The sequence below is a fragment of the Noviherbaspirillum sp. UKPF54 genome (assembly GCF_007874125.1).
GTDB lineage: Bacteria > Pseudomonadota > Gammaproteobacteria > Burkholderiales > Burkholderiaceae_D > Noviherbaspirillum.
The window spans coordinates 2,447,639-2,678,324 of record NZ_CP040128.1 but is presented as its reverse complement, the minus strand read 5'-3'; the positions used below and the strand labels follow the sequence as shown (position 1 = coordinate 2,678,324).

The 230,686-nt window shown below is 62.5% G+C and carries 197 protein-coding genes, 3 tRNA genes and 1 other RNA gene (2 of these 201 cut by a window edge); 112 read left to right on the top strand and 89 right to left on the bottom strand.

Annotated elements, in window-relative coordinates; genetic code table 11:
- Window positions 1-1,147, top strand: partial view of an APC family permease gene (locus FAY22_RS12290; protein WP_146330473.1) — the 3' portion only. It extends 812 nt beyond the left edge of the window; the window shows 1,147 of its 1,959 coding nt (coding positions 813-1,959); its start codon lies beyond the left edge, outside the window; it ends in the stop codon at window positions 1,145-1,147.
- Between the two features lie 466 nt (window positions 1,148-1,613).
- Here the strand turns inward: FAY22_RS12290 and FAY22_RS21995 are convergent, their stop codons facing one another.
- A complete protein-coding gene (locus FAY22_RS21995) occupies window positions 1,614-1,766 on the bottom strand; it encodes a hypothetical protein (RefSeq protein WP_168204832.1) in 153 nt (50 codons plus the stop codon).
- A gap of 491 nt (window positions 1,767-2,257) precedes the next feature.
- Between FAY22_RS21995 and FAY22_RS12280 the strand changes: the two genes are divergently transcribed.
- The gene (locus FAY22_RS12280; RefSeq protein ID WP_146330471.1) at window positions 2,258-3,109 is read left to right on the top strand and encodes a hypothetical protein; all 852 of its coding nucleotides are present in this window, start codon (window positions 2,258-2,260) and stop codon (window positions 3,107-3,109) included.
- Between the two features lie 166 nt (window positions 3,110-3,275).
- Here the strand turns inward: FAY22_RS12280 and FAY22_RS12275 are convergent, their stop codons facing one another.
- From FAY22_RS12275 to trxA, 5 genes are all read right to left on the bottom strand, one after another.
- Window positions 3,276-4,649, bottom strand: coding sequence for an MATE family efflux transporter (locus FAY22_RS12275; protein WP_246860493.1), 1,374 nt, complete (start codon window positions 4,647-4,649; stop codon window positions 3,276-3,278).
- On the bottom strand, window positions 4,646-6,358 hold the full coding sequence (locus FAY22_RS12270) for a glycosyltransferase family 39 protein (RefSeq protein ID WP_146330469.1): 1,713 nt from the start codon (window positions 6,356-6,358) through the stop codon (window positions 4,646-4,648). Before FAY22_RS12270 ends, FAY22_RS12275 begins: the two co-directional genes overlap by 4 nt.
- A 137-nt stretch (window positions 6,359-6,495) precedes the next feature.
- A complete protein-coding gene (locus FAY22_RS12265; protein ID WP_146330468.1) occupies window positions 6,496-6,762 on the bottom strand; it encodes a type B 50S ribosomal protein L31 in 267 nt (88 codons plus the stop codon).
- 228 nt (window positions 6,763-6,990) lie between these two features.
- Window positions 6,991-8,256 carry a transcription termination factor Rho gene (gene rho / locus FAY22_RS12260; protein WP_040039313.1) on the bottom strand — a complete coding sequence of 422 codons (1,266 nt, stop codon included), beginning with the start codon at window positions 8,254-8,256 and terminating at the stop codon, window positions 6,991-6,993.
- Between the two features lie 100 nt (window positions 8,257-8,356).
- A complete protein-coding gene (gene trxA / locus FAY22_RS12255) occupies window positions 8,357-8,683 on the bottom strand; it encodes a thioredoxin TrxA (protein WP_040039314.1) in 327 nt (108 codons plus the stop codon).
- Between the two features lie 322 nt (window positions 8,684-9,005).
- Here trxA and FAY22_RS12250 point away from each other — a divergent pair, with 322 nt between their 5' ends.
- Together FAY22_RS12250 and FAY22_RS12245 are read left to right on the top strand one after the other, a co-directional pair.
- Window positions 9,006-11,699 (top strand): PD-(D/E)XK nuclease family protein, encoded by a 2,694-nt coding sequence (locus tag FAY22_RS12250; protein WP_146330467.1) that lies wholly within the window; start codon window positions 9,006-9,008, stop codon window positions 11,697-11,699.
- A gap of 8 nt (window positions 11,700-11,707) precedes the next feature.
- Window positions 11,708-15,001, top strand: coding sequence for an exodeoxyribonuclease V subunit beta (locus FAY22_RS12245; protein WP_210411817.1), 3,294 nt, complete (start codon window positions 11,708-11,710; stop codon window positions 14,999-15,001).
- Here FAY22_RS12245 and FAY22_RS12240 read toward each other — a convergent pair.
- The 3 genes from FAY22_RS12240 to FAY22_RS12230 form a co-directional block, all read right to left on the bottom strand.
- A complete protein-coding gene (locus FAY22_RS12240; RefSeq protein WP_168204831.1) occupies window positions 14,967-17,687 on the bottom strand; it encodes a bifunctional diguanylate cyclase/phosphodiesterase in 2,721 nt (906 codons plus the stop codon). The two genes, FAY22_RS12245 and FAY22_RS12240, sit on opposite strands and share 35 nt — an antisense overlap.
- Before the next feature lie 140 nt (window positions 17,688-17,827).
- The gene (locus FAY22_RS12235; RefSeq protein ID WP_146330464.1) at window positions 17,828-19,645 is read right to left on the bottom strand and encodes a bifunctional diguanylate cyclase/phosphodiesterase; all 1,818 of its coding nucleotides are present in this window, start codon (window positions 19,643-19,645) and stop codon (window positions 17,828-17,830) included.
- A gap of 269 nt (window positions 19,646-19,914) precedes the next feature.
- Window positions 19,915-20,988 (bottom strand): type I glyceraldehyde-3-phosphate dehydrogenase, encoded by a 1,074-nt coding sequence (locus tag FAY22_RS12230; RefSeq protein WP_146330463.1) that lies wholly within the window; start codon window positions 20,986-20,988, stop codon window positions 19,915-19,917.
- Between the two features lie 257 nt (window positions 20,989-21,245).
- Here FAY22_RS12230 and FAY22_RS12225 point away from each other — a divergent pair, with 257 nt between their 5' ends.
- Together FAY22_RS12225 and FAY22_RS12220 are read left to right on the top strand one after the other, a co-directional pair.
- The gene (locus FAY22_RS12225; protein WP_146330462.1) at window positions 21,246-22,700 is read left to right on the top strand and encodes a Ppx/GppA phosphatase family protein; all 1,455 of its coding nucleotides are present in this window, start codon (window positions 21,246-21,248) and stop codon (window positions 22,698-22,700) included.
- A 77-nt stretch (window positions 22,701-22,777) separates the two neighbouring features.
- The gene (locus FAY22_RS12220) at window positions 22,778-23,224 is read left to right on the top strand and encodes a hypothetical protein (RefSeq protein WP_146330461.1); all 447 of its coding nucleotides are present in this window, start codon (window positions 22,778-22,780) and stop codon (window positions 23,222-23,224) included.
- A 50-nt stretch (window positions 23,225-23,274) separates the two neighbouring features.
- On the opposite strand, the gene FAY22_RS12215 is transcribed toward FAY22_RS12220, so the two are convergent.
- From FAY22_RS12215 to FAY22_RS12205, 3 genes are all read right to left on the bottom strand, one after another.
- Window positions 23,275-23,727 carry a histidine phosphatase family protein gene (locus FAY22_RS12215; protein ID WP_146330460.1) on the bottom strand — a complete coding sequence of 151 codons (453 nt, stop codon included), beginning with the start codon at window positions 23,725-23,727 and terminating at the stop codon, window positions 23,275-23,277.
- Between the two features lie 24 nt (window positions 23,728-23,751).
- Window positions 23,752-25,860, bottom strand: a complete 2,109-nt coding sequence (ppk1, locus tag FAY22_RS12210; protein ID WP_146330459.1) for a polyphosphate kinase 1 — start codon at window positions 25,858-25,860, stop codon at window positions 23,752-23,754.
- 172 nt (window positions 25,861-26,032) lie between these two features.
- Entirely contained in the window at window positions 26,033-26,935 is a 903-nt protein-coding gene (locus tag FAY22_RS12205; protein WP_246860492.1) for a LysR family transcriptional regulator, read from the bottom strand.
- Window positions 26,936-26,963: 28 nt separating this feature from the next.
- Here FAY22_RS12205 and FAY22_RS12200 point away from each other — a divergent pair, with 28 nt between their 5' ends.
- Both FAY22_RS12200 and FAY22_RS12195 read left to right on the top strand, forming a co-directional pair.
- The gene (locus tag FAY22_RS12200) at window positions 26,964-28,160 is read left to right on the top strand and encodes a YbfB/YjiJ family MFS transporter (protein ID WP_146330458.1); all 1,197 of its coding nucleotides are present in this window, start codon (window positions 26,964-26,966) and stop codon (window positions 28,158-28,160) included.
- Between the two features lie 22 nt (window positions 28,161-28,182).
- The gene (locus FAY22_RS12195) at window positions 28,183-29,220 is read left to right on the top strand and encodes a nitronate monooxygenase family protein (protein WP_146330457.1); all 1,038 of its coding nucleotides are present in this window, start codon (window positions 28,183-28,185) and stop codon (window positions 29,218-29,220) included.
- A 302-nt stretch (window positions 29,221-29,522) separates the two neighbouring features.
- Here FAY22_RS12195 and FAY22_RS12190 read toward each other — a convergent pair whose 3' ends face one another.
- Window positions 29,523-29,855, bottom strand: a complete 333-nt coding sequence (locus FAY22_RS12190) for a hypothetical protein (RefSeq protein ID WP_146330456.1) — start codon at window positions 29,853-29,855, stop codon at window positions 29,523-29,525.
- A 281-nt stretch (window positions 29,856-30,136) separates the two neighbouring features.
- On the opposite strand from FAY22_RS12190, the gene FAY22_RS12185 reads away from it, so the two are divergent.
- The 10 genes from FAY22_RS12185 (at window position 30,137) to FAY22_RS12140 (ending at window position 43,516) form a co-directional block, all read left to right on the top strand.
- Window positions 30,137-31,282, top strand: coding sequence for a glycosyltransferase (locus tag FAY22_RS12185; RefSeq protein WP_168204830.1), 1,146 nt, complete (start codon window positions 30,137-30,139; stop codon window positions 31,280-31,282).
- Window positions 31,283-31,357: 75 nt separating this feature from the next.
- A complete protein-coding gene (locus FAY22_RS12180) occupies window positions 31,358-33,676 on the top strand; it encodes a GNVR domain-containing protein (RefSeq protein WP_168204829.1) in 2,319 nt (772 codons plus the stop codon).
- A gap of 152 nt (window positions 33,677-33,828) precedes the next feature.
- Entirely contained in the window at window positions 33,829-35,214 is a 1,386-nt protein-coding gene (locus tag FAY22_RS12175) for a glycosyltransferase (RefSeq protein WP_146330453.1), read from the top strand.
- Entirely contained in the window at window positions 35,138-36,517 is a 1,380-nt protein-coding gene (locus tag FAY22_RS12170) for a flippase (RefSeq protein ID WP_168204828.1), read from the top strand. The genes FAY22_RS12175 and FAY22_RS12170 overlap by 77 nt, the downstream gene beginning before the upstream one ends.
- A 53-nt stretch (window positions 36,518-36,570) precedes the next feature.
- Complete coding sequence (locus tag FAY22_RS12165) at window positions 36,571-37,815, top strand: hypothetical protein (protein WP_146330451.1); 1,245 nt, start codon at window positions 36,571-36,573, stop codon at window positions 37,813-37,815.
- A 2-nt stretch (window positions 37,816-37,817) separates the two neighbouring features.
- Window positions 37,818-38,654 carry a glycosyltransferase gene (locus tag FAY22_RS12160; RefSeq protein ID WP_146330450.1) on the top strand — a complete coding sequence of 279 codons (837 nt, stop codon included), beginning with the start codon at window positions 37,818-37,820 and terminating at the stop codon, window positions 38,652-38,654.
- 52 nt (window positions 38,655-38,706) lie between these two features.
- Window positions 38,707-40,779: an asparagine synthase (glutamine-hydrolyzing) gene (gene asnB, locus FAY22_RS12155; protein WP_146330449.1), complete on the top strand. Its 2,073-nt coding sequence runs from the start codon at window positions 38,707-38,709 to the stop codon at window positions 40,777-40,779.
- A 71-nt stretch (window positions 40,780-40,850) separates the two neighbouring features.
- Complete coding sequence (locus FAY22_RS12150; protein ID WP_168204827.1) at window positions 40,851-41,756, top strand: heparin lyase I family protein; 906 nt, start codon at window positions 40,851-40,853, stop codon at window positions 41,754-41,756.
- A gap of 56 nt (window positions 41,757-41,812) precedes the next feature.
- Window positions 41,813-42,691, top strand: coding sequence for a glycosyltransferase family A protein (locus FAY22_RS12145; RefSeq protein ID WP_146330447.1), 879 nt, complete (start codon window positions 41,813-41,815; stop codon window positions 42,689-42,691).
- An 84-nt stretch (window positions 42,692-42,775) separates the two neighbouring features.
- The gene (locus FAY22_RS12140; RefSeq protein ID WP_146330446.1) at window positions 42,776-43,516 is read left to right on the top strand and encodes a hypothetical protein; all 741 of its coding nucleotides are present in this window, start codon (window positions 42,776-42,778) and stop codon (window positions 43,514-43,516) included.
- 100 nt (window positions 43,517-43,616) lie between these two features.
- On the opposite strand, the gene FAY22_RS12135 is transcribed toward FAY22_RS12140, so the two are convergent.
- The gene (locus tag FAY22_RS12135; protein ID WP_168204826.1) at window positions 43,617-44,414 is read right to left on the bottom strand and encodes a heparin lyase I family protein; all 798 of its coding nucleotides are present in this window, start codon (window positions 44,412-44,414) and stop codon (window positions 43,617-43,619) included.
- Between FAY22_RS12135 and FAY22_RS22145 the strand changes: the two genes are divergently transcribed.
- The 7 genes from FAY22_RS22145 to FAY22_RS12105 all read left to right on the top strand — a co-directional run bounded on the left by FAY22_RS22145 (window position 44,413) and on the right by FAY22_RS12105 (window position 50,851).
- On the top strand, window positions 44,413-44,664 hold the full coding sequence (locus FAY22_RS22145; RefSeq protein ID WP_210411816.1) for a hypothetical protein: 252 nt from the start codon (window positions 44,413-44,415) through the stop codon (window positions 44,662-44,664). The two genes, FAY22_RS12135 and FAY22_RS22145, sit on opposite strands and share 2 nt — an antisense overlap.
- 432 nt (window positions 44,665-45,096) lie before the next feature.
- Window positions 45,097-45,729, top strand: coding sequence for a PIG-L deacetylase family protein (locus FAY22_RS12130; RefSeq protein WP_146330444.1), 633 nt, complete (start codon window positions 45,097-45,099; stop codon window positions 45,727-45,729).
- A complete protein-coding gene (locus FAY22_RS12125) occupies window positions 45,717-46,421 on the top strand; it encodes a WbqC family protein (RefSeq protein ID WP_146330443.1) in 705 nt (234 codons plus the stop codon). Before FAY22_RS12130 ends, FAY22_RS12125 begins: the two co-directional genes overlap by 13 nt.
- A gap of 250 nt (window positions 46,422-46,671) precedes the next feature.
- Window positions 46,672-48,060 carry a nucleotide sugar dehydrogenase gene (locus FAY22_RS12120; RefSeq protein ID WP_371417396.1) on the top strand — a complete coding sequence of 463 codons (1,389 nt, stop codon included), beginning with the start codon at window positions 46,672-46,674 and terminating at the stop codon, window positions 48,058-48,060.
- A 17-nt stretch (window positions 48,061-48,077) separates the two neighbouring features.
- Window positions 48,078-49,151, top strand: a complete 1,074-nt coding sequence (locus tag FAY22_RS12115; RefSeq protein ID WP_146330442.1) for a Gfo/Idh/MocA family protein — start codon at window positions 48,078-48,080, stop codon at window positions 49,149-49,151.
- Between the two features lies 1 nt (window position 49,152).
- Window positions 49,153-49,743, top strand: coding sequence for an acyltransferase (locus FAY22_RS12110; RefSeq protein ID WP_210411815.1), 591 nt, complete (start codon window positions 49,153-49,155; stop codon window positions 49,741-49,743).
- Between the two features lie 16 nt (window positions 49,744-49,759).
- Window positions 49,760-50,851: a DegT/DnrJ/EryC1/StrS aminotransferase family protein gene (locus tag FAY22_RS12105; protein ID WP_146330441.1), complete on the top strand. Its 1,092-nt coding sequence runs from the start codon at window positions 49,760-49,762 to the stop codon at window positions 50,849-50,851.
- A 392-nt stretch (window positions 50,852-51,243) separates the two neighbouring features.
- Here FAY22_RS12105 and FAY22_RS12100 read toward each other — a convergent pair.
- A tRNA-Ala gene (locus FAY22_RS12100) sits at window positions 51,244-51,319 on the bottom strand.
- A 61-nt stretch (window positions 51,320-51,380) separates the two neighbouring features.
- Between FAY22_RS12100 and FAY22_RS12095 the strand changes: the two genes are divergently transcribed.
- From FAY22_RS12095 to FAY22_RS12075, 5 genes are all read left to right on the top strand, one after another.
- The gene (locus tag FAY22_RS12095; RefSeq protein WP_371417283.1) at window positions 51,381-51,668 is read left to right on the top strand and encodes a DUF904 domain-containing protein; all 288 of its coding nucleotides are present in this window, start codon (window positions 51,381-51,383) and stop codon (window positions 51,666-51,668) included.
- A complete protein-coding gene (locus FAY22_RS12090) occupies window positions 51,665-51,976 on the top strand; it encodes a cell division protein ZapA (RefSeq protein WP_146330440.1) in 312 nt (103 codons plus the stop codon). The genes FAY22_RS12095 and FAY22_RS12090 overlap by 4 nt, the downstream gene beginning before the upstream one ends.
- 65 nt (window positions 51,977-52,041) lie before the next feature.
- A non-coding RNA gene (gene ssrS / locus FAY22_RS12085) (6S RNA) lies at window positions 52,042-52,224 on the top strand.
- A 78-nt stretch (window positions 52,225-52,302) separates the two neighbouring features.
- On the top strand, window positions 52,303-52,761 hold the full coding sequence (locus FAY22_RS12080) for an EVE domain-containing protein (RefSeq protein WP_146330439.1): 459 nt from the start codon (window positions 52,303-52,305) through the stop codon (window positions 52,759-52,761).
- Window positions 52,762-52,778: 17 nt separating this feature from the next.
- Complete coding sequence (locus FAY22_RS12075; RefSeq protein WP_146330438.1) at window positions 52,779-53,582, top strand: sulfite exporter TauE/SafE family protein; 804 nt, start codon at window positions 52,779-52,781, stop codon at window positions 53,580-53,582.
- A gap of 6 nt (window positions 53,583-53,588) precedes the next feature.
- Here FAY22_RS12075 and FAY22_RS12070 read toward each other — a convergent pair whose 3' ends face one another.
- From FAY22_RS12070 to FAY22_RS12055, 4 genes are read right to left on the bottom strand one after another with little or no spacing between them, the layout of a single operon-like run.
- Window positions 53,589-55,097, bottom strand: coding sequence for a malonyl-CoA synthase (locus FAY22_RS12070; RefSeq protein ID WP_146330437.1), 1,509 nt, complete (start codon window positions 55,095-55,097; stop codon window positions 53,589-53,591).
- Complete coding sequence (locus tag FAY22_RS12065; protein WP_146330436.1) at window positions 55,094-55,867, bottom strand: enoyl-CoA hydratase/isomerase family protein; 774 nt, start codon at window positions 55,865-55,867, stop codon at window positions 55,094-55,096. Before FAY22_RS12065 ends, FAY22_RS12070 begins: the two co-directional genes overlap by 4 nt.
- Before the next feature lie 6 nt (window positions 55,868-55,873).
- Window positions 55,874-56,686, bottom strand: a complete 813-nt coding sequence (gene lgt / locus FAY22_RS12060) for a prolipoprotein diacylglyceryl transferase (protein ID WP_146330435.1) — start codon at window positions 56,684-56,686, stop codon at window positions 55,874-55,876.
- Window positions 56,680-57,582 (bottom strand): LysR substrate-binding domain-containing protein, encoded by a 903-nt coding sequence (locus FAY22_RS12055; RefSeq protein ID WP_146330434.1) that lies wholly within the window; start codon window positions 57,580-57,582, stop codon window positions 56,680-56,682. Before FAY22_RS12055 ends, lgt begins: the two co-directional genes overlap by 7 nt.
- A 141-nt stretch (window positions 57,583-57,723) precedes the next feature.
- Here FAY22_RS12055 and ilvD point away from each other — a divergent pair, with 141 nt between their 5' ends.
- Window positions 57,724-59,598 carry a dihydroxy-acid dehydratase gene (gene ilvD / locus FAY22_RS12050; RefSeq protein WP_146330433.1) on the top strand — a complete coding sequence of 625 codons (1,875 nt, stop codon included), beginning with the start codon at window positions 57,724-57,726 and terminating at the stop codon, window positions 59,596-59,598.
- Between the two features lie 44 nt (window positions 59,599-59,642).
- Here the strand turns inward: ilvD and FAY22_RS12045 are convergent, their stop codons facing one another.
- Entirely contained in the window at window positions 59,643-59,861 is a 219-nt protein-coding gene (locus FAY22_RS12045) for a TIGR04438 family Trp-rich protein (RefSeq protein ID WP_146330432.1), read from the bottom strand.
- Between the two features lie 133 nt (window positions 59,862-59,994).
- Between FAY22_RS12045 and FAY22_RS12040 the strand changes: the two genes are divergently transcribed.
- Both FAY22_RS12040 and FAY22_RS22585 read left to right on the top strand, forming a co-directional pair.
- A complete protein-coding gene (locus FAY22_RS12040) occupies window positions 59,995-60,303 on the top strand; it encodes a c-type cytochrome (RefSeq protein WP_146330431.1) in 309 nt (102 codons plus the stop codon).
- Window positions 60,304-60,810: 507 nt separating this feature from the next.
- On the top strand, window positions 60,811-62,520 hold the full coding sequence (locus tag FAY22_RS22585) for a methyl-accepting chemotaxis protein (protein ID WP_305778368.1): 1,710 nt from the start codon (window positions 60,811-60,813) through the stop codon (window positions 62,518-62,520).
- Window positions 62,521-62,803: 283 nt separating this feature from the next.
- On the opposite strand, the gene FAY22_RS12030 is transcribed toward FAY22_RS22585, so the two are convergent.
- On the bottom strand, window positions 62,804-63,952 hold the full coding sequence (locus tag FAY22_RS12030) for a branched-chain amino acid ABC transporter substrate-binding protein (protein WP_146330430.1): 1,149 nt from the start codon (window positions 63,950-63,952) through the stop codon (window positions 62,804-62,806).
- A 190-nt stretch (window positions 63,953-64,142) separates the two neighbouring features.
- Here FAY22_RS12030 and FAY22_RS12025 point away from each other — a divergent pair, with 190 nt between their 5' ends.
- Window positions 64,143-64,652 (top strand): Lrp/AsnC family transcriptional regulator, encoded by a 510-nt coding sequence (locus FAY22_RS12025; protein ID WP_146330429.1) that lies wholly within the window; start codon window positions 64,143-64,145, stop codon window positions 64,650-64,652.
- A gap of 28 nt (window positions 64,653-64,680) precedes the next feature.
- On the opposite strand, the gene FAY22_RS12020 is transcribed toward FAY22_RS12025, so the two are convergent.
- From FAY22_RS12020 to folD, 6 genes are read right to left on the bottom strand one after another with little or no spacing between them, the layout of a single operon-like run.
- Entirely contained in the window at window positions 64,681-65,997 is a 1,317-nt protein-coding gene (locus tag FAY22_RS12020) for a D-amino acid dehydrogenase (protein ID WP_146330428.1), read from the bottom strand.
- Between the two features lie 3 nt (window positions 65,998-66,000).
- On the bottom strand, window positions 66,001-66,390 hold the full coding sequence (locus FAY22_RS12015; protein WP_146330427.1) for a hypothetical protein: 390 nt from the start codon (window positions 66,388-66,390) through the stop codon (window positions 66,001-66,003).
- Window positions 66,387-66,812 carry a DNA polymerase III subunit chi gene (locus FAY22_RS12010; RefSeq protein WP_146330426.1) on the bottom strand — a complete coding sequence of 142 codons (426 nt, stop codon included), beginning with the start codon at window positions 66,810-66,812 and terminating at the stop codon, window positions 66,387-66,389. Before FAY22_RS12010 ends, FAY22_RS12015 begins: the two co-directional genes overlap by 4 nt.
- Window positions 66,813-66,822: 10 nt before the next feature.
- Window positions 66,823-67,455, bottom strand: coding sequence for a glutaredoxin family protein (locus FAY22_RS12005; RefSeq protein ID WP_146330425.1), 633 nt, complete (start codon window positions 67,453-67,455; stop codon window positions 66,823-66,825).
- 20 nt (window positions 67,456-67,475) lie between these two features.
- A complete protein-coding gene (locus tag FAY22_RS12000; protein WP_146330424.1) occupies window positions 67,476-69,533 on the bottom strand; it encodes a M3 family metallopeptidase in 2,058 nt (685 codons plus the stop codon).
- Window positions 69,534-69,537: 4 nt separating this feature from the next.
- Window positions 69,538-70,383: a bifunctional methylenetetrahydrofolate dehydrogenase/methenyltetrahydrofolate cyclohydrolase FolD gene (gene folD / locus FAY22_RS11995; RefSeq protein ID WP_146330423.1), complete on the bottom strand. Its 846-nt coding sequence runs from the start codon at window positions 70,381-70,383 to the stop codon at window positions 69,538-69,540.
- Between the two features lie 267 nt (window positions 70,384-70,650).
- On the opposite strand from folD, the gene aceE reads away from it, so the two are divergent.
- From aceE to lpdA, 4 genes are all read left to right on the top strand, one after another.
- The gene (aceE, locus tag FAY22_RS11990) at window positions 70,651-73,347 is read left to right on the top strand and encodes a pyruvate dehydrogenase (acetyl-transferring), homodimeric type (RefSeq protein ID WP_146330422.1); all 2,697 of its coding nucleotides are present in this window, start codon (window positions 70,651-70,653) and stop codon (window positions 73,345-73,347) included.
- A 140-nt stretch (window positions 73,348-73,487) separates the two neighbouring features.
- Window positions 73,488-74,822, top strand: coding sequence for a dihydrolipoyllysine-residue acetyltransferase (gene aceF / locus FAY22_RS11985; RefSeq protein WP_146330421.1), 1,335 nt, complete (start codon window positions 73,488-73,490; stop codon window positions 74,820-74,822).
- A 93-nt stretch (window positions 74,823-74,915) separates the two neighbouring features.
- Window positions 74,916-75,488: an MFS transporter gene (locus FAY22_RS11980; protein ID WP_146330420.1), complete on the top strand. Its 573-nt coding sequence runs from the start codon at window positions 74,916-74,918 to the stop codon at window positions 75,486-75,488.
- A gap of 51 nt (window positions 75,489-75,539) precedes the next feature.
- A complete protein-coding gene (gene lpdA, locus FAY22_RS11975) occupies window positions 75,540-77,321 on the top strand; it encodes a dihydrolipoyl dehydrogenase (protein ID WP_146330419.1) in 1,782 nt (593 codons plus the stop codon).
- A 73-nt stretch (window positions 77,322-77,394) separates the two neighbouring features.
- Here the strand turns inward: lpdA and FAY22_RS11970 are convergent, their stop codons facing one another.
- Together FAY22_RS11970 and FAY22_RS11965 are read right to left on the bottom strand one after the other, a co-directional pair.
- The gene (locus tag FAY22_RS11970; RefSeq protein WP_146330418.1) at window positions 77,395-78,597 is read right to left on the bottom strand and encodes an acetylornithine transaminase; all 1,203 of its coding nucleotides are present in this window, start codon (window positions 78,595-78,597) and stop codon (window positions 77,395-77,397) included.
- 195 nt (window positions 78,598-78,792) lie between these two features.
- A complete protein-coding gene (locus FAY22_RS11965; protein WP_146330417.1) occupies window positions 78,793-79,821 on the bottom strand; it encodes a CDP-6-deoxy-delta-3,4-glucoseen reductase in 1,029 nt (342 codons plus the stop codon).
- A gap of 18 nt (window positions 79,822-79,839) precedes the next feature.
- Here FAY22_RS11965 and FAY22_RS11960 point away from each other — a divergent pair, with 18 nt between their 5' ends.
- From FAY22_RS11960 to cueR, 3 genes are all read left to right on the top strand, one after another.
- Window positions 79,840-80,754: an SDR family oxidoreductase gene (locus tag FAY22_RS11960; RefSeq protein ID WP_146330416.1), complete on the top strand. Its 915-nt coding sequence runs from the start codon at window positions 79,840-79,842 to the stop codon at window positions 80,752-80,754.
- Window positions 80,755-80,856: 102 nt separating this feature from the next.
- On the top strand, window positions 80,857-83,295 hold the full coding sequence (locus FAY22_RS11955; protein WP_146330415.1) for a heavy metal translocating P-type ATPase: 2,439 nt from the start codon (window positions 80,857-80,859) through the stop codon (window positions 83,293-83,295).
- Window positions 83,296-83,308: 13 nt separating this feature from the next.
- Window positions 83,309-83,779, top strand: coding sequence for a Cu(I)-responsive transcriptional regulator (gene cueR / locus FAY22_RS11950; protein WP_146330414.1), 471 nt, complete (start codon window positions 83,309-83,311; stop codon window positions 83,777-83,779).
- Here cueR and FAY22_RS11945 read toward each other — a convergent pair.
- Window positions 83,749-83,955, bottom strand: a complete 207-nt coding sequence (locus FAY22_RS11945) for a heavy-metal-associated domain-containing protein (protein ID WP_146330413.1) — start codon at window positions 83,953-83,955, stop codon at window positions 83,749-83,751. The genes cueR and FAY22_RS11945 overlap by 31 nt on opposite strands.
- 90 nt (window positions 83,956-84,045) lie before the next feature.
- Entirely contained in the window at window positions 84,046-85,104 is a 1,059-nt protein-coding gene (locus FAY22_RS11940) for a hypothetical protein (RefSeq protein ID WP_146330412.1), read from the bottom strand.
- 747 nt (window positions 85,105-85,851) lie between these two features.
- Between FAY22_RS11940 and FAY22_RS11935 the strand changes: the two genes are divergently transcribed.
- Window positions 85,852-88,350 (top strand): SBBP repeat-containing protein, encoded by a 2,499-nt coding sequence (locus FAY22_RS11935; RefSeq protein ID WP_168204825.1) that lies wholly within the window; start codon window positions 85,852-85,854, stop codon window positions 88,348-88,350.
- Window positions 88,351-88,448: 98 nt separating this feature from the next.
- Here the strand turns inward: FAY22_RS11935 and FAY22_RS11930 are convergent, their stop codons facing one another.
- The gene (locus FAY22_RS11930; RefSeq protein ID WP_146330410.1) at window positions 88,449-89,525 is read right to left on the bottom strand and encodes a porin; all 1,077 of its coding nucleotides are present in this window, start codon (window positions 89,523-89,525) and stop codon (window positions 88,449-88,451) included.
- A 625-nt stretch (window positions 89,526-90,150) separates the two neighbouring features.
- Here FAY22_RS11930 and uraH (FAY22_RS11925) point away from each other — a divergent pair.
- From uraH (FAY22_RS11925) to arfB, 5 genes are all read left to right on the top strand, one after another.
- Entirely contained in the window at window positions 90,151-90,633 is a 483-nt protein-coding gene (gene uraH, locus FAY22_RS11925; RefSeq protein ID WP_146330409.1) for a hydroxyisourate hydrolase, read from the top strand.
- Window positions 90,634-90,677: 44 nt separating this feature from the next.
- A complete protein-coding gene (gene uraH, locus FAY22_RS11920; protein ID WP_146330408.1) occupies window positions 90,678-91,031 on the top strand; it encodes a hydroxyisourate hydrolase in 354 nt (117 codons plus the stop codon).
- A 74-nt stretch (window positions 91,032-91,105) separates the two neighbouring features.
- A complete protein-coding gene (locus FAY22_RS11915) occupies window positions 91,106-92,968 on the top strand; it encodes a methyl-accepting chemotaxis protein (protein WP_146330407.1) in 1,863 nt (620 codons plus the stop codon).
- Between the two features lie 89 nt (window positions 92,969-93,057).
- Window positions 93,058-93,285 carry a hypothetical protein gene (locus tag FAY22_RS11910; RefSeq protein ID WP_146330406.1) on the top strand — a complete coding sequence of 76 codons (228 nt, stop codon included), beginning with the start codon at window positions 93,058-93,060 and terminating at the stop codon, window positions 93,283-93,285.
- 45 nt (window positions 93,286-93,330) lie between these two features.
- On the top strand, window positions 93,331-93,732 hold the full coding sequence (gene arfB, locus FAY22_RS11905; RefSeq protein WP_146330405.1) for an alternative ribosome rescue aminoacyl-tRNA hydrolase ArfB: 402 nt from the start codon (window positions 93,331-93,333) through the stop codon (window positions 93,730-93,732).
- Between the two features lie 147 nt (window positions 93,733-93,879).
- Here the strand turns inward: arfB and FAY22_RS11900 are convergent.
- The 11 genes from FAY22_RS11900 to FAY22_RS11850 all read right to left on the bottom strand — a co-directional run bounded on the left by FAY22_RS11900 (window position 93,880) and on the right by FAY22_RS11850 (window position 107,371).
- A tRNA-Thr gene (locus tag FAY22_RS11900) sits at window positions 93,880-93,954 on the bottom strand.
- Window positions 93,955-94,093: 139 nt separating this feature from the next.
- On the bottom strand, window positions 94,094-97,000 hold the full coding sequence (locus tag FAY22_RS11895) for an EAL domain-containing protein (protein ID WP_146330404.1): 2,907 nt from the start codon (window positions 96,998-97,000) through the stop codon (window positions 94,094-94,096).
- Window positions 97,001-97,052: 52 nt separating this feature from the next.
- Complete coding sequence (locus FAY22_RS11890) at window positions 97,053-97,487, bottom strand: response regulator (RefSeq protein WP_146330403.1); 435 nt, start codon at window positions 97,485-97,487, stop codon at window positions 97,053-97,055.
- Window positions 97,484-100,579 carry a PAS domain S-box protein gene (locus FAY22_RS11885; protein WP_146330402.1) on the bottom strand — a complete coding sequence of 1,032 codons (3,096 nt, stop codon included), beginning with the start codon at window positions 100,577-100,579 and terminating at the stop codon, window positions 97,484-97,486. The genes FAY22_RS11890 and FAY22_RS11885 overlap by 4 nt, the downstream gene beginning before the upstream one ends.
- A 233-nt stretch (window positions 100,580-100,812) precedes the next feature.
- A tRNA-Lys gene (locus tag FAY22_RS11880) sits at window positions 100,813-100,888 on the bottom strand.
- Window positions 100,889-100,983: 95 nt separating this feature from the next.
- Window positions 100,984-102,765 (bottom strand): GspE/PulE family protein, encoded by a 1,782-nt coding sequence (locus FAY22_RS11875; RefSeq protein WP_146330401.1) that lies wholly within the window; start codon window positions 102,763-102,765, stop codon window positions 100,984-100,986.
- Complete coding sequence (locus tag FAY22_RS11870) at window positions 102,762-103,595, bottom strand: spermidine synthase (protein ID WP_146330400.1); 834 nt, start codon at window positions 103,593-103,595, stop codon at window positions 102,762-102,764. The genes FAY22_RS11875 and FAY22_RS11870 overlap by 4 nt, the downstream gene beginning before the upstream one ends.
- Window positions 103,596-103,630: 35 nt before the next feature.
- The gene (locus FAY22_RS11865) at window positions 103,631-105,571 is read right to left on the bottom strand and encodes an ATP-binding protein (protein ID WP_146330399.1); all 1,941 of its coding nucleotides are present in this window, start codon (window positions 105,569-105,571) and stop codon (window positions 103,631-103,633) included.
- Window positions 105,537-106,220, bottom strand: coding sequence for a response regulator transcription factor (locus tag FAY22_RS11860; protein WP_146330398.1), 684 nt, complete (start codon window positions 106,218-106,220; stop codon window positions 105,537-105,539). The genes FAY22_RS11865 and FAY22_RS11860 overlap by 35 nt, the downstream gene beginning before the upstream one ends.
- A gap of 54 nt (window positions 106,221-106,274) precedes the next feature.
- Window positions 106,275-106,790 (bottom strand): DNA-deoxyinosine glycosylase, encoded by a 516-nt coding sequence (locus FAY22_RS11855; protein WP_146333422.1) that lies wholly within the window; start codon window positions 106,788-106,790, stop codon window positions 106,275-106,277.
- A complete protein-coding gene (locus tag FAY22_RS11850; protein ID WP_146330397.1) occupies window positions 106,787-107,371 on the bottom strand; it encodes a TetR/AcrR family transcriptional regulator in 585 nt (194 codons plus the stop codon). Before FAY22_RS11850 ends, FAY22_RS11855 begins: the two co-directional genes overlap by 4 nt.
- A 145-nt stretch (window positions 107,372-107,516) precedes the next feature.
- Between FAY22_RS11850 and FAY22_RS11845 the strand changes: the two genes are divergently transcribed.
- From FAY22_RS11845 to FAY22_RS11835, 3 genes are read left to right on the top strand one after another with little or no spacing between them, the layout of a single operon-like run.
- A complete protein-coding gene (locus FAY22_RS11845) occupies window positions 107,517-107,951 on the top strand; it encodes a hotdog fold domain-containing protein (protein ID WP_146330396.1) in 435 nt (144 codons plus the stop codon).
- Between the two features lie 32 nt (window positions 107,952-107,983).
- Window positions 107,984-108,301: a DUF1330 domain-containing protein gene (locus FAY22_RS11840; protein WP_146330395.1), complete on the top strand. Its 318-nt coding sequence runs from the start codon at window positions 107,984-107,986 to the stop codon at window positions 108,299-108,301.
- A 39-nt stretch (window positions 108,302-108,340) separates the two neighbouring features.
- Window positions 108,341-109,249, top strand: coding sequence for an alpha/beta fold hydrolase (locus FAY22_RS11835; RefSeq protein WP_146330394.1), 909 nt, complete (start codon window positions 108,341-108,343; stop codon window positions 109,247-109,249).
- Between the two features lie 57 nt (window positions 109,250-109,306).
- Here the strand turns inward: FAY22_RS11835 and htpG are convergent, their stop codons facing one another.
- Window positions 109,307-111,220: a molecular chaperone HtpG gene (htpG, locus tag FAY22_RS11830; RefSeq protein ID WP_146330393.1), complete on the bottom strand. Its 1,914-nt coding sequence runs from the start codon at window positions 111,218-111,220 to the stop codon at window positions 109,307-109,309.
- 296 nt (window positions 111,221-111,516) lie between these two features.
- On the opposite strand from htpG, the gene FAY22_RS11825 reads away from it, so the two are divergent.
- Genes FAY22_RS11825 through FAY22_RS11810 form a run of 4 tightly spaced genes read left to right on the top strand, consistent with a single transcriptional unit; the run spans window position 111,517 to window position 120,751 of the window.
- Window positions 111,517-112,866 carry an MdtA/MuxA family multidrug efflux RND transporter periplasmic adaptor subunit gene (locus FAY22_RS11825; protein WP_146330392.1) on the top strand — a complete coding sequence of 450 codons (1,350 nt, stop codon included), beginning with the start codon at window positions 111,517-111,519 and terminating at the stop codon, window positions 112,864-112,866.
- A gap of 43 nt (window positions 112,867-112,909) precedes the next feature.
- Window positions 112,910-115,999, top strand: coding sequence for an efflux RND transporter permease subunit (locus tag FAY22_RS11820; RefSeq protein ID WP_146330391.1), 3,090 nt, complete (start codon window positions 112,910-112,912; stop codon window positions 115,997-115,999).
- On the top strand, window positions 115,996-119,304 hold the full coding sequence (locus FAY22_RS11815; protein ID WP_146330390.1) for an efflux RND transporter permease subunit: 3,309 nt from the start codon (window positions 115,996-115,998) through the stop codon (window positions 119,302-119,304). The genes FAY22_RS11820 and FAY22_RS11815 overlap by 4 nt, the downstream gene beginning before the upstream one ends.
- A 1-nt stretch (window position 119,305) precedes the next feature.
- Window positions 119,306-120,751, top strand: coding sequence for an efflux transporter outer membrane subunit (locus FAY22_RS11810; RefSeq protein ID WP_146330389.1), 1,446 nt, complete (start codon window positions 119,306-119,308; stop codon window positions 120,749-120,751).
- A gap of 9 nt (window positions 120,752-120,760) precedes the next feature.
- Here the strand turns inward: FAY22_RS11810 and FAY22_RS11805 are convergent, their stop codons facing one another.
- Window positions 120,761-122,227, bottom strand: coding sequence for a PLP-dependent aminotransferase family protein (locus FAY22_RS11805; protein WP_146330388.1), 1,467 nt, complete (start codon window positions 122,225-122,227; stop codon window positions 120,761-120,763).
- A 124-nt stretch (window positions 122,228-122,351) separates the two neighbouring features.
- Here FAY22_RS11805 and FAY22_RS11800 point away from each other — a divergent pair, with 124 nt between their 5' ends.
- The 5 genes from FAY22_RS11800 (at window position 122,352) to FAY22_RS11780 (ending at window position 126,712) form a co-directional block, all read left to right on the top strand.
- A complete protein-coding gene (locus FAY22_RS11800; RefSeq protein ID WP_146330387.1) occupies window positions 122,352-123,326 on the top strand; it encodes a threonine dehydratase in 975 nt (324 codons plus the stop codon).
- On the top strand, window positions 123,314-123,904 hold the full coding sequence (locus FAY22_RS11795) for a LysE family translocator (RefSeq protein ID WP_146330386.1): 591 nt from the start codon (window positions 123,314-123,316) through the stop codon (window positions 123,902-123,904). Before FAY22_RS11800 ends, FAY22_RS11795 begins: the two co-directional genes overlap by 13 nt.
- Window positions 123,905-123,988: 84 nt before the next feature.
- Window positions 123,989-124,873 (top strand): DMT family transporter, encoded by an 885-nt coding sequence (locus FAY22_RS11790; protein WP_146330385.1) that lies wholly within the window; start codon window positions 123,989-123,991, stop codon window positions 124,871-124,873.
- A gap of 68 nt (window positions 124,874-124,941) precedes the next feature.
- Window positions 124,942-125,400 carry a RidA family protein gene (locus tag FAY22_RS11785; RefSeq protein ID WP_146330384.1) on the top strand — a complete coding sequence of 153 codons (459 nt, stop codon included), beginning with the start codon at window positions 124,942-124,944 and terminating at the stop codon, window positions 125,398-125,400.
- A gap of 118 nt (window positions 125,401-125,518) precedes the next feature.
- Window positions 125,519-126,712 (top strand): PLP-dependent aminotransferase family protein, encoded by a 1,194-nt coding sequence (locus FAY22_RS11780; RefSeq protein ID WP_146330383.1) that lies wholly within the window; start codon window positions 125,519-125,521, stop codon window positions 126,710-126,712.
- A 186-nt stretch (window positions 126,713-126,898) separates the two neighbouring features.
- Here FAY22_RS11780 and parC read toward each other — a convergent pair whose 3' ends face one another.
- The 3 genes from parC to FAY22_RS11765 are packed head-to-tail and all read right to left on the bottom strand — an operon-like array spanning window position 126,899 to window position 131,972.
- Window positions 126,899-129,208 (bottom strand): DNA topoisomerase IV subunit A, encoded by a 2,310-nt coding sequence (gene parC / locus FAY22_RS11775; RefSeq protein WP_146330382.1) that lies wholly within the window; start codon window positions 129,206-129,208, stop codon window positions 126,899-126,901.
- Window positions 129,209-129,221: 13 nt separating this feature from the next.
- Window positions 129,222-129,986: a lytic transglycosylase domain-containing protein gene (locus FAY22_RS11770; RefSeq protein WP_146330381.1), complete on the bottom strand. Its 765-nt coding sequence runs from the start codon at window positions 129,984-129,986 to the stop codon at window positions 129,222-129,224.
- A 3-nt stretch (window positions 129,987-129,989) separates the two neighbouring features.
- On the bottom strand, window positions 129,990-131,972 hold the full coding sequence (locus FAY22_RS11765) for a DNA topoisomerase IV subunit B (protein ID WP_146330380.1): 1,983 nt from the start codon (window positions 131,970-131,972) through the stop codon (window positions 129,990-129,992).
- Between the two features lie 313 nt (window positions 131,973-132,285).
- Between FAY22_RS11765 and FAY22_RS11760 the strand changes: the two genes are divergently transcribed.
- A complete protein-coding gene (locus FAY22_RS11760; RefSeq protein ID WP_146330379.1) occupies window positions 132,286-133,116 on the top strand; it encodes a PleD family two-component system response regulator in 831 nt (276 codons plus the stop codon).
- Between the two features lie 21 nt (window positions 133,117-133,137).
- Here the strand turns inward: FAY22_RS11760 and FAY22_RS11755 are convergent, their stop codons facing one another.
- Window positions 133,138-134,307, bottom strand: coding sequence for a VWA domain-containing protein (locus FAY22_RS11755; RefSeq protein ID WP_146330378.1), 1,170 nt, complete (start codon window positions 134,305-134,307; stop codon window positions 133,138-133,140).
- Between the two features lie 43 nt (window positions 134,308-134,350).
- Window positions 134,351-135,205 (bottom strand): MoxR family ATPase, encoded by an 855-nt coding sequence (locus FAY22_RS11750; protein ID WP_146330377.1) that lies wholly within the window; start codon window positions 135,203-135,205, stop codon window positions 134,351-134,353.
- Between the two features lie 106 nt (window positions 135,206-135,311).
- Between FAY22_RS11750 and FAY22_RS11745 the strand changes: the two genes are divergently transcribed.
- The 3 genes from FAY22_RS11745 to FAY22_RS11735 all read left to right on the top strand — a co-directional run bounded on the left by FAY22_RS11745 (window position 135,312) and on the right by FAY22_RS11735 (window position 138,312).
- Window positions 135,312-137,465: a preprotein translocase subunit TatB gene (locus FAY22_RS11745; RefSeq protein ID WP_146330376.1), complete on the top strand. Its 2,154-nt coding sequence runs from the start codon at window positions 135,312-135,314 to the stop codon at window positions 137,463-137,465.
- Between the two features lie 174 nt (window positions 137,466-137,639).
- Complete coding sequence (locus tag FAY22_RS11740) at window positions 137,640-137,960, top strand: cytochrome c (RefSeq protein ID WP_146330375.1); 321 nt, start codon at window positions 137,640-137,642, stop codon at window positions 137,958-137,960.
- A gap of 10 nt (window positions 137,961-137,970) precedes the next feature.
- Window positions 137,971-138,312, top strand: a complete 342-nt coding sequence (locus FAY22_RS11735) for a cytochrome c (RefSeq protein WP_146330374.1) — start codon at window positions 137,971-137,973, stop codon at window positions 138,310-138,312.
- Window positions 138,313-138,378: 66 nt separating this feature from the next.
- On the opposite strand, the gene FAY22_RS11730 is transcribed toward FAY22_RS11735, so the two are convergent.
- Entirely contained in the window at window positions 138,379-138,801 is a 423-nt protein-coding gene (locus FAY22_RS11730) for a DUF1841 family protein (protein WP_146330373.1), read from the bottom strand.
- 150 nt (window positions 138,802-138,951) lie between these two features.
- Between FAY22_RS11730 and FAY22_RS11725 the strand changes: the two genes are divergently transcribed.
- Complete coding sequence (locus FAY22_RS11725; protein ID WP_246860490.1) at window positions 138,952-139,536, top strand: malonic semialdehyde reductase; 585 nt, start codon at window positions 138,952-138,954, stop codon at window positions 139,534-139,536.
- Here the strand turns inward: FAY22_RS11725 and nth are convergent.
- The 3 genes from nth to FAY22_RS11710 all read right to left on the bottom strand — a co-directional run bounded on the left by nth (window position 139,533) and on the right by FAY22_RS11710 (window position 142,243).
- Window positions 139,533-140,183 carry an endonuclease III gene (gene nth, locus FAY22_RS11720; RefSeq protein ID WP_146330371.1) on the bottom strand — a complete coding sequence of 217 codons (651 nt, stop codon included), beginning with the start codon at window positions 140,181-140,183 and terminating at the stop codon, window positions 139,533-139,535. The two genes, FAY22_RS11725 and nth, sit on opposite strands and share 4 nt — an antisense overlap.
- Entirely contained in the window at window positions 140,180-140,881 is a 702-nt protein-coding gene (gene rsxB / locus FAY22_RS11715) for an electron transport complex subunit RsxB (RefSeq protein WP_146330370.1), read from the bottom strand. Before rsxB ends, nth begins: the two co-directional genes overlap by 4 nt.
- Window positions 140,882-141,007: 126 nt before the next feature.
- The gene (locus tag FAY22_RS11710) at window positions 141,008-142,243 is read right to left on the bottom strand and encodes a polyhydroxyalkanoate depolymerase (RefSeq protein ID WP_146330369.1); all 1,236 of its coding nucleotides are present in this window, start codon (window positions 142,241-142,243) and stop codon (window positions 141,008-141,010) included.
- 670 nt (window positions 142,244-142,913) lie between these two features.
- On the opposite strand from FAY22_RS11710, the gene FAY22_RS11705 reads away from it, so the two are divergent.
- The 4 genes from FAY22_RS11705 (at window position 142,914) to FAY22_RS11690 (ending at window position 147,389) form a co-directional block, all read left to right on the top strand.
- On the top strand, window positions 142,914-143,306 hold the full coding sequence (locus tag FAY22_RS11705; protein WP_146330368.1) for a DUF2946 domain-containing protein: 393 nt from the start codon (window positions 142,914-142,916) through the stop codon (window positions 143,304-143,306).
- A 152-nt stretch (window positions 143,307-143,458) separates the two neighbouring features.
- A complete protein-coding gene (locus FAY22_RS11700; protein ID WP_168204823.1) occupies window positions 143,459-145,678 on the top strand; it encodes a TonB-dependent receptor in 2,220 nt (739 codons plus the stop codon).
- A 5-nt stretch (window positions 145,679-145,683) separates the two neighbouring features.
- A complete protein-coding gene (locus tag FAY22_RS11695) occupies window positions 145,684-146,904 on the top strand; it encodes a sialidase family protein (RefSeq protein ID WP_146330366.1) in 1,221 nt (406 codons plus the stop codon).
- Window positions 146,905-146,906: 2 nt separating this feature from the next.
- Window positions 146,907-147,389: a redoxin domain-containing protein gene (locus FAY22_RS11690; RefSeq protein WP_146330365.1), complete on the top strand. Its 483-nt coding sequence runs from the start codon at window positions 146,907-146,909 to the stop codon at window positions 147,387-147,389.
- 67 nt (window positions 147,390-147,456) lie between these two features.
- On the opposite strand, the gene FAY22_RS11685 is transcribed toward FAY22_RS11690, so the two are convergent.
- Window positions 147,457-148,536 (bottom strand): NAD(P)/FAD-dependent oxidoreductase, encoded by a 1,080-nt coding sequence (locus tag FAY22_RS11685; RefSeq protein WP_146330364.1) that lies wholly within the window; start codon window positions 148,534-148,536, stop codon window positions 147,457-147,459.
- Between the two features lie 157 nt (window positions 148,537-148,693).
- On the bottom strand, window positions 148,694-149,017 hold the full coding sequence (fdxA, locus tag FAY22_RS11680; protein ID WP_146330363.1) for a ferredoxin FdxA: 324 nt from the start codon (window positions 149,015-149,017) through the stop codon (window positions 148,694-148,696).
- A gap of 359 nt (window positions 149,018-149,376) precedes the next feature.
- Here fdxA and FAY22_RS11675 point away from each other — a divergent pair, with 359 nt between their 5' ends.
- From FAY22_RS11675 to FAY22_RS11660, 4 genes are all read left to right on the top strand, one after another.
- Entirely contained in the window at window positions 149,377-150,039 is a 663-nt protein-coding gene (locus FAY22_RS11675; RefSeq protein WP_146330362.1) for a lactate utilization protein C, read from the top strand.
- A 96-nt stretch (window positions 150,040-150,135) separates the two neighbouring features.
- On the top strand, window positions 150,136-151,542 hold the full coding sequence (locus tag FAY22_RS11670) for a sodium:proton antiporter (RefSeq protein WP_146330361.1): 1,407 nt from the start codon (window positions 150,136-150,138) through the stop codon (window positions 151,540-151,542).
- A 6-nt stretch (window positions 151,543-151,548) separates the two neighbouring features.
- Complete coding sequence (locus FAY22_RS11665; RefSeq protein ID WP_146330360.1) at window positions 151,549-152,535, top strand: D-glycerate dehydrogenase; 987 nt, start codon at window positions 151,549-151,551, stop codon at window positions 152,533-152,535.
- A gap of 3 nt (window positions 152,536-152,538) precedes the next feature.
- Window positions 152,539-152,823, top strand: coding sequence for a polyhydroxyalkanoic acid system family protein (locus FAY22_RS11660; RefSeq protein WP_146330359.1), 285 nt, complete (start codon window positions 152,539-152,541; stop codon window positions 152,821-152,823).
- Window positions 152,824-152,887: 64 nt separating this feature from the next.
- On the opposite strand, the gene FAY22_RS11655 is transcribed toward FAY22_RS11660, so the two are convergent.
- The gene (locus FAY22_RS11655) at window positions 152,888-153,142 is read right to left on the bottom strand and encodes an acyl-CoA-binding protein (RefSeq protein WP_146330358.1); all 255 of its coding nucleotides are present in this window, start codon (window positions 153,140-153,142) and stop codon (window positions 152,888-152,890) included.
- Window positions 153,143-153,268: 126 nt separating this feature from the next.
- Here FAY22_RS11655 and FAY22_RS11650 point away from each other — a divergent pair, with 126 nt between their 5' ends.
- A complete protein-coding gene (locus FAY22_RS11650; RefSeq protein WP_246860489.1) occupies window positions 153,269-154,726 on the top strand; it encodes a wax ester/triacylglycerol synthase family O-acyltransferase in 1,458 nt (485 codons plus the stop codon).
- A 27-nt stretch (window positions 154,727-154,753) separates the two neighbouring features.
- Here the strand turns inward: FAY22_RS11650 and FAY22_RS11645 are convergent, their stop codons facing one another.
- Together FAY22_RS11645 and FAY22_RS11640 are read right to left on the bottom strand one after the other, a co-directional pair.
- Complete coding sequence (locus FAY22_RS11645; protein ID WP_146330357.1) at window positions 154,754-154,975, bottom strand: hypothetical protein; 222 nt, start codon at window positions 154,973-154,975, stop codon at window positions 154,754-154,756.
- Window positions 154,976-155,136: 161 nt separating this feature from the next.
- Entirely contained in the window at window positions 155,137-155,493 is a 357-nt protein-coding gene (locus tag FAY22_RS11640) for an FKBP-type peptidyl-prolyl cis-trans isomerase (protein ID WP_146330356.1), read from the bottom strand.
- Between FAY22_RS11640 and FAY22_RS11635 the strand changes: the two genes are divergently transcribed.
- The 6 genes from FAY22_RS11635 (at window position 155,480) to FAY22_RS11610 (ending at window position 160,360) form a co-directional block, all read left to right on the top strand.
- A complete protein-coding gene (locus FAY22_RS11635) occupies window positions 155,480-155,716 on the top strand; it encodes a hypothetical protein (protein WP_146330355.1) in 237 nt (78 codons plus the stop codon). The two genes, FAY22_RS11640 and FAY22_RS11635, sit on opposite strands and share 14 nt — an antisense overlap.
- Before the next feature lie 190 nt (window positions 155,717-155,906).
- A complete protein-coding gene (locus FAY22_RS11630) occupies window positions 155,907-156,875 on the top strand; it encodes a cytochrome D1 domain-containing protein (protein ID WP_146330354.1) in 969 nt (322 codons plus the stop codon).
- On the top strand, window positions 156,872-157,648 hold the full coding sequence (locus FAY22_RS11625) for a polysaccharide deacetylase family protein (RefSeq protein ID WP_146330353.1): 777 nt from the start codon (window positions 156,872-156,874) through the stop codon (window positions 157,646-157,648). The genes FAY22_RS11630 and FAY22_RS11625 overlap by 4 nt, the downstream gene beginning before the upstream one ends.
- Window positions 157,649-157,677: 29 nt before the next feature.
- Window positions 157,678-158,664 carry a sterol desaturase family protein gene (locus tag FAY22_RS11620; RefSeq protein ID WP_146333420.1) on the top strand — a complete coding sequence of 329 codons (987 nt, stop codon included), beginning with the start codon at window positions 157,678-157,680 and terminating at the stop codon, window positions 158,662-158,664.
- Window positions 158,664-159,485 carry an EI24 domain-containing protein gene (locus tag FAY22_RS11615; RefSeq protein ID WP_146330352.1) on the top strand — a complete coding sequence of 274 codons (822 nt, stop codon included), beginning with the start codon at window positions 158,664-158,666 and terminating at the stop codon, window positions 159,483-159,485. The genes FAY22_RS11620 and FAY22_RS11615 overlap by 1 nt, the downstream gene beginning before the upstream one ends.
- 62 nt (window positions 159,486-159,547) lie before the next feature.
- Window positions 159,548-160,360 carry a molybdopterin-binding protein gene (locus FAY22_RS11610; RefSeq protein ID WP_146330351.1) on the top strand — a complete coding sequence of 271 codons (813 nt, stop codon included), beginning with the start codon at window positions 159,548-159,550 and terminating at the stop codon, window positions 160,358-160,360.
- Window positions 160,361-160,408: 48 nt separating this feature from the next.
- Here FAY22_RS11610 and phaP read toward each other — a convergent pair whose 3' ends face one another.
- On the bottom strand, window positions 160,409-160,969 hold the full coding sequence (gene phaP / locus FAY22_RS11605) for a TIGR01841 family phasin (RefSeq protein ID WP_146330350.1): 561 nt from the start codon (window positions 160,967-160,969) through the stop codon (window positions 160,409-160,411).
- A gap of 227 nt (window positions 160,970-161,196) precedes the next feature.
- Here phaP and FAY22_RS11600 point away from each other — a divergent pair, with 227 nt between their 5' ends.
- The 8 genes from FAY22_RS11600 (at window position 161,197) to FAY22_RS11565 (ending at window position 173,816) form a co-directional block, all read left to right on the top strand.
- Complete coding sequence (locus FAY22_RS11600; RefSeq protein WP_146330349.1) at window positions 161,197-162,114, top strand: histone deacetylase; 918 nt, start codon at window positions 161,197-161,199, stop codon at window positions 162,112-162,114.
- 65 nt (window positions 162,115-162,179) lie between these two features.
- On the top strand, window positions 162,180-163,025 hold the full coding sequence (locus FAY22_RS11595; protein WP_246860753.1) for a DMT family transporter: 846 nt from the start codon (window positions 162,180-162,182) through the stop codon (window positions 163,023-163,025).
- 3 nt (window positions 163,026-163,028) lie between these two features.
- On the top strand, window positions 163,029-163,463 hold the full coding sequence (locus FAY22_RS11590; protein ID WP_146330347.1) for a thioesterase family protein: 435 nt from the start codon (window positions 163,029-163,031) through the stop codon (window positions 163,461-163,463).
- 2 nt (window positions 163,464-163,465) lie between these two features.
- A complete protein-coding gene (locus FAY22_RS11585; protein WP_146330346.1) occupies window positions 163,466-164,161 on the top strand; it encodes a nitroreductase in 696 nt (231 codons plus the stop codon).
- A 98-nt stretch (window positions 164,162-164,259) separates the two neighbouring features.
- Window positions 164,260-165,333 carry a tartrate dehydrogenase gene (locus FAY22_RS11580; RefSeq protein WP_146330345.1) on the top strand — a complete coding sequence of 358 codons (1,074 nt, stop codon included), beginning with the start codon at window positions 164,260-164,262 and terminating at the stop codon, window positions 165,331-165,333.
- Between the two features lie 195 nt (window positions 165,334-165,528).
- Window positions 165,529-166,638, top strand: coding sequence for a D-alanyl-D-alanine endopeptidase (pbpG, locus tag FAY22_RS11575; RefSeq protein WP_146333419.1), 1,110 nt, complete (start codon window positions 165,529-165,531; stop codon window positions 166,636-166,638).
- Between the two features lie 189 nt (window positions 166,639-166,827).
- On the top strand, window positions 166,828-168,288 hold the full coding sequence (locus FAY22_RS11570; protein WP_210411814.1) for a response regulator: 1,461 nt from the start codon (window positions 166,828-166,830) through the stop codon (window positions 168,286-168,288).
- Between the two features lie 266 nt (window positions 168,289-168,554).
- Window positions 168,555-173,816, top strand: coding sequence for a HAMP domain-containing protein (locus tag FAY22_RS11565; protein ID WP_146330344.1), 5,262 nt, complete (start codon window positions 168,555-168,557; stop codon window positions 173,814-173,816).
- 66 nt (window positions 173,817-173,882) lie between these two features.
- On the opposite strand, the gene FAY22_RS11560 is transcribed toward FAY22_RS11565, so the two are convergent.
- Window positions 173,883-174,674 (bottom strand): IclR family transcriptional regulator, encoded by a 792-nt coding sequence (locus tag FAY22_RS11560; protein ID WP_146330343.1) that lies wholly within the window; start codon window positions 174,672-174,674, stop codon window positions 173,883-173,885.
- Window positions 174,675-174,841: 167 nt separating this feature from the next.
- Here FAY22_RS11560 and FAY22_RS11555 point away from each other — a divergent pair, with 167 nt between their 5' ends.
- From FAY22_RS11555 to FAY22_RS11545, 3 genes are read left to right on the top strand one after another with little or no spacing between them, the layout of a single operon-like run.
- Entirely contained in the window at window positions 174,842-175,570 is a 729-nt protein-coding gene (locus FAY22_RS11555) for a (Fe-S)-binding protein (RefSeq protein WP_146330342.1), read from the top strand.
- Complete coding sequence (locus tag FAY22_RS11550; protein ID WP_146330341.1) at window positions 175,570-176,976, top strand: LutB/LldF family L-lactate oxidation iron-sulfur protein; 1,407 nt, start codon at window positions 175,570-175,572, stop codon at window positions 176,974-176,976. The genes FAY22_RS11555 and FAY22_RS11550 overlap by 1 nt, the downstream gene beginning before the upstream one ends.
- The gene (locus FAY22_RS11545) at window positions 176,973-177,368 is read left to right on the top strand and encodes a diacylglycerol kinase (protein WP_146330340.1); all 396 of its coding nucleotides are present in this window, start codon (window positions 176,973-176,975) and stop codon (window positions 177,366-177,368) included. The genes FAY22_RS11550 and FAY22_RS11545 overlap by 4 nt, the downstream gene beginning before the upstream one ends.
- Window position 177,369: 1 nt before the next feature.
- Here FAY22_RS11545 and FAY22_RS11540 read toward each other — a convergent pair whose 3' ends face one another.
- Together FAY22_RS11540 and FAY22_RS11535 are read right to left on the bottom strand one after the other, a co-directional pair.
- The gene (locus FAY22_RS11540; protein WP_246860488.1) at window positions 177,370-177,816 is read right to left on the bottom strand and encodes a CBS domain-containing protein; all 447 of its coding nucleotides are present in this window, start codon (window positions 177,814-177,816) and stop codon (window positions 177,370-177,372) included.
- Between the two features lie 127 nt (window positions 177,817-177,943).
- On the bottom strand, window positions 177,944-178,504 hold the full coding sequence (locus FAY22_RS11535) for an NADPH-dependent FMN reductase (protein ID WP_146330339.1): 561 nt from the start codon (window positions 178,502-178,504) through the stop codon (window positions 177,944-177,946).
- Between the two features lie 195 nt (window positions 178,505-178,699).
- On the opposite strand from FAY22_RS11535, the gene FAY22_RS11530 reads away from it, so the two are divergent.
- Both FAY22_RS11530 and FAY22_RS11525 read left to right on the top strand, forming a co-directional pair.
- Entirely contained in the window at window positions 178,700-179,122 is a 423-nt protein-coding gene (locus tag FAY22_RS11530; protein WP_146330338.1) for a DoxX family protein, read from the top strand.
- Between the two features lie 103 nt (window positions 179,123-179,225).
- A complete protein-coding gene (locus FAY22_RS11525) occupies window positions 179,226-179,645 on the top strand; it encodes a hypothetical protein (RefSeq protein ID WP_146330337.1) in 420 nt (139 codons plus the stop codon).
- 4 nt (window positions 179,646-179,649) lie between these two features.
- Here the strand turns inward: FAY22_RS11525 and FAY22_RS11520 are convergent, their stop codons facing one another.
- From FAY22_RS11520 to FAY22_RS11500, 5 genes are read right to left on the bottom strand one after another with little or no spacing between them, the layout of a single operon-like run.
- The gene (locus FAY22_RS11520) at window positions 179,650-180,231 is read right to left on the bottom strand and encodes a NapC/NirT family cytochrome c (RefSeq protein WP_146330336.1); all 582 of its coding nucleotides are present in this window, start codon (window positions 180,229-180,231) and stop codon (window positions 179,650-179,652) included.
- Between the two features lie 10 nt (window positions 180,232-180,241).
- A complete protein-coding gene (locus FAY22_RS11515; RefSeq protein WP_146330335.1) occupies window positions 180,242-180,730 on the bottom strand; it encodes a nitrate reductase cytochrome c-type subunit in 489 nt (162 codons plus the stop codon).
- A 10-nt stretch (window positions 180,731-180,740) separates the two neighbouring features.
- Window positions 180,741-183,236 (bottom strand): nitrate reductase catalytic subunit NapA, encoded by a 2,496-nt coding sequence (gene napA, locus FAY22_RS11510; protein WP_146330334.1) that lies wholly within the window; start codon window positions 183,234-183,236, stop codon window positions 180,741-180,743.
- Entirely contained in the window at window positions 183,233-183,505 is a 273-nt protein-coding gene (locus FAY22_RS11505) for a chaperone NapD (protein WP_146330333.1), read from the bottom strand. Before FAY22_RS11505 ends, napA begins: the two co-directional genes overlap by 4 nt.
- Before the next feature lie 46 nt (window positions 183,506-183,551).
- Window positions 183,552-183,716 (bottom strand): periplasmic nitrate reductase, NapE protein, encoded by a 165-nt coding sequence (locus FAY22_RS11500; RefSeq protein ID WP_146330332.1) that lies wholly within the window; start codon window positions 183,714-183,716, stop codon window positions 183,552-183,554.
- A 314-nt stretch (window positions 183,717-184,030) separates the two neighbouring features.
- Here FAY22_RS11500 and FAY22_RS11495 point away from each other — a divergent pair, with 314 nt between their 5' ends.
- Genes FAY22_RS11495 through FAY22_RS11485 form a run of 3 tightly spaced genes read left to right on the top strand, consistent with a single transcriptional unit; the run spans window position 184,031 to window position 186,562 of the window.
- On the top strand, window positions 184,031-185,047 hold the full coding sequence (locus tag FAY22_RS11495) for a sulfate ABC transporter substrate-binding protein (RefSeq protein ID WP_146330331.1): 1,017 nt from the start codon (window positions 184,031-184,033) through the stop codon (window positions 185,045-185,047).
- Between the two features lie 38 nt (window positions 185,048-185,085).
- On the top strand, window positions 185,086-185,955 hold the full coding sequence (locus tag FAY22_RS11490; protein ID WP_246860487.1) for an EAL domain-containing protein: 870 nt from the start codon (window positions 185,086-185,088) through the stop codon (window positions 185,953-185,955).
- Window position 185,956: 1 nt separating this feature from the next.
- Window positions 185,957-186,562 (top strand): alpha/beta hydrolase, encoded by a 606-nt coding sequence (locus FAY22_RS11485; protein ID WP_146330330.1) that lies wholly within the window; start codon window positions 185,957-185,959, stop codon window positions 186,560-186,562.
- 11 nt (window positions 186,563-186,573) lie between these two features.
- On the opposite strand, the gene FAY22_RS11480 is transcribed toward FAY22_RS11485, so the two are convergent.
- A complete protein-coding gene (locus tag FAY22_RS11480; protein ID WP_146330329.1) occupies window positions 186,574-187,347 on the bottom strand; it encodes a sulfite exporter TauE/SafE family protein in 774 nt (257 codons plus the stop codon).
- 103 nt (window positions 187,348-187,450) lie between these two features.
- Between FAY22_RS11480 and FAY22_RS11475 the strand changes: the two genes are divergently transcribed.
- The 6 genes from FAY22_RS11475 (at window position 187,451) to mctP (ending at window position 192,516) form a co-directional block, all read left to right on the top strand.
- Complete coding sequence (locus FAY22_RS11475) at window positions 187,451-188,341, top strand: LysR substrate-binding domain-containing protein (protein WP_146330328.1); 891 nt, start codon at window positions 187,451-187,453, stop codon at window positions 188,339-188,341.
- A 240-nt stretch (window positions 188,342-188,581) separates the two neighbouring features.
- A complete protein-coding gene (locus FAY22_RS11470) occupies window positions 188,582-188,878 on the top strand; it encodes a hypothetical protein (protein ID WP_146330327.1) in 297 nt (98 codons plus the stop codon).
- A gap of 480 nt (window positions 188,879-189,358) precedes the next feature.
- Complete coding sequence (locus FAY22_RS11465; protein ID WP_146330326.1) at window positions 189,359-189,928, top strand: YdeI family protein; 570 nt, start codon at window positions 189,359-189,361, stop codon at window positions 189,926-189,928.
- A gap of 89 nt (window positions 189,929-190,017) precedes the next feature.
- Entirely contained in the window at window positions 190,018-190,626 is a 609-nt protein-coding gene (locus FAY22_RS11460; RefSeq protein ID WP_146330325.1) for an alpha/beta fold hydrolase, read from the top strand.
- A gap of 199 nt (window positions 190,627-190,825) precedes the next feature.
- Window positions 190,826-191,005: a DUF3311 domain-containing protein gene (locus FAY22_RS11455; protein ID WP_146330324.1), complete on the top strand. Its 180-nt coding sequence runs from the start codon at window positions 190,826-190,828 to the stop codon at window positions 191,003-191,005.
- Complete coding sequence (mctP, locus tag FAY22_RS11450; protein WP_146330323.1) at window positions 191,005-192,516, top strand: monocarboxylate uptake permease MctP; 1,512 nt, start codon at window positions 191,005-191,007, stop codon at window positions 192,514-192,516. Before FAY22_RS11455 ends, mctP begins: the two co-directional genes overlap by 1 nt.
- 169 nt (window positions 192,517-192,685) lie before the next feature.
- Here the strand turns inward: mctP and FAY22_RS11445 are convergent, their stop codons facing one another.
- The 3 genes from FAY22_RS11445 to FAY22_RS11435 are packed head-to-tail and all read right to left on the bottom strand — an operon-like array spanning window position 192,686 to window position 195,174.
- A complete protein-coding gene (locus FAY22_RS11445) occupies window positions 192,686-193,474 on the bottom strand; it encodes a MetQ/NlpA family ABC transporter substrate-binding protein (protein ID WP_146330322.1) in 789 nt (262 codons plus the stop codon).
- Between the two features lie 27 nt (window positions 193,475-193,501).
- Window positions 193,502-194,161 (bottom strand): methionine ABC transporter permease, encoded by a 660-nt coding sequence (locus FAY22_RS11440; protein ID WP_146330321.1) that lies wholly within the window; start codon window positions 194,159-194,161, stop codon window positions 193,502-193,504.
- Window positions 194,161-195,174, bottom strand: coding sequence for a methionine ABC transporter ATP-binding protein (locus FAY22_RS11435; RefSeq protein WP_146333415.1), 1,014 nt, complete (start codon window positions 195,172-195,174; stop codon window positions 194,161-194,163). Before FAY22_RS11435 ends, FAY22_RS11440 begins: the two co-directional genes overlap by 1 nt.
- A gap of 434 nt (window positions 195,175-195,608) precedes the next feature.
- On the opposite strand from FAY22_RS11435, the gene FAY22_RS11430 reads away from it, so the two are divergent.
- The 5 genes from FAY22_RS11430 (at window position 195,609) to FAY22_RS11410 (ending at window position 200,124) form a co-directional block, all read left to right on the top strand.
- On the top strand, window positions 195,609-196,112 hold the full coding sequence (locus tag FAY22_RS11430; protein ID WP_168204822.1) for a bacteriohemerythrin: 504 nt from the start codon (window positions 195,609-195,611) through the stop codon (window positions 196,110-196,112).
- 216 nt (window positions 196,113-196,328) lie between these two features.
- Entirely contained in the window at window positions 196,329-197,204 is an 876-nt protein-coding gene (gene cysT, locus FAY22_RS11425; protein ID WP_246860486.1) for a sulfate ABC transporter permease subunit CysT, read from the top strand.
- A 1-nt stretch (window position 197,205) separates the two neighbouring features.
- Complete coding sequence (gene cysW / locus FAY22_RS11420) at window positions 197,206-198,108, top strand: sulfate ABC transporter permease subunit CysW (protein WP_146330319.1); 903 nt, start codon at window positions 197,206-197,208, stop codon at window positions 198,106-198,108.
- Between the two features lies 1 nt (window position 198,109).
- Complete coding sequence (locus FAY22_RS11415) at window positions 198,110-199,201, top strand: sulfate/molybdate ABC transporter ATP-binding protein (protein ID WP_146330318.1); 1,092 nt, start codon at window positions 198,110-198,112, stop codon at window positions 199,199-199,201.
- Window positions 199,198-200,124, top strand: a complete 927-nt coding sequence (locus FAY22_RS11410; RefSeq protein ID WP_146330317.1) for a CysB family HTH-type transcriptional regulator — start codon at window positions 199,198-199,200, stop codon at window positions 200,122-200,124. The genes FAY22_RS11415 and FAY22_RS11410 overlap by 4 nt, the downstream gene beginning before the upstream one ends.
- 79 nt (window positions 200,125-200,203) lie before the next feature.
- Here the strand turns inward: FAY22_RS11410 and FAY22_RS11405 are convergent, their stop codons facing one another.
- From FAY22_RS11405 to FAY22_RS11340, 14 genes are all read right to left on the bottom strand, one after another.
- Window positions 200,204-201,604, bottom strand: coding sequence for a 4Fe-4S binding protein (locus FAY22_RS11405; RefSeq protein WP_146330316.1), 1,401 nt, complete (start codon window positions 201,602-201,604; stop codon window positions 200,204-200,206).
- The gene (locus FAY22_RS11400) at window positions 201,597-202,406 is read right to left on the bottom strand and encodes an FTR1 family protein (RefSeq protein ID WP_146330315.1); all 810 of its coding nucleotides are present in this window, start codon (window positions 202,404-202,406) and stop codon (window positions 201,597-201,599) included. The genes FAY22_RS11405 and FAY22_RS11400 overlap by 8 nt, the downstream gene beginning before the upstream one ends.
- 85 nt (window positions 202,407-202,491) lie before the next feature.
- A complete protein-coding gene (locus tag FAY22_RS11395; RefSeq protein ID WP_146330314.1) occupies window positions 202,492-202,821 on the bottom strand; it encodes a cupredoxin domain-containing protein in 330 nt (109 codons plus the stop codon).
- An 11-nt stretch (window positions 202,822-202,832) separates the two neighbouring features.
- Window positions 202,833-204,329 carry a carbohydrate porin gene (locus FAY22_RS11390; RefSeq protein ID WP_146330313.1) on the bottom strand — a complete coding sequence of 499 codons (1,497 nt, stop codon included), beginning with the start codon at window positions 204,327-204,329 and terminating at the stop codon, window positions 202,833-202,835.
- A gap of 2 nt (window positions 204,330-204,331) precedes the next feature.
- Complete coding sequence (locus FAY22_RS11385; protein ID WP_146330312.1) at window positions 204,332-204,892, bottom strand: iron transporter; 561 nt, start codon at window positions 204,890-204,892, stop codon at window positions 204,332-204,334.
- A 358-nt stretch (window positions 204,893-205,250) separates the two neighbouring features.
- Window positions 205,251-206,381 (bottom strand): M48 family metallopeptidase, encoded by a 1,131-nt coding sequence (locus FAY22_RS11380; RefSeq protein WP_146330311.1) that lies wholly within the window; start codon window positions 206,379-206,381, stop codon window positions 205,251-205,253.
- A gap of 16 nt (window positions 206,382-206,397) precedes the next feature.
- Window positions 206,398-206,847 (bottom strand): dUTP diphosphatase, encoded by a 450-nt coding sequence (dut, locus tag FAY22_RS11375; RefSeq protein ID WP_146330310.1) that lies wholly within the window; start codon window positions 206,845-206,847, stop codon window positions 206,398-206,400.
- Window positions 206,848-206,923: 76 nt separating this feature from the next.
- A complete protein-coding gene (gene coaBC, locus FAY22_RS11370) occupies window positions 206,924-208,114 on the bottom strand; it encodes a bifunctional phosphopantothenoylcysteine decarboxylase/phosphopantothenate--cysteine ligase CoaBC (RefSeq protein WP_146330309.1) in 1,191 nt (396 codons plus the stop codon).
- An 11-nt stretch (window positions 208,115-208,125) separates the two neighbouring features.
- Window positions 208,126-208,635, bottom strand: a complete 510-nt coding sequence (lspA, locus tag FAY22_RS11365; protein ID WP_146330308.1) for a signal peptidase II — start codon at window positions 208,633-208,635, stop codon at window positions 208,126-208,128.
- Window positions 208,636-208,687: 52 nt separating this feature from the next.
- Window positions 208,688-211,537 carry an isoleucine--tRNA ligase gene (ileS, locus tag FAY22_RS11360; protein WP_146330307.1) on the bottom strand — a complete coding sequence of 950 codons (2,850 nt, stop codon included), beginning with the start codon at window positions 211,535-211,537 and terminating at the stop codon, window positions 208,688-208,690.
- 54 nt (window positions 211,538-211,591) lie between these two features.
- A complete protein-coding gene (locus tag FAY22_RS11355) occupies window positions 211,592-212,569 on the bottom strand; it encodes a bifunctional riboflavin kinase/FAD synthetase (protein WP_146330306.1) in 978 nt (325 codons plus the stop codon).
- Between the two features lie 35 nt (window positions 212,570-212,604).
- Window positions 212,605-213,477 (bottom strand): zinc-dependent peptidase, encoded by an 873-nt coding sequence (locus FAY22_RS11350; RefSeq protein WP_146330305.1) that lies wholly within the window; start codon window positions 213,475-213,477, stop codon window positions 212,605-212,607.
- Between the two features lie 40 nt (window positions 213,478-213,517).
- Window positions 213,518-213,943: a YidB family protein gene (locus tag FAY22_RS11345; protein WP_146330304.1), complete on the bottom strand. Its 426-nt coding sequence runs from the start codon at window positions 213,941-213,943 to the stop codon at window positions 213,518-213,520.
- A 98-nt stretch (window positions 213,944-214,041) separates the two neighbouring features.
- Window positions 214,042-214,767 (bottom strand): 16S rRNA (uracil(1498)-N(3))-methyltransferase, encoded by a 726-nt coding sequence (locus tag FAY22_RS11340; protein ID WP_146333413.1) that lies wholly within the window; start codon window positions 214,765-214,767, stop codon window positions 214,042-214,044.
- Between the two features lie 223 nt (window positions 214,768-214,990).
- Between FAY22_RS11340 and tkt the strand changes: the two genes are divergently transcribed.
- The 3 genes from tkt (at window position 214,991) to lepB (ending at window position 218,798) form a co-directional block, all read left to right on the top strand.
- Window positions 214,991-216,985 carry a transketolase gene (tkt, locus tag FAY22_RS11335; RefSeq protein WP_146330303.1) on the top strand — a complete coding sequence of 665 codons (1,995 nt, stop codon included), beginning with the start codon at window positions 214,991-214,993 and terminating at the stop codon, window positions 216,983-216,985.
- A 31-nt stretch (window positions 216,986-217,016) separates the two neighbouring features.
- Window positions 217,017-218,027, top strand: a complete 1,011-nt coding sequence (gene gap, locus FAY22_RS11330; protein WP_146330302.1) for a type I glyceraldehyde-3-phosphate dehydrogenase — start codon at window positions 217,017-217,019, stop codon at window positions 218,025-218,027.
- Window positions 218,028-218,117: 90 nt separating this feature from the next.
- Window positions 218,118-218,798 carry a signal peptidase I gene (lepB, locus tag FAY22_RS11325; protein WP_146330301.1) on the top strand — a complete coding sequence of 227 codons (681 nt, stop codon included), beginning with the start codon at window positions 218,118-218,120 and terminating at the stop codon, window positions 218,796-218,798.
- Window positions 218,799-218,801: 3 nt separating this feature from the next.
- Here the strand turns inward: lepB and FAY22_RS11320 are convergent, their stop codons facing one another.
- Genes FAY22_RS11320 through glnE form a run of 3 tightly spaced genes read right to left on the bottom strand, consistent with a single transcriptional unit; the run spans window position 218,802 to window position 225,019 of the window.
- On the bottom strand, window positions 218,802-222,008 hold the full coding sequence (locus FAY22_RS11320) for an EAL domain-containing protein (protein ID WP_146330300.1): 3,207 nt from the start codon (window positions 222,006-222,008) through the stop codon (window positions 218,802-218,804).
- Window positions 222,009-222,048: 40 nt separating this feature from the next.
- The gene (locus FAY22_RS11315; RefSeq protein ID WP_146330299.1) at window positions 222,049-222,243 is read right to left on the bottom strand and encodes a hypothetical protein; all 195 of its coding nucleotides are present in this window, start codon (window positions 222,241-222,243) and stop codon (window positions 222,049-222,051) included.
- A gap of 55 nt (window positions 222,244-222,298) precedes the next feature.
- The gene (gene glnE / locus FAY22_RS11310) at window positions 222,299-225,019 is read right to left on the bottom strand and encodes a bifunctional [glutamate--ammonia ligase]-adenylyl-L-tyrosine phosphorylase/[glutamate--ammonia-ligase] adenylyltransferase (RefSeq protein WP_146330298.1); all 2,721 of its coding nucleotides are present in this window, start codon (window positions 225,017-225,019) and stop codon (window positions 222,299-222,301) included.
- A gap of 162 nt (window positions 225,020-225,181) precedes the next feature.
- Here glnE and FAY22_RS11305 point away from each other — a divergent pair, with 162 nt between their 5' ends.
- From FAY22_RS11305 to tldD, 3 genes are all read left to right on the top strand, one after another.
- Window positions 225,182-229,354 (top strand): YhdP family protein, encoded by a 4,173-nt coding sequence (locus FAY22_RS11305; protein WP_146330297.1) that lies wholly within the window; start codon window positions 225,182-225,184, stop codon window positions 229,352-229,354.
- Window position 229,355: 1 nt separating this feature from the next.
- Window positions 229,356-230,165, top strand: a complete 810-nt coding sequence (locus tag FAY22_RS11300; RefSeq protein ID WP_146333412.1) for a carbon-nitrogen hydrolase family protein — start codon at window positions 229,356-229,358, stop codon at window positions 230,163-230,165.
- A gap of 125 nt (window positions 230,166-230,290) precedes the next feature.
- Window positions 230,291-230,686 carry the beginning of a metalloprotease TldD gene (gene tldD / locus FAY22_RS11295; RefSeq protein ID WP_146330296.1) on the top strand. The gene runs 1,065 nt beyond the window's last position, so only the first 396 of its 1,461 coding nucleotides appear in the window; it begins with the start codon at window positions 230,291-230,293; its stop codon lies beyond the right edge, outside the window.

The window sequence follows — 230,686 nt, the reverse complement described above, 5'->3', positions numbered from 1 at the left end:
AGCCGGCATCATCCTTCTTTACCTGTTGTGGAATGCGGTGCCGGTCGAAGGCCGCACGCTCAATGCGGTGGTGTTCAACTCGATCCTGGAGAACATGGGATTTTCCGGCACCAGCCTCGGTTTTGCATTGACTGCCGTGCTGACCTTTGAGGCGGGGCTGTTGCTGGTGGCCGCCAATGCCGGTTTTCTGGGCGGCCCGGCGGTGCTGTCGAACATGGCCGCCGATTCCTGGGTGCCGCATAAATTCCGCTACCTGTCGACCCGCCTCGTGACGCAAAACGGCATCCTGGTGATGGGCGTGGCTGCGCTCGCCGTGCTCTTCTGGACCGACGGCAAGGTCGACCTGCTGGTCGTTCTGTACAGTATCAACGTCTTCCTGACGTTCAGCCTGTCTCTTGCCGGCCTGTGCCTGTACTGGATCAAGCACCGCAACGACGGCCTGCCGTGGCGCCGCCGCCTGCTGCTGTCGGCGCTTGGCCTGGTGGTCACCTGCAGCATCCTGGTCGTCACCGTCATCGAGAAATTCTTCGAAGGCGGCTGGATGACGGTGCTGATCACTACCATCGTCATCGGCCTTTGCCTGTATATCCGCGCGCATTACCGCGAAACGAAGGAAAAGATCGGCGCGGTCGACCAGGTTTTCGCCAACCAGCCGTTCGGCTCGCACGTCGGCCCGGTTGATCCCAATCCGGAAAACCAGACCGCCGTATTCATCGTTGGCTCCTCGCGCGGCGGCGGCCTGCACGCCCTGCTGTGGGTGCAGCGCATGTTCCCGGGGCACTTCAAGAATTTCATTTTCGTCAATGCACGCACGGTCGATTCGCACGCTTACGGCGGCGAGGGAGCGGTCGAGCAAATGCGCGCCGAGGCCAACGCCACCCTCAAGTTCTTCGTAGATTTCTGCCACAGCCATGGCATGGCGTCAGCGGCGTATCTCGGCTTCGGCACCGACGTCGTCGTCGAGGTGACCAAGCTGTGCGAAAAGATCAGCGAGGAATACCCGAATTCGATTTTCTTCACCAGTAAGCTGATTTTCGAGCACGACAACTGGTTTACGCGCATGCTGCACAACCAGGCCGCGCTCGCCATCCAGCGCCGGCTGCATTTCGAGAGCTTGCAGATGGTGATCCTGCCGATGAAGGTTTGAGGAAGTTTCGGCTAATTTTTTCTAATCCTGCTTATGCAATAAAATGGCTAAAAAACAAGGGGTTAGGGCCCGTCCTAACTTTGAGTAATCCATTCCAATCTATCTTATTTGGGGCCATAACCAGGGCCGTGGATAACTAGTGCTGTGCGAGATGGCCCCAAATAACCGGCCCCAGCCGGTTTTTTACGCCTTCACTCTGCCGCAAGATTAGGGTCAAAACCCTACACCAAATCCTACTCCTCCCACTGTGCGGCCGCCCGACCGACCTACTCCAACGCCGACACCCGCACTAGGCGCCGGATAAGCAGTGCCCTGATCGGCAACGGGTTGCTTAGCAGCGTCTGGAGCATAAGGTTGAGTGATTGCACATCCAGAAACCAAAATACCTAGATTTATTGAAGCAACAAGGCGTGACATAGAACCTCCGGCAAATATACTCATCGCCCTCCGCTACTATCAGTATGTTTCAGCCACGCCAGACAACCAGCACCGAGCAGGCTTTTTCATTACCGATGGTGGTGAAATCCACCCCGCCCGTGCCCACCGCCGAACCGATTCCCGCCTCCCCAATGGTGGCCGCTACCCCAAGGGCGCCCACCGTTCCAATGATGGCCGCCATGCCCGCCTCGGCCGCTCCAATATCCGAAATTGAATCGGAATCTGACCGGAGGCCCGGTGTACACGGGAGGCGGCTGAACATATACGGGAGCTGGTGGGTCGTAATACCCGTAGCCCTGCTCAACATACACTACGGTTGGCTGGGAGTAAGGATAGTCGCTGTAAGCTGGCTCATACACAGCGCAGCCCTCAAGCAACATTGATATGGCAAGCGGTGCAACTGCTGCCTTGAATGCGAAATTCATGAAACAACGGCCTTTCCTTACCAGTATAGGAAAGGAATTGGAAGCCGCAGGACCACTTTACTGCATCAGCGCCGCCCACCCAGTGAAAGCTGAGCGGGCTTTTTCGCCTACCCCCATAGATATGGCATAGATATATTGTGGGAAATGCGATGTAATCGCACCGGCAGGAATCTTACTGTTTGGAAAAGATTAACCATTTTCTTCTCACTTAAATTTTTAGAAATATATGCGCCGTAGTTCCCTCTACATGGCAGTCATCGCCGCAACCATTTCAGTTGCGGCACAAGCTGATGACATTATTTCCAGATTCACTATCCGTGATGCTGGGCAATTCGCCGTTGATACCGCCATGGGTGGCACGGTAGCCAGAAATTCAGTAATTAGTACATCCACTCCGGGGGGGATTGGAGAGGAGCGTGACCATCTGACCTCAGTGGCAGTCGGCGGCAATATTGGACTTGGGAGCGGATTTGAGGCGCGTCTGTCTGTCCCCTATCTGCGAAATCGATACGACGTCGACGTAAACACTCCTGTCCCCGGCAACTTCTCTAATAAGATAGAGCAATGGGGAGATGCATTAGTTAGCTTGAAATACCGCGTCTTCCGGAGTGGTAATGGTTCTGATGAGATGCTGATCAACGGCTCAGTGTTGCATCACAGTGGTACATCTGGCTTCATAGCAATCGAGCTCGACTACCTACATTCCTTTAACGACGATCTAAGCTTTGCCGTCGCCCCGCGCTACACAAAACGGCAAGGCCTTGCCCCGAATGAGGTTGGGCTGGGCGCATATATGATGTCCAAATTGACGCCCCAAATTCGCGTCGTGCCGTTTTTATATTTGACCAGAATTAGATCGTATGGATTTGCGTTCGCTGACGTACCAAACATCGGCGACATTTCTAACGTAAATTTTTCTCCGTCTTCCGTACTGGAGATTGGCTTGGAAATGAGGTATTCGCCAGTGAATAGCTGGAACCTTACTCCTCGCTTAGTTGCGTTCCACCAAACCCCGATTGATTCTTCGTCTTCAAATGTTAGTGGTTGGGGCACCAAGAACGGGTTATCGGCCTCGCTCACACTCCAAAAGGAGTTTTAACGCTTGTGTGTAGAGTGATTTAATAAGGGGCCCAACCAAGGTTTACTTTCTGAAATAGGGCCGTGATTGGGGGCATATTTAATGGTGGAAATGCCGCGGCATTTGTTTAATAAGCCTTTGCGGCTTATTTGAATATTCTGCCGATGAAGGTCTAGCCGGCACTGCTTTATTGTTCGCGTTCGGCATTGCGCTGGACCACGCGCAGGTACCACAGCAGGCCTGTGGCGACCAGCGCCAGGCTGGTGCTGTTGCCCATCCAGAATCCCGCCGCGCCGTGGAAGAGCGACGGGCTGATGCCGAACGGATCGAGCCCGAGCACATATCCTCCGCCTAATCCGACGCCCCACAGCGCAACCGCATACATCAGCGTCGGCACCACCGCCACCTTGTATGCGCGCAGCACGAACGCGGCGGCGACCTGCACCGAATCGAACAGCTGGTAGAACGCGATGAACATGAACAGCGGCAGCGCCGTCGCGGCGACGGACGCATCCGGCGTGTAGGCGCGAACGATTGCTTCGCGCGCGAGCCAGACGACGACGCCGATGCTCACCGACAGGATGGCTGCCAGCCGGATGCCGGCGAAACCGATGCGGCGCGCCGTCTCGAGTTGCTGTGCGCCGATGGCTTGCGCAACCAGCGTGCCGGTCGCATTGGCGATCGCCAGCGGCAGCATGTACAGGACAGTGCCGAAGTTGGCGGTGATCTGGTGCCCGGCCACGACGGTTGCGCCCAGGCGCGCGATGAACAGCGCCATGAAGGTGAAGGCGGTGACTTCGATCAGATAGGACAGGCCCATCGGGATGCCGAGCTTGAGCAGTTCGCGTTGCGCCGCCCACTTCGGTGCCGCGAAGCCTGTGCCGAAAATGCCGTACGCACGATAGCTGGAGTGAGTGCGCAGGATCAGGGCGCTGATCAGGAACAGGGTCCACGCGATGACCGCCGTGGCGACTGCGCAGCCGGGGCCGCCCAGGGCCGGCACGCCAAAGCCGCCGAAGATGAACAGGCCGTTGAGCGGTATTTTGAGCGCGAGCGCGCCGATCTGCAGCGCCATCACCATTTTCGGCTGGCCGATGGCGGTATTGAGCGACGCGTAAATGCGGAACCCTAGGGTGGCCGGCAGTGCCAGCGCCAGGATGCGCAAGTACAGCGTCGATTTTTCGTTCAGGTCCGACGAGGCATGCGCCAGGGCCAGCAGCGGCTGAGGAAATGCCAGCGCAATGCAGCCGGCGAGCGCCAGGAACAGGGCCAGCCAGGCTCCTTGCTTGATCTCGGCGCCGATATCCTGGAAGCGTTGCGCGCCGAACAGCTGGCCGATCACCGGCGACATGGCGGCCAGCACGCCGTTCAGGCCGACGAAGATGCTGATGTAGATCGACGCGCCCAGCGCCAGTGCCGCCAGGTCGGTGGCAGAGAAGCGCGATGTCATCGCAGTATCGATCACGCCGTTGGCGATCACCGCCAGCTGACCGATCAGGATCGGCCAGGCCAGGCCCGCGATACGGATGGTGAAGGATTGCGAGGGTTGAGACGGGGTCAATTGACGCGTTGGTAAAGGCGGAAGCGCTCGTCGCGGTCGGAAGGGCGGCGGCCTTCCCATCGCAGGGTCCATTGGAGACCGGAGCGCCTTATCAGCGTTGTGTTTTCATGGCCACGGTTGCGGTCCTGCAGCAGCAGGAAGTCGCAGTGCGCATCGTCGAAGCGGGCAAACGGGACATGGCCGAAATACGCGAACGAGGCGCGCTGTGCGGCGCCGACATCGGAGTCGACGCAGCTGTTCGGCGGCAGTTTGCTTGCGATTTCCCGCGCCACGCCCGCATAGCTCTTGCCGTAGTTAATCCAGGGCAGCCACAGCGTCATCAGCAGCGACCAGCACAGGATCACGCCGCCGGACGACAGCACGACGGCGCGCCACAGCACCGACGGATGGCGCGAAATGCGCCAGTGCACCAGCACAAACCAGCCGATCGTCGCACCGGCCGCGATCAGGAATGCGATCAGGTTGAATTCCGGCTTGAAGCCCGGCGCAAGCTTGAAAGCGTTCTTCGCGATCTGGGCCGGCCAGCCGGTTTGCTTGGCGATCCAGCCGATCCAGATGAATGCGGCGGATGCGGTCAGCGTCATCACGGAGAACCAGTCGACAGCGTTGATCGCGCCGCGCTTCATGGTGGGCAACCCGAACGCAGCGAGAATCGCCAGCGGCGGCAGCAGGGGCAGCAGCACGCCTTCCTCGGAATGCGGATTGATCATCGCCAGCACCGCGACCGCAACGAAAAACGCGAGCGGAATCGTGACGTGCGGCGCGGAGGACTGCCTGCGCCACGCATACACCGCCCAGCCGGCGAAAGGCCAGGCCGGCCACGCAAACACGATGCCGTTCTTGAGCAGGAATTTCAGCGAGTCCCAGGACGGCATGCCGATCTGGCTCAGGTTCCAGATCATCCAGGAGTCATAGGGCGAGCTGTCGAACGGCCGAACGATACTGCTGGCTACAAGCCACGTGCTTGCAACGGCTGCCGCTACCGGCATGGTCACGAGTGCCAGGCGCGCCATCAGAACCCGTTCTCGGATCGCCGCCAGCATTAGCAGCGCCACCCATATGGCCAGCGGCACGGCCCAGCCCCGGGAGAGAACCAGCAGGCCGAGCGCGGCGCCCAGCACGGCCGCCGCGCGGATTGAATGTGATTCGAGCAGGCGCGCCGCCGCATACATGCTGGAGGCTACCAGCGACACCTGCAGGGCTTCCGCGCTGGTGCTGTGGCTCGGCATCAGCAGGCCGAGGCAGCCGAGATAGATCAGCAGCGCGCCGTCGGCCAGCATGCGGCCGTAGTCCCTGGCCTCGGGCTGGCCGCCGAACGCCAGCTTCAGCGGCTGCGCTTCCGGGCGGCGCCCGAGCAGGTAGGTGGTGTACCAGACCGAAAAGCAGCCGACCAGGAAGAAGGCGATGGTGGCGATGCGGGCCGCCAAGGCGTCGTCCAGAACTGCGCCGAACAACTTGATGCACAGGGCGCCGATCCAGAATGCGAGCGGCCCCTTGTCGGCCATCGGCAAGCCGACGATGTGCGGCCACAGCCAGTCGTCGAGCCCGCCATGCGCCATGGTCCACATGATGCCGAAACCGGCCGCGTCGTCGCTTTTCCACGGATCGCGCCGCAGCAGGCCGGGCAGGATGTACAGCATGCACAGCGAGATCAGGACCCAGCGGGGAAGCGCATTCGTGGCGGAAGCGGGGAGGCGGACGGGCTTCATGTCGGGGAAAGGACGGCTTTGTTTTTATTGGCGTGGGCGATATTGTGCCGCAAATGCATCGTCACGGCTGTATCAGACTGTATGCATAAAATAAAAAAGGCAGCCGGGGCTGCCTTCTTTCGCGCGAAGCAACGGGATCAGCCCGCAGCTTGCGTCTTGGAACCGCGATTGCCGAACTTCTGGCGGAATTTTTCCACGCGGCCGGCGGTGTCGACGATCTTGTGCTTGCCGGTGTAGAACGGGTGGGATTCCGCAGTCACTTCCAGCTTCACCAGCGGGTAATCCTTGCCTTCGAAATTGATGGTTTCGCGGGTCTGGATCGTGGAGCGGGTGATGAATTTGAAGTCGTTGGACATGTCTTGGAACACGACTTCGCGATATTCCGGGTGAATGCCTTCTTTCATGATTTTCCTCTCGATAGTTTGGTAGCCAATCGGCACTTCGTCGGTCCTGCTGCTTCTTGACCCGATTGCCGGTCACTTGCCTGGGGGTGAAAACGGGGGATTATACAATGGAATCAGGGGTTTGCGCGAGGTGCATGTGCTTTGTGCAAGAAGCCGTGTTTCTTGTTTTGCAGGAAATAAAAAAGGCGCATGCATCGCATGCGCCTTTTGCGACCTTGGAGCTATTTATCAGGCTCCGCCACGCCGCATCATTTCAAAGAATTCAGCATTGTTTTTGGTCGATTTCATCTTGTCGAGGATAAATTCCATCGCCTCGATTTCATCCATGCCGTACAACAGCTTGCGCAGAATCCAGATCTTCTGCAGCTGATCCGGCTTGATCAGCAATTCCTCGCGGCGGGTGCCGGATTTGTTCAGGTTGATCGACGGGTAGACGCGCTTTTCGGCCAGGCGGCGTTCCAGGTGCACTTCCATGTTGCCGGTACCCTTGAATTCTTCGTAGATCACGTCGTCCATGCGGCTGCCGGTTTCGATCAGGGCGGTGGCGATGATCGTCAGCGAGCCGCCTTCCTCGACGTTACGGGCGGCGCCGAAGAAGCGCTTCGGGCGCTGCAGCGCGTTGGCGTCGACACCGCCGGTCAGCACCTTGCCGGAGGCCGGGATCACGGTGTTGTAGGCGCGCGCCAGGCGGGTGATCGAGTCGAGCAGGATCACCACGTCGCGCTTCATCTCAACCAGGCGCTTGGCTTTTTCCAGCACCATTTCGGCCACCTGAACGTGGCGCGTGGCCGGTTCGTCGAAGGTGGAGGCGACCACTTCGCCGCGCACCGAGCGCTGCATTTCGGTCACTTCTTCCGGGCGTTCGTCGATCAGCAGCACGATCAGCGTGGTGTCCGGATGGTTTGTGGTGATCGCATGCGCGATGTGCTGCAGCATGACCGATTTGCCGGACTTCGGCGATGCCACCAGCAGACCACGCTGGCCGCGGCCGATCGGGGCGATCATGTCGATGATGCGGCCGGTGATGTTTTCCTCGCCGCGCATCTCGCGCTCGAGGTGCAGCAGCTTGTTCGGATGCAGCGGCGTGAGGTTTTCGAACAGGATGCGGTGCTTGGAGGCTTCCGGCGGTTCGCCGTTGACCTTGTCCACCTTCACTAATGCAAAGTAGCGTTCGCCGTCTTTCGGGGTGCGGACTTCGCCTTCGATCGAATCGCCGGTATGCAGGTTGAAGCGGCGGATTTGCGAGGGCGAGATGTAGATGTCGTCGGTCGATGCCATGTAGCTCGCGTCGGGCGAGCGCAGGAAGCCGAAGCCGTCGGGCAGGACTTCGAGGACGCCGTCGCCGAAGATCTGTTCGCCGGCCTTGGCGCGTTTCTTCAGGATCGCGAACATCAGTTCCTGCTTGCGCAGGCGTGCGGCATTGTCGATTTCAAGTCCGATGGCCATTTCGAGCAGGGCCGAGACGTGAAGCGCCTTGAGTTCAGATAAATGCATAGTGAGTGTCCCGGGATGGGAATAGCAAGGTGGGGGAGGGAACTGCGCGGGTGGTCAATTTAACAGCGGCGGTACGAATGTACCGCCGCGCTGGTCACAATCAGATATTGCTGTCGATGAATGACGTGAGCTGGCCTTTGGCCATGGCGCCGACTTTCTGCGCCGCCGGCACGCCGTTCTTGAACAGGATCAGTGTCGGAATGCCGCGGATGCCGAACTTGGCCGGAACGGCCTGGTTGGCATCGACGTCCATCTTCGCGATCTGCAGCTTGCCGTCGTATTCCTTGGCGACTTCTTCCAGGATCGGGGCGATCATCTTGCAGGGGCCGCACCATTCAGCCCAGAAATCGACCAGGACCGGCTTGTCGGACTTCAGGACGTCCGAATCGAAAGAGGCATCAGTGATGTATTTAATGTTTTCGCTCATGATTTCCTCGAGTAGAGGGTAAAAGGGGTCAAGTCAACGCCAACAGACTTACTGACCTTGCTCAATCCCAGCCAACCAACGTGTCCGGGATGCAATACGCAAGTGGAGACGTTGATTGCGAATTCAAGCCTGCTGGAGGGTACTGCAAGAGGTAGTGCGGCGGGATATTGGTCAAATCATAACCGATTTTCATAAAAAGTGTAGTGTGGCCCCCATTTTTTTGCCCTAACTCACATAAAATTGCTGGCGCGGCCATCGGGCCGGGCGTCACGCGGCGCGCCAATCATCCACTCTGCCGCAACTCTCGTCCTGGCCAATCCACATGTTGCATGATCCGCTGCTGATTCCTCCCTCTGCCGACTTCTGGCCGCTGGCCGCGCGAGCGATTCTTGGTAGTGGTCTGTTGCCGCCGCATGCGCATGGCCAGGCCTGCGATTTTTCATCGGTGCGGGTGCTGGTGCCGGGCTTCGTCCATGCGCAACAATTGAAGTCGGCGCTGTCCGCCGAGCTGCGCCGCCCCTTCATCGCGCCGCGTATTACCACGCTGGCCGCCTGGATCGACATGCTGCCGCCGGATCTGGCCACGCTGCCGGTTGCGCCCGCGAGCGAGCGCATGATGTCGCTCTATGCCGAGCTGCGCCAGCACGGATGGCTTAAGAAATTGTTCACTGCGCGCCGCAACACGGACTTGTTGCCGCTGGCGCAAACCCTGTTGACCCTGTTTGATGAATTAACCCGCGCATTGGTTCCATCGCTGCAGCTATGCCCTAGTGCGCCCGAAGAACGATGGCAGGCGGCGCTCGAGCAGCTTCCGCCGCTGGTGCGCGACACGTTGTCCGACGAAGCGCAACTGGTGTGGACGCTGTGGAAAAGCCAGCTCGACGGCAACGATCCGGTCGCCTCCTGTTATGCGCAAATGATGCGCCTGGCCGCGCACGCCGCCGAGCCGCTGGTCTGGATGAGCCCGGTGGCGCCAGATGCCTACCACCAGGCATTCCTGAATGCCTACGCCGAGCGCCAGCCGGTGCTGCCGATAACGCTGGACTGGCGGGCGGCGGCGGTCGCGCCGGTGTACGCGGCCGCCTGGAGCGAGATGCTGGACGGCGAGGCACCGGAGCAGCCGCTGCCGTTGTCCGGGGCGCCGGCCGGATTGTCGCTGTGCGCCGCCGGCAGCCTGGAGGAGGAGGCGCAGCGCGGCGCCCAGACCGTACTCGACTGGCTACGGTCCGGCAAGAGCCGCATCGCGATCATCGCCCAGGACCGTGTCGTGGCGCGACGCATCCGCGCATTGCTGGAGCGGGCGCAGGTGTTCGTTTCCGACGAAACCGGCTGGAAGCTGTCGACCACGCGCGCCGCCGCCGCCGTCGCCACGCTGCTCGACGTGGTGACCACGCGCGCGGAAACCGTCGTATTGCTGGATTTGCTGAAGTCGCCTTTCCTGTTCGCGCACTTGCCCGACAAGGGCGAGCGCGTGATGGCGATCGAGCATGCGCTGCGCCGCTTCAATGTGCTGGGAGGCTGGGAGGCGGCGGATGCGGTGCTGCGCGACGCCCAGGCGGCGCGGGAAATGCTGCGCGAAGTGGCGCGGCAGGCGGCACTGTTTGCCGGGCGCAAGACGCTGGGAGAGTGGGCGGTGCTCACCAGCGCCGTCATGAACGAACTGGGCATGCGCGAGGCGCTGCAGCAGGATGCCGCCGGCGCACAGGTGGCGGCCTTGCTCGATACCCTGATCCAGGACGCGCAGACCATGCATCAGCCGTTCTCGTTTGCCGAGTGGCGTGCCTTCCTCGGCCTGCAGATGGAGCTGACGCCGTTCGTGCCTTCCGACTTCGACCGGCGCGTGGCAATGCTGCAATTGAACGGCGCGCAGCTGCGCTGCTTCGACGCGGTATTGATGGTCGGCGCGGATACCGATCACTTGCCGTCCCGGCTCGATGAAATGCTGTTTTTCGCCAATGCCGTGCGGCGCGAACTCGGGCTGCCGACCAGGGAAATGCGCCAGCGCCAGCAACTGCGCGATTTCGCCGAACTGCTGAGCGCGAACCCGGAAGTTACGCTGTCCTGGCAGTCGTACAAGAACGGCGAGCCCAATTTGGCCAGCAGCTGGGTCGAACGCCTGCAATTGGCGCTGGAACGCGCGGGCCAATCCAAGGTGCCGCTGCGCGAAATCCGGCTCGAACCGCACGCGCTGCGCTGTGCGCCGCCATCCATGCCGGCGCCGGCCGCGCCGCAGCTCGTGCCGCGCCGGTTGTCGGCCAGCGGCTATAACAGCCTGGTGGCGTGCCCGTATCAATTCTTCGCCACGCGCATGCTGGGCCTGGACGGACTGGGCGAGCTGTCGGATATGCCCGAAAAGCGCGACTACGGCGACTGGCTGCATGAAATCCTCAGGCGATACCACGAGGCCGTGCGCGACCGGCGAATACCGCGCGACGGACGCGAATCCCTGCTGCGCGACATCTCGGAGCAGGTGTTTAGCCAGGCGCTCGATCGCAGCGCGGCAGCGCTCGGCTATTACGCGCGCTGGCAAAAGGTGATTCCGGCTTACCTGGCGTGGGCCGGCGAACGCGAAAGCCAGGGCTGGCAGTTCGTGGTCGGCGAGCAGCGGTTCCAGAAGACGCTGTCCTGGGAAGGCGGCCAGGTCACCCTGCACGGCTGCGTCGACCGCATCGACGAGAACGCGGACGGCGAGCGCGCTGTCCTCGACTACAAGACCAGGAACATGCAGTCCCTGCGCGACAAGGCCAGGGAGAGCGACGACCACCAGCTGGCGTTCTACGGCCTGCTGTCGGATGTGCCGGTGGCCGGCGCGCATTACGTCGCGCTGGAGGCGTCGAAGGACAGGACCGGCGACGCCGCCGCGCCGAATTACGGCCAGTGGCAGGCCCTGCTGGAGGCGCAGATCGTGTCCAACATCCGCGCCATCGGGCAGGGCGCGCCGTTGCCGGCCGCCGGCATCGAGCGCATCTGCGTGTTTTGCGAAGTGCGCGGCCTGTGCCGCAAGGGAGCATGGTGATGCGGGAGATGACGCCACGCGCATACGAAGCCAATGGGCAGGCGGTCGACGCCGCGCAGTTCACGCGCATCGCATGCGATCCGCGCCATTCGGTGGCGGTGGAAGCATGCGCCGGCAGCGGCAAGACCTGGCTTTTGGTGGCGCGCATGCTGCGCCTGCTGCTGGCGGGGACCGAGCCTTCCGAGCTGCTGGCGATTACATTCACCCGCAAGGCGGCGCAGGAAATGCGCGAGCGCCTGCTGCACCTGCTGCACGAACTGGCGCTGCGGCCCGAAGCCGAGGTGCGCGCGCTGCTGGCGGAGCGCGGCATCGACGAGCGCGAGCTGCCGGGCGTGCTGCCGCTGGCGCGCAGCCTGTACGACCGCGTGCTGGCCAGCCCGCAAAGCCTGTCGATCGACACCTTCCACAGCTGGTTCGCGCGGCTGGTGCAGATCGCCCCGCTGTCGTCGGGCGTGCCGCACGGGTACTCCCTGGCGGAAGTGACCGGCGAGCTGATGCTGGATGCGTACAGCCGCTTCATGCAGTCGCTCGGCGACGAGGACAACGGCCAGGTGCGGCAGGCGCTGCTTGCGCTGTACGACATGGTCGGCGACTGGAATGCGCGCCGGCTGCTCGACGCCTTCGTCGACAAGCGCGCCGAATGGTGGGCATCGCTGCAGTCCGGAGAGGACGCGCCGCTTGCCTGGCTGCGGGAGCTGTGCGGTGAGGATGGTCAATGCGATGCGCGGCTGACGCTGTGGCAGGACGGGCGGCTGACGGAGCGTATCCAGGGCGTCGCGCGGCTGCTGGGGCAGGGAACGGCGGTCAACCAGAAACGTGCGACTGCCATCGAGAAGGCCCTGAGCGCGGGCGCCGGCATCGACAGCTTCGATGCGCTGTGCAACGAGTTTTTCGGCAGCGACGGAGAGTCGCGCAAGAATACCAAGACCAAGGACCTGCAAAAGGCGCTGGAAAAGCATTTTGGCAGCGATGCAGCAGCCGCCTTCGACGAGGAATTCGAGGCGCTCGGCAAGGAGCTGAAACTGCTGAGAAAGCGCAGCAGCGAACGTACCGTTCTGGCGCTCAACGAAGCGCTGTTTACCGCGGGCGCAGCCTTCCTCGAGCAGTACCAGGCGGTGAAGGCCGAGCAGCGCGTGTTCGATTTTGGCGACCTGGAGTGGCACGCCTACCGCCTGCTGACCGACGAAGAGCACGCGGCCTACCTGCAGAGCCGCCTCGACGCGCGCTACAAACACATCCTGCTCGACGAATTCCAGGACACCAACCCGCTGCAATGGAGCATCGTGCGCGCCTGGCTGAACGCCTACGGCGACGATGCGCAAAAGCCGAGCGTATTCGTGGTGGGCGACCCGAAGCAGTCGATCTACCGCTTCCGCCGCGCCGAACCGCGCGTGTTCGCCGCCGCGCGCGAGCTGTTGCAGGCGCAGGGAGCGGCGGTGCTGCGCACCAACCAGACCCGGCGCAACGCCTCTGCGATCGTGGACCTGCTCAACGCCAGCTTCGCCGGCAACCCGATTTTTGCGGCACAGACCACGCTCGGATCGCAGGGAGGATCGGTGTGGCGGCTGCCGCTGGTGCGTTCCGCCGGCGGGGAGCCTGAACTGGAAAGCGGCTTCGCGCTGCGCGACCCGCTGACCACGCCGCGCGCCGAGGAGGAGGACGCGCGCCGCCTCGACGAGGGACGCGCGGTGGCGCGCGCGATCCTGGCGGCGAGAAGGGAGCTGGCGGCGCGCACGGGCACGCCGGGCGCCTGGTCCGACGTCATGCTGCTGGTGAAAAAGCGCACCTATCTGAGCGCCTACGAAAGCGCGCTGCGCGAGGCCGGCATTCCGTTCGTGTCGGACAAGCGCGGCGGCCTCTTGGAGTCGCTCGAAGTCGCCGACCTGATCGCGCTGCTGACCTTCCTGATCACGCCGGGAGACGACAGGGCGCTGGCGCATGTGCTGAAGTCGCCCATCATCGGCGCGTCCGACGACGACCTGATCGCGCTCGCGCAAGCGGCGGAGGGGCCGTGGTGGTCGCGCCTGCTGGCGGCGGCATCGGACGGCGCATCGCCTGTCGTCAAGCGGGCTGCCGTGCTGCTGCGGCACTGGCTGCATGCGGCGCCGCGCCTGCCGGTGCACGATCTGATCGACCTGATCCTGCACCAGGGCGAGCTGGTGGTGCGCTATGCGCAGACCGCGCAGCCGTCGGTGCGCCAGCAGGTGCTGGGCAATATCGAGGCTTTCACCGAGCTTGCGCTCAACCTCGATGCCGGCCGTTACCCGAGCCTGCCGAAATTCATCGATGCGCTCGAACTGCTCAGAAAGAGCGCCGCCGGCGACGCGCCGGACGAAGCGGCCGTCGATGCCGCGGCCGATGCGGTGCGCATCCTGACGATCCATAGCGCGAAGGGGCTTGAGGCGCCGATCGTGGTGCTGGTCGACGCCAATCACAGCGAGGCGGCGCGCGACGATTGCGGCATCCTGTGCGACTGGCCGCAGGACGCGGATGCGCCGACGCACTTCTCCTGCTTCGCGAAAAAGGATGAGCGGGGCGCCGCGCGCGATGAATTGTTCGCGGCCGAAGATCGCTTCCGGCAGCAGGAAGACTGGAACCTGCTCTACGTGGCGATCACGCGCGCCAAGGAAATGCTGATCGTCAGCGGCGTGGCCGGCACGCGCGGCGCACTGGCCGACGGCGCCGTCGACGGCAGCTGGTACCAGCGCTTGCAGGGCGCGCCGGAGCTGACCCCGGAGCTGCAGCCGGATGAGGCGGACAACGCGCTGGCCGCCGCGCGCAGTCAGGAATTCAGCCTGCCGATCTTCAGCCCGGGAGCGCTGCCGCCGGCAAGCGTCTCGCCGCCGGCCCGCAACGACGCCATCGACGAAGGCATCGCGCTGCATGCCCTGCTGGAGCGCCTCACGCTGGCGACGAACTGGCCGCCGCAGGTGCCGGACGCCGAGCGCTTGACGCGCTGGCTGTGCTGCCCGCAGCCGATGGCGGCGAGCGTGCGGGACAAGGCGTTGCGAATATTCGCCGAGCCGCTGCTGGAGCGCTTCTTCAATCCGGCCCGCTTCCGGTTCGCATGCAACGAAATGGAAGTCATGAACGGCAGCGAGCTGGTGCGTTTCGACCGCGCCGTCGTGTTCGACGACGAAGTCTGGATCCTGGACTACAAGCGCGACCTGCTCGACAGCGAGCGCGCGGCATATGCTGGGCAGCTGGCGCGCTACCGGTCGGCGGCGCGCGCCGTCTTTCCCGGCAAGCCGATCAGGACGGCATTGATTACAGCGGACGGACGGTTGTGGGAGCTGGAGTGAGGGGCGTGGCGACGGCTTCGCGCTGCAGCACCTTGCGCTCGAAATCGTGCGCCGCCAGCGGCTCGCTGAAGTAGTAGCCCTGGATTTCGTCGCAGCCCTGGCGGCGCAGAAATTCGAACTGCTCCGGCGTTTCCACGCCTTCGGCGATCACCTTCTGCTTCAGGCTTTTCGCCATGCTGATGATGGCGCAGGTGATCGCGGCGTCGTCCGGATCGGTGGCGATGTCCTGCACGAAGGAGCGGTCGATCTTCAGGGTGTCGATCGGGAAGCGCTTCAGGTAGGACAGGCTGGAGTAGCCGGTGCCGAAGTCGTCGATCGACAGGCCGACCCCCATTTTTTTCAGCGCTTCGAGCAGCGACACGGTCAGCTCCAGGTCCTGCATCGTGACGCTTTCCGTCAGTTCAAGCTCAAGGTAGCGTGGCTCCAGCCCTGTCTCGTGCAGCGCGCGCGCGACCATCTCGAGAAAATTCTTATCCCGGAACTGCACCGCCGATACGTTGACGGCGATCGGAATCGGCGCATAGCCTGCATCCTGCCATGTCCGGTTCTGGGCGCAGGCATGGCGCAACACCCATTCGCCGATCGGAATGATGAGGCCGGTTTCTTCTGCAATCGGGATGAACTGGGCCGGCGGTACCGGGCCGCTGCCGAGGTTGTTCCAGCGGATCAGTGCCTCGGCGCCGATCACGCGTCCGCTCGCAATGCACAGCTTGGGCTGGTAGTGTAGCGCCGACTCCTCGCGCGCGACGGCCCGCCGCAGGCTGCTTTCCAGCGCAAAGCGCCGCAGCGCGCGCTCGTTGATATGGCGGGTGAAGAACTGGTAGTTGTTCCGGCCTTGCGCCTTGGCCTGGTACATCGCGGCTTCCGCGTGCTTGATGACGGTCGTGCCGTCCGCGCCGTCGTCCGGGCAGATGCTGATGCCGATGCTGGCGCTGACGTGGATGTCGTGTTCGTCGATGAAGTAGGGCTCGGTGATCGATTTCAACACCTGCGTCGCTGCGCGCGCGGCGTCGATGCTGTCACTGACCTGTTGCAGCAGGATCACGAATTCATCGCCGCTATGGCGCGAGATGGTGTCGGTGTCGCGCGTGCCGGCCCTGAGACGTCGGGCGATTTCCTGCAACAGGCGGTCGCCCGTCGCGTGCCCCAGCGTGTCGTTGACGTGCTTGAAGCGGTCGAGGTCGACGAACAACAGCGCGGCGCGCGTGCCGTGACGCTGCGCGAGGCCGATGGCCTGCGCCAGGCGATCGTTCAGCAGGAAGCGGTTGGGCAGGTCGGTCAGCGCGTCATGCTGCGCGATGTAAGCCATCCTCAGGGACATTTCGCGCATGGCGCTCACATCGCGGAACACCAGCACCGCGCCGACGACCCGGCCGTCGCGGTCGTGCATCGGCGCGCAGGAATCGTCGACGGCCGCCTCGGTGCCGTCATGCCTGATCAGGATCGAACTCGACGGCCGGCGCATGACCTTGTTGCCCAACAGCGTCGCTTCCAGCGTGGAGGCGGCGGCGTGCCGCGATACCGGATCGACGATCCTAGCCACGGCGTCCAGCGATTGCCCGACCGCGTCGGCATTGGTCCAGCGGCACATCTGCTCGGCGGCGGGATTGAGGTAGACGACCTTGCCGTCGATGTCTGTCGTGATCACGCCGTCGCCGATGGAGTTCAGGGTCACCTGCATGCGCTGGTGCTCGTGGAACAGGTTTTCCTCGACGGCATGGCGCATGCTGATTTCGGCCTGCAGCCGCGCATTGGTGTTGGACAGCATGTCCAGGTTGCGCTCGAGCGCGCCGAGCGTCTCGTGCAGGGCGTCTTCGGCTTCCGAGCGCTTGTTGTCCAGACGCAGCAGCAGCCGCGCGTTCCAGCCGATCAAAAGCGTAAAGATCGCGATGCTCGACAGCGTCACCGCGATCATGCCGAATGTTGCGTCGTACAACCCGGCGTCGCGCCCCCAGTATTCCAGTCGGTTGACGGCCAGCGGCAGCAGGATGGCCGCTGGCAACAGGCGGCGGGCGGTGATGCCGCCGGCGCTGTCGTTGGAGACCAGTGCCATCAATCCGCAGTCTGGTCGCAATGCCAGGAGGCCGGCGCACAGCAGCAGGAAGGCCAGCGTGACTGGCAGGGAAATCGTGCCGAAATATGGGATTTGGTAAAGCGCGGTTTTTCCGTACAGGTAACCGATTGCGGGAATCAGGGCATTGAAGATGGTCAGGAAGGTCAGGCCCTCCGTCCAGCGCGCGGCCGCATTCCTGGTAAGCAGGAGCAAGACGCAGCCACACAGCATGAAGTTGATCGCCGATACAAACGACATGCGGCCCGGGTAATGGCCATCCGGCACGTTGCGGTCGACGGCGAAGAGTTGATCAATGCCGAAGTCTACCTCGGCGGCATATTCGAGCGCGGTCAGCAGGCCCAGCAGCAAGGCGGCCGCTGCGGCGACGCGGCCGCAGTTCAGCGTCATGCGCCGGGACGAACCTGTGGCCTGCACATGCAGCGAAATCCCCAGCAACAGCAGGCCGACGGCGGAATTGAACTTGGTCGCGGAAAAATCCGGCAGCAGCGCAGGCAGGGACGGAGTGGCGCCGAGCCAGCCGAGGATGGCGATCGTTCCCGTCAGGGCGACTATCGCGCTCGCGGCCTTGGCAAAGAGGCGATATCGCTCGCGGTGGCTGGTAACTTGATGCATGAAGTCAGTGTGCAGCGCATGCCGCATTACGGCCCATCAGCCGGTGCATGCGCTGGCGCAGGGGACCGGTATATAACCTGGGTTTTTTCCAATAAGACGAACGCGACTTGCAGAAAGTTCAACAGGGATACATTTTGCATTTATGACGGCATGGCGGAGGCGAAGGGGCGGCGGATTCCATAGCCGCGCAGCAGCTGCGCGCACTCGTCCGCGTCGACCGGCTGGCTGAAGTAGAAGCCTTGTGCCTGGTCGCAACCGCAGGCTGCGAGCATGGCTACCTGGCGTTCGGTCTCCGCCATTTCGCCAATGACTTTCATGCCGAACCGGTGTGCGACGGACACTACCGCGTCGGCGATGGCCAGGCGTCCCGTATCGTTCTCGATGTCGCGGATGAACGAGCCGTCGAGCTTGAGCTTCTCGACCGGGAAGCGCTGCAGGTACAGCATGTTCGAATAGCCGGTGCCGAAGTGGTCGAGCGACAGGCCGACGCCCAGTTCCCTGAGCTTTTGCATCAGCTGCAGCGTCTTGTCGGGCATGTGCATGGAAGCGCTTTCAGTCAGTTCCAGTTCGAGATACTCCGGGGCGAGCCCGGAACTGCGCAGGCTTTGTCCGATGCGCGCTGCCAGCCCGGGCCGCGCCAGCTCTCGCGGCGAGAGATTGACCGCGATGCGCACCGGCGGCAGGCCGGCGTCCTGCCACTGACGGTTCTGCAGGCAGGCATGATGTACCACCCAGTCGCCGATCGGCTCGATCAGGCCGGTTTCCTCGGCAATCGGCAGGAAGCGGTGCGGCTCGACTTCTCCCAGATCCGGGTGATGCCAGCGCAGCAGCGCTTCCATGCCGGCGACGGCGCCGCTTTTCAGATCCAGCTGCAGCTGGTAGCGCAGCGAGAACTGGCCGCGCTCGAGGGCGTGGCGCAATTCGTTGGCCAGCGTGCCGCGCTGGCTGAAGCGATGGCGCAGCTCCTCGTTGTAGTGCTGCACGCTGTTGCGACCGTTTTCCTTGGCGCGATACATCGCCACGTCGGAAAAGCGCAGCAGCGCTTCCGGCTCCTCGCCGTCGTCCGGGTAGGTGCAGCAGCCCATGCTGCAGGTGACGCGGATTTCCTGGCCGCCGGCCATGATCGGCATCGACACGCAATCGACCACGCGGTTGAGCACCTGGGCAGGCTCGCCGCCGTTGGTGCTGTCGCGCAGCACCAGCACGAATTCGTCGCCGCCGAGGCGGGCGATGGTGTCGGACTCGCGCAGGCAGGCGGACATGCGCTCGGACACGGTTTTCAGCAGGGCGTCGCCGGTCTCGTGGCCGTAGTTGTCGTTGATCCACTTGAACCGGTCGAGGTCGATGAAGGCGACGACAAAGCGTTCCTGGTATCGTTTTGCTTCGGCGATGGCGAGCTGCAGGCGGTCCACCAGCAGGTTGCGGTTGGGCAGGCCGGTCAGCGCGTCATGGGTTGCTTCGTGGAGCAGCTGCGTTTCCCTCCGCTTGCGCTCGGAGATGTCGCGCACCACCATGTAGAGCGCCGGCTTGTCGAGATAGTTGATCCATTGCCGGGTGACGGCGACGTCGATCAGCTCGCCATCCGCGCAGAGCGCCTGCTCTTCCGTCGCGCGCAGCGTGGCGCCAGGCGCGGACGTCCCCGGCGTAACGGCGCGGTAGGCCGGCGCGACCAGGCTATGCACGCTGCGACCCAGCAGGTCGGCCGCGCTGGCGGCACGATACAGGCGCACGGCGGCCGGATTGGCGAACACGATGCGGCCTTCGCATTCGAGCAGGATCGCGTCGGGCGACTGCTGCACCAGGAGCCGGTCGCGTTCCTCCGCCGCGCGCGTCTCCGGTTCCCGCTCCCCGGCCTGAAAAGGAAGTTCCGTGCTCTTTTGCCGCAGATTCGCCTCGGCTTGCAGGCGCGCGCTGATTTCCTGGGCAAGACGACGCTTGTATAGTTCGATATCTTCCATTATCGGCTGGTTCTTCTTATTGACGGCAGGCGGCTGCGCGATGGTCCGGAGCGGCGGGAGCTCCTCATTGTCAGCGTGGATGCCGTGTTGATGAATCGGCGATTGCAGTGAGTTGCACGTGCGATACTCACTTTAATGGAGGTGTCTTGCTACACAATGAGCGTGCGCAATAGTCAGGTCGGGATCGGACTAGTTTGCAATATTTTCTCTGTGGAACTAAAACACGCCGCGATCCGGCGTGGCGGCGCGGGGAGCTGTCAGGCCGGCATTTACCGGCCGTCGCGGGAAAAACGGTCGCGCCAGTAGCCGGCCACGTCCAGCAGGCGGTTGGCGTATCCCCATTCGTTGTCGAACCAGACAAACAGGTTCGCCAGGCGGGGGCCGATGGTGCGCGTCTGGCTGCCGTCAATGGTCGCCGAATGCGGATTGTGGTTGAAATCGACCGACGCGTGCGGGTCGTTCGAATAGGCAAGCAGCCCGGCGGGCGCCGAGCGCGCCGCCGCGCAAAACAGCGCGTTGAGGTCGGCGGCAGCGACGTCGTGCCGGAGGCTGACCACGAGGTCGATGGCCGACACGTTCAGGATCGGCACGCGCACCGACTTGGCCTGCGTGCGTCCTTTCAGCCGGGGAAGCAGACGTTCGACCCCCTTCGACAGGCCGGTGGCGACCGGGATGATCGACTGCATGGCCGAGCGCGTCAGGCGCAGGTCCGCATGGTGGTAGCCGTCGATGAGCGGCTGGTCATTCATGACGGAGTGCAGGGTGGTCATGAGCGCATGTTCGACGCCGTACTCGCGATCGAGCAGGTCGAGCACCGGGACGATGGCGTTGGTGGTGCACGACGCGTTCGAAACGATGCGCTCGCCGCCGGTGATGGCGTCATGGTTGATGCCGTAGACGACCGTCAGGTCGACGTCCTGCGCGCTTTGCCCGGGATGGGACAGCAGCACGCGGCGGCAGCCCGCGTCGAGAAAGCGGGCCAGTTCGTCGCGCCCGGTATAGCGGCCCGAGCACTCGATCAGCAGATCGATGTCGTGCCTTTTCCAGTCCACGTCTTCCGGCGTCGTCGCATGCGTGACATGGATCGGCTGCCCGTCGATGTGCAGGTATTCTCCTTCTGCCTCGACCTTGCCGTGAAATACGCCGTGGGTGGAATCGAAGCGGGTGAGGTAGGCAATCGTGGCCAGGTCGGCGGGCTCGTTGATCGCAACGATCCGGAACTTCTCGCGGTACGGCGATGCGTGCAGCGCGCGCAGAAAGCAGCGGCCGATACGGCCGTAGCCATTGATGGCGATTCTGGCCGGAGGTTGTGACGGGATATCGTTGATGCGGGCAGGTTGCATGAATTCGGACCGGGAAGGTTGTCCTGCCGGCGCGGGCGATCGCGGCGCATCCGCGCCAGCCTGCGCTGGCCCGGAAAAGGCCGTCGGCAGGCTTGTCATTGTATCCCATCAAGCGGGCGCGTCTGGCCGGGCGGCGGGCAAGAGCGTGTCATATCATTGAAAAAATACAATGGCATGATGGCGGGCTTGATCATTTCATCGAACCCCGGGCATGCGGCTTGCGCTTTGGCCCAGGGACATTTAACAAGGACAGGAAAATGTTTGCGGCGGTCGATCTTGGTTCGAACAGTTTTCGTCTTCATATTGGCCAGGATTGCGGCAACGCGATGCGGATCGTGAAAACCGCGCGCGAGCCGATCCGCCTCGCGGCCGGCCTCGACGGCCAGGGAAACCTGACGGCGGAAGCGATGGATGCCGCGCTGGAATGCCTGCGGCGTTTTCGCGCGCTGCTCGACGCCTACCGGCTCGACGCCATACGGGTGGTGGCCACCAATACATTGCGCGTGGCGCGCAATGCCCGGTCTTTTCTGCCGCGCGCCGAGGAGGCGATCGGCCATCCCATCGAAATCATCTCGGGCGAGGAGGAGGGGCGGCTGATCTACATGGGCGTGGCGAGCTTTCTCGATCGCCCAGACGAGCGCCGGCTCGTCATCGATATCGGCGGCGGTTCGACGGAAATCATTCTCGGGCGCGGCGAGGAAATCCGGCACGTGGAATCGTTCAGCATCGGGACGCACCGGCAAAGCGCTTCCTTCTTTCCCCAGGGACGAATCGATGCCGCCTCGTTCGACGCCGCCATTCTTTCCGCGCGCTCGTACTTCGAGGATGCGGCGGCGTTTTACGACCCGCGGCATTGGGACCTGGCATATGGCTCTTCGGGGACGATCAGGGCGATCGCGAGCGTGATCGCCAAGAACGCGATCGGCGACGGAACGCTGTCGTGCAAGAGCCTTGCTGAACTGAAGCGGCGCCTGGTGGCAGTGGGCCATGTCGATGCGTTCGATCTGCCCGGCGTCAAGGAGGAGCGCGTGATCGTGATGGTGGGCGGGCTCGCCATCCTGCTCGGCCTCATGCAGGCGATGGGCATCGACACGGTCGAGGCGGTCGATGCCGGCCTGCGGCTGGGCGTACTGCACGACCTGCGGCTGCGGGCGATGAAACACGACCGGCGCGACGCATCCGTCACCGAATTCATGCAGCGCTTCCATTGCGACGAGAAGCGGGCCTGCCAGGTGGCCGAGACCGCGAGCCAGCTTTTCCGGCAACTCAAGCCGGCGAGCGACGAATACGGCAAATACCTGTACTGGAGCGGCCTGGTGCATGAGGCCGGCCTCGCGATTTCCCATACCGGCGCGCACAAGCACGGCGCCTACATGATCGAAAACGCGGATCTTCCCGGCTTTACCGCGCGCGAACAGCGCCTGATGGGCAGCCTCATTCTCGGCCAGAAGGGGAATCTGCGCAAAATCAGCCAGTCCCTGGCCGACCCCGACCTGGCAAAGGCGGTGCTGTCGTTGCGCCTGGCCGCCATCTTCATGCACGCGAAACTCGAAGGTGGTTGCGACGGGGTGCAGGTCAAGATGAAAGGGCGTATCGACCTCCAGATCAGCCGCGACTGGCTCGGCGTGCACGAGACCGTCCCCTGCGGCTTGCAGAAGGAACGCGAGGCATGGGAGGAAGTCGGGGTGGCAATGCTGGTCAGGATTTCCTGAGCCGGTCGCGCGGCGGTTTCGTAAATATGGTATAAATCATTTATATTATTTATGCGCAACCGAACAGGGAGGAATCGATGACAAAATCAGCAGATGCCGCAAGCACCGCCGACCAGCCGGCGGCCAAGGAAAAACCGGCGGCAAATCGCGTGAAGAAAAGCGCCGCGACAACGCCGAAAAAGCAGGCCGCCACGACAAAGGCGGCCGTTGCGAAGAAAGCCAAGGCCGCGTCGAAGGCTAAGCCGCCGGCCAAGGAACCGGCTGCGGCCAGGGAAAAGCCGGCCGAGAAGGAAAAGCAGCGCAAGCCCAAGCTGGTGCGCGACAGCTTCACGATGCCGGAAGACGAGTACGCGGTGCTGGGCGAGGTAAAGAAGGCGTGCCTGAAAGCCGGTATCGAAGTCAAGAAAAGCGAGCTGCTGCGCGTGGGTGTGGCGCTGATTCGTCAACTTGATTCCGCCAGGCTCAAGGCGGCGCTCGATGCGTTGCCGCCGCTTAAGGCTGGACGCCCAAAGAAACAGAAATAGGGTCACGCCCGAGGCACCGGGCAAGGGCCGCCTGTGCCGCGCGTGCGGCGTCAGCGCAGCAAGTCGGCGCCGAGCACCGCGCGGATATAGATTTGCGCCGCCGGTCCCGGCTTTTGCGCGAGCCAGATGAATCCGGCCTTGCGCACCCGCCAATCCTGTTTTTGGCCTGTCATCAGGAGTGCCGCCGCTTGCCCGAGCAGCGGCTGATGCCCGACCAGCAGGACCGGTCCGCGGCCGCCGGGCCAGCCGGAAGCGGCGATCATCGTTTCCAGTTCCGAATCGATCCCCAGAGCGGGCTCGATGATGAATTCGCGTCCCAGCGCGTGCGCGGTCTGGATGCAGCGCACGGCCGGGCTCGACAGGATGCGGCAGGTGCCGGGAAGATGGCGGTCAAGCCATTCCCCCATCTTGCGCGCCTGTCTTTTCCCCTTGGCGGTCAAGGCGCGGGCGGCATCCGGTTCGCCCGGTTCGGCGTCCGCATGTCGCCACAGGATCAGTTCCATCGCCCGCCGTCCCGCAACGTCCGCCTACCGGCCGTCGGAAGGCGTGCCGAGCAGCCTTGCAAGGTGCGCTTGCGCGCAAAACGGCGCCTGTTTTGCGCGCGGTTTTCGCTTGTGGTAGGTTCCATCGCTATTCAGTTCCCAGGCGTTGACGTTGTCCTTGAGATAGGGGAACAGTCCTTCGTTGATTACCCGTTTCTTGAGTGCGCCGTCCAGCACCGGGAAGGCCACCTCGACGCGCCGGAACAGGTTCCGGTTCATCCAATCCGCGCTGGCGAGGTAGACGTCATGCGCGAGATCGTTGCGGAAATAGTAGATCCGGCTATGTTCGAGGAAGCGCCCGACGACCGAGCGTACGCGGATGTTTTCCGACAGGCCCGGCACGCCCGGCCGCAGGGCGCAGGCGCCGCGCACGATCAGCTGTATCTCGACGCCGTCGGCGGAAGCCGCATACAACGCGCGGATGACCGATTCATCCGTGAGCGAATTCATTTTCGCGATGATCTTGGCGGCGCGTCCCTGGCGGGCGATTGCCGCCTCGCGCCGGATCGCCTTGACGAGTTCTTTTTGCAAGGCGAAGGGGGCCAGCCACAGGTGGTTCAGCGTTTTCGGCTTGGTCAGGCTCGTCAGGTGGATGAACACTTCGTTGATTTCGACGGCCAGCGCATGGTTCGCCGTCAGGAGCCCGAAATCGGTGTAATGCTTGGTCGTGGTCGGATGATAATTTCCCGTCCCGAGGTGGGCGTAATAACGCAGTTCCGATCCCTCGCGCCGCAGCACGAGCGCAATCTTGGCGTGCGTTTTCAAGCCGACGACGCCGTAGACAACCTGCGCGCCGACGCGTTCCAGGCGCTCGGCCCAGTTGATATTGGCTTCCTCGTCAAAACGCGCCATCAGTTCGACGATCACCGTCACTTCCTTTCCCCGAAGCGCCGCGGTGATGAGCGCTTCCATCAGGTCAGAATTCATGCCCGTGCGGTAGATCGTCTGCTTGATCGCAACGACATGCGGGTCTAGCGCGGCGGTGCGGATGAAATCGATCACCGGCTCGAACGACTGGAAGGGATGGTGCAGCAGGACGTCCTGCTTGCGCAGCAGCTCGAAGAGATCCGGGTTGGCCAGCTTCGCCGGCAGGCCCGGCGAAAACGGCGCAAAGCGCAGGTCCGGCTGGGCGACGTTGTTGACCAGTTCCAGCAGGCGGACCATGTTGACCGGGCCGTCGACCGCGTACATCCGGCTGCGGTCGAGCGAAAACTGGTTCAGCAGGAAGTCCGCGAGGTGGTCCGGGCAGTTGCGCGCGACTTCGAGCCGCACCGCGAAACCGAACTGCCGGCTATGCAATTCGCTCTGCAATGCCTGGCGCAGGTTCTTCACCTCTTCTTCGTCCACCCACAGGTCGCTGTTGCGCGTGACGCGGAACTGCGAATAGGCGACCACGTCGCGGCCCGTGAACAAATCAGCGATATGCGCGTGGATGACCGAGGACAGCAAGCAGAATGCGATGCCATTGCTGGACAGGTGGTCCGGCAGCCGGATGACGCGCGGCAAGACGCGCGGCGCCTTGAGGATTGCAATGCCGGTGCCGCGCCCGAAGGCATCCTTGCCCGAAAGCTCAACGATGAAATTCAGGCTCTTGTTGACGACCTGCGGGAACGGATGCGACGGATCGAGGCCGATAGGCGTCAGCAATGGGCGGACGGTCGTGTTGAAATATTCCTTCACCCAGGCGCGCTGCTGTTCGTTGCGGTCTTGATGGCGCAGCAGGTGAATTCCCTGCGCGGAGAGCCGCGGCAGGATGACGTCGTTCAGGAGCGAATACTGGCGCTCGATGATCCGGCGGCACTCGTCGCCGGTTTGCGCCAGGGTCGCCGCCAGTTGGGCGGGCAAGGCGCTCTCCGCGCCGCCCATCCTGCTTTGCGCAAGCAGGCTGGCAATCCGCACCTCGAAGAATTCATCGAGATTGCTGCTGACGATGCACAGGTAGCGCAGCCGCTCCAGCAGCGGAACGGAAGGGTCTTCGGCCAGGGCGAGCACCCGGGTGTTGAAGTTAAGCTGGGAAATTTCCCTGTTTAGATATATTGCCCCATGCCGATCGAGACCGGATGCCGCGCTTCGATAAGCTGCAGTCTTGTTCATGCCAGCGCGTGTTCAGTTTGATAACAGCGGGCAAGTTTATTGGTGAAATGTGACGGGTTTATGACAGGTGATGACGGCATTGCCGCCTGCGAGGCGCTCTTCCATGACGCCTTGGCCTCGGCCGCCGCCGCATTGGAGACCCTTCCCGCCGTTCGCAACGCATCTGAACGGCTTAAGCGCTGCTGGCAAGTAGTTTTAGCAATTCTTTTAGTTGGCCACTGGCGTCGCCATACCATACCAGGTGCGTCCGGTTTTCCCGGACTGTCCTGGGGAGTTTGTGGCGCTGAACCAGGCTTCCCATCACGGCGTTGTCCAGTACGCTGGCCGGCACCACGGCGACACCTGTTCCGGCAGCCACGCAAGCAACGATAGCGTGATAGGAACCAAGGTCGAGGAATCGATTTGGGGTTACACCTGCTTCGGAAAACCAATCCGTCAGCAGGCGACGGTATGAACATCCATGTGGAAAGGCCACCACGGACTGGCTGGTCAGGTCCAGCGCACTTCGAATGCGTGGACTGCCTTGCGCGGTAATTAAGACCAGCTCTTCTTCAAAGGCCACCACGGAGGAGAGCTTTCCTTTCTCGAACGGTTCGGAAACGAAAGCGGCCTCGATCTGGTGATTCTCTAGCTGGCGAAGCAATGCCCCGGTGGTTCCGGTTTGGAGCTCGACATGCGTTTCAGGATGGGCAGCGTGATATTGCGAAAGAATGAGGGGGAGCCGCACGCTGGCCGCACTCTCAAGCGAGCCCAGGCGCAAGGTACCACGGATAACCCCATGACAGAGTTCCTGCTCGGCTTCGTCAGCCAGTCTCAACAAACGCTCTGCATGACCAAGCAATGTCCGGCCGGCATCGGTCAGCACCACATTCCGTCCTTGACGTCGAAACAGCCGTGTACCCAGGCGGGTCTCGAACTGCTTGATGCGGGTCGTCACGTTGGAAGGCACGCGGTTGAGTAACGCTGCTGCGCGCAGAACGCCGCCCTCCAGGGCCACACAGCGGAAGATATGCAGGTCGTCGAGATTGATTATTCTCATATAGTGAATATTTGTATCTAATAATTCACTTTTCAATTCTATCCTATCGGGGTCTAATCGCGCCATGGATACACGTTTCTCACCGTCGCCGCAGTCGATTGTCTTCGTCGGCCTTGTCGCCCTGGCCATAGCCATGGGCATCGGCCGGTTCGCGTTTACGCCATTGCTGCCGCTGATGCTGCGAGATGGCAGCCTGGACGCCGCTACCGGAACGGAATGGGCCGCGGCCAACTACCTCGGGTATCTTCTTGGTGCGCTGACCGCTTCATGGTTTGGGCGCGAGCCTCGGCTGGGTTTGCGGATCGGGTTGATTGGCGTCGTCCTGACGACCTTGGGCATGGTCTGGAGTAACGGTGCATCATCATGGGCAGGCGCGGCGCTGCGCGGCAGCGCCGGCGTTTTTAGCGCGTGGGTGTTGGTGTGCGCCAGCAGCTGGTGCTTGCTTGAGCTGGTCCGTAGAGGTTCAACGTCATTGGGCGGCTGGATCTACACCGGCGTCGGCCTCGGCATCGCCGTGACAGGCATCATGACGTGGCTGGGCGGCGGGCAATCTGCACTGACGCTTTGGGTGGAGCTCGGTGTGCTGGCCATGGCCGGCGCTGCCTATGTCCTGCTGAGCCTCCCGGCTCAATCCGCCGCTGTGGCGCCGCACGCCGCAGCAACCAGCGCGCAACGGGCGGCGGTGTCGCCTGCCCGGAATAAGAACCTCGGCTTGGTTCTCTGCTACAGCGCTTTTGGTTTTGGCTACATTGTTCCCGCCACCTTCCTGCCCACCATGGCGCGGCAACTGGTAGCCGACCCGCTCGTCTTCGGGCTGACCTGGCCCATTTTCGGTACGGCAGCCGCGCTATCGGTGGCCGTCGTGTCGCAATGGCTATCTGGCTGGCCGCGCAGAAAAGTGTGGGCAATTGCCCAGGGCCTCATGGCCGTGGGCACCTTGCTTCCTCTTCTCCGGCATGGCTTGTGGGTGCTGGCCGCTTCAGCGGTCCTGGTTGGCGGAACCTTCATGGTCGCGACCATGGCAGGTCTGCAACTGGCACGCGAGCGCATGCCGTCGAATCCGACGCCCCTGTTGGCGAGAATGACCGCCGGCTTCGCGGCCGGCCAAATTGCCGGCCCGCTCCTGGTGCGATTCATCGGTAACACCCGGCTTGCGGGATGGGACGCATTGAGTTGGGCTAACGCGGTGGCCACCTTGCTCCTGGCGGCCACTTCAGTCTGGCTTTGGCTGGGTGACAGCGCTTCCGGGTCAAAGCAGTAATCCTTGTATAAAGGTTGGAACCATGTCGATACAAGAACTCTTTGGCATTGAACTCCCTATCATCCAGGCGCCAATGGCGGGCGTACAAAACAGCGCATTGACGATTGCGGTTTCCAATGCCGGCGGGCTGGGCTCCCTGCCTTGCGCGATGTTCAGCGCGGAAGCCTTGCGAAAAGAGCTCGACACCATCCGCGCGCAGACGGTTCGGCCCTTCAATCTCAACTTTTTCAGCCACCGGGCGCCCGTGCTTGATGAGGCCAAGATGAGAGCGTGGCAAGCCTTGTTTTCCGACTACTACGCCGAGTTCGGGATTAACCCCGCCCGTGCCCCTGCCGGACCGGCGCGGATGCCGTTCAATCGCGAGATGGCCGATTTGGTCTGCGAGTATCGGCCGGCCGTGGTGAGTTTTCATTTTGGATTGCCCGCACTGGAACTCGTGACCCTGGTTCGTAGCTCCGGGGCCAAGATAATTTCCTCTGCAACCACTGTTGAAGAAGCGCTGTGGCTGGAGGCGCACGGTGTGGATGCGATTGTTGCGCAAGGTTTCGAGGCAGGTGGGCACCGCGGGATGTTCCTCACCGACGACATCAGTACCCAGGTGGGCAGCTTCGCGCTGCTGCCGCAGATTGTCCGCGCCGTACGGGTTCCTGTCATCGCCACGGGAGGCATCGCTGACGCACAAGGCGTCAGGGCGGCACTGGATCTGGGTGCTGCCGGAGTACAGGTGGGCACGGCTTACATGCTTTGCCCGGAAGCGACCACCAGCGCTGTCCATCGGGCGGCGCTGAGGAGCGAAGGAGCCCGGATAACCGCGCTAACGAATCTCTTCTCCGGCAGACCGGCACGTGGCATCGTGAATCGCTTGATGCGAGAATGCGGCCCAATGAATCCAATGGCTCCGCAATTCCCGCTTGCCGCACCGGCGTCGGCCCCTTTACGGTCCAAAGCGGAAAGCATGGGCAGTGGAGATTTTTCGCCGCTGTGGGCCGGTCAAAATGTCTCGGGTTGCAAAGAAATACCGGCAGCGGTACTGACCCGGGAACTCGCACGCTTGATATAAGCAGAGCGCTTGCCGGTTTGCCGCAAGAGAGTCATTCAGACTGCCTGTTGGCTGCATTGATTACTGCTGCGATGAATGAGCTGATAAGCCTTGATTTGGACGCGCACAAGAATGTCGCCGTCCGCCTGTCCGATGCATGGCCCCACGTGGAACTTCCTGAAACTTCTTGCATGTATCTCGGAACTTCCAGAGGGAGCGTCCCTAAAGCGGCCGTATCGTAATAGATCGAAATGCCCACTCCAGTTGCGGCGCGCCGCGGTCGATGCAGAAGCTATGCACTGACCAGTGCCGACAATTCCCGCCTATTTCTTTCCCCACCACTCGCCGATCAGAACGGAGAGGTACGCCAGAAATCCTGCGGCAATGATGAAATCCCCCGCCGTTGTTTTTTCCCATGCCAGAGAGGCAATGCCACCGCAAGCGACCAGAAGCACGCCGACAGTCTTGAGAATTGCGTTGACATTCATGGCTGGATGAGATGTGTGGTTATCGAGCGAAAGTCGAGGTGTCTTGTTAACGAATATCGCAAGATCATCGGCAGTCGACAAACTGTTCGTCGATACGGTTAGCCCTTTATGCGGCACCTGGGAACGATATTGAAAAAATCCCCATATTCCACAGAAGAAAAACGACATTAATCCAAAATTAAAATTGCTTCGACATTTTGAAGGCCATATGTATCGAAAAACGATACTTAATTTCCCCCATCTGCATCGCTAAACTCCATTCATTGTAATGCGGGCCCGCTTTCCGAGGGAATACTTTTGTGCTGCGGAACGGGACGACGAGGCGTGGAGTTGCTGCATTCGCTGCGGCTGCATCCAACGAGTGATTCCTCGCTTGATGGTAACGGCCTTTCTACCTCTTTGTGTTCATCAAGAATCGAGAGTGGGGCCTCATGCAAGGGAAATGCAGGATGATGATCAACCCTATTCTTGTCGCCGCTCTGGTTGTAGCAGGCAGCGCAAGCTTTTTATCGAGCCTGATGATCGTAGCCACCGAACGCTGGCATGGCTTCCATTCCTTGGATCATGACATGAGTGCGGCTCAGAAATTTCATACTCGGCCAGTACCGAGAGTAGGAGGGATTTCGTTTTTCATCGGAATGCTGGCAGCCAGTGTGTATTTTTTTCTGCGTGAAGAGATCGACATCGCCCTCGTCAATGTGAAGCTCTTGTTGGCGGTGCTGCCTGCCTTCCTGATTGGATTTATTGAGGATGTGACGAAAAAGGTATCGATCGCTACCCGCCTGCTGGCCACTTTCGCCAGTCCGTTGATCGCCAGTTGGCTCCTCGGCGCCATTCTCCCTCGCATGGATGTGTGGATCATTGATGTGCTTTTGAAGGTGGCGCCTATCGCTCTGGTGATAACGGCGTTTGCGAGCGCAGGCATTGCCAATTCAATCAATATCATCGACGGATTTAACGGTCTTGCCGGATTTACCGCCATCATGATTCTCGGCAGTATGGGAGCGCTGGCATGGCGGCTTGACGACGTGTTCATGATGCAGCTTGCTATGACAAGTGTCGGCATAGCGCTGGGCTTTCTGGTGTTTAACTTCCCCACGGGGCGCATCTTCATGGGCGACAGCGGTGCGTACTTCCTGGGTTTCTGGATCGCCGAGATCGCGGTGTTGCTTATCGTGCGCCATCCATCGTTGACCGCCTGGCAGTTGCTGGCCATTTGCGCCTATCCGGTCATCGAAGTTATCTACAGTATCTATCGAAAGAAATTTATCAGAAAGATGAGTCCCGGTTTGCCCGACCGGCTGCATTTCCACATGCTGGTATATCGACGGTTTGTATCGCGCATCGTCCCTTCCAGCGAGATGCGTCCCTGGCTTCGCAACGCCATGACAACGGCCACGCTGATGGCAGTGAATGCGCCGTTTGCCTTTCTCGCGCTGTATTACGGGGACACGAAGCGTGCCGCCATTGCCTGCATCGTCGCGCAAGCGTTTCTGTACATGGCGATTTATGCGCGGCTGGTACGCGGACATTGGTGCCTCAACCCAATCATCGGGCTTGGCCTTCTCCCTGAAAACAAAACCAAGTCGATATAAGCGAGCACATATGGAGTGTGCTCCACCTTGTCTAGCCGCATGGCTGCAACCAATGCAGAACATAGGGAATACGCGATGGTCAATGACGACGTAACACAGGTTTCTATTCCTCAGCATTACACTCGCACTGACGCGCGCGATGACATACGTGCCCAATCTGCCGCATCCTCTTCCAAAACGGACCCGAGCCTCTACATTGATCTGATCCTGGCAAACATCTGGCTTGTTGCCGGAATAGCAGCCATCGTGACCGCTGCCGGCCTGGCATACGCTTTCCTTTCTATGCCGATATACAAGGCAACGGTTCTTTTTCAGGTCGAAGACATCGATGCGCTGCCGAAAGCCGTTTCCCCTATCGATTCCCTGAAATCCTTCGATATCAGGACGGCCGGTGCTCCGGAGCTGGAGGTATTGAAGTCCCGGATGGTGCTTTCCGCCGCGGTGGACAAGGCGCATTTGTACATCGAGGTGAAGCCGCACTATTTTCCCGTGCTGGGCAGCCTGGCGGCGCGGCATAACCTGGGGAACATCCTGCCTTCTTGGTTGCTGACTTCGCGGCATGTATGGAGCAACGCAAGATTCGACGTGGCGCGCTTCGACGTGCCGGCGGCATATGAGCGCGCAGGTTTTGTGCTGACCATCTTGCCGGGGCAACGGTATTCCGTGACGCTCAAGGACACAGGCGTGGCCTTTACCGGATATGCCGGGCAGCTGCTGCGCGCGAACACGCCGAAGGGGCCGCTGGATATCCAGGTCGACCATATGGCCGGGCGGCCCGGCGAGCAATTCACGCTCGTCCGGCATCCCAGGCTTGAGGCTGTCGAAAAGCTGCAGCGCGAGATCGAGGTCAGCGAAAAAGGGAGGCAATCCGGCGTGATTGCCGTGGCGCTGGAAGACACCGATGCACAACGGGCCGCGTCGGTTCTGAACGAAGTCGCGCGCCAATACTTGATGCAGAACGAGCATCGCATCTCGGCAGGCGCGGAAAAACAGCTGGCGTTTTTGGAGAAACAGCTGCCCGAGCTGAAAAAAGCCTTGGAAGAATCCGAGTTCAAATATAACGAAGCGCGAAACAGATGGGGAATGGTCGATTTGGGCGAAGAGGCCAGGGGCCTGCTGCAGGTATCGGTGCTCGGTCAGACAAAACTGCTTGAACTCAACCAAAAAAAGGCGGAGCTGATGGCCCGCTTCGAAGCAGGGCACCCCGCAATGCAGGCCATCACCAACCAGATCGCGGCGCTCAATCGCGAAGCGGACCTGGTGAATGGAAAGATCAAGCGATTGCCTCAAATCGAACAGGAAATCCTGCAGCTGCGCCGCGATGTGAGCGTCAACACGGATGTCTATACCAATGTCATGAACGCTTCCCAGCAATTGCGGCTGGCTTCGGCAAGCAAGGTGGGCAACGTCCGCCTGCTCGATTTGCCGGAGACGCCGGTTACGCCGGTCAAGCCCAAGCGCGCGCTGGCGATCCTGTCGTCAGCCGTCCTGGGCTTGCTTCTGGGACTGCTGGCGGTACTGGCCAAAAAGATGCTGGGCGGGCGTGTCTACAACCCGATGGAAATCGAGCGCAGTCTGCAGGTGCCGGTCACCGGCGTTGTCTTGCACAGCAAGAGCCGCCGGAATAAGGACAATGACAGGCGCAAGCCATGGCTTGCATGGAAGCGAAAGAACGACTCGGTCGTCGTTCTTCCTCGCGATATGCCGGAGGATGCCGCTGTCGAAGGATTGCGTCGCCTGCAATGCTTGCTGGACGACTCGCGCGCACGGGAAGAACGACGAATGATGCGTCTGACTTACACTCCAAACGCTGAAGAGCGTCATCGCCGTGCACGTGTCGTCGTCATCGTTGGCCCCACTCCTGGCGTAGGAAAGTCTTTTATCTCCAGTAATTTTGCGGCGGTGCTTACTTCCTCTCGGCGGCGCGTCTTGCTCATCGACGCAGACCTGCGCACCGGCGCGCTGCATCGGCGCTTCGGGCTGGAGCGGGGATTCGGTCTGTGCGAGGCAGTCGGCAACCAGGTGAAGCTGGAACAGGCAGTGCACCGGGAGGTCATGCCCGGACTTGATTTCCTTTCTACTGGCGGTCTGCCCCGGACGCCCGTCGATGTACTGTCCGATTCAGGATTTGGCGCCATGCTGCAGCATGCCGCCGGCACATATGACTTCGTCATCATCGACACCGCCCCATTACTCACAGTCGCCGACACGCTGATGATCGTTCCGCATGCCGACCTTATTCTCAACATTGTGCGGGCGGGAAAGACGAGCCTCGGCGAAATTGAAGAAGTGGAAAAGCAGCTTGAGCGCATGGGTGCCGGGCGCAGTGAAGTGGTCTACAACGACATGCGATCGCGTCAGACGCGCTACGGCTACGGCGCGGCCTATGGTTGATGGTTGACGGAGGATGTCCGCATGCCTGCGCCATGTCAGGCCATGTCCTGCATTCGCCGCCGCGTTGAGCGAGCAACCGCTTGAATAGCGTGGCAGCCCGCATGCGCCGCAAAACCAAGCATTGGTCTAAAAATCACTTTTACAACCATTAAATGATCACTGTCGCCATTCTCACGCAATCTTATCCCTACCCAGCGGGAGAGCAGTTTCTCGAGGAAGAAATACGGCATTGGGCGCGCACGCCCGGAGTGCAGGTGACCTTGTTGCCGCTGGCCGCCAACGGAAAGCCTCGTATTCTTCCTGCGAATATTCATGTCGACACATCGATAGCTGATGCTGCGACAAGACTGTCGCGCGCCATGAACCTGCTGAGCGCCATCGTGTCGCCCGTGTTCTGGAAGGAGGCTTTGCAGCTCCGGAAAACCGGCAAGCTTTCCGGGTATAGCATAGCCAAGGCGTTGTATAGCGTAATGTGGGTATTGACGATTCGCCATGGCCTCAAGCGATGCCTGCGCCGGAGCGGCGGCTTCGACCTGGTGTACTGCTATTGGAATGACACGCAAGCCTACGCGGCTGCTCTGCTCAAACGCGAAGGGGCGGTTCCGCGCCTGATATCGCGACTGCATGGTTTCGATCTGTATGTCGAACAGCGACCGCATGGCTACATGCCGTTGAAGTGGCAATTCCTCGCCGACTTTGACCAGCTTTACCCTATATCCAGCCAGGGCCGTCGTTATTTGCGCCAAACGTATCGCGCTTCCTTGTCGACGATGCATGTGGCACGCCTTGGCGTGGCATTGCCGCCCGCGTGCGCAATGCAGACGGACGACGGAAGCTTGCATATCGTTTCCGTTGCCTTCTGCCTGCCGTACAAGCGCATCGATCGCCTCGTTGACGCGCTGTGCGTTGTGTCGCAGAAGAGGCCGGATCTGCGCATTTCGTGGACGCACATCGGCGACGGTCCTCTGTTCGAAGAGCTGCAGGCGTATGCCCGGTCCCGGCTGACTGCCGGCAGCGTGGCATGGCAATTCCTGGGGCTGCTTTCCAACGAAGCAGTGCGGCATTACTTTGCTACGCATGCGGTTGACCTGTTCATCAATTCCAGCGAAGTGGAGGGGGTGCCGGTCTCGATCATGGAAGCGATGAGCTTCGGCGTGCCGGTGATTGCTCCGGATATCGGCGCGGTCCGCGAAATCGTATCGGGCGAATGCGGTGTGCTCATGAATAACAATCCAGGGCCAGCCGATATTGCCGGCGCCATTCTGGCCATATACCCGAAACTGAAGCATGCCGAGCACAAGCGTGCCGCGCGCCGCGCCATCGAACAACATTACGATGCGCGGCGAAACTATGAAGGATTTATCGGGCAGTTGTTGCGTGACAGCGGCAATTTCGCTGCAGCCATGCAGCCCCTAACCGCCGTCGATGTGCGCCGGAGCGAACAGTGCAGCATCCACGCTGTTGAACACCGCGGACAGCCGTCATCTTGTTCTTGCGAGATTCCCATCCATGCATTCCGTTACAGCATTTCGTCTTGACCTACGTGCGCTGTTCCGGAACTTCGCGCGCATGCTTGGCGTGCAGCTTCTGACAGCCGCGATCCAGCTGGCGATCGTCGCGCTTATCGCCAAGGAATATGGCCCGCGCGGCAGCGGCGTATATGTCGTGTCGCTGCTGTTGCCGACGCTGCTAGCGACGTTTCTCAACCTGGGGGCGAATTCTTCCAACGTGTATTACCTGGGAGCCGGCAGGTTCCCGGTTCAGACGATCTGGAAAACCAGCTGGACGCTGATTCGTGTGCTGGGCTTGGCCGGCTTGCTCCTTGGAGCGGGAGTAATCCTGTTCAAGGCCGAAGATTATTTTCCCGGGATTGGCCGGCCAGTACTGTGGGTCGCGTTGCTTGCTTTTCCATTCAGCCTGGCGCAAGGATTTCTTAACAGCCTGTTTCAGGGGCTGCAGGATTTCCGGCGCCTCAATCTGTGCATGCTGGCCCAGCCGGCGCTAACGCTCGGCGGCATTGCGGTATTGGTCGCGGCAGGACAGACTGAAGTGCTGGCCCCCGTGTGTGCCAACCTGGCCGGAGCTGCCGGCGGCGTGGCATTTTCCTGGCTGCTGTTGCGAAAGCACTTGCGTTCGGAGGAACCAGATTCGCACAGCGGCTACATGGACAAGGCACTGCGCTACGGATTCAAGGCTTACTTGAGTAATCTGCTCACCTTCCTGCAAAGCCGTGCCGACACTTTTTTGATCAACATGCTGATCAATCCGGCTGCGGCGGGGATTTACTCCATTGCCTTTCAAATCGGCGAAAAGTTATGGATGTTGTCCCAGGCAGTCAGCGTCGTGCTTTTGCCTAAGCTATCCGCCATGTCGAAAGAGGAGGAGCGGCGAATTCAGATCACGACAGCAATTTCGCGCATGGTGTTTGCCGTTTCGGCTGCCGGTGCAGTCCTGCTTGGGATTCTTGCATACCCGCTCATTCTCGTACTCTTCGGTGCGACGTATCGCCCGAGCTACGTTCCTTTCATTCTTCTGCTCCCAGGAATGATTGCGCTGGCGCCGGCACGCGTCATCGCCAACGATATCGCCGCGCGCGGCAAGCCGGAACTGAACCTGTACATGGCGCTGGCCGGCGTCGTGTTGACCATTACAGGCAATCTCATCGTCTTGCCGCATCTTGGTATTCATGGTGCTGCCATCGTCACTTCAGCAGCCTACATCCTCGATCTCTTGATGAAAATTCTTACCTATCGGGCTATTACGAAAGCACCTTTCTTCAGCCTGGTGCTGATGCGCAGGAATGACGTGCGCGATGTCGTTGGCGCATTCAAGCCTTCTTGAGTAACGATTTGCCGGCAGCAGTATTTACACAAATGAGTTGCCTAGGAGCGGTTATGGCCTTGGGAAAGTGGGAGCAGCGATCACATGGCAGCGGCGCTCATTACTGCGCTGCGCTTGCCTTCGCATTCCTGCTGCATTACCTGCTCACGCCAGCCGAAGTCGCCCGCGGGCAAGGATCGATGCCAGCAGATCAGATACGCGCTGTTGCAGGTGGACTATGCGCATTCGTCGCCGGCTTGAGCGCGGTGCGCGAAACCGGCTTCTACCGCCTGGTGCCGCCGTTGCTGTTCCTAAGCGCATGGGTTTTGGTGCTGAACTGGCCACCGGCGTCCTGGTATGTCCTGGCGTCCCTGGCCTTCATCTGGTTCGGCGCCGTGATAGCGGCTGGATTGGTCCATGGCGGTCTGCGGCCGGTCTTGCTGCGGTCGCTCGACTTCCTGCTGGCGGCCTGGCTTATTTCATTTGCCGTGCAGTTCGCTCTCTATATCGGCGGGGGCATCATCGTCGATGTCCATCAGATCTTCCACCCGTACAGCGAGGCCCGCATTTCCTCCGGCTGGGACGACGGCCTGTTGCGAATGACGGGTGTCCATATCGAGCCCGGAACCTATTCGAACTGGGTGTATGGACTCGTGTTCTTGCGTGGCGTAGCGAGAAGGAAATTTTTCGACTTCTTCAGCGTGGTGGCGATCGCCTCCACGCTGCTGACCTTCTCCTTCTGGGGGATCCTGTCCGCATCGATTTATCTCTTCGCGGCCTGCATGTCCTCGCTCTCGGTCGTGCGCTCAAGTACCTTGTTCAAGCTGCTTGGCATCGCCGTTGTCGTTGTAGGGGCGTATGCCTTCGTGGCAGACCTTGGGATGGACGAAGTCACGGAATATCTCTATCAGCGCTCGACCATGGGAGACAGTTCCGGAGACTCGAAGCTACGCGCCTACGGCGGCTTTTTGCACGAATTCGACGAAATCCTCGTGCTCGGCAAGCCTCTTGACCATGATTTTTGCGACGGATGCGAATCGCCCCAGGATGCCGGTGTGCTGCTCAACGCCATCATCCTGCTCGGCCTGCCGGTCAGTCTTGCCGTGTTTGGAATCGCAGGTTACACCGCGTATGCAATAGGGCGGCTGTCCGGCCTGCTGGCTTATCTCCCTCTGCTCTTTGGAAAGTTCTATGTCTATGAGCCGATCCTCTGGCTGATCTTCTGCACATGCATTCTGACCGTCTGCGTGCTTAGGGAAAGTTCACGTGGGCTGGGAAGACACCTGCCTTCATTTTCCTCCATCCTTCCAGGAAGATAAAAATGTCTATCTCGTCGCCTTCGCACCAGATTCGTGAATTTTCTGTCCTGTTGCCCGTGTATGCGGGAGAAACCTCCGGGAACCTTGAGAAATGCATGAACAGCATCGCAGCGTCGACCTGCTTGCCCCGACAGGTGGTCGTGGTGGAAGATGGGCCTCTTCCTGCCGAGCTGCACAGGGCAATCGATGCCTATCATGACATTCTGCCGCTCGACCACGTCCGCCTGCGTCAGAATGTCGGCCTCGCAGAGGCGTTGAATGCAGGGCTGCAGGAGTGCGAATGCGACAACGTGGCACGCTGCGATGCCGACGACGTCAATCGGGCTGATCGCTTCCAGCGGCAAATCGATGTGCTGGGCAAGCATGCGGAAATCGGAATCGTCGGCAGTGATACCACCGAGTTTGATGCGGAGGACGGAACCTGGCGTGCGGGAAGGCGACTGCCCGCGTCTCCCGACGCTTTGGAGAGATTTGCCCGCATGCGCAATCCGCTTAACCATCCCACGATCATGTACCGGCGCAGCGTGATTCTGTCCGTCGGCGGTTATCCGAATTTCCACGGCCTTGAAGATTACGCATTGTGGGTAAGGTGCCTGCTGCGTGGAGTCAAGATCATGAATATCCCGGAGCCGCTTGTGCATATGCGCGTCGGTTCTTCCCAGTTCGGCCGGCGGCGCGGCGTTCGTTACGCGAGGGCGGAACTGGCGCTGGCCAGATCGTTTTATGAAAGCGGCTTTCTTGATCTGCGCGGATACCTGTGGTTCCTGGCGAGCAGGATCCCTGTGCGCATGCTCCCGACACCGCTCGTGGCCCTGGTGTATCGCAGCATGCTGCGCTAGGCCGGCAACCGGCATTTATGCGATTGATCCAGGCAACCCGAAAGGAATCGATATGTGCGGCATCGTAGGATTTTTCTCGGAAAAGCCCGTTGTGGCCAGCCCGATTGTGCAGATGAATCGCCTGCTTCGTCATCGCGGACCGGACGACGAAGGTTATCTGCTGCGTACTGCCGCTGGCGGCAGGCTGCTGCCGTGCCGGGGCATTGACACGCCGCGCGGGGAGGCCGCTTTCGCATTCAGTCCCGAGAGTGATGTCGCGGCACACGGAAATGAGTCGGTCCGCATGGCATTCGGCCACCGGCGCCTGGCCATCGTCGATTTGACCGAGGCAGGGCACCAGCCGATGTGCACGCCAGACCGGCGCTTGTGGATCGTCTACAACGGCGAAATCTACAACCATGTGGAGTTGCGACAGCGGCTCACCGCATGCGGCCATCGCTTTCTTGGCGAATGCGATACGGAAGTTATCCTCGCAGCGTATCAACAGTGGGGCAGCGAGTGCCTGCATCAGCTGAAGGGAATGTTTGCGTTCGCGATCTACGACGCGCATGCCGATGCGCTGTTCCTCGCGCGTGACCGTTTTGGAATCAAGCCGCTATATTATTGGGCTGCGCCTAACGGCGTCCTTTGTTTTGCATCGGAAATCAAGGCGCTGACCGCCTTTCCAGGCTGGCATGCTCGCCTCAACGCGCAGCGCGCTTATGATTTCCTGGTCTGGAGCGTCAGCGATCATACGGATGAAACCCTGTTTGCAGGCGTTTATCAACTGCGCCCGGGCCACTGTGCAATGGTGACCGGCAAGGACGTGCGGACGGATGCAGAGGGACGAATAAGAACCCTGCAATGGTATGACTTGCAGCCGCAGGATTTTACCGGCGACTTTGCCGATGCCTCGGCACAATTTCGCGAGCGCTTCTGCGAAGCAGTTCAACAGCACCTGCGCGCTGACGTTGCGGTCGGCTCCTGCCTCTCCGGCGGTCTCGATTCCTCTTCCATTGTTTGCGCCGCACATCGCTTGCTGGCAAGCCAGGGAAGCCGTCACTTGCAGGTCAGCTATTCGGCATGTGCGAGGGACGAAGCCATCGATGAACGCAAGTGGGTCGAGCAGGTGGTCGCGTCCATCGGTATTGATGCGCACTATGTCTATCCGGACGTCACACAGTTGCTTGACGAGCTGGAGCGCATTACCTGGCACCAGGACGAACCGTTCGGCTCGACCAGCATCTTTGCCCAATGGTGCGTGTTCCGGCAAGCGTCCGGCGACGGCGTCAAGGTCATGCTCGACGGCCAGGGCGCCGACGAGCTGCTGGCCGGATATCACGCATTTTTCGGCCCACGGCTCGCCGGCATGTTCCTTGACGGCAGTTGGGCGTCCCTGTTGCAGGAGATGCGCGGCATGCGCCGCATGCATGGTTATTCGACATTCCAGCTGCTGATGCGCGCCGCCGATGCGATGCTGCCCGAGCGCCTGCGGCAGCCATTGCGTGCCTATGCCGGAAAATCCTTTGCCAATCCTTCCTGGCTCGACCTGGGCGCACTCGGCACCCGACAGGAAGACCCGTTTGCCCGGCGCCGCTCGATGCATCGGCCTGGCGTGATGGCGACTTCGCTGATGCAGCTGACGTCGTCCAATCTGCAAATGCTGCTGCATTTTGAAGACCGCGACTCCATGGCGCATTCCATCGAATCGCGCGTTCCCTTTCTCGACCATGAGCTGGTCGAGTTTTCGCTTGGGCTGCCTGACGAGTACAAGCTGTCCAGGGGAGTCACGAAGCGCGTGCAGCGCGCCGCCATGGATGGCATTCTTCCCGCCCCCGTTCGAGACCGCGTCGACAAGATCGCCTTCCAGATGCCGGAAGAGACCTGGATGCGGCATCATGGCGCGCCGGCTTTCCGGGACCGGCTGGCGCAGGCAGCGGAAGCTAGCCAGGGAATCCTCACCGATCATGCACTGGCGGCGTTCCAGGATATGGAAAGCGGAAAGTCCAGATACAGCTCAATGATCTGGCGCATGGTCAGTTTCGGCGAATGGATCAGGACGTTCTCGGTCGACGTCCGGCCTGTACGGGAAAGCGCGGGGGCGTGTGCCGCCTCCGACAGGCTGCCCGCAGCGCGTGTCGCATGACCCGCGGTCGCGCAGCCATGTGCCGAGCACATCTTGCACAAGGCTTACGCAGCGGTGCGCCCCGATCATGGATGGCCTTGCTGGCCAAGATCGTCATCGTCGCGGCAGGGCCGGGGCAACTCGCGCATGCCGCTGTTCCCGTGCCGGACCGTCCTTGCGAACTTGTGACGTACCAGCGGCAGATGCAGGGGGAGGTCCGCACCTATGCGTTCGACGGTTCACGCCCGTTTATCAATCCCGGCACCGGCAAACCCGACGTGGCGTACCTGGACTTCGACGGCAGGGGGCTGAGCGACGACCAGATTACCAACGGTGGTTCGAATACGGCGCATATCAGCAAGGTGTTCGACCCCGTGGGAGGCCAACCTGTCACCCGCGTGCAGGTTTTTCCGGAAGACCGGCAGCGCTTTGGCTACCGCACCCAGCTCAATGCCTATGCCATCGAGCCTTACCGGCACTATGTATATGAACTGGAATTCAAACTCGATCCGCAATGGAACTTCGAGATGCCGGAAGGCGCGGGAGTGCTATGGCAGGTGAAGGGGCATGCCAAACCCTATCAGACCGGTCATGCGGTCATGTCGCTCGGCGTCGTCGGCCATGAATTGCGCTTCACGGTGCTGTATCCCGCCGCCGCAAGACGGGCGCGACAATGGCCGTCGCCGGTCGCCTGGGGCAGGGACGACTATGCAAGGGTAGCGTTCCCCGTGCGTCCTATCGACGCCGGGCGCTATCACCGGGTACGTATTGCGTTCTATCCCGATGACCGGCCGCGCCGTTTTGGCGGCAAGGGTTATGCGCGTTTGTGGCTGGATGGCCGGCCATGGATACGCTACGCGGGGCCGACCTTGCATCCGGACCAGCTGGGGCCGCATCGCGTCGACTTCGGATGGTACCAGTGGGCAGGCAGGCCGCAATCCGTGCGCACGGTCTACTTCCGCACTGCGCACCTTTATGAACGGCGCCGCTGTATGTGAATGCAATTCACGCGGCATCACAACGGTTACACGTCAAAACAACAAGGAGTTGTGCGATGGAAGATATGCTCGTTTCGGTACTGATGGCGGTAAAGAACGAAGCGGAATACATCAGGGAAGCAATAGAAAGCGTACAGCGGCAAAGCCACCCCTCTGTGGAAATCATCGTTGTCGATGACCATTCGGATGACGCCACCTGCGCCATCGTGGAGACGATCGCAGCGTCCGACAGCCGCATCGTCCTGGGACGATCGCGCGGTCACGGCAAGGTCAGCGCATTCAATCTGGCATGGGAAATGTCGCGCGGCGACGTTGTCGTGCTGTTTGCCGGAGATGACGTGATGCCGGAAGACTCGATTGCGAATCGTGTGCACCTGCTGCATGAGCGCAAACTGCCGGTATCCACCGGAAAGGTCAAATCATTCAGCACCGATGCCAAGTATGACGGCCTGATCCTGCCCCGCAACGGCCCTTCGCTGGGAGGCGGAGCGACGGCGTTTTCCCGTAAGTTCAGCAATCTGGTGTTCCCCATTCCCGAAGTGCTTCCCAACGAGGATTCGTGGACAAAGCTGCACATCGAGGCGTTTGCTGAGGGCGTCGCATGGAACGACAAGATCGTGTCTTACTATCGCATCCACGAGGGCAACTCCATGGCCTTCGGCGCGCCGTTCCAGACCAAGCGCTCGGTGCTCGACCGGCGGGGCATGGTGTACGACCTCTTCCTCGAAAAATACAAGGACAGGCTGTCCGAAACGTTCCGCGCGCAGGTCGAGTCGCTCGCCCGGCTCAACCGCTTGCGGTCCGAGGGAAATGTGCTGGGCATCGCCCTCTTGCCACGCGTGCCGCTGAAGCAAAAGTCTGCGGCCATTTCGTATGCCAAACCGCTGCTGTATTCATTACGGGTTGCCCTCGAGCGGCATTTGCTCGGCAGGTAAGCGCAAGGACGTTTCCATCCCATGAGAGAAAAACATAAAGTCTTCGTCCGGCTGGCAGGCGGACTGGGGAACCAGATTTTCCAGATGGCGTTTGCCGTGCACCTGGCAAGCCGCGCCAACGCGCATCTCGTCTATTCGACTGCCGGCCTTGGCACATATGAATCCGTGCACGATTATGTGCTCGATGGCGTGCTGGACATGTCGTCCTATGTCACGTCCGCCTGGTACAGCAAATACATCGTGCCGTTGCGGATGCCACGGCTTCTGCCGCTATGCAGCCCGTACCTGACGCTGGCGTCGGACAGGAACATGGTATCGGTCATGAAACGGCGCCCGAGCCGTGTTCAGGTACTGGACGGATATTTTCAAGAGGTGCCTCTCGAATTGCTCAGGGCCTTGCCGCTGCTGCCGGCATTTCGTGCGCTCGAACCGGAAATGGCGGACACCGATCTGGTGATCCATGTGCGTGGCGGAGATTTCGTACGGCTGGGGTATACCGACAATCGCATCGACAAGTTCTATGCGGCTGCTCTGGCGCGGATAGGCAAGCACGGCGGGATTCAGAAGCCCGTCATCGTCACGGACGATGCGGAGTTTGTGGCAGGATTGCCATCCCTGCGCGGCATCGATATCCGATCGGAAGGGACAATACGGGACTTCGCCAGAATTTGCTTCGCGCAGAACCGGATATTCGGATCGTCCACGTTTGCGCTCAGCGCCGCCGCCATCGGTCAAACGCGAGGCATCAATGTCAGTACGGGCACGTGGCTCAAGGGTGAACCGCGCGCCATCTTTTTGGAGAACGAGTCAGCCATTCGACTTTGACTGCGCCAAACGAAAGCAGGATTCCGGCCTCCGTTTGGCGCATTGCAGTGCCCCGCTACATGCCGTTCGCCTATGCAGGCGGGCATGGCGAGCATCCAACTTACTTCACGTAGGCGTGTGCCGTCTTGAAGTAAATGGAACGTGTCGATGTAGGCTGTCCGCCCCAGTTGTACCAGCCGAAGTCCCAACGGTGGGGGCCGTTCTGGTCAGGATGCAGGTTGGGGCCCTTGTACTGGATCCAGAGCGCGCCGTCGAGATACACGTTGACATACCCCTGGCCGCCGAACTGCGGCGGACGGTCGTCGGCGAAGAATTCGATGCTCACCTTGTAGTAGCGCCCGGCCACAATCGGCTTGGTCGGGAAGTTGGTGGCGGCGTAGTCGTTGCTCGGCCATGTGAGGCTGGTGGGCCAGGTCGTCGCATTCAGCGCGCTATTGGGATACAGCACGGAGAAGTACAGATTGCTCCCGGTGACGCCCATGCTCATCACGGCGTGGCCATATTGGCCGGTCTTGGGCATGCCCTTCGTCTGCCACAGCAGTCCGTCGCCGGTCGCCATGTTGAACTGCCAGCTCGGATCCAGCTTGAACTCCAGATCATAGCGGTAGGTCTTGTAGGGCTCGAACGGGAAGTTGCTGTTTTGCGTGCGCCAGTTGTAGATCTGGGCATCGGACGGGAACACCTGGAAGCGTGTTGCCTGGGTGCCGTCGGCTTCCGTGACCTTCGAAATCCACGGCGAAATGCCGGCATTGGTGATCTCGTAATACTGCAGATATTGTGCGTTGTACAGCCAGTCGTGCATGTCGGATTGGCCGGTCGCCGGATCGACGAAGGGCGTGCTGCCGTCAAAATCGAATTTGCGCACGGCGCCGTCTGCGACGACGCTGTAGGTCGTCATGGCAGAAGCCGTCGGCGACGTCGTGGTAGTGGAATCGGTTGGCGCTGTTGTCGTGGTCGTAGTGGACGACGCCGGGTCCGTGGTTGTAGTGGTGGGTGTGGTAGTCGTCGTCGTCGACGTAGTACCACGCTTGCGCCACGACTTGGACGCGAGAGTAGAGTCTTGCGCGCTGTTGTCGCTCGTCGTGCTGCCGTCACCACCGCCGCCGCATGCGGAGAGCGTGAGAGCCAGGAGAACGGGAGCAAGGTAGGGTGCTGCTCGTTTTGTCTTTGAAATATTAGTCATGTGAAAACAGAGAAATCGCCTGAGCGGAACCCTCGTGAGTCGAAGGAGTTTTTATGTGGTGAAAAACTGCGAGCGTGTGCAACACGACGCGATGCTCTTCCATGCGGTGGAATTACCCTACAGACTTAATTCCTACAGGAAAGTTCCGAGTGGAAATATGAATTACGGCCGGTCGATTGCGGCCGTCATCATCAGCGGGTGGAAATTGAAGTGCCGCGCCAGGCGCGCGGGGGGGTGATTCGACGGCAGCAGCTACGCCGGACGTTGAAAAGGGATTGAAAATGGATTGAAAAAACAGATGCCAGGAGCGGAATGCAGCGGCTATTCATTGAAATTTTGTACTTATTTCAGCAGCGGATTGTTGCTACGCTAAGAAAATATAAATCGGAGGCATTTCTTGCGTCTCAGCTTTAAAAACGTCCTGGTCCTTGCGCCACATACGGACGATGGTGAACTCGGTGCGGGTGCCACCATCGCGCTGCTGATTGAACGCGGCGCGAATGTCAGTTACGCGGCGTTTTCGACGGCAGAGGATTCATTGGATCCGGAATTCCCCCCCGGTACGCTCGAACAGGAAGTGAAAATGGCGACTTCCAGGCTGAACATCAAGCCGGAAAATCTGCACATTTACCGCAATAAGGTCAGAGAGCTCGAATATAGGCGCCAGGAGATCTTGGATGAGATGATCCGTCTGCGGAAAAACAACTATGACCTGGTCCTGATGCCCAGCGTGCACGATATCCACCAGGACCACGAGGTGATTGCCAGAGAGGGATTACGCGCATTCAAGCAAACCACGATTCTTGGGTATGAACTGATATGGAATAACTTGAGCTTCAATACCTCGTGCTTTGTGCGGCTAGGCAAGCAGCACGTTGAAATGAAATGCGAGGCTTTGACCGCTTATAGGTCGCAGGCAGGCAGGCCATATATGACCAGGGATTTCATTATGTCCTTGGCCAAGGCACGAGGCGTGCAGATTGGTGCGGAATACGCGGAAAGTTTCGAGGTGGTGCGATGGGTGTTGTGACTGTCGCTGTCCATCAACCCAACTATCTTCCGTGGCTAGGATACTTCTACAAGATATCCAAAGCTGACGTGTTCGTTTTTCTCGACAACGTTCAATTCGAGCGAAGGGGATATTGCAGCCGTACGCGCATTATCGGGACGAATGGCGAAGAACTCTGGCTGACCCAGAATGTACAAAAGAGCCCCCGCGACAGCCTGATTCAGGACACAGTGTTTTCCGATCGGTTCTGGATCAAAAAACACCTGCGAACATTACAAGTCGCCTACCGCAAGGCACCGCATTTCGAGGTGGTTTTCCGCCGTATCGAAAGCTTGTTGCAGCCGGACATCGCGCATCTGCCGACATTTAACGGCTTGCTGATTCAGGAAATATGCCGATCGCTTGGCATCGGAACGCGCCTCCTGCATGCATCCCGGCTCGAGCTGGATACGGTCGCCACGCCCAGCGAACGCATCGCGCGCATCGTCCGTCTTCTGCGAGGCACTGTCTATCTTTCCGGTAGCGGCGCGAGGGCCTATAACGATACGGCGACATTTGCCAACAACGACATCGAGCTGACTTACAGCGACTTTGCAGTGTTCCCATATCCGCAACGCACGCAGGAATTCAAGGCGGGGTTATCGATCATCGATGCGCTCTTCCATCTCGGGTTCGAGGGAGTCGCTTCCTTTCTGCGGTCTTCCCATCAGTAGAGATTGAGCCCGATCAGTGGCTATGGCTGGCATGGCTATTCATCGAAATTTCATACTTATTTTTCGGAGGTCAGGTGTTTATAGTGTGCCGAGGGAAGATCTGCAGCAGATAGCGGCGTTGGAATCTGTACGGCATGTCATCGACTCGGAACATGCCAATCATGGCTCGTCCGGCATGTACTGAAGTGCGCGTCGTAAGGAGAGCGCCATCGCAGGTCGACGCAGAGCCACCGAAAATGAAAGGTTGCGCATGCAATATTCTGAAACTCCTGTTGCAGAAAAAAATGCCAGTAATACCGATAACGACCCGATGCAACCGGGTCACGAAGCGGCCATCCTGAAAAGACTGATTTCCTCCTTTGAAAACCGCAGGGCGACCATCGGCATAGTCGGCCTCGGCTACGTCGGCTTGCCACTGATGTTGACCTATGCCGGGACAGGATTCAAGGTGATCGGTTTCGATATCGATGCGGAAAAGGTCGAAAAGTTGAACCAAGGGCAGAGCTACATCGAGCACATCCGTTCGAAATCGATTCAGCAGGCGCGCAGTGCCGGATTTGAAGCGACCACTGATTTTTCGCGCGCGTCCGAACCGGATGCGCTGATCATCTGCGTTCCGACTCCGCTTAACGCTTATCGCGAACCTGACCTGAGTTTCATACTGAACACGGCCGATGCGCTGGTGCCGTATATGCGGCCGGGGCAAATCATGTCGCTGGAAAGCACGACCTATCCGGGGACGACAGAAGAAGAGCTGCTGCCGCGGATCGAAGCGCAGGGCTTGAAGATAGGCGAAGAGGTTTTTCTGGTGTACTCGCCCGAGCGCGAAGACCCGGGAAATTCCGAGTTCAACACGCGCGCCATCCCCAAGATATGCGGCGGCGTCACTCCAGCCTGCCAGCAGGCCGGCATCGCGTTATACGGCGCGGCGGTGGAAAGAGTGGTCCCGGTCCGTTCCACCCGCACCGCGGAGCTGACCAAGCTGCTGGAAAACATCCATCGTGCCGTCAATATTGGTCTTGTCAATGAGATGAAAATCATCGCGGACAAGATGGATATCGATATTTATGAAGTCATTCATGCCGCAGCGACCAAGCCATTCGGTTTTACGCCTTATTTCCCGGGGCCGGGCCTGGGCGGGCATTGCATCCCGATCGACCCTTTTTACCTGACATGGAAGGCCCGCCAATATGGTGTGCATACGCGTTTTATCGAGTTGGCCGGGGAAATCAACAACGACATGCCGCAATGGGTTGCCAACAAGGTTGCCGATGCCTTGAATTCCTGCGGCAAGTCCATCAACGGCAGCAGGATATTGGTGCTCGGTATCGCGTACAAGAAAGACGTGGACGACATGCGCGAATCCCCATCAATAAAACTGATGGAGCTCCTGCAAAAAAAAGGGGCGGAAGTCGCCTATTCCGATCCCCACGTGCCGATTTTTCCCAAGATGCGCGCGCACCATTTCATGCTCAATAGCGTTGAACTGACGCGTGAATCCATCGCCTCCTATGACTTGCTTCTTCTGGCGACCAATCACAGTGCGTTTGACTACGATCTGATCCAGAAACACGCGAAGCTGATTGTCGATACTCGGGGCGTTTACCTGGACAAACTGGCCAACGTGGTCAAGTCGTGACAGAGAGGGAGGCACACATGATATCGTCTGCGTTTGGCAAACGGATTACCGATCGTGAAATCCGCTTCGCGCTGGTTGGTTGCGGCAGGATCGCAAGAAATCATTTCAGCGCGATCAAGCATCACGGCGACTCTTGCAGACTGGTCGGCATCTGCGATATCGAATCGGAGGCGCTGGAACGGGCTGCCGAACTGACCGGCGCCACCCCTTACCGTAGTCTCGACACGATGCTTGCGGATTGCAAGGCAGACGCCGTTATCCTGACCACTCCGTCAGGTCTGCATCCGTGCCAGGCAATCAAGGTTGCACAGTCGGGAAGGCATGTGATTACCGAAAAGCCGATGGCGACCCGATGGGATGACGGAAAGCGCATGGTTACTGCATGCGATGATGCGCACGTACGTTTGTTCGTGGTGAAACAGAACCGCCGCAACGCTACCCTTCGATACCTGAAACAGGCAATCGAGAAGAAGCGCTTTGGTCGGATACACATGGTTAACCTGAATGTGTTCTGGACACGCCCGCAGGAGTATTACGATAGCGCCGTGTGGCGCGGCACATGGGAATACGATGGCGGTGCATTCATGAATCAGGCAAGCCATTATGTAGACCTGCTGAACTGGCTCATTGGCCCGGTCGAAAGCCTGCAAGCGTATACCGCGACGCTGGAACGGGATATCGAGGTCGAAGATACCGGGGTGATGAGCCTGCGATGGCGTAACGGCGCGCTGGGATCCGTCAACGTGACCATGCTGGCTTACCAGAAAAATTTCGAGGGAAGCATCACTGTTCTGGGTGAACGAGGAACGGTTCGCATAGGAGGGGTGGCGCTTAACCAGATAGACCACTGGGAATTCGCCGATGCGTCTGAGGCTGAAGAAAATGAAAGAGTCAAGGAGTCCAGCTACGCAACCGATTCTGTCTATGGTTTCGGGCACATTCAATACTATGAAAACGTCATCAGGGTGCTGCGCGGCGAGGTCGAGCCGGAAACGGACGGGCGGGAGGGCCTGAAAACTCTTGAGATCCTGATTGCGACCTATCTGTCTGCCAGAGACGGAAAACGTGTTGCATTGCCACTGGAATACTGAGATGGACATCGAGATTCATCCAACGGCAATTGTCGACAAAGGCGCGGAGATAGGGAGGGGCACACGCGTCTGGCACTTTTCCCATGTATGCGCGGGCGCGCGCATAGGCGACAACTGTTCGTTGGGGCAGAACGTCTACGTGGGCAATGACGTCGAGATCGGCAATAACGTCAAGATACAGAATAACGTCTCCGTCTACGATGCCGTCACGATAGAGAGTGATGTCTTTTGCGGACCAAGCATGGTCTTTACCAACGTGTATAACCCGCGTTCCGAAGTGGCGCGCAAGGACCAATACCGAAAGACGCTGATCAGGCGAGGCGCAACGCTGTGCGCCAATGCGACGATCATTTGCGGTGTCACCGTGGGTAAATATGCCTTTGTCGCCGCCGGTGCGGTGGTCAACCGCGATGTGCCCGATTTTGCGCTGATGGCAGGCGTTCCTGCGCGGAAAATCGGATGGATGAGTCGCTATGGCGAACGGCTAGAGCTCCCGGTCGCCGGCAATGGCGAAGCGATATGCCCGCACACGGGCGAACAATATGTCCTGCGGGATGGCGTTTGCACACTCGTCGGAACATCGGATCAATAACGACATTCTCCGAAAAATGGAATTCATCGATCTCAAGACGCAATATCAAGAACTGAAAAAAAGCATCGACGAACGCATTCAGACCGTTCTGGATCATGGGCAGTACATCATGGGCCCGGAGGTACATGAACTGGAAAGCCGCTTGGCCGAGTACACCGGTGCTAGCCATTGCATTACCGTTGCATCCGGAACCGAGGCCCTGCTGATTTCGCTCATGGCGGTCGGCGTCGGAGAGGGCGACGAAGTCATCACTACCGCTTTTTCTTTCATCGCAGCGGCTGAAGTGATTGCACTGCTTGGCGCAAAGCCGGTTTTTGTCGATATCGAGCCTGAGTCCTGCAATATCGACGTCGACCTGATCGAGACGAAGATCACGTCCAAGACCCGGGCAATCATGCCGGTCTCGCTCTACGGGAAACCGGCCGACATGGACCGGGTCAATGACATTGCGAACAAGCATGGCCTGGTCGTCATTGAAGATGCGGCTCAGAGTCTAGGCGCTACTTACAAGGGGAGAAAGAGCGCTAATCTTTCCACGATCGGCTGTACCAGTTTCTTCCCCAGCAAACCGCTCGGCTGTTACGGCGATGGCGGCGCGATCTTCACCAGCGACGGCGAACTCGCCCAGGTCATGCGCGAGATTCGCGTTCATGGGCAATCGCGCCGTTATGTCCATTCCCGTATCGGAGTCGGCGGCCGCATGGATACGCTCCAATGCGCTGTCGTTCTGGCCAAACTGGAACGCTTTGACTGGGAGCTGGAGCAGCGGCGGAAGATCGGCGCACTGTACGACGAATTGTTCGGAAACCGGGTTTGGAGGAATCGTCGGGATTCCGGCTACGAGAGCGCATTTGCGCAGTACACCATTGGGGTGGAAAACCGTGAAGCGGTGCAGGCAGCCCTGAGAGAGAGGGAAATCCCGACGGCTGTGCATTATCCGATACCGATCCCCTTGCAACCTGCGTATGCGCAGTTCGGCGATGAGGACCAATTTCCAGTAGCAGTGGATATGGCAAGAAGAGTGATCAGCCTGCCGATGGGCCCGTACATGCAACCCAATGTGGTGCGCTATATCGCGGAGTCCGTGTTGAGCCAGATCCGTTGTTAGTGCTGCTTCAACTTGACGACTGCTATGGTGGCAAAGCAAGTTCTTGACAGCCCGCGGGTTCAGGGCGGGCTTGCTGAGATTCTCTTGCAACTGGTGTATGCGAGCGCAAGAAGAGGGCGCAGCGAGGAGCGGCAAGAGAGTAAATATTACCGAGAGCCGCCTTCTCTTATGCTAATAAAATGAGCCCCAGAACATATCTCAAGGGTAACAAAACACGTCCGTCGAGACCTGTAAACGCGGGGCTGTGCATGGTAGTGTGATTTAGGCACTCGTAAGGAGACTGCTTGTGCGTAGTTACACTCTAATCACACGAAAATGTAATCAATCAAGGGAAAAGAAGCGCGAGGAACTAAAAGGGGATGTCGTAAATCCTTGAATTTATTAGGATTACTTGGTGGAGCGGAGGAGGATCGAACTCCCGACCTTCGCATTGCGAACGCGACGCTCTCCCAGCTGAGCTACCGCCCCATAACGAAGGATTTTATTGGCTAGCGCGTTCCGATGCAAGTGGTTAAGAACAATGTAATACTTGTCTTCAAAAAGCCGCTTTAACCCGTTGAATCTGTTGACGCAAATTCAGTTGCCCCACTATAGTTGCGGGATGCTTTCCGAATTTCATCAACTCTCCGAAAAAGTCGACCAGCTGGCTGAGCTGGCGCAGTCCTTGCGCCGTGAAAATGCCGATCTGCGCTTGACGTTGGCTTCGCTTACCTCCGAGAACGCGGATCTGTCGCGGCGCATTCACGAGGCGTATCAACGCGTCGCCTTACTGCTGGAAAAAATCCCGGCATCGCATGAAAGCGAGGAGGCGGTATGATCCAGCTCGACGTGTCGATCATGGGACAGGCCTACAAGCTCGCGTGCAGGGAAGGCGAGGAGTCGGCATTGCGCGAAGCCGTCGCTTATCTCGACGAGAAAATGTGCGCGATCCGCGACGCCGGAAAGATCAAGGGCAACGACCGCATCGCGGTGATGGCGGCGCTGGGCATCGCGGCCGAACTGCTGGCGACAAAGTCCGCGGAAGGGCCGTTCGCCGACATGACGCTGGCCGAAATCAATCAAAAAATTGCGGCAATGCATGCCGTGATTGACGTTGCGCTGGCACCGCAGGAAAACCTTTTTTGAACAGAAAAGTTTTGTCGAAAAGCGCTCAAAGCCTTTGACATACAGCCTGATTCAGGTACACTAAAAACCTCCTGCCGTGTTCGCGATTGCCATATATTCCTTGAACCAATATGTGAGCATAGGTCGCGGAATTTTGTTTGATGGGCGCGCTTCGTCGCTAGTCCGATGAACCCGAAATTGAACTAACTGTGACCACCTTGAACCGCTAGGTTCGGGATGCCGGCAAAGACGGCACAGGCGGGACTAATTCACAAGCGGCTGCATTCGTGCAGCCGCTTTTTTATGCGCGCCGTTTGCCGCGATCGACTCACGCGATCTTCCCGACTATGCAGTACTGGCTGATGAAATCCGAACCGGATGAAGCAAGCATCGACGATGTGCTCGCCGCGCCCGGCCAGACAGTGGCTTGGGTTGGCGTGCGCAACTATCAGGCGCGTAATTTCATGTGCGATGCGATGCATGTCGGCGACGGTGTGCTGTTCTATCACTCCAGCTGCGCCGAGCCCGGCATAGCAGGGCTGGCTGAGGTGGCCAGCACGCCTTATCCGGACGGCACGCAGTTCGATCCGAAGAGCAAATATTTCGACCCTAAGGCTTCGCGCGAGAATCCGCGCTGGATGCTGGTCGATGTGCGCGCCACTAGGAAAACAAGGTTGTTGACGCTGGCCGAATTGCGAGCGCATCCCGAGTTGGCGGACATGCAAGTCCTTCGGCGCGGCAACCGCCTTTCCATCACGGCGGTCACGCCCGAGGAATGGCGGTGTATCATCCGGCAACTTAGTTGAACTGAGAAAAATTTCACATGGATATCTCGCTCGTGGCCGCGCTGCTCGCGCTGGGCGCCGCGGTCGGATTTGCCGCCGGCTTGCTCGGCGTCGGCGGCGGCATGCTGCTGGTGCCGTTCATGACGATGCTCTTCGCGGCGAAGGGGTTCCCGCAGGAGCATATCGTCCACATGGCGATCGCCACGTCGCTGGCGACCATCATGTTCACCTCGATCTCTTCCGTGCGCGCGCATCATGCGCGCCGCGCGGTGTTGTGGCCGGTGGTGAAGCTGCTGGCGCCAGGCATCCTGATCGGTTCATGGATCGGGCCGTGGATCGGCGCACACTTGAATTCGTCGACGCTGGCTCTGGCATTCGCGGTATTCGTGGCATTTTCCGGCACCCAGATGCTGCTCGATAAAAAGCCTGCGGCTGCGCGCCAGTTGCCTCAGGCGCCGGGCATGTTCGCCGCAGGCGGCGCCATCGGCGTGCTGGCGGGCCTGGTGGGCGCCGGCGGCGGCTTCGTGTCGGTGCCGTTCATGACCTGGTGTAACGTCAAGATTCACAATGCGGTGGCCACCAGCGCCGCGCTCGGCTTTCCGATCGCGCTGGCCGGCACGCTGTCGAACGTCTACTTCGGCATGAAGGTGGCGGATTTGCCGGCCTCGTCGCTCGGCTTCATTTACCTGCCGGCGCTGCTGGTGATTTCGCTGGCCAGCGTCAGCACCGCGTCGCTGGGTGCGAAGACCGCGCACAGCCTGCCGGTCAAAACCCTGAAAAAGGTGTTCGCGCTCCTGCTGTATTCGCTGGCCTCGTACATGCTGTACAAGGCCTTCGGGTAAGCCGCTTCAGCTGCCGGCGAACCGTTCGCGCAGCACGTTCTTTTGCACCTTGCCCATCGCGTTGCGCGGCAGGTCGGGCACGAAGTGCACGCGCTTGGGAACCTTGAAGTTGGCGAGACGTTCCTTCAGGTAGGCCAGCACGTCGACCTCGGAAACGGTCGAATCGGGCTTCACGACCACCACCGCAGTGACCGCCTCGCCGAAGTCCTGGTGCGGCACGCCGATCACGGCCGACTCGACCACGCTGTCGATGTCGTCGATGACCGCTTCGACCTCCTTCGGATAGACGTTGTAGCCGCCGGTGATGATCAGATCCTTGCTGCGCCCGACGATGGACAGGTAGCCGCGGGCGTCGAACTTGCCCACGTCGCCGGTCTGGAAATAGCCGTCCTGCGTGAATTCCTCGGCAGTCTTTTCCGGCATGCGCCAGTACCCCTTGAACACGTTCGGCCCCTTGACCTGGATGTCGCCGATTTCCTCCGGCGCGCACGGCGTGCCGCCGCTTTTCACCACGCGCACCGAGACGCCCGGCAGAGGCAGGCCCACCGTGCCGCCGGTGCGCTCGCCGTCGTATGGGTTGGAGGTCAGCATCGTGGTTTCGCTCATGCCGTAGCGCTCGAGGATCGTGTGCCCGGTGCGCTGTGCGAATTCGGTGAAAGTGTCGGCCAGCAGCGGAGCCGAGCCCGAGACGAACAGCCGCATGTTGCTGCATACGTCGCGCCCGAATGCGGGATCGGCCAGCAGCCGCACGTAATAGGTCGGCACGCCCATGAACACGGTGGCACGCGGCAGATGCCGGATCACTTCGGCGCTGTCGAACTTCGGCAGGAAGATCATCTTGCTGCCGCTTAGCAGGGCGCCATGCGACGCGACGAACAAACCATGCACATGGAACAGCGGCAGCGCATGCAGCAGCACGTCGCCCGCTTGCCAGCGCCAGTAGTCGTGCAGGACTTCGGCGTTCGACGCGAGGTTGCGATGCGTGAGCATTGCGCCCTTGCTGCGGCCGGTGGTGCCGGAAGTGTAGAGGATGGCGGCGAGCTCGTCCGGGTCCTTGTCTACGGTGTCGAAGCTGTTGGACTGGTGCGTAGCGCGCACCAGCAGCGAGCCGCTGCGGTCGTCGCCGAGTGTAAACACATGCTTCGTGCCGCCCGCGAACGCGATTTGCGATACCCAGCCGAAATTTTGCGGAGAACACACGACGACCGAAGGCGCCGCGTCATCGATGAAATAGGATATTTCCGCGGCACGGTACGCCGTATTCAGCGGCAAGTAGACGAAGCCGGCGCGTATGGTCGCCAGATAGAGCATCAGCGCTTCCGGCGACTTGTCGACCTGCGCCGCGATGCGTGCGCCTGCCGGCAGGTTCAGTCCGGCCAGCAGGTTGGCCAGCTTCGCGGTCGCGCGGTCGAGGTCGTTCCATGAATAGTAAAGGCCGTCGTGCGTCTCGATGCAGCACGCGGTCCGATCCTGCGGAAAATGCGCTTCGAACAGGGAGTACAGGTTCATTGTCATTTACCCGAGAAAACCGGCTTGCGTTTGCTGAGGAAAGTCTGCACGCCCTCGCGGTAATCCTGCGACGCGAGGAAGGCGAATGCTTCGTGCAGTTCCTGTTCGGTCAACGGCTGCGGTATCGGCGCCAGGCGCCGCACCAGTTGCTTGTTCATGCGCGCTGCCAGCGGCGCGCCCTGCGCGATGCGCTGCGCGCTCCTGCGCGCCTCCGCCGGGACATCGTCCGCCACGCGGTTCACCAAGCCCTTGTCTTTCGCTTCGGCGGCGCCGAACACCCGGCCTTCGAGCAGGATTTCCAGTACCACCGCCTTGCCGGCCAGCTGCAGCAGGTATTGCAGTTCGCCCGGCGCCAGCGGGAACCCCAGGCGGTTGATCGGGATGCCGAAGCGTGCGGTGGGCGCGGCAATGCGTATGTCGCACGCACAGGCGATTTCGAGGCCGCCGCCGACGCACACGCCCTCGATGGCGGCGATGGTCGGATGTCGGCACTGCGAAATCGCCGCCAGCGCCTGCGCGATGGTCTCGGTGTGATAGCGCATGCCTTGCGTCATCGTGTTGCGCACGGTCGAGAATTCCTCGACGTCGGCGCCGGCCGCGAAGTTGTGGCCGTCGCCGCGCACGATCACGCAGCGCAGCGAGTCATCCTCCGACAGCGCGGCAAAGGTCTGCGCCAGCGCATTCCACATCGCCACGTTGATCGCGTTGAGCTTGCGCGGGTTGGACAGCGTGACGGTGGCGACGACGTCCTTCTTTTCGAGTCGGATTTCTGCCATGGGAGCCTATGCGCACGGGAGGGAGTTGCGATGCATCCGGTAGGTGACAAGCAGCGTGATAGCGCCGAATGCGATCATCGGCAGCGACAGCATCTGGCCTGCCGAGATCGTGATCCCGGCGAATGCGACTTCATAATCCGGCGTGCGGAAATACTCGGTGAAGAAACGCGCCATCCCGTACAGCATGACGAACATCCCGCCCACGGCGAGCGGCGGGCGCGGCTTGCGTGCATAGATCCACAGGATGATGAACAGCAGGACGCCGTCGACCAGCGCCTGGTAGATCGGCGAAGGATGGCGCGGCAAGTTGTCGACGTTGGGCCAGATCATCGCCCACGGCAGCGACGGATCGGCCACGCGACCAGGCAGCTCGGCATTGATGAAGTTGCCGATGCGCCCCGCCGCATACCCGAGCGGCACCATCGGTGCGATGAAATCGTAGACATCGACTAGGCGCCGCCCCGCCTTGCGCGCCCACAGCCACATCGCCAGCAGCACGCCGAGGAATCCGCCATGGAAAGACATGCCGCCTTTCCAGACCGCGAAGATTTCCAGCGGATTGGAAAAATAATAGGCAGGGTTGTAGAACAGGACTTCGCCCAGGCGCCCGCCGATGACCACGCCCAGCACGCCATAGAACAGCATGTCGTCGAGGTGCTCGGCCTTCCAGCCGGCGGCGGCCATGTGCGGCTGGCGTGCGCGCACGCGGCCGAGCACGAGGAACTGGATGAAGGCGACAAGGTACATCAGGCCGTACCAGTGAACCTTGATTGGGCCGAGGGTGATCGCGATCGGGTTGGGAAGAGGGTGAACTAACATCTGCTTTTCTTTCGTAACAGTTCAAGAAAGCTGCGCAATACCGGTGATGCGTTGTCGCGGCGCCAGGCCAGGCCGGTGTCGACTTGCAGCGTTTTGTCCGCGAGCGGCTTGTATTCGACGCCGGGGCGTTTCAAATTCGACACCGATTGTGGCACAAGTGCGATCCCCATACCGGCCGAAACCAGACCGACGATAGTTTGCATCTGGATCGCTTCCTGGCCGATGCGGGGTGTCAAGCCGGCTTCGCGAAAGCAGCCGAGGATCGCGTCGTGGAAGGCGGGGGCGATACGGCGCGGAAAAATGATCAGCGGCATATCGGCGACCGCATCCAGCGTCACGCCGCTTTTGCCGCGCAAGGCCTTTGTGCCTTGCGGCGCGACCAGCACCAGCGGTTCCGACAGCACCGTCATGTAATCCATTTCGGCGCGCGCCTTGTCGTGCAGCGGCGGGATCAGCAAGCCGGCATCGATCCTGCCTTGCAGCAGGTCGTCGATTTGCACATCGGTCGTTGCTTCGCGCAGCTCGATCTGGACTTTCGGATAATGCTCGCGGAATTCGCGCAGCAGCGGCGGCAGCACGCTGTAATCGGCGGTCGACACGAACGACAGCGATAGCAGGCCCGATTCGCCGGATGCCGCGCGCCGCGCCAGGTCGGGCAGGGCGCCGGCCTGCTGCAGGATGCGGCGCGCTTCCGGCAGCAGCGCCGTGCCGGCCGGCGTGAGCGCTACGCTGCGCTTGGTGCGCACGAACAATGGCGTGCCCAGCGTGGCTTCCAGCGCCTGTATCGTCTGCGACAGCGGCGGCTGGGTCATGTGCAGGCGCGCGGCGGCGCGGCCGAAATGGCTTTCCTCGGCCACAGCCACGAAATAACGCAATTGCCGCAGTTCAATACTCATATGAAAATCGACTTAATGGGGAATGAATCATATATTTGACACACGGCTAGGTGCAAGGCACTCTAGACGTTTTCGCTTCGTCGGGGTGCGCGTTTTCCCTGTTCGCACCGCGCTTTGATCAACAATCCGGAGACTGACTTCATGCCGCAATACCGTTCCTATACCACCACCCATGGCCGCAACATGGCCGGCGCGCGCGCTCTCTGGCGCGCCACCGGCATGAAAGACGGCGACTTCAACAAGCCGATCATCGCGGTGGTCAATTCCTTCACCCAGTTCGTGCCGGGCCACGTGCACCTGAAGGACCTGGGCCAGCTGGTGGCGCGCGAGATCGAGGCGGCCGGCGGCGTGGCCAAGGAATTCAACACCATCGCGGTCGATGACGGCATTGCGATGGGCCACGGCGGCATGCTGTATTCGCTGCCGTCGCGCGAGCTGATCGCCGACTCGGTCGAATACATGGTCAACGCGCACTGCGCCGACGCGATGGTGTGCATCTCCAACTGCGACAAGATCACCCCCGGCATGCTGATGGCCGCGATGCGCCTGAATATCCCGGCCGTGTTTGTGTCCGGCGGCCCGATGGAAGCGGGCAAGGTGATCGAGGCGCTGCACGGCAAGCAGGAAGGCTCGCAAAAGATCATCAAGGTCGATCTGATCGACGCCATGATCCAGGCCGGCGACCCCTCGGTCTCCGACGAACAGGTGGCCAACATCGAACGTTCGGCCTGCCCTACCTGCGGTTCCTGTTCCGGCATGTTTACCGCCAACTCGATGAACTGCCTGACCGAAGCGCTCGGTCTGTCCCTGCCTGGCAACGGCACCATCGTCGCCACCCACGCCGACCGCAAGGCCTTGTTCCTGCGCGCCGGGCGCCTGGTGGTGGACATCGCCAAGCGCTATTACGAACAGGAGGACGCCTCGGTTCTGCCGCGCTCGATCGCGACCAAGGCCGCATTCGAGAATGCCATGGCGCTCGACGTGTCGATGGGCGGTTCGACCAACACCGTGCTGCACCTCTTGGCCGCGGCGCAGGAAGCCGGCGTGCAATTCACCATGGCCGACATCGACCGCATCTCGCGCAAGGTGCCGTGCCTGTGCAAGGTGGCGCCGGCGACCCAGGATTACCACATCGAAGACGTGCATCGCGCCGGCGGCATCGTCGGCATCCTGGGTGAGCTGGACCGCGCCGGCCTGCTCGACACCAGCGTGTCTACCGTGCACAGCAAGACGCTGGGCGAGGCGATTGCAGCCAACGACATCATGCGCACCGAGGACCCGGCGGTGCGCCAGCGCTTTCTGGCTGCGCCGGGCGGCGTGCCGACGCAAACTGCCTTCTCGCAGGACAAGCGCTTCGACAAGCTCGACAACGACCGCGCGCACGGCTGTATCCGCGACAAGGAGCATGCCTATTCCAAGGATGGCGGGTTGGCTGTCCTGTACGGCAATCTGGCGGAAAACGGCTGCATCGTGAAGACCGCCGGCGTCGATGAAAGCATTCTCAAGTTCACCGGCACCGCGCGCGTATTCGAGAGCCAGGACGATGCGGTGGATGCGATTCTGGGTGACGTGGTGAAAGAAGGCGACGTCATTATCATCCGCTACGAAGGTCCGAAGGGCGGCCCGGGCATGCAAGAGATGCTGTACCCGACCTCGTACATCAAGTCCAAGGGCCTGGGCAAGAGCTGCGCACTGTTTACGGACGGCCGTTTCTCGGGCGGTTCGTCCGGCCTCGTGATCGGCCACGCCTCGCCGGAAGCGGCGGAAGGCGGCGCCATCGGCCTGGTGGAAGACGGCGACACGATCGAGATCGACATTCCAGAGCGCCGCATGCACCTGAAGGTCAGCGATGACGAACTGGCGCGGCGCCGCGCGGCGATGGAAGCCAAGGGCGACCGCGCATGGAAGCCGGCCAACCGGCAGCGCGTGGTGTCGCAGGCGCTGCAGGCTTATGCGGCGCTGGCGACGTCCGCCGATCGCGGCGCGGTGCGCGATCTATCGCAGCTGAAGCGATAAGCGGCGGTGCCAAAAAGAAAGGGCGGTGAATTCACCGCCCTTTTTTATTTCTTGAAAGTCTTCTTTACCCGTTCCTGCCGCGCTTTTTCCAACTGCTCGTGCGCCTTGCGCTTATCCAGGCCGAACGCGCGCTCGACAAATTCGAACCAGACGAAGGCAACGCCGAACAGGCCGACGATCCACCACCACGACAAGTCGGCGAATGGCCCGATCTCGAAATAGCGCAGTGCGGATAATGCAACAATGATAATGATGATGGGCATGTCGGCGTTGTTTTGTAGGGGTTTTCAAAAAAGATTGTACCCTCCAATCGACACCGTCAACCAGTCGTGCTAGCGTAGCGTTTCTACAAAATAATATGTATCGTGGCGTGAGCCATTATTTATGGAGAAAGTAATGAAACGTTCTTTGTTGGTAGTCCTGGCTGCTGGTGCTCTCCTGTCCAACGCTGCAATGGCGAACGCCGATCTGGCGAAAGCTAAGAACTGCCTGGCTTGCCACGCAGTTGCAAACAAGGTGGTTGGCCCCGCATTCAAGGATGTTGCCGCTAAATACGCCGGCCAAAAGGATGCGGAAGACAAGCTGACCCAGAAAGTGCTCAAGGGCGGCAGCGGCGTCTGGGGCCCGGTCCCGATGCCTGCCAATACCCAAGTCAACGAGGCTGAAGCACGCACTCTCGTGAAGTGGGTACTGAGCCAGAAGTAATCGAGGGCCGCAGGCAAAACGAAACGCGCCCGATGGGCGAGCCTCTCTGAATCTGTGTAGATTTTTGAGGGGGCATTTCGGAAAGCCGCACCATATAGCTCTCGAAGGGAAAAACCCTAGAAACAACTTTGTTTCTAGGGTTTTTTACATTTAAGGCTTACCCCTCAATTCCTTGCGCGGCTCGGGATGTGAAAATCAATACTCGTTCGGGGGTCCATGTTCCATAAGGTGATTTTTTGCCTGCTTTCTGGCGTGGTGGACGGTGTTTTGCCTATAAAATGCCGGCAACGTTAGGACGTAACATCATTTTTTCGCTAAGTGGACTGTTCCGGCAGATATCACTTATCTGATTCAGCCCCCTCAATACACACTTGCTTTTAATTAACATTCGGTTGCGCCAAGCAGTGCGTGATATGGATGCGAAAAGCGCGTGGCGAGCCCGGCCTGGAAATGCGAAAGAGGATCATGCGCGATAGGGAGTTGTAGTTTTTTATTGATGGAGGGTGCATGAGCATCTCAAATATGAAGGTCGGAACGCGCCTTGCGCTGGGTTTCGGGAGCGTTTGCTTTCTCTTGCTGGCAACGGTCATCATCGGCATTACCAAGCTTGCCGCACTGGACGCAGGTACAAACCTGATTATCAAGGACAGATGGCCGAAGATCGCGGCATCCACCGAGATCATGGCGCAGACTGACCGCATTTCGATCGCGCTGCGCGACATGATGCTGGCTGAAAGCAAGGAAGCCCGGCAAAAGCAACTTGACGAGCTCGCCGACGCGCGGAAGGTCATCGAGCCCAATGTCGAAAAACTGGAAAAGATGATCGTGCTGCCGAAAGGCAAAGAGCTGATGCAGCAAATGTTTGCTGCACGCAGTCAGTACATCGCCAGCCAGAAGAAGCTCATTGCATTAATCAATGAAGAAAAAGCGGCGGAAGCACGGGCTCATTTGGAAAATGAGCTGCGGCCCTTGTTGAAGAATTATAAGGATGCGATGCGCAATCTCGTCGTGTTCCAGGAGGACTTGATCGACGCCGCTGGAAAGGCTTCCGACAACAACTTTACACAGGCCCGCACGCTGATGATTACGCTTGGCGTATTGGCATTGATGCTGGCTGCGTTCATCGGTTTTGTCATCACGCGCAGCCTGCTCAAGCAGCTGGGCGGTGAGCCCGAATATGCTTCCTCGATTGCCGGCCGCATCGCCGAAGGCGACCTGATGGTCGACGTCAACGTCAGCAGAAACGATCAATCCAGCCTGCTGCATGCCATGCGGGTCATGCGCGACAACCTCGCCAACATCGTGGCGCAGGTTCGCCAGGGTACCGAAACCATCGCCACTGCCTCCGGCCAGATTGCGGCCGGCAATCAGGACCTGTCATCGCGTACGGAAGAGCAGGCCGGTTCGCTGGAAGAGACGGCGTCCTCGATGGAGGAATTGACCTCCACCGTCAAGCAGAACGGCGACAACGCGCGTCAAGCCAACCAGCTGGCGACGACGGCATCGGAAGTCGCCAGCAAGGGCGGCGCGGTTGTGTCGCAGGTGGTCGAGACGATGGGCGCGATCAACGAATCGTCGAAGAAGATTGTCGACATCATCGGCGTCATCGACGGCATCGCCTTCCAGACCAACATCCTGGCACTGAATGCGGCGGTGGAAGCCGCTCGTGCCGGCGAGCAGGGCCGCGGGTTTGCGGTGGTGGCGTCGGAAGTGCGCAGCCTGGCGCAGCGCTCGGCTAGCGCGGCCAAGGAAATCAAGGCGCTGATCGACGACTCGGTACAGAAGGTCGGCGTTGGCGCGGCGCTGGTCAATGAGGCGGGCGCGACGATGCAGGAGATTGTCGAGAGCATTCGACGGGTGACCGACATCATGGGCGAGATTACCTCGGCCAGCCAGGAGCAGGTCGCAGGCATCGAGCAGATCAGCATGGCGATCAGCCAGATGGATCAGATGACGCAGCAGAATGCAGCACAGGTAGAACAGACGGCAGCGGCGTCAAGCGCCATGCAGGACCAGGCCGGCAAGCTGGCGCAAATGGTTGGCGTGTTCCGGATCGGCAGCACACAGGCGGAGCCGGTGGCCCCCCGCCTGGCGCCGGCTCCTGCGCCGCGTCTGAGCACGAGGGTTGTGGCGAAGGCCGGTGGTGCCGTCACGGCACCCCAACCCAAACGCGCGGTGCCACGGACCAGTGACGCAAGCGAATGGGAAGAATTCTGATCGGGCTATGCTTTACGAAAGCCGCCTTCATGAGCAAGCCTCTCTGAATCCAAGTTGATTTCTGGGTGGCGCCATTTCGGAAAGCCGCACCAATACTTGCTCTCGAAGGAAAAAGCCCTGGAAACAAATTCGTTTCCAGGGCTTTTTTGCATTTAAGGCCAGCCCCTCAAAAATCAATATAGATTCAGAGAGGCTTGGCGCGGCGGGTACTTTTTTTGGTTTGCGCTGGACGAAAAAAAGCCCTGGTCGATGACCAGGGCTTTTTGCTTGCCGCTAGGGTGAATTACTTCACGACGGCGATCTGCTCGCGCTTGCCACCCTTGTAGGTGTACAGCGTCAGGGTGCCGTTCTTCATGTCGCCCTTCTTGTCGAAGGCGATGGTGCCGGTCACGCCCTTGTAGTTGGCCTTTGCCAGCTCCGGCAGGTACTTTGCCGGCTCGGCCGAATTGGCCTTTTTCATCGCTTCGACCATCACCATCACCGCGTCGTAGACGTACGGTGCGTAGAGCTGGACGTCGATGCCGAACTTCTTCTTGTACGCGGCGCGGAACTCGTCCATGCCCTTCTTCTGCGCCTCTTCCACGCCGCCGGCTTCGGCGCACACGATCTTGCCCGGTTCGCCGATGGCGTCGGTCGCCAGGTTGACCAGGTTTTCGGTGCAGATGCCGTCGCCGCCCATGAACTTGGCGTTCATGCCCAGCGCCTTCATCTGGCGCAGCATCGGGCCGGCCACGGCGTCCATGCCGCCGAAGAACACGACGTCCGGATTCTTGGCCTTGATCGAGGTGAGGATGGCGTTGAAGTCGGTCGCCTTGTCATTGGTGTACTGCTGCGCCACCACTTGCACGCCCTTGGCCTTGGCGCCCTTGATGAATTCCTCGGCCACGCCCTGGCCGTAGGCGGTGCGGTCGTCGATCACGGCCACCTTCTTGGCCTTCATCTGGTCAGCCGCATAGCGGCCCAGCGTGCCGCCCAGCTGGCCGTCGTTAGCCACCACGCGGAAGGTGGTGTTGAAGCCTTGCTGGGTGTATTTCGGGTTGGTCGCGGACGGGGAAATCTGCGGGATGCCGGCATCGTGGTAAATCTTGGAAGCCGGGATGGTGGTGCCGGAATTGAGGTGGCCGATGACGCCGTTGACATGGGCGTCGACCAGCTTTTGGGCGGCCGAGGTGGCTTGTTTCGGGTCTGCTCCGTCGTCCTCCGCCAGCAGTTCGAACTTGACCTTCTTGCCGCCGATGGTCACGCCCTTGGCGTTCAGTTCGTCAATCGCCATGCGCGCGCCGTTTTCATTATCCTTGCCCAGGTGGGCAATAGCACCCGAGATCGGGCCGACATGGCCGATCTTGACGACTTGCTCCTGTGCCGATGCAGCGCCCGCGAATGCAAAGGCGATAGCGCCAGCCAACGGAATCATTTTTGTCTTGAACTGCATAGAATAAGTTCTCCTGAGGATTGAAAAAATATAGGGTTACTGCAACACTCGTTGAGTGATTTACCTACTTATTTCCTACTTATTTCCTACTTATATTTATTCAGATGTCTGAATAGCCAGACGGTACAACAGAAAATTCCGTTCGGAAAGGTTTTTCTGTAATTTTTTTATAAAATTTTTCGCTTTTCATATGCCTAAATTCCATGCACTCGACAAGGTCGATCGCAAGCTGTTGAATCTGCTGCAGAGGGATAACCAGATGCCCACCCGGACCCTCGCGGAGAAGGTGCACATCTCGCAGCCGACCTGCCTGCGCCGGGTGCGCGAACTGCGCGAAGCCGGCATCATCAGCGCGGACGTGGCGCTGGTCGATCCGTTCGCGCTGGGCTACGGCATGCTGGCCTTCCTCGAGGTGTCGCTCAATAACCAGTCCGACGAGCACATGCAGGATTTCGAGGCGCGCATGGCGAAGGAGACCGAGGTGATGCAGTGCTACTTCGTGTCCGGCGAATACGATTACTTCCTGGTGGTGCACGTGATCGACATGGACGCCTACTACCAGTTTGTGCGGCGCGTCATCTCGGGGTCGGGCAACGTGCGCCACTTCCAGTCGCGCTTCCCTATGAAGCGCGCCAAGTTCGCCACGCGCGTCGCCTTCGACGAAAAGCTGCCCGAGGTGACGGTGCGCGTGCCGAAGTAGCGGCGCGTTCGGCCATTGCGGCCAAGTCTTATATGCGTGCCGGGTGCGATGCTGTGGGGGGAGCGCCGCGCGCGGGCGCCATGCCGGTGAACGCGAAATCGACGTCGGGCGTGCGGCCGGAAACGATGTCGGCGATGGCGCGGCCGGAGCCGCAGCCCATGGTCCAGCCGAGCGTGCCGTGGCCGGTGTTGAGGAACAGGTTGGCGTAGCGCGTCTTGCCGATGTAGGGCACGTTCGACGGCGTCAATGGCCGCAAGCCGGTCCAGTATGCCGGATTGTCGTAGTCGCAGGCGTCCGGAAACAGTTCGCGCACCCGGCGCGTGATCGCATCGCAGCGCACGCTGTTGAGGTCGCGTCCGTAGCCGTTCAGCTCGCAGGTGCCGGCTACCCGCAGGCGGTCGCCCAGGCGCGAGAACACCAGCTTGTGGCCGTCGTCGGTGAGCGACACGGTGGGCGCGGCGTCGGCCCGGGTGACGGCATAGGTGGCGGAGTAGCCCTTGCCCGGATAGATCAAGAGGTCGATGCCAAGCGGTTGCAGCAGTTGCACCGAAAAGCTGCCCAGCGCCACCACGAAGGCATCAGCCTGCAATACCTTATGGTGGCCTTGCGCATCGATGACTTCGACGCCGCTGATCGCGGCGGACGCTCCAGCGCCTGCGGTGAGCAGGCGGGTGACCGAGGTATTGAAACGGAACTGCACGCCGGCCTGCTGCGCCTTGTGCGCCAGGCCGGTGGTGAACTTGTAGATGTCGCCCGATTCGTCGGTCGCCGTGTAGTCGCCGCCGACGATCTTGTCGCGGATTCCCGCCAGCGCCGGCTCGACCCTCACCACGTCATCGGCGCTGATTGTCTGGCGCGCACAGCCGAGCTCGCGCATCAGTTTCGCCGCCGGTTGCGACGCTTCGAAATCCCTGGCATCGGTGTAGAAATGAAGGATGCCGCGCGTCAGGTGGTCGTACTGGATGCCGGTTTCGGCACGCACCGCCTGCAGGGTCTGGCGGCTGTATTCGGCGATAGCGATGATCTGGCGGATATTGTAGGCGGTGCGGCCGGGCGTGCAGTTACGCAGGAAACTCAACCCCCACTTCCACTGCAGCCATTCGGGGCGCAGGCGAAACAGCAGGGGGGCGTCTTCCTTGCCGAGCCACTTCAGGACCTTGAAGGGCGCGTGCGGGTTGGCCCATGGCTCGGCATGCGACACGGAGATCTGGCAACCGTTGGCGAAGCTGGTTTCCTGCGCCGGGCCGGGCTGGCGTTCCAGCACCGTGACTTCATGGCCATCCTTGGCGAGAAACCAGGCCGAGGCGGTGCCGATGATACCTGAGCCTAAGACGATGACTTTCATTTCTTATTTTTTTGTCGACTGCAGTTTCGAGATTTCCTGGGTCACGGCGCGGGTGACGACATCCTTCACGGTGTGATGCAGGCCGCTGTGGATTTCGGCGGCGAGGTTTTCGACCGCCAGTTGCAGCACGTCGGCCAAGCTGTCGCGCACCCGCTGTTCCAGCACGAAATCGATGCGCTCCAGCACCTGGTGCAGCACGCGTTCGCGCACGTCGCGCTCCAGGCGCGCCCAGCGTTCCTCGTCCCATTCGGCGGCGGCTTGCTGCTGCGGCTGCGCCTCCTCCTGCGCCAAGGGTGGCGGCGCAGGCTCGGCCGCGGAGGCAGGTGCGGCCTGGGACGGGACAATGACTTCAGTCAGGACGGGAATGCCTGATTCACGGGTAGGGTTGTTCATGCCGGGTCGGCGACGTGATGGGTTAATGGATAGCCGCGCTGCTGGTAAAAACGGTAGCGCTCGCGCCCGGCCAACCTGTCGTCGTCGTCAGACGAAATGATTTCGAACATGCGCTCGAAGCGGGCGAAATGCGCCGGCGTGCGCGCCGACAGATTGATCAGGACGTGATGGTGCGGCAGGTCGGCGTCGTCGCTGTCGGCCAGGATGACCGGCGTGCTGGCGGCCAGCGGATCGCCGGCAATCACATGCGGCAGGAAATCCAGCTCGGAAAAAGTCCATAGCTGCTGGTCCAGCGCCGCCAAGTCGGCACTGTCCCGCGTGAGTACCACGATGCGGCAGTTTGCGGCGCGCGCCTTGCGCACCAGGCGGCAGGCGTAGCCGAGCTTGTCCGGGACGTTGCTGTGAAAATCGATACGCGTCATTGATTACATCTTAAAAACGAAATCCGGGCGGCGCGTTGCCGATCGCCGGCGGCAGTTCCGTCGGGCGCGGCGGCTCGGCCGGTTTGGCGGCGCTTGCCGTGCTGGCTTTGGCGGCGGGCTGGGGCGCCGGCGCCGCAGCCTGGGCTTGCGGTGCACGGTAGCTCTTGGGCAGCATGTTCGTTTCGGGATAGCCTGCCGTGCTGAGCGCGCTGTTCCAGGCGCTGGCGGAGAATCCGCGCTCCCTGGATCTGCCCACTGTCAGGAACGGCAGTTCCTGGCCTTCGCCGCCCGCCTTGTGGAATTGGTCCAGGTCTGCGCCGGTGGTGACTGTTTTTTCCGCAAACGGGATCCCGCGTGCGCGCAGATGCGCGCGACCTTCGTCGCAGGGCGCGCAATTCTTTGTCGTATACAAGGTCACTGGACTGGCTTTGACCGCCTGCGCTAGCTCATATGGAAAGTTGGCCGTGTCGACGCCGCCGCCGGAAATATTTTTGGTTTCCACCTGTCTGGCGGATGTCGGTGGGGGCGTGTCGCTGTAGGTCACCTTGCCGTCCGGTCCGATCCATCTGTAAAGCTGCGCCTGCGCGCCGGCTGCGCAAAACACCAGCGTCGCGGCGGCCAATCTCACTTTCCGTGGTGTCATTATTGCCCCCCTTTGAAGATTTAAGGCGCCATGCCGCTGTGCCGCAACAGCGCATCGATCGTCGGCTCGCGTCCGCGGAAGGCCTTGAACGATTCCAGCGCCGGGCGTGCGCCGCCCATGCCCAGGATTTCGCGCTGGAACTTGCGCCCGGTTTCGACCGACAGGATATTGCCGCCGCTCGCGCCGACTTCCTCGAACGCGCCGTAGGCGTCGGCCGACAGGACTTCCGCCCACTTGTAGCTGTAGTAGCCGGCCGCGTAGCCGCCGGCGAAGATGTGGCCGAACGAATTCTGGAAGCGGTTGAACGGCGGCGGGACCATCACCGCCACACGGTGCCGCACATCGTTGAGCACATCCTGGGCGGTCTTGCCGCCGTACGGATCGAAGTCATAGTGCAGGTGCATGTCGAACAGCGCGAACTCGACCTGGCGCAGCGTCTGCAACCCGGACTGGAAATTCTTGGCGGAGGTCATCTTGTCGAACAGCTCGCGCGGCAGCGGCGCCCCGGTGTCGACATGCGCGGTCATGTGCTGCAGTACATCCCATTCCCAGCAAAAGTTTTCCATGAACTGCGATGGCAGTTCGACCGCGTCCCATTCCACGCCGGAAATGCCGGATACGCCCAGTTCCTCGACCTCGGTCAGCATGTGGTGCAGGCCGTGGCCGAACTCGTGGAACAGCGTTATCACCTCGTCATGCGTGAACAGCGCCGGCCTCGCCTTGCCGTCGACCGTCGACGGCTCGCTGAAATTGCAGGTCAGGTAGGCGACCGGGGTCTGCACGCCGTTCTTCGTCATGCGGCGGCCGCGCGCGTCGTCCATCCAGGCGCCGCCGCGCTTGCCGTTGCGCGCGTACAGGTCGAGATAGAACTGGCCGACCAGGCGGCCATCCTTTTCGATGCGGAAGAATTTCACGTCCTTGTGCCAGGTCGGCGCGGCATCGGGCTTGATGTCGACCGTGAACAGGGTCTGCACCACGCGGAACAGGCCCTCGACGACTTTCGGTTCGGGGAAGTACTGCTTCACTTCCTGTTCCGAAAACGCGTAGCGCTTTTCGCGCAGCTTTTCGGACGCGTAGGTGACGTCCCAGGCTTCCAGCTGGTCCAGGCCGAGCTCGTTCATGGCAAACGTGCGCAACTCGGCGAGGTCGTTTTCGGCGAACGGCCGTGCGCGCTTTGCCAGATCTTCGAGGAAGCCGATCACCTGCTGCGGCGATTCAGCCATCTTCGGCACCAGCGAAACTTCCGCATAGCTCTTGAAGCCGAGCAGCCTGGCTTCCTCGTCGCGCAGTTTCAGGATGTCCGCGATGTTTTGCGTATTGTCCCATTCGGGCTTGGCACCCAGCTCGGAAGCCTTGGTCACGTTGGCGCGGTAGATTGTTTCGCGCAGTTCGCGCTTGTCGGCATACTGCAGGATCGGGAAGTAGGACGGGAAGTGCAGCGTAAACTTGTAGCCGCTCTTGCCATCCTTTTCGGCCGCGGCACGCGCCACCTGCCTGATGTCGTCGGGCAGGCCGGCGAGGTCGGCTTCGTTGTCGACGTACAGCGCGTAATCGTTGGTCGCGTCCAGCACGTTTTCCGAGAACTTGGTCGACAGCGCGGCTTGCTGTTCCTGGATTTCGGCGAAGCGCGCTTTCTTGTCGTCCGGCAGTTCCGCGCCGCCGAGGCGGAAGTCGCGCAGCGCATTCTCGACGATTTTCTTGCGTGCCGCCGACAGTGCCATGTACTCGCCGCCGGCCTTGATCGCACGGTACTTGTCGAACAGGGCGAGATTCTGGCCCAGCTCGGTCCAGAATTCGGTGACCTTCGGCAGGTTCTCGTTGTAGGCCGCGCGCAGCTCCGGCGTGTCGACCACCGCATTCAGGTGGCCGACGATGCCCCAGGCGCGCCCGAGTTTTTCCGTCGCGTTGTCGAGCGGTTCGACAAAGTTATCCCAGTTAACGTTTTGCATGGGCGCTTCCAGCCGGGTAACCAGGGCGCGGTTTTCATCCAGCAGGGCGGAAATGGCCGGCGTGACATGCTCCGGGCGGATCGCGTCGAAACGCGGCAGGTCGGAAAAATCAAGCAGGGGATTGGTCATCGGATCAGCTTCTTTCTGCGGCCTCAATAGTATTAACGAGAAGCATGGTAATCGTCATCGGACCGACACCGCCCGGCACCGGGGTGATGTAGCCGGCGACTTCGCGGGCATTGGCGAAGTCGACGTCGCCGCAGAGCTTGCCGTTGTCGTCGCGGTTCATGCCGACGTCGATCACGACGGCGCCCGGCTTGATCATGTCAGCGGTGACGATATTGCGCTTGCCTGTCGCAACCACCAGGATGTCGGCTTGCCGCGTGTGATGGCCGAGGTCCCGGGTCTTCGAATTGCAGATGGTGACGGTCGCGCCCGCCTGCAAGAGCAGCATGGCCTGCGGCTTGCCGACGATGTTGGAAGCGCCGACCACGACCGCGTTGGCGCCGCGAATCGGGTAGTTAATCGATTCCAGCATCTTCATCACGCCGTATGGGGTGCAGGGGCGGAACAGCGGCTGGCCGGTCATCAACAGGCCGGCGTTGCTGATGTGGAAGCCGTCGACATCCTTTTCCGGCGCAATCGCTTCGATCACCTTATGAGCATTGATGTGGGCTGGCAAGGGAAGTTGCACCAGGATGCCGTTAATTTTCGGGTCCTTGTTCAGCGCGTCGATGCGCGCCAGCAGCGCTTCTTCCGCCATGTCCGCACCGTACTTCTCCATCACGGAATAAATGCCGCTGTCTTCGCAAGCCTTGACCTTGTTGCGCACGTAGACCTGCGACGCCGGATTGTCGCCGACCAGGATCACCGCCAGGCCGGGCTGCTTGCCTTTCGCCGTCAGGGCGGCGGCGCGTTGGGCGACTTCGGCGCGCAATTGTTGGGAGAGTTCGGTTCCGTTGATGAGTTGTGCAGACATGGTTGTTGTTGAGGTGGGTACGGTTTAAAACAAGATTATAAGTCGGCGCTTGCGTCATGCTGCAAAACGATGGCGCATGGAATGCAACAGGTACAAAAGGCATGGTGCGCTGCACTACGTATTTCCCGCAATATGAAACGCTATCCCGTAATTTGAAAAGTTGCAAGAGTGCTGTTAGAATCTTTTCACCGCGCACGATCCCGGAAAAATCTTGTCAAAACAGCCCGGTCTTCATCAAGTCCGGGGCCTTAACCAGGAGACACACCCATGTCCGCCCAGCTCGACCAAGTTCTGGCGCAAGCCGCCAATGATCCCGATGTAATGGAAACCCAGGAGTGGCTTGACGCGCTCGAAGCCGTGATTGAAACCGAAGGCCCGGAACGCGCCCATTACCTGATGGAGCGCATGGTCGACCTGGCGCGCCGCCGCGGCGCCCACATCCCGTTTTCCGCCAACACCGCCTACGTCAACACCATTCCCGCCCATCTCGGCGAGCATTGCCCGGGCAACCTGGAATACGAAGAGCGCCTGCGCTCCTGGATGCGCTGGAACGCGATGGCGATGGTGGTGAAAGCCAACCGCGCCGACGGCGATCTCGGCGGCCATATTTCCAGTTTTGCCTCGCTGGCCAACATGCTGGGCATCGGCTTCAACCATTTCTGGCACGCCCCGAGCGAAGACCACGGCGGCGACCTGCTCTACATCCAGGGCCATTCTGCGCCCGGCATCTACGCGCGCGCCTTCCTCGAAGGCCGCATTTCGGAAGAACAGCTGCTCAACTTCCGCCGCGAAGTGGACGGCAAGGGCTTGTCCTCCTATCCGCACCCGAAGCTGATGCCGGAATTCTGGCAGTTCCCGACCGTGTCGATGGGCCTGGGACCGCTCATGGCGATCTACCAGGCGCGCTTCCTGAAATACCTGCATGCGCGGCAGATCGCCGACACCGCCAACCGCAAGGTATGGGCCTTCTGCGGCGACGGCGAGATGGACGAACCGGAATCGATGGGCGCCATCGGCATGGCCGGCCGTGAAAATCTGGACAACCTGGTGTTCGTGGTGAACTGCAACCTGCAGCGACTGGACGGCCCGGTGCGCGGCAACGGCAAGATCATCCAGGAACTGGAAGCCGATTTCCGCGGCGCCGGCTGGAACGTCATCAAGGTCATCTGGGGCAGCTACTGGGATGAGCTCCTGGCGCGCGACAAGGAAGGCATCCTGCAGCGCGTGATGATGGAAACCGTCGACGGCGAATACCAGAACTACAAGGCCAAGGATGGCGCCTACGTGCGCAAGCACTTCTTCGGCAAGCACCCGAAGCTCTTGGAAATGGTGGCGAAGATGTCCGACGACGATATCTGGCGCCTGAACCGCGGCGGCCACGACCCGCACAAGATTTACGCCGCATTCAAGCAGGCGCAGGAGCACAAGGGCCAGCCGACCGTGCTGCTGGTGAAAACGATCAAGGGCTTCGGCATGGGCAAGTCGGGCGAGGCGCGCAATACCGCGCACCAGACCAAGAAGCTCGACGACGAGGCCGTGCGCGAGATGCGCGACCGCTTCGGCATCCCGGTGTCGGACGAGCAGCTGCCGGATATCCCGTTCTTCAAGCCGGCCGATGATTCGCCGGAAATCAAGTATCTGCACGAGCGCCGCAAGGCGCTGGGCGGCTACCTGCCGCAGCGCCGCATGAAGGCCGACGAAACGCTGCCGGTGCCGGCACTGTCCGCGTTCAAGGCGGTGCTCGACGCGACCGCCGAAGGCCGCGAAATCTCGACCACCCAGGCATTCGTGCGCATCATCACGACCCTGCTGCGCGACCCCAACCTCGGCAAGCGCGTGGTGCCGATCCTGGTCGATGAAACCCGTACCTTCGGCATGGAAGGCCTGTTCCGCCAGATCGGCATCTTCAACCAGCAAGGCCAGCTGTACGAGCCGGTCGACCGCGATCAGGTGATGTACTACCGCGAGGACAAGTCCGGCCAGATCCTGCAGGAAGGGATCAACGAGGCGGGCGGCATGAGTTCGTGGATCGCCGCGGCGACGTCGTACTCGTCCAGCAACCGCGTGATGATCCCGTTCTATATCTACTACTCGATGTTCGGCTTCCAGCGCTTTGGCGACCTGGCGTGGGCGGCGGGCGACATGCGCGCGCGCGGCTTCATCCTGGGCGGTACGGCGGGACGCACGACCCTGAACGGCGAGGGCCTGCAGCACGAGGACGGCCACAGCCACATCCTGGCCTCGACCATCCCGAACTGCCTGCCGTACGATCCGACCTTCGCGCATGAACTGGCGGTCATCATGCACGACGGCTTGACGCGCATGGTCGAAAAGCAGGAGGACGTGTTCTACTACATCACCGTGATGAACGAGAACTACAGCCATCCTGGCCTGAAGGAAGGCACCGAACAGGACATCCTGAAGGGCATGTATCTGCTGCAGGAGGGTGATAAATCCGCCAAGCAGCGTGTGCAGCTGATGGGCTCCGGCACCATCCTGCGCGAAGTGATCGAAGCCGCCGCGCTGTTGCAGAACGACTGGGGCATCGCCGCCGACATCTGGTCCGCGCCTTCGTTCACGCTGCTGGCGCGCGACGGCCAGGACGTGGAGCGCTGGAACCTGCTGCACCCGACCGAAACGCCGCGCGTCGCCCACGTGACGAAGCTGTTGCAGGGCACGACCGGCCCGGTCATCGCGTCGAGCGACTACATGCGCACTTTCGCCGAGCAGGTCCGCGGCTTCATGCCGAAGGGCCGCACCTACAAGGTGCTGGGCACCGACGGTTTCGGCCGCTCCGACACCCGCGCCAAGCTGCGCGAGTTCTTCGAGGTCGACCGGCATTATGTGACGGTCGCCGCGCTCAAGGCGCTGGCCGAAGACGGCACCATCAAGGCCGACGTCGTGGCGCAGGCGATTGCCAAGTACGGCATCAATCCGAACAAGCCGAATCCGGTAACGCTGTAACGCTGGAATAACACTAACAATTCGGGGGCGGGCGAGGGCGGAGCCGCGCGGCTGAAGGAATGACCACGCAGCCGGAACTTCTCCACCTCCATCCCCGGCCCTCCCCTGCGAAGGGGAGGGAAATAAACGGAGCTAACACTATGAGCTTGCAGGAAGTCAAAGTCCCGGATATCGGCGATTTCAAGGAAGTCGAAGTCATTGAACTGATGGTGAAGCCGGGCGACACGATCCAGGTCGACCAGTCCCTCATCACGGTCGAGTCGGACAAGGCCAGCATGGAAATCCCTTCCAGCCACGCCGGCGTGGTGAAGGAATTGAAAGTCAAGGTGGGCGACAAGGTGTCCGAAGGCAGCTTGCTGCTGCTGATTGAGCCTGAAGGGGCGGCCGCCGCGCCGGCGCCCGCAGCGTCGGCCCCTGCTGCGCCCGCACCGGCACCCGCACCGGCAGCAGCGGCACCCGCTCCCGCCGCATCCGTGCCGGCCCCGACCCCGGCAGAATCGAAGCCGGCGCCGACCGCAGCGCTCGAGCCGCGCGAAGGCAACGGCATCAAGGCGCATGCATCGCCATCGGTGCGCAAGTTCTCGCGCGAACTCGGCGTCGATCTGGCGCGCGTCCAGGGCACCGGACCGAAAGGACGCATCCTGCATGAAGACGTGCAGAATTTCGTGAAGGGCGTGATGGCCGGCGGGGCCGCGCCTGCCGCCGCGCCGGCGGGCAAGGGCGGTGCCGGGCTGGGCCTCGAGCTGCTGCCGTGGCCGTCGCTCGACTTCTCCAAGTTCGGCCCGACCGAGCTGCAGCCGCTGTCGCGCATCAAGAAGATCAGCGGCCCGAACCTGCACCGCAACTGGGTGATGATCCCGCATGTGACGCAGTTCGACGAAGCCGATGTCACCGACCTGGAACAGTTCCGCAAGGATTCCAACGCCGCGATGGCGAAGTCCGGCGTCAAGTTGACCATGCTGGCGTTCGTGATCAAGGCAAGCGTCGCGGCGCTCAAGAAATTCCCGGCCTTCAATGCCTCGCTGGATGAGAAGGGCGAGAACCTGATCCTCAAGCAGTACTACAACATCGGTTTCGCGGCCGATACGCCGAACGGCCTCGTGGTTCCGGTCATCAAGGATGCGGACAAGAAGGGCATCTCGCAAATCGCGCAGGAAATGGGCGAGCTGTCCGCCCAGGCGCGCGACGGCAAGCTGAAACCGGCCGACATGCAGGGCGCGAGCTTCACCATTTCCTCGCTGGGCGGCATCGGCGGCACGGCGTTCACGCCGATCATCAACGCGCCGGAAGTCGCGATCCTTGGCCTGTCGAAGTCGGAAATCAAGCCAGTATGGGACGGCAAGCAGTTCGCGCCGCGCCTGATGCTGCCGCTGTCGCTGTCGTACGACCACCGCGTGATCGATGGCGCCATGGGCGCGCGCTTTACGGTCTATCTCGCCGAAGTGCTGGGCGACATGCGCAAGACCCTGCTGTGATCCGGGCATGAGAAGGAGCCGGCCCGGCGGGAAATGAGAAAATCCTTCTCTTTTCACCGGGCCTGAGCGCCATCTTGTTTACGGAGATCAACAATGACCACTTGCGTAGTCGTCAAGAAGAACAACGAAATCGCGATTGCATCGGACTCCCTGGTCACGTTCGGCGACACCCGCCTGTCGCATGCGTATGAAGTGAATGAAAAGGTGTTCCCGGTCGGGGAATCGTATGTGACGCTGGCTGGCACCGCCGCCCACTTTCCGGTGATGCGCAAGCTGCTCACCGGCATGGGCGAAGAATGCAGGCTGAACAGCCGCGACGAAGTGTTCGAGACGTTCTCGAAAGTGCACGAAATACTGAAGGAAAAATATTTCCTGAACACGAAGGAAGACGAGGACGATCCCTACGAGTCATCGCAGATCACCGCGCTGATCGCCAATCCGAACGGTATCTTCGGCGTGTACTCGTACCGGGAAGTATTCAGCTTCGACCGCTTCTGGGGCATCGGCAGCGGACGCAATTTTGCATTGGGCGCGATGTACGCGGTCTATGACAACGACACGTACGACGCGCGGAAAATCGCGGAAATCGGCGTGCAGTCCGGAGCCGAATTCGACAAGAGCACATCGGGACCGTTTCGGATATTCAGTTTTCCGATGAAGGAATAACATCAAATAACTTCCTCGCCCTCATGGGCGGGAGAGAACGGAGCTAAAGCTATGAGCATGATTGAAGTGAAGGTCCCCGACATCGGCGACTTCAAGGAAGTCGAAGTCATTGAATTGCTGGTCAAGCCGGGCGACACCATCAGCGTCGATCAGTCGCTGGTGACGGTAGAGTCGGACAAGGCCAGCATGGAAATCCCTTCCAGCCACGCCGGCGTGGTGAAGGAACTGAAGGTCAAGATCGGCGACAAGGTCTCCGAAGGCTCGCTGTTGCTCATGCTGGAAGCCGGCGCAGGCGCTGCAGCACCGGCACCGGCACCCGCACCCGCCGCTGCCCCGGCCCAGACTCCTGCGGCCGCAGCTCCGGCACCGGCTGCTCCCGCGCCCGCTGCCGCCAGCTATGCCGGCAAGGTGGATGTCGAATGCGATATGCTGGTGCTGGGCGCCGGCCCCGGCGGCTACTCCGCCGCGTTCCGCTCGGCCGACCTCGGCATGGCGACCGTGCTGGTCGAAAAGTATGCGACGCTGGGCGGCGTGTGCCTGAATGTCGGCTGCATTCCTTCCAAGGCCCTGCTGCACGTGGCCGCCGTGATCGACGAGACCGCCGCGATGGCGGCGCATGGCGTGACCTTCGGCGCGCCGCAGATCGACATCGACAAGCTGCGCGAATACAAGGAAAAGGTCATCAAGAAGATGACGACGGGCCTGGCCGGCATGGCCAAGTCGCGCAAGGTGAACGTGGTGCAGGGCGTCGGCCAGTTCGTCGGCCCGAACCACATTGAGGTTACCGCCGCCGACGGCGGCAAGAAGACCATTCAATTCAAGCAAGCCATCATCGCCGCCGGCTCCTCGGTGGTGAAGCTGCCGTTCGTGCCGGAAGATCCGAGGATCGTCGACTCCACCGGCGCGCTGGAGCTGCGTTCCGTGCCGAAACGCATGCTGGTCATCGGCGGCGGCATCATCGGCCTGGAAATGGCGACCGTCTATTCGACGCTGGGTGCGCGCATCGACGTTGTCGAGATGATGGACGGCCTGATGCAGGGCGCGGACCGCGACATGGTCAAGGTCTGGCAAAAGTTCAACGACAAGCGTTTCGACAAGGTGATGACCAAGACCAAGACGGTCGCTGTCGAAGCGCTGGCCGAAGGCATCAAGGTTACGTTCGAAGCGGCCGATGCGTCGGTCACCGCGCCCGAGCCGCAACTGTACGACATGGTGCTGGTTGCGGTCGGCCGCAGCCCGAACGGCAAGAAGATCGCCGCCGACCGTGCCGGCGTGGCGGTCACCGATCGCGGCTTCATCAATGTCGATGCGCAGATGCGCACCAACGTGCCGCACATCTTCGCAATCGGCGACGTGGTCGGTCAGCCGATGCTGGCACACAAGGCGGTGCATGAGGCGCACGTCGCCGCCGAAGCCGCCGCCGGCCAGAAATCCTACTTCGACGCACGCGTGATCCCGTCGGTGGCCTATACCGATCCGGAAGTGGCGTGGGTCGGCATCACCGAGGATGAAGCCAAGGCCAAGGGCATCAAGCTGGAGAAGGGCCTGTTCCCGTGGGCGGCGAGCGGGCGCGCGACCGCCAACGGCCGCGACGAGGGCTTCACCAAGCTGTTGTTCGACGCCGAGACGCATCGCATCGTCGGCGGCGGCATCGTCGGCACCCACGCGGGCGACATGATCGGCGAAATCGCATTGGCTATCGAGATGGGCGCCGATGCCGTCGATATCGGCAAGACGATTCACCCGCATCCGACGCTGGGCGAATCGATCGGGATGGCGGCGGAAGCGTTCGAAGGCGTGTGCACGGACCTGCCGCCGGCGCGCAAGAAGTAATTAATCGGAAGTCCACATGAAAAGGGCGGCACCGGTTGGTGCCGCCCTTTTTGTTTTGCCGCCAGGCGCCGGGTCAGTGTCCCAGCTTGGTCAGTACCTCGGACAGCATCGCGATCATGTGGTCGATTTCCTCGGTCGTCACGTTCAGCGCCGGCATGAAGCGCAGCAGGTCGGGGCGCGGCGAATTGACCAGCAGGCCGATCGGGTTCAGGTCGCGCGCCGCTTCGACGATGCTCGGCCCGATATCCTTGCCAAGCTTGAGCGCGCGCAGCAAGCCTTCGCCGCGTTCGCCGTCCAGCCCATGCCTGACGCACAGCTTGCGCAACTGGGCAGCCATGTATTCGCCCTTGTCCTTGACTTCCTGCAGGAAGCCCGGCTTGAGCAGTTCCGTGAGCACGGCGATGCCGGCCGCGGTCATGACCGGATTGCCGTTGTAGGTGCCGCCCTGTTCGCCCGGCTCGAAGCAGGCGACTTCCTCGCGGCACAGCAGGGCCGACAGCGGAACGCCGCCGCCGATGCCTTTACCCAGCGTCATGACGTCCGGCTCGATATTGGAGAGCTGATAGGCGAACAGCTCGCCGGTGCGGCCCATGCCGGCCTGCACTTCGTCGACGATCAAGAGCAGGTTGCGCTGTTTGGTCAGCGCGCGCAGCTGCTGCATGAACTCGCGCGTAGCCGGGATCACGCCGCTTTCGCCCTGCACCGGCTCCAGCATCACGGCCACCGTCTTGTCGGTGACGAGTTTCTCGACGCTGGCGATGTCGTTCAGCTCGGCCTTGTAAAAGCCCGGCACCTGCGGCGCGAACATGGTGTCCCAGCCGGCCTTGCCGGAGGCCGACATGGTGGCCAGCGTGCGGCCATGGAAGCCGTGGTTGAAGGTGATGATCTCGTAGCGGTTTTCGCCGGCGGCGTTCTTGTTGACCTTGCCCCATTTGCGCGCCAGCTTGATCGCGCCTTCGTTGGCTTCCGCCCCGCTGTTGGCAAAGAAGACGCGGTCGAAGCAGGAGTGCTTGGTCAGCATCGAGGCCAGCACGATCGACGGCTCGTTGTAGAAGGCGGGCGACGGGTTGATCAGCTTGCCGACCTGCGCGCTGACCGCGTCGACGATGCATTGCGGCGAATGGCCGAGGCAGTTGACTGCCCAGCCTTGCAGGTAATCGAGATAGCGCTTGCCGTTATTGTCCGTCAGCCACATGCCGCGGCCTTCGGTGAACACGAGCGAGGGCCGGTTGGTGATGTGCATGAGGGCATTGACGTCGTACTGGCTGAATTCCATCTCGGGGCTCCTGGGAAAAATGGGTATCAAAAAAAAAGCCACAGGGCGGGCCTGTGGCTTGTTGAGCAGCAAACTCTTACGCGCACGGCATCCCGGGCTGGGGCAGCGGGGAACGGCGTCGCAGGAGTTTGGCTGTTGCATTCATAAAATCAATATTATGACGTTTTGCGCAGTGCGTCAAAAACTTTTGCGGCTTCAGGCCTTGGCCAGATCCGCTTCGGTCGTGAACGCGTCCGCGTAGAACTCGTCTTCCGGCAGCTTGCACTGGGCGATGAAATCGCGCTTGGCGGCATCGACCATCACCGGCGCGCCGCAGGCATACACCTGGTAGCCGGACAGGTCGGGCAGATCCTCGACTGCGGCGCGGTGCACGAAACCGCTGCGGCCGCTCCAGCCGTCTTCCGGCAGCGCATCGGAGACGACCGGCACGTACCTGAAGTTCGGCAGCGTGCGCGCCCATTCCTCGCACAGAGCATGCATGTACAAATCCTTCGGACGGCGGCCGCCCCAGTACAGGACCATCGGGCGGTCGGTCTTGCTGTGGATGGCGTGCTCGATGATCGCCTTGATCGGCGCAAAGCCGGTGCCGGAAGCCAGCAGCAGCATCGGCTTTTTCGAATCCTCGCGCAGGAAGAAGGTGCCTTGCGGGCCTTCGAAGCGCAGGATGTCGCGCTCCTTCAGGTTGTTGAACACATGGTCGGTGAATACGCCGCCGGGCATGTGGCGGATGTGCAGCGTCAGGAAGTCGTCCTGGTGCGGCGCATTGGCCATGCTGTAGCTGCGGCGCTTGCCGTCCCTCAGGATGAATTCGATGTACTGGCCGGCGCGGTATTGCAGGCGCTCGTTGGCCGGCAGCTGCAGCGACACCACCGCCACGTCGTCGGCCACCTTGTCGATCTTCGCCACGCGCGTGGGCAGCTTCTTGATCGGAAATTCGCCGACGCCGAGCACTTCGCGCGCCTCGATCACGAGGTCGGAATGCGGCGTGGCGCAGCAGAACAGCGAGAAACCCTTGGCTTCGTCGGCCGCCGGCAGCGCCTTTTCCTGGTGCGCGCGGTGCGTGACCGAGCCTTCGAGCAGCTTGCCCTTGCAGCTGCCGCAGGCGCCGTTCTTGCAGCCGTAGGGCAGGCCCACGCCGGCGCGGATGGCCGCGGCCAGCACGGTTTCGTCGTCTTCGCAGCTGAATTGCCGGCCGCTCGGCTGAACTGTTACTTGGAAAGTCATACAATCCCGATGATGAAAATGAATAATCTTGTTAGCAAATTGGCCCGGCCGCGCCTGCTGATCCTCGGCTGCGGCGACGTCGGCATGCGCATGCTGCCGCTGTTGCGCGGGCGCTTCCGCATCTTTGCCGTCACCAGCCAGGATTCGCGCCGCGATGAACTGCGCGCGGCCGGGGCGGTACCGATCGTGGCCGACCTCGATCAGCCCGCCACGCTGGCGCGGCTGGCGCGCCTGGCGCCTTATATCGCGCACCTGGCGCCGCCCCAGCCGGACGGCGTGCACGACCGGCGTACCCGGAATTTGACCGCCATTTTACCCGACGCGGCGACCCTCGTTTATGTCAGCACCACCGGGGTGTACGGCGACTGCGGCGGCGCGCTGATCGACGAGACCCGGGCGCCCAGCCCGCGCAATGCGCGCGCCAAGCGCCGCGTCGATGCGGAAGCGGTCCTGCGGGCCTGGGCCAGGCGCAGCGGCTCGCGCCTCTCCATCCTGCGCGTGCCGGGAATCTACGCCGCCGACCGGCTGCCGCTGGAACGACTGCAAAAGGGCACGCCCGCGCTGGCGCCGGACGACGATGTCTATACCAACCATATCCACGCGGACGATCTGGCGCGCATCGTCGTGGCGGCGCTGTTCCGGGGGCGTTCCTGCCGTACCTATCATGCGGCCGACGATTCGCAGATGAAAATGGGCGAATACTTCGACGCGGTGGCGGATGCATTCGGCCTGCCGCGCCCGGCGCGCCTGCCGCGCGAGGAGCTGCAGCAAGCAGTGTCGCCGGTGCTGCTGTCCTTCATGTCGGAATCCAGAAGGCTGAGCAATGCGCGCCTCAAGGCCGAGCTCGGCGTGCGCCTGCGCTATGCGCGGGTGGACGATGCGCTGGCGCAGGTGCGGCGAGCGCCGGGGACAGGGGCGCTTATTCCGGATTAATTTTTGCAAAAAAAACAAGCGGAACTTGCCCGCCGCTTGACTCTCCCATCATGGGAAGGTTCATACTTCGGTCATCGTCGACGTTCCTCGAACAGGCAAATCATGGGCAACGCAGCTTCTCTTCCGGTGCAGTCAGGCCAACAACAACACGAATTCTCCTTCGGTATCGAAGGAATGACTTGCGCATCCTGCGTGGCGCGCGTCGAAAAGGCGCTGCGCGCGGTGCCCGGCGTCGCACGGGTCAACGTCAACCTCGGCACCGAGCGGGCGGCGGTCGTGACCGAATCGTCGGCCGACTTCGGCGCGGTGCAGCGCGCAGTGGAAAAGGCCGGATACGCCATCGCGCAAGAGGAGATCGACCTCGATATCGAGGGCATGAGCTGCGCTTCCTGCGTGGGGCGGGTGGAAAAAGCCTTGCGCAAGGTGGACGGCGTGCTGGAGGCCGGTGTCAATCTCGCCACCGAGAGCGCCCATGTGCGCTTTGCCGCCGACGTCGCGCCCGATGCGCTGGTGAAGGCGGTCGAGAAGGCCGGCTATCATGCGCGCCTGCATCAAAGCGAAAATACGCCTGCCGCGAAGGAGGGAGCGCCGGCAGCGGTGACGCGCGACAAGGATTTTCTGAAAGTGATCGCTGCCGCCGTGCTGTCGCTGCCCTTGGCGGCGCCGATGCTGCTGGAGCTGTTCGGCGCGCATCTCATGCTGCCCGGCTGGCTGCAGCTCGCGCTGGCCACGCCGGTCCAGTTCTGGCTCGGGGCGCGTTTTTACCGCGCCGGCTGGAAGGCGGTGAAGGCCGGCGCCGGCAACATGGACTTGCTGGTAGCGCTGGGCACCAGCGCCGCCTACGGCCTGAGCGTGTACCAGCTGTTTTCGCACGGCGACGGCATGGCGCATCTGTATTTCGAAGCGTCGGCCGTGGTGATCACGCTGGTCTTGCTCGGCAAGTGGCTGGAGGCGCGCGCCAAGCGGCAGACCGCGGCGGCGATCCGGGCCTTGCAGGTGTTGCGGCCCGAGGTGGCGCGCGTGCGGCGCGACGGGCAGGATGTTGACCTGCCGATCGACCAGGTACGTCGCGGCGATCTGGTGGTGGTGCGCCCGGGCGAGCGGGTAGCGGTGGATGGCATCGTGCTGGAAGGGCTGAGCCATGTCGACGAGTCATTGATCACCGGCGAAAGCCTGCCGGTGGCCAGGCAGCCCGGCGATAAGGTGACCGGCGGCGCGATCAACGCCGAAGGCCTGCTGCTGGTGCGCACCGAGGCGGTGGGCACGGAAAGCACGCTGGCGCGCATCATCCGGCTGGTGGAAAGCGCGCAGTCGGCCAAGGCGCCGATCCAGCACCTGGTCGACAAGGTCAGCGCCGTGTTCGTGCCGGTCGTGCTGGCGATCGCGGCGGCGACTTTTGCCGCGTGGTGGCTGTACGGCGGCGACGTCGAGCGCTCGATCATCAACGCGGTGGCAGTGCTGGTGATCGCCTGCCCGTGCGCGCTGGGGCTGGCCACGCCGGCGGCGATCATGGCCGGCACCGGCGTAGGCGCGAGTTATGGGATATTGATCAAGGATGCGGAAGCGCTCGAAATCGCGCATGCGGTGACTGCCGTCGTATTCGACAAGACCGGCACGCTAACCATCGGCAAACCGGCGCTGACCGAAGCGGTGCCGCACGGGGTGGATGCCGGTGAACTGCTGCGCCTGTGCGCATCGATCCAGCAGGGCAGCGAGCATCCGCTGGCGCGCGCGGTGGTCGACGCCGCGCAGGCGCAAGGCGTGGCAACGCCGGCGGCAAGCGATGTGGTGGCGCTGCCGGGGAGGGGGCTGTCCGCGAAGGTCGACGGCCTCGACTTGCGGCTGGGGAGCACGCGGCTGATGCAGGAGCTGGGCGTGGACATGACGCCGCTGGCGAAACGCGCGGATGAACTGCAGCGCAAGGGCAATACGATATCGTGGCTCGCGACGGCGGGTACGCCGCACCGGCTGCTGGGCCTGCTGGCATTCGGCGACCGGATCAAGCCGAGCGCGCAGGCCGCCGTGCGCAGCCTGCAGGCATTGGGTGTCAAGACAGTCCTGCTGACGGGCGACAACCAGGGTAGCGCGGCGGCGGTCGGCGCTGCGCTCGGCATCGACCGCATCGTGGCTGAAGTCCTGCCGGCGGACAAGGCGGAGAAAGTGGCGAGCCTGAAGGCGGGCGGAGATCTCGTTGCGATGGTCGGCGACGGCATCAACGACGCGCCGGCGCTGGCGGCGGCCGATGTCGGTATCGCGATGGCGACCGGCACCGACGTTGCCATGCAGGCGGCGGGCGTCACGCTCATGCGCGGCGACCCGGCGCTGGTGGCGGATGCGATCGACATATCGCGCCGCACTTACAGCAAGATCCGGCAGAACCTGTTCTGGGCCTTCATTTACAACCTGGTCGGCATCCCGCTGGCGGCATTCGGCTTGCTCAATCCGGTGGTGGCGGGGGCAGCGATGGCGTTCAGTTCCGTGAGCGTGATCAGCAACGCCTTGCTGCTGCGCCGCTGGACGCCGCGCAAGCCGGCGGCATGAAAGGAGAGACGTGATGAATATCGGACAGGCGGCAACTTCGTCCGGCGTGACAGCCAAGATGATCCGCTATTACGAGAGCATCGGCCTGATGCGCGCCAGCCGGCGCACCGATTCAGGTTATCGCGTGTATGGCGACAACGACGTGCATACGCTGCGCTTCATCAAGCGGGCGCGCACGCTGGGGTTTTCGCTGGAACAGATCCGCGGCCTGCTGTCGCTGTGGGAAGACCCGGAGCGCGCCAGTGCCGAGGTAAGGGCGATTGCGCAGGAACATGTGGGCGAACTGAACCAGCGCATCCGCGAACTGACGGAAATGCGCGACGCGCTCGCCCACCTGGTGCATGCCTGCGCCGGCGACAGCCGGCCGGAATGCCCGATCCTGCAAAGCCTGGAAACGGCGGAAACGCCGGAGCATGGCTGCGCGGCCGGGCATCATCGCGCAAGCCACGAAGCTCAGGACGCCGAGCTGGAGAGAACCGGGTAACCGGCTTCCGACACGGCGGACTTGATCGCGTCCAGGCTGGCCGACGAGGCGACCCGCACGGTTTGCTGCGACAGGTCGACATCGACCTTGGCGGCGGCGTCGACTTCCTGCACCGAGCGGGTGACGGCATTGACGCAGTGGTTGCAGCTCATTCCTTCGACTTTCAATTCATACATGGCAGTTTCCCTCCGTAGAAAAGCATAACTCTAGGCTATCCCACGGTGGGAAGGTCAAGGCCCATTGCAAAAAAGCGGGCCGCCACGTTTTTACCGCACCGCCAGCGCCACCGCAGCCTTCGCCTCGGCGATCGCGGCGTCCACCAGCTGGCGCAGCGATGCCGCTGCCGCCGACAGCTCGGCGTCGTTGGCGGCGGTGGATTGCAACAGCGCCGCCTCCTGTCGCACCGCGTCGGCTACGGCGGTACCGGATTGCGTTGCCCGGGTCAGCGCGTCCGAGTCGACGGAGGACGCCAGCGATTGCGCCTGGGCGGCGATCGCCGGCGTTACCAGGGCGGCGAGATTGGACTTGCTGACTGTGCCAAGGGCCGCTTTCGCTGCGGCCAGCCTGGCGTCGGCGCTGGCTTCGACATTCGCCAGCGCCTGCTGCGCGATGGCGTTGACCGTGGCTGCATCGACCGTGCCGCTGGAGCTGACCAGCGTGCTGGAACTGCTTGCCTGCAGCACCTTGCCGGTAGTCGTCGCCGTTTCGGTATAGATCGCCTGGGTTTGCGCTGGCGTGTTGTTCGGCAGCAGCGCGGCAATCGCATCGGCGATCTGTTGCACGACCTGCTGGATCGCCAGGGTGCGCTGCAATAGGGCGGAATTTGCCAATGCGCCGCCGCTGCCGATAGCGGCAGGGTCGAGTGCCGTGATGTCGGTGCCGGCTGGCAGGCCGAGCGCGGCGGCAAGCTGCTCGCGTGCCAGCGAAGTATTGACCAGCAGGGTGGTGCCGGCGGTGACGACGCTGCTGCCGGGCGGCGCTTTCAAGACGCCCCGGAACGGCAGGCCGGTTGCCGCATCGGTGCCGCCGCTGGCCACGATCGGGCTGGCGCATGTGGCGGTCAAGGTGAAGGACCCTTGGGCATCGGTCAGCACCGTTTCTTCTCCCGTGTCACGCACGCCATTGTTGTCGGTGTCGCAAAATACCGTCGCACCGACGATGTAGCCGTCGACCACCTTGCCGGAAGTGGTCGAGGTCGCCGTCGCGCCATTGCCGCCGGAGGCTGCCGGCGCCATTGGCGCGGACGTGCTGTCGTTGCCGCCCCCGCAGGATGCAACGAGGAGCATGGCTGCGAACGCAACCGCCGGATTCTTGTGCTTCAACATGTGTTCTCTCCTTCAATGTGAACCAGCAACTGGCAGATAGGCAAGGTGCGCGCCTGCCTGCTCTATCGGAGACAACCCAATATACGGATGCGATCCCGTCCTCGATTGCGAAGTCTCAACCGGCGGCCGGCATTTGCACTTTCGTTTGTGCAGCCGCAAGCGTCATCATTGATCTGCTGTAATACGTGCAAATGAGAATGAGAGATGCAATCCGGCACCACCTGGACTTCTAGACAAGTGTTCCGTTGCTGCCATTTGCCATGGCGCTTGAGTATTGCGGAATGCGATACGCTGAAGTTACTCAATGTAACAACTGCGCGGGCAGATCCCTGTAATATCGCACCCCATGCAGTCGTCGGAGTGAGACACAGTTTTCAAAAGAACAGGTTGCGTCCACCGGAGCTGGCGGTCGGAGTCAATACCAGCACCAAATTCCAAGCCCTCCCCATGCGGAGGGCTTTTTGTTGGCAGCTTCCTGCGCGATGTTCGCCGAAGAAAGTAACTTGATCGTTATCAGTAAATCTGCAAACCGCCAGAAAGAAAATCGCGCCTTGTTGTCTTTTCTCCCAATCTGAGCGCCTTTCTTCCGCTTATCGAGTCCACCTTGCTCCCTGCCGCAATATTGCCGGACGCGGGCACAAGCATGAGAACCAGCCTCAGAACACCATGTGAATGACGCGCGTCGTCGGCTCGTGTTCCGACTTTCTGATATGCCGGGCGTCATTTCTGTCCATGTCCGGAGGATTCATGACGCGCGCCACTTTCCGCTTGCCTGCAGCAAACCCGGTTCACTCCTGGATCGGCTACCTGATGACCATGTTGCTGGTCGCCGTACTCGCCGCCTGCGGCGGCGGTGGCGGGGACAGTTCCAGCGGCAGTACGGCCGGCCCGATCGACACCGGAAACAACACTCCCGGCAGCGGAGCGACGCCTACGACGCCTTCCGGTTCGGGCGGCACATCCACCCCGACGGCGAGCGGCCTGAGCATCGAATCGGACCGCGACCAGACTGCGCCCGGCGGGCCCAACATCACCCTCACGGCGAACGCCACCAGCAATGCGGCGCAGACCCAGTGGACGCTGGCGCCGGGCAGCCCCGGGGCGCTCAGCGGCACCAGCGGCGGCAGCGTGCAATACATCCCGCCGACGACAGTCAATGTTAACGTGGACAACGTTGTCAACATCATCGCTTCCAACGGCAACGTCACGAACAATATCTTCATTCTCCTGGTTGCCGGCGATGTCATCGTCAACAACGGCACGCCGGGCGCCGGTACCGTCACTCCGCCGGCCGGAGGCGCGACGACTGCCGGCGTGTTCCTAATCGCCGGCAACGACTTCGGCGCCGGCGACGCGAACGGCGTCGGGACATTGTCCCGCTTCGATATGCCGAACGGCATTGCCAGGGATGCGCAGGGCAACCTGTACGTGGCGGACCGCGGCAACAGCGTGATCCGCAAGATCGACGCGAACGGGACGGTCACCACGCTGGCCGGCGTGCCGGGAGAAATCGGCAGCGCCGACGGGCAGGGCGGCGCGGCGCGCTTCTCGGCGCCGACCGGCATCGCGGTCGACAATGCCGGCAACATCTATGTCACCGACCCAGGCAACACGAACATCCGCAAGATCACGGCCAATGGCGTGGTCAGCACCGTGGCAGGCAAGACCGGCGTGAGCGGCGGCGGCGACGGCTCGGGCGCCGATGCATTGTTCAGCGCTAACCTGAGGGGCATCGTCGTCGATGCCAGCGGGACGATCTTCGTCACCGACGCCCGCACTGTGCGCAGCATTACGCAGACCGGGGTCGTCACCACCATCACCGGGACGACGGACCAGGTCGGTGCACAGGACGGCGATATCGAAACCGCGACCTTCACCGAGCTCAACGGCATCACGATCGACAGCAGCGGCAACCTGTACGTCACCGACGGCGGCTTCGTGCCCGGTTCGATCCTGTCCAATACGGCCAATATCAGCGCCTCGGTGCGCAAGATCACGCCCGACGGGACCGTGACGACGCTGGCCGGAACCGGAGGCGGTTCGTTTGACGCGGTGCTCGGCTTTGCCGACGGCGCGGGCGCGCAGGCGCGCTTCCGCTATCCGCAAGGGATCGCCATCGACTTGGCCGGCAATCTCTACGTGGCCGACCGGGGCAATCATGCGATCCGCCGTATTTCCCAAGTCACGGCCGCCGACGGCACGACCCAGGCTACGGTAAGCACCGTCGCCGGCACGCCCAATGAACCGGGCAGCGCCGACGGTATCATCGCGAACGCGCGCTTCGTGGCGCCGTCCGGCATTGCCGCTGGCGCGGACGGCAACCTGTACGTGACGGACCAGACACACCACACCATCCGCAAGGTCGTGCCCGGCAATAACGTCACCACGCTGGCCGGCGCCGCGCCGCGCACCGGCAGCGCAGACGGCACGGGATCGGCTGCCTTGTTCAACGGGCCGCTCGGCATTGCCCGCGACGCCAGCGGCAACCTGTATGTCGCCGATTCGGGCAACCATACGATACGGCGCATCGCGCCCAACGGCGCGGTGACCACCGTGGCCGGTGCGGCGGGGCAGACGGGCAGCACCGACGGCAGCGGCTCCGCCGCGCGCTTCAACCTGCCACGCGACGTGGCGACCGACCCGACCGGCAACGTCTTCATCAGCGATGATTTCACCAACAACCTGATCCGGCGCCTGACGCCGGCCGGTGTGGTCACTACCTTCGCCTCGCAGCTGGTCGAGCCGCAGGGTGTCGCGGTGGATCGCAACGGCAATGTCTATGTGGCCGACCGCGGCGCGGACCTGGTGCGCAAGATCACGCCGCAGGGAGTCATGTCAGTCTTCGCCAGCGGCCTCGGCCTGCCGCAGGATGTGGCCGTCGACGTTGCCGGCAACGTGTACGTCATCGAAAGCAGCACCGTGATCCGCAGGATCACTCCGGACGGCGTCGTTACCACGCTCGCCGGGGCGCCGTTCGCATTCGGCACGCAGGATGGCACCGGCACCAGCGCGCGCTTCAATTCGCCGCGCAGCCTGGCGGTGGACGACGACGGGAATGTGTACGTGGCCGATGCGCGCGCGATACGGCGCATCACGCCGCTGGGCGTGGTCACGACCGTGGCCGGACCGTCGGTGACCGAACTGGCCCTGCGCAATATTCACAGGCCGTCGGGATTGACGATGACGGGCACGAAGAGCTTGGCCTTCACGGCCGGGGATGGGGTGTTTGAACTGAAGCTGCCGTAAGGCGGGATGAAGTAGAAGCGGTGTCCGGAGCGCTGCCCGGACACCGTATGCCATGCTCCCCGTGCCTGCCGGCACGGGAGAAATACAGCGTGAACGGCTTAGAACGTGTGGCGCACGCCTACGTTGTACGAGCTGTTGCCGGCACCGAGGTCGGTGGCGTTGCCCGCGGTGTAGAAGCCAGCCGCGTTGTTCGCCACGGTGTTGTTGATGTGGGCGTACGAGGTGTACAGGTTGGTGCGCTTGGACAACGCGTAGGTATAGCCCACTGCATACTGCTTGGCGTCGTTGGCGGCGGCAGTCTTGTCTTTCTTCTGGATATACGAAGCAAGGAAGGTGCTGGCGCCGAACGGCACGCTCACGCCGATCAGTGCGTCGCGCGTGTCGCCCTGCGTCACCGACTTGTTGTAAAGGCTGGTGACGGGATCGAACGTGTTGCCGGCGACGGCGTTGCCCTTGTTGATTGCATACGCTACATGGAGTGCCGCCATGCCGAAGTCGTACTTAGCGCCGAGCATGGTGACTTTCGCGCTGTCGGTCGCGTCGTTGACATTGTTGTATGCCAGGCGGGCCACGAGCGGGCCGGCCGTGTAGCCGAGCTGGCCGGAGATGGTGCGCAGCGCGGAGTTGTTGCCGGCGGTTTCACCGAAACCATAGGTGACTTCAGCCTGCACGCCGGAGAACACCGGCGATGCATACCGCAGAGCGTTGTCGGTGCGCGGGCCGGTCTTGGTCGTGGCCGAACCGCCTTGCGACATCAGGTTGGCGGCATTGCCAGCCAGGCCGCAGGCGAACGGGTCGATCGCGCCGCACAGCGAGGTAAAGATCGGCGTGTATTGACGGCCGAGGGTAACGGTACCGAAATCGCCCTTCAGACCGACGAATGCCTGGCGGCCGAACAGCGCGCCATTCTGCAGCGCCGCGCCCGTATCCAATGCGAAGCCGTTTTCCAGAGTAAACAGTGCGGACATACCGCCGCCCAAGTCTTCCGTGCCCTTGAAGCCGATACGGGATGCATTCTGCACGCCGCTGGTGAGCTTGGTGAGGGAACCGTTGGCACCGCCGCTTTGATGTTCGATACCGCCATCGATAAGGCCGTAAATGGTGACATTGGTCTGAGCCGCAGCCACGCCGGAGAATGCAGCAAGTACTGCGAATGCGAGGGGCAATTTCTTCATTGATACAAGTTCCTGATTGATGGGACTGAACGCAAGCGTGCTCGAAGGGAGTGCCCGACCATATGCCGGGCAATGCGTACTTGCGGGCCGTACTTGCAGCGAAAAGTCCGCCATTCGCAGGCAGGCCTGCTTCGATGGACTTTGTGCGTCGGCCGGGCCTGTATATAACAAAAGCCGCCCAGCCAACTTATTGCCATTAAGCATCTTTCATGCCATTGCGGAATTGGCTGGAATGCTTGATTTCAGTAAAAACATGTCTTTTTCCTCTTAGTTTCAAGAGTGGGTTTCTTAAATTTGGGAGGCATGTGCCTTGGGTAAGCCCACCCGCGTTCCTGTCACCACATGCAGCCGTGAGCCCCTGCCTTCTGTCGAGAAAAACTGCGCAACGTCCTTGTCGTCTACCGCCATGCAACACCCGGCACATATGTTGCTTTTAAGCACATGTTCGGCATGGCGGGGACGGGGCAATAGTGATGTTGTGTCAATGACAGTACGGACAGATTGCCCTTCCATCCTGTCGCCGTGCCGATATTCCTGGGTACTGTTTCATGGACATTATGGAATCGGGCTGACGTGCAATTGTTGTTTGTGCACGGCGCTGCTCGGTTCATCAAAAGGATAGTTGATGAGTACTAATGATTTGCCCCGTCGAAAATTTATCGCGACAGGCCTCGCGCTCGGCGCGTCGGTGATCGCTGCCGGCGAGGCGATGGCGCAGGCTGCGCCTGCCGCTGCGCCGGCCAAGAACAGCGGCCCCGGCCGCCTGACCATGCATGCGATCGATGTCTGGCGCGGCCTGCCGGCATCGGGCATCCGGGTCGACGTGTCGAAACTGGAGGGCGGTACCTACCGCCTGGTGCAGTCGTTCGAGGCCAACAAGGGAGGCCGCTCCGAAAAGCCGCTGTTCGAAGGAGAGAACTTCGCGCGCGGCAGCTACGAAATCCTGCTGCACGTCGAAGAGCATTACGCAAAGCTCGGCGCGCAGATGCCGAATCCGGCATTCCTGACGGACGTGCCGATCCGCTTTTCCATCGACGATCCGAGCCAGCGCTATCACATCGCGATCCTGCTGACGCCGTGGAGCTATTCCTACTACCGCGGCAGCTGATTTCCCCGCATCGCACCTTCGCATTCACGATTTAGGAGATAACAATGGCAGGCATTACGACGCATGTGCTCAACACTGCGACGGGAAACCCGGGCGCGGGCATGCGCATCGACTTTTCAATCTGGGAAGACGGCAAATACAAATTGGTCAAGACTGTGGTCACCAATGCCGACGGACGTACCGACCAGATGATTCTCAAGCCGGAAGAAACCAAGGTCGGCAAATACGAGCTGGTTTTTCACGTAAGGGAATATTTCGCGCGCATCGGCACGCCGATGCCCGAACTGGCCTTCATCGATACGGTTCCGGTGCGTTTCGCCGTGTTCGACACCAACCAGCATTACCACGTGCCGATGCTGGCAACACCGTGGAGCTGCACCACCTATCGCGGTAGCTGACGCGAGCCGCGCGCGGTTGCCGCGGCAACGGCCGGGGCAACCGCCAGAATTTGCCAGAACAATCCGGAGTCCCCATGCTTTCCTCAATCCGCACCCGCATCCTCGTCATTGCCACGGGCGTCACCGTCGGCGCGCTCGCCATCACCGGCAGCGTGTCCTACCTGACCGTGCGTGCCAACGGCCAGGACACCATCAAGCAGGATCTCGATTCCATCGCCACCGGGCACGCCATGGCGATCGATGAGTGGGTAGCGGCCAAACAGGCCGCCGTCGCCGCCGCCGTCGAGGTCGCCAGGAGCGGCGATGCGCAGGCGGCGATGAACCAGCTGCAGAAATCGGGCGGGTTCAAGGTGGCGACGCTCGGCCTGGATGACAAGTCGGTCTTCGGATCGCCGCCGCCACCGGCGGGGTTCGACGCCACTAGCCGTCCCTGGTACAAGGAAGCCATGGAAATCGGCAAGCCGCTGGTTACCAAGCCGTACGAGGATTTCCAGACCGGGCAGCCGATGGTGTCCTTCGCCAGCCCGGCGTCGCGCGAAGGCGGCCCCAAGGGCGTGGTGTCGGCCGCGATCTCGCTTGAGGGCGTGCGGCAGGTCGTCACCTCCGTGCATCCGACGCCCTCCAGCCTGGGCTTCGTGGTCGACGTGCACGGCACGATCGTGGCGCACCCGGACGCGAAGTTCAACCGCAAGCCGGTTTCCGAGCTGTCGCCGGCATTGACGCCGGCTACCGCGGCGCAGCTGGCGCAGTCGGGTGAGCCGCTCGAAATCAGCCTGGACGGCGCTACCAAGATCATGCGCGCCAAGCCGATTCGCGGCACCGAATGGTTCCTGGTCGTGGCCCTCGACAAGGATGAGGCGAGCGCAGGCCTGCGCGGCGTGCTCAAGACATCGATCGTGTCGATTCTCGCGGTGGCGATCGCGGCCGTGCTGCTGGTCGGCGCGGCAATGACCAAGGTGCTGCACCGCCTGGCGGAGGTGCGCGATGCGATGGACGAGATCAGCAGCGGTAGCGGCGACCTCACGCGCCGCCTGCCGGCGGACGGTCACGACGAACTGACGGAAATCGCCGGCGCGTTCAATACCTTCGTCGACAAGATGAACGACATCATGCAGCAGATCCGGGACGGCAGCGTCGCCATCCAGGCCGCGACGGCGGAAATCGCGCGCGGCAACGCCGACCTGTCGGCGCGTACCGAATCGCAGGCCAGCTCGCTGCAGCAGACCGCCGCCTCGATGGAAGAACTGACATCGACGGTCAAAGAAAATGCAACCAATTCCCGGCATGCCAACGACCTGGTGGCGTCCGCTTCCGGCCTGGCTGCCAAGGGCGGCACGGTGGTCGGAGAAGTGGTCGACACCATGAGCTCGATCAAGGACAGCTCGAAGCAGATCGTCGAAATCATCGGCGTGATCGACAGCATCGCCTTCCAGACCAATATCCTCGCGTTGAATGCCGCGGTGGAAGCGGCGCGCGCCGGCGAACAGGGGCGCGGCTTTGCGGTGGTGGCAGCTGAAGTGCGCAACCTGGCGCAACGTTCCGCAAGCGCCGCCAAGGAAATCAAGGCGCTCATCAATGATTCGGTGAGCAAGGTCGACGCCGGCAGCCGCCTGGTCGAGACCGCCGGTTCGACCATGACCGAGATCGTCGATTCCGTGCGGAGCGTGGCGACGATCATGGGCGAGATCACCAGCGCCAGCGTCGAGCAAAGCGCCGGCATCGAGGAAACCAATCGCGCCGTGACGCTGATGGATGAGATGACCCAGCAGAATGCCGCACTGGTCGAGCAGGCTGCTGCGGCAGCCGAAAGCCTGGAGGAACAGGCGGTGGCGCTGGCCAATGCCGTGGCGCGGTTCAAGCTGCGCCAGGAGGGCGCGAGCGCGGGCACGCCTGCAATAAAGACAGGGGATAAGCAGCACCTGCGGCTGGCTGCCTGATCCTCTTGCGCGGCATGGCGCCGCGCGGGAGATTTGTGAAAACGTCAAGTTCGGCGATAATACTGCCTTTTTCGGCAGGTGGAGGACGAATGGACGTTGGCGGAACATCTTCTGTTGCAAACTACCTGCAACAGGTCGTCGAAATCCGCAAGCAGCAAGGCGAGGTGGATGCCCAAGTCGCGGAATCGATACGCCGCGCGCGGCAGCAGGTGGTGGACCAGGGCCTGGAAGACGGCAACAAGCAGGCGGAACGCATCAACGAAATCAAGCGCACGGCCCTTCAGGCGCACGGCGGCAGCATCGACGTCTGGGCATGAGACGTCGGCTTGCAATGGCGGGCACGGCGGTCTAGGCTGCATCTCATGCACCCTCCGCTCCCGTCCGAGAACGAAGTCGAATTCACTGCCATTCGCGCGCAAGGCGCGGGCGGCCAGAACGTCAACAAGGTGTCGAGCGCGATTCACTTGCGATTCGACATCCGCGCCTCATCCCTGCCGGAACCGGTCAAGGAGCGCTTGCTCCGCCTGAGCGACCAGCGCATCACCAGCGAAGGCGTGGTGATCATCAAGGCGCAAACCCATCGCAGCCAGGAAAAGAACAAGGAAGACGCCTTGCGGCGCCTGCGCGAACTGGTGGCAAGCATTGCCGTGCCGCCGCGTCGCCGCCGGCCCATCAAGCCGACTCTCGGCTCCCAGAAGGAACGCCTCGAAAGAAAAAAGCTGCGCGGCCGGACCAAGCTCATGCGCGGCCGGGTGCAGGATTAATCTTTCGTCGCCGGCAACAGGCATTGGCCGGACTCGGTTTGCGACAACTATCGGTACGAAATTCGATGCCGGAAAGGCTCATGAAACCAACGAGAGGGACCGCGGTGGCGGCGATGCCAAGGGTAGGCGAAGCGCTGGCATGACTTGTGGTGCCCATGGGCAGGATTGAACTGCCGACCTCTCCCTTACCAAGGGAGTGCTCTGCCACTGAGCTACATGGGCGAATCCGTTTCCATCCGTTTTTCCCTGGCGGGATGCGCGATGGCGTCAGGCGGGCGCTATGTTAATGGCGATCATGTAAATTGACAAGGGATTGTTGCAATGCGCACCGTTTTGGTCGTCACGTCTTGCGCCGTATTGTTCAGTCCGCGCCATCCTTGTCGGCGAGCCGCTTTCCTTGACGCACCTGGCTGGCGAACTCATCGGCCGGCACGGGCTTGCTGAAGTAGAAGCCTTGGATTTCGTCACAACGATTCTTTGCCAGGTAAGCGAGCTGCGACGCCGTTTCCACTCCTTCGGCCACGACCTTCAGCTGCATGCAGTGCGCAAGGTCGATAATGGAATTGGCGATGTTGGCCGCACGGGTGTCGGAGTCGATGCCGGTGACGAAGGAGCGGTCGATTTTCAGCTGATCCATCGGAAAACGGCTCAGGTAGGCCAGGCTGGAATAGCCGGTCCCGAAGTCGTCGAGCGACAGCAGGACGCCGAGACGCTTCAAGCGGGCAAGTCGCTGGATCGCCTTCTCCGGTTCTTCCATCAGCATGCTTTCCGTCAATTCCAGCGTCAGGCATTGCGGCGCAATGCGATGTCTTTCCAGAGCAGCGGTGACGACCGTTTCGAGATCTTGGCCCGTAAACTGTCGCGCCGATACATTGACGGCGACATTGATGTCGCTTAATCCCGTGTCGGACCAGGCGCGGATCTGCCGGCACGCTTCGTCGATCACCCAGGCGCCGATTGCCACGATCTGTCCTCCCTTTTCAGCCAGCGGGATGAACTGCAGCGGCGATATCATTCCATGCCCGGGCCGCAGCCAGCGCAGCAGCGCTTCGGCACCCGAAATCCTGCCGCTCGCCAGATCGACCTTGGGCTGGTAGTGCAGGGCAAACTCGCGTTGCGCCAGCGCGCGCTGCAAGCCGGCCGCCATTTCGAGCCGGCCCAGCGCGCGGGCGCTGAGGTCGCGCGTATAGAAGGCGAACTGATTGCCGCCATCCTCCTTGGCGCGATGCATCGCCGCGTCCGCATGATGCAACAAGTCTTGCGCCGTGGCTCCATCCTGCGGAAACACGCCGATGCCGATGCTGGCGCGCAGGCATACCTCGTGTCCGTCCGACAGCACGAACGGCGCATCAAACACGCCCAGCAGGTTGCGCGCGAGGATTTCCGCGTCGAGGGGTTCCTGCAGCGCTTCGAGCACGACGGAGAATTCGTCGCCGCCGAGGCGCCCGAGGACATCGTCTGCCCTCAGGCCGGCCTTCAGGCGGCTGGTCACGCTCAGCAGCAGCTCGTCGCCGGACGCGCGGCCGAGGCTGTCATTAATGATCTTGAATTGATCCAGATTCAGCAGCAGCGCGCCGACCTGCTGCTCGTGCCGCATCGCGCGCTCGATGGCGTGCTGCAGCAGCGAATGCAGCAGCACGCGATTAGGCAGATCCGTCAGGGAATCGTAATGCGCCAGCCGGTCCAACCGCTGCTCGCTGCGCTTGAGCATGGTCAGGTCGGTCATCACGGCCACGTAGTGCGTGGCGTTCCCGAGCCCGTCGTACACCGCCGTCACGGTCAGCCATTGTGGATTGATTTCGCCATCCTTGCGGCGGCTCCAGATTTCGCCCTGCCATTGGCCGGTGCGGCTCACGCTGTCGCGCAGCGTCTGGAAAAAGCGCGCGTCCTGGCGTTCCAGCTGCAGGATGTTCGCGCCCAGTCCGAGAATGTCCGGCTCGCGGTAGCCGGTGATTTTGGTGAAGGCAGGATTACAGGCAAGAATCCTGCCCTCCAGATCGGTAATCAGGATGCCGTCGCGCGTGCTGTCCATCGCAGCGGCATGCAGCCGCAGCCGTTCGTCGGATTGCCGCCTGAGCGTAATATCGTTCCAGCTGCCGACGACTTCGCTGACGTTCCCGGACGCGTCCGGCAGCACGCGCATGTCGTCGCGCACCCAGCGCACCTCGCCGGCTTTGTCGTAAAAGCGGTATTCCTGCACCAGCGCGCCATCGGCCAGCAGGCGTTTCCAGCCATGCAGCACGCGCTCGCGATCTTCCGGGTGCAGGTGCGCCAGCCACCAGCCGGCATTGAGGCATTCGTCCGGCGAATAGCCATACACGCGCGCAATGTTTTCGCTGACCCAGTTGGGGACAAAACTGTCGCCGTCCTTGCGCAAGGCGTAAAGTATGGTCGGGTTCGCTTCCAGCAAGTGATGCAGCCGCGTGGAAGCCATGCGCAAGGCTTGCTGCTCGCGCACCAGTTGGGCCTGGCGATGCGCGTGTTCCAGGATGGCGGGCAATTCGATCAGGTAACCCTTGTGCTTGCCGACGAAGTCCGCGATGCCCAGGCGCAGCGCTTCCGCCACGACTTCCTCGCTGCCCTGTCCGGTAAGCAGGACGACGGGCAAGTCGAATCCACGCTCGTCGCGCAGGATCTTGGCGATTTCCAGGGCATTGATTCCCGGTAGCTGATAGTCGAGCAGCACCACGTCGTAGGGTGGCGCATCGACGCTATTTTCCGGCAGGCAGTCCAGCACTTCCGTGCCGTTGCCGACGACCTGCAGCCGGATATGGGGCGCGTGCGCCGAAAAATGGCGGCGGCACAGATCGATGTCGAATATGTTGTGCTCCGCATAGAGCACCCTGAGCGGCCCGGCCTTGCGCGCGGACTCGCGGCGGAAGCGGGCCAGCGCCGCAGGCAGCGTGTGGATCAGGCGCCGGCAATAATCGTCGCGCTTGACCACATAGTCGTCGGCGCCGGCCTTGAGCGCAGCGATCGCGGCGGCCTGGTCGCCCGACCCGGTGAGAATGACAACCGCGATCGGCAGCTTGCGTTCACGGATATGGCCGAGCAGGTCCATGCCGCTGCCGTCGGGCAGGCGCAGGTCCGAGAGAACCATGTCATACCGGTGCGGGTGCGCCGCGAGCCGTTCCAGGGCCGCGGCCAGGGTGGGGGCGAGATCCATTGCCGTTTCCGGCATCTGGCGCGCGAGCGCGCGTCTTGCCAGGTCGGCGTCCACCGCGTTGTCTTCGAGGTAAAGAATCGATCTTGGCAGATCAGGCTTCATGCGTCGGTCCTTGCTGTCCGTTCCATGATAGGGAAGTCGTTCCCGCCGCAGGCTACTGCGCCGGCGTGTTGAGGGCGCACCAGTACAGTTCGATCTGTGCCGCCACGTCGAGGAACTTGCCGAAATCGACCGGCTTGACGATATAGGAATTCGCACCAAGCTCGTACGCCGCCTCGATATCCTTGTCTTCCGCGGAGGAGGTCAGCACGACCACCGGAATCGAGCGCGACACCGCATGCGCCTTCCACTGGGCCAGGACTTCGAGGCCGTCGACGCGCGGCAGCTTGAGATCGAGCAGGATCACCAGCGGCAGGTTCTCGCCGGCTTCCCAGCGGGGAAGCCAGGCCAGGGCTTCTTCGCCGTCACGCGCCACGATCACCGGATTCGTCAGTTTTCGGCGCGCAAAGGCGCGCAGCGTGAGGTCGACGTCCATCGGGTTGTCTTCCACCAGCAGCACCGGCCGGTTGAACGGATCACTGTTTGTCATGCGCTAAGCTCCAGGAAAAAAGTGGCGCCTTGCGCGGGCGCGCTGTGCGCCCACACCTGGCCACCCATGCGATGCATCGCCTTGCGCACCAGGGCCAGTCCGACGCCGGTGCCCGGGTAATCTTCCGCGCGCTGCAGGCGGCTGAAAATCTCGAAAATGCGGTCATGAAACTTCATGTCGAAACCGATGCCATTGTCGCGCACCCACAGGGTCACCTTTCCGTTTTCCCGGCGGGCTCCGATATCGATCCTGGGCGGTTTCGCCTCGCGGCTGAACTTGATCGCATTTTCCAGCAGGTTGCGCAGCACGATGGCGAGCCCATCCCGGTCGGCGGTCACCATGACTGGCGGTATATCGAGATGAACGTCGATCTGCCGCTCGGCGATGACATGCGCGCATCCCTGCAATACGGCATCGACACAGGCGCGCAGGTCGAGCGCGGCGTGCTCGATATCGCGGCGCTCGATGCGCGAATAGGCAAGCAAGTCCTCGATCAGCTGATGCATTTGCGCGGCGCCGTGCCGTATGTTGCGCAGGAAAGCCATTCCCTCCGGGCCCAGCGTGTTGCGGAAATCCTCTTCCAGCAACTGGCTGTAGCCGTCGATGCCACGCAGCGGCGCCTTCAAGTCATGCGATACGGAGTAAGAAAACGACTCCAGCTCCTTGTTCGCGGCTTCGAGCTGGGCCGTGCGCTCGATCACGCGCTGTTCCAGTTCGGCATTGAGCTTCAGCACCTGGGCTTCCGCGCGCTTGCGTTCGGTGATGTCCGAAAGCACCACGACGACGCCATCCAGTTCGCCCGCGTCATCCCGCAGCGGCGCCGCATTGATCGACAGCAGCACGTTGCGCCCGTCCGGCCAGGCAATCGCATACTCGGCGTCAAACACTGGCTTGCCGGATGCCATGACGCGCTCGAATGGCCGTTCTTCCGGCGGGCAGGGGGTACCGTCGGCGAAGGTCGCCGTCCACTTCGGCGCGGCGTAGACGCGCTGAGTTTCCTTGTCTCCCGTCAATCCCAGTATTTGCTGGGCCGCGGGATTGGCCAGCGTGATGCGGCCGTTTTTGTCGACCACGGCGATACCCACCGGACTGCTGGCCGTCACTTGCTGCAGCAAGGCGCGCTCGCTGCGCAGCGACTGCTCGTCTTGCTTGCGGCTGATGGCGACGGCGGCAGTATGGGTCGCCACCTCGATCAGCTCCAGATGCCGCGCGCTGGGTCCGCCCGGGGTGCGGTAATAGATGGCAAACGTGCCCAGCACCCGGTGCGCGGAATCGAAGATCGGCGTCGACCAGCAGGCGCGCAATCCGTGCGGCAGGGCAAGGTGACGGTACGAATCCCACCGCGGGTCCGTGCTGATGTCCTCGACGATGACCGGTTCCCCCTTGAACGCGGCCGTGCCGCAGGAGCCGGCGCACGGTCCGATCGGCGAACCGTCGAGCGCGCGCAGGTATTCCGCGGGCAGGCTGGGCGCGGCGCCATGGCGCAGATGGACGCCCTTGGCGTCGAGCAGGAGCACCGAGCAGAGCATGTCGGGAGATTGCGCCTCGATGACGCGCACCAGTGTGGCCAGTGTCTCTTCCAGCGGCGCGCCGTGCGCCATCGTTTCGAGCACCTCCTTTTGGCCGGCGATCAGCGCTTCGTTCCGTTTGCGTACCGAAATATCCTCGACCACCGCGATAAAGTAGTTCGGCGCGCCGGCATCGTCACGCACCAGCGCCAGCGTGAGATTGATCCAGGTATGGCTGCCGTCGCGGCGCACGTACCGCATCTCCAGCGCGTCGGGCACGGCATGGTCGCCCGCGCCGGCCATCAGCTGGCGCTCCAGCGCGGCAGTGCGCTCGTCATCCTCGGTGTGCGTGATGTCCTGCGTGCGCCGGGCGAGCAGTTCGTCGCGCGTATAGCCCAGGATGTCGCACAGCCGCTGGTTGACCAGCAACAAGCGGCCATCCGGCGCCACGTGGGCGATGCCGACCGCCGCCTGTTCGAAAGTGGCGCGCGCCCGCGCTTCGCTCTCGGCCAACTGCGCGCGTTGCCGCTCCAGCGCCCCGGCCATCACATTGAAGCTGCCGGCGAGTTCGCCCACTTCGCCGCTCGCCTTTACGGCCGAGCGGTGGGAGAGATCGCCGCCGGCCAGTTTGGCCGCGTCGCGCGCCAGCGTTTCGAGCGGGCGCGCGATCTTTCGCCCCATCCAGCTGGCGGCGCCGACGGCCAGCGCGGATACGGTCAGGGTGAGCAGGATAAGCCAGCGCACGCGCGCCATGCCCGATTGCAGCGCGACATCCGACGGAATGCCGACATAGACCAGCCATGGCACCCGTTCCAGCTTGGTGAAGGCCGACAGGCGCTTGACGCCATCCAGCGACACCGACTCCTTCGTCCCATCGCCGCGGCTGAACGATTCGCGCACTGCCAGGCTGTCCGAGACGTTGGCGCCGATCCATTTCTCCGGATCGACCGAGCGCGCCAGCACGACGCCGTTCTGGTCGATCAGCGTGATGACGGAGCCAGCCGGAAGTTGCTCCTGCGCGAAAATGTGCTGGAACCGTTCGAGCAGGGTCGAGGCCGACACCACCGCGCGCAGCGCTCCGGTATTGTCGTCCCTGACCGAGCGCGCAAACACCAGGATGCGCTGGCCGGATGTGCGCGATATGATCGGGTCGCCGGCCGCCAGCTTGCCGGAGGCGACCGCTTCCTTGAAGTAGCGCCGGTCGCTCACGTTGACGGAGCCCGGTGCCGGCGGCTTCGCTTCGGCGGAGTAGAGCATCGTGCCGTCCGGTTCGACGACGGAGATGCTGCCGAAGTAGTCGGGCAGGCCGGCCTTGATCTGCCGCAGCTTGGCATTGCCCTGGTCGATCTCGTTGGGCCGGACCGGCATCGTGGCGCCCACGGTGAGCAGCAGCGAGTCGACGCTATGGATATGGTCTTCGATACGTCCGCGGACAGCATGCGCCACCCACAGGGAGCGATCGACCGCTGCCGCGCGCGCGGAGTCGGCTTCTTCCATCGCATAGTAGAGCTGAAGCCCGATCAGGGGCATCGCCGCCACCGCGACGAGAAGCATCAACCGCATCGCGATCGATTGTCTGGCCATCCCCAAGCTCTCCGTTTACGTTAAACCTGACTTGCTTATCGGGAAAATAACACGCTGTCCTGCCGTTGTGCTAACTAGATGAGGGGATTGGGCGGTTGAAGCGATGGCCGTGGGGTGTTCGCCAGGCTGTGTTGCGCCGGATGGTGACGTCGTGGCGATTGAGTTTTGCTGAGCAAGCGCAGAATTGCGAAGCAAAGAAAAAGGGCTGCATCGCTGCAACCCTTTGAATTCGTTGGTGGGTCGTGAGTGGCTCGAACACTCGACCTACGGATTAAGAGTCCGCTGCTCTACCAACTGAGCTAACGACCCAACGAGGCCGTGATTATAGCAACTTTGCGCGCAAGGTGGGAGAGGTCGGCGGAAAAAATCACAATTTTTCCCGAGGCGCGCGAAATTGCACCGCATTACGTCAGTGCCGAGGTCACCTTCAATACTTCATCGGACGTCGTCACGCCTTCTTCGATTTTCAGCGCGCCGGCCACGTGCAGCGGCTTCATGCCGTCGGCGGTGCTTTGCCGTTTCAGCGCGTGGATATCGGATTCCTGCTTGATCAGCTTGGAAAAGGTTTGCGACACGGTCAAAAGTTCGTACAGGCCGGTGCGGCCGCGGTAGCCGGTGTGCCGGCATTCCGGGCAGCCGACCGGGCGGTACACGGTGGCCGGCTTCGGAATCGGCCAGCCTTCGGTCAGGCTGTTCCACACGTCGTCGCTCAGTTCGCCGCCGGGCTTCTTGCAATCGGCACAGAGCGTGCGCACCAGGCGCTGCGCCATGATGCCGATCAGCGTGGCTTCCAGCAGGTAGTAGGGCACGCCGAGTTCGAGCAGGCGCATCACCGCCGACGGCGCGTCGTTGGTGTGCAGGGTGGAAAACACGAGGTGGCCGGTCAGGGCCGCCTGGATCGCCATCTCGGCGGTTTCCAGGTCGCGGATTTCGCCGACCATGATGATGTCCGGGTCTTGCCGCATCAGCGCGCGCACGCCGTCGGCGAACGACAGGTCGATGCCGTGCTGGACCTGCATCTGGTTGAACGAGGCTTCCACCATTTCGATCGGGTCTTCGACCGTGCAGACATTGACTTCCGGTGTCGCAAGCGCCTTCAGGGTGGTGTACAGCGTGGTGGTCTTGCCCGAACCGGTGGGGCCGGTGACCAGGATGATGCCGTGCGGGCGCGACGTGAGATCGTCCCAGCGCCGGGCGTCGTCGGGCGGAAAGCCCAGCTCCGGCAAGGTCTTGACCACCACGTCCGGGTCGAAAATGCGCATCACCAGCTTTTCGCCGAAGGCGGTGGGCAGCGTCGACAGGCGCAGCTCGATTTCCTGGCCGCCAGCGGTGCGGGTCTTGATGCGGCCGTCCTGCGGGCGGCGCCGCTCGATCACGTCCATGCGGCCCAAGAGCTTGATGCGCGCGGTCATCGCGATCATGACGGTGGCGGGCACCTGGTACACCTGGTGCAGGATGCCATCGATGCGGAAGCGGATCAGGCCGAGCTCGCGCTTCGGTTCCAGGTGGATGTCGGAAGCGCGCTGCTCGAACGCGTACTGCCACAGCCAGTCGACGATGTTGATGATGTGCTGATCGTTGGCGTCGAGCTGTTTGTCGCTCTTGCCCAGTTCCACCAGCTGCTCGAAGTTGTTGCGCAGGGACAGGTCGTGGCTCCCCGACTTGTTGGCGCCCTTGATCGACTTGGCCAGCGTGAAGAATTGCGAGGTGTACTGCGCGATGTCGAGCGGGTTGGCCATGACCAGCTTGACGCTGCGGCGCGTGATCTTGGCGATTTCCGCTTCCCATTCGGTGATGAAGGGCTCGGCGGTGGCGACCACGACTTCGGTCGGCGTCAGTTCCACCGGCAGGATGTTGAAGCGCGCCGCATAGGTGGCCGACATCACGTCTGCGACGCGGGTGAAGTCGATCTTGAGCGGATCGATGCGGAAGAACGGCATGTGCGCCTTGGCGGCCACCCATTCCGACAGCCAGTCGAGCGTCAGCGGCTTGTGCGGCGCCAGGGCCGACTGCAGCTTGCACTGGGCGACGGCGGTCAGCGGGTGGGTGGCGATGCCGGCGTTCTTGAGCAGCGCCTGCGCCTGGTTGTAAGCCGCCTTGACGTTGGCCTTGTCGATCACGCCGTCGGCCATCAGCCAGGTAAAGATCTGCTGCAGGTCGAGCGGTCTGGAGGCGGCTTTTTTCATGACGATTGTCCCAGGTGCCAGGCTTTCAGGCCATTGACCCAGGACTTGGCCGGCAGCTTGGTGGTTTCGGCGATCTCGGCGGCGCGTTCGTACAGTAACTGGAAGTCGAGCGGGAGCGCTTCCCTGGCGGCGATCGCGATCACGTTGCCCTGGTGGACTTCGGGCAGGCACAGCACCTGCCGGAAGGCGTAGCGCATCGCCTTCAGGTTCTTGGCGTAGCTCGGATGGTCGCCGAACAGGTTGACCGTCATGATGCCTTGCTCGGACAGGCAGGCGGCGCAGGCTTCGTAGAATTCCGGCGTGTCGAGCACCGGGCCGCGCGCGGTGGCGTCGTACAGGTCGACTTGCAGCGCGTCGATGGTGCCGTGGCGCGCGCTGTCGGTGACGAAGTCCATCGCGTCCATTTCCAGTACCGACAAGCGGTCGTCTTCCGGCGGCAGCTTGAACATGCTGCGGCAGATTGCGATGACGGAGGGGTTCAATTCGACCGCCGTCACGCGCGCCTGCTCGAACTTGCGATAGCAAAACTTGGTCAGCGCGCCGGTGCCCAGCCCGAGCTGCGCGATGTGGCGCGGCTGGTCGTTGAACAGCATCCAGCTCATCATTTGCTGCGCGTATTCCAGCTCGATCCAGTCGGGCTTGCGGATGCGCATCGCGCCCTGGATCCACTCGGTGCCGAAGTGCAAAAAGCGCACGCCGTTTTCCTCGGACAGCGTGACCGGCGCGTATCTGGGCTTGCGCGGCGGCTTGGGAGCGGCCGCGCTGGTTTGCTTGCCGGGGCCGGCTTTGCGGTTGGCTTGCGCTTCGATGGATTTGCGTTTGATGAGCATGGAACGGAAGAGTCGGTCGCAGTAGTGCGGCAATTTTACCGAATCATGTTGTTCCCAATGGCTAATTTTTCCTCGGACATTGGATCGTATGCTGCTATTTTGGCAATGCTGGCACGGAGCGCATGCGCGGGAAGATCAAGGCAGATGGCCGTTCCCGGCGACAGGTGCGTGATGTCGAATGCCGCCCCGATTTTTTGCGCGCGAGAGCGCATGTTTTTCAAGCCGCGCCCGGAATGCCCTTCGCAAGCGGCAAAGCCGACGCCGTCGTCGGCGATGCGAATGCGCAGCGCCCCGCCCGAGAAATCGAGCGCGACTTCGACATTCCTGGCCTTCGCATGCTTGAGCACGTTGGTGAGCGCTTCCTGCACGATGCGCAGGATCTGCAGCCCGGCGTGGGGCGCGACCTCGAACGTGTCCGGCAAATCGCGGCTGCGCCATGCCAGGTCCAGCCCGAGCGCCTTGAATCTGGCCTCCATCCGGAACCGCAGGTTCCCGAGTGCCGGCAACAGATCGGGATCGTCCGGCGACAGCGAGTCGATCGCCAGACGCATGTCGTCGAGGCATTCCTGCAGCAGCGCGACCATGTCGCCTTGCGTCGCCGCGCCGCGCTGTGCCATGACCAGCGTGGTCAGCAATTGCGATCCGACGCCGTCGTGCATGTCTTGCATAATGCGCTGTCTTTCCTCGGCAGCCGCATGGTCGCGCTCCAGCTGGCGCAGCTGTTCGTAGCTGGCGGCCAGTTCCGTTTCCCTTTCAGCCACGCGCCGGGCCAGTTGTTCCTGGACCGATTCGGCCTGCTTTAGCGAGGCAATGAAGCGCTCCATCAGGACGCATGCCATCACCAGCAAGAAGGCCGGAATGCCCAGGTGCAGCATGTAGTACTCCTGCAAGCGGAACCATCCGTGCTGCACTGCGAAATCGTGCAGCGCCAGCGCCAGCGCGATCAGGATCGCCAGCACCATCGCCACGCAGGACGGCGTCGGCCGGCGGGCGGTGAAGACCGCCAGCCGCGCGATCGCGTAGGTCGTAAAGGGCAGGAAGCCCGCGGTCCAGTACGTGTCCATCAACATCCTGATGGGGGTGCCGACCACCAGGAAAACGGCCGATCCGCCGAGCCAGTACGCCAGCAGGAAACGGGTGAGGCGCCGATTTTCGGCGCGGCTGTATTTCAGCAGGAAGAGGGTGATGCAGACGATGAAGCCGGACGTCGTCAGGTAATAGAAGAAGCGCCACAGCACCCAGTATTCCATCGGCACCACGGGCAGGCGAAAGATGAAAGTGCGCAACCCCCAGAACAGCACGCATACGCCAAACAGCCCGTAAAGCACTTCCTGCGGCCGGCGCAGCCAGAACACGAGGATGAAGGCGCCCGACAGCAGGCAGATGATGGCCGAGATTTCGGTGCTCGTGTTTTCCCAGAACAGGCTCAGGTCGTACGATTCGCGCAGGGGCTGCTGCGGGCCGATCTCGAACTCGCCGAAGCTGGTCAGCGGCTCGCGAATGGCGAAGCGCACCGCGATTTCGTTGTTCCCTTCGCGCAGCGACAACGGCGGCAGGAAGAACAGGTGCGGACGGAACCAGCGCACCTGATAGGCCGCGTCGGCGCCGCGGATGGCGCCGACCTGGACGCCGTTGACATATATGGCGCCGCCGCTGCGCAGCTTGGGGAAGTACAGCCAGAGCGGTTGCGTGGCGTCGGCGGGCGTGAAGTCCGCCTTGTACCAGTAGCCGACCAGCTCGCGGTCGGCCGGCTTCGGCACGCGATGGGGCAGCGCCGCCGTCTGCCAGCCGGCGTCTTCGGGCGGGAGGGTGGCGGCATCCGAGACGATGAACCGGGCTTGCCGGACGCGGATCGTCTCCTGGCGGTCGGCTGCCAGGGCGCCGCCGGAATGCAGATCGGCCAGGACCAGCAGGAGAAATGCGAAGGCGAGCCGGACGCCGCTACAGTTGAATAAGGCCCAGCTTGCTCGCTTCATAGACCGCCTCTCCCCGTGAATGCACCGCCAGCTTGCGATAGATGTTTTTGACATGGCCGGCCACCGTGTGGGCGGAAATGAAGTGCGACTCCCCGATTTCGCGCAGGCTCATTCCCTTGGCAAGCGCCCGCAGGACGGCGAGCTCGCGCTCCGTCATGGCCGTGTCGCCATCGGCCGGATGCGCGCGCGGTGGCGCCGGAGGTGCGCTGTGCGCGGCGCCGGCATTTTTGCGTTGAAACCGTTGCAGGATTTTCCTGGCGATGAGCGGGCTGATCGGCGCGCCGCCGGCGCGCAATTCGCGGATGCAATCGGTGATTTCGGCCGGCGAGCCGTCTTTCAGCACGTAACCGGTAGCCCCGGCCTCGATGCTGGCCAGGACATGGGCATCGTCGCCGAACACGGTGACCACCATGACTTCGCAATCGGGATGCGTCTTGAGCGCATGCCTGATGAGCTCGGTTCCGTTCATGTCCGGCAAGCCTAGATCGATCAGGTAGACATCGGCGCGGTGGTGCTCGATCAGCGTCAGGCCTTCGGCCCCATTGGCGGCGCAGCCCGCCAGTTCAAATTCCGCATCGGAGCGGATGATTTCGCAAAAGCGCGCCAGAAATTCCGGATTGTCTTCGATGACTGCAACTGTGGTTGCCATACTTTGTCCAGGTTTCGATGGAAAGCGGCTCGTCTCCCGCCTCCCGCACATGATTCACTGCGGATGCGCCGCGTCTGTGCGCAGGTATTGTTTTAAGTCTTCCCAGGCGCGTAGTTTATCCGCATATGCCAGGGTATAGGCCGGGCTGCTCGACGGCAGCCTGACGATCCGGTACCGGTTGGCGCGGTCTGCAAGCGCCTTTAACCCGAGGCGCGCCGCCGTTCCTCCGTTGAATGCGATGGCCGCCAGCCGCGGCAGGCCGGCTATCAGCCCGACCAGGTCGTTGTGCGCATGATCGCGGATCTTGCTGTCGAGGCTGCCTTCCCGATGCGCTTCGGCGACGACATCCCACAGGCCGATTCCGTTCGCCAGCAGGATCGGCAGCCGGTCCGGATAGGGCAATGCCGATAAATCGGTTCCGACGAGGGGCGACACCAGTTGCCAGAACCGGTTTTTCGGATTCGCGTAGTATTGGCTCTGCATCAGCGACACTTCGCCCGGCAGGCTGCCGAGGATCAGAAGGCGGGTGTTCTCGTCGACCACGGGATCGAAACTGCGCTTGCGCGTCATGGCTTGACCGCGCTCCATGCGGCTTGCGCGAAAATCTCCCGGTACGCCTTGATGTCGGTCCTGGCGCGGCCCGACAGCCACAGGCGGGCATAGTCGTGCGCCGGGCCGATGATCAGCGACGAAAAGCATTCGGACGGCAGCTTTTTCAGCTGCCCGTTTTCCAGGTACGGCTGGAACCAGCGCCGCACTTCGGCCAGCTTCGCCTTGGTCTGGCTTTCCAGTTCTTGCGCCATATTGCTTTTCACCAGCGCGCCGCGGCTGTACAGCACGAAGCGCGCCTTGTCCGGATTGGCCGATATCCAGTCGCTGTAGGCATAGACCAGCGCCTTGACGCCTTCCTCCGCGCTGCCGGCCTTGTCCAATAGCGATTGCTGGTACGTGTTGTGTTCCGCGAGCGCCTCCGCATACAGGGTGGCGGCGATGCTCTCCTTGCTGCCGAAATGATGGTACATGCTGCCCACGCTGGCCTGCGAGCGCTCCCGGATCATGTCGATGGTGGTCGCCTCGATGCCGTTTTCGTTGAAGCAGGCGAGCGCCGCATCGAGGATTTCCTGCTTCCTGCTTTTCTTGATGACTGTCATGGCGAAATGGTCGTTTGACTAGAATTATATTCTAGAATAATATTCTGATCAGCTTTGCTGCCAAAGTTGGCACCTTAGAGCAGATTTAGCGCCTTGGCAAAGCGGTATCGCGGGCGGCCTGCTTTCACACCACGAGGAGGGCATCATGAATCAGGTACTGGGCATGTTTCAGAACATGGGCAATCAGGCGTTCAGCAAGGCGGTCACCGGCTTCGCGCCGTATTTCGCGACCATCGATCCGACCTTTACCGAACTGCGGCCGGGCTATGCGGAAGTCACGTTCGCCAACCGCCGCGAAGTCCACAACCACATCGGCACGGTCCATGCGATCGCGCTGTGCAACGCGGCCGAACTGGCGGCCGGCACCATGACGACGGTGTCGATTCCCGAAGGGCGGCAGTGGATCCCGGTCGGCATGGCGGTGCAATACCTGGCCAAGGCCAAAACCGACATGCGGGTAGTCGCCAACGGCCAACAGGTGGCCTGGGACCATACCGGCAATGTCGATGTGCCGGTCGACGCATTCGATGCCGAAGGCAAGCGCGTCTTCACCGCGACGATTACGATGAACCTGAAGTAGCCGTTCCCGACAACTGCCGCAGGAGGAGCCGGATGAAGTATTACTCCGTTGCTGAAATCGATATCGTCGACAAGGGCTGGATTCCGGCTTACGTACGGGACGTGACCAGGCTGGTCGAACAGCATGGCGGGCGCTATCTGGCGCGCACCTCGAATGTCGAGAAGGTCGAGGGCGAGCGCAAGGCGCCGGGAATTTTCCTGATCGTCGAATGGCCGTCCAGGGATGCCGCGATGGCTTTCTACGAGAGCGATGCGTACCGGCCGTACCGGCAGGCGCGCATGCAGGGAGCGCGCAACGAATTCGCGCTCGTCGCCGGCGAGGATGTCGGCGGGATGGCAAGGATGCCGTAGGCCGGAATGCCGGGTATCGAACTTTTTTGGGAGCTGACGATGGAAGCGATTACCGTCAATACGAAGGGTGGCCATGTGCTCGCCGCCAGGCGCTTTGCGCCAGCGGGCCGGGCAAAAGCGGTCGTCGTGATGCCGACCGCGATGGGCGTGAAGCAGGAATTCTATTTCCCGTTCGCGCAATTCCTTGCGCAGCAGGGCTTCGCGGTGCTGACCTTTGATTACCGCGGCGCGGGCGCCTCCGTGCCGCCGCGCTTTTCCCGCTCGCTGCGCGGCTTCAAGGCCGACCTGCACGACTGGGCCGAGGACTACAATGCGGCGCTGCGCGCGGCGCGGGACTGGCAGAAAAACATGCCGCTGCTGCTGGTCGGGCACTCGCTCGGCGGCCAGCTGCCTGCCCTCATGCCGGACAATCACCTGGTGGACGGCATCCTGACGGTTGCCGCCGGCAGCGGCTACTGGCGCTACAACGCGCCGCAACTGAAACGCATGGTCTGGCTCATGTGGTATGTCGCCGTGCCGCTGTGCACGCCCGCCTTCGGCTATTTCCCCGGCAAGAAACTGAGGATGGTCGGCGATTTGCCCAAGGGCGTCATTTACCAGTGGGCGCGCTGGTGCAAGAGCCCACATTACATGGTCGATGACGAGGGCCGGCCGATGCACGCCGGTTTCGAGAGGATGCGCGTGCCGCTTCTCGCCCTGAGTTTTTCCGACGATGAGCTGCTGAGCCGGCGAAGCATCGACAGCCTGACCAGTTTCTACCGCAACGCGCAGGTCGAGCGCCGGCATATCGCGCCGCAGGATGCGCAGGCCAAACGCATCGGCCATTTCGGGTTCTTCCGGCCCGAATTTCAGCCAACTTTGTGGCAGCAGGCACTGAACTGGCTGGAACAGTGCGCGCAGCACAGGAATGGGCGGTATCGGCCGCAGAATGCCGCCAGCGGCACATAAGAAAAAACCGCTGCATGCCCTCGGCAAGGCAGCGGTTTTTCAGGCTGGATGAGAGGGTTATTTCCCTGCCATCCCCAGCAGCATTTCGTTAAGCCGCTTCACGAACCCGGCCGGGTCGGCCAGCATGCCGCCTTCGGCCAGCATCGCCTGGTCGAACAGGATGTTGGCCCAGTCGTCGAACTTCGCTTCCTCGTACTTCAGGCGCTGCACCAGCGGATGGTCCGGGTTGATCTCCAGGATGGGCTTGGACTCCGGCGCGTTCTGTCCCGCCGCCTTCAGCATGCGCACCAGGTTCCCGGACAGTTCATTCTCGTCCGCCACCAGGCAGGCCGGCGAATCGGTCAGGCGGAAGGTGACGCGCACCTCCTTGGCCTTGGCGTCCAGTGCCTTCTTCATCTTTTCGACCAGGTCCTTGTACTGGTTCTCGGTTTCCTCGTGCTGCTTCTTTTCGGCCTCGTCTTCCAGCTTGCCGAGGTCGAGGTCGCCCTTGGCCACCGACACCAGTTCCTTGCCTTCCACTTCATGCAGGAAGGACAGCATCCACTCGTCGACGCGGTCGGTCATCAGCAGCACTTCCACGCCTTTCTTGCGGAAGATTTCCAGGTGCGGGCTGTTCTTCGCCGCCGCGTAGGAATCGGCAGTGATGTAGTAGATCTTGTCCTGGCCTTCCTTCATGCGGCCGATGTAGTCGTCGAACGACACGGTCTGCACGTCTGAATCGTTCTGGGTGGACGCGAAGCGCAAGAGCTTGGCGATGCGGTCCTTGTTCGCCTGGTCTTCGCCGATGCCTTCCTTCAACACCTGGCCGAATTCCTTCCAGAAGGTCGCGTACTTGTCCTTCTGTTCCTGCTCCTCGCCGTTGGCCAGCTCTTCCAGCAGGCCCAGCACGCGCTTGGTCGAGCCTTCGCGGATGACGCGGATGTCGCGCGACTCCTGCAGGATTTCGCGCGAGACGTTCAGCGGCAGGTCGGCCGAGTCGATCACGCCCTTCACGAAGCGCAGGTAGACCGGCATCAGCTGCTCGGCGTCGTCCATGATGAATACGCGCTTGACGTACAGCTTGATGCCGCCGCGCTTGTTGCGGTCCCACATGTCGAACGGCGCGCGCGCCGGGATGTACAGCAGCTGGATGTACTCGCTGCGGCCTTCCACGCGGTTGTGGGTGTGCGCCAGCGGCGCTTCGAAATCATGCGAAACGTGCTTGTAGAACTCGGTGTACTGCTCCGGCGTGATGTCCGACTTGTTGCGGGTCCACAGGGCGCTGGCCTGGTTGATGGTCTCGAACTCGTCCTTGATGACGGTTTCCTTCTTCTCGTCGTCCCATTCCTCCTTCTGCATCAGGATAGGCAGCGAGATGTGGTCGGAATACTTGCGGATGGTCGATTTCAGCTTCCAGTTCGACAGGAATTCATCCTCGCCCTCGCGCAGGTGCAGGATGATGTCGGTGCCGCGCGCGGCTTTTTCGATCTGTTCGACGGAAAAGTCGCCTTCGCCGGCCGATTCCCAGCGCACGCCCTGGCCGGCCGGCAGCCCGGCGCGGCGGCTTTCGACCGTGATCCTGTCGGCCACGATGAAGGCGGAGTAGAAGCCCACGCCGAATTGGCCGATCAGCGCCGCATCCTTCTGCTGGTCGCCGGACAGCTTGGAGAAGAATTCCTTGGTGCCGGACTTGGCGATGGTGCCGAGGTGCTCGATCGCTTCCTCGCGGCTCATGCCGATGCCGTTATCGGAAATGGTGATGGTGCGCGCGGCCTTGTCGAAGGTGACGCGGATCTTCAGGTCCGGGTCGTTTTCGAACAGGGCGGCGTTGTTGATCGCCTCGAAGCGCAGCTTGTCGGCGGCGTCGGACGCGTTGGAGATCAGCTCGCGCAGGAAAATCTCCTTGTTCGAATACAAGGAATGAATCATCAGGTGCAGCAGCTGTTTGACTTCTGCCTGAAAACCCAGGGTTTGCTTTTCGGTTGCAGCCATTTTTACCTCAAGAGTCGATGAACATAAGGTTTTAGGCGATATAGGGTTTAGTTGAAGAATTTCAAGACGCGCGATGCCAGCTTTTTAACGTTTTTCAACACTTCGATACAAATCTCCCGTCTGCCGACAATTGCGGGATACAAAAAAACGCGAACATTGGGCGCAGACCAACAATCAAACGAACATCCCAATTCCTCACGGTAAGCCCCGGGACCGGGTATCGGGCTCGACTTCGCGGCCATCGCAGGAAATCGTTTGCCGGGCCCGCGGGCGGCCGGCACAAGGAATAATAATTAATGAAACCGCAACCAGAAACGCAGCTCGAATTGCCTAAAGGCAGAACCAAGGGCAGAACCAGGAAATCCCTGACCGGCGTGATTGTCGCCTTGCTGGCGCTGGCGGCGCTCGGCGGGCTGGCCTGGTACCTGACGCACCGGCCGGCGGAAGGTCCGGCCGGCCCCGGCAGCGCGGCCGGGCGGCGCGGCGGGCCGCCGGCCAGCACGGTCGGCGTAGCCACGGCCGAGCGCGCCGACCTGCCGGTGATCGTGGAGGCGCTCGGCACGGTGACCGCCACCGCCAACGCGACGGTGCGGGCCAAGGTCTCCGGCGAACTGAAGAAGATCCATTTCCGCGAAGGACAGATGGTGAAGGCCGGCGAGCTGCTGGCGACCATCGATCCGCGCCAGTTCGAGATGGCGCTGATGCAGGCCGGCGGCCAGCTCAGGCGCGACCAGGCGCAGCTTGAAAGTGCCAGGCAGACGCTGGAGCGCTACCGCACGCTGCTGGCACAGGATTCGATCGCGCGCCAGGACGTGGATACGCAGGCGGCGCTGGTCAAGCAGCTGGAAGGCGCGGTAATGACCGACCGCGCCGCCGAAGGCACGGCGCGCCTGAACCTCGGCTACACGCGCGTGACCGCGCCGATCGCGGGACGCATCGGCCTGCGCGCGGTCGATGTCGGCAACGTGGTCGGGCCGAACGACGCCAACGGCATCGTCGCCATCACCCAGACCGAGCCGATCGATGTCGAATTCGCGGTGCCGCAGGACCGCATCGTCGAGCTGCGCCGGCGCATCAACGAGGGCGCCAAATTGCCGGTGAGCGCGCTCGACCGCACCCGCACCGAGGTGCTGGATAGCGGAAGCTTCCTGGCGATGGACAATCAGGTCGACGTCCAGACTGGCACGGTGAAGGCCAAGGCGCGCTTCCCCAACAATCAGCACCTGCTGTTTCCCAGCCAGTTCGTCAACGTGCGCCTGCAGCTGAACAACGTCGAAGGCGCAGTCGTGGTGCCGGTGGCCGCCGTACGCCACGGGGGCAACGGCGACTTCGTGTATGTGCTCAATGCCGCGCAGCGCACCGTCGCGCTGCGGCCGGTCACGCGCGGCCTGTCGGCCGGAGACAAGATGCAGATCGCGTCCGGCCTGCAAGCCGGCGAGCAGGTGATCACCGAAGGCGCGGACCGCCTGAAGGATGGCGCGCACGTGAACCTGCCGGGCGACCGGCCAGCGGGCGCGGCAGGCGGCGCGGGCGGGCGCCGTCCTTCAGGTGAGCGGCGCCAGGCCGAGCGGGCGCAGGCCGCGCCGGAAGGGGCCGCGCAGGCGCCGGCGAACGAGCGCCGCCGCCGTTCCGAGGCGGCGCAATGAGCGTCGCTGCGAAGTTCGCCGCGTCCTCATTCTTCAGGCAATCATGAGTCCATCCCGTCCCTTCATCCTGCGGCCTGTCGCGACCTCGCTGCTGATGCTGGCGATCGTCCTGGCCGGCATCATCGGCTTCAAGTTCCTGCCGCTGTCGGCGCTGCCGCAGGTCGATTTCCCGACCATCCAGGTGCAGACGCTGTACCCGGGCGGCAGCCCGGAAGTCATGAGCCGCACGGTCACCGCGCCGCTGGAGCGTCAGTTCGGCCAGATGGCGGGGCTGCAGCGCATGAGTTCCACCAGCGCCGCCGGCGTGTCCATCGTCACGCTGCAGTTCGGACTCGGCCAGACGCTGGACGTGGCGGAGCAGGAAGTGCAGGCCGCGATCAACGCATCCGCATCGCTCTTGCCGGCCGACCTGCCGGCGCCGCCGGTGTACGCCAAGGTCAACCCGGCCGACGCGCCGGTGCTGACACTGGCGATCACTTCCGACACGCTGCCGCTGACCGAGGTGCAGAACATCGTCAATACCCGGCTGGCGCTGAAGATCAGCCAGGTGCAGGGCGTCGGCCTGGTCACGCTGTCCGGCGGCCAGCGCCCGGCGGTGCGCATCCAGGCCGACACGCAGTTGCTGGGTTCTTATGGATTGGGCCTGGACAGCCTGCGCACCGCGATCGCGGCGGCCAATGCCAACAGCGCCAAGGGCAGCATCGACGGCCCGTCGCGCTCCTTCTCGATCAACGCCAACGACCAGCTGCTCACCGCCGAGGATTACAAGAACCTGATCGTCGCCTACCGCAACGGCGCGCCGGTACGGTTGTCGAATGTGGCGCAGGTGGTCGACAGCGCGGAAAACGTGCGGCTGGCCGCATGGTCCGGCCTGAAGCCGGCCATCATCCTGAACGTGCAGCGCCAGCCGGGCGCCAACGTGATCCAGACGGTGGATGCGATCAAGGCGCGCCTGCCGGAACTGCAGGCCGGCCTGCCGGCGGCGCTGCATGTCGACGTGCTGAGCGACCGCACCGCCGGCATCCGCGCCTCGGTCGAGCACGTCGAGATCGAGCTGGTGCTGGCCGTGGTGCTGGTGGTGCTGGTGATCTTCGCCTTCCTGCACGACCTGCGCGCGACCGTGATCGCCAGTCTCGCGGTGCCGATCTCGCTGATCGGCACCTGCGGCGTGATGTATTTGCTCGGCTACAGCCTGAACAACCTGAGCCTGATGGCGCTGACGATCGCGACCGGCTTCGTGGTCGACGACGCGATCGTGATGATCGAGAACATCTCGCGCTACATCGAGCAGGGCGAGCGGCCGATGGAAGCGGCATTGAAGGGCGCGGCCCAGATCGGCTTCACCATCATTTCGCTGACCGTTTCGCTCATCGCGGTGCTGATTCCGCTGCTGTTCATGGGCGACGTGGTGGGGCGGCTGTTCCGCGAATTCGCGGTGACGCTGGCGATCACGATCCTGATTTCCGCCGTGGTGTCGTTGACGCTGGTGCCGATGATGTCGGCGCGCTGGCGCGCGGGGCCGGGGGGCGACCGCTTCGGCTTCGGCGCCTGGATGCAGCAGAGGTTCGACCGCGTGATCGATCGATACGACGCGGCGCTGCAATGGGTGCTGGACCGCCAGCCGCTCACGCTGCTGGTGGCCCTCGGCACGCTCGCGCTCACCGTGCTGCTGTATATCCTGATTCCGAAGGGCTTGTTTCCGGTGCAGGACACCGGCCAATTGCAGGCGCGGGTGGAGGCGGCGGAATCGGTGTCCTTCGAGCGCATGGCACAGCTGCAGCAGGAGGCGGCGCGCGTGATTCTCGAAGACCCGGATGTCGCCTCGCTCAGTTCGCTGGCCGGCGTCGACGCTGCCAGCAATGCGATGCTGCACACCGGCAGCATGCTGATCAACCTGAAGCCGGGCAGGAGCGACAGCCAGCAGGCGACCATGGAACGGCTGCGCGAGCGCGTCGCCCAGGTCGCCGGGGTGCGGCTCTACCTGCAACCGACCCAGGACCTGACCATCGACGCCGAAACCGGTCCCACGCAGTATCGCGTATCGCTCGAAGGCGCCGACAACGCGACCGTCATGCAGTGGGCCACGCGCCTGGCGCAGCGCATGCAGGAGTCGGACCGGTTGCGCAACGTGGTGTCCGACGCGGGCGCGACCGGCGTGGCCGCCTTCGTCAACATCGACCGCGACACAGCGTCGCGCCTGTCGGTGACGGCGGCCTCGATCGACGACGCGCTGTACAGCGCCTTCGGCCAGCGCATCATTTCCACCATCTTCACCCAGACTAACCAGTACCGCGTGATCCTGGAGGCGCGTCCCGACATGGCCACGCCCGACGCGCTCGGCCTGCTGCCGTTGCGCACCGGCTCCGGCAAGACCACGCCGCTGTCGGCGCTGGCCAATATCCAGGAGCAGCCGGCGCCGCTGCAGATCACCCATGTCGCGCAATACCCGGCCACCACCATCGGCTTCGATACCGCCTCCGGCGTGGCGCTGGGCACGGCGGTCGACGCGATCCGTCAGGCGGCGAAGGACATCGGCCTGCCGCCTTCGGCCAGCCTGACCTACCTCGGCGCGGCCGGTGCCTTCCAGGCGTCGCTCACCAACCAGCTGTGGCTGATCCTGGCGGCGGTGGTGTGCGTGTATATCGTGCTCGGCGTGCTGTACGAAAGCTACATTCACCCGCTCACCATCCTGTCGACATTGCCATCGGCCGGCGTCGGCGCACTGCTGGCGCTGATGATCAGCGGCCACGACCTCGGCGTGATCGGCATCATCGGCATCATCCTGCTGATCGGCATCGTGAAGAAGAACGCGATCATGATGATCGACTTCGCGATCGACGCCGAGCGCAACGAAGGTAAAGCCCCGCGCGAAGCGATCCACCAGGCCGCGCTGCTGCGCTTTCGGCCGATCCTGATGACCACGCTGGCCGCGCTGTTCGCCGCCTTGCCGCTGATGTTCGGCTGGGGCGAGGGCGCGGAATTGCGCCGGCCGCTCGGTCTGGCGATCTTCGGCGGCCTGATCGTGAGCCAGCTGCTGACGCTGTTCACCACGCCGGTGATCTATCTCGCCTTCGACCGCCTGGGCCAGCGCTGGTCCGCGCGGCGCGGCGCGGTCGCGGGAGGCGCGCAGTGAATCTGTCGTCCCCGTTCGTGCGCCGGCCGGTGGCCACGGTGCTGCTGACCATCGGCCTGGCGCTGGCCGGCATCGCGGCCTTTTTCGTGCTGCCGGTCTCGCCCTTGCCGCAGGTCGATTTCCCGGCGATCTCGGTCAGCGCGAACCTGCCCGGCGCCAGCCCGGAGACGATGGCGACCAGCGTCGCCACCCCGCTGGAGCGGCGGCTCGGCATCATCGCCGGCGTCAACGAAATGACTTCCTCCAGCGGCAACGGCTCGACCCGCATCAACCTGCAGTTCGACCTCAACCGCAAGATCGATGCCGCCGCGCGCGAGGTGCAGGCCGCGATCAACGCCGCGCGCGCCGACCTGCCGTCCACGCTGCGCAGCAACCCGACCTACCGCAAGATCAATCCGTCGGACGCGCCGGTGCTGATCCTCGCACTGACCTCGCAGACGCGCTCGCCCGGCCAGGTCTACGAGGAAGTTGCGAACCTGGTGCAGCAGAAACTGGCCCAGGTGCAGGGCGTGGGCGACGTGGAGCTGGGCGGCGGTTCGCTGCCGGCGGTGCGGGTGGAACTGCTGCCGTTCGCGCTCAGCCGCAACGGCATCAGCATGGAAGACGTGCGTGCCGCGATCCAGGCCGCCAGCGCGGACCGGCCCAAGGGCGCGGTCGAAGGAGAGGGGCGGCGCCTGCAGATCTATACCAGGGCGGTCGCCGGTCGCGGCCGGCCCACCGCCGCCGACTATCGCGGGCTGGTGGTGGCCTGGCGCAATGGCGCTGCAGTGCGCCTGCAAGATGTCGCCCAGGTGATTGACAGCGTCGAGGATACGCACACGCTCGGCCTGTTCAACGGCCAGCCCGCCGTGATCGTGCTGATCACCCGCCAGCCGGGGGCGAACGTGATCGAGACCGTGGACCGGGTGCGTGCGCTGCTGCCGGAATTGCAGGCGCAGCTGCCCTCCGACGTGCGGCTGCAGGTGGCGTCGGACCGCACCAATTCGATCCGCGCCTCGCTGAAGGAAATCGAGGTCACGCTGCTGATCGCACTGGCGCTGGTTGTGCTGGTGGTGAGCGCCTTCCTGCGCAGCGCGCGCGCCACTGTCATTCCTGCGGTGGCGACCGTGGTGTCGCTGCTCGGCACCTTCGGCGTGATGTATTTGCTGGGCTTCAGCCTGAACAACCTGAGCCTGATGGCGCTGACGGTCGCGACCGGCTTCGTGGTGGACGACGCGATCGTGGTGCTCGAGAACACCAGCCGTCATATCGAGGCCGGCATGGACCGCTTTCGCGCGGCGCTCCTGGGCGCGCGCGAGGTCGGCTTCACCGTGCTGTCGATCAGCCTGTCGCTGGTGGCGGTGTTCATCCCGCTCTTGTTCATGGGCGGGCAGGTCGGTCGGCTGTTCCGCGAATTCGCGGTGACGCTGTCGGCGGCTGTGCTGATCTCGATGCTGATTTCGCTGACCACCACGCCGATGATGTGCGCCTGGCTGCTCAAGCCCGGTGCCGACGAACGCGGACCGGGCGGGGGCCGGATATCGCGCTTTTTCGAGCGCGGCTTCGCCTGGATGCACCGCACCTACGAGCGCAGCCTGGACTGGGCGCTGCATCATCATTGGCTGATCCTGCTGATCCTGGTCGCGGTGATCGGGCTCAACGTCTACCTGTTCATCGCCGCGCCCAAGGGCTTCTTCCCGCAGCAGGATACCGGCCAGTTGAACGGCGGCCTGCGCGCCGACCAGAGCATTTCTTTCCAGGCGATGCAGGGCAAGCTGCGCCAGCTGGTCAATGTCATCCACCGCGACCTGGCGGTCGACACCGTGGTCGGCTTTACCGGCGGCGCGCGCGCCGGCGGCGGCTTCGTGTTCGTCAACTTGAAGCCGGTATCGGAGCGCAAGGACAGCGGGCAGGCGGTGATCGCGCGACTGCGCCCGCAGCTGGCGCGCGTGACCGGCGTCAGCCTGTTCCTCAACCCGGTGCAGGACGTGCGCATGGGCGGGCGCCAGACCACCGCGACCTACCAGTACACGCTCAAGAGCGACAACAGCGCCGACCTGCGGCGCTGGGCGTCCCGTCTTGCCGACGCCATGAAGCGCCAGCCGGCGCTGACCGACGTCGATACGGACCAGCAGGACAATGGCGTCGAAACCTTCGTCGACGTCGACCGGGAAAGCGCCGCTCGGCTCGGCATCGGCATGCGCGACATCGACAATGCGCTCTACAACGGCTTCGGCCAGCGCCAGGTGGCGACCATCTACGACGAGCTGAACCAGTACCACGTGATCATGGAAGTCGCGCCGGAATATACGCGCAGCCCGCAGGCGCTGGCGGACATCTACGTGCCGGCCAGCGGGAGCGGCACTGCGGCGGCCGCTGCCACGACTGGCGCCGTATCGAATAGCACCGGCAACGCGAACGGCACTGCCGCCGGTACTGCGGCATCGACCGCATCCACTGCCGGTGGCACATCCCAGGTCATCAACCCGGCGCTGCGCGACCAGGCCAGCGGCCAGGCCATCAGCACCACGCCATCCACCATGGTGCCGCTGGCCGCGTTCGCTCGCTTCGCCGAGCGCTCCACGCCAGCTTCGGTCAACCACCAGGACGCCGAGTTGGCAACCACCGTTTCCTTCAATCTCGCAGACGGCAACAACCTCGGCGATGCGCAGGCGGCGATCGCGCAGGCCGAGGCCGACATCGGCATGCCGGCCAACGTGCGCGGCAGCTTCCAGGGCACCGCCCGCAGCTACCAGGAATCGCAGTCGCAGCAGCCGCTGCTGATCGCGGCGGCACTGATCGTGATCTACATCGTGCTCGGCATTCTCTATGAGAGCCTGGTGCATCCGGTCACGGTGCTGTCGACGCTGCCGTCAGCCGGCGTGGGCGCGGTGCTGGCGCTGCTGCTGTTCAGGATGGAGTTTTCCGTCATCGCGCTGATCGGCGTGTTCCTGCTGATCGGCATCGTGAAGAAGAATGCGATCCTGATCATCGACTTCGCGCTCGACGCCGAGCGCGCGCGCGGCCTGTCGCCGCTGGCGGCGGTGCGCGAAGCCTGCCTGCTGCGCTTCCGCCCGATCCTGATGACGACGCTGGCCGCCGCCCTGGGCGCGTTGCCGCTGGCGATCGGCTTCGGCGAGGGCGCCGAGTTGCGCCGTCCGCTCGGCGTGGCGATCATCGGCGGGCTGATCGCTTCCCAGCTGCTGACGCTGCTGACCACCCCCGTCGTCTACCTGCTGCTCGACAAGCTGCGGCGACGCGGCGAATCGGAACGACACCTGGCACATATCGAGGTCGAACGCACGCCGGGTTCGGAACCCATCTGACATGAAAACCATGACGCATCTTTCATCCCTTTTTGCCTCACGCCGCCTGGCATGCATCTGCCTGCTGTCCCTGCTGGGCGGCTGCGCGCTGAGCCCCGTCTACGAACGCCCGGCCACCCCGCAGCCGGCAGCCTTCAAGGAAGCGCAAGGCTGGGTGCCGGCCGCGCCGGCGGATGCGCTTGATCGCGGCCCGTGGTGGGCGCTGTTCGGCGATCCGGTGCTGGATCAGCTGGAAGCCGCGGTCGAGGTGTCGAACCAGAACATTGCCGTTGCGGCCGCCTCCTATGCGCAGGCTCGCGCGCTGGTGCAGCAGCAGCGCGCGAGCCTGTTTCCGGTCGTGTCGCTCGATGGCGGTGCGACGCGTTCCGGCGGCAGCGGCGGCACGACCGCCAGCAGCACGCGCACCACTTCCAGCCGCGCCGGCAACACCGTGCAGCTGAGCATAGGCGCGAGCTGGGAACCGGACGTCTGGGGCCGGCTGCGCGGCGCGGTCGAGAGCGCCGGCGCCAGTGCGCAAGCCAGCGCCGCCGACCTTGCCTCGGCCAAGCTGGCGGCGCAGGGCGAGCTGGCGGCCAACTATTTTTCATTGCGGCAGGCCGATGCGCAGGCGGTGCTGTTGCGCGACACGATAGCCGGCTACGAGCGCGCGGCGCAGATCGCGCGCAACCGTTACACGGTCGGCGTCGCGACCAAGACCGACGTGCTGCAGGCAGAGACGCAGCTGGCCAATGCGCGCGCCGATGAAGTCGGACTGGCACGCCAGCGCGCGCAGCTGGAGCATGCGATCGCGGTCCTGGTGGGCAAGGCGCCGGCGGATTTCTCGCTGGCGCCGGCCCCATGGGCGGCGACGGTGCCGCAGGTGCCGGTGGGTGTGCCGTCGGCGCTGCTGCAGCGGCGTCCGGATGTCGCCGCTGCCGAGCGGCGCGTGGCCGCCGCCAACGAGCAGATCGGCATTGCGCGCGCAGCCTATTTCCCCAGCCTCGGCCTGGATGCGTCCTACGGCTCGTCGGGTACCCGCGTGGCCGACCTGTTCGGCGCCGCAGGCAGCCTGTGGTCGCTCGGCCTGTCGGCCACGCAGACGCTGTTCAATGCAGGCGCCACCGGCGCGCGCGTGGACCAGGCGCGCGCGGCGCACGAGCAGGCGGTGGCGCGCTACCGGCAGACGGTGCTGACGGCTTTCCAGGATGTCGAGGACCAGCTGGCCGCCGCGCAGGTGCTGGAGCGCCAGCAGGCGTTGCGGCAGCAGGCGTCGCAGGCGGCCGACGAGGCGGAAGCGCTGATGCTCAATCGCTACCGCGCGGGGCAGGTGAGCTTTACCGATGTCGTGACCGCGCAGGTGAGCGCGCTCAGCGCACGGCGCGCGCTGGTGCAGGCGCAGGCGGACCGGCAGACGGCTGCCATCGCATTGATCCAGGCGCTGGGCGGAGGATGGCATGAACAGCCGTAACGCCGTGTTTCAGCCAGCCTTGCCGATGTGCTTCTCCAGAAAGCGCAACAGTCCCGCATCCCCCATGTTCGCGACATTCACCCGCATGCGCGTCGACGGCAGCTGGCTCGGCGAGAACAGGCTGCCCGGCGCCAGCAGGTAGCCTTCCTGCATCGCCTTCTCGGTCAGCACATTGGTATCGCAGCCGGTATCGACCCACACGAACATGCCGGCCGGCGTGGCGATGTCGACGTTCACGCCGACGCGTTCCATCTGCTTGACGGTCTTGTCGCGCACGCTGTCGAGCTTGCCGCGCAGGCGGTCGACATGCTTGCGGTAGTGGCCTTCGGACAGGATCTTGTAGACCACCCGTTCGCCGATGTCGGACGTGGTCAGCGTGCTGAGCATCTTGCGGTCCGACAGTCGGACCGCCATCTCGGGAGAGGCGGCGATGAAGCCCACGCGCAGGTTGGCCGCCAGCGTCTTGGAAAAGCCGCCGAGGTAGATCACGCGATTGAGCTGGTCGAGCGCGGCGATGCGCGTGGCCGGCTGCACCGCGCTGCCGGGATGCAGGTCGCAGTAGATGTCGTCTTCCACGATCGTGAAGTCGTGCTGCTCCGCGATCTTGAGGATCTGGAACGCCTTGGCCGCCGACAGCGAGGTCGAGGTCGGATTGTGCAGCACCGAGTTGATGACATAGAACTTCGGCTTGTGCAGTGCCGCCAGTTCGGCCAGCTTCGCGATATCCGGGCCGTCCGGCAGGCGCGGGATGCCGACCACTTTCGCGCCGAGCGCGGCGAACGAGCCGAACATCAGGAACCATGCCGGATCGTCGACGAAGATGGTGTCGCCTGGCGCGACGAAGTGGCGCGCGATCAGGTCGAGCGCCTGCGTGACGCCGGACGTGGTCACGATCTGCTCGGGCGTGGCGCCGATCTCCAGCTCGGCCAGCTTCAGCTGCAGCTGCTGGCGCAGCGGCAGCCAGCCTTGCGGATTGCCGTACTGGAGCAGCAGCGTCTGGTTCTGCCGGCTGATTGCGCGCAAGCCGTTCGCCACCAGCTCGCCGTCCAGCCATTCCACGGGCAGCAGGCCGGAGCCGGGCGTCTGCTGCGCCGGATACTGGCGGAACATGTTACGCACCAGCCAGACCACATCCACCTGCTGCGAAGCGGATTCCACGGCGTTCGCGCTGCCGCCGGCGGTCATCGGGGCGCGTTCGCGCACATAGAAGCCCGAACCGCGCCGCGACTCCAGATACCCCTTGGCGACCAGCCGGTCGTATGCTTCCACCACGGTAAAGCGCGACACGCGCTGCTGATCGGCGAACTCGCGGATGGAAGGCATGCGCGCGCCGCTGCGCAGCAGCTTGTCGTCGATGCGCGCTTCGATCGAGCGCACGATCTGGCCGACCAGCGATTCGCCGGAGTCGCGGGACAGGACTTGCGGCGCAGCGAGGGCGAGCGCGGCGCCCTTGCGGGAAGAAGCTGTATTGGTCATGTTGCCGTAACAGTTATCGGATTTATTTGAGTAAGTGTACTGGTACTGTACTGGTTTTGTCGATTAGGATAGTTGGGAGCACTGAACAGGCTCTCGTTCACCAACTTCAATCCGGAGCGATGTCATGGGACTTCCGACCAAAAGCGAACTGGAAGCGGCTGCGCAGGTGGTCTACCGCGCCATGCCGCCCACGCCGCAATACAGCTGGCCGCTGCTCAATGAGGCGCTCGGCACCGAGACCTGGATCAAGCACGAAAATCACACGCCGACCGGCGCCTTCAAGGTGCGCGGCGGGCTGGTGTACCTCGATGCGCTGGCAAGGCGCTCGCCGCACATACGTGGCGTGGTATCAGCCACGCGCGGCAACCATGGGCAATCGGTCGGCTTCGCTGCGCGCCGCCATGGCTTGCAGGCGACGATTGTCGTCCCGCATGGCAACAGCAAGGAAAAGAATGCAGCGATGCGCGCGCTCGGCGTGGAGCTGGTCGAGCATGGCACTGAATTCCAGGAAAGCCGTGAGCATGCGGCGCGCCTGGCCGAAGAGCAGCGGCTGCACCGGATTCCGTCGTTTCATCATGATCTGGTCAGCGGCGTGGCCAGCTACTGGATGGAGTTGTTGACCGCGCAGCCGGATCTCGACACGGTCTTCGTGCCGATCGGCCAGGGTTCCGGCATTTGTGCGGCGATTGCTGCCCGCAATGCGCTGGGGCGCGCCACCCGGATCGTGGGTGTCGTTTCGGCCCATGCACTCGCCTACAAGCTGTCGTTCGAGCAGCGCCGCAAGCTGGAGTCGCCGGTGTCCACCGTGATTGCCGATGGCATGGCCTGCCGCGTGCCGGACGACGAGTCGCTCGACATCATCATGAAATACGCGGACAACGTGGTCGCCGTCAGCGACGACGAGGTGGCGGCCGCCATGCGCCTGTATTACACCGCTACGCACAATGTAGCCGAGGGTGCGGGCGCGGCGGCGCTGGCGGCGGCGATGCAGATGAAAGACAGACTGGCCGGCCGCCGCATCGGATTGCCGCTATGCGGCGGCAATGTCGATCATGACCAGTTCGCACGCGTGTTGCAGGGGGATGCATGGAATCGCTGATGCCCCTGGCGATGTTCGCCTTCGTCTCCTCGATCACACCGGGGCCGAACAACATCATGCTGACTTCATCCGGCATGCTGTTCGGCTTCTCGCGGTCGATACCGCACATGATTGGCATTAACGTCGGCTTCGGTGTACTGCTGGCCGTGTGCGCGGCGGGGATCGGCAGCCTGATTCTCGCGCTGCCGGCGGCACACCTGATGCTGAAGATCCTCGGTTCCGCCTACCTGCTGTATCTCGCATGGCAGCTGCGCAGCATCGGCTTCGGGCGAGACGACGAGGCAGCGGCGAAACCGATGTCGTTCGCCGGCGCGGCGCTGTTTCAGTTCGCCAACCCGAAAGCGTGGGTGATGGCGGTGACCGGCGCCGCCGCGTTCCTGCCGCCGGCGCAGCCGGTCTGGCTGGCGATCGCGTTGTTCTGCGCAGTGTTCTGCGCGGTCAACCTGCCGTGCATCGGCGTCTGGGCCGGCACGGGCGCGGCGCTGCGCCGCTATCTGGCGCAGCCGTTCTGGCAGCGCCTGTTTTGCGGCGTGATGGTGTTGCTGACTATGTATTCCGCAGCAGCCGTTTGGATGTGAGGATGCGATGAGACTGTCATATATGGAATGGTTGGAGTGCCTGTCCGGCCCAGCCTCGTCGAAAGGCGCACGATGAGCGCAGCCATGACCCAGGAAACCCGCGGCATGTGGCTGGGCGCGGCCGGCGTCGCGATCTTCAGCCTGACCCTGCCGTTTACCCGCATGGCGGTGGCCGAACTGAACCCGGTGCTGGTGGCGCTGGGCCGGGCGGTGGTGGCGGCGGGAGCTTCCGCACTGCTGCTGTGGTGGCTGCAGGCGCCGCGGCCCACGCGCGCCCAGCTGCGCGCGCTCCTGGTCACCTCGCTCGGCGTGGTGGTCGGCTTTCCCGTCCTGTCGTCGATCGCCATGCGCGACGTGCCAGCCTCGCACGGCGCCATCGTGATCGGCGTGCTGCCGCTGGCGACCGCGCTGTTCGGCGCATTGCGCTGCGGCGAGCGGCCGTCGGCCGGCTTCTGGATCGCGGCGGCTGCCGGCAGCGCGCTCGTCATCGGCTTCGCGCTGTGGCAGGGCGGCGGCGCCGTGCATGCCGCCGACCTGGCGCTGTTCGGCGCGGTGATCGCCGCCGCCATGGGCTATGCCGAAGGCGCCCGGCTGTCACAGTCGATGGGCGGCCAGCAGGTGATTTCCTGGGCGCTGGTGCTGTCGCTGCCGGTGCTGCTGCCGGTAACTCTCTGGTTCGGCTGGCAATACGGCGTCGCCGCATCGCCCCGCGCATGGATAGGATTCGGCTACGTGTCCTTGTTTTCGATGTTTATCGGATTCTTTTTTTGGTATAAAGGCTTGGCCCTGGGCGGCATCGCGCGGGTTGGGCAGGTGCAGCTGCTGCAGCCGTTTCTCACGCTGATCGGCGCCAGCCTGATCCTGGGCGAGGCGCTGCGGGCCGACACCGTCCTGTTCGCGCTGGCCGTGCTGGCGGTGGTCGCCGCCGGCAGGCGCATGAGTATCCGGCGGCCGGCGACCGGGGGATGAGGGTAAAATCGAACTCTTTTCCCTCTCCACGTAGAGAAAAAACCGAATAAACCAGATTGGAGCGCACCGTGTCCTGTTACGAAAAACTCAAAGCCCTCAATATCGAATTGCCGGCAGTCGCCACGCCGGCGGCCGCCTATGTGATGTATGCCCAGACCGGCAACACCGTTTTCCTGTCCGGCCATATCGCCAAGAAGGACGGCAAGCCGTGGGTCGGCCAGCTCGGCAAGAACATGGGCACCGACGAGGGGAAACAGGCCGCGCGCGCGGTTGCCGTCGATCTGATCGCCACGCTGCAGGCAGCCTGCGGCGGCGACCTGAACCGCGTCAAGCGCATCGTCAAGGTGATGAGCCTGGTGAACTCGACGCCGGACTATACCGAGCAGCACCTCGTGACCAACGGCGCGTCCGAGCTGTTCGGCGAAGTGTTCGGCGAGCAGGGCAAGCATGCACGCTCCGCCTTCGGCGTGGCGCAGATTCCGCTGGGCGCCTGCGTTGAAATCGAATTGATCGCCGAGATCGCGTAACTGCCTCGGCCCGGAATTTCAAGATCGGGCGGCGCCTACCCGGTGCCGTTCCTGAGCGGCCCGCCACAAGCGGTCCTGACAACAAGGCGCACGACGCCATCAACACTGTGAGACAAGCATGAAAATGGAAAACCCGACACCGATCCAATGGCAGTTTTCGCAACGCGCGCTGCAACTGCAAAGTTCCGTCATCCGTGAAATCCTGAAGGTCACGGTACGGCCAGAAGTGATTTCCTTCGCCGGCGGCCTGCCGTCGCCCGCGACCTTCCCGGTGGAGCGCATGCGCGCCGCATACGATGCGGTGCTGTCGCGCGAAGGCAAGGTCGCGCTGCAATACGGCCCCTCCGACGGCTACGGCCCGCTGCGCGAATGGATTGCCGCTTCGCTGTCGACCGGCGGCGTGAAGATCGTACCGGAACAGGTGCTGATGGTGTCGGGCTCGCAGCAGGGCCTCGACCTGCTGGGGAAGGTGCTGATCGACGAAGGCAGCAAGGTGCTGGTCGAGACGCCGAGCTACCTGGGCGCCCTGCAGGCGTTTTCGGTATACCAGCCAGAATTCGTGTCGGTGCCGACCGACGACCAGGGCCTGCTGCCGGACCAGATCGCCGGCATCGGGCAGGGCGCGCGCCTGCTGTACGCGCTGCCGAATTTCCAGAACCCGACCGGCCGCACGCTGCCGCTGGAGCGGCGCGTGGCGCTGGTGGAAACCTGCGCGCGCCTGGGCCTGCCGCTGATCGAGGACGATCCGTACGGCGCGCTCAGCTATCGCGGCGAACCGCTGCCGAAGATGGTCGGAATGAACCCGGACGGCGTCATCTACATGGGCTCGTTCTCCAAGGTGCTGACACCCGGTATCCGCCTTGGTTATGTCGTGGCGCCGCTGCCGCTGGCGCGCAAGCTTGAACAGGCCAAGCAGGCCGCCGACCTGCACACCGCACAGCTGACGCAGATGGTGGTGCACGAGGTGGTGAAGGACGGTTTCCTGACCGAGCATATTCCGACCATCCGCAAGCTGTATGCCGATCAGTGCGCCGCGATGCAGGCGGCGCTGGCCGAATACTTCCCGTCCTCGGTGACATGGACCCGGCCGGAAGGCGGCATGTTCATCTGGGTCACGCTGCCCAAGCATATCGACAGCATGAAGCTGCTGGATGAAGCGATTGCACAGAACGTCGCCTTCGTTCCGGGCGCGCCGTTCTATGCCAATGCGCCGGAGCAGAACACCTTGCGCCTGAGCTTCGTGACGGTCCCGCCGGAGAAGATCCGGGAAGGGATTGCGAAGCTGGGCAAGCTGATCGCGTCGAAAATCTGAGCGGGTAGTTTCTCCGCTTGTTCTCCCCTTCGCTCAGGCGAGAGGGAGAATCCGGCTCGCTGATTCCACCGGACCCCGGCCTGCAAATCCCGCACATGGGCCGCATCCAGTGCTTGTGCCCGAAGCGGGGTGAGGCCGTGCGTAAAAAAACGCCATGCTACCAGCCATGGCGTTTTTTTCTTCCCCTTATATCGCTGTCAGCGCGCTCGGCTTGATCTTCGATTCCAGCGCCTTACCCTTGCGCGCGCGCTTGCCGATATGCTCGGCCAGCGCGGACGCCGACAGGTTCAGCTGCTGAGCCTTGCCGCCGCGCCCGATGCCCGACACGGTCACGCCTTTCTGGCTGATCGGCTGGGCGGCCACCAGTTTCTCATTCTTCTCCAGCTCCATCAGGATCACGCCGCGGCCGCCGCCGGAGAGGGTCTTGATTTCGTCCAGGCCGAACACCAGCAGGCGGCCTTTCTCGGACAGGCATGCGAGCGCGCTGGCATTGCCGCCGACGACACGTGGCGCCAGCGGCTCGTCGCCCTCGTCGAGCGTGACGAAAGCCTTGCCGGCCTTGATGCGGCTGACCATGTCGCCGGCCCTGGCGGTGAAGCCGTAGCCGGCAGTCGACGCCAGCAGCAACTGCGTATCCGCCGGCCCCGCGAAGTAATGCAGCAGGCGCGTGCCGCTGGCCAGTTCTACCAGCGTCGTCACCGGCACGCCGTCGCCGCGCGCGCCCGGCAGGGCGGATACCGCCATCGAATAGATGCGGCCGTTGGAGCCGAACGCGAGCAGGGTGTCGACCGTGCGGCATTCGAAGGTGCCGTACAGGCTGTCGCCGGCCTTGAAGGCGAACTGCGCCGGATCGTGCCCGTGGCCGGTGCGCGCGCGCACCCAGCCTTTCTGCGAGATCACCACCGTGACCGGCTCGTCGATCACCTTCTGCTCGATGCTGGCGCGTTCCGCTTCCTCGATCAGGGTGCGGCGCGCGTCGCCGAACTGCTTCGCATCGCCTTCGATTTCCTTGATCACCAGCTTTTTCATCGAGGCCGGGTTGTCGAGCAGGTCGTGCAGCGTCGCCTTTTCCTTGCGCAGCTCCGCCAGCTCCTGCTGGATCTTGATCGCCTCCAGCCGCGCCAGCTGGCGCAGGCGGATTTCGAGGATGTCTTCCGCCTGCCGGTCTGACAATTTGAACGCCTGCATCAGCGCCGGCTTCGGTTCGTCCGATTCGCGGATGATCTTGATCACCTTGTCGATGTTCAGCAGCACCGCCTCGCGGCCTTCGAGGATGTGGATGCGGTCGTCGACCTTCTGCAGGCGGAATTGCGTCCTGCGCGTGATCGTGACGAAGCGGAAATCGATCCACTCGCGCAGGATCTGGCCCAGCCCCTTCTGGCGCGGGCGGCCGTCGCCGCCGATCATCACCAGGTTGAGCGACGCGCCCGACTCCAGCGACGTGTTCGCCAGCAGGATGTTCATGAACTCGGTCTGGTCCTGGTTCTTCGACTTCGGCTCCAGCACCAGGCGCACCGGAGCATCCTTGCCCGATTCGTCGCGCACCGTGTCGAGCACCGACAGGATCATCTGCTTTTGCGCCAGCTGTTCCGGCAGCAGCGATTTCTTGCCGGTCTTGACCTTCGGATTGGTCAATTCCTCGATTTCTTCCAGCACCTTCTGCGACGAGGTGCCCGGCGGGAGTTCGGTCACGACCGCCTGCCACTGGCCGCGCGCCAGGTCTTCGATCTTCCAGCGCGCGCGCACTTTCAGCGTGCCGCGGCCGTTTTCGTACATTTCGGAAATCGCGGAAGTCGGCGTGATGATCTGTCCGCCGCCAGGGAAATCCGGGCCCGGAATGTAGGTCATCAGGTCGGCATGCGTCAGGTTCGGATTGCGGATCAGCGCGACCGCCGCTTTTGCCACTTCGGTGAGGTTGTGCGACGGGATTTCGGTGGCGAGGCCGACCGCGATGCCGGAGGCGCCGTTCAACAGCACGAACGGCAGGCGCGCCGGCAAGAGCTTCGGCTCCTGCGCGGTGCCGTCGTAGTTGGGCTGGAAATCGACGGTGCCCATGTCGATTTCGTCGAGCAGCAGCTTCGAGATCGGCGTCAGGCGCGCTTCGGTGTAGCGCATCGCCGCCGCGCCGTCGCCGTCGCGCGAGCCGAAGTTGCCCTGGCCGTCGATCAGCGGATAGCGCAGCGAGAAATCCTGCGCCATGCGCACCAGCGCGTCGTACACCGATTGGTCGCCGTGCGGGTGCAGCTTGCCGAGCACGTCGCCCACCACGGCGGCGGATTTGCGCGGCTTGGCGGTTGCGTTCAGGCCGAGGTCGTGCATCGCGTACAGGATGCGGCGCTGCACCGGCTTCTGGCCGTCGGCCACGTCCGGCAGCGCGCGGCCCTTGACCACCGAGATCGCGTAGTCGAGATAGGCGCGCTCGGCAAAGGTGGCCAGCGTCAGCGCTTCGCCGTCGCCCGACGGCATTTCATCAAACAGGGAGGCTTGTTCAGTCATTGTGGTTCAGAATTTATTCGAATGTGTCGGCCGGCATGCTGCGGCGACCGGGAATGGTCATGTGAATCCGGCGCGCGCCGGATGCGGATTCGGAGAATGCGGCGATGGCGAGCTTTTCCGCCGCCGGCTTGTACAGCTGGTACAGCTGCTTGACGATCTGCACATAGCTGCGCGTCTCGGGGTAGGGGGGCACGGCATTGTTGTGCTTCTGCACAGCGCGCTCGCCCGCGTTGTAGGACGCGATCACGAGTTCCGGACGAAACGGGAACAGCTTGTGCAGGTCGCGCAGATAGCGCGCGGCGAGCCGGATGTTCGTCTTCGGATCGGCCAGCTTCTGCTCGACCGTTTTCTTCCTGTCGCCCTGCAGTCCGTAGCGTTCGGCGGTCGCGGGCATCACCTGCATCAATCCGATCGCGCCCTTGGGCGACACCGCCCCGGGATTGAAGCCGGACTCGGCTGCCATCACCGCTTTCAGCAGCGCGGGGTCGAGCGAGAATTCCTGCGCCGCCTCGTTCAGCAAGGGCTCGTATTTCTTCAGGTTAGGGTGCTTCGACAGGAAGTCGAACAGCGGCGTCCTGGCAGGCTCAGCCGTCGATTGCGGCAATTGCGACGAATCGAAAGCAGCGCCGCCGCGCACGAACAACTGGTAGCGCTCGTCGAGCTTTTCGGTGGAAAAATGCGCGGAGCCATCGCGATCGACGTAGCCATAGATGTCGGCGCTCGCATACGAGGATGCGAGCGTCAGCAACAATGCAGCGATGGCTCTTGTTATTCGCATTGATCAGATGTCGGCTTCCGCCTCGTTGCCGTGTTCTTCCAGCCAGGCGCGCCGCGCGGCTGCTTCGCCTTTACCCATCAGCATGTTGAAACGGTTTTCCGAGGCGGCCAGGTCGAAGTCGCCCAGCGACACCGGCAGCAGGCGCCGCGTGTCCGGGTTCATCGTGGTTTCCCACAGCTGCTCGGCATTCATTTCGCCCAGGCCTTTGAAGCGGGAGATCGCCCACGAGCCATCCTTCAGGCCATCCTTGCGCAGCTTGTCCTCGATCGCTTCCAGTTCGCCGTCGTCCAGCGCGTACAGCTTCTGCGCCTGCTTCTTGCCGCGCGCCGGCGCATCGATGCGGTACAGCGGCGGGCGCGCCACGCAGATGTGGCCGCGCGCGATCAGTTGCGGGAAGTGCTTGAAGAACAGCGTCAGCAGCAGCACCTGGATGTGCGAGCCGTCGACGTCCGCGTCCGACAGGATGCAGATCTTGCCGTAGCGCAGACCGCTCAAATCCGGGGTGTCGTTCGGTCCGTGCGGGTCGACACCGATCGCCACCGCGATGTCGTGGATCTCGTTGTTGGCGAACAGCCGGTCGCGCTCGGTTTCCCAGGAATTGAGCACCTTGCCGCGCAGGGGCAGGATCGCCTGGAATTCCTTGTCGCGCCCCATCTTGGCCGAGCCGCCCGCCGAGTCTCCCTCGACCAGGAACAGTTCGTTGCGCGACACGTCGTCCGATTCGCAATCGGTCAGCTTGCCCGGCAAGACCGCCACGCCGGAGGATTTCTTCTTTTCGACCTTTTGCGCGGAACGCAGGCGCGACTGCGCCTGCTTGATCACCAGTTCCGCCAGCTTCTTGCCGTAATCGACATGCTGGTTCAGCCACAATTCCAGCGCAGGTCGGGTGAAGGTTCCCACCAGCCGCACCGCGTCGCGCGAGTTCAGGCGTTCCTTGATCTGGCCCTGGAACTGCGGATCGAGCACTTTTGCGCTCAACACGAACGACACGCGCGCAAATACGTCTTCCGGCAGCAGCTTCACGCCCTTGGGCAGCATCGAGTGCATCTCGACGAAGCTCTTCACCGCGCCGAACAAGCCTTCACGCAAACCGGCTTCGTGCGTGCCGCCGGCCGGCGTCGGAATCAGGTTCACATAGGATTCGCGCACCACGTTGCCTTCCTCGGTCCAGGCCACGACCCAGGCCGCGCCTTCGCCCTCGGAAAAACCGTCGGCATCCGAGCCGGCATATTGCTCTCCTTCGAACAGCGGGATCAGCGGATCGGCGTGCGACGCCTGTGCCAGCGATTCGACCAGGTAACCGCGCAAGCCCTGGTCGTACTGCCAGGTCTGGCTGTCGCCGGTCTTTGCGTTGGTCAGCGTGACTTTCACCCCCGGCAGCAGCACGGCCTTCGAGCGCAGCAGGCGCTGCAGTTCCGCGTTCGGAATCGCGGAGGAGTCGAAGTATTTCGCGTTCGGCCACACGGTGACGCGGGTGCCGGATTTCTTGTCTTCCTTCGTCGTCGGGCGCGATTTCAGCTTCTGCACCACGTCGCCGTCGGCGAACGCGATCTGGTGCACGCCGCCTTCGCGCCACACCGTGATTTCCAGCCGCGACGCCAGCGCATTGGTGACGGACACGCCCACGCCGTGCAGGCCGCCGGAAAAGGAATAGGCGCCGCCCGAGCCCTTGTCGAACTTGCCGCCGGCATGCAGCCGGGTGAACACGATTTCGACGGTCGGCACCTTTTCTTCCGGATGCAGCCCGACCGGAATGCCGCGCCCGTCGTCTTCCACGCTGACGCTGCCGTCCGCGTTCAGGGTCACGAGAATATTCTTGCAATATCCGCCGAGCGCTTCATCGGAGGCGTTATCGATCACTTCCTGGATGATGTGCAGCGGGTTTTCGGTGCGGGTGTACATGCCCGGGCGCTGCTTCACCGGCTCCAGGCCCTTCAGGACCCGGATGGAGGCTTCGCTGTAATCGGAGGGTTTTTTAGTTGCCATTAATTGGAGATGCCAGATGTTCGGTTGTTGCTTAAAAGAATGTGCTTAATCAGGGAAGGTATTTAAACACAAATGGAAACCCCAGCATTCTAATGAAAAAAAGAAGTGACACGGCAGATGGCCTGTCGGTGGACGTTAACAAGGAAGAATGATCTAGATATGGGCTGAACTCCGTCTTCCAAGCGGGAAGGAGCCGGCGTGGCATCATCTATAACCATGTGTTACCGCGCAAAGTTGCGCGCTGGTAGATGGCTTTTGCGGGCAATAAATTACTCTGGTGCAATATGTGAAAGTCTTTATAGAATGAAGCATCATGTCATTCCATAATTTTCCTTTCGCAGTGCGCCTGATCGGGTTTTCTTCCGCCGAGGAGGAACGGTTCGACGCGGCCTTTGCGGTCCGGCAGGGTAAGGGTTATGGATATTTCCGTCTCGCACAGAACAATTTGCAGGACCCGGACATGTATGTCGCCAATGCCGATGAACTGCGTGCACTGGTCTCGCTGGCCGACCTGCGCCCGAGCGACGTCCGTCCAGCGCTCATGATCGGCGATCCGCAAATCGAGCTGCCTTATCCGCGGGTGGCGCGGCCGATCGACTGGACGGCGCTGATCGCTGCGCTCGATGGCTTGGTGGAAAAACGCGCCGATGCATTGTCTCGCCTGGAGGCTTCGGACATCGTCACCGTGCCGGAGCGGCGCCGCCGCAACCGCCTCGACGTCGACCTGACCGATCCGGCGGAATACGAAAAGATGCGCGCCAAGGTGCCCGACAACGGACTGGTGCTGGTGATCGACAAGAATTCCGCGCTGCGCGACTACCTGTCCGACCTGCTGGCGCGGCAACAGGTAAAGGTGGCCTGGGCCGACGACGAAACGAAGGCGGTCGACATCTGCCAGCAGCATCCGGTCGCGGTGGTCATGATCAATACGTCCACTCCCGGCGTCGACCCTTACCGCCTGTGCTGGGCCATCAAGGAAAAGGATTCGCCGGTGCGCATCGCGGTCGTTTTCCTGGTCAGCAAGCCGTTTGCCTACGACCTCGAACAGGCGCGTTACGTCGGCGCGGACGGCTTCCTCAACAAGCCGCTGGCGAGCCAGCACATGATCAGCGTACTGAAGAAGTTCATGCCGCTGCAGCGCTAGAGAGTGCGTAACACTCCCTAGCTATTTGCTCAGCATCCGCATCCCGCGCTCCAGTCCTTCGATCGTGACCGGGAACATGCGGTTGTTCATGATCTGCCGGATGACGGAAATCGACTGCCGGTACTGCCACAGGCTTTCCGGTTCCGGATTGAGCCAGATGAACTTGGGAAAGGTGCTGGTGAAGCGCTGCAGCCACTCCGCGCCCGCTTCCTCGTTGTTGTACTCGACCGAGCCGCCCGGCGCCAGCACTTCGTACGGGCTCATGGTGGCATCGCCGACGAAGATCAGCTTGGTATCCGGCGGATACTTGCGCAGCACGTCCCAGGTCGGGAATTTTTCCGCGTGGCGGCGCCGGTTGTTCTTCCACAGGTAGTCGTAGACGCAGTTGTGGAAGTAGAAAAACTCCATGTTCTTGAACTCGGTCTTCGCCGCCGAAAACAATTCCTCGGTGCGCGCGATGTGGTCGTCCATCGTGCCGCCCACGTCGAGCAGCATCAGCACCTTGATGTTGTTCCTGCGCTCCGGCTGCATCTTGATGTCGAGGTAGCCGGCATTGCTGGCGGTGGCGCGGATGGTGTCGTCCAGCGCGAATTCCTCGGCTGCGCCCTCGCGCGCGAAACGGCGCAGGCGGCGCAGCGCGACCTTGATGTTGCGCGTGCCGAGCTCGCGCTCGTCGTCGTAGTCGCGAAAGGCGCGCGCCTCCCATACCTTCACCGCCGAGCGGTTGCCGCCCTTGCCGCCGATGCGGATGCCTTCCGGGTTGGTGCCGCCGTTGCCGAAGGGCGAAGTGCCGCCGGTGCCGATCCAGCGGTTGCCGCCTTCGTGGCGTTCCTTCTGCTCTTCCAGCAATTGCTTCAGTCGATCCATCAGCTTGTCGTAGCCGAACTTCTCGATCGCCGCCTTCTGCTCCGGCGTCAGCTCGCGCTCCAGGCGCTTGGCCAGCCAGTCGAGCGGGATTTCCGGGGTCTTCTCGAAGATCGTCTCGATGCCGCGGAAATACAGGCCGAACGCCTTGTCGAACTTGTCGTAATGCGCTTCGTCCTTGACCAGCGTGGTGCGCGACAGGAAATAGAAGTCATCCAGCGACGGGCTGATGACATTCTTTTGCATCGCTTCCAGCAAGACCAGGAACTCCTTGATCGAGACTGGAATCTTGGCGTCCTTCAAGGTGAAGAAAAAGTCGATCAGCACGTCATCCTCGCGAATGCAATTTGCGGCCCGGCGAACGCCGCGTTCATCGGTTCGCCCGCGCCATGAACACCAGGCGCTCGAACAGGTGCACGTCCTGCTCGTTCTTGAGCAGCGCGCCGTGCAGCGGCGGCACCGCCAGCTTCGCATCCTGGCTGCGCAGCGCTTCCGGCGGGATGTCTTCGGCCAGCAAGAGCTTCAGCCAGTCGATCAGCTCCGAGGTCGACGGCTTCTTCTTCAGCCCGGCGATCTCGCGCACTTCGTAGAAGGTCTGCAGCGCCTGCGCCAGCAAGTCCTTTTTCAGGTGCGGGAAGTGGACGTCGACGATCTGCTCCATCGTGTCCTTGTCGGGGAACTTGATGTAGTGGAAGAAGCAGCGGCGCAGGAAGGCGTCCGGCAATTCCTTCTCGTTGTTGGACGTGATAATCACCAGCGGTCGGTTCTTCGCCTGCACCATCTCGCGCGTCTCGTAGACGTAGAACTCCATGCGGTCGAGCTCGCGCAGCAAGTCGTTCGGGAATTCGATGTCGGCCTTGTCGATCTCGTCGATCAGCAGCACCACCTGCTGGTCGGAAGTGAACGCCTGCCACAGCACGCCCTTGACGATGTAGTTGTGGATGTCCTTGACGCGCTCGTCGCCCAGCTGCGAATCGCGCAGGCGCGACACGGCGTCGTATTCGTACAGGCCCTGCTGCGCCTTGGTGGTGGACTTGATGTGCCATTGCAGCAGCGGCATGCCGAGCGCGGCTGCCACTTCCTCGGCCAGCATGGTCTTGCCGGTGCCAGGCTCGCCCTTGATCAACAAGGGTCGCTGCAAGGTCAATGCCGCGTTGACGGCAAGTTTCAAATCGTTGGTCGCAACGTAATTCCGGGAACCTTCGAAGCGTGTCTCTTGTCGCATAGCGTTGTATTTTTAAAAAAAGAAAAGAATAACTTTAAGTATAAGCGAGAAAGGAAGCACGCCGGATGGCGCCATTTCCCGCATGTTCCCACCAGACACATACCCCATGAAAATATCATTGCTGAAGTTGCTGGTCATGTGGCGCCGCTTTCGCCGCGCTTCCCCGCGTCATCTCGAAAACCATCTGCGCATCTTCAATCAGGTCGAATCGCTCATGCGGCGCGCCAGTCCGTTCGCGTCCTGGAGCGAGCGTGCGAACTGGCTGATCGACGTCGCCGAATGGCTGCGCCATGAGCCGCGCATATCGTACTCGGCGCGGTTGGACGAGCATGCCTGGAAGAGGGTGAGGCACCAGCGCACGCGCTTTCTGCTCGACTGGCTGGACCAGCATCGCGAGGTGCGGCGCGTGGTGCAGGCGACGCTGCAAAAGACCCTGCGCGAAGCGGTTGGCCCGGAACTGTTCTGCGCCACCGGCTTGCCGCGCGAACCGGCGTTTTTCAATGAACTGGGCGAGCGCATCGTCAAGGCCATTCTGCCCGGGGCGCCGTCGCAGAGCGATCTGTCGATGCTGTTTACCGCGATGTTCCCGGAGCCGGCCGACGCCGACTGGCTGCTCGGCCTGGACCACAAGACGCTGCAGCGCATCTGGAAGCTGTGCGCCGACGACGGCATCGCGCACAACTACCGGCAGCAGATCGACGAAGCGCTTACTTATCTTGCCTGCACGGTCATCGCTGTGGGCATCAGCCCGGATTTCCGCCAGCGCCTGGAGCCGCGGACGCCGCTGCAGGCGACGCCCTTCATGGCGTTGCGGCGCGAGCTGGAAAAATACCTGCTGGCGCGCCCGGACGATGAAGCTGCGTTGCGCAGCGTGCGTATGCTGATCGCCGTATGTCAGGCGCAGACCGACCGCATCTACAGCCACCTGGACGAATACGGCGTATCGGTGGGGCTGGTGTATCGGGTCGAGCGCATGCGCGCGCAGCTGGCGCGCATGACGCGCCTGATCGACCTGCGTTCGATGCCGGCCAGTGCGCAGGCGACGGCGCAGGTGCAGGCCTTGCTGATCGACCTGGTCGACGCGCATCACCACCGGTCCTCGGTCAAGGGGTTGGTCAGCAGGAGTTTTTCGCTATTGGCGCGCAAGATGGTCGAGCGCAATGCCGATCACGGCGAGCAGTATGCGGCGCGCGACCGCGCCGAGTATGGCGCGATGCTGAAGTCGGCATGGCGCGGCGGCGCCGTCGTGTCGGCGGCCGTGCTGGCCAAGGGCGCATTGGCCGGCGGCGGCGCGCGCTTTTTCGAAGGCTTGCTGGCTTCGCTCAACTATGCCGCATGCCTGGGCACGATTGCGGCGACCGGCGGCACGCTTGCGGCCAGGCAGCCGGCACTGACCGCGCCGGCGCTGGCATCGCGCATGCAATCGCTCGATACGCTGGAAGGCTTGCGCAATCTGATGTCGGAAGCGGCCGCACTGGTGCGCGCACAGGCGGCTGCGGTGTTCGGCAATCTGCTGGGCGTGATCCCGGTCATGCTGCTGATCTCGGTGGCGGCATGGCAGCTTTCCGGCGCACCGCTGCTGCCTGCGGAAAAGGCGCGCGCCGGCATGGCGGCGCTGTCAGCCTGGGGGGCGACGCCGCTGTTTGCCGCGCTGACGGGCGTGCTGCTGTGGCTGTCGGGGCTGGCGGCCGGTTTCGCCGACAACTGGTTTGCCTTGCGCAAGCTGCGCGAAGGACTGGCCCATCACCGGCGGCTGGTGCACATACTGGGCGCGGCGCGCGCCCAGCGCTGGGCCGCCTGGATCGAGCGCCATGTGGCGCGCATCGCGGGCAGCGTGTCGCTGGCGCTCCTGCTGGGCATGACGCCGATACTGGCGCGCTTCTTCGGCATGCCGTTCGAGATCCGGCACATCACGCTGGCGGCCGGGGAATTGACGGCCGCCGCCGGCAGTCTCGGCCTGGAGGCGCTCAAGTCGCGCGACTTCTGGCTGGCCGCCGCCGGCGTGGGATTGTCCGGCCTGCTCAACGTCGGCGTCGCTTTTGCCTGCGCGCTGATGCTGGCGCTGCGCGCGCGCGACGTGCCCGGGCGCACCCGGCGCCTGGTATTCCGGTCCGTCCTGCAGCGCATGGCGGCCGCGCCCCGGGCGTTTCTGTTTCCGCAGAAGCGAGGAGCGACGATTACCGCGCTTCCCACCGCGCCGGGTGCGGTGCCGCGCCAGCAGGCAAGGCGTGCGAAATCGGACGAGCGCAAGCAGGGGTGAGGCGCGCCCCGGACGGCCGGAGTCAATGTGTACGATTTGACAGTCTTGGGTTAGAATTGGGTGGATTTAGTGCAACAAGTCAATGCTCTAGATCAACTATTTTAAAAATAGTGCTGGCTGTCAACGTCGATTGATCCGATTAACCGAGCCGATTTCGCATTAACTGCAACCATCATGAAAAAAACATTTGCGCTTCTCGCGCTTGCGGGCATCGCCAGCTTCGCCGCCGCGGCGGACGTGGCGGGCAACGCCGATGCGGCAAAGAACAAGGTGGCCATGTGTATCGGATGCCATGGCATCCCGGGCTACAAGGCGACTTTCCCCGAGGTTTACCAGGTGCCCATGATTGGCGGCCAGTCGGCCAAATATATCGAGAGCGCGCTGAACCAGTACAAGAAGGGCGACCGCAAGAATCCGAGCATGCGCGGCATCGCGGCCGGCCTGTCGGACCAGGATATCGCCGACGTGGCGGCGTACTACGCACAGCAGAAATAAGGGGGGGGCTATGAAAAAGATTCTCGCATGCGCAGCCGTGCTGCTGTCGGCGAATGCCTTTGCCGGTGGCGACGCCGCGGCCGGCAAGGCGGCAACGGAAAAATACAACTGCGCGGCCTGCCACGGAAAGGACTTCAATTCGCCGGTCGATCCGAGCTATCCGAAGCTGGCCGGCCAGCACCAGGACTACCTCGAACACGCGCTGATCGCCTACCAGCGCGGCGTCAACGGCGCCAACGGCCGCGGCAACGCCATCATGGGCGCGCAGGCCAAGCCGCTGTCGAAGCAGGATATCCAGAACATCGCCGCCTACCTGCACAGCCTGCCGGGTTCGCTGGTGTTGCGCAAGTAAGCAGGCAAGCAAGCCGTAACAGCAGGTTCAAAAAAGCCACGGCATGCCGTGGCATTTTTGTGCGCCTCAGCGCCGTTTCACGCATTCCACATAAGCCGCCCCGTCCGGTGGCAACCCGCTGCGCTGCGAGTTCCAGATCATCTCGCCCAGGCATTCCATGATCTGGTGATGCGCTTCATGCTCGGAACCCAGCCGCTGCGCCAGGCCGAGGAAGGCGGCTCGGATACCGGGCGGCTGGTCGATCGATATCTGTTCCGCGATCGACAGGTGCATCGACAGATGCAGAAAGGGATTGGCCTGGCCGCGCTCGACGGAATAATCGGCGGCGAGCGCCGCCTCCACGTCGGACAGCGCATCCGCATATTCCTGGTGCTGCATGATCCAGTCGCGCGCGATGGCTTCCATCGGCGTCAGGATTTCGTTGGCGCGCCACTTGCGGTAGGTTTCGCAGAAAAAGCGGCGGACATCGTGCTGGGAAGGGGTAAACATCGGTCGATCAATGAATGGAGGGCGCGCTAAACCCTCCATTTTACAGAGCCCGACGAGGCCCGGTAGTTTCGTTTAAGATAGGCTTCATTCCTGCATGCCAAAAGCATGAAGGCGCAAGAATCAATATCGCCATTACCCATGGACTCCATCATGTTGAACGAATCCGCACTCCATACCCTGTTCCTCGACGCGCGCACCCACAACGGCTGGCGCGACCAGGCGGTCACCGATGCGCAGCTGCGCCAGATCTACGATCTGATGAAGTGGGGACCGACGTCCGCCAATTGCACGCCGGCGCGCATCGTGTTCGTGAAATCGGCGCAAGCGAAGGAAAAGCTGCTGGCTTGCATGAACGAGGGAAATATCGAGAAAACCAGGACCGCGCCGGTCACGGCGATCATCGGGATGGACCTGGAGTTTTACGAAAAGCTCCCGCGACTGTTTCCGCATAATCCCGACGCCCGTTCCTGGTTCGCCGGCAACCGGCAGGCGATCGAATCGACCGCCATGCGCAACTCGTCCCTGCAGGGAGGCTATTTCATCCTGGCTGCGCGCGCAGTCGGACTCGATTGCGCGCCGATGTCGGGATTCAACGTGGAAAAGGTCAACGAAGCCTTCTTCGCCGGTACGTCGGTCAGGGTCAACTTCGTGTGCAGCCTCGGCTATGGCGATACCGGCAAGCTGTACCCGCGCGGCCCGCGCCTCGCCTTTGAGGAAGCCTGCCAGGTCATTTAAATATCTTTTTCCGGCAGCGGCGTCTTGTCCCTGTATTCGCACAGGTCGGCAATGATGCAGTTCCAGCATTGCGGCTTGCGTGCAATGCAGGTGTAGCGTCCGTGCAGGATCAGCCAGTGGTGCGCGTCGTGCCGGAATTCGGCGGGCACCGCCTTGAGCAGCTTGCGCTCGACTTCGTCGACATTCTTGCCGGGCGCGATGCCGGTACGGTTGGAAACTCGGAAGATATGCGTGTCGACCGCGATGGTCGCCTCGCCGAACGCGGTGTTGAGGACCACGTTGGCGGTCTTGCGCCCCACGCCCGGCAGCGCTTCCAGCGCCTCGCGCGTGCGCGGCACCTCGCCGCCGTGCCGCTCCATCAGCAGGCGGCAGGTTTCGATCACGTTCTTGGCCTTGGTGCGGTACAGGCCGATGGTGCGGATGTATTCGGTCAGGCCTTCGACGCCCAGTTCGCAGATCGCATCCGGCGTATTGGCGACCGGGTACAGCTTGCGCGTGGCCTTGTTGACCGACACGTCGGTGGCCTGCGCCGACAGGATCACCGCGATCAGCAGCTCGAACGGCGTCGTGTATTCGAGTTCGGTGGTCGGGTGCGGATTGGCATCGCGGAAGCGGCGGAAGATTTCCAGGCGTTTTTCGGCGTTCATGGCTTTTCTTTCGCTTGCTCCGCCATTTTCTCTTTTTGCAGCCGCGCGCGTTCCATCGCCGCCTGGATGATCGCCTTCTTGCGCTCCTGCGCCGCCTTTTCTTCCGGCGTCAGCGTCGATTCGGCTTCGACCGCCTTTAGTTTGGCTGCGGCCTTGGCGGCCAGGCGCGCATCGTTTTCCTCCTTGTCGCGCCGCAGGCGCAAGAGGTGGAATTGATGGCGTTCGCGAGCGCTGTCCGCCTGTTCCTGCGACCATGCGTCCCAGCCGGTCTTGCCCGGCGTGACATCGACCATCGCGATGCAGTCGACCGGGCAGGGCGCCACGCACAGGTCGCAACCGGTGCACAACTGCGGCAGTACGGTATGCATCTGCTTGGCCGCGCCGACGATGGCGTCGACCGGGCAGGCCTGGATGCACAGCGTACAGCCGATGCACAACGCTTCGTCGATCACCGCAACCGGGCGGGCGCGCTCGGTGCCGTTGGCGGGATTGAGCGGGATGACGGGCTTGCCGAGCAGGTGTGCCAGGCGCTCGACGCCTTGCGCGCCGCCCGGCGGGCACTGGTTGTAGCCGGCCGCGCCGCTGGCGACTGCTTCCGCGTAGGGACGGCAGGCCGGGTAGCCGCACTTGGTGCATTGCGTTTGCGGCAGCAGGTCTTCGATCTGGTCGGCCAGCGATTTCGGGGCTGTTGAGGACACGGCGGGTCTTGCGGAATAAAAAACAGGATTATCCGAGTAAACAGGCCGCGCTTCAAATAGAAAAGCCGTTCCCCCCTGCGGGAGAACGGCTTTTGGAGCCGGGGCGGCGCGAACGATCAGGAATAATCAGGAATGGGTCCGGATGAATTCGCCGATCTTCGGGCAGATGATCTCGCGCCAGCGGCGGCCGGAGAAGATGCCGTAATGGCCGCACTGCTCGGCGACGTAATGCTGCTTGCGCGACTTGGGAATGCCGGAGCACAGGTCCTGCGCGGCCTCGGTCTGGCCGGAGCCGGAAATGTCGTCCAGCTCGCCCTCGACGGTCAGCAGCGCGACATTCTTGATGTCCTGCGGGCGCACCAGCTTGCCTTCGACTTCCCAGGTGCCCAGCGGCAGGCGGAATTCCTGGAACACCGTCTTGATGGTTTCGAGGTAGTACTCGGCCGGCATGTCGAGCACCGCGTTGTACTCGTCGTAGAACTTGCGATGCGCTTCGGCCGACTCGTTGTCGCCCTGGCGCAGGTGCATGTAGAAGTCCCAGTGGCTTTGCGCGTGGCGGCCCGGGTTCATGGCGACGAATCCGGCGTGCTGCAGGAAGCCCGGGTAGACCTTGCGGCCGAAGCCCGGATAGTTCGGCGGCACGCTGTAGATCACCTTGGTCTCGAACCAGGAGAAGGGCCGCTTGGTGGCGAGGTCATTGACCTCGGTGGGCGACTTGCGCGGGTCGATCGGGCCGCCCATCATCGTCATCGTCTTGGGCAGCTTCAGGTCGTTGGCGGTGGCCATCAGCGAAATGGCCGCGAGCACCGGCACGGTCGGCTGGCACACCGAAATCACGTGCAGGTCCGGGCCGAGGCGGCGGATGAAGTCCTGCACATAGTAGATGTAGTCGTGCAGGTGGAACGAGCCTTCCGACACCGGGACCATGCGCGCATCGGTCCAGTCGGTGATGTAGACGTCGTGTTCCGAAAGCAGCGCGCGCACGGTATCGCGCAGCAGCGTGGAATGGTGGCCGGACAGCGGCGCGACCAGCAGCACGGTGGGCTGCTTCAGGTCGGCGAACTTCTTGTCCGACAAATCCTTCTTGAAGTGGATCAGGCGGCAGAACGGCTTCTGATCCGCGATTTCTTCATAAACGCCCACGGACTTGCCTTGGACCGGGACGGTCTTGATGCCGAACTCGGGCTTTTCGTAATCCTTGCCGAGCCGGTACATTAATTCGTAGCCAGCCGCGATGCGTTGCGCGAATGGCGTGTGTGCGAGGGGCGAGACCGGGTTCGTGAACAGCTTGGCAGAAGCTTCCGCCCATTGGATAAGCGGGTTCAGGAAGGTACGGTTCAGCTCGTGAAATTGGTAAAGCATGTTGGCCTCTTTCAAGTGGTACCGGTATCGCTAGATTCTGCAGATAAACATTCGTTGCTGCAATGCATCATATACAATTTTCAGGGATTTCCGCGAAAAAACATATTTCTGTGATGCAGTTTTCACACGCTTCCCCGTATTCCTCTTCATTCCTCAGGATTGTCCTGGAATAAAGTTGTATATTGGAAACATCATACAAACTCCATCTGTCTGGTGCAATGCGACTATCCAATCCCAAACTGTCGGCCCGGACACGCTATATATTTGGATCAACGGCCGAAACAACAGATTCTTGATTAGCCGGTGTCACTCCTTAGTCGTGCTTGCCGTGCCTGGCGTTACAGCAATCGCTCAAGTTTTCCACACCTCTGGGCACTCATGCCAATATGTCCGTAGGCCTGTTCTGCGTAGAAAGCACAGCATGAAATGTGCCTGTTACGAGCGGCTCGATGCAGCGTCTCCCTTTCGCCTCCGTCGAAATGACTATGGAAGAAGGCGGATAAATGGCGATAATGTTGCCGATTGGCAGTTTTATCGTCTCTCGCTACACAGCAGGGCGTGTAAGAATTACTCAATCAGGCGAAGAATCGGAAGGCGCTTTGCGGATTTATCAAGTGTTCGCTTGGCTCTGTAATTAAGAAATTTTGCCTGATCAAAATTATTTGGCAGCATGGTTTTCAATCGATACAAACAGCGCATTACTGCATGGATAGGGTGCTTTGCTATCCTCGTGGCAGCACTCGCGCCATCGATTTCCCATGCGCTGGCGGTTTCCGCCAAGGGAAGCTTGTCGGTTTCCAGCGAAATCTGCACGGCGAACGGTCTCAAGGCGCACCATGCCGACGGCGCGCATCGCTCAAGCCCGGCCAATGACGGAATGCACTTCGAGCATTGCCCGTTCTGCTTCACGCATGCGGCGTCCTGGGGCTTGCCTCCCTCCGGCGCGACAGTCATTCCGCTGGTAAAAGGCGCGCTTGTTCGCCCCGATCTTTTCTTCCATTCCCCCCGCCCGTTATTCGCCTGGGCGGCGGCGCAACCGCGCGCTCCTCCTTTCGTTTCCTGAGCCTTTCCGCCATCGGCTGCGCTGATCTCCAGCGTCGCCAGCATGGCTATCGAGCCGGTGCAAGCCTGCGGCTTGCCTTGCGGCTGCCGCTGAACGCGTCATAGATGGCGCGCAGCCGGCCGCATCCGAAGAAATGAAACGAAGGAATGACAATGAAAAGTTCGATGGGCGCCAAGCATGCGCCCCTGTTCGCGGCGCTCGCCCTGATCGGCGCGGACTGCGCAATGGCGCAGCAAACCCAGGAAGAAAGAACGCTGGACGCGGTCGTGGTCTCGGCCAGCCGCAGCCAGGCAAAAGTCGAGGAAATGCCGCTGCACTCGACCATCGTCTCGCAGGAAGACATCAGGAAGTCGCCCGCCACCACGCTCGATCAATTGCTGCGCAACGTGCCGGGCATGAACTTCACTGGCGTGCCGGCCGCCTTGTCGGACCCGACCGGACATCAAACCAAGATGCGCGGTTTAGGCAATGCCAAGGTGCTGGTACTGCTAGATGGCATACCTATCCATGACCCGTTCTACCTCACGACCCAATGGTTCAAGGTCCCGCTCTCCAACATCGAGCGTGTAGAGATTATCCGTGGCGGGAACTCCAGCCTGTGGGGGAATATGGCCGTGGCCGGCGTCGTTAATATCGTCACCAGGCGGGTCAGCGACAATGCGGGCGAGGCGTCGGCAAGCATCGGCACGCAAGGCACCACGAACATCGCATTGAGCAAGAATGTCGCGCTCTCGGACGCGCTCAGTTTCAACCTCGCCGCCGATTTTTCCCATACCGACGGCTATCAGACGACGCCGGCCGAATTCCTGTACCGCTTTCCGCAAAAGCAGCCGGTAACGAGCGAAAACAAGAACATCCGCCTCACGACCTACTTCAAGCCCTCTGCCGACCTGAGCGGCTACCTGCGGCTGGGCTACCATGTGCAGGATCAGGACATCAGCTACCAGTTCGGCAACAACCTGCAGAAAAGCCCGGACCTCGCGGCCAGCCTCATCAAGACGTTCGACGATCGCGCCAGCCTGCAAGCGAACGCGTGGGCGCAGTATGTGAATTTCCAGAAATTCAACGGCAACACCTGCTATTACCAGGGTGGCACGACTTGCCTGACCAGTACCAGCGCCAGCCTGACGCCGGCCAAGGTCAACGGCAACGTGGTGCAGTTCTATACCCAGCAAGGCGACCAGGGCTACCGCGAGCAGGGCGGCTCGCTCATCTACTCGAAGAACCTGCGGGCCGCGCTCTACAGTTTTCAGCTCGGGGCGGATTACCGGCGCCTGTCGGCGCAGGATACCGAGTGGTTCTACAACACGCCGACCGGCCCGGCGGCGCCGCAAGGACAATTCAACAGCAGCACCCACGGCGAAGGTGCGCAAACCTTCCAGGGCGTGTTCGCGCAAGCGAAGATCGCGCCGCTCGACGCACTCGACATCACCGTCAGCGGGCGCTATGATGCCTACCGGATCGACGACCGCACCAATACTCGCACGCTGGCATCGGGCGCCAGCACCGGCGGCGCGCTGCCCGCGTCGACCAAGTCCGCCTTCAATCCGAGCCTTGCCGTACGCTATGAGCTGAACGACCGGGTCTCGCTGCGCGGCGCGACCTACAAGGCATTCCGCGCGCCGGGGTTCAACAACCTGACGCGCACCTTCGGCACCGGCAGCAATACCACGATCGCCAATCCCGACCTGGTTCCGGAAGACTTGCGCGGCTGGGAGCTGGGGAGCGATTACCGCCAGGGCGGATTTTCGGCCGGCGCGACCTACTTCCTCTACAACATCAGCAACATGATCGCGACCTATACAGCCAGCGGCGCGGGTGCCCCGCAGCAGGTCCAGACCATTTGCGGCGGCGCGACGCTGCCGGGCTGTTCCGGCTCCGCCAAGTACTACACCAACGACCAGGACGGCCAGTCGCACGGCGTGGAGCTGGTCGCCAGCTGGGACGTGCTGGACAGCGTGACGCTCAACGGCTTCTACACCCGCACCGAGACCTACCTGACGCGGCGCGGCGCGGTCGTGACGGACCCGCTAGGTGTGCAGCTGACGGGCGTGCCGAAGAATGTCGCTTCGCTCGGCGCCACCTGGAAGCCCGTGGAAAAGCTGCGGACATACGCCGAACTGCGCTACATTGGCCCGATGCTGCTCGATACCACCAGCAACAACGCGACAACGCGCTTCGAGCAGGGCGGCAACACGATCGTCAATGCCAGCGCCAGCTATGCCTGGAGCAAGACCGTGGAAGTGTTCGGCAACGTGGTGAACCTGTTCGATCGCGAATATACGGAAACCCCGTACAACGTGAACCAGCCCTACAACAAAGTGCTCTCCATGCCGCGCGCCGTGAATGTCGGCGTGAGAATGCGTTTCTGATTGCCATGAATACCGTACATCGCATCTTTTCCTCGGGATTGCTTGCACTGTCCCTCGTTGCCTTCGGCGCCGCGGCGCAGGACCCGCATGCGCAGCACAAGGCCATGAAGTCGGCGCGCGTCGAATTGGGCACCTCGGCTGCGGTCGACGGCCAGGGCCGCTTGTGGATCGCCACTGTCGAGGCGGGCGGGCAGGGGGCGGCAGGCAGCTATGTCGTGCTGCAAATGTCGTCCGACATGGGCCAGACATGGTCGCCTCCGGCGCGCGCGCAGCAGGCAGCGGAACCAATCGAGGCCGCCGGCGAGAGCCGGCCCAAGCTCGCGTTCGGCGCACGCAACGAAATCTATATCGCGTACACGAGGCCGCTGTCCAAGCCCTATACCGGGGAAATCCGCTTTATCCGCTCGATCGACGGCGGCAAGACATTCTCGGCACCGACAACCGTGCACGCCAATCGCGACTTGATCACGCATCGCTTCGAGTCGATGATCGTCGACAGGGCGGGGCGCGTCTACATCGCGTGGATCGACAAGCGCGATAGCACCGCGGCCAGGGCGCGCAACGAGAAATATGCCGGCGCGGCGATCTATTACGCGGTTTCCGACGATGGCGGCGCCAGCTTCCGGGGCGACTACAAGCTCGCCGACCACAGCTGCGAATGCTGCCGCATCGCGCTGGCGCTCGATCCTCAGGGCAGCGCCGTGGCAATGTGGCGCCATGTGTTCGAGCCTAACGTGCGCGACCATGCGCTGGCCGGGTTGCGCCCCGACGGCAAGCCGGTGGCGGCCAGCCGCGTGACCTTCGACGACTGGCAGGTCGACGCCTGCCCGCACCACGGGCCCGGCCTGGCGTTCGGCCCGGACGGCACGCGGCACCAGGTGTGGTTCGACGTGAAGGATGACGAAGGCGGCCTGTTCTACGCCGCGAGCGACGCCGCCGGCTCCCTCGGCAAGCCGGTGCGGCTGGGCGCGGCACAGGCGGAGCATGCCGATGTCGCCGCGCAGGGGAACAACGTCGTGCTGGCGTGGAAGCAGTTCGACGGCAAGGAAACGGCTATCCTGTCACGGGTGTCCGGCGATGCCGGGCGCAGCTGGCAGGAACGGGAGCTGGCCCGCACCGGCGGCGCGTCGGACCAGCCGCGGCTGGTGAATACGCCATCCGGCATCGTGCTGGTATGGCGCACGCGCGATGATGGCGTGCGCGTGGTGCCGGCGGACAGGAGATGAATATGTTGAGGAAACTGATAGGCGCAGCGATCTGCGCCGCGCTGTTGGCTGCGCCGGTTGTTCATGCGGCGCCGGCGATCCAGCCGTTCGAGCCGGACGGCATGGCTCGTATCGTCGCCAGCCAAAAAAGGCAGCCGTTCGTGCTCGTCGTCTGGTCGCTCGATTGCGAATATTGCCAGGCCAGCTTGAAGACGCTCGCGCAGGAAAAGCGCAAGCGCAAGAACCTGCGCGTGGTGACCTTGTCGACCGATGCACTCGACGACGGGCAAGCGGTCGCGTCGATGAACGCACGGCTGGCGTCGCTCAAGATGACCGGCAATGCATGGGCATTCGGCGAAGCGCCGCCGGAGCAGCTGCGCTATGCGATCGACAGCAAGTGGCACGGCGAAAAGCCGCGCAGCTACTGGTTCAATGCGAAAGGCGAGAGCACGGCGTATTCCGGCGTCATCACGCCCGACGTGATAGCCAAGTTCATGCCGAACTAAGCGCGCGGAAAAGAAAACGCCCCGAACCGTCACCAGTGCGGGGCGTTTTGCCGGAAAGGCGCGTTGTTTAGTCGAACACCGGCGTTTCGACGCCAAGAATCTTGTGCAGCTTGGGCGAGGTCGTGGTGTACTGCATGTGGATCTTCTTTTCCGGGAAGATGTAGGGCGCGGCGCCGAATGCCGCCAGCGCTGCTTCGTGGAAGCCCGACAGGATCAGCTTCTTCTTGCCCGGATAGGTGTTGATGTCGCCGACGGCGAAAATGCCCGGCACATTGGTTTCGAACTTCTCGGTATCGACCTTCAGCTGCCGGCGTTCGATTTCCAGGCCCCATTCGGCGATCGGGCCGAGTTTGGGCGACAGGCCGAAGAACACCAGCAGGTAGTCGAGCGGCAGGCGGCGCGTCACGCCGTCGGCGCCGGTGACCTTAATTTCGGTCATGGTGTCGCCGTTCGCTTCGAACCCGGTCACCTGGCCGACCAGGAATTGCATCTCCAGGTTCTCGCACAATTCCTTCATCTTCGCGACCGAGGCCGGCGCGGCGCGGAATTCCTCGCGCCGGTGCAGCAGCACCACCGATTCCGCCTTGCCCACGAAATTGAGCACCCAGTCCAGCGCGGAGTCGCCGCCGCCGCAGATCACCAGGTTCTTGCCTTCGAATTTGGACGGGTCCTTGACGCGGTAGAACACCTGCTTGTCTTCGTAGGCCTCGATGCCGTCGACCTTCAGTGTGCGCGGCTGGAACGAGCCGACGCCGGCGGCGATGAAAATGGTCTTGGTGATGAAGCGGGTGCCGGTGGAAGTCTCCAGGTCGAAGCGGCCGTCTTCGCGCTTCTGCACCACGGTCACTTCCTGCCCGAGATGGAAGGTCGGGCCGAACGGTTCGATCTGCTTGAGCAGGTTATCGGTCAGTTCCTGGCCGGTGCACATCGGCACGGCGGGGATATCGTAGATCGGCTTGTCCGGATACAGTTCGACGCACTGGCCGCCAACTGCGGGCAGCGAATCGATCACGTGCGCCTTGATTTCCAGCAGGCCCAGTTCGAAGACCTGGAACAGGCCGACCGGGCCGGCGCCGACGATCACCGCATCGGTTTCGATAGGGGCTTTGCCTTGGGCGGGCGCGTTGGTGCCGGTGCTGGTATCCATCTATCACGTTCCTTGCGATTCGAGATGCCACAAAGCGCCGCCGCTCCTCCCCTTCGACGAACGGCCATTTATGGCTGGAAGTATTCCTTCTTGTTCTTATTGTGGCGGATTGCAACGCTGCGCAACGGCTGCCGCGCAGCGGGTACGGCTCAAGGCATTACTTGGCGAGGTATTGCAGCTTGTCCTTGGTGTCTTTCCATTCGTCGGCTTCCGGCAGCGGATCCTTGGTCTTGGTAATCGACGGCCAGTTGCGCGCCAGGTCGGCGTTCAGCTTGATGAACTTCTGCTGGTCGGCCGGCACATCCTCTTCCGCGTAGATGGCGTTTACCGGGCATTCGGCGACGCACACGGCGCAATCGATGCATTCATCTGGATCGATCGTGAGGAAATTCGGGCCCTCCCGAAAGCAGTCTACCGGGCATACATCCACGCAATCGGTGTATTTGCAGCGGATGCAGGATTCGGTCACAACGTGGGTCATAACAGTCTTTCTGTAAATTTTTCGATACTGAGCGGATTTGAAGCAGGAGTGACTCGCGGCGACCAAAAAGCAGCCTAAACAAATAACCTGCTGCAAAGCCTTGTATTTTAGGGCAATTGGTTGTTTCTAACAAACCGGAGTTAGACAGAATGTGAATAAGCAAATGCGCCGGTTTTCTGTCCGGCGCAAGGGCGGCACTGTGCCGGGCAATGCGTTGCAATAACGTCAATTTATTCGGCGGGCGCCGGGCGATGAGGAAGGACTTGCCGCGTACACCTGACGTCGTCCAGCCGAAATCCCGCATGGCGCCACGGCGCTTCGGGTAGACTCTTTTATCCGGCTCATCAAAGGGGGACGCCATGGATACATCCGCCGCTCGTCAAGCCATTCTCGGCCGCATCCGCAAGGCGCAAGGCCGCCCCGCGCAGCCGGCGCCGGCAGAGCGCGACGCGGCCGCAGCCTACATGGCGCAGCATTCCGCCGGGCCGCGTCCCGCCTTCGGCAGCGACCTGATGCTGCGTTTTACCGAGCAGGCGTTGCGCATGTCGGACACGGTCGAGGAAGTGGCCGTGCCGGGCGAGGTGCCGACCGCGGTGGCGCGCTACCTGGACGCCATCGGCGTGGCCAGGAAGGCAATCGCATGGAAAACGCTGGAAGGCATGGCCTGGCGGGAGGCTGGCGTGGACGTCGAATTCCGGCCGCCGCGCAACGAGGACCTGACGGGCATCACCGGCGTATTCTGCGCCATTGCCGAAACCGGCACGCTGATGCTGCTGTCCGGAGCAGATACCTATTCGTCGGCCAGCCTGCTGCCGGAAACCCACATTGCCGTCGTGCCCGTGTCGCGCATCGTCGCTTCCATGGAAGACGCGTTTGCCTTGGCGCGCGCCGAGCACGGCGCTCTGCCGCGCGCGGTCAATTTCATTTCGGGGCCGTCGCGCACCGGCGATATCGAACAGACCATCGTGCTGGGCGCGCACGGCCCTTACCGCGTGCACGTAGTCGTGGTCCGTGGCGAATAGGCCGGGCGCGGATTGCCGGCCGATAAGTATCATTACTTACAGAATTGGCAGCCTGCCCGCGCTAAAATGCCCCCATAACAACGGTGGAGACGGCAAGTGCGAGCGAGACTATTTATCGGGCTATCGGGCCTGCTTCCGGCATTGGGGCATGCCTCCGAGCTTGACGGCGCTGCGCTGTCGGCCTGGTGGGGCGTTCCGTTCGCCGGGTTGCTGCTGTCGATCGCGCTCTGCCCGCTGCTGACCCCCATTATCTGGCACCGGCATTTCGGCAAGATCGCGGCCGCGTGGGCGCTGGCCTTCCTGCTGCCGTGCGCCGTATTCTTTGGCAGTGCACCGGCGGTCGGCGGCGCGCTGCATGCGCTTGTCGCCGAATACATCCCCTTCATTATCCTGGTTGCGTCATTGTTCGTGGTCGCCGGCGGCATTTGCGTGCGCGGCAACCTGCATGGCACACCGGCCTTGAACACCGGCCTGCTCGCCGTCGGCGCGGCGCTGGCCAGCCTGATGGGAACGACCGGCGCCTCGATGCTGATGATCCGTCCGCTGATCCGCGCCAACGACAACCGCAAGCATGCGGCGCATATCGTCGTGTTCTTCATTTTCATCGTCGCCAATGCGGGGGGATCGCTGACACCGCTGGGCGATCCGCCGCTGTTCCTCGGCTTCCTCAAAGGAGTCGATTTTTTCTGGACGGTGAAGAACATCTTTCCCGAGACGCTGTTCCTGTGCGCCTGCCTGCTGGGGATTTTCTATCTGCTCGATCGCCACTATTACCGCAACCGCGAGGATGAATTGCCTGCCGCTCAGGATCCGACGCCGGACTCTCCGATCCGCTTCGAGGGCAAGGCCAACTTCGCATTGCTGGCTGCGATCGTCGGTGCGGTCCTGATGAGCGGATTGTGGAAACCCGGCGTGAGCTGGTCATTGTTCGGCGTACATATCGAACTGCAGAATGTGATGCGCGACCTGGTCTTGATCGGCGCGATCTTCGTGTCTCTGGCGATCACTCCGGAACAGGCGCGCAAGGGCAATGACTTTTCGTGGGGGCCGATCCAGGAAGTGGCGAAGCTGTTCGCCGGCATCTTCATCACGATCATCCCGGTCATCGCCATGCTGCGCGCGGGCGAGTCCGGCGCCTTCGCCGCCGTGGTTCGCGCCGTCACCGACGATAGCGGCCAGCCGATCAATGCCATGTACTTCTGGGCCTCGGGCCTGCTGTCGTCCTTCCTGGACAACGCGCCGACCTACCTGGTGTTCTTTAATACGGCCGGCGGCGACCCGGCGCACCTGATGACGCAGATGGCCGCGACGCTGGCCGCGATTTCCTGCGGCTCCGTGTTCATGGGCGCCAACAGCTATATCGGCAATGCGCCGAACATGATGGTCAAGGCGATCGCGGAAGAGCGGGGCATCAAGATGCCGTCGTTCTTCGGCTACATGGCCTGGTCATGCGCGGTGCTGGTTCCGCTGTTTATACTGATGACTTTCATATTCTTTCGTTGACCGACGATGAGCAAGCCTGAAATCCTGGTGACCCGGCCCGTGTTCCCCGATGTGCTGGAACGCCTGGCGCAACACTTCGAGGTCGACGCGAACCAGAACGACCGCATCCTCACCGAGGAAGAGCTGGCGCAGCGATTGCACGGCAAGGCGGGCGCATTCACCACGCCGACCGAGCGCGTCACGGCGCGGGTCATCGCCGCCAATCCGCACCTCAAGGCCGTCTGCAACATGGCGGTCGGTTACAACAACATCGATGTCGACGCCGCCACGCGAGCCGGCGTCATCGTCACCAACACACCCGATGTGTTGAACGAAACCACGGCCGACTTCGCCTGGGCGCTGCTGCTGGCGACCGCGCGCCGCGTGACCGAGGCCGAGCATATACTGCGCGCGGGCAAGTGGGACCGCTGGCGCTTCGATACCTTGCTCGGCGCCGACGTGCATGGAAGCACGCTCGGCATCATCGGCATGGGACGCATCGGGCAGGCCATTGCGCGCCGCTCGACCGGTTTTGACATGCGGGTGATCTACCACAACCGCTCGCGTCTTTCGCAGGAACTGGAAGCGCGCGCCAACCACGCACGGTACGTGAGCCGGGACGAGCTGCTGTGCAGCGCCGACCATGTCCTGCTGGCCCTGCCGTATTCGCCAGAGTCGCACCATGCCATCGGCGCGGCCGAACTGGCGCTGATGAAGCGCACAGCGACGCTGGTCAATATCGCGCGCGGCGGCATCGTCGACGATGCCGCGCTGATTGCCGCGCTGCGGGCTGGCCGGATTGCGGGCGCCGGGCTCGACGTGTTCGAGAACGAACCGGCCTTCAACCCGGGTTTCCTGGACTTGTCGAACGTGGTGCTGACGCCGCATATCGCCAGCGCCAGCGAACCGACCCGGCGCGCCATGGCGAATTGTGCGGCCGATAACCTGATTGCTGCGTTGACCGGGGGAAATCCTCCGAATATCCTTAACCCTCGAATTCAATCCGGGAAATAGGACATGGCCGACATCAGGATCACCCAGGCACACAAGTTACCGCACAAGAAAGCAAAGGCCGCCGCACAGAAGGTGGCGGATCAGTTGGCCAAGGAATACGAAATGGCTTCGGAGTGGGACGGCGACGTGCTGCACTTCAAGCGCAGCGGTGTGTCCGGCAGGCTGACCGTCGGCGAGCAGGAAGCGCACCTGGAAATCAGCCTGGGATTCCTGCTGAAGGCATTTGCCTCCGCCATCGAAGAGAAGGTGAGCGCGAAGATGAAGAAGGTTTTCGGCACCAAGTCTTGAATCTTGCGCCAATCACGGTGCCGGTGTCCGGCGTGTCATGATTGGCGTTCCGCGGTCAATTCCATCAACCCTTCAGCCCGGCGATCAGGTCGACATACTGCTGCATCGCGTCCTCCTTCGCCGTGCCCTTCAGCGCGTCCCACGCATCGTATTTTGCGCGTCCCACCATGTCGGTGAAGCCCGGGCGCTTGCCTTCCACGTCGCCCGCGCTTGCTTGCTTGAACAGTGCGTAGATCTTCAGCAGCGTCATGTTGTCCGGACGCTCAGGCAGATTCTTGGAATCGACGACAGCCTGGTCAAACTGGGCTTGCAAACTCATTGTTCTCTCCTGTAGATGAAATTGAATCGCTGTGCTAGTGTCGCAATGGTCCTGTGACAATTGCATCTTCGGCAAAATAGCACAGACAAATCTGCCGCAGAAGAAAAGCTCTAGAGGAGATATTCAATGTTGTCCCCAGCAGTTCCCGCGCTGCGCCGCGAGAGGATGTCCAATGTCGACACCGCCTGGCTGCGCATGGATTCGGACGGTAATCTCATGATGATCGTGAGCGTCCTGATGTTCGACAAGCCGATGGACATGCGGCGTTTCCGCCACATTCTTGCGACCCGACTGCTGACGTACAGCCGTTTCCGCAGCCATGTGCGATATGACATGACGGGCAGCGCATGGTGGCAGGAGCAGGAAGTCGACATGGATTATCACGTAGTCCATCTCCGGCTGGCATCGGATGGGGGCAGCAACAAGGCGGCGCTGGAACAGATGGTCGGCGCGCTGTCGGCGACGCCGCTCGACGCGTCGCAGCCGCTGTGGCAGATCCACATGGTTGACAACTGCGTCGGCGAGGACGGCAAAGTGCGTCAGGCGATGGTGATCCGCATTCATCACTGCATCGCCGACGGCATGGCGCTGGTCGGTGTGCTGCTGTCGATGTTCGACAGCACGCCCGATGCGCCGGACAGCGAGCCGGCCGGCGAGGTGCCGCCACTGGACATGGAAAACCCCTGGCTGCCGTTCCTGCAACCAGTGACCAAGGCGACGATCAGCGCGATCAACATGTCGACCAGTATCTGGACCAAGTACATGTGGATGCTGGCCGATTCCGACAGGATGCTCGCGCGCCTGGCGAAAATGGGCGGCATCGCCGGCCAGCTGACGCTCGACGCGATCAAGCTGTCGGCCATGACCTGCGATTCGCGCACCCGCCTCAAGGGCCGGCCGCAAGGCAAAAAGCATGTAGCCTGGAGCGAGCCGTTGCCGCTGGATGAAATCAAGGTCATAGGCAAGGCGCTCGGCTGCTCGGTCAATGACGTGCTGATGGCCAGCGTGGCCGGCGCGATCGGCGCTTATCTGCGAAGCAAGGGCGACACGATTCCGCACAATACCGATCTGCGCGCGATGGTCCCGGTCAACCTGCGCAAGGCGGGCGAGGAAAAGAATCTCGGCAATGCCTTCGGCTTGGTGCCGCTAGTGCTGCCGATCGGCATCGACGACCCGATGGCGCGCCTGGAGGAGGTGCGCCGCCGCATGGATGAGCTGAAAGGCGGCTATCAGGCTCTGGTGGCGATGGCCATTCTCGGGGTGCTGGGCGCGACGCCGAAGCAGATGCAGAACGAGATCCAGAATTATTTTGCGCGTAAGGCGACCGCCGTGATGAGCAACGTGCCGGGACCGCAAACGCCGCTCTATCTAGCGGGAAGCCAACTCGACCAGATCATGTTCTGGGTCCCGCAGTCCGGTGACATCGGCGTCGGCGTATCGATTCTCAGCTATAACGGCGGCGTGCAGTTCGGGTTGGTGGTCGACGATGCGATCGCGCACGATCCGCATGACATCATCCGGCGCTTCCAGCCTGAATTCGAAAAGCTGGTGCTGCTGACCCTGATGTCCGAATGGGCGGCGTAAGGCCGGTCGGGCGCCGAGAGATCGGAATTAGTTGGTGACAGTTTCGATCACCGTGCTGCCCACGCTGACGGCGCCTTTGGTGACCGTCGTGGCTACACCGACAGCGGCGGAGCCGGCAGTGACGCCGACGCCGACCGCCGTGCCCGCTACCGAGACGGCGCTGGAAGCGACGGAAACGACGGTGCAACCGGCGCTGGATATCAGAACGGCCAGGCAGGCGCCGGCAATAATACTCTTTTGAATGTGCATGAAAGCTGAATCCGGCATTCGGCTGCTCATGCAGCCGGGATTTTGAAGGTACTGAAAATTTGTTTGCCGCCCGTATCGGCCCTGCCTATGGCAGACGTGCCGTAACGTATAGTTCAGGCGACAACCCATCCAAAGCCGGCTTCAGGCTTTCTTCAGAGTAATTAAACGCCTAATAGTTCCACTTCGAAAATCAACGTCGCGTTCGGCGGAATCACGCCGCCGGCGCCGCGCGCACCATAGCCCAGCGAGGCCGGGATGATGAGCTTGCGCACGCCGCCGACTTTCATGCCTTGCACGCCTTCGTCCCAGCCCTTGATCACGTGGCCGGCGCCGAGCGGAAAGTCGAACGGATCGTTGCGGTCCTTGCTGGAATCGAATTTGCGTCCCGCGCTGCCGTCCGGATTTTGCAGCCAGCCGGTGTAGTGCACGGTTACGTGCGCGCCGGCGCGAGCTTCGTCGCCGGAGCCGACCGTCATATCTTCGTACTGGAGCCCGGAGGCCGTCATGATCGTGGACATGTTTTTCCTTCGTTATTTGGTTGCCAAGGGCGAGATTGTAGCAGGCGACGAAACTGGCATGAAAGGCAGGGCTGCGCCGCAAGACCGCTTCGCGCGGCGCCCATCGTTTGCCGTCGTCGAAGCATCCGCCACGCAAAAGCCGGTATTTTCGTCGTCAACGGCTTTTCCGCCATTGCCGTTAAGGCTATGCGGCGACAGCGCTGGCTTGGACATAGATTCATGATCCGCCAAGCCTGTTTTTCGCACAGGACAGGCTTGCGCCTGAAAACAGCAGCGCTGTCGACGCTTAGTTCGGTAAACGTCTGAAAGATTCATCCTGGACGGCCGGTCGGCGCGTCCAGGGCGAGCAATCGCATCGATCGGTAGAATGGCGCCCCTGTGCCGTTTCATCCATTTATCATCCAAGGCAATTCATGCTACGCCGTACTGGTTTGTTTTTTGCCGTCTTATTCTGCTTGCTGGCCGGTGCAGCCGCGCACGCGAACGTCGTCGTGGTGCTCAACTCGCGTGACGCGAGCGTGACGTTGCTCGACCAGGCGACCTATCAGGAACTGGGTTCGATTCCGGTCGGTAAGGAGCCGCATCACCTGATGTCGACGCCGGACAACAAGTCACTGATCGTGGCCAGCGCCATGGGCAACGAGCTTCTTTTGCTCGACCCAAAAACGGGCCGGCCGCAGGGACGCATCCAGGATGTCGCCGATCCGTATCAGATCGGTTTTTCACCGGACCAGAAGTGGTTCGTGTCCAACGCGCTGCGGCTCGATCATGTCGATATTTACCAATACGACGGCAAGCGCCTGAATCTCGCCAGGCGTCTGCCCCTGGCCAAGCTGCCGAGCCACATGGCGTTCAGCGCCGACAGCAAGACGGTGTTCATCACGCAGCAAGGCAGCGACCAAGTCAGCGCGATCGATCTGGCGACACAACAGGTCAAATGGACTATGCCGGTCGGGAAATTGCCGGCCGGGATCACGATGACGCCGGACGACAAGTATTTATTGGTCGGCATCATGGGCAGCGATTACGTCGAGGTGATTGACTGGCGTGCGCAAAAAACAGTCAAGAAAATCAAGGCGGGCGAGGGTACGCACAACTTCCGTGCGATGGGCGACAAGCGGCATGTGTTCGTGTCGAACCGGGTAGCCAACACGATCAACATCATCGATCAGAAAACACTCGAAAATGTCGGCACCATCGACGTTCCCGGCGGGCCCGACTGCATGGAACTGACGGACGACGGCAAGTACCTGTGGGCGACGCTGCGCTGGGTGAAGAAGGTCGCGGTGATCGATGTCGCCGCGAAAAAGGTAATCAGGATGATTCCGGTCGGGCGCTCCCCGCACGGCGTGTATTTCTACAATCGCGCTCCAAACACATGATGAAACGGCTCCGGACCCTCGGCGCATGCCTGGCGACGCTGGCGTCCGTTCCATCGGCGATGGCGGCGGCGCAATGCAAGGGGACGATCTATCTCACCTTCGATACCGGCAGCCAGTCGCAGGCCGAATTCATCGCCAGGACGCTCGACAAGCATCATGTCAAGGCGACGTTTTTCCTGGCCAACGAAAGAACGGTCAATGGCGATTATTCGCTCGACCCTTCCTGGGCGCCATACTGGAAGGCACGCGTGGCGGAGGGCCATGCCTTCGGCACGCATACCTTCGACCACGTCTACGTGCTGCGCGATTTGCCGGACGGGCGCATGGAGATGAAGCCACAGTTCGGCGCCGATGCCGGTCGCAAGCTGGCGTGGACGGCGCGGCAGTATTGCGACGAACTCAACCGGGTGGCGCAGCGCTTTACCGAGCTGACCGGCGCCAGACTCGATCCGTTCTGGCGCGCGCCTGGCGGACGGTTGACGCCCCGCCTGAAGGCGGCGGGCAAGGCGTGCGGCTATGCACATGTCGGTTGGTCGCCGGCCGGCTTTTCCGGCGATGAGCTGCCGAGCGAAAAATGGCAGAACCGGGTGCTGCTGATGCGTGCATTGAACGGCTTGAAGGATGGCGATATTTTTGTCGCTCATCTGGGCATCTGGTCGCGCAAGGACCCATGGGCGCCGGCCGTGCTCGACCCGCTGATCGCCGGGCTGAAGACCAAGGGATTCTGCTTCGCGACCCTGCGCGATCATCCGGACTACGGGATGCGGCATTGATCCAATGAAAACGTTCTCACCTCATGCAAATGATCGACACCCTGGTTAACTGGTTTGGCTATGCCCAGGGCTGGCTGTTCCAGGTCGCGGTGCAGCCGCTGCTGTTCAAGTTCGGCCTTGGCGATGTGGCCGAGGAAGCGTTTTCCGGCACTGAGTGGTTCCTGGTCGGGCTGATCGAGCTCGCGCTACTGTATGCGATACTGCGCCCGCTGGAAGCGTGGATCCCGGTCAAGCCGGATCTCGACCCGGCTGCGCGCCGCAATGATTTCGTCTATACCTGTATTCACAGGCTCGGCGCCTTCCAGGTCGCAGTGTTTTTTGTGCTCGGTCCGCCGTTCGACGCGCTGGCGTCGAAACTGCACCTGTCCGGCATCAGCCAGTTCAACCTGGAAGGCGCATGGCCGGGCATTACCGACATTCCGCTGGTGAGTTTTTTCGTCTACCTGGTCGTTCTGGACTTCTTCGACTACTGGTACCACCGGGCCAGCCACCGTTTCCACTGGTGGTGGGGGCTGCACAGCCTGCACCACAGCCAGCAAGACCTGAACCTGTGGTCGGACAACCGCAACCACCTGCTGGACGACCTGCTGCACGACGCCTGCCTCGCGTTCATCGCGCTGCTCATCGGCGTCGAGCCCTCGCAATATGTGCTGCTGGTGGTCGCTTCGCGCATGCAGCAAAGCCTGCAGCATGCCAACGTGCGCATGCACTTCGGTCGGTTCGGAGACCGTCTGCTGGTGTCGCCGCGCTACCACCGCCTGCATCATGCGATCGGCGCAGGACACGAATCGAACGGCAAGGGTACGCTGGGCGGCCATAACTTCGCGGTGCTGTTCCCGGTGTGGGACATCCTGTTTCGCACCGCGCATTTCGGAAATGGATTCGAAGCAGCAGGTGTGCGCGACCAGCTGCCACCTCCGCAGGGAGAAGGGCGCGATTACGGACGCGGATTCTGGGCGCAGCAATGGCGCGGCTTGCAGCGCATGGTGGAATGGGCTGGAAGGAGACAGTCCTGATGCGCGCGGTCCTGGTTTCATTCGTGCGTGCGCTGCTGTCGCAGTTGCACTTGCGGATGCTGCTGCTGACGGTGCTGCCGTTCGTCGTTTCGGTCGCCGTCTGGGGCGTGCTGCTGTGGCTTGGCCTGCAGCCGGCGATCGACTGGCTGCAGACCTATTTCACTGAGAACGACGCCTTCGGCGCTGCCGGCCAGGTGCTGGGATGGTTCGGCCTGGGCACGCTCAAGACGGTGCTGGTGCCGCTGATCGCGATGTGGGTATTGCTGCCGCTGATGATCCTGACCGCGCTAGTGTTCGTCGGCACGATGGTCATGCCGATCATTGCGCGCCATGTGGCCAGCCGCCATCATCCGCAACTGGAGCGGCGCAAGGGCGGCAGCGTCTGGGGCAGCGTGTGGGTGGCGCTGTCTTCGTTTGTGGTGTTCGTCGCGCTGTGGCTGGTCACGTTGCCGCTGTCGCTGTTTCCGCCGCTGGCTCTCATCGTACATCCCGTACTGTGGGGCTGGCTGACCTATCGGGTGATGGCATACGACGCGCTGGCCGACCATGCCAGCGCGCAGGAATACCGCGAAATTGTGCGCATCCACCGCTGGCCCTTGCTGGCGATCGGCGCCATCACCGGCGCGCTGGGCGCGGCGCCATCGCTGCTGTGGCTGGGCGGCGCCTTGTCGGTGATTTTTTTTCCGGTGCTGGCGGCCGGCGCGATCTGGCTGTACGTGCTGGTGTTTGTGTTCAGCGGCTTGTGGTTCCAGCACTACTGCCTCGATGCGCTGGCCGCCTATCGTGCGCGTGTTTCGGTGCGGCCGGTTCCGAAGAACTGAAGGTCCCCGGAGGAATCCGCCCGGCTCGGGCATAATGGCCTTTTGTCCATCGGATCGATCTTATGGCTATCGGACTCATTATCATCGGCGACGAAATCCTGTCCGGAAAACGGACGGACAAGCACTTCCCCAAGGTGGTGGAACTGCTGTCGGCGCGTGGCCTGCAGTTGTCGTGGGCGGAGTACGTGGGCGACGACCGGGAGCGCATCACTGCCGTCTTGAAGCGCACGTTCGCCAGCGGCGACATCGTGTTTTCCTGCGGGGGCATCGGTGCCACTCCGGACGACCATACGCGCCAGTGCGCCGCCGCAGCGCTGGACGTGCCGCTGGTGCTGCATCCGGAAGCCAGGGCGAAGATCGAGGAGCGCATTGCGGATGTGGCGCGCGAGGAAGGCCGGGTTCCGGACTATGGCGCGCCGGACAATGCGCATCGGCTCAAGATGGGCGAGTTCCCGCAGGGAGCGGAGATCATCCCGAATCCGTTCAACAAGATTCCCGGCTTCGCGATCCGGCATGGCGACAAGGGCGCGCACTATTTTGTCCCGGGGTTTCCCGTGATGGCATGGCCGATGATCGAGTGGGTGCTCGATACCCATTACGCGCATCTCTTCAGGAAGGCGGCTCGCCTGGAAAAGGCGGTGCTGGTGTTCGGCAAGGCGGAGTCGACCCTGACGCCGCTGATGGAGCAAGTCGAGGAGGAATTTCCGCTGGTGAAAGTGTTCAGCCTGCCGAGCGTCGGCGACGCGACGACACGGCGCCACATCGAGCTGGGGGTGAAAGGCGATCCGGCGCAGGTTGTCGCGGCATTCGAAAGGATGCTGCGCGGCCTTGATCAGTGCGGGGCGGAATACCGGGGCATGGATGGCACTCCCTAGCCCCGGCGCTCCTGCGCCGCTTTCCATTTAGCGGCGCAGAACTGCCTATTACTTCTTGCCGGCGGCGCGTGCAGCCTTGGTAACCGGTTGCAGCTGGGTGACGGTGTTCAGGTTCGCTTCCAGCGCTTCGACCGCCTGCTTGGTGGTCTTGGACAGCTGTTCATAGCCGGCGTTGACGTTGCCGATAGTGGACTTCACCATGGCGATGGCGTTTTCGGTGCCGGCCGGGGCGTTCTTGGTCACTTCTTCCACCAGTTCCAGCACCTTGCGGCTGGTTTCTGCGATCTGCGCTTCGGCGACCTTGCTGAACTCGGCTTGCAGGCCGGAGGCGATGGACGCCAGGCTGCGGCTGTATGCCAGGGCTTTTTCAGCGTTCGGCTGGGTTTGGGCGGCAACCAGCGACAACCACTCTTGCGCATCCTTGGCAGAGAGGAATTGCTTGGTCGTGGCATTGGATTCTTCCAGCGATTCCTTGGCAGCGCTCAGGTGCAGGTCGAGGACTTTCTCGACGCCTTCAAAGGTCTTGTTGGTGAGCGCGTTCAGCAGGGCGAGCTGGGATTCGAGCGTGGCCTTGGATGCAGCGGAAAACTGTTCGGGAATCGTAAACATATACATCTCCTTTGGAGGACGAGGATTGATCAAGAAGCAAGGCGACAAGTGCGCATACATCTTTTGTGCGTCGCAACAAACTATATTCTAAGCATTGTTTTTATTAAGTCAATAAATTTTGTTGCGGAGCACCAAAAAGCCACGCCTCTGTCGAATGGGGCGGCGGCGGGGCGCGTGCTACACTCCTTGGCTTCCCTTTGCACTTTCCCTTTACGTAAACTGCAGCCTTGAAAGCCTTCTACAGCGACCATTTCGTCCTGCCGCTACCGGAAGGGCATCGATTTCCGATGCAAAAGTACCGGCTGGTGCGTGAGGGTGTACTTGCGTCCATCCCGGGCATCGAATTCAATGAGGCACCCTTGACGACCGACGGTGTGCTTGCACTGGCGCACCATCCTGCTTATATCCAGCGCGTATCGAACGGCGACCTGTCGCCGGCGCAACAGAAGGCGATTGGTTTTCCCTGGTCACCGCAAATGGTGGAGCGGTCGCGCCGCTCGACCGGAGCCACGATCGCCGCATGTCGCGCCGCGCTTTCGCAGGGCGTGGCGGCCAACCTGGCCGGCGGCACGCACCACGCGTATGCCGATCGCGGCGAGGGGTTTTGCGTGTTTAACGATGCGGCGGTTGCTGCACGCTTGATGCAGGCCGAGCGGCGCGTGCAACGCGTCGCCATTGTCGACCTCGATGTCCATCAAGGCAACGGCACTGCGTCGATCCTGGCGCGCGACGACTCGGTATTCACGCTGTCGCTGCATGGGCAAAACAACTATCCGTTCGAAAAGGAATGCAGCGACCTCGATGTCGCGCTGGATGACGGTACCGGAGATGCCGAATACCTGCGGGCATTGCGGGAAGCGCTGGACGGGATGTTTCGCCGCTTTTCGCCGCAGCTGATCATTTATCTCGCCGGTGCTGATCCGCATGAAGGCGATCGCCTCGGCCGCCTGAAGCTGACGATGGACGGATTGGCGGCACGCGACCGGATGGTGCTGGACCATGCGCGCGAGCGCGGCATTGCGGTCGCCGTCGCGATGGCCGGAGGCTACGGCAAGAACATCCAAGACACGGTGGCGGTCCACGTGCAGACTGTTGGCATTGCTTCCAGCTATAGCGGCCGCATTGCGGCCGCTTCTCCTGCATGACCTCCACCACATCCACCCAGGCACGCCGGCCTGCGGCGGCGCGGCCTAACGCCTGGATTGCCGCGATGCCGTTCCTGTTCGTGCTGATCTGGAGCACCGGCTTCGTCGTCGCCAAGTTCGGCCTGCCGTACGCGCCGCCGCTGACCTTCCTGCTGCTGCGCTTCGCTGGCGTGCTGGCCGTGCTGCTGCCGGTGGTGCTGCTGACGAGGGCGCCTTGGACGATCGGGCGGATAAGACAGATCGCCCTGGCCGGAACACTGGTGCAGGCTGGCTATCTCGGCGGCGTCTGGTGCGCGATCAAGCTCGGCATGCCGGCCGGCCTGTCCGCGCTGATCGTCGGCATGCAGCCGATCCTGACCGCGTTTGCCGCTCCGCTCGTGGGTGAGCGCGTCACCGGCCGCCAGTGGATCGGCCTGCTGTTCGGCATCTGCGGCGTCGGCCTGGTAGTGGTTAACAAGATTTCGCTGATCGGCTTATCATGGCAAAGCATCGCGCTGTGCGTGTTTGCGCTGCTGTCGATTACGATCGGAACGCTGTACCAGAAGCGTCACTGTCCGAGCTTCGACCTGCGCACCGGGACCGTGATCCAGTTCGCCGCATCGATTGTCGTGGTGCTGCCGTTCGCCATCGCGTTCGAGCACCTGACTCCCGCGTTCGATGCCGTGCAATGGACGCCGCGGTTCGCCGGCGCCTTGTCGTGGTCGGTGCTGGCGCTGTCGATCGGCGCGATCTTCCTGCTGTTCGCGCTCATCAGAAAGAGCGCGGCGACGCAGGTCAGCAGCCTGATGTACCTGACCCCGCCAACGACGGCTGTCATGGCGTGGCTCATGTTTGGGGAGGCGTTCAGCATGGTCGGCGTGGCCGGCATGGTGCTGGCCGTCATTGGCGTAGCACTTGTTGTGAGAAAGTGAGCAATGCGAGCAGAAGCAAACAAGCGAAGCGATTACCGGCACTTCCACGCGATCACCACGCGCTGGATGGACAACGACGCCTACGGGCATGTAAACAACGTCGTCTATTACAGCTGGTTCGACACGGTGGTGAACCAGTTCCTGATTGCCAATGAGGCGCTTGACATCGAGCGCAGCCGTGTCATCGGTCTGGTGATCGAAACACAGTGCAATTACTTTGCGTCGGTGACTTTCCCGGATCGCGTGACCGCCGGCCTGCGTGTGACGAAGCTGGGCAACTCCAGCGTGCGCTATGAAGTCGGCATCTTCCGCAACGACGAGGAGACCGCATCGGCGCAGGGACATTTCGTGCATGTGTATGTCGACCGCGTCACCCGCCGACCGAGCGCGATTCCGGAAAGGATGCGCTCCTTGTTGCAAACCATAACCGTCGGATAACCATGATCCAGAACGAACAGCAGAAGATGGTCGATAGCGCGATTACCTCGCGCCGCTCGATCCGCGCCTTTCTTCCCACGCCGGTGGCGCGCGAGGATGTCGAGTCGATTCTCGACGTCGCCGCCCGCGCGCCGTCCGGCACCAATACCCAGCCGTGGAAAGTGTACGTGCTGACCGGCGCCGCCAAGGAACGCCTGTCGGCGGAAGTGCTGCGTGCACATAACGATCAGTCGCTCAGCCGCCAGCATGCCGAGGAATATGCGTACTATCCGCGCGAATGGGTCGCGCCCTACATCGACCGCCGCCGCAAGGTCGGCTGGGACTTGTATGCGCTCCTGGGCCTGACGCGCGAAAACAAGGCGGGCATGCATGCCCAGCACGGGCGCAACTACGCCTTCTTCGATGCGCCGGTGGGCATGATCTTCACGATCGACCGCATCATGGAGCAGGGCTCCTGGCTCGATTACGGCATGTTCCTGCAAAACGTCATGATTGCCGCGCGTGCGCGCGGACTGGACACCTGCCCGCAGGCGGCGTTCACCCAGTATCACAAGATCATCGCCGACGTGCTGCAACTGCCTCCCAACGAAATGGTCGTTTGCGGCATGTCGCTCGGTTATGCCGATCCTGACAAGATCGAGAACACGCTGGTGACGGAGCGTGAAGCGGTATCGACGTTCGCAAAGTTCATCGAGTAGCGATTATGTCGTTCGAGGAAATAATGTAGTAGTTTCCGTTTAATGAACGGCGCGGCGATACGCATTAAGATCTTGCGTAATCATTGGAGGAGCAGAGTATGAGCACGCATCGTATCGCCGTCATTCCCGGCGACGGCATCGGCAAGGAAGTGGTACCCGAGGGATTGCGCGTCCTGGACGCCGCCGCGCGCAAATTCGGTATCGATTTCAAATGGGATCATTTCGACTTCGCGTCGTGCGACTACTACGCCAAGCACGGCCAGATGATGCCGGACGACTGGAAGGACCGGATCGGCGGGCATGACGCGATTTTCTTCGGCGCGGTGGGCTGGCCGGATACCGTGCCGGACCATATCTCGCTGTGGGGCTCGCTCTTGAAGTTCCGGCGCGAATTCGACCAGTACGTGAACCTGCGTCCGTGCCGCCTGATGCCGGGCATCCCGTCGCCGCTGGCGAACCGCAAGCCGGGGGATATCGATTTCTACGTGGTGCGCGAGAATACCGAAGGCGAATATTCCTCGGTCGGCGGCAAGATGTACGAGGGCACCGAGCGCGAAGTCGTATTCCAGGAAAGCGTATTCTCGCGCAAGGGAGTCGACCGCATCCTGAAGTTCGCATTCGATCTGGCGCAGCGCCGGCCGAAAAAGCACCTGACCTCGGCCACCAAGTCCAACGGTATCTCGATCACGATGCCGTACTGGGACGAGCGGGTAGAAGAAATGGCGAGGTCCTATCCGGACGTGAGGTGGGACAAGTACCACATCGACATCCTGACAGCGCATTTCGTACGCAACCCGGACCGCTTCGACGTGGTCGTGGCATCCAACCTGTTCGGCGACATCCTGTCCGACCTTGGGCCCGCCTGCACCGGGACGATCGCGATTGCGCCGTCGGCCAATATCAATCCGGAGCGCGACTATCCTTCGCTGTTCGAGCCGGTGCATGGCTCCGCTCCCGACATCGCCGGCAAAGGCATCGCCAACCCAATCGGGCAGATCTGGTGCGGCGCCATGATGCTGGAACACCTCGGGCATCATGCAGCGGGCGCGGCCGTCCTTCGCGCAATCGAAAAGGTGCTGGAAGCCGGACCGAGGCATGCGCCCTTTACCTCAGACATGGGCGGATCGGCCGCAACGGCGGATCTTGGACGCGCGATTGCCGAAGCCTTGTAACGCAAATTCACCCTCATCCAATAGATTGAAAAGCCCTTCCACCTAGTGGACGGGCTTTTTGTTTGCGGGGTATCAATTTGCAGTAAGAAATTTGTTTAACTGCCTGTGCTAACCCTCTCATTTTCTTGCTGATTTTCACTATTTTGCTAGACTGCAAGATATAATGAATTCGAGCATGAAATGGGGGGGATGCCGATGTTCAAGTCCGCGCTACGGGTCGTTTTTTCAATATGTGCCCTGTCGGTCACTGTTCCTGCGGTACACGCCGAAAACAAGTCCGCTACAAAGTCTTCCGTAAAGAAGCACGTTCACAAAAAGAGTTCCAAAAGTAAAACGGAAGTGGCAAGCCATGCCCACGCGAAGCACCGGCAAGCGTCACACAAGTCGCACAGGAAATCCGGCAAGAAGCCTGTCGTCGCCCATGTCACACATCGCAATGCGGTTCAGCCCGTGGCCTACACGCCGGCCTTGCCGGTGATGCCGCCGGTCATGACGGCCGGCGATCTGGCTGGCTTGAACGCAACACGCGATCCGTTGGCCTTGAAATCCAATGTCGCGTTTGTCATCGACCAGACCAATTCGCAAGTCTTGTTTGAAAAGAATTCCAGCGTTCCGTTGCCGATCGCATCCCTGACCAAGCTGATGACTGCGACAGTCGTGGTGGAAGCGCGCCAGGACATGGACGAGGTGCTGGAGGTGACGGCGGACGATATTGACCGAGAAAGAAACAGCGCCTCGCGCTTGCGCGTCGGTTCGCACCTGAAGCGTTCCGATATGCTGCATATCGCCCTGATGAGTTCGGAAAATCGCGCCGCCTCCGCGCTGGGACGCCACTATCCGGGAGGACTGCCGGCATTTGTTGCTGCTATGAATGCAAAGGCCAAGGCCTTGGGCATGGCCAATACTCATTACGTCGATTCCACTGGGCTGTCCAGCCAAAACGTCGCGACTGCGCGCGATCTGGCCAAGCTGGTTGTGGCGGCTTACAGGCATCCACTGATTCGCGAATATTCAACCGATAGCAAGTATTCGGTGAACACCGGCAAGCAAGTATTGCAATACATTAATTCGAATCGGCTAGTGATGAATCCTCATTGGGAGATCGGCCTGCAAAAGACCGGCTATATCACCGAAGCAGGGCGTTGTCTGTTGATGCAAACCAGGATCGATGGTCGCCCCGTCGTGATGGTTTTTCTTGACTCCAAGGGCAAGGATTCTCGCCTGGCCGATGCCGGGCGCATCCGTAAATGGCTCGAAGTGAACAAGCATCAGGCGCTGACCCAGGTGACGCCGCATCAAAGCTAAGTTTCCACGCATAGATCCTCCAGGGCGGTCGCAGCCAGATGGCTGCGACCGCCTTTTCTTTTGTCGTTCGGAACGGCTTTCATAGAATTTTGGTTACAGCCGTTTTCCTGTATCTGTGTTAGATTGGATTATTAAATTTGCAGCGTGTTGTGCAAGTGGCATGCTACCGACGTTGTATTGCCCGTCTTGATGGAAGACGCGCATAGTGGTGAAGCCGATCGTAGATTCGAATTAACCCATGAATGGCGGTCCCAAGAAGTTGCGGCATCATCGACAAACAGGTGTGCCGGCTTCTGCAGGCCGTTTTTCTTTTGCATAGGCGTTCGATTGTTCGTGTTTGTTCCCAAAGTCCTTCTCGTAAACGACGACTCGGCCAGCCTGCTGGCGCTGTCTAGCCTGCTGGTGGACCGGAACAGTTACGAGGTCATGACCGCGCGTTCCGGCGAAGAGGCGCTGCGCCACGTACTCAACCACGATTTCGCGGTGATCCTGCTCGATGTCAGCATGCCGAGCATGGATGGCTTCGAAACCGCCGAAGCGATCCACTCGCATCCGCGCTCGGCATCGGTGCCGATCATCTTCGTGACCGCCCACTACGCGGATGAAATGAACCGCCTCAAGGGTTACCAGAAAGGCGCGGTCGATTACCTGTTCACGCCCATCATTCCGCAGATACTGCAGAGCAAAGTTGCCGTCTTTGTCGAGCTGGCAAAGAAAAACATGCAGTTACAGCACCAGAAGCACGACCTGGAAAATCTCAATGAAGAATTGCAGGCGCAGCGCCGGCTAGACCTGCAGCACATCAACGAGCGCAAGCAGGCAGAAGAAGCACTGCGCCAGTCGCAGAACGAATTGCGCGAGCTGGCCAGCTACCAGGAGCGGGTGAAGGAAGACGAGCGCAAGCGCATTGCGCGCGAAATCCACGATGAACTCGGACAAAACCTGCTGGCATTGCGTATCGATATCGCCATGCTGCATGCGCGCACGGCATCCACGCATCCCAAGCTCAACGGCAAGGTGCACGCGGTGCTCGATCATATCGATGCCACCATGAAAGCGATGCGCTCGATCATCAACAATCTGCGTCCGACTGTCCTCGATCTTGGGCTGAGTGCGGCCATCGAGTGGCAGGTGAAGGAATTCCAGCGGCGCACAGGCATTGCCTGTGAGCTGGAATTATCGGACAAGGAACTGGTGGTCGACGACAGCCGCGCCACGGCGTTGTTCCGGGTATTGCAGGAATCGCTGAACAATGTGTTTCGCCATGCGCGCGCGACCAAAACCAAGATCGAAGTCCACCAGGCGGACAACCGGCTCTATATGCGCGTGGCCGACAATGGTGTCGGCATCTTTCCCGGGTGCCGGCGAAAAGCCAATTCCTTTGGCCTGATCGGCATCAAGGAGCGAATCAGCGCTCTGGGGGGCGATCTCGACATCGACACGGCACAGGACCGGGGAACGGCGCTCACCGTCTCGATTCCGGTTGATAACGGCGACAAAAACGCAGGCGGCGGATGCTATGGCGAGGAAGCCAAGCCGCGCGACAAGCGGGCAAGCGACGCCGACAAAGATAACAACCGGTCTTCTTCTACACATTCCGCTGTCCCGCGTAGGAAAAAAGCGCTGCAGGATGCCAGTTCGGCACGCTGATGATGGCCTTGCGAGGCCGTGGCGTTTTCCGCCGTACTCGCGCTCTCTCATTTTCCGATTTTGATAATTATCAATACGAGCTCAGTTTGCCTGCCTAGGTGAAATTGAGACATTGCTCGAGGACTGTGTTTGCAACAAAATACTTAATCTTTTCCCAAGGGAAACACTTCGCCGCGTATGAGCGTAACGGAGCGCCGATCAGTGCGGGACAAAGCCTGAAATTGACAATAACGAACGTGCATCAAGTCGTAATGGGGAGACGCTGAATGAATAGCCGGTCAGAACAAAAGCAAGAACAAGAGCAAGATCACGAGCAAGATCACGAGCTGGATGCCAAGGCGCTGCTGAGCGTGCTTACCGCATTCAAGAAGGGCGACTTTTCGGTGCGCATGCCGTCGGACTGGACGGGGCTGGCCGGCAAGATTGCCGACACGCTCAACGACATCATCGAAACCAACGAGCAGATGGTCAAGGGCGTCACCGAAGTCAGCCAGGTGGTCGGGCGCGAAGGCCGCCTGTCGCAGCGCGCCTCGGTGCCGGCGGTGTCGGGCGGCTGGGCCGCCATGGTCAAGTCGGTCAACACCCTGATCGACGACCTGGTGCACCCGACCACCGAAATGGCGCGCGTCATCGGCGCGGTGGCCAAGGGCGACTTGTCGCAGACAATGTCGCTCGACGTCGACGGCCGCCCGTTGAAAGGCCAGTTCCTGCGCGCGGCCTCGACCGCCAACACGATGGTCGACCAGCTCTCGTCGTTTGCCTCGGAAGTCACGCGCGTGGCGCGCGAAGTCGGCACCGAGGGCAAGCTGGGAGGGCAGGCGAATGTGCCGGGCGTGGCCGGCACCTGGAAAGACCTAACCGATTCGGTGAATTCGATGGCCGGCAACCTGACTTCGCAGGTGCGCAACATCGCCGATGTGACCACCGCGGTGGCCAACGGCGACTTGTCGAAGAAAATCACGGTGGACGTGCGCGGCGAGATTTTGCAGCTCAAAGACACGATCAACACGATGGTGGACCAGCTGCGCTCGTTCGCCTCGGAAGTGACGCGCGTAGCGCGCGAGGTGGGCACCGAGGGACGGCTAGGCGGGCAGGCTTATGTGCCCGGCGTGGCGGGTACCTGGAAAGATTTGACCGACAACGTGAATTTCATGGCGTCGAATCTGACGGCGCAGGTGCGCAACATCGCGGAAGTGACGACGGCGGTTGCGAACGGCGACTTGTCGAAGAAAATCACGGTCGATGTGAAGGGCGAGATCCTGGAGCTGAAGGACACCATCAACGTGATGGTGGACCAGTTGAATTCCTTTGCGTCGGAGGTGACGCGGGTGGCGCGCGAGGTGGGCACCGAAGGCAAGCTGGGCGGCCAGGCACAGGTCAAGGGCGTGGGCGGCACCTGGAAAGACTTGACCGACAACGTGAACTTCATGGCGTCCAACCTCACCGGCCAGGTGCGTAACATCGCGGAAGTGACGACCGCTGTTGCGCGCGGCGACTTGTCGAAAAAGATCACGGTGGACGTGAAGGGCGAGATCCTGGAGCTGAAGGACACCATCAACGTGATGGTCGACCAGCTGTCGTCGTTTGCCTCGGAAGTCACGCGCGTGGCGCGCGAGGTCGGCACCGAGGGCAAGCTGGGAGGGCAGGCGAATGTGCCGGGCGTGGCCGGCACCTGGAAAGACTTGACCGACTCGGTGAACTCGATGGCCGGCAACCTGACTTCGCAGGTGCGCAACATCGCCGACGTGACCACCGCGGTGGCCAACGGCGACCTGTCGAAGAAAATCACGGTGGACGTGCGCGGCGAGATTTTGCAGCTCAAAGACACGATCAACACGATGGTGGACCAGCTGCGCTCGTTCGCCTCGGAAGTGACGCGGGTGGCGCGCGAGGTCGGCACCGAGGGACGGCTGGGCGGACAAGCTTATGTGCCCGGTGTGGGCGGCACCTGGAAGGACTTGACCGACAACGTGAACTTCATGGCGGCTAACCTGACGGCGCAGGTGCGCAACATCGCGGAAGTGACGACGGCGGTCGCGAACGGCGACTTGTCGAAGAAAATCACGGTGGACGTGAAGGGCGAGATCCTGCAGCTGAAGGACACCATCAACGTGATGGTCGACCAGCTGTCGTCGTTCGCCTCGGAGGTGACACGCGTGGCGCGCGAGGTGGGCACCGAGGGCAAACTGGGCGGCCAGGCGCAGGTGAAAGGTGCGGCCGGCACCTGGAAGGATCTGACCGACAACGTGAACTTCATGGCGGCCAACCTGACGGCGCAGGTGCGCGGCATCGCTGGCGTCGTGACTGCGGTGGCGAACGGCGACCTGAAGAAGAAATTGACTGTGGCGGCGCGCGGCGAAATCGCAGCGCTGGCCAACACGATCAATGAGATGACCGATACGCTGGCAGTGTTCGCGGACCAGGCGACGACAGTGGCGCGCGAGGTGGGCGTGGAAGGCAAGCTCGGCGGCCAGGCACGCGTGCCGGGCGCCTCGGGCACGTGGAAGGATTTGACCGAGAACGTCAACCAGCTGGCGGCGAACCTGACTACGCAGGTGCGCGCGATCGCGGAAGTGGCCACGGCGGTGACGCGCGGCGACCTGTCGCGCTCGATCCAGGTCGAGGCGCGCGGCGAAGTGGCGGACCTGAAGGACAACATCAACGAGATGATCCGCAACCTGAAGGAAACCACGCAAAAGAATGCCCAGCAGGACTGGCTCAAGACCAATCTCGCGCGCTTCACCCGCTTGCTGCAGGGCCAGCGCGACCTGTCCGCCGTCACCACCCTGATCCTGTCGGAACTGGCGCCCTTGGTGTCGGCCCACCACGGCGTGTTCTACATGATGGACTCGGGCGACGACGACGCCCGCCTGCGCATGACGTCCAGCTACGGCTACCGCTCCAGCCGCAAGCTGCCGACCTCGTTCTTGCCCGGCGAAGGGCTGGTCGGCCAATGCGCGCTGGAAAAGCAGCGCATCTGGCTCACCAACGTGCCGCGCGATTACATCCAGATCTCCTCGGGCCTGGGCGCAGCGCCCCCGACCAACATCGTGGTGCTGCCGATCCTGTTCGAGCAGCAGGTGAAAGCGGTGATCGAGATCGCCTCGCTGGACCGCTTCACCGAAACCCATTTGTCCTTCCTCGACCAACTGATGGAAACCATCGGCGTGGTGCTCAACACGATCGAGGCCAACAGCCGCACCGAGAGCCTGCTGCGGCAATCGCAATCACTGGCGCAGGAGCTGCAGCAGACCAACCTGGAGCTGGCGGAAAAGGCGCGCTTGCTGTCGCAGCAGAACAACGAGGTGGAGCGCAAGAACCGCGAAGTGGAACAGGCCAAGCTGGCCCTGGAGGAAAAGGCGACGCAGCTGGCCCTGTCGTCGAAGTACAAGTCCGAGTTTTTGGCGAACATGTCGCACGAGTTGCGCACGCCCCTGAACAGCTTGCTGATCCTGGCACAGCAATTGTCGGACAACCCGGACGGCAACCTCTCCGAGCGGCAGGTGGAATTCGCCCGGACCATCTACGGTTCCGGCAGCGACCTGCTCACGCTGATCAACGACATCCTCGACCTGTCCAAGATCGAGTCCGGCACCGTCACGCTCGAAATGAGCGAGTACCGCTTCCGCACCTTGTCGGGCTATGTCGAGCGCACCTTCCGCCACATGGCCGAGGCCAAGCAACTCGGCTTCTCGGTGGAGCTTGGGCCGACGCTGCCGCCGTCGATGATGACCGACACCACCCGCTTGCAGCAAATCCTGAAGAACCTGCTGTCGAACGCCTTCAAGTTCACTAACCGCGGCCGGGTGGCGCTGCAGATCGGCATGGCAAAGAGCGGCTGGAGCGCAGACAATCCCAGCCTCGCGCAAGCCGACGGCGTGCTGGCGTTTTCGGTGACCGACACCGGCGTGGGCATTGCCGCCGACAAGCTGCAGCTGATCTTCGAGGCGTTCCAGCAGGCCGACGGCAGCACCGCGCGCAAGTACGGCGGCACCGGGCTGGGCCTGTCGATTTCGCGCGAGCTGGCGCGCCTGCTCGGCGGCGAGATCCGCGTCGAAAGCGTGATCGGCGCCGGCAGCACGTTCACGCTGTACCTGCCTTATCAGAGCGTCGCATTCATGAATTACGGCGTGCCGCCGGCGCCGTTCTATGTCCAGCAGCAAGCGGGCAGCCAGACTGGACCGGCACAGGCGGATGGGAGCATGGCATTGGCCGGCGCGGGCGAGGGCGACATGCTGGCCCAGCCTGTCCTGGACGTTGCCCGGCCGGCGGTGTCCATGCCCGGCATGGACACGCCCTTCGTCGAATTCGAAAGCGCGCTGGACGATCGCACGTTGATTGCGCCCGGCGATCCGGCGATGCTGATCGTCGAGGACGACGCCGGCTTTGCCAACGTCCTGCTCGACTATGCGCGCGAGAAGAACTTCAAGGGTATCGTCACGCATCAGGGCGCCTCCGTCCTGACGCTGGCGCGCGACTACCTGCCGGTGGCGATCCTGCTCGATATCGACTTGCCCGACATGGGCGGCTTCGCCATGCTGGACCGCCTCAAGCGGGACCCCGCCACGCGCCACATCCCGGTGCACGTCATGGGCAGGACGCTGGTGCGCGAGCGCGCGCTGCAGCGGGGCGCGATCTCCTGCCTGCACAAGCCGGTCGACCGCGAGCGGCTGCAGGAAGAGTTCGCCCGCATCCAGCAATTCCTGAGCCGCGGCAAGCGCAATCTCCTGATCGTCGAGGACGACGCGCTTCAGCGCGAATCGATGATCGACCTGATCGACGCTTCCGACGTCAATATCGTCGCTGTCGGCACCGGGCAGGAAGCGTTGAGCGAGCTGGCCTCGCAGCCGTTCGATTGCATGGTGGTGGATCTGTCGCTGCCGGACATGAGCGGCTTCGAGCTGCTCGACATGATCGGCGAGGACGATGCGCTGCGCGACCTGCCGATCGTGGTTTATACCGCGAAGGACCTGAACCGCAAGGAAGTGGCGCGCCTGAAGCGCATCGCGAAAACCGTGGTCGTCAAGGATGTGCGTTCGTCCGAGCGCCTGCTGGATGAAACCGCGCTGTTCCTGCATCGTTCGCCGGCCAGCCTGCCGGAGGTGCAGCGCCGCATGCTGGAAGACATCCGCGTTTCCGATAGTGGCCTGGCCGGGCGCAAGGTGCTGATCGTCGACGACGACCTGCGCAACATCTTCGCCTTGAGCTCGGTGCTGGAACGGCAGCAGATGAAGGTGCTGTTCGCGGAAAACGGGCGTGACGGCATCGAGGTGCTGCAACGGGAGCCGGATGTCGAGATCGTGCTGATGGATATCATGATGCCGGAGATGGATGGCTACGACACCATGCGCGCCATCCGCAGCATCCCGCGCTTCAAGGCGCTGCCCATCATCACCCTGACTGCCAAGGCGATGAAGGGCGACCGCGACAAATGCCTGGCGGCCGGCGCGTCCGACTACATCACCAAGCCGGTGGACGTGGCGCAGCTGCTATCCCTGATGCGCGTCTGGCTGCACGGGCAGGGATAGAGAAGGCACAAATGGGCAGGGCCGCGCGAAGCGGCCTGCCTGTTTTATGCGGCGTCCCGGGTTGGATCAGGCGGCGGCGCCTTCCGGCACGTAGCCAAGCACGGAGGAAATCTCGTTGGCGGTCGACACCAGGTCGTCCACCCAATCGTCCTGCAGTCGGTCGGCCGGCGCGGAAATCGACAGGCCGGCGATCAGCTTGCCCGTATCGTCGTGGATTCCGGCGGCGATGCAGCGCACCCCCAGTTCCAGTTCCTCGTTGTCGCGCGCATAGCCGCGCGCGCGCACCAGGCTCAGTTCGCGTTCCAGCTTAGCGAGGTCGGTGATCGAATTCTTGTTGTGGCCGGCCAGTCCGGTGCGGGTCGCATAGGCGCGCACCAGCTTGGGGTCGTCCACCGACAGGAACAGCTTGCCGGTGGAGGTCAGATGCAGCGGCGCGCGGCCGCCGATGGCGCGTACCACCTGCATGCCGGAGCGTTCCGAAAAGGAGCGGTCGATGTACACGATTTCATCGCCCTGGCGCACCGACAGGTTGATCGTCTGCTGCGTCTTGCGATGCAGCGCGCGCATGTAATCGAGCGCGGCTTCGCGCACGTTCAGGCGGCTCTTCACGATATTGCCCAGCTCCAGCAGGCGCATGCCGAGGCGATAGGTGCCGCCTTCGGCGCGATCGACGAAGCGCTTGACCACCAAGTCGTTCAGGATGCGGTGTGCGGTCGACGGATGCAGGCTGGTGACGGTGGACAGCTCTTTCAGGCTGACCGGATCGGGATACTGGGCGAGCGCATCCAATAACGAAATCATGCGCTCGATCACTTGGATCGAAATTTGACTATTCTCGGAAGCTTGTTCAGGTTTCATGTTGCATTTGATGCGTTGCAGTATATGCTTTATATCACATTGTGAAAAAATGAAAAAGAGTTACAGGGAAGTTGACAGGATGGCAGGCATTATTTCGCCGGTATCCGCCGACCTGTTTTCGCTCGGCGCGTCATAATGATCCCTGTATCCACCGCGAGGGCAACCCCATGAGAGTCGGCTTGTTCGTTACCTGCCTGATCGACGCGATGCGGCCGGAAATCGGCTTTTCCACACTCAAGCTGCTGCAAGCGGCCGGCTGCGAAGTGACGGTGCCGCAGTCGCAGACGTGCTGCGGCCAGCCGGCCTACAGTTCGGGCGACCGCAAGGCGGCGCGCGCGCTGGCGGAAAAGTTTGTCACGGAATTCGAGGCGTTCGACTACGTCGTGATTCCGTCCGGCTCCTGCGGCGGCAACGTCAAGATCCACTACATGGACCTGTTCGCGGACGATCCGGCCTGGCTGGCGCGCATGCGGCGGCTGGCGCCGCGCGTCTACGAGCTGACCGATTTCCTGCATTCCGTCGTCAAGCTCGACCGGCTGCCGGGGCCGGGCAAGAATCCGGGCAAGGTCACCTACCACGATTCCTGCTGCGGCTTGCGCGAGCTCGGCGTGCAGCGGCAGCCGCGCGAGCTGCTGGACAAGGCCGGCGTCGAGATCACGGAAATGAAGGACAGCCGGCAGTGCTGCGGCTTCGGCGGCACCTTTTCCGTCAAATACGGCGATATCTCGTCAGCCATCGTCGATGAAAAATGCGCGAATATCCACGACTGTGGCGCCGACGCGGTCGTGCTGGGCGACCTCGGCTGCATGCTGAACATCGAGGGGCGCCTGCGCCGCACCGGCGATGACAAGACGCGCGTGCTGCATGTGGCGCAAGTGCTGGCGGGAGATATCTGATGCAAGTCCAGTCCATGCATTTCAAGGCGCGCGCCGGCCAGAAGCTGGCCGACCGGCGCCTGCAGCAGAACCTGAAAAAGCTGTCCACCAAGTTCGTCAGCGGCCGCGCCTCGGCCATCCTGGAGCTGGACGATTTCGAAGGAACGCGCGACGCCGCCATCGAGCGCCGCATGCGGGCGATCGAGAACCTCGACGTGTGGCTGGAAATCTTCGAGACGAACGCCACCGCCGCCGGCGCCACCGTGCTGTTCGCCGAAAGCGCGGAAGACGCGTCGCGCCTGGTGGTCGAGATCGCGCAAAAGCACGGCGTGAAGAAGGCCACCAAGTCGAAGTCGATGGTGTCGGAAGAAATGGCATTGAACAGCGCGCTGGAAGCCGCCGGCGTGCAGCCGATCGAGACTGACCTCGGCGAGTACATCCTGCAGATCAACAACAACGAAGCGCCGTCGCACATCATCGCGCCGGTGGTGCACAAGGACAAGGAAGAGATTTCCGACCTGTTCGCGCGCGTGCACAAGCGGCCGCGCCTGACCGACATTGCGCAGATGACGCGCGAGGCGCGCGAGATGCTGCGCCCGCAATTCCTGTCGGCCGACATGGGCATCACCGGCGGCAATTTCGTGATCGCCGAAACCGGTTCGGTCGCCATCGTCACCAACGAAGGCAACGAGGGCATGTGCACGATTTTGCCGCCCAAGGTGCACGTGGTGGTGACCGGCATCGAAAAGGTGTTGCCGACGCTGGAGGATTTCGCGACCGTGCTGCGCCTCTTGCCGCGCTCGGCCACCGGCCAGTCGATCTCGAACTACGTGTCGATCCTGACCGGGCCGAAGCGCGCCGGCGACCAGGACGGCCCGGAGCATATGTACTACGTGCTGGTCGACGGCGGGCGCACTGGCCTGATCGGCGGCGAGTTCGAGGAGATGCTGCGCTGCATCCGCTGCGGCGCCTGCATGAACCATTGCCCGGTCTACCAGAAGATCGGCGGGCACAGCTACGGCTGGGTCTATCCGGGGCCGATGGGCAGCGTGCTCACGCCGTCCTACGTCGGGATCGAGAATGCGCTCGACCTGCCGCAGGCCTCGACCCTGTGCGGCGAATGCCACGTGGTGTGCCCGGTGAAGATTCCACTGCCCGACCTGCTGCGCAAGCTGCGCGAAAAACAGGTGGAACGGCATCTGCGGCCGATGACGGAGCGGTTGGGGCTGATGGCCTGGGCGTATGTTGCGAAACGGCCGGCGCTTTATCGACTGGCGAGCAAAATCGGTGTACGCTTCCTGCGCCTGTTGGCAGGCAGCAAGAAGACCGTATCAAGATTGCCATTTGCCGGCGGCTGGACCGATTACCGCGACTTGCCGGCGCCGTCCGGGAAGACGTTCCTGGAGCAGTACAAAGAACGACGATGAAAAACGAACCACAGATCAGCGAGTTCAAGAGCAAAAGCGGCATCAGGCGGATTTACGACGCCTTTTCCTATTCGATCCAGGGTTTCAAGGCCGCCTGGCGAAACGAGCATGCGTTCCGCCAGGAGCTGATGCTGGCCGTGCCGGCAGCCATCGCGGCGCTCCTGCTGCCCGTGAGCGCGCTGGAGAAGGTGGCGCTCCTGGCGGTGCTGACGCTGGTGCTCATCGTCGAGCTGATCAATTCCGCGATCGAGGCCGTCGTCGACCGCATCTCGTTCGAGCGTCATCCGCTGTCGAAGAACGCGAAAGACTTCGGCAGCGCAGCCGTTTTCCTGGCGCTGGCGCTGGCGGCGATGACCTGGGGCGTCATCGTGCTGCCATTGATCATGCATTGAATTAATGCGGCGCCGGGCGCACCGGTGCCGAGGGCGTGGAGATTTTCTGCATCGTCTTGTCCACGTGGGCATTCCACCGGGCCGCAAAGTCGCCTAGCGACACGATGCCGACCAGTTCCATGCTGTTGCGGTTCAGGACGGGAATGCGGCGGACCTGTTCGGAGCCCATTTCCTGCAATACTTCGCCCATTTGCTGGTCGGCGAAGCACCAGCGCACTTCCTTGCTCATGATGTCCGACACCCGGATATCGGCGGGCGCTTTCCCGGTCGGTACTGCGCGTACCGCGATGTCGCGGTCGGTCAGCATGCCGATCAGTTTTTTCCCGTCGCATACCGGCAACGCGCCGACATTCCACTCGGCCATCATCTTCGCAGCCTTTTGAATCGTGTCTTGTGGCGCTACAACTGTCACATCGGGAGTCATTACTTCGGCAATGGTCGTCATCATTTTCTCCGGCTCGTTGATCAGGCAGGGCAGGCAAGGCAAAACGGGCACGCGCGCATGCCCGTCAATCCGGTTGATTTGACTGCGGCCGCATACTGCAGGTTCGCGCAGGTTCGTGCGGGAACGCCGCCTACTTCCTGGCGTTCCGTTCTATCCATTGTGCAAACGCCTGCAGGAATTTCTGCATCAGGTCGCGCGTCGAGTCGTTCGCGATGCCGCCCTTGTCGTCGAACAGTTCGCCGGCGCCGCCGATATACGCTTCCGGCTGCTGCATCATCGGGACGTCGAGGAACACCATCGATTGCCGCAGATGGTGATTGGCGCCGAATCCGCCGATCTTGCCCGGCGAAACGCTGATCACCGCGCCCGGCTTGCCTTCCCAGGCGCTTTGCCCGTACGGGCGGGAAGCGGTGTCGATCGCATTCTTCAGCACGCCCGGCACCGAGCGGTTGTATTCCGGGGTGATGAACAACACGGCGTCGGCGGCCTGCACGCGCTGCTTGAAGTCGCGCACAGGCTGGGGCGGGTCGGGATCGAAATCCTGGTTGTACAAGGGCAGGCCGCCGATCTCGACGATCTCCATCTTGAGCGAAGGCGGTGCCAGCCCGATGAGGGCATGGGCCATTTTCCGGTTCAGCGATTCCTTGCGCAGGCTGCCGACAAAAATGGCGACATTCTTCTGTGTGCCCATGATGCTCCTTTCCTGGAAAAGTGAAGACGAACCACTAGCATAGGCAGAATTGGTGCGAACGCCAGTTGCGGCGCGTCAGCCCCATGCATTTTGCGCAATGACAAGCGAGCGTGAAGGAGGGAATTTGGCGAAAGAACTATTCCGCTTTTTCAAGCATCTGAAATCCAGGTATCCAGCCAAGGAAAGGAGCCGACCATGCATGGGAAACAAACTGGGGCTGTCTCTGAGGATTTCGGGAAACTGATTTTGCGCGCGACGCTCGCGCTGCTGATCCTGTTTCACGGCGTGTCCAAGATCATGGGCGGTGTGGGTTTTATTACGGCAACGGTCGCCAAGGCTGGCATGCCGCCGGCACTGGGCTACCTGGTTTTCATCGGCGAAGTGCTCGCACCGCTGCTGGTGCTGTTCGGTGTGTGGACGCGGCTGGCAGCGCTCGTCATTGCGATCAATATGGTGGTCGCCGTGCTGCTGGTCCACACCGAGCAGTTCTTTTCGGTGGCGCAAACAGGCGGCTGGGCGCTCGAGTTGCAGGCCATGTTCCTTGTCGCCGCGTTGACGGTGGCGCTGCTGGGCGCAGGGCGCTACAGCATGGCGGGGGCGGCGGGGCGCTTCAACTGAGCGACAGGCGCGGCTGGAAAAATGATGAGAACCCCCGTTCTTCGGAAGGTCTAATCCTGAACGATGGATTTCGCTCCGCGAGGGGCCATGACGAGGAGTCATCATGAAAGTACAGCGTTTATGCATGCTCGCCTGCATGCTCGGCATGTCCGCCGTGGCAGCGGCGCAGCCGAGCGCCGTTACCGTGCAGCCTAGAGAGCAGGCCGCCGGCGCCGGCTCTGCGGGAGCGGGGGCTCGACAGAGTGACGCGCCGCCCTCGGGCGACAGGGCTGCGGGCTGCGCCGACAAGAGCGGTGCCTGCGGCGACAGTTCCGGCGCCAGCGGCACGGCAGGCAGCAGCGCATCCGGCGGCGACGAAGTGCGGGGGGAAAGCGGTTCTTCTGCGGACACCGGTCGGGTCACGTCGGACCGGGCCATGTCGCGCACCTGGGAAGGCATCGGCAGCACCGGCGGGGGAACCGGGACCGGCGAGAGCTCGGGCACCACCGCCGACCCCGCGCCTGCCGGGGACGGACGGCGGTAAGAGCCTACCTGACTCCCGACATGTCGGGCAGGCGGTGCGCGATGCCCTTGTGGCAGTCGATGCAGGTCTTTTCGCCGGAGGCGAGCTGGGTGGAGTGCGCGTCGACGGCGCGCTTGCTCTGCCTGGTGAAGTCCATCGACTGGTACAGGTGGCAGTTGCGGCATTCGAGCGAATTGTTCGCCTTGAACCGGTTCCATTCGTGGGTGGCCAGTTCCAGCCGCTTTTCCTCGAACTTCTCGCGCGTGTCGATGCTGCCGAAGATCTTGCCCCACACTTCCTTGGACGCCTGCATCTTGCGCGCGATCTTGTCGGTCCAGTTGTGCGGCACGTGGCAGTCGGCGCACTTGGCGCGCACGCCGCTGCGGTTGGTGAAGTGGATCGTGCCCTGCAGCTCCTGATACACGTTGTCGCGCATTTCGTGGCAGCCGGTGCAGAACTGTTCCGTGTTGGCCGCTTCCAGGGCCGTATTGAAGCCGCCCCAGAAGAGGATGCCGGCGATGAATGCGCCGATGGTGAGCAGGCCGAAGCTCAGGTGGGCGCTTGGCCGGCGCAGGATATGCCAGTAGCGGCGGATCAGGTTCTTCATTCGAGCTCCGCTATTTGCGCTTGGCCGGGGCTGGCGCTGCCTCCGGCTTGTTCAGCATGGTGTCGGCATCGACGAACTGGTTGTTGACCAGCGGGTTCAGGTTGGCCTGCGGCACATGGCACTGCAGGCAGAAATAGCGGCGCGGCGAAAGCTCGGCCAGGAAATTGCCGTCGCGGTTCATGAAGTGCGTAACGCTGATCATCGGCGCCTGGCTTTCCTGAGTGCGCGTGCGCGCATGGCACATCATGCAGCGGTTGGCATTCTTGTCGAGCTGGTAGCCTTCGATCTTGTGCGGGATGACCGGCGGCTGCATCGCATAGTTGCGCGAGCGCCGCACGTCGCTGTTGTCGGGATTGACGATGGGCGGCGGCTGCGTGGTCTGGTCGAGCGGAGTCGGGCCGCGCATGCGGTCGTAGAATTCCTCGGCACAGGCAAGCGCCGGCAGCAACAGCCAGCCTGCCAGCATGCCGGTCAGTGCGCGTGTCAGTATCCATCTCATGGCCGCCTCCTTACACCTTGCGAATCCTGACCGCGCATTTCTTGTAGTCGGTCTGGAATGAAATCGGGTCGGTGGCGTCCAGCGTCACCTTGTTGATGAGCTGGCTGGCATCGAAGAAGGGCACGAACACCAGGCCGCGCGGCGGGCGGTCGCGCCCGCGCGTTTCGACGCGCGAACGGATCGAGCCGCGGCGCGACGCGATTTCGATCATGTCGCCGCGCCGCGCGCCGAGCGCCTGCGCGTCTTCCGGGTGCATGAAGCACACCGCGTTGGGCATCGCGCGGTACAGCTCCGGCACACGGCGCGTCATGGTGCCGGTGTGCCAGTGCTCCAGCACGCGCCCGGTCGACAGCCAGAACGGATATTCCTTGTCCGGCTCTTCCGCCGCCTTTTCGTAGGGGAGCGCGAAGATCACGGCTTTGCCGTCAGGCATGCCGTAGAACTGGACGCCTTCGCCCTGCTTGACGTAGGGATCGTAGCCCTCGCGGTAGCGCCAGCGCGTTTCCTTGCCGTCGACCACCGGCCAGCGCAGCCCGCGCTCCTTGTGGTACATGTCGAACGGCGCCAGGTCGTGGCCATGCCCGCGCCCGAACGAGGCGTATTCCTCGAACAAGCCCTTCTGGATGTAGAAACCGAAGGCCTTCGCCTCGTCGTTGGCATAGCCGGGCTCGATCTGCGAACTGGGAAACTTGTCGACCTGGCCGTTGCGGAACAGGACCTCGAACAGCGTCTTGCCGCGGTATTGCGGCGCCTTGGCCAGCAGCTCGGGTGGCCACACCTCCTCCATCTTGAAGCGCTTGGAAAACTCGGCCAGCTGCCACAGGTCGGAGCGGGCCTCGCCCGGCGCGTTGACCAGCTGGTGCCAGAACTGGGTGCGCCGCTCGGCGTTGCCGTAGGCGCCTTCCTTTTCCACCCACATCGCCGTCGGCAGGATCAGGTCGGCGGCCATCGTGCTGGCCGTCGGGTAGGGGTCGGACACGACCACGAAGTTGTTCGGGTTGCGCCAGCCGGGCAGGATTTCCTGCATGATGTTCGGGCCGGCCTGCATGTTGTTGTTGCACATGACCCAGTAGGCGTTGAGCTTGCCATCCTTGAGCATGCGGCTTTGCAGCACGGCGTGGTAGCCCGGCTTGTCGGGAATCGTGCCGGGCGGGAGCTTCCAGATTTTTTCGGCGACTTCGCGGTGCTTCGGATTCACCACCAGCATGTCGGCCGGCAGGCGGTGCGAGAAGGTGCCGACCTCGCGCGCGGTGCCGCAGGCGGAGGGCTGGCCGGTCAGCGAGAACGGGCTGTTGCCCGGCGAGGAAATCTTGCCGGTCAACAGATGGATGTTGTACAGCAGGTTGCTGCACCAGGTGCCGCGCGTGTGCTGGTTGAAACCCATCGTGAAAAACGACATGACCTTCACCTTCGGGTCGGCATAGAGCTGCGCCAGGCGGATCAGCCTTTCCTTGGGCACGTTGGACAGCTTGGCGACCGAATCGACGTCGTAGGCGCTGACGAATTTCGCGTAGTCGTCGAAATTGATCGGCTTGCCGCCGCCGGCGTCGGCCGCGTTCTTGGCCGCGGCCTGCAGCGGGTGCTGCGGGCGCAGGCCGTAGCCGATATCGGCGTTGCCGAGGACGAAGCGCGTGTGCTTGCTGACGAAGTCGCGATTGACCGCGTTGTTCTTGATGATGTAGTTGGCGATGAAGTTCAGGATCGCCAGGTCGGTCTGCGGTCGGAACACCAGCGACAGGTCGGCCAGGTCGAAGCTGCGGTGCTCGTAGGTCGACAGCACCGCCACGCGCACCTGCGGCGCCGACAGGCGGCGGTCGGTGACGCGGGTCCAGAGGATCGGATGCATCTCGGCCATGTTCGAGCCCCACAGCACGAAGGCGTCGGCATTCTCGATGTCGTCGTAGCAGCCCATCGGCTCATCCATGCCGAAGGTGCGCATGAAACCGGCCACCGCCGACGCCATGCAGTGGCGCGCGTTGGGGTCGATGTTGTTGGAGCGGAAGCCCGCCTTGAACAGCTTGGAGGCCGCGTAGCCTTCCCATACCGTCCACTGCCCGGAGCCGAACATGCCCACGGCGGTCGGCCCCTTGTCGCGCAGCGTCTTCTTGAATTGCTGCGCCATCACGTCGAACGCGGTGTCCCACGACACCGGCGCGAAGTCGCCGCTCTTGTCGTACTTGCCGTTCTTCATGCGCAGCAGCGGCCGGGTCAGGCGGTCCTCGCCATACATGATCTTCGACAGGAAATAGCCCTTCACGCAGTTGATCCCGCGGTTGACCTCGGCATTGATGTCGCCGTGGGTGGCCACCACGCGGCCGTCCTTGACGCCGACGTTGACGCCGCAGCCAACGCCGCAGAAGCGGCAGGGCGCCTTGCTCCAGGTGAGCTGGGTACGGGAAGCGTCGGTCACCACGTTGGAGCCGAGCGTATCGAGCGGGATGCCTGCCGCGGTGGCGGCGGTCATGGCCGCGGTCTGCTTGATGAATTCACGGCGGGTCAGTTTCATGTTTCGACTTCCTCATCCAGGGCGGAGCTGGGTTCGGCGTGCTGGTAGACCAGCGCCACGTTGAGCACGCCGCGCAGCGCGCGGATGGCGTCCATGTAATCCACCGTACGCTTCGTGCTGTCGGTTTCCAGCGTGGCGACGAGCTTGCCCTCGTCCGAGACGGCATGCACCTGCGCTCCGGGAAGCAGGGCAAGGTAGGAACGGATCGCGCGCAGCTCGGCGGCGCGCGCATGGATCACGATCCCGGCGATATGGATTTCCTGGGGCATGAGCTGCTTTCGGTATGGGGAAGGAACGACATGCGTGCCACGCGTGTCATGCGCCGGACGGCAGGTGTCCGGTAATCAACTGGAACATCCAGACGAAGAAGCCATACCCGCCCACCACCATGACCGCCAGGATCGGCGCCATGACGACGGTCAGGAACAGGAAGGCGCGCCACTCCTGCGCGCGGGTGACGGGCTGCAGCTGATCGTCCATGTTTCTCCTTCGCGTCGATGCGCCGAGCCGGCGCGTTCAAGGCAAGTACCGTGGACGCGGCCGCAGGCAGCGGAAGCCGAATGGCATTTCTGGACATAGAGGCATGAAAATCCAATAAGGTTCCGCGCAACCACTTTTTTCGCAGCGCCCCGAAAGGCGGGCCGCGCGTCCTTGTCAGATGGTGACGCGATTGTTTATGGAACGAAACAACCTATATAAAGAAAGCGAATAAAGAACGGCAAAAGTATTCGTTCTGATTCGATGGGCATTTCAATAACCTGTGGTCTTCCGAAAACACTTTGAGGGAGAACACAATGATTCTGAAAAAACTGATCCTGCCGGCGCTGGCCATCGTGCCCATTTCGCTCGCTGCGCCCTCCGTACGTGCCGCCGACGTCACGCTCCTGAACGTGTCGTACGACCCGACGCGCGAGCTGTACCAGGACGTCAACAAGGCGTTCGCCGCCAAATGGAAGGCGCAGAGCGGCGACAACGTGACGGTCAAGCAGTCGCACGGCGGCTCCGGCAAGCAGGCGCGCTCGGTGATCGACGGCCTGGACGCCGATGTCGTCACGCTGGCCCTCGGATACGACATCGACGAGATCGCCGACAAGGGACTGGTGGCGAATGACTGGCAGAAGCGGCTGCCGCACAACAGCGCGCCATACAAGTCGACCATCGTGTTCCTGGTGCGCAAGGGCAACCCGAAAGGCATCAGGGACTGGGGCGACCTGGTCAAGCCGGGCGTACAGGTCATCACGCCGAACCCGAAGACATCCGGCGGCGCGCGCTGGAACTATCTTGCGGCCTGGGGCTACGCGCTCAGGCAGCCGGGCGGTACCGATGTGAAGGCCAGGGAGTTCGTCGCGCGGATTTTCCGGAACGTGCCGGTGCTCGATTCCGGCGCGCGTGGTTCGACCACCACCTTCGTCGAGCGCGGCATCGGCGATGTGCTGATCGCCTGGGAAAACGAAGCCATCCTCGCCATCAAGGAACTCGGCCCGGACAAGTTCGAGATCGTCGCGCCGCAGCAAAGCATCCTGGCCGAGCCGCCGGTGGCCGTAGTGGACAAGGTCGCCGACAGGCGCGGCACCCGCAAGGTCGCGCAAGCCTACCTGCAATACCTTTACAGCGACGAGGGGCAGGAGATCGCCGCGAAAAACTACTACCGTCCGATCAACGACCAGATCGCTAAGAAATACGCGGCGCAATTTCCCAAGGTAAGTCTGTTCACCATCGACGAGGTCTTCGGTGGCTGGGCCAAGGCGCAGAAGACGCATTTCGCGGACGGCGGCACTTTCGACCAGATCTATCAGCCCGGCAAGAAATAATTCTCCGCCTCCCACCGACATCCACAGGAAAAGCCACCATGCACGCCGCGATTCCCTACCACGCGCTGGAACACTATCTCGCCCGCCTGCACAGCACGCCGCAGTCGGGAATGCGGGTCTGGACCGATGCCGGAGGCCGCGCCCAGGGACGCTATTTCAATTCCACCTTGACCAGCGCCTTCCAGCCGATCCGCGAGCTCGGCACCGGCCGCATCGCCGGCTACGAAGGCTTTGCGCGCAGCTATTCGGAGAGCGACCAGGGGCTGTGCGTGTGGAAGCTGCTCGATCATGCGGCCAACGACGACGAGTCGGTCGAACTCGACCGCTTGTGCCGCATGCTTCATTCGATCAATTTCTTCCGCCAGCCGGAAGCGGACGGCAGCGACCTGTACCTCAGCGTGCATGCGCGGCTGCTGGCAGCGGTGGACGGCAATCACGGTGCCGCGTTCCGCCGCATCCTGGAACTGCTTGGCCTGCCGCAGGAAAGGGTGGTGCTGCAGCTGCCGCTGGTACCGCGCCACCAGGGCTGGCTGGTGAACTACGTGGCCGACAACTACCGGCGCAACGGCTTTCGCATCGCGGTCAACGTCCACGACGCCGCACAGGGGCTGGCGCTGCTGCAATGCACGCGCCCGGAAACGCTCAAGCTGGACGCGCGCGCCATCGTGCAGGACCGGGAGGCGGGCAAGTTGTTGTCCGAATGCGCGCGGCGCGGCATCGGCGTCATCTTCAAGCGGGTGGAAAACGCGCCCATGCTCGCGTTGTTGGAGCCGCTCGCCGCTGGCGACGGGCATGCGCTGCTGGCGCAGGGTTTTCTGTGGGACCTGCCCCAGGCGTCGCTGGCGGCGGACAGGAGACCCGCCGCAATCGCTTTGCCCGGCGCGGGCGCCGATGCGGGGGCCGCGTGACATGGATGTGTCTCCGCTTGATTTCTTCCGCGTGCTGACCGTCCCGGGGCTGCACGGCAGTGGTCCGGAGCACTGGCAGTCGCGCTGGGAGCGGCGCTATCCACGGTTCGAGCGGGTGGAGCAGGCGCGCTGGGACGATCCGGTTCTCGAAGTCTGGTCGGCGCAGCTGGGCCGGATGCTGCGGCAATCGCCGCGCCCGGTGCTGCTGGTCGCACACAGTTTCGGTTGCCTGGCGAGCGTACACCGGCTCTCTGGCGCGGATAACGTGGCCGCAGCCTTGCTGGTCGCGCCAGCCGATCCACGCAAATTCGGGGTGGACGATGTGCTGGCCGAAGCCAGGCTCGCCTGCCCGGCGATCATCGTCGGCAGCATGAACGATCCGTGGATGGAAGGCCGCCGCGCGGCCGAATGGGCGCATTGCTGGGGCGCCGATTTCGTCAACGCCGGGCTCGCCGGTCATATCAACGCCGAGTCCGGCCTGGGAAACTGGCCTGCCGGTTTTTCCCTGCTCCGGCGGCTGGCCAAAGCGGCCTTGTCATCCGGTTTTTGCGCCAGCGTCGCGCCGGCCGCCAGGTCGGAACCTGCCGCCGCGGGGCGCGAAAGCTGACACAGCCGCGCCTAGGGCATGAACGACCGCAGCGACAGATGCGCGCCCAAGGCCAGCAATCCCGCGAAGAAAATCTTCCGGAAGACTTCAGGGCGAATGCGCGAGCGTACCCATTGGCCGAAGAACATGCCGGCGAGGGAAGGAATCAGCGCATAGAACGATGTGGCCGCGACAGCGGGCCTGAAGGTGCCGTCCAGGGTCAGGCTCGCCGCCAGTGAAAAAGTCGAGACCGTGAACGCCAGGCCAAGCGCCTGCACCAGATCTTCCTTGTCCAGCCCGAGTCCATGCAGGTATGGCACCGCCGGTATCACGAACACGCCCGTCACGGACGTCACCAGTCCGGTCGCGGCGCCGACCGCAGGCGCAGCCCATGCCTCCATGCGCGCCGGTACAGCCACGCGCACCGCGGCAAGGCCGATGACAGCGTACAGCAGCAGCGCCGCGCCGAGTGCCGTGCTGGCATAGCCAGTAAGGTCGCGCGGCAGCATCGCGCCGCCCGCCAGCGTGCCCGCGCAGATCCCGACCAACATCGGCCGCAGGCGCCGCAGCAATGGCCGGAAATTGGGCCCGGCGAGGAGCTGCCATGCATTCGTCACGGCCGAAGGCACGATCAACAGGCTTGCCGCTTCCGCCGGCGTCATGACGAGCCCGAGCAGAGCCATCGCGACGGTCGGAAGCCCGAGCCCGACCACGCCCTTCACCAGGCCAGCCAAGAGGAACGTGGCCGAGATGACGAAAAGGAGCGGGAGGGCGTCGGCGCCAAGGAGTCGGGTGAGAGTTTCCATGTACCGATTCTGCCTCGGCTGCCGGCGCCTGAAAATGTGGATTACACTGAGGCAGCCTTCGGCGCAGCCGCAGGCTCATCGACAGCCCGGGAAAGGAACCGCATTGCGCTTTGACCTTACAGACATGCAACTGTTCTTGCACATCGTCGAGGCCGGCAGCATTACCGGCGGCGCCGAGCGCGCGCACCTCGCGCTCGCGTCCGCGTCCGCCCGCGTGCGCAGCATGGAAGAGCTGCTCGGGATGCCGCTGCTGGTGCGCGGCCGGCGCGGAGTCCATCCGACACCGGTGGGCCAATCACTGGTCCATCACGCGCGCCTCGTCCTGCAGCAGATGGACAGGATGCGCGGCGAACTGGCCGAATACACCCACGGAATGAAAGGACACATCCGCCTGCTCGCCAATACCGCCGCCATCAGCGAGTTTCTTCCCGAGGCGCTCGCCACCTTCCTTGCCCGGCATCCGAATGTCGACATCGACCTGGAGGAGCGTCTCAGCTACGACATCGTCAGGGCTGTGGCCGAGGGCCTGGCCGATATCGGCATCGTGTCGGATTCCGTCGACCTCGCCGGGCTGGAGACGTTCGCGTTCCGCGTGGACCGGCTGGTCGCGGTAGTCGCCACGAATGGCGCGACAGGAATCGGGGCAGACGGGCAGGGCGTCGGGTTCGGCAAACTGCTCGATTCGGACTTCATCGGATTGGCGGGAGACAGCGCGCTGCAGCGCTATCTGGCGCTGCACGCCGCCCGCGCCGGAAAACCGCTCAAGGTCCGCGTCCGGCTGCGCAGCTTCGACGCCATTTGCCGCATGGTCGAGAACGGCGTCGGCATCAGCGTCATCCCGGAGGCGGCCGCCAGCAGATGCCGGCAGACGATGGCCATCCGCTGCATCCGCCTGACCGACTCCTGGGCACTGCGCAACCTGACCATATGCACGCGGCGCTTCGACGAATTGCCGGGCCACGCGAGAAAGCTGATCGAGGAGATCAGGGCGTGACTGGTGCGGGCAGGGCGTCTATGGCACGAACATCCTGTTTCGCGATAAGCGGAAATGCAGCATAAAATTGACCCAGTGAATTGACGCCTTTCCCGGTGAATTAAACAGGGGTGAGCGATCAGTAGTGTCTGTCAGACCGCGCCTGAAGCGCATTTGGGAGATATCGGCGGGTTGTTTTATCAATCGGCGTTACGGTTTATTAGTCAAGCCGCGACGTATAAAACTAGTTAGGCTTTCGAAATGCCCCATGATCTTGCGAGAACTGTCCAAATTGCGCTCTTGGGTGAAGTGCCGCCTACTCTTCGCTTTGTGTACGCAGGCCCCGACGACGAGAGCTTCAGTTTTCACGCCGTGTTTGCTGACGACGCTACCGATGAACATCTCGAATGCGCGGAGAACTTTTTCACTGAAATCGAAGCCAGCCTTTCTTTCAAAATACGTGGGCCGGTCACTATCGAGCGCAATGGTTCGCTACCTTGGAAAAAAGGCGAAGGGGAGCATCTCATGTATCTCAGGTGGGGTGAGCTAAGTGCCTAACCTCTTAATCAACGCGGACACGCTAAAGCGTGCCGGTTATTGTGCACGTTAGGCGAAAAGGAGGGGGCATGCGACAGGGAACTTTGCTTTTGTTGGTTCTCGCAGCATTGTTGTCCTCTGATTGCCATGCGAGCGAGCAAGATATCAATCCGCAAATAAAGGCCATAGCCGACCAGCAGAGTTGTAAGGTGACGCATTGCGGCGAGCTCGTCGAAGTGAGCTGTCGGCCGGAATTGGATGGGTCACTCACCTATTTCAATAATTCGAGCGGCGCTGTAGTCATGAAATGCGGCGGCGCATGTGATAGTCCGGCAGCACGGTCCGCTGATCCATTGGCATGTAAGTCGTGCCCGCCAAGGGAGTGGATAGCATGCGCCAAGAAATGAGATTCTTCCGCCTTGTCGCGTCTAACTTGCAGATGAACACAGTCAGCTTCGCCCCTGGTTATCCAGATCGTTAATCGTCATCAATAGGGATGCTATGACCGATCCGAGACTTACTTTTGCAAGCCAGGAAGAGTGGGAAACTTGGTTGGAGCGTAATGGAAGCTCCTCAACTGGCGTATGGCTTCGCTTGGCGAAGAAGTCAGCCGACCGGCCTACCGTCTCATATGCCCAAGCACTCGAAAGCGCGCTCTGCTACGGATGGATTGATGGCAAGAAGCAAGCGGAAAGTGAGCACTATTGGCTTCAACGCTTCACTCCTCGGACTGCCAAGAGCCTTTGGTCAAAGGTCAACAAAGGAAAAGCGGAAGCACTCATCGAATCGGGAAGAATGCGTCCGGCAGGGATGCAGGAGATCAATCGGGCCAAGCAGGATGGCCGATGGGATGCCGCCTATTCGCCAGCAGGCACTGCGACCGTCCCTGAAGATTTGCAGTGTGCTTTTGCCGCTAATCCCAAGGCAGAGAAGTTCTTTGCAACGCTGAACAGCAAAAATCGATATGCCATCCTTTTCAGAATACAAAACGCAAAGAAGCCGGAAACGCGCGCACGGAAAATCGCGCAATTCATTGAAATGTTAAGCAATGGCGAAACGCTCCATTCTTAACCTCATCGGCCTAGCATTGCGTTGCACACGTACGTGCTGCGCATCCCGCCGGTGAACTTGCGCGTTAGACCCTGCCTCACACCCCGCCCATGCCTTCCAAACTTCTCTTTCTTCCCGGTGCATTAGGCCGAACCGAATTGTGGATGCCCGTTGCGAACCTACTCGTCCACCCTGCCAGGAAAATCCACTTTGGGTGGCCCGGCTTTGGATCGACTCCGCCCGACCCACGGATAAATGGCATTAATGATCTGGTCGCCAAAGTAGTGGCCGAGATCGATCAGCCTACGGCACTGGTCGCCCAATCAATGGGCGGCGTAATCGCCATTCGTGCCGCCCTGGAGAAACCAGGCCTCGTCACCCACCTGATTTTGAGTGTCACCTCCGGCGGCATGAATATGAGGGGTTTTGGCGCACAAGATTGGCGCACATCCTTCCACGAGGAAAATCCTTCGCTACCTCGTTGGTTTTCCACCTACCAGGAAGACTTAACGCCAGTTCTTCCCGGGCTTCGCATTCCAACGCTTCTCCTGTGGGGCGATGCGGATCCCATCAGCCCTGTCAGTGTCGGCCAGCGCTTGGCTTCCCTGCTGCCGCACGCGACATTACATGTTTTCCCGGGTGGGGAGCACGATCTTGCCAGCGCCTTTGCCGCTGATGTCGCCCCGCTTGTCGACGCTCATCTCCTCAAAGCTGCCTGACAAGCGGCGCCGGCGGCCGGCCTGGTTCCGGTGGACGACGCTACTGTCATCGTCGTTCCCGTTGCGATCGGGCGATCCAACACGGCTTGATCGAACGGGATTTCATGACGGTTGTTGCTGGTCTAAGAATTGACTGGGCCGATTTCACCCTTGTCAGTCGTTCCTCCCCGGAATCCCTTGTTCACTCAAGGAGACCAGCATGTGGATTCTGTTATTGCTCCCATTCATCGGCTTGTTGTGGGTGCCGTTCTATAACCACGAACTGCCTTCCCTGTTCGGCTTCCCGTTTTTTTACTGGTACCAGTTTGCCTGGGTGCCGGTCACCTCGCTTCTGGTCTGGATCGTGTATCGCCATGCGGCACGCAGGAGGGGCGAATAATGGACACGCGACTTGACTGGACGGCGCTGGGCGTCTTCGTTTTCTTCTTCGCCCTGGTCACCGTGCTGGGGTTTGCCGCTTCGCGTTGGCATAAAGGGGCGGCGCACAAGGGAGACCATCTGGACGAATGGGGGCTGGGCGGGCGGAATTTCGGGACGTGGATTACCTGGTTTCTGGTCGGCGGCGATTTCTATACCGCTTACACCGTCATTGCCGTGCCGGCTCTGGTATATGCGGTCGGCGCCTATGGATTCTTTGCGTTGCCATACACCATCATTGTGTATCCGATCGTGTTTGTCATCATGCCGCGGCTGTGGCAGGAGGCGCATCGCGCCGGACATGTGACCGCCGCGGACGTGGTGTATGGCCACTACGGTTCCCGAACGCTCGAATTTGTCGTCGCGCTTACCGGCGTGGTCGCCACGATGCCCTATATCGCGCTGCAGCTGCTGGGCATGGAAGCCGTCATTAAAGCCCTCGGCCTGGCCGGCGAACTGCCGCTTGCGATCGCGTTCGTGATTCTGGCGTTATATACGTATTCGGCGGGGCTGCGCGCGCCGGCGTTGATTGCCTTCGTCAAGGATTTGATGATCTATATCGTCGTGCTGGTTGCCGTGGTGCTGGTGCCGATGAAGTTGGGTGGATACGGTACCGTGTTTGCAGCGGCCAACGATGCCTTTGCCGCCAAGGGCGGCGCGACCGGGATCACCTTGAAGCCGCAACAGATGCTGCCTTTCGCTACCCTGGCGCTCGGCTCGGCGCTCGCCGCGTTCATGTATCCGCATACCCTGACCGGGATTTTTGCCTCGAACAGTGCCGATACGATCCGCAAGAATGCGGTATTCCTGCCCGCCTATACCGTACTCCTCGGATTGATCGCCTTGCTTGGCTTCATGGCGTATGCGGCCAAGTTGACTGTTACTAACAACAACGACGTCGTGCCGGCGCTGTTCAATGCGCTGTTCCCCAGCTGGTTTACCGGATTTGCCTTTGCCGCCATTGCCATCGGCGCGTTAGTGCCCGCCGCCGTCATGTCCATCGGCGCCTCCAATCTGTTCACGCGAAACTTCTGGAAGCCTTACCTGCATCCAGACATGACGCCTGCACGCGAGCAACAGGTAGCCAAGATCGTTTCGCTCGTCGTCAAAGCAGGCGCGCTGGTATTCATCCTGTTTTTGCCGACCAAATTTGCGCTGGATCTCCAGTTGCTCGGTGGCGTCTGGATTCTTCAAACCTTCCCTTCGGTCGTATTCGCGGCCTTTTCACGCTGGTTCCGGGCGCCCGCGCTGCTGGTCGGATGGGCTGTCGGGATGGCAAGCGGAAGCTGGCTGGCATTGGCTGACGGTCTCAAGCCGGTGCATACGTTCCTGCTCGGCGGCGTCGGCTACACCCTGTACACGGGGTTGGTGGCCCTGCTGGCCAATGTCGCGATAGCAGCCATCGTGCAATTGATCTTGGGAGCGGGACACCATCATGCCGGACATGCGACGCCGGAAGGCTCCGTGTCTTGATCCGGCTGGCTCCAGCCAGCATGTCGCGATAACTCGTCAACGCCGACGGTAGCCCGTTCGGTGTTTTGGTCGATCTGGCAAGGGAATGTGCGAAGGCGCCGAAGTGGTCGCCGGCAGCCCTCTAAAGAAAAAAGGCGCGGTCATCACCGCGCCCTGGAGGAAGCCGCGATCAGAATGCCGGGACGATCGCGCCCTTGTACTTTTCCTCGATGAATTTCTTCACCTCGGGCGAAGTCAATGCCGCGGACAGCTTCTTGATGGCGGCGCTGTCCTTGTTGTCTTCGCGCGCGACCAGCAGGTTCGCGTACGGGGAATTGCCGTCTTCGATGAAGAGCGAATCCTTCACCGGGTTCAGTTTCGCTTCCAGCGCATAGTTGGTGTTGATCAGCGCCAGGTCGACCTGGTTGAGCACGCGCGGCAGGGTCGCGGCTTCCAGTTCGCGGATCTTCAGGTCCTTCGGATTGGACACGATGTCTTTCTTGGTCGCCGAAGTGCTGCGGGAATCCTTCAGCTTGAGCAAGCCCTGGCGTTCGAGCAGCAGCAGTGCACGGCCGGAGTTGGACGGATCGTTCGGGATCGCGACCGTGGCACCGTGCGGCAGGTCGGCGAGCTTCTTGTATTTCGTCGAATATCCGGCGAAAGGTTCCACGTGCACCTTGGCCACCGGGACCTCGATGTCATTCTTGTGCCCCTTCTTGAACTCGTCGAGATAGGGTTGGTGCAGGAAGAAATTGCCGTCCAGGCGTTTTTCGTTCACCTGCACGGCCGGCTGCACGTAGTCGGTGAAGACCTTGACCTGGAGGTCGACGCCTTGCTTGGCGAGCTGCGGCTTGACGAATTCCAGGATCTCCGCGTGCGGAACCGGAGTGGCTGCGATGACGAGCTTGTCGGCGGCTTGCGCGGCCAGCGGCAGTACGAGGCTTAGGGTCGAGGCGAACAGGGCAAATTTGAGACGCATAAATACTCCTTTGAAAAACACTCGGGATTACCGGCGGGTGAAATGGCGCACCAGGCGGTCGCCGCAGACCTGCAGCAATTGCACCAGCACGACAAGAATGGAAACGGTCACGATCATCACGTCGGTCTGGAAACGCTGGTAGCCGTAACGCAGCGCGAGGTCGCCCAGTCCGCCGCCGCCGACGACGCCGGACATGGCGGCATAGGAAACGAGCGCGATGGTGGTGACGGTGGCGGCGGCCAGCAGGCCGGGCAGGGCTTCCGGCAGCAGCGCATTGAGCACGATCTGACGGGTCTTGGCTCCCATCGCCTGGCAAGCCTCGATCACGCCGCGGTCGACTTCGCGCAGCACGTTTTCCACCAGGCGCGCGAAGAACGGCGTGGTGCCGACGACGAGCGGCGGTATCGTGCCCTCGACGCCGAGCGAGGTGCCGACCAGCGCCAGCGTCACGGGAATCATCACGATCAGCAGGATGATGAACGGCAGCGAACGCAGCACGTTCACGACCAGCGACAGCACGGCATACACGCCGCGCTGCTCGAGCAGCTGGCCGCGCCCTGTCAGGAACAGCAGCACGCCGAGCGGCAAGCCGAGCAGTATGGTAAAGACCAGCGACACGCCAGTCATGGTGAGCGTGTCGATCGTGGCCTGGCCGATGTCGGCCCAGTCGATATTCGAGAAATCCATCAGTTCAATACCTCGCAGTGCACATCCAGGCGGCGGAACAGGTCGATCACGGCGCCTGCCTCCTCGTTTCCGCCGCCGATTTCCACCAGCAGCTGGCCGTAAGGCTTGTCCTTGATGCGCGACACCGCGCCTTGCAGGATGGTGATCGTGGCGCGGGTCTGTTCGACGACGTGGGTCAGGATGGGCTGGTAGGCCGTGTCGCCGACATAGGTGAGGCGCACCCGGCGCCCGCTGTCCGCGCCCGCGCGCACGCCGGTCAGGTCGACGTCGTCATGCGTGTATTCCGCGACGAGGGCGCGGGTGACGGGGTGCTTCGGATGCAGGAACACGTCGCTGACCTCGCCCGTCTCGACGATGTCGCCCGCCTCGATGACCGCGACCCGGTCGCAGATGCTGCGGATGACTTGCATCTCGTGCGTGATCAGCACGATGGTGAGGCCGAGCCGCGCGTTGATTTCGGCCAGCAGCGCGAGGATGGACTGCGTCGTTTCCGGGTCGAGCGCGGAAGTCGCCTCGTCGCACAGCAGCAGCCGAGGCGCGTTCGCGATGGCGCGGGCGATGCCGACGCGCTGCTTCTGGCCGCCCGACAGCTGCGCCGGATACTTGTCCTTGTGCGCGCTCAGGCCGACCAGTTCCAGCAGTTCGTCCACCCGCCGCTGGCGTTCCTCCCGGGTGAAGCCGCCGGCCAGCTTGAGCGGGAACTCGACATTCGCGCCGACGGTCTTCGCCGACAGCAGGTTGAAGTTCTGGAACACCATGCCGATGTGCTGCCGCGTGCGGTCCAGGTCCGCCTTGGCCAGCGTCGTAATGTCGACGCCGTCGATGCGCACGGAACCGCGCGTGGGACGCTCGAGCAGGTTGAAGGTGCGCAGCAGCGTGCTCTTGCCCGCGCCCGAGCGGCCGATGATGCCGAAGATTTTCCCTTTTGGGATGTGCAAGCTGAGGTCGTGCAGCGCGCTGACTTCGCGATTGCCGACCCGGTAGCTCTTGTGGAGATTTTCAATGTATATCACGTGCCTGAACTGCCTGATTCCCTGCCGGCTGTAGCCGGTATCGTTGAGCGCCGGGGCCCGGGCCGGATCACGGCCCATGACTTGCGCGAAAGAGCTGAAGATTAACGAAAGGGATGTCAATCAGGAACGAAGCATTTCTCATTTGCTTATAGGTGATATTGCCCATAACCCTAGCTTTTCGCGGAATTTGCTTTTTCCGCCGAACAAATGTCAGCCAAGGTTGGTGGGCGCCGAAGATCATGAATATCGAAGGGGCGGAGCGTCGCTGCCCATGGCAAGGGCTGCGACGACAAAGCAGGCCTCGAATTGCAGAAATGTTCCCGTTGTGCAATGCTGATAACAATAGATATGCCATTTGGACGCGTTTGCAACGTCGCAATGGCCTTCGAGCGACCGGCCCAACCCGCAGTGGGAAGGGCGCAGTAGAGGTAATTATGGCCATCAAGCCCGTCGATCAATTAGATAGCAACGTAGCCGCAGCTGAAGACTTGCGTTATTACGCGTGGACGGATTCCCTCGCCTGCGGCCACGAGGGTATCGATGCCGACCACCGCTGTCTTTTCGATATCGCGGAGCGGCTGCGCAATGCAAGCCTGCAGGAGCAAGACAATACCGTCGTCGCAAATATCCTGCGCGAGCTGCTGAGTTATATACAAGGGCACTTCGCCCGGGAAGAAGCGCTTATGGCGGCGGTTAACTACCCCGGCTTCGAGGATCACCGGTTCGAACACAGTCTTTTGGCACGCCACGTCCGCAAGCTCTACCAGGATTTCGTGGATGAGAAACCGATTGCCTATACAGATATGTGGCAATTTCTTCGAAGATGGCTGCGCTATCACATCATGGAATCGGATATGCACATCGCCCGGTACGTCGCCAAGGCTAAGCAGCCTGATGCGGCGAACGAAGCCAGTCTCTATCCAGGCGCGGGCAGCTGAACCGCCTCCACCCGCCTCATCCTTCAAGTACCGCGTTTTACCGCGTCATCCGTCCTGCCCCGCGCCTGCGGCACGCCGGTCCCGGCAATGTCGCCGTTCGCGCCATCCGGATAGTTGAAATCGTTCTATCGACATGCAAAAAAAGTCGTTCTCTTTATAACAACTGAATGCAATTATGCGTCTTCCATAGCTGTATTTGTAATAAAGGAATGATCAATGGGAGCCGCCGGAACGACATGTAAGGGGAACAACCAGGGGAGCAATGCGGCGTCGCGGGTGATGCCGGGTTTTAAGCTATCGCTTGGCTTTACCCTGTTTTACCTGGCACTGATCGTGCTGATCCCGCTGTCGGCAGTGTTCCTGAAAACCTTCGCGATGACGTGGGATGCATTCTGGAGCGCTGTCACGTCGGAGCGGGTAGTCGCTTCCTACAAGCTCAGCTTCGGCGCGTCGCTGATCGGCGCGGCCCTCAATGTCCTGTTTGGCGGCATCGTCGCCTGGGTGCTGGTGCGCTACCGCTTTCCCGGCAAGCGCATCATCGATGCGCTGGTCGATCTTCCGTTCGCCTTGCCGACCGCCGTGGCCGGGATCGCGCTGACCGCTCTGTATTCGGGCAATGGCTGGATCGGCCGCTATCTGGAGCCGGCCGGGATCAAGGTCGCGTTCACGCCGCTGGGCGCGGTGGTGGCCCTGACCTTCATCGGCCTGCCGTTCGTGGTGCGCACCGTCCAGCCGGTGCTGGAGGAAGCCGAGCACGAGCTGGAAGAGGCGGCCGCCAGCCTCGGTGCCAACCGCCTGCAAACCTTTATCAAGGTGATTTTCCCGACCATCCTGCCGGCCTTGCTGACTGGTTTCGCGCTGGCGTTCGCACGCGCCACCGGCGAGTACGGCTCGGTGATCTTCATCGCCGGCAACATGCCAATGGTGTCCGAGATCACGCCGCTATTCATCATCACCAAGCTGGAACAGTACGACTACGCCGGCGCCACCGCGATCGCGGTCGTGATGCTGATCGTGTCGTTCGCGCTGCTCCTGACGATCAACCTGTTGCAAGCCTGGACGCGCCTGCGCGGCCAGGCGCAGAAAGCCTGACATGAATGCTGTCGTTTCCACCTTGCCCGTCGCTGCCCATGGGCGCGCCGAACCGGTGCACGCGCCGGCGGCCACGGTCGAGCCATTCTGGGTACGCGTACTGCTGACCGGCGTTGCGCTGGCGTTCCTGACGCTGTTCCTGTTCGTGCCGCTGGCGGCGGTCTTTGCCGAAGCCTTGAAGAAGGGACTCGGCACCTACCTGGCGGCGATTGGCGACCCCGACGCGGTGTCCGCCATCAGGCTGACCTTGCTCACGGCGGCGATCGCGGTGCCGCTGAACCTGGTGTTCGGCGTGGCCGCCGCCTGGACCGTAGCCAAGTTCGAGTTCCGCGGCAAGAGCGTGCTGCTCACGCTGATCGACCTGCCGTTCTCGGTGTCGCCGGTGATCTCCGGCCTGATCTACGTGCTGATCTTCGGCGCGCAGGGCTGGCTCGGTCCCTGGCTGCGCGAGCACGACATCAAGATCCTGTTCGCCGTGCCGGGCATCGTGCTGGCGACGATCTTCGTCACCTTTCCCTTCGTCGCGCGCGAACTGATTCCGCTGATGCAGTCGCAGGGAACGGAGGAAGAAGAGGCTGCGCTGGTGCTGGGCGCCTCCGGCTGGCGCACCTTCTGGCATGTGACGCTGCCCAACATCAAATGGGGCCTGCTGTACGGGGTGATCCTGTGTAACGCGCGGGCGATGGGCGAATTCGGCGCGGTATCGGTAGTGTCCGGCCACATTCGCGGCGAGACCAACACCATGCCGCTGCAGGTTGAGATTTTGTACAACGAATACAACTTCGCCGCCGCGTTCGCCGTTGCATCGCTGCTGGCCTTGCTCGCGCTCGTCACGCTCGCGCTGAAGACTTTCGTCGAATGGCGCGCGCACGAAACCAACCTACAACCGCTGCGGGAAAACTGACATGGCTATCGAAGTCCACAACATCAACAAGCGCTTCGGCGGCTTCGTCGCCCTCGACGGCGTTTCGCTCGATTTTCCGCAAGGCGAACTGACTGCGCTGCTCGGACCTTCCGGCTGCGGCAAGACCACGCTGTTGCGCATCATCGCCGGCCTGGAGCGGCCGGATTCCGGCCAGGTATTCCTCGATGGCGCAGACGCTTCCTCGCACCACGTGCGCGAGCGCCAGGTCGGCTTCGTGTTCCAGCATTACGCGCTGTTCAAGCACATGACGGTGTTCGAAAACATCGCGTTCGGGCTGCGCGTGAAGCCGCGCAGGCAGCGCCCTTCGGAAGCGCAGATCCGCAGGAAGGTGATGTCCTTGCTGGAACTGGTGCAGCTCGACTGGCTGGCCGACCGCTATCCGCCGCAGTTGTCCGGAGGGCAGCGCCAGCGCATCGTCCTGGCGCGCGCCCTCGCGGTGGAGCCGCGCGTGCTGCTGCTGGACGAGCCGTTCGGCGCGCTCGACGCCAAGGTGCGCAAGGAATTGCGGCGCTGGCTGCGCAACCTGCACGACGAGCTGCACGTGACCAGCATCTTCGTTACGCACGACCAGGAAGAGGCGCTGGAAGTCGCCGACCGCATCGTGCTGATGAACAAGGGCAGGGTCGAGCAGGCCGGCGCGCCGGACGAGGTGTACAACCATCCGGCGTCGCCGTTCGTGTACGGTTTTCTCGGCAACGTGAACCTGTTCCATGGCCGCGTGCACGAAGGCGCGCTCGATGCCGGCGGCATCCTGCTCGACGCGCCCGATCATGGCGACGCGCGCGATGCGCGGGGAACCGGTTTCGTGCGCCCGCACGACATCGAGGTCAGCCGCGATGCGACGGGGCAGATGTGCGAGGCGGGCATCGCCGCCCGCCTGCGGCGCGCGCATGCGATCGGGCCGCTGGCGCAGCTCGAACTGGAGCGCGCGGACAACGCGCAGCTGATCGAGGCGGTGATTCCCGCCGAACGCTACGCGCAGCTGGCGCCGACGGAGGGCGAGACGCTGCTGCTGCGTCCGAAGCGCCTGCGCGTGTTCATCAATGAAGCGAGCCAAGGGGAGCGAGCATGAATTTTCAGCAACTGCGGTCGATCCGCGAAGCGGCGCGCCGCGGTTATAACCTGACCGAGGTCGCCAGCGTCCTGTTCACCTCGCAGCCGGGCGTGAGCCGCCAGATCCGCGAGCTGGAGGATGAGCTCGGCGTCGAAATCTTCGAGCGCAACGGCAAGCGCCTGACCGGCCTGACCGAGCCGGGCAAGGGCATCCTGCAGATCATCGAGCGGCTGCTGCTGGAGGCCGAGAACCTGCGCCAGGCCAGCCAGGAATATTCCGGCGAAAAGAGCGGCACCCTGTCCATCGCGACCACCCACACCCAGGCGCGCTATGCGCTGCCGCGCGTGGTGCAGGCGTTCCGTGCGGCCTTCCCGCAGGTGCGCGTCGCGCTGCAGCAAAGCTCGCCGGAACATATCGCCGAGTGGGTCATCTCGGGCAAGGCCGATATCGGCATCGCGACCGAAGGCCTGTCGCAGTTCGAGGAGCTGGTGTCGTTCCCGTGCTATAGCTGGAACCACATGATCGTGGTGCCGGAAGAGCACCCGCTCGCGGCGCTGGAGCGCGTCTCCCTGAATGATCTGGCCGCATTTCCCCTGATTACCTACGACGTCGGCTTCACCGGCCGCGGCCATATCGACGACGCGTTCAGGCAGGCCGGCATCGACACCGACATCGTGCTGACCGCGATGGATTCGGACGTGATCCAGCAGTATGTGTCGCTGGGGCTGGGCGTGGGCATCGTGGCGTCGATGGCGGTCGAGCGCAACTGCGCGAGCGGCTTGGTCGCGCTGGAGGCGGCGCACCTGTTCGCGCCGAACATCACCCGCCTCGCGGTGCGCCGCGGCGCATACCTGCGCACCTACATGCTCGACTTCATCCTGCAGTTCGCGCCACAGCTCAGCCGTGCCGACGTCGAAACCGCGCTAAGGCACGGCGCCTGAACACCGTAAGCGAAAGCCCGGCAGCGTAGGGCGGACCGAAACCCGCCAATTTAGCTGTGTCGGCGGATCTCGATCCGACCTACGTGAAGAAGGCGATGGCCCAGACCGCCACGATCAGCGCCAGCGGCAGCAGAAAGACGGCAAAGGCGAGCAGACGGCGCGGCGAAAGTCCGGGCGCAATCAGGCGCCAGCCGAGCCAGCCGGAAAAGCCGCTGCCTGCCGCCAGCAATGCGATACGCACCGGCGGCACCCATTCCAGCGGGAGCCGCTCCGCTTTCAGGTGGCTCAGGGTCAGCATCGACAGGCCGAGAAAGATGCCGGTGCCGGCCATCGGAATCAGGCCGAGCGCCAGGCGCCGCCACGACACCTGCGCCTGCCCCGCGATCCGGGCTGAAATCCATATTGGCGCCAGCACCGCGAGCCCCAGCGCGAAGCCGCCGCCCAGGATGAATGCGAGGATGCACAAGCCGTCGAGCCAGGTGAAGACGTCGTTGGCCGCCGGATAGTGCGTGAGCAACCACCACGGCGCGTCGTCCTGCAACAGCGTGAAGGAGTCGCGTTCGACCAGCCATTCGGCCGCGACCGTCTTCATCTGCACGAACCAGCGGCTGGACGACCACTGGAAGGCCGCGGTGGCAACGCCGATGACGCCGAAGATGAGCGTCATCGCTTCTTCGCGGCTGGCATCCCTGTCGCGCGTAGCGAGTATTTCCCTTGCCGGGCTGCGCGCTGCCAGCTGAACCGCGTCGCGGTAGCCGCTGCAACGCCCGCACGCATGGCAGGCGGAAGCGCTTTTCATGTGGCGGATATCGATCAGCGGCGCGCAGTTCACCATCGGGGCGCGCTCGGTGCTGCGCTTCCATGCTTCTTCGTTGACGCGGAAGTGCAGCGGCGCGATTTTCGCCAGCAGCGAGAAGACGCCGTTGGCCGGGCACAGGTAGCGGCACCAGATGCGCTTGCCCTTGCCGTAGACGAAGCCGACCGCGACCGCGGCAAGCGTCGAACCGCCCAGCACCAGCAGCGCCGCCTGCGGATATTCGTACACGCTGACCAGCTGGCCATACACGGTGGTGCAGACGAAGGCGACGAAAGGCCAGCCTCCCCAGCGTATCCAGCGCGGGATGGCGCGTCCGAGACCGTGCCGGCTGGCCAGTTCGGTCAGCGCCCCTTCCGGGCAGAACACGCCGCACCAGACGCGCCCGAGCAGCATGGTGCTCACCATGACGAACGGCCACCAGATGCCCCAGAACATGAACTGCGCGAACAGCCGCAGGTTGTTGTACAGGTGCGCGTCTTCCGGCGGCAGCGGCATGAAGGCGGGAATGACGACCAGCGCCAGGTAGAAGCCGACCACCAGCCATTGGATCGCCTGGATGACGCGCCGGTGGCGCCGCATTGCATGGCCGGCGTTGGCCAGGAATCCAGTGGCGGACCTTGTTTCGTTGCTGCCGCAGGCAGCTTCCAGCGCGATCTTATGCATGGCGCTGCAGGCGGCGTTGCATCAGGTGGACGACCGCCCAGTAGCCCAGGTAGACGATGAGCAGCATCAGCGAAGGCCGGGCGCGGTATCCGGTAAACGCGGACAGCAGGGCGCCGGACGGGCTGCTGTCGTCGACCAGCCGCGACGTGTCCCAGAGCGGATCGATCAGCGCCGGCAGCACGCCCATGCCGATCACGCGTTCGGTGCCGTTGACCAGCAGCGCCACCGCAAACAGCAGCAGCAGGAAGCCGCTGACGCGGAAGAACTGGCGATAGTTCAGAAAGCCCAGGCCGCGATTGAGCGCCCAGGCGGTGACGGCGGCCAGCAGCACGCCGAGTCCGGCGCCGAGCGCCAGTCCGCCGCCGCCGTTCTGGTCCATGCCGATCCCGTACAGGAAGATCACGGTTTCCGCGCCTTCGCGCGCCAGCGCCAGCGCAGCCACGCCGGCGATGCCGAAAGCGCCGGAACGCGCAGTCGCCGCCGACAGCTCGCGCTCCAGCCCCTGCTTCATCTGGCGGCCGTGCTTTTGCATCCACAACACCATTTGCGCGATCAGCGCGGCGGCGACGAACACGATGGCCGTCTGGAACCACTCCAGCGCTTCGCCCGCCAGCTCGCTTTGCGCGGTCATCATGCCCCAGCCCAGCAGTGCCGCCAGGCCGATGCCGGCTCCGACGCCGATCCATAGCGCGCGCAGGCCCGTGCCCTGGCCGTCGTTACGCTTGAGCCATGCGTAAAGGATGCCGATGACGAGCATGGCTTCGACACTTTCGCGCCAGACGATGAAGAGTGAATTTCCCATGACTTCTCCTTATCGGGATTTCAGATCACTCCCCTCTCCCGCAGGCGGGAGAGGGGATGGGGGGCGTAACGATCGCTTTCCCCCGCTACTTGACAATGAACCTGCCTTGCGCTGTCTGCGGATGGAATTCGCCGAAGAACTTGTACGCGCCCGGCTTGAGCGGCTGGAAGATCAGGAAGCTGGACGCGCCCGGCGCCAGCACCTTTTCCTTGCGCAGCTCGATGCTTTCAAATTCCTCCGCGCCCGGGCCTTCGTTGCGGATCTGCAGCTTGAATTTCGTATTGGCCGGCACCTCGATGGTCTCCGGCACAAAACGGCCGTCGCGGATCACCAGATTGAAGGCCGGGAGTTCCTGGGCCAGCGCGCCGGCGCTGGCGAGCAGCAGGGCGGCGGCGAGACAGGCAAGACGTGGCATGACGAACCTCCTTAGTAGTTGAGCTGGGCGCGCAGCCCGAGCATCTTGATGGCGCCGGCGCCGGTGTCGCCGAGCGGGTTGCCGATGTACTGCATGTTCGGCGACAGCTCGAACTGCTTGCTGATGCGGTAGCGGTAGTACAGCTCGGCCACCCGTTCGCCGTTGCCGGCGCCGGTGGCGTCGCGATAAGCCCGGCTGGTTTTCAGGAAGCCGGCGGCCAGGCCGAGGCTGTCGCCGCCGCGGCTCCAGTAAGAACCGTTCAGTTCCGCGCCGAGCGTGAGCGCGTGGTCGAAGCGCACATGGCCCTGCATCTGCTGGCCGTAGCGGCCGAACAGGGTGACGTTGTCGCCGACCCGCTGGTCGGCCGAGACGCCCCAGCCGGTGTGGCGTTCCGTTCCGCCCACGCTGGTATCGAAATGCGTGGCTTGCGGATTGCTCCATGCGTAGATGCGGTAGCTGCCCGGCAGGCCGTCCAGCATGCGCTGTTCGGTTTCCGCCTGCACCATCAGCAGCGGCGAGGTCAGGCTGCGCTCGTAGTTCGAACCCTTTTCTCCGGCGCCGAACACGCCCAGCGACACGCGCCAGGTTTGCGGCTTGCCGGCGACGTTGTTGTATGACAGGCGCAGGCCGGGCGCAAAGCCGTTGGCGTCCACTCCGATATCGCCGCCGGCGTCGAGCAGCGGATTGTGCACGAACACCGTGTTCATGAACTGGCGCGTTTCATCGCCGGCGGCCGCGTTCTGGTCGAAGAAGACGAACGGATCCATCTTGCCGAAGTTGACGGTCAGCGTTTCCTTCGAGCGCGGCTTGAAGCCGCCGAAAGGCAGCGGAATATCGGCCTGGTACCATGCCTGCGCGAGCAGGGCGACCGAGTCGTCGGCGCGCAATCCTCCCTGCAGGCGGAAGGCGGTCGCGTTCGGCCGGGAGAAGACCGGCACGTCGTTCAGGCCGACTCCCTGTCCGAGACGGAATTGCGCGAACACTTTTTGTTCGACATCGCCGACGCGCGCCAGCGGCAGGCTGACGTAGGCATCCGCGCGGTAGTTGAGCTCGCTGTTGGCGCCGTCCACGCCGTAAGGCTTGTGCGCCACCGTGGTCAGGCTCAGGCCGGCGCTGATGCCGTCGAGCGCGCCCATCTTGCGCGCGGTCGCCAGCATGCCGGCCGACTGCATCTCGACCGCCTTCAGGCGGCTGACGAGCTCCGGCTCCTTTTCGCTGATGCTGTCGTTCTCAAGGCCTTTGGCGATGCGCTCCTGGTGCTGTTCCAGCGTCTGCAGGCGCTGCTCGACGGCGGGCTGTGCCGCCTGCGGAAGCGCGCGGCTGTCGCGCAACTCGCGCTCCAGATCCGCGTTGCGCAGCTCCAGCCGTTCCACGCGCTGGTTGAGCTTTTCCAGCATCCGGATCAGCTCCGCCTGGGTCGGCGGTGCCGCCACGGCGCCGCTCGCGCCGCACAGCAGCGCAGCCGCCAGTGCCAGCGGCTTCGGTTGCAGTTGTGGCAGGGCACGCATTCTCAATATCCGCCTTTCTTGCCGATGCCGACGTAGGTGAAGTCGTATTCGACGTCGAACGGCTTGAACCAGGGGCGCACGCCGGTGAGGCGGTCGGTATGGCGGCCGAAGTGCGCATGCTTGTTGTCCGACGGCGGCAGGATCGTGTATTTGACGTGGTATTTGCCCGGGCCGAACAGCTTGATGTTGTCGCCGTAGTGCGGGCCGTCGTTGGCCACCATCGGCATGAATTCGCCGCTGACCTTCTGGCTGGAACCAGCCTTGCTCACCTCGTACTGCACCACCAGGTAGGGAATCCAGGCGCCTTCCTCGAAGCCGTTCGGATTGCCTGCCATGGCCTTGATGTCGGCTTCGATATGGATGTCGGACTCTTCCGCCTTCTTCATCATGCCGTCCGGTTCCATCACCACCGGCTGCAGGTAGACCGCCGCGATTTCCATGCCGAAACGCTGCTGCGGGGCGCCGATCGGATATTCGACCGCGTAGGCATTCACGGTGGCTGTCGCGGCGGCGAGCGCCAGTACGATTCCTAGGAACGGGGTGCGGGCCAATGTGGAAAACATGAGAGCTCCTTTTATGCGGAAATTGCTGGATTTAAAATCTATTTTCAATGAATCTTTTTAGATGATAACAATTCTCATTAATAATTTCCACTCTGAAAATATTTTTTGGCATCGCCCGGAGCCGGCAACTCCGCCCGCATCAAGATTGGAACGGGGCGATCAAGCAACGCGCCTTATGGCGGCAGGGCACGGGGAGCCCTGCAAATGCGAAGCAGGCGGTGTTTCAGATGGGTGGCTTGGAGACTTGCCGTCCGAGCGTGAGGCACGGCGGACGCGATAAAAGGGCGGAATAGAAGGACTGAAGGGGAGTGCCGCACGCAGCCGCCTGGCGGCGCCGCGTGCGGCGAAACAGAAGGCGTTATGGAAGCAGCGGGCGCTTGGCGGCTTGCTTGGTTTTGATGTCCTTGAGCGCTTTTTCCATGGCGGCGATCCGCTTTGCGGTAGACGGATGCATGGCGGTATAGCTGTTGAGCACGCTGGCCGGGTACTGGCTGGCCAGCCGCTGCCAGAACGGCGCCACGCGATCGATGTTATAGCCTGCCCGTGCCAGCATGTAGAGCGACAGCTTGTCGGCCATGGCGTCGAGGTCTTCCGGCATCGGCCGCACGCCTGCTAGCCCGGCCATCGTGCTCATGTCCGGATGCATGCGGACCAGGTTGTCGATGATGCCGCCGATGGTCGAATTCATGCGCTGCCTGCTGGCATGCGAAAGCGCGTTGTGCGCCAGTTCCTTGGCCAGCACGTAAGCCAGTTCCTCGTCGGAGGCGGCGTAGTTCAGCATGCCGCGCGTGATCAGCGCGCGATGCCCGTCGGCGTAGGCGGTGACGTTGTCGGTGTTGCCGAGCTCGATGCCGTAGGCGCAGGCATAGGTGAGCGGCACGGTGAGCGTCTGGCTGGAACCGTTGCGTAGCACCGTCATCTTGACCTTGGTGCGGCCGGTGACCAGCGGCGCCAGGATGGCGGCGGCTTGGCGCTCGGCGTTTTCACCTTCCGGCATGGGCTTGTCGTCCACAGCCACCAGTTCGTCGCCGCGCCGCACGCCCGCGCGCGCCGCGCCTCCGCCGGGCAGCACGCCGACGACCTGCAGGCGGTCGCCCAGACCCAGCAGCGTTTGCGCGGCGTTCGTGAAATCGGCCGAATAAGAGTACCTGTTCTTGGCGGTAAAACCGAGCAGGTTGCGCGCATGGCTGCGGCACAAATCGGTATTGTTCACCAGCAGCGGCGCGGCAACGCGGTAAAGCCGGTCCTGCATTCCCACCAGCGCGCGCAATGCCTCCTGCTCCGTCGAGCTGACGCTGGGCGCGCCGGGCATGCCGGGGGCCGCTGGCGCTGACGGCTTGCCCGGCAAGCCGGGCAGCTGCTCGCCCGGCGGAGGCGAAACAGTCGTGGCGCAGGCCGCCAGCAGCAGGGCAACGGACAGCGCCGGCAAGCGCAGGTTGAAGACAGCGCGTTTCAAGCGCGGCAAGACACGTCGATTCAGGACTGCCATCCAGTTCCCCTTCAGATCAATGTTTTCCGGTGCTGCCGAAACCGCCGGCGCCGCGTTCGCTGCTGTCGAATTCCTCGACCACATTAAAGCCCACCTGCAGCACCGGCACAATGACCAGCTGGGCCAGTCGCTCCATCGGATTCAGGGTGAACTCGGTTTGCCCGCGGTTCCAGGTCGATACCATCAGCTGGCCCTGGTAATCGGAGTCGATCAGGCCGACCAGGTTGCCGAGCACGATGCCGTGCTTGTGGCCCATGCCGCTGCGCGGCAGGATCATCGCTGCGTAGCCGGGATGGGCGATGTGGATCGCCAGCCCGGTCGGAACCAGGTGCGTTTCGCCTGGCTTGATGGTGAGCGGCGCATCGATGCAGGCGCGCAGGTCGAGGCCGGCGCTGCCTGTCGTGGCATAGGTCGGCAGCTGCTCTTTCATGCGCGGGTCGAGGATTTTGACGTCAACGGTTTTCATGGGAATAAAGGATAAAGTCTGGCGCGCGCCGGGCGGGCGCCGGATTACAAAAAGATACAGCTTGAAGCAGTGCCAATCAGAGGCGGTCGGCGATTTCGGCGATCAACTGGCGCGCCAGGTTCTGCTTGCTGGCCAGCGGCAGGCGGCGGTGCCCGCGTTCGTCGAACAGCACCAGCTCGTTGTCATCCTTGCCGAAGGTTTGATGTCCGATATTGCCGACCAGCAGAGGGATGCCTTTTTTCCGGCGTTTTTCTTCGCCGTACTGCAGCAGGTTTTCCGATTCGGCGGCGAAGCCGACGCAGAATGGTTTGTGGGGCAACGCGGCGACTTCGGCCAGGATGTCCGGATTCTGCTCGAACTGCAGCTGCGGCACGTCGCCCGCACCGGTCTTCTTCAGTTTCTGCTCGCTGGCGTTGACCACCTTCCAGTCCGCCACCGCGGCCACCGCGATGAACACGTCCTCGTCGGCGACATGCGACACGACCACGTCATGCATCTGCTGCGCGGTTTGCACGTTGATGCGGTGTACGCCGTAGGGCGTGGAAAGCGCGGTCGGGCCCGACACCAGCGTCACATCGGCGCCGGCTTCGCGCGCGGCGCGGGCGATCGCGTATCCCATTTTGCCGGAGGACAGATTGGTGATGCCGCGCACCGGATCGATCGGCTCGAAGGTCGGACCGGCAGTCACCAGCACGCGCTTGCCGGCCAGCGCCTTGCGATGGAACGAAGCGACCACTTCCTCCAGCAGCTGTTCCGGCTCCAGCATGCGGCCCATGCCGGTCTCGCCGCAGGCCTGGTCGCCCGCGTCCGGACCGAGGATGGCGATGCCGTCGGCCTTGAGCTGCGCAACGTTGCGCTGGGTGGCGGCGTTCTGCCACATCTCCACATTCATCGCCGGCGCGATCATCAGCGGCAAGCCCACCGGACGCGCCACGCACAGGGTCGACAGCAGGTCGTCGCAGGCGCCGTGCGCCAGCTTGAACATGAAGTCGGCGGAGCACGGCGCGATCACCATGGCATCCGCATCGCGCGTCAGGTCGATGTGCGGCATGTTGTTGGCGATGCGCGCATCCCACTGGTCGGTAAAGACCGGCTTGCCGGACAAGGCTTGCATCGTGACCGGCGTGATGAACTGGGCGGCGGCCTGCGTCATCACGACCTGCACCGAAGCGCCTTCCTTGACCAGGCCGCGCGCGAGTTCGGCGACCTTGTAGCAGGCGATGCCGCCCGTCATGCCGAGAACGATTTTTTTACCAGCGAGATCCATTGCGCCTCCCTTTATTTGCCGACGCGCCTCAATTCGTCGAACACGAACAGCGCGGCGCCGCCGGTGATCGCCATGTCGGCGACGTTGAACGCCGGCCAGTGCCAGTTGCCGACATAAAAATCGAGGAAGTCGATCACGTGGCCGTAGATCGTGCGGTCGATCACATTACCGATGGCGCCGCCCAGGATCAGGGCCAGAGCCCAGCAGAACAGCTTTTGCCCGGCATGGCGTTTCAACAGGTAGATGATAAAGACGACCGCCGCCAGCGCGATGCCGGTGAACAGGTAGCGCTGCCAGCCCGATTCGGCGGCGAGGAAGCTGAACGCGGCGCCCTTGTTATGCGCCAGCACCAGGTTGAAGAACGAGGTGACCGGGCGCGACTCGCCGAATACGAACAGTTTGTTGATCGTGACCTTGGTGATCTGGTCGATCAGCACGATGATGGCGGCGATGCCGAGCCAGGGTGCCAGGCTGGTGTTGCCGCCGGATGATGCTGAAAACGTTTTCTTTTTTGTGGCCATGGTATCGAGGTTGAGGAGCGATTCCGGGCGCGCTGCCCGGAATCGCAGGGGATCAGGCGAATTTGCGCGTTTCGCCGCTGCCGAACAGGTTGCTCACGCAGCGGCCGCAAATTCCCGGATGATCGGCATGCGCGCCGACGTCCGCGCGATAGTGCCAGCAGCGCTCGCATTTCTGGTGGGACGAAGGCGTGACGACCACGCCTTCGTCGGCTTCACTTGCAACCTGCGTGACTTTTGTCTGTGAGGTGATGAACACGAACTTCAGGTCATCGCCCAGGCTGTCGAGCAGAGCATATTTGTCGCCGCTGGCCTTGATCTCGACTTCCGCCTGCAGGGACGAGCCGATGCCGCCCGCGACGCGGACTTCCTCCAGCTGCTTGGTCACCTCGGTGCGCAGTTCGCGCAGCGCCGCATACTTGGCGAGCAGGGCGGCGGCATCGGCCACTTCCGGCAGCGCGTAATAGGTCTGCGTGAAAATGGTTTCGCCGCTTTGCTCGTAGGCGTCCTTGCCGGCGAAGACCGCCCAGGCTTCCTCGGTCGTAAACGACAGCATCGGCGCCATCACGCGCAGCAAGGCGTGCGTGATATGCCACAGCGCGGTCTGCGCCGAGCGGCGCGCGCCCGACGTGGTGCCGCTGGTGTACAGGCGGTCCTTGAGGATGTCGAGATAGAAGCCGCCCAGGTCTTCCGAGCAGTACATCTGCAGCTTGGCGACCACCGGGTGGAATTCGTAGCCCTCGAAGTGCTGCAGGATTTCACGCTGCAGCTCTGCCATGCGTGCGATCGCGTAGCGGTCGATCTCCAGCAGGTCCGCCGTCGGCACCGCATCCTTGGCCGGGTCGAAATCCGAGGTGTTCGCGAGCAAGAAGCGCAGCGTGTTGCGGATGCGGCGGTAGGCTTCCACCACGCGCTTGAGGATCTCGTCCGAGATCGACAGCTCGCCCGAATAGTCGGTCGACGCCACCCACAAGCGGAGAATGTCCGCGCCCAGCGTATCCGATACCTTCTGCGGCGCGACCACGTTGCCCTTGGATTTCGACATCTTCTTGCCTTCGCCGTCGACCACGAAGCCGTGCGTGAGCAGCGCCTTGTAGGGCGGGCGGCCGTCGGTCATGGACGATGTCAGCAGCGACGAATGGAACCAGCCGCGATGCTGGTCCGAGCCTTCCAGGTACAGGTCGGCCGGGAAGTGCGATTGCTCCGCGTGCGAGCCGCGCAGCACGGTCTGGTGGGTGGAGCCGGAATCGAACCAGACGTCGAGCGTGTCCTTGTTCTTCAGGTACATGTCGGCGTCGTCGCCGAGCAGTTCCTTCGGATCGAGCGCCTGCCAGGCTTCGATGCCGTTCTTTTCCACCAGCTTGGCCACGGCTTCCAGCAATTCAGGGGTGCGCGGATGCAGCTCGCCGGTCTCCTTGTGCACGAAGAAGGCCATCGGCACGCCCCACTGGCGCTGGCGCGACAGCGTCCAGTCCGGGCGGTTGGCGATCATGCCGTGCAGGCGCGCCTTGCCCCAGCTTGGATAGAAGGCGGTCGCCTCCACCCCCGCCAGCGCGGTTTCGCGCAGCGTCGGGCCGCCGTCTTTGGGCGTGACGTCCATGCCGGCGAACCATTGCGAGGTCGCGCGGTAGATGATCGGCGTCTTGTGGCGCCAGCAGTGCATGTAGCTGTGGTCGAACATCACCAGCTTGAACAGCGAACCGACTTCTTCCAGCTTGGCGCAGATCGGTTTCGACGCTTCCCAGATCGTCATGCCGCCGAAGAAGGGCAGCCAGGATGCGTACTTGCCGTCGCCCATCACCGGGTTCAGGATCTCGTCATCCTTCATGCCGTGCGTCTTGCACGAGATGAAGTCGTCCACGCCATAGGCCGGCGCCGAGTGCACGATGCCGGTGCCGGTGTCGAGCGTCACATAGTTGCCTACGTAGATCGGCGAGAGGCGGTCGTAGCCCTGGTCGGTATTGGCGAACGGGTGCTTGAACTTCAGCAGCGACAAGGCTTCGCCGCTGGCAGTCGCGATGATCTTGCCTTCCAGGCCATAACGCTGCAGGCAGGAAGCGACCAGTTCCACCGCGAGCAGCAGCAGGATGGTTTCGCCGTTGCGCTCGGTCTGCACCAGGCCGTAGCGGTGCTCGGGGTGTACGTTCAATGCCTGGTTGGCGGGAATGGTCCACGGCGTGGTGGTCCAGATTACCGCATAGCCTTTGTCGGTCGGCAGCTTGTCTAGGCCGAATGCATGCGCGATCTTCTCGGGTTCTGCAAACGGAAAACCGACGTCGATCGCCGGGTCGCGCTTGTCCTGGTATTCGACTTCCGCTTCCGCCAGCGCCGAGCCGCAGTCGAAGCACCAGTTCACCGGCTTCAGGCCGCGATACACGTATCCTTTTTCCAGGATCTTGCCCAGTACGCGGATCTCGTCGGCTTCATTGCTGAAGTCCATGGTCTTGTACGGGCGGTCCCATTCGCCCAGCACGCCCAGGCGGATGAAGTCCTTCTTCTGGCGCTCGATCTGCTCGCTGGCATACGCGCGCGACTTGGCTTGCACTTCGGCGGTCGACAGGTGCTTGCCGTACTGCTTTTCGATCTGGATTTCGATCGGCATGCCGTGGCAGTCCCAGCCCGGCACGTATTGCGCGTCGAAGCCCGCCATGTTGCGCGCCTTGACGATCATGTCCTTCAAGATCTTGTTGACCGCGTGGCCGATGTGGATGTCGCCGTTCGCATACGGCGGGCCGTCGTGCAGGATGAATTTCGGGCGGCCGGCGGAAGCCTTGCGGATGCGCTGGTAGATCTTCTTCTCTTGCCATTCCTTCACCCACTTCGGCTCGCGCTTGGCGAGGTCGCCGCGCATCGGGAATGCGGTTTCGGTCAGGTTGACCGGGTACTTGTTCTTTTGTTCGGACATGGTCGTTTCAATCGTAAAAATTCGGTGGATCAAACAGGGGCGGGCGTTTGATCGTCAAATTCGGTCGGTGGCGGAGACGGCGTTCGCGTCGCGTTCCCTGAAGAAGTCGCGCGCCTGGTCGGCGTCGCGCTCGATGGCTGCAGTCAGCGTCGGCAGGTCGACGTATTTTTCCTCGTCGCGCAATTTCTTCAGGAATTCGACCCGCACCAGCTTGCCGTAGCATTGCTGCGCATAGTCGAACAGATAGGTTTCGAGCAGCACCCGGCCGCCGTCTTCCACCGTCGGACGCACGCCGAGACTGGCCACGCCCGGAATCGGATGGGCGGCCAGGCCATGCACCTGCACCACGAAAATGCCGGACAGCGCGGGACGCTTGTGCGCCACGCGCAGGTTCAGCGTCGGGAAGCCGATCGTGCGGCCGAGCTTCTTGCCATGGATGACGTGCCCGGAAATGGCGTAGGGATGGCCGAGCAGCTGCTCGGCCAGCGCGAAGTCGCTTTGCGCAAGGGCCTCGCGCACTGCCGATGACGAGATGCGCATGTCGTTGTTGGTCACCGTCGGCAGCGCTTCCACATGAAAGCCGTATTGTTTGCCGGCCTCGATCAGGGTGGCGAGGTTGCCCGCACGCCTGGAGCCATAGCAGAAATCTTCGCCGACCATCAGCCATTTCACGTGCAAGCCCTGCACCAGGACTTTTTCGACGAAGTCCTGTGGTGACATGGAGGCGAAATGCGCATTGAAGTGCTCGACGATCACGCGGTCGACGCCGGCATTGTCGAGCGCCTGCAGCTTGTCGCGCAGGTTGGCGATGCGCGTCGGCGCTTTCGACAGATCGCCTGCTGCGCGCGCAAAGAATTCGCGCGGATGCGGCTCGAAGGTCATGACGGCTGCTTCGATGCCGAGCCGGGTCGCGGCTTCGCGCACGCGCGCCAGCAGGGCCTGGTGCCCGCGATGCACGCCGTCGAAGTTGCCAATCGTCAATGCGCAAGGCGCGCGAGACGCGGCATTGGGTAGTCCGCGAAATACCTTCATTGCAGGTTGGATAAAAACGATTGCAAAACCTTGGATTATAAATGCTTTCCGCCGGTTTCTTTGCCGCAAGGAGCGTTTTGCCAGTGTAACGGGTCCTGGAGGTAATACAGGGTCAACAAGCGGTAGATTTCCGGGTAATCCTCCGCCAGCGGGGCAGGCCCTACGAAGAACGCTTCCGACGCGACGGCGAAGAACTCCGCCGGATGCCTTGCCGCATAGGGATCGAGCGGCAGCTCGGCAAACAACTCGTCATACATGGCGGCGTCGGCCGGATGGTCGGCATCGAAGTCTTCCGGCAATTGCGCATCCAGCGCATCGACGCGGGCGACAAAATCCCGGTATGCGGCGGAAAATTCCCGTTGCCAGTGCTCGGCCCGGATATCCTTGTGATATGCGACGAGAAACGGCGGGCAGCCGTTTGCGGTGCCGTCCCGCATGTCTATCTTGTGGGCGAATTCGTGGATGACCACGTTGTAGCCGGGCGCCTCGATATCCTCGATGTCTTCACAAGACAGGATCACGGCGCCGCCGGCATGCACGGCTTCGCCGGACACCGGTTCGCGCCACTCGTGCACTACGCCGGCTTCGTCCATTTCGCTTTGTGCAATGACGAACGAGCCGGGGTAAATGATGATGCCGGCCATGTCGGCATATAGGTCCAGCGTCAGGTTCAGCACCGGCAGGCATGCCTGCGCGGCGATCAGCACGGCGATGCGGTCGGTCAGTTCGACACCTGCCGCGCCGGTAAAAGTTTTACGATCGAGAAACGTTTCGCACAGGGTTTTCAGGCGAGCCAAGTCCGGCGCAGGCAGTTGTGCCAGAAACGGCAGCCGATCCTGGCATTGCTGCCAGAGCGCCTCCGGGATCTCGGGTTTGTCGCGTTTGAAGAGTTGTCGAAACCATTGCATGAGGTCATTGTCGCGGAATCCGGCTCTCCGCGACAACGGGTCATTTCAAAAATCCACCGATGAAATGCTCCAGCAATTCGCTCATCGTGCCCAATCCGCCGCGCGGGATATGCCCGGCCGGCGTCAGGGTATCCACCATTTCCGGCAGCAAGCCGCTCAACTGGCGTGCCGTTTCATCTTCCGACAAGCCGCTTTCCTCGGAAATCTGCTGCAGGTGGCCTTCTCCGAGCGCTTCCTGCACTTGTTGCGGCGTGATCGGCACGTTCTCGCCGGTGCCGATCCAGGAGCTGAAGACATTGCCGAGCCCGGCTTCCTGGAAGCGCTCCAGCAGGCCATGCAATCCACCGTTTTGCCCATTGTTGGCAAGCAGCGAAAGTGTGGCTTGAATCAATCGCGTCCTGTTATCCGGTATCGGCGCCTGGTTGTTGCCGCTGAACATATCGGCAGCGCTGTCGAGAATTCCCATTTCATATCCTCCTGGTTCATTGCGCGAAGCTTCACCATAGAGGATAGAGACGATCTACGGCAGCAAATCCCGCCGCTGTTTGATCTTGATTAGGGGGATTAGATTCCACCCCAAATAGCGTTCAGTGCGGCAAGGGCGGCCAGGCCTGCGGTTTCCGTGCGCAAGACCCGTGGCCCCATGGAAAGTGCCAGAGCGCCGTGCGCCAGAGCCAGGTTTTCTTCTTGTTCGGAAAATCCGCCTTCCGGGCCGATCACCAGCGATACCGCCTGCGGCGGATGGTGCCGAGCCCAGTCGGGCAGCGATTGCGCGGCGCGGGGCGACAACAGGATGCGGCGATGCAGGTTCTGCTGGCCGACCCAACCGTTGAAATCGGCCGGTTCCGCCAGATGGGCGAGCCGGTTACGGCCGCTTTGTTCGGCCGCGGCGACGATGATGCCGTTCCAGTGCTCCATTTTCTTCGCGGCCCGCTCGGCGGACAGGCGTACCACGCAGCGTTGCGCGGCGAGCGGCTGAAGCGCGGCGGCGCCGAGCTCGACTGCCTTCTCGATGATCCAGTCCATCTTCGAGCCTTCCGGCAGGGCTTGTGCCAGCGTGACCGAGTAGGGCAGTTCCGTCTCGCGCGGCGAAAACGCCTTGACGTCCGCTTGCACGCGCTTCTTTTCGATCGCGCCCAAGGTCGCCGCATATTCGCCGCCATCGCCATTGAACAGGCTAATGGTGTCGCCGGGCGCAAGACGCAACACGTGGACATGATGCGCAACTTGTTCCGGAAGTGTGATGCTTGCTCCGATGGCAAGAGATGACGGGTAATAAAAACGCGGCATGATGGTGGCTACTTGTTCGAGGCGCAGGCGGGTGCGCCAAAAATATTTCATGAAAGACAACGGATTTTGCCGCGCCCTGCGCTGTCAGAGAGGATAGGGACGGCGGGTGCCGCGAACCTCTTGGCAAAAGTCAATCCTCGATTTTAATGGCGCAATCATGTGTCTGGTAAAATATCGCGCTTTGCAGTGTCCCGCTTCAACACCCGCCTTAACCAGATTTGACATGACTTCTTCTCTCCCGACCGACAAGATGGCCAACGCGATCCGCGCCTTGGCGATGGACGCAGTTCAAAAGGCAAATTCCGGCCACCCTGGCATGCCGATGGGCATGGCGGAAATTGCCGTGGCATTGTGGTCCAGGCACTATCGCCATAATCCGGCCAATCCGCATTGGATGAATCGCGACCGCTTCATCCTGTCCAACGGCCATGGTTCGATGCTGCAATACGCCTTGCTGCACTTGACTGGCTACGACCTGTCGATGGACGAGATCAAGAATTTCCGCCAGTTGCACTCCAAGACCGCAGGCCACCCGGAAGTGCACGTGACGCCGGGCGTGGAAACGACCACCGGCCCGCTTGGCCAAGGATTGTCCAACGCGGTCGGCATGGCGCTCGCGGAACGTCTGCTGGCAGCGGAATTCAACAAGCCCGGCTTTAACGTGGTCGACCACCACACCTACGCCTTCGTCGGCGATGGCTGCCTGATGGAAGGCATTTCGCACGAAGTCTGCTCGCTGGCCGGCGCGCTGCGCCTGTCTAAGCTGATCGTGCTGTACGACGACAACGGCATCTCGATCGACGGCAAGGTCGAAGGCTGGTTCCTCGATGACACACCGAAGCGTTTCGAAGCGTACAACTGGAACGTGATCCGCAATGTCGACGGCCATGACGTGGCTGCGGTCGCAGCCGCGATCGCCGAAGCGAAGAAATCCGACAAGCCGGTCCTGATCTGCTGCAAGACCATGATCGGCAAGGGTTCGCCGAACATGCAGGGCACCGACAAGGTCCACGGCGCGGCGCTGGGCGACAAGGAAATCGCCGCCACCCGCGAAGCGATCGGCTGGACCCATGCGCCGTTCGAGATCCCGGCGGACGTCTATACCGCATGGGATGCGAAGCAGCAGGGCGCCGCGCTGGAAGAAGAGTGGAATGCACTGTTCAAGGCCTACGACGAGCGCTATCCGCAGGAAGCGGGCGAGCTCGTGCGCCGCATGAAGGGCGAATTGCCGGGCAACTTCACCGCGACCATGGATGCCTACGTCGCCGCTTGCATTGAAAAGAAGGAAACCATCGCCACCCGCAAGGCCAGCCAGAACGCGATCCAGGCGCTGGCGCCGGTACTGCCGGAATTCCTCGGCGGCTCGGCCGACCTGACCGGCTCCAACCTGACCAACTGGAAGGAATGCGTGGCGGTGCGCGCCGAGCAGGCGGGCAACCATATCAACTACGGCGTGCGCGAATTCGGCATGAGCGCGATCATGAACGGCATCGCCCTGCATGGCGGCTACATCCCGTTCGGCGCGACCTTCCTGACCTTCTCCGACTACAGCCGCAACGCGTTGCGCATGGCGGCGCTGATGAAGATCCGCTCGATCTTCGTGTTTACGCACGATTCGATCGGCCTGGGCGAAGACGGCCCGACCCACCAGTCGGTCGAGCACGTGTCCAGCCTGCGCCTGATTCCGAACCTTGAAAACTGGCGTCCGTGCGACACCGTCGAATCCGCGATCGCATGGAAACACGCGGTGGCGCGCCGCCACGGCCCGACCACGCTGATCTTCTCGCGTCAGAACCTGCCGTTTATGGAACGCAGCGCGGAACAAATCCAGCATATCAACCGCGGCGGTTACGTGCTGCGCGATGCGGCAGATGCCAAGGCAGTGCTGATCGCCACCGGCTCCGAGGTCGAACTCGCGGTCAAGTCGGCCGACGAGCTGGCCAAGCAAGGCATCGCGGTACGCGTGGTTTCCATGCCGTGTACCGACCTGTTCGACCGCCAGGATGCGGCCTACAAGGCAAGCGTATTGCCGAAGGGCCTGCCGCGCGTGGCGATCGAAGCGGGCGTGACAGACTTCTGGTACAAGTACGTCGGCCTGGAAGGCGGCGTGGTTGGTATCGACACCTTCGGCGAATCGGCGCCGGCCGGCGTGCTGTTCAAGCACTTCGGCTTCACGACGGACAATGTCGTGGCCAAGGTGAAATCGGTGATCGCTTAAAAATTCGGCTTAACTACTTCAGGAGAAAACCATGACTATTCGCGTCGCAATCAACGGCTACGGCCGCATCGGTCGCAACATCCTCCGCGCTTTCTACGAAGGCGGCAAGAAGCAAGACATCCAGATCGTTGCGATCAACGACCTCGGCAATGCGCAGTCCAACGCGCATCTGACCCGCTACGACACCGCGCACGGCAAGTTCCCGGGCACCGTCGAAGTCGACGGCGATTTCATGGTTGTGAATGGCGACAAGATCAAGGTTTTCGCGCAGCGCAACCCGGCTGAAATTCCGTGGGGCGAGCTGAACGTCGACGTGGTACTGGAGTGCACCGGCTTCTTCACCACCAAGGAAAAGGCTTCCGCTCACCTGAAAGGCGGAGCGAAGAAGGTCATCATCTCCGCTCCGGGCGGCAAGGACGTTGACGCAACCGTCGTGTTCGGCGTGAACCAGAACGTGCTGAAGGCTTCCGACACCGTCATCTCCAACGCTTCCTGCACCACCAACTGCCTGGCCCCGCTGGTCAAGCCGCTGCACGACAAGATCGGCCTGCTGAACGGCCTGATGACCACCGTGCACGCCTACACCAACGACCAGGTGCTGACCGACGTGATGCACGAAGACCTGCGCCGCGCCCGTTCCGCTACCCAGTCGATGATCCCGACCAAGACCGGCGCCGCCGCCGCGGTCGGCCTGGTGCTGCCTGAGCTGAACGGTAAGCTGGACGGCTACGCGATCCGCGTTCCGACGATTAACGTGTCGATCGTCGACCTGTCCTTCATCGCCGCCCGCGACACCACGGTCGACGAAATCAACCAGATCATGAAGGACGCTGCCAACGGCGCACTGAAGGGCATCCTGACCTACAACACCGAGCCGCTGGTATCGGTCGACTTCAACCACAACCCGGCATCGTCCAACTTCGACGCTACCCTGACCAAGGTTTCCGGCCGTCTGGTGAAGGTGTCGTCCTGGTACGACAACGAGTGGGGCTTCTCCAACCGCATGCTGGACACCACCGTGGCATTGATGTCCGCCAAATAATCGGAACTTGCGCCTCAGTCAAAACGCCCCGCTTGCCGGGGCGTTTTGCTATATTGATCATCTTTCAATAGCGCAGACGAGGCCGCCGCCATGCTCAAACTCCGGAAACTGGTCGCTGAAAACAAGGGGTTCCTGTTCTTCGTGTTCGGCATGATCCTGGTGCGCAGCGCTGTCGCCGACTGGTATGGCGTGCCTTCGGGCTCCATGTATCCGACCCTGATGATCGGCGACCGCATCGTCACCAACCGGCTGGCGTATGACGTGAAGCTGCCGTTTACCGACGTCATCCTCAAGCATCTCGCCGACCCGAAGCGCGGCGATATCGTCACATTCACTTCGCCGGAAGATGGGAACAGGCTGGTCAAGCGCCTGGTCGCATTGCCGGGCGACGTGGTGGAAATGCGCGGAGAGCAACTGATCATCAATGGCGTGCAAGCCGCCTACGGGCAGGCCGACAGTGGCGCCATTACCCGGCTTTCTCCGGATTACGTCGGCCCGCAGCTGGTATTGGCAGAGCAGATCCTCGGCAGCCGGCGGCCGATCATCGTGATGCCGGAGCGTAAAGCCCTGCGCAGCTTCGGCCCGGTCACTGTCCCGCCCGGCCAATATCTGATGCTCGGCGATAACCGCGACAACAGCAAGGATTCGCGCTATATCGGTTTCGTCAGGCGGGAACTGATCAGCGGCCAGGTCAGCCGTGTCGCCTTTTCTTTCGATACCGGCCATTACTACCTGCCGCGCATGGACCGCATTGGCGCAGCCTTGCAGTAACGCTCATCCCTGATAATGCGGCCAGGCTGCCAGCAGCGCTTCTGCGTCGGCCGCCGGCAAGGGCCTGGAAAAGTAGTAACCCTGGCCGTATTCGACCTTCAGCGATTTCAGCCGTGCCATCTGGCTGGCGCTTTCCACGCCTTCGGCGATCGTATCCATGCCCAGCGAGTGCGCCAGGGTGACGATGGCCTGGATGATTTGCATGTCCTTGTCGCTTTCGTCCATGCGCCTGACGAACGAGGCATCGATCTTCAGGGAATTGACGGGGAAATGATGCAGGTAGGACAGTGAAGAATAGCCGGTTCCGAAGTCGTCCATCAGCAACCTGATGCCCTTGGCTTGCAGCTTGGACAGTACGGCGGAGGCTTCCTCCGCGTGGTCCATAATGACCGTTTCCGTGACTTCCAGCTTGAGGCTGTCGGTGCCCAGGCCGGTTGCGGCCAGCACTTCGTCGATCTGCTGCATGAGGCTCGGGTGCACGAACTGCCGGTCAGCGATGTTGACGCTGATATGCAGCGGCGGCAGGGCGGGAAACTTGAGCTGCCACTCGCGCATCTGGCGGCATGCCTCCATCAGCACATGGCGGCCGATATGCACGATCAGGCCGGTTTCTTCCGTGAGCGGAATGAATTCGTTGGGCGGGATCAGGCTGCCGTCGGTGCGCCGCATGCGCACAAGCGCCTCGAAGCCGCTGATCCGGCCGCTGGCAAAGGCCACGACAGGCTGGTAATACACTTCGAATTCCCGGCCCTTGACGACCGCCTGGCGCAGCCTGGTCTCCATGTCGAGCAGCGCGACCACCCGTTTTCGCAGGTTCGCGCCGAACACTTCGCAGCAGGCGCCGCCGAGCAGGACCGCCTGGTGGTTGGCGGTTTCCGCGTCGCGCAGGAGATCGTCCGGCACCGTGTAGGCGGCGTTGGAGAGGGCGATGCCGATGCTCGCCGTCGTATAGACCTCGGACTCGTCCAGCGTGTATGCCGCGCTCAATGCGACCTGCAGCTGTTCGGCGAAACGCGTCGCTTCGCTGGCGTCCTTGATGCCGTTGAGGATGAGGGCGAATTCGTCGCTGCCGAGATGGGCCGCGGTTTCGCCCAGGCGCAGGCCGGCTTTGAGCCGCCGTGCGACATGGATCAGCAACTGGTCGCCGGCCGCGCGGCCCAGGCTGTCGGTGATAACGCGAAAGCGGTCCAGCGTCAGAAACAGGACCGCGAAGCTGTAATCGCCGCCGAGCTTCGACTGTTCCTGCGTGTCGTTCAGGCGATCCAGCAGCAGCATCCGGTTCGGCAAGCCGGTCAGGCTGTCGTGCAGCGGCTCTTCCTCGATCACCGACGCAATCATCGCCCGGGCGGAGGCGGCGCCGATCACGCCGGCCAGCTGCGCTTCGGATGCGTTGACCAGTTCTGCGTCGGCTTCTCGCGGCCAGTCCAGCCCGCGCTGCCGCGCGTAGCCGGTGAAGGTCGCGATCGCGCGCTCGGGACCCAGGAAGCGGGACAGGAGCGCATGCAGTTCGGGCAGCGATCCGTGCGTGCGCCGGTTATTGGGTGCAACGTCGCGGCCATGCTTGAAGACGTCGACGAACAGCGCCGCCTGCGTCTGTTCCAGCGCGCTCTGGCCGGTCGTCACGGACACGCCGATATAGGCGCCGATGTTGGCCAGCATGCTCCACAGAATCGCATGCGTGATTTCATCGAGCCCCCGCAGGCCGAACAGCTGCTGCGGCTGCAGCAGCGTCAAGCCGAACGGCCCCGCGTCCAAAAAACTCATTGGTAGCCAGCCGGAATGCGCGAAGGCCGGCAGCAGCAGGGTGTAGGTCCAGACCAGGAAGCCCGCGCCCAGCCCGGCCAGGGCACCGGTGCGCGTCGCACCTTTCCAGTAGATGCCACCCAGCACGGCAGGCGCGAACTGGGCGACCGCCGCGAACGAGATCAGGCCGGTCGAGGCGAGAGCGTATGCCTCGCCCGCGAGGCGGAAATAGGCATAGCTGAACAACAGGATGAGCACGATGGTCATGCGCCTGACGCCGAGCAGCAGCCCGGACAAGTCCTCGCTTTCCGACAGCCGCAGGCGCTTGAAGCGCAGCAGCATTGGTATCACCAGGTCGTTGCACACCATGGTCGACAGCGCGATGCATTCGACGATCACCATGCCGGTGGCGGCCGAAAAACCGCCGACGAACACCAGCAGCGCGAGCGCCGGTTGCTGCCCGCTCATCGGCAGGGTCAGGATGAAGGTGTCCGGATCGGTTGCCTGCCCCGCGAAATGCAGCAGGCCGCCGAAGGCGATCGGCAGCACGAACACGTTAAACAGCAGCAGATACAGCGGAAACAGCCAGATCGCCTTGTTCAGATGCTGCTCGTCCACGTTTTCCACTACCGCCATCTGGAACTGGCGCGGCAGGAACACGATCGCCAGCATCGAAAGGAAGGCCACCGTAAACAGGGAAGCCCAGTTGTGGTAGACGTCGAGCTGTCGATTGCCGATGGTAAAGGCGTCGAGCGCCTGCGGCAGCGCCGCGGCCCTGGTGAAGAGGTCGCAGAAGCCGTCGTACAGCCCGTAGGTGACGAAGGCACCGATGCACAGGAAGGCGACCAGCTTGACCAGCGATTCGAAGGCCACTGCCGCCACCATGCCCTCGTGCCGCTCCGAGGCGTCCAGGTGCCGCGTGCCGAACAGGATGGTGAAGGCGCCGAGAATCATGGCCGCATAAAACGCGGTGTCGGCGATGATCGGCCCCGACTGCGGCGGTGGCGGCGTAATGTTCGGGTAGCCGAGCAGGACGTTGAAGCTGACCGAAATCGCCTTCAGCTGCAGCGAGATGTAGGGCACCACCCCCAGCGTCGCGATGGTAGTGACCAGCCCGGCCAGCGCCGCGCTCTTGCCATAGCGCGAGGAGACGAAATCGGCGAGCGAGGTGATGTGGTTGTCCTTGGCGATGCGGATGATCTTGCGCAGCACGATCCACCACAGCGTGGCCATCACGGTCGGACCGAGATATACCGGCAAGAAACCGATACCGCTGGTGGCCGCGCGCCCGACGCTGCCGTAGAACGTCCATGCCGAGGCGTAGACCGCCATCGACAGCGAATACACGTAGGGATTGGCGATGAAGCTGCGTCCCTTGGCGGCAGCCTTGTCGCCGCAATAGGCGATCGCGAACAGGGCGCCCAGGTAGGTGAAGGCGACCAGCGCGATGAGCCAGCCTGGCAACATTTATGCCCGCTCCGGCTGGTTGTCCGGCTTGCACATGGCGTTACCGCTTCTCGACCACGAAGGCCAGCAGGGCGATCAGCAACGCCCAGGCGCCGAACACATACAGGTACAGCACCGGGATGCCCGCCACCATGTCGGCGCGATTGAACAGGGCCAGCAGTGGATAGTTGAACAGCAGATTGGCAAGTAAAAAGAGCGCCGCGAGCCGTTGCCCCTTGGCATTTCGCTTGTTCATTCCGTTCTCCGTTCGCTTTTTCGCCCTGGCCGAAGACCGCTGCGTGCGGCTGCGATCATTCCAGGACGGCGGACCACAGCCGTTTGACGTGCGCTGCTTCGTTTTCGATTCGCCCGAAGTCGACGCGCGCGCGGTCAAGCCCCTGTAGTCGGATCTGGTGCTGCAGTTTGCGGAAGGCGCGGTAGGCCGACGCCACCTCGCCGGCCAGCGCCGCGTCGATCAGGCCCAGTTCGCCGCACAACCTGAGCAAGGCGATATTGCCGATGTCGGCGGTCAGCTGCGGATACCGCGCGGCATGACGCAGCACCAGGAACTGCACAATGAATTCGATATCGATCATGCCGCCCGCATCGTGCTTCAGGTCGAACTGCTGCGAGCGGTTCGGATGCGCGTCGCGCATTTTCCGGCGCATCGCGAGCACTTCGCTCTTCAGCTTTTCGGGATCGCGCGGCTGGCGCAGCACGGCCTCGCGGATCGCCTCGAAGCGCTCCCCGATGGCCGTGTCGCCCGCACAGAAGCGCGCCCGGGTGAGCGCCTGGTGCTCCCACACCCATGCCGATTCGGCCTGGTACTTCTCGAATGCGGACAGGCGCGACACCAGCAGGCCGCTGGCGCCGTCCGGACGCAACGCGATGTCGACATCGAACAGGATGCCGGATGGCGTGTGGCTGGTCATCCAGGTGATGAAGCGCTGCGCCAGCTTCGCGTACAAGGCTGGTGCTTCCGGATGGTCGTCGTCGAACAGGAAAATCACGTCCAGGTCGGACGCATAGCCGAGCTCCTTGCCGCCCAGCTTGCCGTACGCGATCACCGCGAACTTCGGTACCTCGACATGCCGGTTGTGGATCGTCCGCCAAGCGGCGTCGACGGTCGCGCCGACCAGGATGTCAGCCAGTGCGGACAGGTGGTCGGCCAGCCGCTCCACCGTCAGCTCTCCTTCCAGGTCCTGTGCCAGCAGGCGGAACAGCTGGGCGTGGTGCAGGTCGCGCAGCACGTTCATCTGGTGCTCGGTGTCGCCCGCGTGGGCCGCCAGCTGGCGCTGCACTTCGGCGGCGAAGGCGGTCCAGTCGGGCGCCGCCTTGAGCGTGCGGTTCTCCAGAAGCTCGTCCAGCAGGATCGGGTGGCGCGTCAGGTATTTCGCCGCCCAGCCGCTGGCGCTCATCATCCGGATCACGCGCTCCAGCGTATGCGGATATTCGGTCAGCAGGGCCAGATAGGCCGCGCGGCGCGCGATGGCTTCGAAGAAGTCGAGCAGTCGCGCGAGCGTGTCCGCCTGCCCGGCGGCGCCGGCCGCAATGAGCGGCAGCGCCGCATTGATGAGGGCCCGCAGCTTGCCGCGGCTGGCCTCGGGCAGCGACGCCAGTTTCGGCGACTGCAAGGTCAGCAGCAGGCGCTGCGCCACGGATGCCGCGTCGTCGAAGCCGAGCGCGGACAGGCGCGCCGCAATCGCGTCGGCGTTTTCCGCGTCGGCCAGCACCGGCTGCGCCTCGGATTCGCCCGCGCTGCCCTCGGCCTGGCCGCCTTTCTTGTCGCTGAAGATCGCGTCGAACTGCGCGGCGACGATCTTGCGCTGGATATCGAGCTCCGCCAGCAGCGACTCGACGTCCTGGTAACCCATCGTCTTGGCCACCGTCAGGCGGTCATCCGGATTGGCCGGGAAGGTGTGGGTCTGGGCGTCGTCCAGATACTGTAGGCGGTGCTCGACATTGCGCAGGAAGGTGTAGGCGTGCAGCAGCTGCTCCACTTCGGCACCGCTCAGCAGGTTCTTCTCCGCCAGCGTGCGGAGGGTGGCGCGGGTGGAGCGGTCGCGCAGCGTCGCGTCGCGCCCGCCGCGGATGAGCTGGAACACCTGCGCCAGGAACTCGATCTCGCGGATGCCGCCGCGGCCGAGCTTGACGTTGTTGCTGCGCTCCGGATGACGCGCTTCCTGGCGCGACACCTCGGCGCGGATCTGCGCATGCATGTTGCGCAGCGCCTCGATGGCGCCGAAATCCAGGTAGCGCCGGTAGACGAACGGCCGCACGATCTGGTCGAGCGCCGCGATATCTTCCGGCTGCCCGGTGACGGCGCGCGCCTTCACCCATGCATAGCGCTCCCATTCGCGCCCCTGCACGATCAGGTATTCCTCGACCATCGCCATGCTCGCCACCAGCGGGCCGGATGCGCCGTTGGGGCGCAGCGCCATGTCGACCCGGAAGGTGAAGCCGTCCTCGGTAATTTCGGACAGGGCGCCGATCAGTTTCCTGCCGAGCCGCACGAAGAATTCATGGTTGGAAAGCTGGCGCTGTTCCGGCGAGGAGGCGCGCGTTTCCCCGTCCTCCGGATAGACGAAGATCAGGTCGATATCCGACGAAACGTTCAGTTCGTCGCCGCCCAGCTTGCCCATGCCGAGCACGATCATTTCCTGCGGCTTGCCCGATTCGGCGCCGATCGGCACGCCGTGCGCCTGCGTCATTTCCGCCATCAGCTCGGCCAGATGGGTGCGAATGGCGAAATCGGCAAACCCGCTGATGGCCGTCATGACTTCGTCCAGATCGGCGCGGCCGGAAAGGTCCCGTTCGATCAGTCCCGCCAGCACCAGGTTGCGCACCCGCCGCATGGCGCGCGGCAGCGGCATGCCGGCCGCCGTTTCTTTTTGTAAAAGACGAGCAAAAATCGCAGGGGTAATAGATAATTCTGCAAGACACGTTACCATTTCCGCACGGGCCGGATCGGCATTGAGCCATCGTGAATAGAACCGGGAGGCAACGTTACTGGTCAAATAGGACTGGGTCACAGTATCAGGGATAAAAATTAAGAGGATGCTGTCTGCGCTTGGGTGCTCCGTCACCGGCTTCCAGATCAAGGAAAAAACGACAAGCCGATGATACACATGCGAACATGCCGCTCGCAATTCGAGACTATTTGACACTATTTTACGCTGGTGCCTTTCTGATTGATGTCCACCGACCAAATCACTTCGAACAAGACGACTGATCGGTTAGCCGCATGCTGGCAAGCACTTCGGGAAGGTTATCGAACTGCCAACACCGTCACCCACCACGCACTGGGCGCGCTGCTCAAGCTGGGCATTGTCGTCTACTTCATTTTTTGCATGCTGGTGCTGGCGCTGCGGTATCTGGTTCTCCCCAATATCGACAGCTACAAGCCCGACGTCGAGCGGCTGGCCGCTCGCGCACTCGGCAACAAGGTCACGATCGCGGACATCGACGCGTCGTGGGACGGGCTGCGGCCGCGCCTGGCGCTGCACGACGTCGTCATCCATGACAAGTTCGGCAATGCGGCGCTGCACCTGCCCGACGTGTCGGCGACCCTGTCCTGGTGGACGGTTCCCGCCGGCGACCTGCGCCTGCACCGGCTGGAGATCGTCCGGCCCGACATGGATGTGCGGCGCGACGCCGACGGCAAGCTGTACGTGGCCGGCATCTATATCGATACCGGCAAGAGCGGCAACGGCAAGGGCGCGGACTGGGTGCTGTCGCAGAACGAGATCGTCATCCGCGACGGCCGGCTGCACTGGAACGACTACAAGCGCGCCGCGCCCGAGCTGCTGCTGGAAAACGTTGACCTGGTGCTGCGCAACCACTGGCGCACGCATCGCTTCGCCCTGAAGGCGACGCCGCCGGCGGCGTTCGCCGCGCCGGTGGACGTGCGCGCGGCTTTCGAACACCCCGGCTTCGCGGCGCGCATCTCCGACCCGGCCCTGTGGAAGGGCGAGCTGTATGCGGACCTGCGCGACACCGACCTGACGGTCTGGAAGGCGTACATCGACTATCCGTTCGAAATGCAGCAAGGGAAAGGCTCGGTGCGCGCCTGGCTGGACTTCGATCACGCGCGGGTTGCCAATTTCACGTCCGACCTGAGCCTGTCGAACGTGTCGGCCAAGCTGCGCCCCGATCTGCCGACGATGAACCTGGTCGACGTGGCGGGCCGGGTCTCGGTGCGCGAGGAGCTCAACCCGAACCGCGCGGACGGGAAGCCGACGCTGGGGATGAATGGTCATGCCATTTCGCTGACCGATTTCTCGCTGCGCACGGACGACGGCCTGTTCCTGCCCAAAACCACGATCAGCGAAAGCTTCACCCCGGCGCGGCGCGGCAAGCCGGAAAAGACCGAGATCAAGGCCAAGCTGCTCGATCTGCAGACGCTGGCCAGCTTCGTCGAGCGCTTGCCGCTGCCGGCCGAGCAGCGCCGCATGCTGACCGATTTTGCGCCGCGCGGCACGCTCAAGGATTTTTCGGCGCAGTGGCAGGGCGCCTATCCCGCCATTTCCTCGTATAGCGTCAAGGGCCAGTTCGCCAGCCTGTCGCTCAATGCGCAGGAGGCGCGCGCGGCGCGCGCAAAGAGCGGCAAGACGCCGGCGCAGGCCGCCGTGCCGGCCATTCCCGGGTTCGACAACCTGACCGGCCAGATCGATGCCAACGACCGCGGCGGCAGCATCAGTCTCGCCTCCGCCAATCTGAAACTGCAGTTGCCCGGCTATTTCGCCGATCCCGTGATGCCGCTCGACCGGCTGCTGATGCAGGCGACCTGGGCTTTTCAGGGCAAGGACCAGCTCCTGGTCGACGTCCAGAAGATGGACTTCGTGCAGGACGCCCTGTCCGGGTCGTTCTCCGGCAAGCACATGATGTCGCTCAACGCCCAATCCGGCAAACCGAACGGCACGATCGACGTATCGGGCAAGCTGAACGGCCTGGAACTGCAGAACGTCGGCCGCTACCTGCCCCTGCAGACGCCGCAGGGATTGCGCGACTGGCTGCGCGGTGCGCTCGTGGGCGGCACCGCGCATGACTTGAAGCTCAAGCTCAAGGGCGATCTCGCGCAGTTCCCGTTCCAGCACCAGACTGCGGGCGACAGGCCTCGGGGCGAATTCAGCGTGGCCGGACGGATCGAGGGAGGCAGGCTCAACTACACGCCGGGAAGCTTCGCCAAGGACGGCAAGGCCCCGATGTGGCCATTGCTGGAAGAGATACGCGGCACGATCGCGTTCGACCGCACGCGCATGGAAATCAACGCGCACAGCGCCAAGACGGCCGGCGTGAGCTTGTCGAACGTTAAGGCCGTCATCCCCGACCTGGCCTCCCCGGACATGCTGCTGGCCATCGACGGCGATGCCGAAGGCGCGCTGCAGAATTTTGTCCAGTTCACCAAGGACAGCCCGGTGGCCGACTGGATCGGCCAGTTTACGGACGAAACCAGGGCCAACGGCAATGCCCGGCTCGACCTGAAGCTGCAAATGCCGCTGGCACATATGCCGGATACGAAGGTGAAGGGCACGCTGCAGTTCGCCGGCAACAACGTTACGTTGCGCAACATGATCCCGCCACTGCTGTCTGCTAACGGCAAGCTGGAATTCAATGAAAAGGGGTTCAACCTCAACGGGATCAAGGCCAATTTCCTTGGCGGCCCGGTCACGATTACCGGTGGCACCCAGCGCGACGGCAACATCGTGGTCAAGGCCGACGGCATGCTGTCGGCGGAAGGCGTGCGCAGGAATTACGGCGTGCAGCGCGCGTCCGAGCGCATTTCCGGCAGCACGCGGTACAGCACGCTGATACGCGTGCGCAATGCGCAACCTGATATTACGGTCGAATCGAACCTGGTCGGCATTGCGCTCGATTTTCCGGCGCCCTTGCGCAAGGCGGCCGGCGAGAGCCTGCCGCTGCGCTTCGAGCTGACTGGCTTGCCTTCAAATAACCCTGCTGTCGCACGCGACGACATGAAGCTGTCGCTGGGTAATTCCATCGTCGCGCGTTACGAGCGCCAGAAAACGGCTGACAAGGATGCGGATTGGCGCGTGGTGCGCGGCGGCATTGGCGTGAATGTGCCGGCGCCGCAACCGGATGCCGGGGTGGTAGCCAATGTCAATTTGAAGTCGCTTGATGTCGATGCATGGCGCCGCGCGATGACCGCCGTGGTGGCAAGCGACAGGAGCAAGGAGCAGCAGTCCGGCCCGTCCATTTCCCAATACATCGAACCCGGCGTCCTCGCGGCGCGTGCCGGCGAGCTGGTCGTGATGAACAAGAAGCTCGATAACGTGGTGGTCGGCGCGTCGCACCAGAAAGGGGTATGGCAGGCCAACATCGATTCCGACCAGGCATCGGGTTATCTGACCTGGAACGAAGCGCAGGCCGGCCAGGGGCTGGGCAAGGTGACGGCACGCCTGGCCTCGCTCATTATTCCCGAGGCGGCGGCGTCCGACGTGACCGACTTGTTGGAAGGAAAAAACGCATCGACGCAAATCCCGGAAGTCGATATCGTCGCGGAAAATTTCGAGTTGTTCGGCAAGAAGTTCGGCCACCTCGAAGTGGCGGCGAGCGACGCGGGCGGGCCGGCCGGGCGGGAATGGCGCGTCAACAAGCTTTCCCTCGTCAACGCCGATGCCGAATTCAGGGCGACCGGCAAATGGATTTTGCGCGGCGGGGAAAATGTTTCCAGCCTGGTCTATACGCTCAATATCGGCGACGCGGGCCGCCTGCTCGACCGCTTTGGTTTTGCCAATGTGCTGCGCGGCGGCAAGGGCAAGATGGAAGGCGACGTCAGCTGGAAAGGCCTGCCGTTTTCGCTCGACATCCCGAGCCTGTCGGGGCAACTGACGCTGAACATGGCGTCCGGCCAGTTCCTCAAGGTCGATCCGGCCGCCGCGAAGCTGCTCGGCGTGCTGAGCCTGCAATCGCTGCCGCGCCGCCTGGCGCTCGACTTCCGCGACGTGTTTTCGCAAGGCTTCGCGTTCGATGGCATCACCGCGTCGGCATCCATCACGCACGGCGTGGCCAAGACCGATAACTTCAAGATGCGCGGGGTCGCCGCCACCGTTTTGATTGATGGCAGCGCCGACATTGCGAAAGAGGCGCAGAATTTGCATGTGGTGGTGATTCCCGAGATTAACGTGGGCACGGCATCAGTCGTATACGGGCTGGCGGTGAATCCGGTAATCGGCGTCGGCAGCTTCCTCGCCCAGTTGTTCCTGCGCGATCCGCTGATGAAGGCATTCACCTTCGAATACCAGATCACCGGGCCGTGGAAGGACCCGGTGGTGACCAAGCTGCTGCGCAAGCCTGCGGTGGCGCCGGCCAGCGAGGCGTCGAACAATTTGGAGACAAGTGGCTGATATGGTCAAGGAAACAGTCAAGGTCGCCGCGGTGCAGATGGTGTCGACGCCCGTGGTCGAAGAGAACATCGCGACGGCGCGCCGCCTCGTGGCACAGGCGGCGTCGCAGGGAGCGCAACTCGTCCTGTTGCCGGAATACTGGCCGATCATGGGCATGAGCGAGGCCGACAAGGTCGCGCATGCTGAACAGCCGGACGCCGGGCCGATCCAGCAATGCATGTCCGACATCGCGCGCGAGCAGCGCGTCTGGCTCATCGGTGGCACGCTGCCGCTGGCGTCGGCCGAACCCGGCAAGGTCTTGAACACCACGCTGGTGTACGATCCCGCCGGCCAGCGCGTGTCGCGCTACGACAAGATCCACCTGTTCAGCTTCGCCAAGGGCGAAGAGTCGTATGACGAGGCGCGCACCATCGTGCACGGCAAGGAAGTGTCCACCTTCGACGCGCCGTTCGGTAAGGTCGGCCTGTCTGTCTGCTACGATTTGCGCTTCCCGGAGCTGTATCGCGCCATGGGCGATTGCGCCCTGATCGTGATGCCGGCGGCATTTACCTATACCACCGGCAAGGCGCATTGGGAAATCCTGCTGCGCGCGCGGGCGATCGAGAACCAGTGCTACGTGCTGGCGGCGGCGCAAGGCGGCAAGCATCGAAACGGCCGCCGCACATGGGGCCACAGCATGCTGGTCGATCCATGGGGGGAGGTAAAGGACGTGCTGCCGGAAGGCGAAGGGCTGGTAATCGGCGATATCGAGCCGCATCATCTTCACGGAGTGCGGGAAAGTTTGCCGGCATTAAAGCATCGCAAGTTGTGATTAAGAAACGTTCCTGACCGAAGCGCGCAGTGTCGCCTAGGGCGAACATGCGCCAGCCAGATGCTCTACAATTTATCCATCCAATCCAATCATCTCGAAGCCAAGTTGCGCGAAAGGCAGAATCCATGAATCTCTTCGAACCGAATCTTCAGACCTTGGCACAGGCGCGCGACGTGTTGCTCACTCCGTTCGGGCTGGATGAATCCAAGCTGATCAAGGCGCTGGGCGAGATCTTCACGCACCGCGTCGATTACGCGGACCTGTATTTTCAGTTCACCAAGAACGAAGGCTGGAGCCTGGAAGAAGGCATCGTCAAGACCGGCAGCTTCTCGATCGACCAGGGCGTAGGGGTGCGCGCGGTATCCGGCGACAGGACCGCATTCGCCTATTCCGACGACATTTCCGAGCGCGCGCTGCTGGAGGCGGCCGCCGCCACGCGCACCATCGCGCGCAACGGCGCGGGCAAGATCAAGGTGGCATCGGCCATCCAGGCCGCCGGCGGCCGCTCGCTGTATCTGCCG

Coding starts and splice junctions, on each gene's coding strand:
- FAY22_RS21995 (WP_168204832.1), bottom strand. CDS start 1,766: ATGGCGGCCATCATTGGAACGGTGGGCGCCCTTGGGGTAGCGGCCACC.
- FAY22_RS12280 (WP_146330471.1), top strand. CDS start 2,258: ATGGCAGTCATCGCCGCAACCATTTCAGTTGCGGCACAAGCTGATGAC.
- FAY22_RS12270 (WP_146330469.1), bottom strand. CDS start 6,358: ATGAAGCCCGTCCGCCTCCCCGCTTCCGCCACGAATGCGCTTCCCCGC.
- FAY22_RS12265 (WP_146330468.1), bottom strand. CDS start 6,762: ATGAAAGAAGGCATTCACCCGGAATATCGCGAAGTCGTGTTCCAAGAC.
- rho (WP_040039313.1), bottom strand. CDS start 8,256: ATGCATTTATCTGAACTCAAGGCGCTTCACGTCTCGGCCCTGCTCGAA.
- trxA (WP_040039314.1), bottom strand. CDS start 8,683: ATGAGCGAAAACATTAAATACATCACTGATGCCTCTTTCGATTCGGAC.
- FAY22_RS12250 (WP_146330467.1), top strand. CDS start 9,006: ATGTTGCATGATCCGCTGCTGATTCCTCCCTCTGCCGACTTCTGGCCG.
- FAY22_RS12245 (WP_210411817.1), top strand. CDS start 11,708: ATGACGCCACGCGCATACGAAGCCAATGGGCAGGCGGTCGACGCCGCG.
- FAY22_RS12240 (WP_168204831.1), bottom strand. CDS start 17,687: ATGCATCAAGTTACCAGCCACCGCGAGCGATATCGCCTCTTTGCCAAG.
- FAY22_RS12235 (WP_146330464.1), bottom strand. CDS start 19,645: ATGGAAGATATCGAACTATACAAGCGTCGTCTTGCCCAGGAAATCAGC.
- FAY22_RS12230 (WP_146330463.1), bottom strand. CDS start 20,988: ATGCAACCTGCCCGCATCAACGATATCCCGTCACAACCTCCGGCCAGA.
- FAY22_RS12225 (WP_146330462.1), top strand. CDS start 21,246: ATGTTTGCGGCGGTCGATCTTGGTTCGAACAGTTTTCGTCTTCATATT.
- FAY22_RS12220 (WP_146330461.1), top strand. CDS start 22,778: ATGACAAAATCAGCAGATGCCGCAAGCACCGCCGACCAGCCGGCGGCC.
- FAY22_RS12215 (WP_146330460.1), bottom strand. CDS start 23,727: ATGGAACTGATCCTGTGGCGACATGCGGACGCCGAACCGGGCGAACCG.
- ppk1 (WP_146330459.1), bottom strand. CDS start 25,860: ATGAACAAGACTGCAGCTTATCGAAGCGCGGCATCCGGTCTCGATCGG.
- FAY22_RS12200 (WP_146330458.1), top strand. CDS start 26,964: ATGGATACACGTTTCTCACCGTCGCCGCAGTCGATTGTCTTCGTCGGC.
- FAY22_RS12195 (WP_146330457.1), top strand. CDS start 28,183: ATGTCGATACAAGAACTCTTTGGCATTGAACTCCCTATCATCCAGGCG.
- FAY22_RS12190 (WP_146330456.1), bottom strand. CDS start 29,855: ATGTCGTTTTTCTTCTGTGGAATATGGGGATTTTTTCAATATCGTTCC.
- FAY22_RS12185 (WP_168204830.1), top strand. CDS start 30,137: ATGATGATCAACCCTATTCTTGTCGCCGCTCTGGTTGTAGCAGGCAGC.
- FAY22_RS12180 (WP_168204829.1), top strand. CDS start 31,358: ATGGTCAATGACGACGTAACACAGGTTTCTATTCCTCAGCATTACACT.
- FAY22_RS12175 (WP_146330453.1), top strand. CDS start 33,829: ATGATCACTGTCGCCATTCTCACGCAATCTTATCCCTACCCAGCGGGA.
- FAY22_RS12165 (WP_146330451.1), top strand. CDS start 36,571: ATGGCCTTGGGAAAGTGGGAGCAGCGATCACATGGCAGCGGCGCTCAT.
- FAY22_RS12160 (WP_146330450.1), top strand. CDS start 37,818: ATGTCTATCTCGTCGCCTTCGCACCAGATTCGTGAATTTTCTGTCCTG.
- asnB (WP_146330449.1), top strand. CDS start 38,707: ATGTGCGGCATCGTAGGATTTTTCTCGGAAAAGCCCGTTGTGGCCAGC.
- FAY22_RS12150 (WP_168204827.1), top strand. CDS start 40,851: ATGGCCTTGCTGGCCAAGATCGTCATCGTCGCGGCAGGGCCGGGGCAA.
- FAY22_RS12145 (WP_146330447.1), top strand. CDS start 41,813: ATGGAAGATATGCTCGTTTCGGTACTGATGGCGGTAAAGAACGAAGCG.
- FAY22_RS12140 (WP_146330446.1), top strand. CDS start 42,776: ATGGCGTTTGCCGTGCACCTGGCAAGCCGCGCCAACGCGCATCTCGTC.
- FAY22_RS22145 (WP_210411816.1), top strand. CDS start 44,413: ATGGCAGAAGCCGTCGGCGACGTCGTGGTAGTGGAATCGGTTGGCGCT.
- FAY22_RS12135 (WP_168204826.1), bottom strand. CDS start 44,414: ATGACGACCTACAGCGTCGTCGCAGACGGCGCCGTGCGCAAATTCGAT.
- FAY22_RS12125 (WP_146330443.1), top strand. CDS start 45,717: ATGGGTGTTGTGACTGTCGCTGTCCATCAACCCAACTATCTTCCGTGG.
- FAY22_RS12120 (WP_371417396.1), top strand. CDS start 46,672: ATGCAATATTCTGAAACTCCTGTTGCAGAAAAAAATGCCAGTAATACC.
- FAY22_RS12115 (WP_146330442.1), top strand. CDS start 48,078: ATGATATCGTCTGCGTTTGGCAAACGGATTACCGATCGTGAAATCCGC.
- FAY22_RS12110 (WP_210411815.1), top strand. CDS start 49,153: ATGGACATCGAGATTCATCCAACGGCAATTGTCGACAAAGGCGCGGAG.
- FAY22_RS12105 (WP_146330441.1), top strand. CDS start 49,760: ATGGAATTCATCGATCTCAAGACGCAATATCAAGAACTGAAAAAAAGC.
- FAY22_RS12090 (WP_146330440.1), top strand. CDS start 51,665: ATGATCCAGCTCGACGTGTCGATCATGGGACAGGCCTACAAGCTCGCG.
- FAY22_RS12080 (WP_146330439.1), top strand. CDS start 52,303: ATGCAGTACTGGCTGATGAAATCCGAACCGGATGAAGCAAGCATCGAC.
- FAY22_RS12075 (WP_146330438.1), top strand. CDS start 52,779: ATGGATATCTCGCTCGTGGCCGCGCTGCTCGCGCTGGGCGCCGCGGTC.
- FAY22_RS12070 (WP_146330437.1), bottom strand. CDS start 55,097: ATGACAATGAACCTGTACTCCCTGTTCGAAGCGCATTTTCCGCAGGAT.
- FAY22_RS12065 (WP_146330436.1), bottom strand. CDS start 55,867: ATGGCAGAAATCCGACTCGAAAAGAAGGACGTCGTCGCCACCGTCACG.
- lgt (WP_146330435.1), bottom strand. CDS start 56,686: ATGTTAGTTCACCCTCTTCCCAACCCGATCGCGATCACCCTCGGCCCA.
- FAY22_RS12055 (WP_146330434.1), bottom strand. CDS start 57,582: ATGAGTATTGAACTGCGGCAATTGCGTTATTTCGTGGCTGTGGCCGAG.
- ilvD (WP_146330433.1), top strand. CDS start 57,724: ATGCCGCAATACCGTTCCTATACCACCACCCATGGCCGCAACATGGCC.
- FAY22_RS12045 (WP_146330432.1), bottom strand. CDS start 59,861: ATGCCCATCATCATTATCATTGTTGCATTATCCGCACTGCGCTATTTC.
- FAY22_RS12040 (WP_146330431.1), top strand. CDS start 59,995: ATGAAACGTTCTTTGTTGGTAGTCCTGGCTGCTGGTGCTCTCCTGTCC.
- FAY22_RS22585 (WP_305778368.1), top strand. CDS start 60,811: ATGAGCATCTCAAATATGAAGGTCGGAACGCGCCTTGCGCTGGGTTTC.
- FAY22_RS12030 (WP_146330430.1), bottom strand. CDS start 63,952: ATGCAGTTCAAGACAAAAATGATTCCGTTGGCTGGCGCTATCGCCTTT.
- FAY22_RS12025 (WP_146330429.1), top strand. CDS start 64,143: ATGCCTAAATTCCATGCACTCGACAAGGTCGATCGCAAGCTGTTGAAT.
- FAY22_RS12020 (WP_146330428.1), bottom strand. CDS start 65,997: ATGAAAGTCATCGTCTTAGGCTCAGGTATCATCGGCACCGCCTCGGCC.
- FAY22_RS12015 (WP_146330427.1), bottom strand. CDS start 66,390: ATGAACAACCCTACCCGTGAATCAGGCATTCCCGTCCTGACTGAAGTC.
- FAY22_RS12010 (WP_146330426.1), bottom strand. CDS start 66,812: ATGACGCGTATCGATTTTCACAGCAACGTCCCGGACAAGCTCGGCTAC.
- FAY22_RS12005 (WP_146330425.1), bottom strand. CDS start 67,455: ATGACACCACGGAAAGTGAGATTGGCCGCCGCGACGCTGGTGTTTTGC.
- FAY22_RS12000 (WP_146330424.1), bottom strand. CDS start 69,533: ATGACCAATCCCCTGCTTGATTTTTCCGACCTGCCGCGTTTCGACGCG.
- folD (WP_146330423.1), bottom strand. CDS start 70,383: ATGTCTGCACAACTCATCAACGGAACCGAACTCTCCCAACAATTGCGC.
- aceE (WP_146330422.1), top strand. CDS start 70,651: ATGTCCGCCCAGCTCGACCAAGTTCTGGCGCAAGCCGCCAATGATCCC.
- aceF (WP_146330421.1), top strand. CDS start 73,488: ATGAGCTTGCAGGAAGTCAAAGTCCCGGATATCGGCGATTTCAAGGAA.
- FAY22_RS11980 (WP_146330420.1), top strand. CDS start 74,916: ATGACCACTTGCGTAGTCGTCAAGAAGAACAACGAAATCGCGATTGCA.
- lpdA (WP_146330419.1), top strand. CDS start 75,540: ATGAGCATGATTGAAGTGAAGGTCCCCGACATCGGCGACTTCAAGGAA.
- FAY22_RS11970 (WP_146330418.1), bottom strand. CDS start 78,597: ATGGAATTCAGCCAGTACGACGTCAATGCCCTCATGCACATCACCAAC.
- FAY22_RS11965 (WP_146330417.1), bottom strand. CDS start 79,821: ATGACTTTCCAAGTAACAGTTCAGCCGAGCGGCCGGCAATTCAGCTGC.
- FAY22_RS11960 (WP_146330416.1), top strand. CDS start 79,840: ATGAATAATCTTGTTAGCAAATTGGCCCGGCCGCGCCTGCTGATCCTC.
- FAY22_RS11955 (WP_146330415.1), top strand. CDS start 80,857: ATGGGCAACGCAGCTTCTCTTCCGGTGCAGTCAGGCCAACAACAACAC.
- cueR (WP_146330414.1), top strand. CDS start 83,309: ATGAATATCGGACAGGCGGCAACTTCGTCCGGCGTGACAGCCAAGATG.
- FAY22_RS11945 (WP_146330413.1), bottom strand. CDS start 83,955: ATGTATGAATTGAAAGTCGAAGGAATGAGCTGCAACCACTGCGTCAAT.
- FAY22_RS11940 (WP_146330412.1), bottom strand. CDS start 85,104: ATGTTGAAGCACAAGAATCCGGCGGTTGCGTTCGCAGCCATGCTCCTC.
- FAY22_RS11935 (WP_168204825.1), top strand. CDS start 85,852: ATGACGCGCGCCACTTTCCGCTTGCCTGCAGCAAACCCGGTTCACTCC.
- FAY22_RS11930 (WP_146330410.1), bottom strand. CDS start 89,525: ATGAAGAAATTGCCCCTCGCATTCGCAGTACTTGCTGCATTCTCCGGC.
- uraH (WP_146330409.1), top strand. CDS start 90,151: ATGAGTACTAATGATTTGCCCCGTCGAAAATTTATCGCGACAGGCCTC.
- uraH (WP_146330408.1), top strand. CDS start 90,678: ATGGCAGGCATTACGACGCATGTGCTCAACACTGCGACGGGAAACCCG.
- FAY22_RS11915 (WP_146330407.1), top strand. CDS start 91,106: ATGCTTTCCTCAATCCGCACCCGCATCCTCGTCATTGCCACGGGCGTC.
- FAY22_RS11910 (WP_146330406.1), top strand. CDS start 93,058: ATGGACGTTGGCGGAACATCTTCTGTTGCAAACTACCTGCAACAGGTC.
- arfB (WP_146330405.1), top strand. CDS start 93,331: ATGCACCCTCCGCTCCCGTCCGAGAACGAAGTCGAATTCACTGCCATT.
- FAY22_RS11895 (WP_146330404.1), bottom strand. CDS start 97,000: ATGAAGCCTGATCTGCCAAGATCGATTCTTTACCTCGAAGACAACGCG.
- FAY22_RS11890 (WP_146330403.1), bottom strand. CDS start 97,487: ATGACAAACAGTGATCCGTTCAACCGGCCGGTGCTGCTGGTGGAAGAC.
- FAY22_RS11885 (WP_146330402.1), bottom strand. CDS start 100,579: ATGGCCAGACAATCGATCGCGATGCGGTTGATGCTTCTCGTCGCGGTG.
- FAY22_RS11875 (WP_146330401.1), bottom strand. CDS start 102,765: ATGAAAAAAGCCGCCTCCAGACCGCTCGACCTGCAGCAGATCTTTACC.
- FAY22_RS11870 (WP_146330400.1), bottom strand. CDS start 103,595: ATGCTCATCAAACGCAAATCCATCGAAGCGCAAGCCAACCGCAAAGCC.
- FAY22_RS11865 (WP_146330399.1), bottom strand. CDS start 105,571: ATGAAGCGAGCAAGCTGGGCCTTATTCAACTGTAGCGGCGTCCGGCTC.
- FAY22_RS11860 (WP_146330398.1), bottom strand. CDS start 106,220: ATGGCAACCACAGTTGCAGTCATCGAAGACAATCCGGAATTTCTGGCG.
- FAY22_RS11855 (WP_146333422.1), bottom strand. CDS start 106,790: ATGACGCGCAAGCGCAGTTTCGATCCCGTGGTCGACGAGAACACCCGC.
- FAY22_RS11850 (WP_146330397.1), bottom strand. CDS start 107,371: ATGACAGTCATCAAGAAAAGCAGGAAGCAGGAAATCCTCGATGCGGCG.
- FAY22_RS11845 (WP_146330396.1), top strand. CDS start 107,517: ATGAATCAGGTACTGGGCATGTTTCAGAACATGGGCAATCAGGCGTTC.
- FAY22_RS11840 (WP_146330395.1), top strand. CDS start 107,984: ATGAAGTATTACTCCGTTGCTGAAATCGATATCGTCGACAAGGGCTGG.
- FAY22_RS11835 (WP_146330394.1), top strand. CDS start 108,341: ATGGAAGCGATTACCGTCAATACGAAGGGTGGCCATGTGCTCGCCGCC.
- htpG (WP_146330393.1), bottom strand. CDS start 111,220: ATGGCTGCAACCGAAAAGCAAACCCTGGGTTTTCAGGCAGAAGTCAAA.
- FAY22_RS11825 (WP_146330392.1), top strand. CDS start 111,517: ATGAAACCGCAACCAGAAACGCAGCTCGAATTGCCTAAAGGCAGAACC.
- FAY22_RS11820 (WP_146330391.1), top strand. CDS start 112,910: ATGAGTCCATCCCGTCCCTTCATCCTGCGGCCTGTCGCGACCTCGCTG.
- FAY22_RS11810 (WP_146330389.1), top strand. CDS start 119,306: ATGAAAACCATGACGCATCTTTCATCCCTTTTTGCCTCACGCCGCCTG.
- FAY22_RS11805 (WP_146330388.1), bottom strand. CDS start 122,227: ATGACCAATACAGCTTCTTCCCGCAAGGGCGCCGCGCTCGCCCTCGCT.
- FAY22_RS11800 (WP_146330387.1), top strand. CDS start 122,352: ATGGGACTTCCGACCAAAAGCGAACTGGAAGCGGCTGCGCAGGTGGTC.
- FAY22_RS11795 (WP_146330386.1), top strand. CDS start 123,314: ATGGAATCGCTGATGCCCCTGGCGATGTTCGCCTTCGTCTCCTCGATC.
- FAY22_RS11790 (WP_146330385.1), top strand. CDS start 123,989: ATGACCCAGGAAACCCGCGGCATGTGGCTGGGCGCGGCCGGCGTCGCG.
- FAY22_RS11780 (WP_146330383.1), top strand. CDS start 125,519: ATGAAAATGGAAAACCCGACACCGATCCAATGGCAGTTTTCGCAACGC.
- parC (WP_146330382.1), bottom strand. CDS start 129,208: ATGACTGAACAAGCCTCCCTGTTTGATGAAATGCCGTCGGGCGACGGC.
- FAY22_RS11770 (WP_146330381.1), bottom strand. CDS start 129,986: ATGCGAATAACAAGAGCCATCGCTGCATTGTTGCTGACGCTCGCATCC.
- FAY22_RS11765 (WP_146330380.1), bottom strand. CDS start 131,972: ATGGCAACTAAAAAACCCTCCGATTACAGCGAAGCCTCCATCCGGGTC.
- FAY22_RS11760 (WP_146330379.1), top strand. CDS start 132,286: ATGTCATTCCATAATTTTCCTTTCGCAGTGCGCCTGATCGGGTTTTCT.
- FAY22_RS11750 (WP_146330377.1), bottom strand. CDS start 135,205: ATGCGACAAGAGACACGCTTCGAAGGTTCCCGGAATTACGTTGCGACC.
- FAY22_RS11745 (WP_146330376.1), top strand. CDS start 135,312: ATGAAAATATCATTGCTGAAGTTGCTGGTCATGTGGCGCCGCTTTCGC.
- FAY22_RS11740 (WP_146330375.1), top strand. CDS start 137,640: ATGAAAAAAACATTTGCGCTTCTCGCGCTTGCGGGCATCGCCAGCTTC.
- FAY22_RS11735 (WP_146330374.1), top strand. CDS start 137,971: ATGAAAAAGATTCTCGCATGCGCAGCCGTGCTGCTGTCGGCGAATGCC.
- FAY22_RS11730 (WP_146330373.1), bottom strand. CDS start 138,801: ATGTTTACCCCTTCCCAGCACGATGTCCGCCGCTTTTTCTGCGAAACC.
- FAY22_RS11725 (WP_246860490.1), top strand. CDS start 138,952: ATGTTGAACGAATCCGCACTCCATACCCTGTTCCTCGACGCGCGCACC.
- nth (WP_146330371.1), bottom strand. CDS start 140,183: ATGAACGCCGAAAAACGCCTGGAAATCTTCCGCCGCTTCCGCGATGCC.
- FAY22_RS11710 (WP_146330369.1), bottom strand. CDS start 142,243: ATGCTTTACCAATTTCACGAGCTGAACCGTACCTTCCTGAACCCGCTT.
- FAY22_RS11705 (WP_146330368.1), top strand. CDS start 142,914: ATGGTTTTCAATCGATACAAACAGCGCATTACTGCATGGATAGGGTGC.
- FAY22_RS11700 (WP_168204823.1), top strand. CDS start 143,459: ATGAAAAGTTCGATGGGCGCCAAGCATGCGCCCCTGTTCGCGGCGCTC.
- FAY22_RS11695 (WP_146330366.1), top strand. CDS start 145,684: ATGAATACCGTACATCGCATCTTTTCCTCGGGATTGCTTGCACTGTCC.
- FAY22_RS11690 (WP_146330365.1), top strand. CDS start 146,907: ATGTTGAGGAAACTGATAGGCGCAGCGATCTGCGCCGCGCTGTTGGCT.
- FAY22_RS11685 (WP_146330364.1), bottom strand. CDS start 148,536: ATGGATACCAGCACCGGCACCAACGCGCCCGCCCAAGGCAAAGCCCCT.
- fdxA (WP_146330363.1), bottom strand. CDS start 149,017: ATGACCCACGTTGTGACCGAATCCTGCATCCGCTGCAAATACACCGAT.
- FAY22_RS11675 (WP_146330362.1), top strand. CDS start 149,377: ATGGATACATCCGCCGCTCGTCAAGCCATTCTCGGCCGCATCCGCAAG.
- FAY22_RS11665 (WP_146330360.1), top strand. CDS start 151,549: ATGAGCAAGCCTGAAATCCTGGTGACCCGGCCCGTGTTCCCCGATGTG.
- FAY22_RS11660 (WP_146330359.1), top strand. CDS start 152,539: ATGGCCGACATCAGGATCACCCAGGCACACAAGTTACCGCACAAGAAA.
- FAY22_RS11655 (WP_146330358.1), bottom strand. CDS start 153,142: ATGAGTTTGCAAGCCCAGTTTGACCAGGCTGTCGTCGATTCCAAGAAT.
- FAY22_RS11650 (WP_246860489.1), top strand. CDS start 153,269: ATGTTGTCCCCAGCAGTTCCCGCGCTGCGCCGCGAGAGGATGTCCAAT.
- FAY22_RS11645 (WP_146330357.1), bottom strand. CDS start 154,975: ATGCACATTCAAAAGAGTATTATTGCCGGCGCCTGCCTGGCCGTTCTG.
- FAY22_RS11635 (WP_146330355.1), top strand. CDS start 155,480: ATGATCGTGGACATGTTTTTCCTTCGTTATTTGGTTGCCAAGGGCGAG.
- FAY22_RS11640 (WP_146330356.1), bottom strand. CDS start 155,493: ATGTCCACGATCATGACGGCCTCCGGGCTCCAGTACGAAGATATGACG.
- FAY22_RS11630 (WP_146330354.1), top strand. CDS start 155,907: ATGCTACGCCGTACTGGTTTGTTTTTTGCCGTCTTATTCTGCTTGCTG.
- FAY22_RS11625 (WP_146330353.1), top strand. CDS start 156,872: ATGATGAAACGGCTCCGGACCCTCGGCGCATGCCTGGCGACGCTGGCG.
- FAY22_RS11620 (WP_146333420.1), top strand. CDS start 157,678: ATGATCGACACCCTGGTTAACTGGTTTGGCTATGCCCAGGGCTGGCTG.
- FAY22_RS11615 (WP_146330352.1), top strand. CDS start 158,664: ATGCGCGCGGTCCTGGTTTCATTCGTGCGTGCGCTGCTGTCGCAGTTG.
- FAY22_RS11610 (WP_146330351.1), top strand. CDS start 159,548: ATGGCTATCGGACTCATTATCATCGGCGACGAAATCCTGTCCGGAAAA.
- phaP (WP_146330350.1), bottom strand. CDS start 160,969: ATGTTTACGATTCCCGAACAGTTTTCCGCTGCATCCAAGGCCACGCTC.
- FAY22_RS11595 (WP_246860753.1), top strand. CDS start 162,180: ATGCCGTTCCTGTTCGTGCTGATCTGGAGCACCGGCTTCGTCGTCGCC.
- FAY22_RS11590 (WP_146330347.1), top strand. CDS start 163,029: ATGCGAGCAGAAGCAAACAAGCGAAGCGATTACCGGCACTTCCACGCG.
- FAY22_RS11585 (WP_146330346.1), top strand. CDS start 163,466: ATGATCCAGAACGAACAGCAGAAGATGGTCGATAGCGCGATTACCTCG.
- FAY22_RS11580 (WP_146330345.1), top strand. CDS start 164,260: ATGAGCACGCATCGTATCGCCGTCATTCCCGGCGACGGCATCGGCAAG.
- pbpG (WP_146333419.1), top strand. CDS start 165,529: ATGTTCAAGTCCGCGCTACGGGTCGTTTTTTCAATATGTGCCCTGTCG.
- FAY22_RS11570 (WP_210411814.1), top strand. CDS start 166,828: ATGGAAGACGCGCATAGTGGTGAAGCCGATCGTAGATTCGAATTAACC.
- FAY22_RS11565 (WP_146330344.1), top strand. CDS start 168,555: ATGAATAGCCGGTCAGAACAAAAGCAAGAACAAGAGCAAGATCACGAG.
- FAY22_RS11560 (WP_146330343.1), bottom strand. CDS start 174,674: ATGAAACCTGAACAAGCTTCCGAGAATAGTCAAATTTCGATCCAAGTG.
- FAY22_RS11555 (WP_146330342.1), top strand. CDS start 174,842: ATGAGAGTCGGCTTGTTCGTTACCTGCCTGATCGACGCGATGCGGCCG.
- FAY22_RS11550 (WP_146330341.1), top strand. CDS start 175,570: ATGCAAGTCCAGTCCATGCATTTCAAGGCGCGCGCCGGCCAGAAGCTG.
- FAY22_RS11545 (WP_146330340.1), top strand. CDS start 176,973: ATGAAAAACGAACCACAGATCAGCGAGTTCAAGAGCAAAAGCGGCATC.
- FAY22_RS11540 (WP_246860488.1), bottom strand. CDS start 177,816: ATGATGACGACCATTGCCGAAGTAATGACTCCCGATGTGACAGTTGTA.
- FAY22_RS11535 (WP_146330339.1), bottom strand. CDS start 178,504: ATGGGCACACAGAAGAATGTCGCCATTTTTGTCGGCAGCCTGCGCAAG.
- FAY22_RS11530 (WP_146330338.1), top strand. CDS start 178,700: ATGCATGGGAAACAAACTGGGGCTGTCTCTGAGGATTTCGGGAAACTG.
- FAY22_RS11525 (WP_146330337.1), top strand. CDS start 179,226: ATGAAAGTACAGCGTTTATGCATGCTCGCCTGCATGCTCGGCATGTCC.
- FAY22_RS11520 (WP_146330336.1), bottom strand. CDS start 180,231: ATGAAGAACCTGATCCGCCGCTACTGGCATATCCTGCGCCGGCCAAGC.
- FAY22_RS11515 (WP_146330335.1), bottom strand. CDS start 180,730: ATGAGATGGATACTGACACGCGCACTGACCGGCATGCTGGCAGGCTGG.
- napA (WP_146330334.1), bottom strand. CDS start 183,236: ATGAAACTGACCCGCCGTGAATTCATCAAGCAGACCGCGGCCATGACC.
- FAY22_RS11505 (WP_146330333.1), bottom strand. CDS start 183,505: ATGCCCCAGGAAATCCATATCGCCGGGATCGTGATCCATGCGCGCGCC.
- FAY22_RS11500 (WP_146330332.1), bottom strand. CDS start 183,716: ATGGACGATCAGCTGCAGCCCGTCACCCGCGCGCAGGAGTGGCGCGCC.
- FAY22_RS11495 (WP_146330331.1), top strand. CDS start 184,031: ATGATTCTGAAAAAACTGATCCTGCCGGCGCTGGCCATCGTGCCCATT.
- FAY22_RS11490 (WP_246860487.1), top strand. CDS start 185,086: ATGCACGCCGCGATTCCCTACCACGCGCTGGAACACTATCTCGCCCGC.
- FAY22_RS11485 (WP_146330330.1), top strand. CDS start 185,957: ATGGATGTGTCTCCGCTTGATTTCTTCCGCGTGCTGACCGTCCCGGGG.
- FAY22_RS11480 (WP_146330329.1), bottom strand. CDS start 187,347: ATGGAAACTCTCACCCGACTCCTTGGCGCCGACGCCCTCCCGCTCCTT.
- FAY22_RS11470 (WP_146330327.1), top strand. CDS start 188,582: ATGCCCCATGATCTTGCGAGAACTGTCCAAATTGCGCTCTTGGGTGAA.
- FAY22_RS11465 (WP_146330326.1), top strand. CDS start 189,359: ATGACCGATCCGAGACTTACTTTTGCAAGCCAGGAAGAGTGGGAAACT.
- FAY22_RS11460 (WP_146330325.1), top strand. CDS start 190,018: ATGCCTTCCAAACTTCTCTTTCTTCCCGGTGCATTAGGCCGAACCGAA.
- FAY22_RS11455 (WP_146330324.1), top strand. CDS start 190,826: ATGTGGATTCTGTTATTGCTCCCATTCATCGGCTTGTTGTGGGTGCCG.
- mctP (WP_146330323.1), top strand. CDS start 191,005: ATGGACACGCGACTTGACTGGACGGCGCTGGGCGTCTTCGTTTTCTTC.
- FAY22_RS11445 (WP_146330322.1), bottom strand. CDS start 193,474: ATGCGTCTCAAATTTGCCCTGTTCGCCTCGACCCTAAGCCTCGTACTG.
- FAY22_RS11440 (WP_146330321.1), bottom strand. CDS start 194,161: ATGGATTTCTCGAATATCGACTGGGCCGACATCGGCCAGGCCACGATC.
- FAY22_RS11430 (WP_168204822.1), top strand. CDS start 195,609: ATGGCCATCAAGCCCGTCGATCAATTAGATAGCAACGTAGCCGCAGCT.
- cysT (WP_246860486.1), top strand. CDS start 196,329: ATGGGAGCCGCCGGAACGACATGTAAGGGGAACAACCAGGGGAGCAAT.
- cysW (WP_146330319.1), top strand. CDS start 197,206: ATGAATGCTGTCGTTTCCACCTTGCCCGTCGCTGCCCATGGGCGCGCC.
- FAY22_RS11415 (WP_146330318.1), top strand. CDS start 198,110: ATGGCTATCGAAGTCCACAACATCAACAAGCGCTTCGGCGGCTTCGTC.
- FAY22_RS11410 (WP_146330317.1), top strand. CDS start 199,198: ATGAATTTTCAGCAACTGCGGTCGATCCGCGAAGCGGCGCGCCGCGGT.
- FAY22_RS11405 (WP_146330316.1), bottom strand. CDS start 201,604: ATGCATAAGATCGCGCTGGAAGCTGCCTGCGGCAGCAACGAAACAAGG.
- FAY22_RS11400 (WP_146330315.1), bottom strand. CDS start 202,406: ATGGGAAATTCACTCTTCATCGTCTGGCGCGAAAGTGTCGAAGCCATG.
- FAY22_RS11395 (WP_146330314.1), bottom strand. CDS start 202,821: ATGCCACGTCTTGCCTGTCTCGCCGCCGCCCTGCTGCTCGCCAGCGCC.
- FAY22_RS11390 (WP_146330313.1), bottom strand. CDS start 204,329: ATGCGTGCCCTGCCACAACTGCAACCGAAGCCGCTGGCACTGGCGGCT.
- FAY22_RS11385 (WP_146330312.1), bottom strand. CDS start 204,892: ATGTTTTCCACATTGGCCCGCACCCCGTTCCTAGGAATCGTACTGGCG.
- FAY22_RS11380 (WP_146330311.1), bottom strand. CDS start 206,381: ATGGCAGTCCTGAATCGACGTGTCTTGCCGCGCTTGAAACGCGCTGTC.
- dut (WP_146330310.1), bottom strand. CDS start 206,847: ATGAAAACCGTTGACGTCAAAATCCTCGACCCGCGCATGAAAGAGCAG.
- coaBC (WP_146330309.1), bottom strand. CDS start 208,114: ATGGATCTCGCTGGTAAAAAAATCGTTCTCGGCATGACGGGCGGCATC.
- lspA (WP_146330308.1), bottom strand. CDS start 208,635: ATGGCCACAAAAAAGAAAACGTTTTCAGCATCATCCGGCGGCAACACC.
- ileS (WP_146330307.1), bottom strand. CDS start 211,537: ATGTCCGAACAAAAGAACAAGTACCCGGTCAACCTGACCGAAACCGCA.
- FAY22_RS11355 (WP_146330306.1), bottom strand. CDS start 212,569: ATGAAGGTATTTCGCGGACTACCCAATGCCGCGTCTCGCGCGCCTTGC.
- FAY22_RS11350 (WP_146330305.1), bottom strand. CDS start 213,477: ATGCAATGGTTTCGACAACTCTTCAAACGCGACAAACCCGAGATCCCG.
- FAY22_RS11345 (WP_146330304.1), bottom strand. CDS start 213,943: ATGGGAATTCTCGACAGCGCTGCCGATATGTTCAGCGGCAACAACCAG.
- FAY22_RS11340 (WP_146333413.1), bottom strand. CDS start 214,767: ATGCCGCGTTTTTATTACCCGTCATCTCTTGCCATCGGAGCAAGCATC.
- tkt (WP_146330303.1), top strand. CDS start 214,991: ATGACTTCTTCTCTCCCGACCGACAAGATGGCCAACGCGATCCGCGCC.
- gap (WP_146330302.1), top strand. CDS start 217,017: ATGACTATTCGCGTCGCAATCAACGGCTACGGCCGCATCGGTCGCAAC.
- lepB (WP_146330301.1), top strand. CDS start 218,118: ATGCTCAAACTCCGGAAACTGGTCGCTGAAAACAAGGGGTTCCTGTTC.
- FAY22_RS11320 (WP_146330300.1), bottom strand. CDS start 222,008: ATGTTGCCAGGCTGGCTCATCGCGCTGGTCGCCTTCACCTACCTGGGC.
- FAY22_RS11315 (WP_146330299.1), bottom strand. CDS start 222,243: ATGAACAAGCGAAATGCCAAGGGGCAACGGCTCGCGGCGCTCTTTTTA.
- FAY22_RS11305 (WP_146330297.1), top strand. CDS start 225,182: ATGTCCACCGACCAAATCACTTCGAACAAGACGACTGATCGGTTAGCC.
- FAY22_RS11300 (WP_146333412.1), top strand. CDS start 229,356: ATGGTCAAGGAAACAGTCAAGGTCGCCGCGGTGCAGATGGTGTCGACG.